The following is a 227745-nucleotide window of genomic DNA, read 5'->3' on the forward strand; positions in this document are numbered from 1 at the left end:
GGTGATGCGGCTATTTGTCGGGTGGCGGCTTACGCCTGACCCGACCTACATAAAATAATAACCGCTCCGTTCGTAGCCCCGCTAAGCGCGGTGCGAGCGGGGGGAGTTCCCGGATGGCGGCTGGCGCCTTATCCGGGCTACCGGGTGATGCGGCTATTTGTCGGGTGGCGGCTTACGCCTGACCCGACCTACATAAAACACAAACCGCTCCGTTCGTAGCCCCGCTAAGCGTAGCGCAAGCGGGGGAATCCCATCGGCAGCAGGTTACCGCCAGGCGGCGAACTGCTCATCGTCGAGGTAGGCCTCGACCAGGGTTTTCGCCAGCGACCAGGAACCGATCAGCGGGTGCGCCATCAGCGCCCGCACCGCCAGCGACTTATCCTGCTGCAGGATCGCCGCAACCGCCAGCCGCTCATACTCTTTCACGCAGGAAATCATATTTTTCTGCGCCGTCGGCACCTTCACCGGCGTTACCGGCTTGAGACCCTCCCGGCTCAGGTCGCAGCTGATCTCAATCACGTCGTCAGGGCGCAAAAAGTCGAGCGTGCCATTATTCTGGATCGACACCACGATCCGCTTGGTGGTGGTGCTGTTCACCGCTTCCAGAATATCCAGCGCCACCCCGGCATAGCCGCCGGTGTCCGGCTCTTCGATAAACTGCCGCAGCGTCAGCGGCTCGCGGGTATGAAATTTCTCCTGACGGGATTCGTTCTGCATATAGCTGTTTTCCCGGCGAAGGTAGTGTTGCATCCAGATATTGAAGGCGGCTTCCGGCTGCGTTCTGGCATCCACGGTGCGCAGCGCCTGGCGCATCTCCTGATTGATACGGGCGATCTGCTCCCCGCGCGTTTCGCCTGCCCCCTGAATCGCCTTCAGCGCCTCGTCGCGATAGTAATAATAATAGAGATATTCGTTGAGTAACTGGTTATCGCACAGCCGCACCAGTTCGGGTGAGAAATACTGCATCGCGGTCTTCTGGTACAGCGCCGGGCTGGCGATCAGCCGCTCGGTCACCGCTTCCCCGCGCACGGTGAAGTGGGTAAACCAGGAGAAATGGTTCAGCCCATAGCATTCCACGCTCAGGTCGCGCTCCTCACAGCCGAGGATCGCCGGCAGCTCACGAATCAGCTCGGAGGGGGCATCGCAGATCCCGTAGACCCGACGCTTAAAGCCGGACTTAACGATCGCTTCCGTCACCAGGCCTGAGGGGTTGGTAAAGTTAAACAGAATGGCGTCTTCGGCGGCATGCGCTTCGATCAGCCGGCAATAGTCGAGGATCGCCGGGATCGAACGCATGGCCATCGCGAAGCCGCCGGCGCCGGTGGTCTCCTGGCCGAGGGTGTTATGTTGCAGCGCAATGCGCTCGTCGCGAATACGGCTTTCATCACCACCGACCCGCAGGGTGGTAATAATATAATTAGCGTTTTGCAGCGCCGCGACCGGGTCGGTGGTGGTCGTGAAATGAATATCCGGGCGAATGGTCGTAAATACATAGCGGGCAATTTCGCCGAATATCGCCAGATTATCTGCAGAGTTATCGAGAAAAACCACCTCCGTTAAACCAATGCGGTGAGCATTATATGCCAGAGATTTCGCTAAAAATGCAGAGCGAACGCCGCCCCCGCCTAATACGGTTAATTTCATACAAACTCCTCATTAATTTTCTGCTAACCAGTTATCAACCCGGGAACGTACCTGTCCCACTTTTACGCCATAAATAACCTGAACCTCATTGCGATTGCGCACTACGCCGTTGGCGCCGGTATTTTTTAATTGCGCGTCATCAACCCGCGCCATATCGCGCACGGCCACGCGCAGGCGGGTAAAACAATTATCGACGGAGAGAATATTCTCCTTGCCCCCGAGACCGCGGATAATGTCATCGGTGACCGACTGCGGCTGCGCGACTTTCTGGCGATACTCCGCTTTGCTGTAGAGCTTCACGTTCTCGTCATCTTCCCGGCCCGGCGTTTTCAGATTCAGCTTCACCACCAGAGTGCGGAAAATCACGTAGTAGACGGCGAACTGGCCGATACCGATAAGGACATATCCCGGCCAGCGCGTTAAGGAGACCGGTAGCGGCAGGTTATAGATCAGAAATTCGATCAGGCCCGAGGCTCCCCAGGGGCGTACGGTGAAAAGGTCGCAAATGGCCTGCGAGGCGGCGGTTAACGTCGCATGGATCACCCACAGCAGCGGCGAGACAAACAAGAAGGTGAACTCAATCGGCTCGGTGATGCCAGTCAGCATAGAGGTGATAATCGCCGGCAGCAGAATCGCCTTGGCCATCACTTTTTTCTCCGGCTTCGCGGTGTGGTAGAACGCCAGTGAGGCGCCGGCCAGGCCGAAGATGGTGGTCATCCCTTGCTGTGAGAAGCGTAGGGCCTCATTCATCACCGGGGTCAGATCCGGATGGCGCATATAGGCGAGAAAAATGGCCTGGGTACCGGAGACCACCTGGCCGTCCACGTTCAGGGTGCCGCCAATCTGGGTGAGCTGGAAGGGTGACCAGACAAAATGGTGCAGGCCGGTCGGGATAAGAAATTTTTCAAAGAAACCATAGACGAAGACCCCGGCGACCCCAGCATTTTTCATAAAGCCGGTGAGGGCGGAGATGCCGTGGGTCATAAACGGCCAAATCCAGGTAAAGGCGATGGCGTAGAAGATAACCACCGGCGTCATCGCCACCAGCGTCAGCTTGGCGCCGCCGTACATCGACAGCGCGCCGGGCAGCTCAATGGTAGAGACTTTATTGTGCACCCACGCGATAGTGCAGCCGAGAATAATGCCAAGGAAAACGCCCATATCCACCACTACAAAGCCCAGCAGTTGGGTTTGCCCGGTGCCATAATATTCACCGTTAATTTTTTCGGCGAGTCCGTGGGTGTGTTCCAGCCAGGAGTGGTTGGCGCCAAGAAACATAATGAAGCACATCACCGCAACCAGCGCGACTTCGGTTTTTTTATCTTTTGCCAGGCCATAGCTAATACCGACGCAAAATAATAAGCCGAGGTTGCCAAATAGAGGCCAAAAGGTGTCGCCGAGCATCTGCCCCAGCTGGTGCAGGAAACTGGTTTCAGCAATTAATGTCGGATTAGTTAATACTGAACTGAGGGCCAGAATTAAGCCAATGACCGGCAAGAACAATACGGCGCCGATCATGGCCCGGGAGAATTTTTGCATATTCTCCAGAATACGCTGACGTATTTCAGGCATGATTGATCCTTTTTTATTTTTGTAGGTACAGGGAGCGGTTTGTTTTTATCGACTTCCAGTATTTTGGTTATAGCAACTCTGATATTTGAAAGGAACCAGTAGCGGTAAATAGGCACAGATAGCCGCTTATTGCACACAGGTTTCAGAATGCTTGCAGACCCCCTCCCTGAAAGTGAGAGAGCGTTGCCAGAGCGGAGTGTTTGCAGAGAAGCGTTCCCTCTCCCCGTGGGGGAGAGGGGGATGGGGCATCGCTAGGGCGTGACGGGAGCGGGCGCTGGCGCGGCGGGGGCGGTATTGACCTCGCCGTTGCGCATGGTTTGCGCCACCTGCTGTTTCTCCATATTTACGGCGCTAAGCTGTGCGTTGACCGTCGGCTTGAGCGGGGCATCGGCCTGCACGCTGCCGCTGGCGGTCAGCTGGAGGTTGCCATCCCCGCTAATGGGGAGCGAAGGCCAGCCCCAGGCCTGCAGAATATTCAGCGGCACGCCGCGGCCGTTCAGGCTCAAATTGACCTGGCGCTGCGGCAGCTGGGATACCGCGGCGGTGGCCTGCAGAATGCCGCGCTCGGTGAAGGCGCTGAGCTCAGTGATATTGACCGTCGACGCCGTGGCGCTCAGCTTGAGTGAAGGGCGACGCACGTCAATTCGGTTAAAGGTCGCCGCCGCGGCGTTCAGCGTCGCGCTACCGTTCCACACCCCCCAGCTGCCGTTTTTCACCAGCTGAAGCTCGCCGCCATAGCCATCGAGAGCGGTAATCTGCCATGGGAAGGCTGGGTCCACATCGATGATCAGGTTGCGGCTGGCGCTGAATTTTTTAAGCGTCAGGCTTTGCAGCCAGGCCGGCAGCGGCGCCATCCACAGTGGCTTCCAGTTCGCCGGCAGCGTGTACTCCAGCCCGGCGAAGGCGGTGTCGTCAAGCACCAGCGCGTTACCGGCGCGCAGCCAGTTGCCGGAGGTTCGCACCATGCCGCCCTCCCAGCGCGAGGAGAACTGGCGCAGGGCAATACCCTGGGGTGAAAATTCGGCATTCAGGATCGGGTCGAAAAAGTGCAGCGAGCCGTAGATAAATTCGCTGGCATTCATCGACAGCGTGCCGTCCTGGCTCTGCCAGCCGCCGTGACTGAGCGTCAGGTTGCGCAGGCTCAGGTCAAGGTCGGTTACCGCCCAGTCCGGCCCCTGCAGGCGGGCGTCGGTGATATCCAGGCGGCCAATCTGCAGAGAGGGGACCGTGGTTAACGGCGCGAAAAAGTCGGCCAGCGAGGCGGCGCTCTGCAGTCGGATCTCATTGAGCTGAAGGTTATCCACCAGCCAGCTGCCGTCGGCGCTGCGTTTCGCATTGCCGGTTAAGGTGCCGCGGGCGACATCGGCGCCGAGGGTGGAGAGGGTGACCTCGCCCTGATCAATCTTGCCCTGAATCAGAACATTGCTGGCTTCGACGCCATTGAGCGTCATCGAGCCCGCGCTCATCTGGATCTGCGCCGTTTTCCCCAGCACATTGCCTGCCTCCGGCGCCCATGGGCTGACGCCGCCAGTGACGCGCTGCGCGCTGAGCGCCCAGCCGGTTTCCGGACTATTGAAGGCCATATTGCGCAACATTAGCCGGTCTGCAGCGAACGGCAGGTCGGCAGAGTGGGGTGACAGATTCAGGGTGCCGTCGTTAAGGACAATCTCATCCGCATGCAGCGGGTCGCTAAACTGGCGGGTGCTGAAGCCAATATCGACCGTTTTCGCCACCAGGGTTGCTGGCTTGCCTTCCCGGCCAAAGGTGACGTTTTGCAACTGCACATGAAGAGGGGAGGAGAAATCGTGGTCCATCGCATCGAAGGAGACCTGCCAGCCGGTGCCATTGCTGAGCCAGGCGCTGGCCTGGCGGGCGCCCCAGTGGGTTTGCAGCAGGAACCACGCGCCAACGATGACGAGCAGCAGAGCGACTAGCAGCCAGAGAATCAGCTTTCCAAGAAATTTCATGGTCTTCCATTCTGTGAGATGCACATAACCGTGTTATGCCCGATTTATGCGCACTTCTCAAGGCAGGCGTGGTTTATTTCCGTGACGGGGCAGGCGGTGGAGGGCAGCGCCAGGGTGCCCCGGCCGATGGCACGACCGGGACGCGTTAAATCAGGCTTTTTCTGGCGGGAAAATTAAATTCAGAACAATCGCCGTGATACCGCCGGCGGCGATACCGGAGGAGAGCAGATTCTTCAGCCAGTCCGGCGCGAACTGCAGGATCAACGGCTGCTGCGACACGCCGAGGCCCACCGCCAGCGACAGGGCGATAATCAGGATCGCCCGGCGATTCAGCGGCTCGCGGGAGACGATGCGCACGCCGGACGCGGCGATGGTGCCGAACATCACCAGCGTGGCGCCGCCGAGCACTGGCTCAGGGATATGCTGTACGAAGCCGCTCACCGCCGGGAACAGCCCGAGGACGATCAGCATCAGCGCCACCACAAAGCCGACGTAGCGGCTGGCGACGCCGGTCAGCTGGATCACGCCGTTGTTCTGGCCGAAGCAGGAGTTCGGGAAGGTGTTGAAGACCGCGGACACAAAGGAGTTGAGGCCGTTAGCCAGCACGCCGCCTTTCAGGCGCTTCATATACAGCGGACCCGAGACCGGCTGTTCGGAGACGTCGGAGGTGGCGGTGATATCGCCGATGGTTTCCAGGGAGGTGATCATAAACACCAGCATCAGCGGCAGCAGCAGGCTCCAGTCAATGCCGAGGCCATAGTAGAGTGGCGTCGGGACGGTGATGAGGCTGCTGTTGGTCGGGGCGGTGTTGGCTGGCAGCATATCGAGGAACCACGCCGCCAGATAGCCCGCCGCCATGGCAATCACCAGCGAAGCGATGCGCAAATAGGGATTACGCTGGCGGTTGAGAATGATGATCAGCGCCAGCACGATGCCCGCCAGCAGCAGGTTCTTCGGCGCGCCGAAGGTATGGTCGGCCATCGCCGCGTAGCCGCCGCCGATGGAGGTCAACCCAACCTGAATCAGCGACAGGCCGATGATCATCACCACCACGCCGGAGACCAGAGGGGTAATGATGCGGCGCGCGAGGTGCAGGACGCGGGAGAGGACCATTTCCGTGCAGCTGGCCAGCATCAGGGTGCCGAACAGGGCGGCCATCATCGTCGGGACGTCGGCGCCGCCGGTTTTCAGCGCGGTGCCGCCCATGATCAGCGGGGCGACAAAGTTGAAGCTGGTGCCCTGGATGGAGAGCAGTCCGGAACCGACCGGGCCCCAGGCTTTGATCTGAATAATGGAGGCCACGCCGGAGGCGAACAGCGACATGCTGATGATATGTTGGGTATCTTGCGCCGGGAGACCGAGAGCCTGGCAGATTAACAGCGCCGGGGTGATCACCGCGACAAACATCGCCAGCAGGTGCTGGAAGGCGGCGAACAGGGTTTGCGGTAGCGGCGGGCGATCTTCGAGGCGGTAAATTAATTCGCTGGCTGGTTTATGCGCAACCGGTTGCGCATTTTCTGACTCTGCGGTGTTAACGGACATCACAAGCAATCCCAAAGTGGCAAAGCGGGAATTTTATCGGACTGTAGACCAAAAGCAAACGTTTGCCAGCGTTTGCCCATAAAAATTTATGCTGTGAAAATGCGCAACGAGATTATTAACATTTTGTATGCTAAATCGCATCATTCAGGATACAAAATATCTTTTTCTGTCATTTTTTCCGCCGTTCTGCGTAAAATCCCCCTCTGCCTCCTCATGAAGAGAAGCTAAAGACATCAGGAATATCGTCGCGTGTGAATGGATCATGCGCCCATAAGGAGCTTTTTATGTTTCATCTCGATACCTTATCGACGCTCGTTGCCGCAACGCTTGTGCTATTACTCGGCAGAAAACTCGTCCAAACCGTACCCCTCCTCAAGAAATACACCATTCCTGAACCTGTTGCCGGCGGTCTGCTGGTGGCGCTGGCGCTGCTGGTGCTGAAAAAAAGTATGGATATCGATATTGATTTCGATATGAGCCTCAAAGATCCGCTGATGCTGGCGTTCTTCGCCACCATCGGTCTGAACGCCAACCTGGCCAGCCTGCGGGCGGGCGGCAAGGTGCTGGGTACCTTTCTGATTGTGGTGGTTGGTCTGTTGCTGCTGCAGAACGCCCTCGGTATCGGCATGGCGAAGCTGTTGGGCCTGGATCCGCTGATGGGTCTGCTGGCCGGTTCTATTACCCTTTCCGGCGGCCACGGCACCGGGGCGGCATGGAGCAAGCTGTTCGTTGAGCGCTATGGTTTTGCCAACGCCACCGAGGTGGCGATGGCCTGCGCGACTTTCGGCCTGGTGCTCGGCGGCCTGATCGGCGGCCCGGTGGCGCGTTACCTGGTGAAACACTCTTCCTCGCCGGACGGGACGCCGGACGATCAGGTGGTGCCGACCGCCTTCGAAAAGCCGGACGTGGGGCGGGTGATCACCTCGCTGGTGCTGATCGAGAGTATCGCCCTGATCGCTATCTGTCTGACGGTGGGCAAGGTGGTTGCGCAACTGTTGGTGGGCAGTGTCTTTGAATTGCCGACTTTTGTCTGCGTGCTGTTTATCGGCGTGATCCTCAGCAACAGCCTGGCGCTGGCGGGGCTGTATCGGGTATTCGATCGCGCGGTGTCGGTGCTGGGCAACGTCAGCCTGTCGCTGTTCCTCGCCATGGCGCTGATGAGCCTCAAGCTCTGGGAACTGGCTTCTCTGGCGCTGCCGATGATTATTATCCTGGCGGTGCAGGCGGTAGCGATGGCGCTGTACGCGGTGCTCGTCACCTATCGGATGATGGGTAAAAACTACGATGCCGCGGTGCTGGCAGCCGGGCATTGCGGGTTTGGTCTGGGGGCAACGCCGACGGCGATCGCCAATATGCAGGCAATTACCGACCGTTTCGGCCCGTCACATATGGCCTTCCTGGTGGTGCCGATGGTGGGGGCGTTCTTTATCGATATCGTCAACGCGCTGGTGATTAAGCTGTACCTGTTGCTGCCGATGTTTGGTTGATAAAAAACCCGGAGGCGGTGCTGCGCACCTGTCCGGGCTACAAGATCGTGCTGTTTGGGGTTTTGTAGCCCGGCTAAGGCGTTTACGCCGCAAGCCGGGAATACCTCCACAATCTTACGCTTCGTCGTGCTCTTCCCACGCTAACGCGCGTTTCACCGCTTTCTTCCAGCCGCTGTAACGATAGTTACGCTCGGTGGTTTCAATCCCCGGGCGGAATTCACGCTCAATCACCGCTTTTTCCTGCAGCTCATCGAGGTTCTGCCAGAAGCCGACCGCCAGACCGGCCAGATAGGCGGCGCCCAGGGCTGTCACTTCGCGCACTTCCGGACGCTCCACGCGGGTGCCGAGGATATCGGACTGGAACTGCATGAGGAAGTTGTTGGCCACCGCGCCGCCATCCACGCGCAGCGCATGCAGACGGATACCGGAGTCAGCCTGCATCGCTTCCAGCACGTCGCGGGTCTGATAGGCGATGGACTCCAGCGTCGCACGGATAATGTGGTTCGAGTTCACGCCACGGGTGAGGCCGAAAATCGCGCCGCGGGCATAGGGGTCCCAGTACGGCGCGCCAAGACCGGTGAACGCAGGCACGACGTACACGCCGTTGGTGTCCTTCACTTTGGTGGCGAAGTACTCGGAATCGAACGCATCGCTGATGAGCTTCATCTCGTCGCGCAGCCACTGAATGGAGGCGCCAGCCATAAACACCGCCCCTTCCAGTGCGTAGTTCACCTCGCCGCGCGGACCGCAGGCGATGGTGGTCAGCAGACCGTGAGTGGAGGTCACCGCTTTTTCGCCGGTGTTCATCAGCATAAAGCAGCCGGTGCCGTAGGTATTTTTCGCCATCCCTTCCTTGACGCACAGCTGGCCGAACAGGGCCGCCTGCTGGTCACCGGCGATCCCGGCGATAGGAATACGGGTCCCGCCTTTACCACCGATGTTGGTCTGGCCGTACACTTCGGACGACTTGCGCACTTCCGGCAGCATGGCGCGCGGAATATCCAGCGCGTCGAGCATCTTGTCGTCCCAGTCCAGGTCGTGGATGTTGAACAGCATGGTACGCGAGGCGTTGGTGTAGTCGGTGACGTGCACGCGACCCTGGGTCATCTTCCAGATAAGCCAGGTGTCCACGGTGCCGAACAGCAGCTCACCGCGCTTCGCACGCTCACGGGAACCTTCGACATGGTCGAGGATCCATTTCACCTTGGTGCCGGAGAAGTAGGGGTCCACCACCAGGCCAGTGGCCTTGCGGATATACTCCTCCATCCCGTCACGCTTGAGCTGCTCGCAGATCTCGGCGGTGCGGCGGCACTGCCAGACGATGGCGTTATAGATCGGTTTGCCGGTCTCGCGCTCCCACACCACCACGGTCTCACGCTGGTTGGTGATACCGATGGCCGCGATCTGATCGGAGTTGATATCCGCTTTGGCCAGCGCTTCGACCAGCGTCGAGCTTTGGGACGCCCAGATTTCCATCGGGTCGTGTTCAACCCAGCCTGGCTTAGGATAAATTTGTTCGAATTCTCGCTGGGAGACGCTGACGATATTGGCATCATGATCCATCACAACGGCCCGGGAGCTGGTAGTGCCCTGGTCAAGCGCAACGATATATTTTTTGTCGGTCATAGTCGGTGTCCCGTAGTCAGATTACAGCGAAGCTTTATGTTGAGTGGAGGAAGAGGAGGGGCTCTCTTGCTCTTCGTCCACGCAGGTGTCGCAAGGCAGGTGGCGGCCAATCAGCTTACGATAGCTGAACGCGCCCAGCGCCGCGCCGACCACCGGTGCGCACAGCGGCACCAGGAAATAAGGAATATCTTTACCGCCGGTGAAGGCGACGTCGCCCCAGCCGGCCAGCCAGGCGAAGGCTTTCGGGCCGATATCACGCGCCGGGTTCATGGCGAAGCCGGTCAGCGGTCCCATGGAGGCGCCAATCACCGCGATCAGCAGGCCGATCAGCAGCGGCGCCAGCGGGCCGCGCGGCACACCGTTGCCATCGTCGGTCAGCGCCAGGATGACGCCCATCAGGATAGCGGTAATCACCATCTCTACCGCGAAGGCCTGCACAAAATTGATATGCGGGTTCGGGTAAGTGGAGAAGATGCCAGCCAGATCAAGGCTTTCCACGCTGCCGCGTACCATATGGTGGGTGGTTTCATAATCGAGGAAAAGATTGTAATAAAGCCCGTAAACTAATGCCGCAGCGCAAAAGGCGCCAGCGAATTGCGAAATAATAAAAGGAACCACTTTGCGGCCATCGAAGCAGGCGAACAGCCAGAGCGCGATAGTCACCGCAGGGTTAAGGTGCGCACCGGATACCCCTGCGGTCAGGTAGATCGCCATGGCGACGCCCAGACCCCAGATGATGCTGATTTCCCACTGTCCGAAGCTGGCTCCCGCGACCTTGAGCGCAGCCACGCACCCAACGCCGAAAAAGATCAACAACCCGGTACCGAGGAACTCTGCGATGCACTGGCCTTTTAAGGTTGATGTTTGGCTCATAATCGAATCCTGAAGCGTGGTGATGATTATTGTATGTAGGGTGGTCACAGACGACCATATTGCCATGTAGGCATAGTGTTAATTTATCGTTAACGAGCAAAAACGAGAAATATCGAACTTCAAATGTGTGTACCACGTCAAGAAAATGAGCGTTTTCGCGCCATTCGCGCGCATTAAGCGCGCTGCCGGAGCGTTTCACCTCGCATTTTGTTAACCATAATATTAACAATGGCTCATGAAGTACGAGCGAACTGCGCTGAAAGTACCAGGTAAAGACTGAAAAGTGTTGCAAACCGCAATCTGCGCGGCTTGTCGCTGGACAGGGGCGGCGGGGATTCATACAATCGACGATAACACCGCTATGTGCGCTAATTTTCGTTAAGGCGGGACCGCGTATACGAAACACCAGTTTCTATCAACGCCTTGCAAGTTCAGGAGAGGTATGACGATGTCATTAGAAGTGTTTGAGAAATTAGAATCTAAGGTTCAGCAGGCGATTGATACCATCACTCTGTTGCAGATGGAAATCGAAGAGCTGAAAGAAAAGAACAACACCCTGGTGCAGGAAGTTCAGAGCGCGCAGCATGGTCGTGAAGAGCTGGAGCGCGAAAACAGCCAGCTGAAAGAGCAGCAGCAGGGCTGGCAGGAGCGTCTGCAGGCGCTGCTGGGCCGCATGGAAGAAGTCTAATCGCTTCACGCCCTCTCCCGCCAGGGAGGGGGTGATCCTTATCCCTTCCTTTATACTCACAAGTTATAGCCAATCTTTTTTTATTCTTTAATCATTGAATCGCTTTCTGGCACGCTTAGCCCATCACAACACGACATAAAGAGAGCGGTGCGATGAATAAGTGGGGCGTAGGGTTAACTCTGTTGCTGGCATCCGCCAGCGTTCTGGCAAAAGATTTTCAGCTATTAAACGTATCTTATGATCCAACGCGCGAGCTGTACGAACAGTACAACAAAGCGTTCAGCGCGCACTGGAAGCAGGAGACCGGCGACAACGTGGTGATCCGCCAGTCGCACGGCGGCTCCGGCAAGCAGGCGACCTCGGTGATTAACGGTATTGAAGCGGATGTGGTTACGCTGGCGCTGGCCTACGACGTCGACGCGATCGCCGAGCGCGGCCGTATCGATAAAAACTGGCTGAAGCGCCTGCCGGATAACTCCGCGCCTTATACTTCCACCATCGTGTTCCTTGTCCGTAAGGGCAACCCGAAACAGATCCATGACTGGAACGACCTGATCAAACCGGGCGTGTCGGTCATCACCCCGAACCCGAAAAGCTCCGGCGGCGCTCGCTGGAACTACCTGGCGGCATGGGGCTATGCCCTGCATCAGAACCATGGCGACCAGGCGAAAGCCCAGGATTTCGTCAAGGCGCTGTATAAAAATGTGGAAGTGCTGGACTCTGGCGCGCGCGGTTCGACCAATACCTTCGTAGAACGCGGGATCGGCGATGTGCTGATCGCCTGGGAAAACGAAGCGCTGCTGGCGACCAACGAACTGGGCAAAGACAAGTTTGAAATCGTGACCCCGAGTGAGTCGATTCTGGCTGAGCCGACCGTTTCGGTGGTCGATAAAGTCGTGGATAAGAAAGGCACCCGCCAGGTGGCGGAAGCGTACCTGAAGTATCTCTACTCGCCGGAAGGCCAGGAGATTGCGGCGAAGAACTTCTACCGTCCGCGCGATCCGAACGTGGCCAAGAAATATGCTAATGAATTCCCGAAACTGAAACTGTTCACTATCGATCAGGAGTTCGGCGGCTGGACGAAAGCGCAGAAAGAGCACTTCTCCAACGGCGGCACCTTCGACCAGATTAGCCAGCGTTAATTCTCTTGTCCCTGCTTGCGCTACGCTTAGCAGGGCTACAGTTTTGCGCTGTGCGTAACCCGGGTAAGGCGTCAGCCGCTACCCGGGAATCCCTGCTTGCGCTACGCTTAGCAGGGCTACAGTTTTGCGCCGTACGTAGCCCGGGTAAGGCGCCAGCCGCGACCCGGAAAACGCTCCGCCCGTCATCTGTTTTCATTTAGTCATCAAATTACGTTACTCTTCCGCTTCAGGCTTAACAGGGAATGAAAATGAGAAGAGTAAGATACTTTTTGCTGGCGCTGCTAGTGGCGATCCTCGCGGCGCTGGCGGGCGGCTACTACTGGCTGCACTCTGGCAACCCGGACGCGTTGCGCAAGATTGTTCTGCAGCAGTGCGTTCCCCATCAGCAACAGCAGCAAAACCCGTCGCCGTGTGCCGAAGTGAACCTCAAGGGCGGCTATGTGCTGTTTAAAGATCGTAACGGCCCGCTGCAGTATTTGCTGATGCCGACCTACCGCATTAACGGCACCGAAAGCCCGCTGCTGTTGGATCCACTGACGCCGAACTTCTTCTGGCAGGCCTGGCAGGGGCGTGAGATCATGAGCCAGCGCCACGGCGCGCCGGTTCCCGATAACGCGGTATCGCTGGCGATCAACTCGCGCAGCGGACGCACGCAAAACCATTTCCATATTCATATCTCCTGCCTGCGCCCCGATGTGCGCGCGCAGTTAGACAAGGATGCGGCGGCGATCAGCAGCCGCTGGCTGCCGTTGCCGGGTGGGCTTCAGGGCCATGAATATCTGGCGCGCCGGGTGACGGAGGCGGAGCTCGCCCAGCGCAGCCCGTTCCTGATGCTGGCGGAAGAGGTGCCGGAGGCGCGTCAGCATATGGGACGCTATGCGCTGGCGATGGCGCAGCAGAGCGACGGCTCGCTGGTGCTGCTGGCGACGGAGCGTAACCTGCTGTCCCTGAACCGGGCTTCAGCGGAAGAAATTCAGGATCATCGCTGCGCCATCCTTAACGCAAACCACTAGTTCTGGCGTTTACCTGTCTTACCTGTCGTCGTATTCTTGCTGAAAAAAACGACAGGAGACAGGCATGTCGCTCTGGCTTACCCACCCGCTGTTCCTCCCTTCACTGATTGTCGGCGTTACCATTGTGCTCTGGGCGTCGTCGCTGCTGCCGGAATTTATCACCGCGCTGCTGTTTTTCGCTGCGGCGATGATGGCGAAAATCGCCCCGCCGGAGGTGATCTTTGGCGGCTTTGCCTCCTCGGCCTTCTGGCTGGTGTTCAGCGGCTTTGTGCTCGGCATCGCGATCCGTAAAACCGGGCTGGCGGACCGGGCGGCGCAGGCGCTGTCGGCGCGGCTAACCGACTCCTGGCCGCGGATGGTCGCCAGCGTGGTACTCCTGAGCTATGCCCTGGCGTTCGTGATGCCTTCCAACATGGGGCGCATCGCGCTGCTGATGCCGATCGTGGCGGCGATGGCCCGCCGGGCGGGCATTGCCGACGGCAGCCGCGGCTGGTTCGGCCTGGCGCTGGCAGTGGGGTTCGGCACCTTTCAGCTTTCGGCGACGATTTTGCCCGCCAACGTGCCGAATCTGGTGATGAGCGGCGCGGCGGAGGGCTCGTACGGTATCCATCTGAATTATGTTCCCTATTTACTGCTGCATACGCCGGTGCTTGGCTGGCTGAAAGGGGCGGCGCTGGTGGCGCTGATCTGCTGGCTGTTTCCCGGTAAGCCGCATCCGCCGCGCGACCTGGCGCCGCTGCCGGCGATGAGCCGCGACGAGAAGCGTCTGGCGTGGCTGCTGGCGGTGGTCCTCATGCTGTGGGTGACCGAGAGCTGGCATGGCATCGGCCCGGCGTGGACCGGCCTGGCGGCGGCGGTGGTCACGCTGCTGCCGCGGGTGGGCTTTATCAGCGGCGAAGAGTTTGCCAGCGGGGTGAATATGCGCACCTGCATTTATGTTGCCGGGATTCTGGGACTGGCGATCGCCGTCACCCAAACCGGAATTGGCGGTGCGGTGGGCAATGCGCTGCTGCAGGTGATGCCCCTGGATAAGGACAATCCTTTCACCAGCTTCCTGGCGCTGACCGGAATTACCAGCGCGCTGAACTTTATTATGACCGCCAACGGCGTGCCGGCGCTGTATACCACCTTTGCCCAGAGCTTTGCCGACGCCACCGGCTTCCCGCTGCTGAGCGTGATTATGATTCAGGTGCTGGGCTATTCCACGCCGCTGCTGCCGTATCAGGCGTCGCCAATCGTGGTCGCGATGGGGTTAGGCAAAGTCCCGGCGAGGGCGGGAATGTTGCTTTGTCTGGCGCTGGCGGCGGTGAGCTATTTGATTTTACTGCCGCTGGACTACGCGTGGTATCAGCTGTTGGGGAAACTGTAACGGCAAAAAAAAGCCCGGCTTGCGCTGTGCGAAGCCGGGCCTCAGAGATTTATCAGTCATCCCGGTCGCGTGTCGCCACCGGGAAAAGCGGATTACGCTTTTTTCGCCGCTTCCGCAGCTTTCACGATCACCGCGAAAGCGTCAGCTTTCAGGGAGGCGCCGCCAACCAGCGCGCCGTCGATGTCCGGCTGGGTGAACAGCTCTGCTGCGTTGCCAGCGTTAACGGAACCGCCGTACTGGATGATCACTTGCTCAGCGATTTTCGCGTCAGCTTTAGCAATGTGGTCACGGATGAATTTGTGCACCGCCTGAGCCTGAGCCGGGGTCGCGGATTTGCCGGTACCGATAGCCCATACCGGTTCGTAAGCGATAACCACGCCTTCGAAAGCGGCAGCGCCCTGCGTTTTCAGTACCGCGTCGATCTGACGTGCGCAAACTTCTTCCGTTTTGCCCGCTTCGTTTTCGGCTTCGGTTTCACCGATGCACAGTACTGGAGTCAGACCCTGCTCTTTCAGCACGGCGAATTTCTTCGCAATCAGCTCGTCGGATTCTTTGTGGTAGGTACGACGCTCGGAGTGGCCGATGATGATGTACTGTGCGCCGATATCTTTCAGCATTTCGGCGGAGGTTTCACCGGTGAAAGCGCCGGACAGGTTTACGTCAACGTTCTGCGCGCCCAGGTGGATGTGGCTGCCTTCTGCCGCACGCTTAGCCAGGTCCAGATACATTTCCGGCGGGGCGATGGCAACTGCGCAGCCGCTTACGCCAGCCAGCTCGGTACGCAGGTTCGCAACCAGTTCGTTTACCATGTGGCGGCTGCCGTTCAGTTTCCAGTTACCCATCACTAAAGGATGTCGCATTTTAATTCTCCACGCTACTTAAGCGAATTAAGGAATATAGCCGCCCCAGAGGGCAGCATGGTCTGTGAAACAGTATAGAGACTCGTCACTGGAAAGGCTTTGCTTTTTGTCATTTATTGTTACCTTCCAGCGTTTCAGATAGCGCCAGCTTAATCGGTTCAACAGCGAAGGTCAGACCCTTTTCACCATGATCTGCCACCACATAGCGCACGGCGCCCTCGGTGTCGGAGAAGTAGCGTTTGCCTTTGCCGGCAGTCAGCAGTTTCTGCAGTTTTTGCTGGCTCTGCGCCGGACTAAGGGTGGGCACGAAGGCGCGGATCATGGCGCTCATATACTCCAGCGCTTTGGCCTTCGCCGCCTTTTGCTCCGGCCCCTGGATCGGCAGCCAGGTGATCTGCATGGATTTGATCTTCAGCGTGCCGCGCTCCAGCGCGGTGGAGGCATAGAGATTTTCGTTAATCTTGCTGGCGGCGCGGGTCAGGTTAGCCCGATCGCGGCTGGTTGATATGGAACGGAATTCATTCAGAGGCAGCTTCGGGTTATCGACGTTAAATTTTTCCCGGAACTGGCTGATCGACAGGTCAAAGCTCGGCGCGCCGGCGAGCAGGTAGGGGGCAGCGGTCGTCGATTCGCTTTCTGCGGACAACGCATGCGGGCCGACGGCAAGGCCCATCAGCCCACTGAAACACAAGATTGTCCACTTCTTCATGCCCGTCGTTCCTTTTTTTGCCTGCTGACGATTAAATCGGGAAGCGCGGCGCTTGTCAAAAAGTCACGACGCCAGGGTAAACTACGCAGACGATGATGATAAGGAAAAACGCATGACCCTACAGCAGTGGTTATTCTCAATTAAAGGGCGCATTGGCCGCCGCGATTTCTGGATCTGGATTGCCATTTGGCTGGTGACCATGAGCGCGCTGTTCACCCTGGCAGGCAGCAATCTGCTTAATCTGCAGACGGCGGCGTTTATTATTGTCTGCCTGCTGTGGCCGACGGCGGCGGTGGTGGTGAAGCGGCTGCACGATCGCGGCAAATCCGGACTGTGGGCGCTGCTGATGATTCTGGCGTGGATGCTGCTGGCGGGGAACTGGGCGATGCTGCCGCAGGTCTGGCAGTGGGGCGTCGGGCGCTTTGTGCCGACGCTGATTATCGTCATGATGCTGATCGACCTGGGGGCGTTTGTCGGCACCCAGGGCGAGAATAAGTTCGGCAAGGAGACCCAGGACGTGCGCTGGAAAGCGGACGCCTGATTACCAGTAGTGCTCCGCCGTCATGTGGCCCGGCCGGCGACGCAGATGTTTGGTCATCTGCCGGGTCTCTTTTAACAGCTGTTGGGTATCGCGTACCATCTGCGGGTTGCCGCACAGCATCACATGGCTGGTGTCGCGGGTCATCGGCAGGCCGACCGCCTCCTCCAGCGCCCCGGTTTCAATCAGGAACGGCACCCGGCCGGTCAGCGAGCCTTCCACGGTTTCGCGGCTGACCACCGTCTGGATGCGTAATTTGCCGGCGTAGCGCTGCTCGAGTTCGCGCATCAGCGGCAGATAGCTCAGGTCCGCGGCGTAGCGCACGGCGTGGACCAGCACCAGATGAGTAAATCGCTCAAGATCTTTGCCTTCCTGGAGAATCGACAGATAAGGCCCGAGGGCGGTGCCGGTCGCCAGCATCCACAGAGTATCGCAATCCGGTACTTCCTCGAGGACGAAGAAGCCAGCCGCTTCGCTCACCACCTGGACCTCATCGCCCGGTTTCAGCGCCGCCAGACGCGGGCTCAGCTTGCCTTCCGGGACGGTGACCAGATAGAACTCGAGATCGGGATTGCCGGGGGCGTTGACGTAGGAGTAGGCGCGCTGCACGCGTTCGCCGTCGATTTCCAGCCCGAGCTTGGTAAATTGCCCGGCGGTAAACGGATGGACAGGCGCCCGCACGTATAAACTGAACAAGGCGTCCGTCCAGTACTCCACTTTTGTCACTTTGCCGCTAACCCAGTCCGCCATCGTCTTCTCCTGTTGCCAAGCGATGCCTTATCTTCGGCCCAGACGGGCAAGATTTCCACCCCGCAGGCGCAAGAAAGCTCTATTGATCAAATATAAACGAAGAACAGGACAACCGCCCGCGGACGGTTGCCTGGAGGAGAGAAAGCGGTATTACAGGATGTGCTGCTGGACGTCCGGATCTTTACGGTCGAGGTAATGAATCGACTGGATCCGACGGATGGTGCGCGACTTGCCGCGGATCAGCAGCGTCTCGGTGGTGGCCATATTGCCCTTACGGGTGATGCCGTCCAGCAGATCGCCTTTGGTGATGCCGGTAGCGGAGAAGACGACGTTATCGCTGCGCGCCATTTCATCAAGGCGCAGCACTTTACCCGCTTCGATGCCCATGGTTTTGCAGCGCGCCAGCTCGTTTTCACCGATGCGGCGATTCTCTTCGCTGTCGCCCTTCACGTGGTGACGAGCCAGCAGGCGGCCCTGCATATCGCCGTCGAGCGCGCGGATCACCGCGGCGGAAACCACCCCTTCCGGCGCGCCGCCGATGCCGTACAGCACGTCCACTTCGCTATCCGGCATGCAGGTAAGAATGGAGGCCGCGACGTCGCCATCGGGAATGGCGAACACGCGCACGCCCAGCTGCTGCAGCTGAGCAATCGCCGCATCGTGGCGCGGTTTCGCCAGCACGGTGACGGTCAGCTCGCCCAGCGGCTTGTTCAGCGCGCGGGCGATATTGCGCAGGTTCTCTTCCAGCGGCAGATTGAGATCGATAGCACCTTTAGCGCCTGGGCCGACAATCAGCTTTTCCATATACATATCCGGCGCGTTGAGGAAGCAGCCTTTATCGCCGACCGCCATCACTGCCAGGGCATTAGCCTGGCCCATCGCCGTCATCCGGGTACCTTCGATGGGATCGACGGCGATATCCACCGCATCGCCCTGGCCGGTGCCCACTTTTTCGCCGATATAGAGCATCGGCGCTTCATCGATTTCGCCCTCGCCGATGACGATGGTGCCGTCGATATTGACGAGGTTAAGCATAATGCGCATGGCGTTAACCGCTGCGCCGTCGGCGGAGTTTTTATCGCCGCGGCCCAGCCATTTATAGCCCGCCAGCGCGGCGGCTTCGGTGACACGCGAAAATTCGATGGCCAGTTCTCGTTTCATAATCCACTCATTGTGTAGAAAGATTGCCCGCAGCGCGGCAAAAGCGCGCTACGCGTTGGAATAGCGTTCGGTTTCCGGCATCCAGCGCTCGATCAGCGCCTGGGCCTGCAGCGGATAGCGTTCATGAATGTGGCGCGCAATGCGCTGAACGTCGGGGATCATCGCCTGATCGCGCAGCAAATCCGCCACTTTAAACTCAGCGTTGCCGGTCTGGCGGGTGCCGAGCAGCTCACCGGGACCGCGAATTTCAAGGTCTTTCTGGGCGATGACGAAACCGTCGTTACTGTCACGCAGCACCTGCAGGCGTTTCTGCGCCGTTTTAGAGAGCGGCGATTTATAGAGTAGCACGCAGTGGGAAGCGACCGCGCCGCGCCCGACGCGCCCTCTGAGCTGGTGCAGCTGCGCCAGACCCAGACGTTCCGGGTTTTCGATAATCATCAGGCTCGAGTTCGGTACGTCGACACCGACTTCAATGACCGTCGTGGCCACCAGCAGATGCATTTCGCCCTGCTTGAAAGCCTGCATCACCGCCTGCTTCTCCGCCGGTTTCATCCGCCCGTGCACCAGACCGATATTCAACTCCGGCAGCGCCAGCTTGAGCTCCTCCCAGGTCGCTTCCGCCGCCTGGGCCTCCAGCAGATCGGACTCCTCAATCAGCGTACAGACCCAATACGCCTGGCGGCCTTCGTGGGTGCAGGCGTTGCGCACGCGGTCAATAATATCGCTGCGCCGGGTGTCCGGGATAGCGACGGTAGTCACCGGGGTTCGGCCCGGCGGCAGCTCGTCGATAACCGAGGTATCGAGGTCGGCGTAGGCGGTCATCGCCAGGGTGCGCGGGATCGGCGTGGCGGTCATGATCAGCTGATGCGGGTGGAAACCTTGCTGCTGACCTTTCTCCCACAGCGCCAGCCGCTGGTGTACGCCGAAGCGGTGCTGTTCGTCGATGATCACCAGCGCCAGGCCGTTAAACTGCACCTGTTCCTGGAAGATGGCGTGGGTGCCGACAATCATCTGCACCTCGCCGCTGGCGATAGCGTCCTGCTGCGCCTGGCGTGCTTTGCCTTTCTGTTTGCCCGCCAGCCAGCCGACCTCAATGCCCAGCGGTGCAAACCAGCTGCGGAAGTTGTTGGCGTGCTGCTCGGCGAGCAGTTCGGTGGGCGCCATCAGCGCCACCTGTTTGCCGTGGGCGATAGCGCGCAGAGCGGCCAGGGCGGCGACCAGCGTTTTACCGGAGCCAACGTCGCCCTGCACCAGGCGCATCATCGGCACGTCCAGCGCCATATCGCGCTCGATCTCGGCGGTGACCCGCGCCTGCGCGCCGGTGGGCTTAAAGGGCAGGGAGGCCAGCAGCTGATTTTTCAGGGTATCGTTGGCGCCGAGCGGCAGGGCGTGATAGCGCTGGGCGCCTGCCCGTAGCGCCAGCATACTAAGGTTGTGCGCCAGCAGCTCTTCCAGAATCAGGCGCTGCTGCGCCGGGTGCTTGCCGCTTTCCAGCTCGCTAAGTTGCAAGGAGGGAGGCGGACGGTGCAGCGTACGCAGCGCCTCCGGCAGGCTCATCATCCCCTGCGCCAGCTCCGGCGGCAGGAGTTCGCTAATTGCGCAGGTCTCGAGCAGCTCGAGCGCCTGATCGGTGAGCTTGCGCAGGGTCGCCTGCTTAATGCCTTCGGTAGTCGGGTAGACCGGCGTCAGGGTCTCCTGCAGCTCCGGGGTGCTCATATCGCCCTGGACGCGGTATTCCGGGTGGATCATCTCGGCGCCGTACTTCCCGCGTTTGGCTTCACCGTAGGCCAGCACTCGTCGACCGGTCGCGAGGCTGTTTTTCATCGCCGCGTTGAAGTTGAAAAAGCGCATGGTGAGGATGCCGGTGCCATCGCTGATCTGGCAGGTCATCATTCGACGGCCGCCGAAGGTGATATTGCTGTTGAGCACTTCGCCTTCCACGGTGGCATAAACCCCGGGCAGCAGATCGGCTATCGGGTAAAGATGGGTGCGATCTTCGTAGCGCAAAGGCAGGTGCAGCAGCAGATCCTGTACCGTATGCAGGCCGATCTTCGCCAGCTTGCTGCTCTGCGCAGCCCCAACGCCGGTGAGTGAACTGAGCGGAACGGCATCTAACAGGCGGCCTGACATAGGGTTTACCTCGCAGCCTGCATGGTGGCCCACCACGCGGCATCGGCTTCCACTTCGCCCTGCTCGTTAACGTGGGGGTAAGGCAGCCCTTTCTGTCTCGCGACGCGGGCCAGCACCGGATAGCCGCCTTCAAACAGCAGGCGCTGCTGCTCTTCCGGCGGCAGCATGCTGTTGGCGCGTTGGTACATCCCGGCGTTCTGTCGCTGCCGCTGGGCTTCATACAGGATCAGCGCCGAGGCGACGGAGACGTTCAGCGACTGCACCATGCCGATCATCGGGATAATAATGTCCTGATCGGCCAGGGCCAGCGCTTCCTGAGTGATGCCGGTTTTCTCCTGACCCATCAGGATGCAGGTTGGGCGCGTATAGTCGATTTCACGGAAATCGATGGCTTTGCCGGAAAGATGGGTGGCGAGGATTTGCATACCCTGGCCTTTGAGGTGGCCGACGGCATCTGCGATGGTACGGTGGGTTTTCACCTGCACCCAGCTGTTGCTGCCCGCGGCGGCGGAGGCCATGGTGCGCATCCGGCTGCTCGGCCAGACCGCGTGCACCTCGTGTACGCCAACGGCGTCTGCGGTCCGGATGACCGCAGAGACGTTATGGGGCTTATGGACCTGCTCCATGCAGACCGTCAGGTCAGGCTGACGCCTGGCGAGCATCTCGCAGATACGCGCATAACGCTGTGAATTCATTACACTTCATCCTTCGAATTACCTCTTTAGTCGCTGCGGATCACGCGGCCCATCCCTGAGCCTCTCCCCTGACGGGGCCTGCAAGCAGCGTTCAAATCTGCTCCCGGCAGATTTGTCATTCGCTTGCTGCCTTGATGCAATTCGAATGTTTTGTCTAAAAGCTAATTTCGGTTACGGGTGACTTTAATCACGTCCGGCATGACGCGGATTTTGCGCATGATATTCGCCAGATGCACGCGGTCGCGGGCGGTCAGGCGGATAAAGGCGCTGTATACGCGGCCATCTTTCTCTTCCGTATTCAGACTCTGGATATTGGAAGAGGCGGTGTTGATCGCCGCCGTCAGGTTAGCCAGTGCGCCCTGGTGGTTAAACATATCCACCTTGATCTCCGTAATGAACTCCTGAGCGGTCTCTTTATCCCACTCAACCGCCATAAATTTCTCCGGCTCTTTCTGGTAGCCGCGGATGTTACGACAGGATTCATGATGGATAACCAGCCCTTTGCCGGGACTGACGTGGGCGATAATCGGGTCACCGGGGATCGGACGACAGCATTTGGCAAAAGTGATCAGCACGCCATCGGCGCCTTTGATCGGTAGATGGCCGTGGTTCGAGGCATTGGCCGGCACCGGAGCCGCAGCGGCTTCGCCCTGCTGCAGGTTTTTCGCCACCACCACGCTCATGGCGTTGCCCAGACCGATCTCCGCCAGCAGATCGTCGAGCGAGGCCAGCTTCATCCGGTCGAGCTCGCGCTGGATATTCTCCGGCGGGATCTCGGCGAGTTTGCGGCTACCGCCCAGCGCGTGGTTGAGCAGACGACGGCCAAGGCTGACCGAGTCATCGCGCTTGAGGTTTTTCAGCAGCTGACGGATCTTGGCGCGCGCCTTCGAGCTGACGACAAAGTTCAGCCAGGCGGCATTCGGACGTGCGCCCGGCGCGGTAATAATTTCGACAGTCTGACCGCTGGAGAGCGGCTGCGACAGTGGATAGGGCTGGCGGTCGACGCGCGCGCCGACGCAGGCATGGCCGATATCGGTATGCACCGCATAGGCGAAGTCCACCGGCGTGGCGCCAGCGGGCAGTTCGACAATGCGCCCTTCCGGGGTGAAAACGTAAATCTCATCGGGGAACAGATCGGATTTAACGCTCTCAATAAATTCAAACGAGCTGCCGGCGCTCTGCTGCAGCTCCAGCAGGCTCTGCATCCAGCGCTGGGCGCGGATTTGCGCGGTGGTGCTGCTTTCGCCGCCGTGCTCTTTATAAGCCCAGTGCGCCGCGACCCCCATCTCCGCCATCTGGTCCATGTCTTCGGTACGAATTTGTACCTCGACCGGGACGCCGTGGGGGCCGATCATCGAGGTGTGCAAAGACTGATAGCCGTTCGCTTTCGGAATGGCGATATAATCTTTGAAACGACCTGGACGCGGTTTATAGAGGCTGTGCATCTGGCCAAGCACGCGGTAGCAGACATCGGCATCATGGACGATAACGCGGAAGGCGTAGATATCCATGATCGAGTGAAAACGCTGCTCTTTGAGCACCATTTTGCAGTAGATCGAGTACAGATGCTTTTCGCGACCGCTGACGCGGCAGGGGATCCCCGCTTCCTGCAAACGCCCTTCGATTTCCGAGAGGATCTTTTGGATCATCTCTTTACGGTTGCCGCGCGCCGCTTTGACCACCTCTTTAATGACGCGGTAGCGGTTCGGGTACAGCGCCTCAAAGCCCAGCTCTTCGAGCTCAGTTTTGATGTGATGGATACCTAAACGGTGCGCCAGCGGGCTGTAGATTTCCAGCGTTTCGCGGGCGATGCGGCGGCGTTTATCCGGGCGTAGCGAGCCCAGGGTACGCATGTTGTGGGTGCGGTCGGCAAGCTTGATGAGGATGACGCGGATGTCCTGCACCATCGCCATGATCATTTTACGAAAGTTTTCGGCCTGCGCCTCTTTCTTATCGCGGAACTTGAGCTTATCAAGTTTCGATACCCCCTCTACCAGTTCGGCGACGCTTTTACCAAAAAGCTGTTCCATGTCCTGGTAGGTGGCGGGAGTATCTTCAATCACATCATGCAGCAGCGCGGCCATCAGCGTTTCGTAGTCGAGCTTCATCTCGGCCAGAATACAGGCTACCGCGACCGGGTGCGTAATATAAGGTTCACCGCTTGAACGTGTCTGACCCTCGTGAGCGTCACGTGCAACGAGATACGCCTGCCGCAGACGTTTGATCTGGTCTTCCGGCAGGTAGTTTTGAATCAGCTGATTCAGGCTTTCAAACAGATACAAGGGCGACCCGCTGTGTGATTAACGACGACCTTCAGCAATCGCGGTAACGGCTTGTAATTCAGCGGCTTCCTGCTCTTGCTGTTCCTGGCGCTCACGTACGTCGAGGATCTGGTTGTTGATCAGACCTTCTTCGATTTCGCGCAGTGCGATTACGGTGGTTTTATCGTTTTCTTCCGGTACCAGCGGATCCTTTCCGCCTACCTGCATCTGACGAGCGCGACGCGCGGCGACCAGTACCAGGTCAAAACGGTTACCAATTTTCTCTACAGCGTCCTGAACAGTTACGCGTGCCATACTTAAAATGCTCCACAGGTGAAGAAATGACTGGGCATGATACTGAATGTGGGTTCAGTCTGCCAATAGTTTGGTGATTAAAGCGCCATGTCGCTGCTTTTGGCGGCTCATGCGCAGACGTTCAGCGCGGATGATATTTTTCAGGTCGCTCAGGGCGGTGTCAAAATCATCATTCACAATCAGGTAATCATATTCGGCGTAATGGCTCATTTCCGCAACGGCCTGGGCCATTCGTTTCGCGATCACCTCTTCGCTGTCCTGGCCGCGGCCGCGCAGGCGACGGTCCAGTTCATCTTTTGACGGCGGCAGAATAAAAATGCTGCGTGCGCCCGGCATGCTTTTACGGATCTGCTGCGCGCCCTGCCAGTCGATATCGAGGAAGACATCAACACCGGTCGCCAGCACCTGCTCGATCGCTTTACGCGACGTGCCGTAATAGTTGCCAAAGACCTCTGCATGTTCCAGAAACGCGTTTTCGCCAATCATCGAGCGGAATTCGTCGTGATTCACGAAGAAATAGTGTTCGCCGTGCACTTCACCCGGACGCGGCGCCCGCGTGGTATGGGAAACCGATACCTGGGTGTCATACAACGGTTGGGTTTTTAATAAAGCCTGAATCAGGCTGGATTTACCCGCGCCGCTAGGGGCGGAAACAATATAAAGCGTGCCTTGAGCCATGAGTGTCTTTTGTATGTGGTTATCGAAAGAGGTCCTACATACGAGCCTATTATACACGTCGCCGCGGCGTGACGCAGTCCTTGTCACACTTTTTGCCGCTGTTTCTTTCATTTTGCCTGCCGTTTTCCTGAATTCGCCAGCTGTTGCTGCAACGAGGTGCAAATCCTGGAAGGCGCTTCGCAGGGTGAAAAAGCCCCCGTCGCGGTTTCCGGTATTCTGCCGCAGACTCTCCGTCAGGTGCTGAAGGAGGGAACTGGAATGCGTAAAGGAGGGGGGTGGCTGGCGATAGGGATGTTCTCTGCCAGCGCGCTGGCGACGTGCCCGGACTGGCCGCCGGCTAAAGGCAGACAGGAGATTGCACGTCTTCATCAACAGATTGACGCCTGGAACGAGGCTTACTGGCGACAGGGCGCCAGCGAGGTGAGTGATGACGTTTACGACCAGCTCACCCAGCGCCTGACGCAGTGGCGGCAATGCTTTCCGGGCGCGACGCCTGAGGAGGACGGTCTGTCTCCACCGACCGGCGATACGCGTCATCCGGTCGCCCATACCGGCGTACGCAAGCTGGCGGATGAAGCCAGCCTGGCCCGCTGGATGAAAAATAAAACCGACCTGTGGATACAGCCTAAGGTGGACGGCGTGGCGGTAACCCTGGTCTATCGCCAGGGGCATCTGGTTCAGGCTATCAGCCGCGGGGATGGCCTGCGCGGTGAGTTGTGGACCGCCCGAGCGCGGCAGATCCCGGCGCTGGCGAAGCTGACGACCGGCGAACTGGCCAACAGCGTGCTGCAGGGGGAGCTGTTTCTGCGTCGGGAGGGGCATGTTCAGCAGCAGGCTGGCGGAATGAACGCGCGGGCGAAAGTCGCCGGGTTGATGATGCGGGCTGACGCGGCGGCGCCCCTCAGCCAGCTGGACGTTTTTATCTGGGCCTGGCCAGACGGTCCGTTGGATATGCGCCGTCGTCAGAAGCTGCTGGCGCAGGCGGGGTTTATCTACAGCGGACAATACACCCATCCGGTGACGCGTGTTGAGCAGGTGGCGGAGTGGCGCCAGCGGTGGTATCGCTCGCCGCTGCCCTTCGTCAGCGATGGCGTGATTGTGCGTGAAGGGCGCGAACCGGCGGGGCGCGTCTGGTCACCGGGAAAGGGCGAATGGCTGGCAGCCTGGAAATATCCTCCGGCATCGCGGGTGATGGAGGTGCGGGCGATCCATTTCAGTACCGGCCGCAGCGGTAGAGTCAACGTAGTGGCTGAGCTTGAGCCCCAGCGACTGGATGACAAACGCGTGCAGCGGGTTAACGTTGGCTCTGTGGCCCGCTGGCAGGCGCTGGATATTGGGGTTGGCGATCAGCTGCAGATCAGTCTGGCAGGTCAGGGTATTCCACGGATCGACGCGGTCGTCTGGCGGATGGCCGAGCGCCTTAAACCGACGCCGCCGGCGGCCAAATTCAATGCGCTAACCTGCTATTTCGCCACCCCTGAGTGCAGCGAACAGTTTCTTTCCCGGCTGGTCTGGTTGTCATCAAAGTCGGTGCTGGATATCGATGGCGTAGGGGAAAACGTATGGCGCGTCATTCAGCGGCAGCACCCGATGGAGCATCTTTTTTCCTGGCTGGCGCTCACGTCGGAGCAGCTGCAGGCGATGCCTGGGATCTCGGCCGCCCGTGGGCAGCACCTCTGGCATCAGTTTGATCTTATTCGTAAACGGCCTTTTATACGCTGGGTGCTGGCGATGGGGATCCCGGTGCCCCAGGAGGCGCTGGCGCAGCCTGGAAATGAAAACTGGCGCCTCCTCACGGCAAAGAGTGAAGCGCAATGGCGCACGCTGCCGGGCGTGGGGGCGATCAGAGCCCGACAGCTGGTGGCTTTCCTGCATCACTCTGACGTGGCGGCGCTGGCGCAATGGCTTAGCGGGCAACGCATCCCCGGGTTTTGAGGCGGTTAGTGGGCGTCGTGGGTGTAGTGGAAGACCGGTAGCCCGAGCTTCCAGCGCAGCGCCAGCATGCGGGCGGTAAAGCCGAACAGCAGCGTGGCCAGGACCACCACATCGTGGCTGCTAACGTAATGTTGCAGCGCTATATAGAGTACCGCTGCGGCAAACGAGATCCCGGCGTACAGCTCTTTCTGGAAGACCAGCGGAATGCGTTTGCAGAACATATCGCGCAGTACACCGCCAAAAACGCCGGTGATGACCGCAGCAATAGAGGCGATAACCGGCCCTTCTCCCATATCCAGGGCGATTTGCGCGCCGATGATGGAAAATACGATCAGCCCCAGCGCATCCAGCACCAGGAAAAGCCGGCGCAGGTGCGGCATTACCGGGGCGGCAATTGTGGTAAGGACGGCGGCGACGGCGACAATAATGACGTATTCCGGATGCTTCACCCAGCCGAGAGGATAGTGTCCCAGCAGGATATCGCGAACGGAACCCCCGCCCAGCGCGGTCGCGGTGGCGATAATAATGACGCCGAACGTATCCATCCGCCGACGCCCGGCAGCCAGCGCTCCGGTCATAGCTTCCGCGGTGATACCGATTAAATACAGAACATGAAGCAGCATAGATCCCCCCAGACAGTGGCCGGCAGGTTAACGATTTGTGCGCAGGATCACGATTGAGATTTTCTAAAGTGAAATCGTTAGGCCAGGAAAAACTAATGCCAATATAGATTAAATTGGCTTTAATTGGCGGTTGATTTCTATTTTTTGAATTTTTAAAGATTAGAAAAAGTAATGATTTGTTCCCGATCGATTTTCTATATTGAAAACGCTACGAATACCTAATGTTTAAGTCCCGACCTTTATCCTTTTATTTTCTTTCTCGAGGAGATGAGAAAATGCGTGTCGCCGCCGGGAGCAAACATTCTCTGACTCGCCTGTTGGCCGTGGTATTAACCGGGATTTTGGCCGGTCTGTCCGGCATGGTTTTGGCACTGATTTTACACGCCATTCAGCACCTGGCTTTTGGCTACAGTTCCGGGCAGATCGTCGGTTCGGTGTCATTTTTACAGGGCGTCACGGCGTCGCCCTGGCCACGTCGCATCGCGGCAATCGTGGTCGGCGGCATCGTCGCCGGATTTGGCTGGTGGCTGCTTGGTCGCTATGGGCAGAAGCGGGTTTCCATTGCCGCGGCGGCGGCTAACCCTTCCGTCCCCATGCCCGCGGGCACCACGACGATCCACGCCCTGTTGCAGATCGTCACCGTAGCGCTGGGTTCCCCGCTTGGCCGCGAAGTGGCGCCGCGGGAAATGGGCGCGCTGGGAGGGGGGATGGTGGCGCGTAAGCTGAGCCTGCTGGAGGATGACACCCGCACGCTGATTGCCTGTGGGGCGGGCGCGGGCCTGGCGGCGGTGTATAACGTCCCGCTGGCAGGGGCGTTGTTCACCCTCGAGGTCATGCTGCTGTCGTTTAGCTGGGAAAAAACGCTGGCGGCGATAATGACCTCGGCGATTGCCGCCTGGACGGCCACCCTCGGGTTAGGGGATGAATCGCAATACCATTTTGTTTCCAGCGCGCTTCCGCACACCTTTCTCTGGTGGGCGATTCTGGTGGGCCCGATTCTGGGCACCGGCGCCTGGCTCTTTCGCAAAGCGACCAGCGCAGCGCGTTCACGCGTGCGAAGTAACTGGCAGATGCCGGTGTTCTGTCTGCTGGCGTTTTCACTTCTTGCCGTCCTGAGCCTCTGTTTCCCTGCGCTACCGGGCAATGGCAAGGGGCCGATGCAGCTGGCGCTCAGCGACGGGCTGCCTCTCTCCATGGTCGCGATCCTGTTAGGGCTGAAGATGGTGGTGATCCTGGCGGTGCTGCGCGGCGGCGCGGAGGGCGGGTTGCTAACCCCGGGGCTGGCGGTGGGCGGGCTGGCCAGCCTGCTGCTCTGCGCGCTCTGGCAATCAGGGTTCCCCGGCGGAGATGAAAGTAGTTTCGCCCTGGTGGGGGCAGCCGCTTTTCTCGCCGCCTCCATGCAGATGCCGCTGACGGCGGTGGTGCTGGTGATGGAATTCACCCACATGGATCACAGCTATCTGGCCCCGACGCTGCTGTGCGCGGCAGGGGCGTTTTTGACCTGCCGGGTACTGGATAAGAAATATTGCTTTTGAAATGGATGAAAAAAGGCCGGTAAACCGGCCTTCAGAAAGGTATCTGAGATTACTCGATATTCTGGATCTGCTCGCGCATTTGCTCGATCAGCACTTTCAGCTCAATCGCGGAGTTGGTGACCTCGGCATTGATCGATTTTGACGCCAGGGTGTTCGACTCACGGTTGAACTCCTGCATCATAAAGTCGAGACGGCGACCCACGGCCTCTTTCTTTTTCAGAATGTTGTAGGTCTCTTTCACGTGGGCTTCGAGGCGGTCCAGCTCTTCGGCAACGTCGATACGCTGCGCCATCAGCACCAGCTCTTGCTCGAGACGGTTATTCTCCAGCTGCACTTCCGCATCCTCCAGCTTGGCGACCAGACGCTCGCGCTGCCACTGGAGAATTTCCGGCATATGAGCGCGAACTTTCGCCACTTCGCCGCTCACGCCTTCAAGACGCTGCTCGATAAGCGTTTTCAGCGCCTGGCCTTCCGTTTCGCGAGCGACGATGAAGTCATCCAGCGCGCCGTCAAGGGCTGCCAGAATGTCGGCGGCGATGGCGTCAAGATCCTGCTCTTTGGCGGCCATCACGCCCGGCCAGCGCAGGATATCAACCGGATTGATTTCCCCTTCATCGCTCTGCATTTTCACCCAGTTGGCAGCGTTAACCAGCTGTTTAGCCAGCTTTTCGTTGAGAATGAGTTCGCCCTGAGCGCTGGGGTCTTGTTCAAAACGCAGGGTGCACTCGACTTTACCGCGAGTCAGGCGGGCGCGAATGCGCTCGCGTACCACGGGCTCCAGGCTACGGAACTGCTCCGGCAGGCGGAAGTACGTTTCCAGATAGCGCTGGTTTACCGAGCGCAGCTCCCATGCGGCGCTACCCCAGTCACCCTTGATTTCACGGCGGGCATAGGCGGTCATACTGCGGATCATAGTCGTTCCTGTTTTTAAAGGAGAGTGGGGAGGATTATAGCTTTCGAGACCTTATCAGGATAGGAATAAGCGCCTTTAATCCGTATAATGCGCAGCCACATTCGTTTCAAGCCGGAGATTTCTATCATGCGTCCAGCAGGTCGTAGCGCCAACCAGGTGCGCCCCGTTACCCTGACCCGTAATTACACAAAACACGCTGAAGGCTCTGTGCTGGTTGAATTCGGTGATACCAAAGTGCTGTGCACCGCCTCCATTGACGAAGGCGTACCGCGTTTCCTGAAAGGACAGGGACAGGGGTGGATCACCGCTGAATATGGCATGCTGCCGCGTTCAACGCACACGCGTAACGCGCGTGAAGCGGCAAAAGGCAAACAGGGCGGCCGGACGATGGAAATTCAGCGCCTGATCGCCCGTGCGCTGCGCGCGGCGGTTGATCTGAAAGCGCTGGGCGAGTTTACCATCACCCTCGACTGCGATGTGCTGCAGGCCGACGGCGGCACCCGCACCGCGTCTATTACCGGTGCCTGCGTGGCGCTGGCCGACGCGCTGAATAAGCTGGTGGCGGCCGGCAAGCTGAAAACTAACCCGATGAAAGGGATGGTGGCGGCGGTCTCTGTTGGGATCGTTAATGGCGAAGCCATCTGCGATCTGGAGTACATCGAAGACTCTGCCGCGGAAACCGATATGAACGTGGTGATGACCGAAGATGGTCGCATCATCGAGGTGCAGGGTACGGCAGAAGGCGAGCCGTTCACCCATGAAGAGCTCCTCACTCTCCTGGCGTTAGCCCGAGGGGGGATCGAATCCATTATTACGACGCAGAAGGCGGCGTTAGTAGATTAGTTTTTAAGGCGACTGAGAAGTCGCCTTTTTTTTGACCGTAAAAAAGTAAGATGAGGAGCGAATCCATGAAGCCGTATCAGCGCCAGTTTATTGAGTTTGCGCTAAGCAAGCAGGTTCTTAAGTTTGGCGAGTTTACGCTGAAATCCGGGCGTAAGAGCCCCTATTTCTTTAACGCCGGCCTGTTTAACACCGGGCGCGATCTGGCTCTGCTGGGCCGTTTTTATGCCGAGGCGCTGGTGGATTCCGGGATTGAGTTCGACCTGCTGTTTGGCCCGGCCTACAAAGGGATCCCGATCGCCACCACCACCGCGGTGGCGTTAGCCGAACACCATGACCGCGACCTGCCTTACTGCTTTAACCGTAAAGAGGCAAAGACTCACGGCGAAGGCGGCAATCTGGTCGGTAGTCCACTGCAGGAGCGGGTCATGCTGGTGGATGACGTGATCACCGCCGGTACGGCGATTCGCGAATCCATGGAGATCATCCAGGCCAACGGCGCGCAGCTGGCGGGCGTGCTGATCTCCCTGGATCGTCAGGAGCGCGGCCGCGGTGAAATCTCCGCCATTCAGGAAGTGGAGCGGGATTACGGCTGCCAGGTTATCTCGATCGTAACCCTGAAAGAGCTGATCGCTTACCTGGAAGAGAAACCGGAGATGGCGGAACACCTGGCGGCCGTTCGCGCTTATCGCGAAGCCTACGGCGTGTAACGAAAAAGCCCGGTAAGCAGAGCGCTACCGGGCAATGCAAAGAAAACTACTGCAGCTGTGCGGCGACCAGCGGCCAGCGGGCGTCGAAATCATCCGTCGGACGGTATTTGAACTCGCTGCGCACAAAGCGCGACAGCATGCCCTCGCAGAAGGCGAGCAGCTGGCTGGCCAGCAGCGTTTCGTCGAGCGTGTAGCCTTCGCCTTCGCGCATTTTTTTCTCGCGCATCACCTGACGCAGCTGCACTTCGATGCGTTCAAAAAGCTGGTTGATACGGCCCTGCAGCCGGTCCTGTTCGAACATCAGCGCGTGTCCGGTGAGGATGCGCGTCAGCCCAGGATTACGCTCGCCAAACCCAAGAATCAACAGAACAATCAGGCGCAGGCGCGCGGACGTGTCCTTCTCATCTTTCAGAATCAAATTGATGCGCGTAATCAGACTGTCTTCAATGAACTCGATCAGGCTGTCAAACATGCGGGTTTTGCTGGGAAAATGGCGATACAGCGCGGCCTCAGAGACGCCGACGGAAGCTGCCAGTTTCGCGGTGGTAATACGTTGACTACCATCGCTGGATTCCAGCATTAGCGCCAGAGATTGAAGTATTTCTTCGCGACGATTCCGTTTCGCAGTTTGCTTTTCTGCCATGTTTTAAAATACCCCTGAAAATAAGCACTTGTCAGGCAGACATCCACAACGCGACCGCAAACCAGAGTTTGCGGTGGTGTTATTGCATTATGCGCGTTGGGATGCAGATTCCGTGTTGCTGGGCCTATTTGCGCCCTGAGTGACCGAAGCCGCCTTCGCCGCGGTCGGTGGCATCGAAAGATTCCACCAGGTTAAATTCCGCCTGCACGACCGGCACAAAGACCATCTGCGCGATACGTTCGCCCGGCTCGATAACAAAGCTCTGCTGACCGCGGTTCCAGACGGACACCATCAGCTGCCCCTGGTAATCGGAGTCGATAAGGCCCACCAGGTTGCCCAGCACCACGCCATGCTTATGACCCAGGCCGGAGCGCGGCAGGATCACCGCCGCCAGAGAGGGATCGGCGATATGAATCGCAAGGCCGGTCGGCAACAGCGTGGTTGCGCCCGGCGCAAGCTCTACGGCGTCGTCGAGACAGGCTCGCAGGTCAAGTCCGGCGGAGCCGGAGGTGGCATAGGTCGGCAGCGGAAATTGCTGGCCGACACGCGGGTCCAGAATCTTAACGTCGATTTTTTTCATCATAACGGGTCACGATCTCGTCGAGTAATAATTGGCCTAGGAGTTCCTTGCGCTCAAGTGGTAAGCGCTTTTCCCCATCCTGCCAGAAAAGGTGTAATGCGTTACTATCGCTGTTAAAGCCCTGATTAGGCTGGGAAACATCGTTGGCGCAAATCAGGTCGAGGTTTTTGCGGGCACGTTTTTGCCGCGCATATTCTTCCACATTATTCGTTTCGGCGGCAAACCCAACGACGTAGGGGCGATGCGATTTTAGCGCTGCAACCCCGGCCACGATATCCGGGTTTTTAACCATTTTTATTGTTAATTCATCACCTTGTTTTTTTATTTTATCTTCGGCGATGGCGGCGGCGCGGTAATCCGCCACCGCGGCGCAGCCAATAAAAATGTGCTGCTGTTGAGCGCCGGCCTGGACGGCCGCTTCCATTTCCAGCGCGGTAGTGACATCAATACGCTGCACAAAGGGCGGTGTCGGAAGTGATACCGGTCCGCTGACCAGGGTCACGTTCGCGCCGCGCTGTGCGGCGGCGGCGGCAATCGCGAAGCCCATCTTACCGGAGCTGTGGTTAGAGATGTAACGCACCGGATCCAACGGCTCACGGGTCGGGCCTGCGGTAATCATGAGGTTGAGATGTTGCAAATCTTTGACAGGGGAGGCGAAATGCTGTGCGGCCATCTCCACGATGGTTAACGGATCGAGCATTCGCCCCGGGCCGATGTCGCCGCAGGCCTGGCTACCGCTGTCCGGTCCCCACAGCAGCAGGCCGCGGGAAGCGAGCGTCTGCAGATTATGCTGGGTGGCCTGCGCGCGATACATCTGCTGGTTCATGGCGGGCAAGACGGCAACCGGAGAAGGGGTGGCAAGACAGATCGTCGACACCAAATCGTTAGCCATGCCGGCCGCCACGCGGGCAATCAAATCGGCGGTCGCCGGGGCGAGGATCACCAGGTCGGCCCATTTTCCGAGCTCAATATGGCCCATGGCCGCTTCCGCCGCCGGATCGAGCAGGCTATCGGAAACCGGATAGCCGGATACCGCCTGCAGGCTGAGTGGGGTGATGAACGCTTTTGCCGCCTCCGTCATTGCGACACGCACTTCCGCGCCGCGTTCACGCAGTCGCCGCACCAGTTCCGGGGTTTTATACGCCGCGATACCGCCGCTGACGCCCAGGACGATTTTTTTACCCGCCAGAGTCATCATGATGTATTCCTGTTGCCGTAGACCAGAATCCGCGCATCTTATCACAATCCTGACGTGGTCGTGCCTCTGACGGGCATTCACTTTGCGAGCGGCTACGCAGGGTAAAAAGCGGCGCGTCGGCAGCGCCGTCAGGTTGTGCCAGGATAGGCTGATTCACGCAGGAGGGCGCATGGACGGAACGGAAAATCTGATGCCACGGGAGAAGATGCTGCAATACGGCATCGAGGCGCTGACGGATGTTGAGCTACTGGCGCTGTTTCTGCGCATTGGCACACGCCGTCAGGATGTGCTGAGCTACGCCCAGGCGTTACTGCAGCGTTTTGGTTCGCTCTACGCTCTGCTTTCCGCTGATAAAGCGCAACTGGTTGCCGTTGACGGACTGGGGCTGGCGAAATATGCGCAACTGAAGGGGATTGCCGAGCTGGCGCGGCGCTATTTTAGCTCGCAGCTGGTTGAGGAGGCCGCGCTGATCACCCCCTCGATGACGCGGGAATTTTTGCAAAGCCAGCTGACGGAAGAGGAGCGCGAGATCTTTATGGTGATCTTTTTAGATAATCAGAACCGCGTGTTGAAACATAGCCGCCTTTTTTCTGGTACTCTTAGCCACGTTGAGGTGCATCCGCGAGAAATTGTACGCGAAGCCATCAAAGTGAACGCCGCCGCCGTGATCCTTGCGCATAATCATCCCTCCGGTAGTCCGGAGCCGAGCCAGGCTGACAGGCTGATTACCGAAAGGGTGGTAAAATGTTGTCGATTCATGGAGATACGCGTGCTTGACCATCTGGTTATCGGCCGCGGTGCGTATGTATCTTTTGCCGAACGTGGCTGGATTTAGCCCCGAACTGGCGATCCTTCGGGATCTTTGTCTGTTCGGGACTTGAGCACATCGCCGAGTCAGCGTATACTACGCCACCTTTGAGAATCTCGGGTTTGGCATTTGGGCCTGGCAGTCGAGAGTTCACATTGAACTGCGATGACCAGGCTGTAAAGCCTGACGAGGCGCCAATACCCCATACGAAGCTCGAGCTAATTTGATTTTTGGAGAATAGACATGTCCCGAGTCTGCCAAGTTACTGGCAAGCGTCCGGTGACCGGTAACAACCGTTCCCACGCACTGAACGCGACTAAACGCCGTTTCCTGCCGAACCTGCACTCTCACCGTTTCTGGGTTGAGAGCGAGAAGCGTTTTGTCACCCTGCGCGTATCTGCTAAAGGTATGCGTGTAATCGATAAGAAAGGCATCGATACAGTTCTGGCTGAACTGCGTGCCCGTGGCGAAAAGTACTAAGTACTTAGAGGAAATAAATCATGGCTAAAGGTATTCGTGAGAAAATCAAGCTGGTTTCTTCCGCTGGTACTGGTCACTTCTACACCACCACGAAGAACAAACGTACCAAACCGGAAAAAATGGAACTGAAAAAGTACGATCCGGTTGTACGTCAGCACGTTATCTACAAAGAAGCTAAAATCAAATAATTTTAGCCTCCTTGTATAAAAACCCCGCTCCGGCGGGGTTTTTTGTTTTTAAAACTCCCCCATATTGCTTTCACACACTCCCTTTTCAGCCACCTGTCCGTGAAGCACAATACGCCGGGTTAATGGAGGAAAATCATGCCTGAATTACCAGAGGTGGAAACCAGCCGCCGCGGCATTGAGCCGCACCTGGTTGGCGCCACCATTCTGCACGCCGTCGTGCGCAACGGACGGTTGCGCTGGCCGGTTTCCGAAGAGATTTATCGCCTGAGCGACGTTCCGGTGCTCAGCGTGCGACGTCGCGCCAAATATTTGCTTCTGGAACTCCCGGACGGCTGGATCATCGTCCATCTTGGGATGTCGGGGAGCCTGCGCATCCTGAGCGAAGAGCTGCCTGCGGAAAAACACGATCACGTTGATCTGGTTATGAGTAACGGTAAAGTCCTGCGCTATACCGATCCGCGCCGCTTTGGCGCCTGGCTATGGACCAAAGAGCTGGAAGGCCACCCGGTGCTGGCGCATCTGGGGCCGGAACCGCTAAGCGATGCCTTCAACGCCGACTATCTCCAGCAGAAATGCGCGAAGAAGAAAACCGCGATCAAACCCTGGCTGATGGATAACAAGCTGGTGGTGGGCGTCGGCAATATCTACGCCAGTGAATCGCTGTTCTCCGCCGGGATCCACCCTGACAGGCTGGCGTCCTCGCTGTCGCGGGACGAGTGCGAGCAGTTGGTGAAGGTGATTAAGCTGGTCCTGCTGCGCTCGATAGAGCAGGGCGGCACCACGCTGAAGGACTTCCTGCAAAGCGATGGCAAGCCCGGTTATTTTGCCCAGGAGCTACAGGTCTATGGCCGCAAGGGCGAACCCTGCCGGATCTGCGGCACGCCGGTCGTCGGGACCAAACATGCCCAGCGGGCGACCTTTTATTGCCGCCAGTGTCAGAAATAGTCACCGGAACAGGAATGATTGTCGGCCAGGTCAGCGAAACTGCGGGTGCGCATCTGGCGGACCGGGGGCGTTTGTAGGCCAGGTAAGCGCAGCGCCACCTGGCATAAAGACAGAGACAGAGCCCGTGTGGCTCATGCCCCAGCAGATGCGTTACTTCAGCTTATTCAACAGCGCCTGGTGGACGTTGGCTGGCAGGAAGTGAGAGACATCGCCCTGGTGGCGCGCGACTTCTTTGACCAGCGAAGAGGAGATAAACGACCACTCTTTGCACGGCATCAGGAACACGCTCTCAAGGGTGGGCATCAAATGGCGGTTCATATGGGCCAGCTGCATCTCATATTCGAAATCCGCCACCGCCCGCAGGCCGCGGATCAGGATATTGGCCTGCTGCGCGCGCGCGAAGCTGGCCATCAGGTCGCTGAAGCCGACCACCTGCACGTTCACCAGGTGGGCCGTCGCCTGCTCCGCCAGCGCAATACGTTCATCAAGGCTGAACATCGGCTTTTTACTCGGGCTGGCGGCGATAGCCAGCACCACTTTATCGAACATACTCGCCGCGCGGGTGACGATATCGATATGGCCATTGGTGATGGGATCGAAGGTACCCGGATAGATCGCTTTTGTGCTCATAATGACTCTTTCTCCGAGTAGCCGTGGCTCAGCGCCCACAGCTCGGTATATTTCGTAAACGTATACTGCGCGTTGACCATCGCCAGTAACCAGCCCTGCTTACCGTCCAGCACCCCACCGCGCAGCAGCAGCGTTTTCAGGAACGCGCCCAGCGTGTGGCTGAATATCCCCGCCATTGAGGTCTTCTTGCCCTTCTGGTGGCGTTCCAGCGCCCATGCGGCGGCATACGCCAGCTGTTTTTGCTGAAAGCCAGCGAAGTCGCGGCACGTCAGATGCAGGAGATCGCCGGTCAACGGAATGACCTCGGCGCCCAGGCTATCCAGCGATTCATGGACCAGATTATCGTTATAGCGGTAACGGGCGCGTTCGTACAGGCGCAGGACGCGATCGGGGTACCAACCGCTGTGGCGCATAAAGCGTCCGAGAAAATAGTTACGGCGGGCGATGCTGTAGATGGCGCCGCGCTGCGGGGCTGCCAGTACCGTAAGAATAGCCTGCCTGAGTTCCGGCGTGACGCGCTCATCGGTATCGATCATCAACACCCAGTCGCCGGTGGCGTAGTCCTGCGCGCGCTGGCGCTGAATGCCATAGCCTCGCCAGTCGGTATGGGTATAGACCTGCGCCCCGAGGCGGCGAGCCAGCTCGACGGTGCCGTCGGTACTGCCGGAGTCGAGGACGATAATTTCATCCGCCCAGCTAACGGAGTCCAGACAATCCGGCAGCAGGTCCGCTGCGTTTTTGGCGATCATCACCACGGAAAGCCGGTTAGACATTAATGACTCCGCTGCGGCAGGTAAGGTTGCAGTAACTGTAGCAGACGCGACAGCGCGCCCTGGTTCTGGTGCAGCACTTCCACCGCGTGACGGCCATACCACAGGCGGTAGTCTTCATCGGTCAGGAGCGTGGAAACCTCTTTGACCAGCGAGTTCGCGTCGGTGACGGTGATCAGGCCATCGTCCTGCTGCAGCTTGGCGCAGATATCTTTGAAATTGAAGGTATGCGGCCCCATCAGCACCGGAATGGCGTGCGCCGCCGGCTCGAGCGGATTATGGCCGCCGCGCTCCACCAGGCTGCCGCCGACGAAAGCGAGGTCGGCAATGCCGTAGAGCAGCATCAGTTCGCCCATGGTATCGCCAATAACCACCTGGGTACTGGAGGAGGGGATCTCGCCGGTGCTGCGTAGAGTGAAGCTCATTCCGGCTTTTTGCACCATGTCGCGGGCGTCAGGGAAGCGCTCCGGATGGCGGGGAACAAGGATCAGCAGCAGGTTCGGAAAGGTCTCCAGCAGCTTTTTATGCGCCTGGAGGATAATTTGCTCTTCGCCATCGTGGGTGCTGGTGGCAATCCAGACTTTGCGGTGCGGCGCCCATTGCCGACGCAGCGTCACCGCGCGCGCCGCCAGCTCTGGCGTAACGGAGATATCGAATTTCAGGCTGCCGGTGACCGCCAGCTGATTGCGCTTCAGTCCCAGCGCGAGGAAGCGGTTGCCATCTTCTTCATTCTGCGCGGCGATAAGCGTAATACGGCTCAACAGGCGGCGCATAAAGCCGCCCAGTTTGGCATAGCCTTTGGCGGAACGTTCGGACAGGCGGGCGTTGGCAATCACCAGCGGGATCTTACGCTTATGCAGCGCGGCCACCATGTTCGGCCACAGCTCGGTCTCCATGACGATCACCAGCTTCGGCTGAACGGTGTCCAGGAAGCGGTTCATAGCGCCGGGCAGATCGTAGGGCAGATAGACGTGATGGACATCTTTGCCGAAGGCCGACATGGCGCGCTCGGAGCCGGTCGGCGTCATGGTGGTGACGGTGATCGGCAGAGAAGGGTAGCGGTGGCGCAGGGCGCGAACCAGCGGAATGGCGGCTAAGGTCTCGCCGACGGAAACGGAGTGCAGCAGAATGCCATCCGGTTCTACCTTGTTCTGACAGAAGCCATAGCGTTCCGCCCAGCGTTTACGGTAGGCAGGAGCCTTACGACTGCGCAGCAGCAGCCGCAGCCACACCAGCGGCTGAATAAGGTAAAGTAGGGTGGTATAAAGCAATTCCAAACTATTTATCCGTTCTCTGTTTTGGCGGGCAAATTCTAAGCATTTAGCCCGCGTAAAGCTATCTCTTTGGCGGAAACAGCGGGTTTTTGGTCTATCCCGCGTGGCGATAACGCTTAATACGCAGATAACGGCGTCCCAGGCGCCAGCGTAAACGGAAAGTACAGGCGTTTTTCCAGATTAACCGCCAGATACCGCGGTCGAAGAATTCTTTAATAATAACATGCTTTTTCGACTCATCTTTCATGCTGTCGAAGGTGTGGATGATCCCCAGGCCTTCTTTGGCGATCTGCCAGCGACAGGCGGCGATATGGCGCACTTTATCCGGGTAACGCTGGTTGATCGCCTCCAGCATCTCCAGAATTTTCATGTAATGGCGCGCCGAACGCATCAGCGTGTCGTCGTTGTCCGGCTTATGCGATACCGACTCAGAATGGATGTAGTAATCATAGAATTGCTGACTGGTGTACTGCACGCGCTCCGCGGCCAGCAGCGCCTCGGTGGTCCACGGGATATCCTGATGGCGCAGGCCGGGCTCGAAATGGAAGTGATGCTGGCGGATAAAATCGTGGCGATAGATATTGAGCCAGGTGACGTGCAGAAATTTCCGCGAGTCCAGGGCCTGCTTGAGCCAGACATGGCCCGGCAACACGCCGGTCGAGGGCAAGCGATCCAGCGGGAAGATCGGGTGGCTCTCGCGGCGCTTTTCGTACACGTAGGTGCCGTTGCAGGTGGCGACATCGAGATGTGCTTTCTCGGCCATTTCCAGCAGCGTGCGATACATGCCCGGATAGAGTTTATCGTCGATGTCCGGAAACGCGAGGTACTTGCCGCTGGCGGCGGCGAGGCCGGTATTACGCGCGACCGAGACGCCCTGGTTTTCCTGCTCCAGCACCTGGACGTTCTGCAGCCGATCCCGCCATTCGGCGATCACCGCCAGGCTGTTGTCCGTCGACCCATCGTTCACCAGGATCAGTTCATAGCTGTCCAGCTGCTGCTGTTCAATGCACTCAAAGAATTGCGCAAGAAATTTCTCACCGTTGTAGACGGCAGCCACGATGCTCAGTAAAGGCGTTTGACTCATAAATCTTCGATCCTGGTTAACTAACGGCGTCAGGTGCGCTGCAGCTGACGGTACTGCTGACAAATGGACACGACGCTGAATTTTTCCAGCGCGGCATCGTCGATGGCCGGCGGGTTATGGTAAATGCTTTGCATCGTCTGAGCCAGCGCCGGACTGGTGAGATCCGCCAGACCGCGGGCAAGTTCGCCGGTGAGGATCTCGGTGACGCCGCCGGGGCAGCGGGTGCTGGCGACCGGGGTATGTAACAGCAGCGCCTCCACTACCACATTGCCGAATCCTTCGCTATCCGAGCTCAAAACCAGCATCCGCGCGCCTTTGATCCACGGTAAGGGGTTTTTCTGAAAACCCTTGAACCACACCCGGTCTTCAATCTCAAGCGTTTTGGCCAGCTGGCGCAGGCGTTGCTCTTGCTCCGGTTTCCCCTGTCCTAACAGCACCAGCGGCGCGTCAATGCCGCTTTGCGCGTAGGCTTCGAGCAGGCGGTCGTGACGTTTACCGGGATGGAAGCGGCCGACGTGAATCAGGTAGTCGCCGTCCGGGCGCTCGCTGTCGGCTTCCGCTTCTGCGCGCAGGGCGGCGATATCGAAGGGGTTATAGATGGTTTTCAGCTGCGCCGGGCGTAGGGCGAAGGCTTCCACCAGATCGCGCCCCACGGCGTCGGAAACCGCCACCACGTTGCGCCCCTGGTAAATCCGCTTAATTTTCTGCTGCTTCATCCAGCGGTCAAAGCCGGTACGGTGACCGAGATAAGAGGCCGAGAAGACGCCGTGCAGGCAGAACCAGACGTTGCGCTCGCGCAGCGCCCGGCTGCGGGCGACGATGCGGTCGGTTTTATGCAGGTTGGAGAGTACAAGGTCAAATTGTCCCTGCTGCTCGGCCCGGATGATCGCGGCGTCCAGCTGGCGGGCGCGGCGGGACAGCTCGGTTAGCTTGCGCCAGGGTTTGCGGCAGCGATCGGCCACCACCTGGTAGTCGAGCCCCTCGGGCAAGGGGTACTCGCAGACGTCGCGTAGCGAAATGAGTGATACCCGATCGCCGTCGCGCAGGAACTGTGCCGCCAGGGTCAGGACCACTTTTTCCGCGCCGCCGCCGGGCAATCCATCAATCACAAATAAGATGCGCATCGTTATTTCACCAGATCCTGATAAAGGGAAAGCAGCTGGGTGGAGAGGCGCCCGCTGGTGCAGGCCATGATGCGCTCGCGGGCGCGGTCGCCTTCCACGGAGCCCAGCGCGCGGGCGGGCAGGGCCATCACCGCCTGCTGCAGCGCCGGGATATCCAGGGCGTCGCAGACGTAACCGTTGTGGCCGTTGACGATAAACTCCGCCCCGCCGCAGCCGGTGGTGGTGATCACCGGCAGACCGCAGGCCATTGCCTCGAGGATGACGTTGGGGAACGGATCGTAGAGGGTGGGCAGCAGCAGGCCATCGGCCATCTGATAGAACGGCAGCGTTTCCGACTGCATGCCGAAGAAGCGCACCCGCGCTTCGCAGTTCAGGCTCTTCGCCAGCGCCTGGTAACGTGGCTGATCCTTATCTTTGCCAACCACCAGCAGATAGCGATCGGTCGGGGCGATGGCGCGGATCGCCGCCGCCAGCCCTTTACGCTCAAAGCCGGAGCCGACGTAAATCAGGCAGGTTGCCTGCAGCGGCAACTGCCATTTGGCGCGTAAGGCGGCAAATGTGTCTTCGCCCGGCGGCAGGAAGCGCTGGTTATCAATGGCGTTATAGATAACGTGGATCTTGTCCGCCGGCAGGCCAAAGTCTTCGATGATCTCGCGCTTGATCATCTCGGCGTTGCAGATCACCCCGCGCAGATGCGGGTCTTCGTACATCTCGCGCTCCGCCTGCATGACGTAGCGGTGGTAACGGTCGGCAAACAACAGGCGGCTTTTCCAGGCCGGTAAAATGCGCGAGCGCTGTTGCAGCCAGCGGCGATGAACGCCGTCGCCGGCGCGGTAGAGATCGCAGCCGGGAATACGCTCATGGCTCTGCACCAGGTCGAAGGACTCGCGCTGCCAGAGCGCCCGCGCGGCGTTGGCAAACCCACGCTCGCGGCTGATGCGCCCCCATTTGCGCGGATTACAGATATGGATCTGCCAGTCGGGCTTCACCGGTCCCTGCCATTCGCGGGTGATGACGTTTAACTGCAGATGACTGCTGTCGAGGGCTTCCAGCGCGCGGGAGACAAACCGTTCTGCGCCGCCGTCCGGGCGGTACTTCTGCCGCACCAGAGCCAGCCTGAATTTACTCATGCCAGTACCTTTTTCGCCGCCGCGATCACGGCGTCGGTAGGAATTAAATCGAGATAACGTTCGTCGGTGTTGGTGTTGATGGCGTCCGGGTCGGGCAGCGGTCCGAAGTCGCCGGCCCAGATCACCTCGCCTTTCGCCTGCCACGGACGCCAGAAGGTCAGCTTCGAGGGGCCGAACAGGGCGACCAGCGGGGTGCCGAGAGCCGCTGCCATATGCATCGGCACCGAGTCGACGCCGATAAACAGCCGGGCGTGATCGATCACCGCCGCCAGCTGGCGCAGCGTTAACTGACCGGCTAAAGAGTGCAGCCGCGCCTGCGGGCAGCCGGCGATGATGGTCTCCACCATCTGCTTCTCTCTGTCGTCGGGGCCGGAGGTGAGCACCACCGCGTACCCTTCGGCGGACAGCGCGTTGATCAGGGCGCTCATCCGATCTTCGCGCCAGCATTTAAAGAACCAACGCGACGTTGGCTGGATGACGATGTAGTTATCCCGGAAGTCCTCCGGCAGCAGGGCGCGGCTGGTGGCCCAGTCTGCTTCGCTGTAGCCCATCCGCGCCGGCGCGTCGTTCAACTGGATACCGAGCGGAGCGAGGATAGAGAGATTCTGCTGTACCGTATGCAGCTGATTATGCTGTTGGGTGGCGGCCAGCGCGGTGTGGCAATAGCGCCAGAACGGGTGGCGACGCTTCGGAAAATCAAAGCCGATCCGCGTCGCGGCGCCGGTCAGTTTGCTGATAATCGCGCTCGGCCACTGGTCGGCAAGGTTAAGCACCATATCGTATCGCTGCTGGCGCAGCGTCTGAATGAGCTGCCATTGCATCTTCAACTGATGCTTTTTCCCCTGCTTTTTCCAGCGGCGGTCGAGACCATAAATTTGGTGAATATCGGGGTTGGCGGCGAGCATATCCCGGGTCTCTTCATACAGCAGGACATCCACGCAGGCGGCGGGGTACTGCTGTTTCAGCGCGTGAATAAGCGGGGTGATCAGCAGCATGTCGCCATGATGGCGCAGCTTAATGACCAGGATCCGCGCCGGGTTCAAGGGGCTGCGGGAGAGGGTTTCAGGCGTCATACTCTGTTCTTCATCCAGGATAAGGGTTCCGATTCTAGGGGATCAGACAGATTGAGAGAAGCGTTGTATTGCTCTACCATGACCCGATACGTATGGCCTGAGGACGTTTTCGTGCACAATCCCGCATTTCTCATCACGATTGATACAGAGGGCGATAACCTCTGGCAAAAACATGACAGCATCACCACCGAGAATGCGCGTTATCTCCCGCGTTTTCAGCAACTTTGCGAAAAGTATGGCTTTAAACCGGTCTATTTGACCAACTATGAAATGGCCATCGACCCCTTTTATATCGAATTCGCCAGAGACGTGATTGCCCGCGGCACCGCGGAAGTCGGTATGCATTTGCATGCCTGGAACAGCCCGCCGACCGAGCCGCTAACCGCCGACGACTGGCGGCATAAGCCTTATCTCATTGAATACAGCGATGCCATGATGCGTGAAAAGGTCGACTATATGACGCATCTGCTGGAGGACACCTTCCAGACCAAAATGGTTAGCCATCGCGCCGGGCGCTGGGCCTTTGACGAGCGCTATGCGCGTCTGCTGGTGGAGCACGGTTATCAGGTGGATTGCTCGGTGACCCCGCGGGTGAACTGGAAGACCGCCAAGGGGGCGCCGCAGGGCGATGGCGGGACCGATTATCGCCGCTTCCCGCAGCATGCCTATTTTCTCGATGAAAATGACATCAGCCGCGAAGGCCACTCGCCGCTGCTGGAAGTGCCGATGAGCATTCAGTACAAGCACTCCGCGTGGATGAACAGCGTGAAGCAGGGCTACGACCGCCTGCGCGGCAAAGTGCGTTCCCCCTCCGTACACTGGCTGCGACCGATGGGCGGCAATGTGGAGACGATGAAAAAAGTCGTCGAACAAACGTTGACGCAGGGCAATGACTACGTGGAATATATGCTCCACTCTTCAGAGTATATGCCCGGCGGCAGCCCTACGTTCCAGAATGAACGGGATATTGAGCGTTTATACGCTGACCTTGAAGCCTTTTTTAGCTGGCTGGCGCCGCAGGTGAAGGGCATGACGTTGGCAGAATATTACCAGCGGAAAATCACACAGCGCTAACACAGCTCAAGGTACCGTATGCGTATCCTTAAACAATTGACGCGGAAAAAGAACGCTTTTTTCCGCGGCATTAAATTTAATTTAATTAACTATCGATACAGAAATAAGCCGGCGCGCAAACCCTTCGACCCGGTCCCCGTGTGCCGCGTGCTGCTATTGCGTCTGGACGATAAAGTCGGCGATATGGTGGTGACCACCGGCTGCGCCAGAATACTGGCCGAACGGGGATATCAGGTTTCGGTGTTAACCGGACCAATATGCTGCGAAATATTAGCCGGCTCAGAATTCATCGAGCAAGTATATTTATATCGACCACGCATGCCCTTAAATACGTTACGGGCGGCGGGTTTTGATGCGGTTATCGATTTTGATGACGTGACCAGCTATGAACGTTTTAAATTACTCGCCGATTTACGGGCGACCAGCGTGATTGGGTTTAATAAAGAGCCCTATAAACTTTACGATCATTCGATCGCTTTTTTTGACAGCAACAGCCATATTTCCCAGCGCTATAAACAGGTGGTGAAGCTTTTTGGCGTCGTTGACGACCAGCCATACGACTATCATCTCCCTGGCTGTCGCCATGAGCGGGAGAAGGTGGCGCGCTTGCTTTCCCAGGCCGGAGAGGTCGCACTGCGCATCGCCATTAACCCTTTTACCGCCTCCGAAGATAAAGACTTCTGTCGTCATCAGGTGGCGACCCTGGTCGAGCGGCTACATGCTCTGCCTTACCGGGTCTGTATCGTGATGGTGGGGCGCAGTGAGAAGATTCAGCAGCTGGGGCTGGATATGGCGCTGTACATCGCCGACAGCACCATCAACTCCGCCGTGGAGGTGATCCGCAGCTGTGATTTAGTCATTACGCCGGACACCTCGATCGTGCATATCGCCCGCGCCTTCGATAAACCGATGGTGGCGGTCTATAACAAACGTAAACTCAAGGATACCGGCCTGCCCGGCTATCATATCTGGGCGCCGGGCTATGACAAAGCGAGGCAGATCGTCTGTGAAGAAGCGAATGTCGCCGATGTGGCGATTGAGTCGGTGTGGCCGGTGATTAAAGAGCAGGCCGACCGGCTGGTCGCCGCCCGCAGTTAATATAAAAGTGACTATAAAAAAGGGCCGTCAGCGGCCCTTTTTTGTTAACGCTTTTCCGCCAGCCCTTTGCTGAGCGCAATGCCCAGCGGCAGCCAGAACAGCACCCAGGTCTCCCGGGGGTTGCTGATGATAAACATCCCCTGCGAGGCCATAAACACCAGGGCGTAAAACAGGATCGCCAGACTGTAGCGGCTGTCGGAGCGGCGCTTGCGCCACGCCTGCCAGAGTCCGCAGGCAATGACCGCCAGCAGCAGTAGTAAACCCACGATGCCGCCTTTCAGCAGCGCGCCCATATACACGCTGTGGGTGGTGGTGATGTGTTCGCCGCTGTAGTTGATGAAATCCAGTTCATAGCTGAAACCGCGTCCCAGCCAGGGCTGGCTGGCCATCTCCGACAGCGTATGGTGCCAGATACTCAGACGCAGCCCGCTTTGGGTGCCCAACTCTTCGAAACGGGCGAGCAGCATGTCGCCCACCGGCGTCATGACCAAAAGCAGAGCCACCAGCACGGCCAGCGCCGCGGCGATCAGCAGGTTGCGGCGGGTGAAGACGTGCAGATGCAGCGTACAGCCGACCGCCAGCACCAGGGCGATGATCGGCCCGCGGCTTTGGGTCAGCAGCATCATCACCAGCATGATGGCCACCGGCAGATAGAGCCAGTGGCTGGCTTTTTCTTTCAGTAGCATGCCGCAGATTAAGATGCCGATGCCGCAGTATCCGGCAAGGTCGATAACGTTTGTTGGCCCGGGGTTCTCGGGGGAGACCGCTCGTTCGGTGAGGACCAGCGTGTGGTCGAACATCAGCGTCCACAGCGAGAGCACGGTGATCCCGCCAACCACCGCCAGCATGGCCAGGCGGCGGGTTCGTTCGTCGCTAAGCAGCATCGCCATCAGCAACAGATAGCCCGTCAGATACACACCGTGGGTGATCGGCGAATCAATATGCTGCGGCGTATGGCCCCACAGGTTACTGAGGGCGTAATAGGTAAAGAAGGCCGCCAGCAGCGTCCAGGTCTGCCACTGCTCGCGTAACACGTCGGCCAGCGCCTGGCGATTTTCCTGGCGTACCAGCGACAGCAACAGCAGCAGGATCGATAAATGCAGCAGATTATTGGTCCGGGTGGACATACAAAAAATCGCGCTGAAAAATAAAAACAAAGGAAAGACAATCGAGTAACCCTGTCGGGCGAAGTTACTCACTTTTAAAGTACTCATTAAACGCAACCTTTTCGAAAATAGTATCCGGTACAGCGCTTTCTGGGGAAAAATTAATCACCCGGATCTGGCGTTGCTGCAGTACCTGCGCGGCATGCGCAAAGGAGGGCATGACGAGGGTATCCACTTTTGTTGCCAGGTAAGAAGGCAATTTTTCTTGTTGTGTTTCGTAGAATCGCGGCTGGTTAAAATTGGTCATATCCAGGCCGCTCACCAGGATAGTATTGAAGCCCAGCCAGGCGAGAACTTGCAGCGCCCAGTAGACCACCGTACCGGCATCGAAGACGCCCTGGCGAATATCGGTGCTAAAACAGATATCCGGGCGCTGGGGATGAAAGCACATCGCCGGATTCTGCTGGTAAGTGCGCTTTATCGCTTCGCTGGCGACTTTCGGCTGGTAAATCTTATAGCAACCGTCCTCAATCAACGCCAAACGGCAGCGCAGCGCGTCCGGATAGCGATCGACGATTTTGGCGATCCCATGCATGGTGGTGAACAGCAGAATGTCCGGTTGGCTGACGATAGCGCGGATAATGTCCGGCTTCTTATCGAAAAACTCCATGTCGACGATGGTATAGAGCGAAAAGTGCAGGCGGTCGGCAAGATGCCAGGCGCCATTGACGCCCATCACTGGGATCGTTTTCGACAACAGGGAAAAATCGATATTGCGGGTCGAAGGGCCGGTGGCGGTCAGCAGGACTTCACCCTGCATGCTGTTTTTCAGCGCGCTCAGGCTGACCAGCGGCACCGTTTTCCCTTTATAGCGCAAAGCGCTTATTTCGCCGCTCGGCGCGCGGGTGATGCGGGTAAAAGGCCACAGATTTTCATTGTGACGATAAGCGCGAGGGCGGGTGTAGCGATAGATCTGCTTAAACAGAGATCCCATCAGAGCAGCCCCTGATTGTGCAGAAGAAGATGAACCCGGCTGGCGGTAATATCGCCGGTGCTGGCGCTGTTTTCCGGCCGCACGATGTGCTGGTTTTTACCGTATCCGCCAATCAGCCCCGGATCGGTCGGGCCGTAAAGCGTGAAGTTCGGTTTATCCAGCGCGGCGGTCAGATGACTGAGGCCGGTATCGACCGAGACGACGGCCCGGGCGCTGGCCAGAACCTGCGCTACCTGCTCAAGGCTCATGCGCGGCAGCACTTCAACATACTCCCGGCCTTCCGCCAGCCGCTTCGCCCGCGCCTCTTCGTGCGGGGCGCCCCACGGCAGCTTAATGCGGACGCCACTGTCGGCCAGCAGATCGAGCAGCTCCTGCCAGCGGTTTTCCGGCCAGTGCTTATCGTCGCGGGTGGTGGCATGCAGGAACACCAGATAGGGGGCGGCAGCGCTAGCCTCGTGCTGCAGGAAATGGCGCGCAATGGCGTAATCCCCCTGGGTTTGAGGTTTCGCGTATCCGAGACTTTTGGCGAACAGCTCGCGGGTACGCTCCACGGCGTGCTGCTGTTTCGCAATGTGGTGGCGGCGGTTGTAAAACAGGCTGGCCAGCGGCTCGCGGGCCGTTTGCCAGTCCATACCATGCTTGACGCCGTGCGCCAGGCGGGTGACTAGCGCAGCGCTTTTCACCAGCCCCTGGGCGTCGATGATGGCGTCATACTTTACCGCCTGGACGGCCTCGCGAAAGGCTTTACGCTCCGCTTTGATCGGCGCGGAGAACCAGGCTTTACGCCAGCGGCGGATCGCCACCGGGATCACCCGCTCGACGCTTTCATGCCAGGAGGGGATCTGCGCGAAGCCTTCTTCCACTACCCAGTCGAAGCGGATGCCGGGGATAGCCTGCGCGGCGTCGGTCAGCGCGGGCAGCGTGTGCAGCACGTCGCCCATCGATGAGGTTTTTACAATCAATACCCGCATCCGCTACGCTTCCTCGTGCCCGGTTTTATCCGTCAACAATTCATTCAGCTCTTGCAGGACGCGCTCTGGCGTAATGTCGATCAGGCTCTGATGATAGCCTTCGGCGGCATCGCCTTTGCGCACTTTGTGGTAGCCGCTAATCAGGCGGATCACGCGCGCTTTATGCGACAGCGGCGGGGTAAAGTCCGGACTGCTCGGGCCATACAGCGCCACCAGCGGGCGGTCCAGCGCCGCGGCGACGTGCATCAGCCCCGAATCGTTAGTCACCACCGCTTTACAGGCGGCAATCAGGATCACCGCCTGCTCCAGCTGGGTTTCACCCGCCAGATTCCGGCACCAGGCCTGCTGCTCGCTGCTGAGGGCGGCGATGATCTCTTTGCCGGCCTCGTTATCTTTTGCCGAGCCAAATAGCGCAATCTGATAACCATCGTCGATGAGCTTTTTCGCCAGCGCAGCATAGTGATAGTGCGGCCAGCGTTTTGCCGGGCCGAACTCCGCGCCGGGGCAGAAGCCGATGATCGGCCGATCGTTGGACAGGTTAAAGGCGCTGCAGGCCTGCGACTTTTCCCCTTCGTTGACCTGCAGCTGCGGCCACAGCAGCGGCTGCGGCAGATCTTTGGCGCAGCGCATCACGCCGTTGTCGTAGGCCAGCGCCACGTAGCGTTCCACCATCAGCGGCCAGGCGTCTTTGTCCAGCACCCGGGCGTCGTTGAGCAGGCCGTAGCGCATCTCGCCGCGCCAGCCGGTGCGCAGCGGGATGTTGGCAAAGAAGGGGACTAATGCCGATTTAAACGAGTTCGGCAGCACGTAAGCGCGATCGTAGCGACGCTCGCGCAGGCTGTGCCCGAGCTTGCGGCGTTCGCCGATAGCCAGCGCGCCGTGGCCCAGCGGCATCGGGATCGCTTCGTTCACTTCCGGCATGCGCGATAACAACGGACGACACCAGGCTGGCGCCATCACGTCGATAATCGCCTGGGGATAGCGCGCCCTGAGCGTACGATAAAGACTTTGCGACATCATCATGTCGCCCACCCAAGACGGGCCTACCACCAGAATTTTCATGTTATCTCTTACGCGCCCCGATTCAGCCAGGCCATATACTCCGTTACGCCTTCGGCAACGGTTTTGAACGGTTTGTCATAGCCCGCTTTACGCAGGTTAGTCAGATCCGCCTGGGTGAACGCCTGGTAGCGGCCTTTCAGTTTGTCCGGGAACGGGATGTACTCGATGCTGCCTTTTTTGTGGTACGCCAGGGTCGCATCGGCGACGGCCTGGAAGGATTCCGCGCGGCCGGTGCCGAGGTTGAAGATGCCGGAAACGCCGTTTTCCCAGAACCACAGGTTGACGTCAGCCACGTCGCCGACGTAGACGAAGTCGCGCTTGAAGCCGTCGCTGCCTTCGAACAGTTTCGGACTTTCGCCATTATTCAGCTGGGTGTTGAGGTGGAAAGCGACGCTCGCCATGCTGCCTTTGTGGCCTTCGCGCGGCCCGTAGACGTTGAAGTAGCGGAAGCCGACGATCTGCGAATTGGCTTCAGGCAGGATCTGACGGACGTATTCATCGAACAGGAATTTGGAGTAGCCGTAGACGTTCAGCGGCTGCTCGTACTCGCGGGACTCGATGAAATCGCTGGTGCGTCCACCGTAGGTGGCTGCCGAAGAGGCGTACAGGAACGGAATTTCGCGCTCCAGGCAGTAGTGCAGCAGCTCTTTGGAGTACTGATAGTTGTTGTCCATCATGTACTTGCCGTCCCACTCCGTGGTGGAAGAGCACGCGCCTTCGTGGAAGATAGCGTCAATGTCGCCGAACTCTTCGCCTGCCATAATCTGGATCAGAAAGTCTTCTTTATCCATGTAGTCAGCGATGTTCAGGTCAACCAGGTTCACAAACTTGGTGCCGTCTTTCAGATTGTCGACAACCAGAATGTCGGTAATGCCCTTGTCGTTCAGCGCTTTAACGATGTTGCTGCCGATAAAGCCTGCGCCGCCGGTTACGATGATCATAACTGTACCTTTGAAGTTGAGAGCCCGGAGACAATCCGGACATGAATGCTCATATCATATCACCACATGAGCAAGCCTACAGCCATTCGCAGAATAAGGTGCTGGGCTGACGTGATTTATGCTGCAAATAATTCATTCAGGCATGCATCATCTCGTATCAGCGTATAGCTTTGGGTAATATGTGCCAAATTTTGCCGAATCTGGAGAGTTGCAATGCGTGGTGATTTCTACAAACAGTTAACTAGCAATCTGGAGACCGCTCGGGCCGAAGGCTTGTTTAAAGAAGAGCGCATCATCACCTCGGCGCAGCAGGCGGACATTACCGTCGGCGACAGCCACGTGATTAACTTCTGCGCCAATAACTATCTGGGTCTGGCCAACCACCCGGCGCTGATCGACGCGGCGAAATCCGGTATGGACAGCCACGGCTTCGGGATGGCCTCGGTACGCTTCATCTGCGGCACCCAGGATACGCATAAGCAGCTGGAGAAGAAGCTGGCCGATTTCCTCGGTATGGAAGACGCGATCCTCTACTCCTCCTGCTTCGACGCCAACGGCGGCCTGTTTGAAACGCTGCTCGGCCCGGAAGACGCCATTATCTCCGACGCCCTGAACCATGCCTCTATCATCGACGGCGTACGCCTGTGTAAAGCGAAACGCTTCCGCTATGCCAACAACGACATGCAGGAGCTGGAAGCGCGCCTGAAAGAAGCCCGCGACGCCGGGGCGCGTCACGTGTTAATCGCCACCGACGGCGTCTTCTCGATGGACGGCGTGATCGCCAACCTGAAAGGCGTATGCGATCTGGCGGATAAATACGATGCGCTGGTGATGGTCGATGACTCCCACGCCGTCGGCTTCGTCGGCGAAAACGGCCGCGGCTCCCACGAATACTGCGATGTGATGGGGCGCGTCGATATCATCACCGGTACGTTGGGTAAAGCGCTGGGCGGCGCCTCCGGCGGCTACACCGCCGCACGCAAAGAGGTGGTCGAGTGGCTGCGCCAGCGTTCCCGTCCGTATCTGTTCTCCAACTCTCTGGCGCCGGCCATCGTGGCCGCCTCCATCAAAGTGCTGGAGATGGTCGAAGAGGGTGCAGACCTGCGCGATCGCCTGTGGGCCAACGCGCGTCTGTTCCGTGAAAAAATGACCGCGGCAGGCTTCACTCTGGCGGGCGCCGACCACGCCATCATTCCGGTGATGCTGGGCGAAGCGGTGGTGGCGCAGAACTTTGCCCGCGAGCTGCAGAAAGAAGGGATCTATGTCACCGGCTTCTTCTATCCGGTGGTACCGAAAGGCCAGGCGCGTATTCGCACCCAGATGTCGGCGGCGCATACCCCTGAACAAATTGAGCGTGCGGTGGAAGCCTTTACCCGCATCGGTAAACAACTGGGCGTCATCGCCTAATAAGGGTGTGAGATGAAAGCGTTATCCAAACTGAAAGCGGAAGAAGGCATCTGGATGACCGACGTACCGGAACCGGAAGTCGGCCATAACGATCTGCTGATTAAAATCCGCAAGACCGCCATTTGCGGGACCGACGTGCACATCTACAACTGGGATGAGTGGTCGCAGAAGACTATTCCGGTACCGATGGTGGTTGGGCACGAATATGTCGGCGAAGTGGTGGGGATTGGCCAGGAAGTGCGCGGCTTTAAGATTGGCGACCGCGTCTCCGGCGAAGGGCATATCACCTGCGGCCACTGCCGTAACTGCCGCGCGGGCCGTACCCACCTGTGCCGCAACACCATCGGCGTGGGCGTCAACCGCCCGGGCTGCTTTGCCGAGTATCTGGTGATCCCGGCCTTTAACGCCTTTAAAATCCCCGACAATATCTCTGATGACCTGGCGTCTATCTTCGACCCGTTCGGCAACGCGGTGCACACCGCGCTCTCCTTCGATCTGGTCGGGGAAGACGTGCTGGTTTCCGGCGCCGGTCCGATCGGCGTGATGGCGGCGGCGGTAGCGAAACATGTCGGCGCGCGTAATGTGGTGATCACTGACGTTAACGAGTACCGTCTTGAGCTGGCGCGCAAAATGGGCGTTACCCGCGCGGTGAACGTGGCCAAAGAGAACCTTAATGACGTGATGGTCGAGCTGGGGATGACCGAAGGTTTCGATGTGGGCCTGGAGATGTCCGGCGCGCCGCCGGCGTTTCGCAGCATGCTGGATACCATGAACCACGGCGGCCGTATCGCGATGCTGGGTATTCCACCGTCGGATATGTCCATCGACTGGACCAAGGTCATCTTCAAAGGGCTGTTTATCAAAGGGATCTACGGCCGCGAAATGTTCGAAACCTGGTACAAGATGGCGGCGCTGATCCAGTCTGGTCTGGATCTCTCACCGATCATCACCCACCGCTTCGGCATTGATGACTTCCAGAAGGGTTTTGACGCCATGCGCTCCGGCCAGTCTGGTAAAGTGGTTCTGAGCTGGGAATAACGCCTCCGGTCAGTTGTAAAAACCAGCAAAAAAGGCGCCTGCGGGCGCCTTAATTTAGATTTGGATAACATTTTTAGCCTGCTTAATATCAAGCGCACAATTTCTACATCGATTTTACGGTTATTCGCTTATACAGTGTGTTTAGTCGCGGTTTAACTTTGTAACTATCATGCTTAAACTCTCCGTATGCTTACTGACCTGTAACTCTGCACGTCTGCTCATGGAGGTGCTGCCCCCGCTGCTGAGGGTGGCCGATGAGTGTATTGTCGTCGACTCCGGTAGCACCGACGAAACGGTCTCTATTTGTCAGCAGTTTGGTCTCACCGTCCATCACCATGCCTATAAAGCCCACGGCGCGCAGATGAACTATGCCATTGGGCTGGCCAGCCATGACTGGGTGCTGTGCATGGACAGCGATGAAATTCTTGATAACGACGTCGTGTCTGCCATTCAGGCGTTAAAAGCGGGGGAGGAGCCTGACCCGGCATGCGCCTGGCGTTTGCCGCGCTACTGGTTTGTCCTCGGCAAGCAGGTGCGGACGATCTACCCCATTTCCTCGCCGGATTACCCGGTGCGCCTCTTTAACCGCCAGCAGGCGCGATTTAACGACCGGCCGGTGGATGACCAGGTGGTTGGACACGCGCGATCCGTCAGGCTGCCGGGCTTTGTACGCCATGACACCTTTTATTCGCTGCATGAAGTGTTTAATAAGCTGAACAGCTATACCACCCGGCTGGTGAAGCACCAGCAGATCAAACCTTCGCTGGCGCGGGGGATCGTCAGCGCCATTGGCGCTTTCTTTAAATGGTATCTGTTCAGCGGGGCGTGGCGCTATGGCAAAGTCGGCGTGGTCACCGGCCTGTACGCCACGTTTTATAGCTTTCTCAAATATTTTAAGGCGTGGTACGCCCACGAAGATAACCAGGCGCCCGTCGCGCAAAAGCGAACGGACCCCTGAGTGGTCTAGTTGCCGGGATTGTCCCAGCCCTGCCATTTGAGGCGATAGTACTGGACCAGCGCGCTCTGGCTGATGCTGTCGCTGAGGATAGTGAAGAAGCGGCTGGCGTTCACGGGCTCCAGCGGGCGCTTCGGCTTGCAATACTTCACGCCGTGGAACGGATTACGCGGCTTCTGCTGCTGCGGCGCCGTTTGTTGCGCGGGCGGCTGAGCGTAGTTTGGCGTCGAATTGTCGACCTGCGGCTCGTTGAGCAGGCTGCTCGGGCGCACCAGCGTGATATCCGGCGGCAGATTATAGACCATCTGCTGCAGCACCCGCACCGTCGTCGGATGCGGATGGCCAATGGCTATCGCCGAACCGTTACGACGCGCCAGGGCGATGGCGCGGTTGAACTGGGTGCGGATATCGGCTTCATTCTGCGTATCGTCAAGAAACACCTTGCGCTTAATCACCTTCACCCCGGTGCCCTGCGCGGCGCGCATGGCCTGGGTATTGCCGATGGTCACGCTGTCGAGAAAATAGAGATTGTAGCGCTCCAGGGCCTGCATCACCTTCTGCATGCCAAACAGGTTGGAGGTCATCGCGCTGCCCATATGGTTATTCAGCCCGACGGCGTAGGGGACTTTGCCGTAAGCCTCGCGAATGATGCGCTCGATCTCCTCGCTGCTCATTTCGGGACGCAGGGTGTCTTTTTCCAGCGGCTGTTTGCTGAGCGGCGCCATCGGCAGGTGGATGAGCACTTCATGGCCCAGATTATGCGCTTTCGTGGCCATTTCCCGGGCGTGCGGCGCGTTCGGCAGCACGGCGACGGAGATAGTGGAAGGCAGCGCCAGCACCTGATTTTCGGTCTGCGGGCGGTAGCCAAAATCGTCAATAACGATGGAGAGTTTGCCAGCGAACGCTGGCGCCGCCAGAGCCAGCGAACCGGCTACGGCAAGAGCAATTGCGCGAAATTGAAGCAAAACTTATCTTCCCAACCACGGCTGTGGATTGACCGCCTGACCCTGGCGGCGAATTTCGAAATAGAGCGACGGACGGCCCTGACCGCCGCTGCTGCCTACGAGCGCGATAGGCTGACCGGCACGCACCTGCGTACCGACGCTGACCAGCGCGCTTTGGTTATAGCCATACAGGCTCATGTCGCCTTTGCCATGCTCGACCACCACCACCAGACCATAGCCCTGCAGCCAGTCGGCCAGAATGACCCGACCATCGGCAATGGCTCTGACTTCGGTGCCTTCAGACGCGGCGATAACCATCCCTTTCCAACGTAGTTCACCTTGCAGCTGTTCGCCATATCGATGAAGGAGCGGACCGCGAACCGGCCAGAACGCCTGACCGCGCGGCGAGCCCAGTCCGCCGGTGCGTGACATCAGCGAACGCTCGCTTTCCGTTGGTTTATAGGTGGTGCCTTTGCGCGATGCTTCCTGCTGGCGGTCGCGCACCGCCTGCGCATCGCGTGCTTCCCGATCGGCTCGGGCTTTGGCGGCAGCCTCCGCCTGGGCGATACGACCGCGTAGGCGCGATTCGTTAGCCCGCAATTCACTTAACTGTTGCTGACCTTGCTGAATGGAGGATTCCAGGCCGGAAAGGGTCTTTTTCCGTTCGTTACGCGCCTGCTCCAGCTTCGCCTGCTGAGCTTTTTGCTCGTAGACCAGCGTCTGCTGCTGGCTCTGCTTCTCTTCGAGCATCGACTTTTGCACCGCCATCTCTTCGCGCGTTTTCTTCAGTTCCGCGATGGTTTCCTGACGGGCCTGGTTGAAATAGCTGAAGTAGACCTGCATCCGCTGATTGCGCTGGCCCTCTTCACCGCTCAGCACCATCTGGATGCCGGTATGCGGCCCCTGGCGGAACGCGGCGTCAAGCTGCGCGGCGAGGTTACGCTCCTGAGACGCGCGCTGGCGCTCCAGCTTCGCGAGAGAGGCGTTCATTTCGTCAATCTGCTTATTGAGCTGGTTCAGGTTGTCCTGGGTTTCGCGCAGTTTGCGGGCCGCGGCGGCGATCGCTTCTTCCTGCGCTTTGAGCTGGGCGAGCAGGCTTGCGCGCTGCTGCTGCTGTTGCTTAATCGCCCGCTGCCTGGCGGCGATGTCGGCCTGGATGGACTTAAGCTGATCGCGATCGTCGGCGTGCGCAGATGACGCGCACAGTAATACGCCAGCGCTGAGCGCGCTGGCGTAAAGGACGGATCGAACTGCCGTTGCGATCCATGTAGTTGAATACGTCGCCTTTCCCCTCATGGGGAAGGATTATTCCACGATGAACAGCGGCTTGCCAGTCATCTCTTGCGGGATTTCCATTCCCATCAGCGACAGCATGGTTGGGGCGATGTCGGAAAGTTTGCCGCCATTGACCGCTTTAACCGCTTTGTTACCGACGTAGATCAGCGGAACCGGCAGGTTGGTGTGGGCGGTATGCGCCTGACCGGTGGCCGGGTCGCGCATCTGCTCGGCGTTACCGTGGTCGGCGGTGATCAGCAGCTGACCGCCAACGGATTCCACCGCCTGCGCCACCTGATCGATGCAGTGATCCAGCGCTTCAACGGCTTTTACGGCGGCTTCCATCACCCCGGTATGGCCAACCATATCGCCGTTCGGGTAGTTACAGATGATAGTGTCGTACTGGCCGCCTTTGATGGCCGCGACCAGTTTCTCGGTCAGCTCGGCGGAGCTCATTTCCGGCTGCAGATCGTAGGTCGCTACTTTCGGCGAATTAATCAGAATCCGCTCTTCGCCTTTGAACGGCTCTTCTACGCCGCCGTTGAAGAAGAAGGTGACGTGGGCGTATTTCTCAGTTTCGGAGATGCGCAGCTGGGTTTTATCGTGCTTGGCCATCCACTCGCCGAAGGTATTGGCCAGCGAGGCGGGCGGGTAGGCGCAGGCCACTTTGATGTCGGCGGCATATTCGGTGAGCATCACGAAGTCGAGGTTAACCACTTTCTTACGCGCAAAGCCGTCGAAGTCGGCGTTGACGAAGGCGCGGGTGATTTCGCGCGCGCGGTCAGCACGGAAGTTCATGAAGATCAGCGCATCGCCATCTTCCATCGCCGCATCGGCCTGGCCGGCGGCGCGGATCACGGTCGCTTTCACGAACTCGTCGTTTTCGTCACGGGCGTAGGCAGCCTGCAGACCGGCGACGGCGGTATCGGCCTGGAATTCGCCTTTCGCCAGGGTCATCAGGTCATAGGCCTGCTCAACGCGATCCCAGCGGTTGTCGCGGTCCATGGCGTAGTAGCGGCCGATGAGCGACGCGATGCGGCCTTTGCCCAGCGCGGCAAATTTGGCTTCGAATGTCGCCAGCGTTTTTTCCGCGCTGCGCGGCGGCGTATCACGGCCGTCGAGGAAGGCGTGCAGGTAGATCTTCTCAGCGCCGCGCTCTGCCGCCAGCTCCACCATCGCCATGATGTGATCTTCGTGGCTGTGGACGCCGCCTGGCGACATCAGACCCATGATATGTACCGCTTTGCCGGCGGCAACCGCTTTATCGACCGCGGCGGTCAGTACCGGGTTGGCGAAGAAGGTGCGTTCTTTAATTTCCACATCGAGACGGGTCAGGTCCTGATAGACGATACGACCGGCGCCCAGGTTGACGTGACCCACTTCGGAGTTCCCCATCTGACGGTCCGGCAGGCCAACTTCCAGGCCGGATGCATCGATCAGGGTATGCGGACATTTGGCCCACAGGGCGTCCATTACCGGCGTTTTAGCGCTGTAAATGGCGTTATCCTGTTGGTCTTCGCGATAGCCGTAGCCATCCAGAATCACCAGTACCATAGGTTTTTTAGTAACCGACATTGCGACAACCTCATGCTCAAAGACAGAAATTTTGCGTAATTTTACTACAGCTGAATCGTTTAAATCCCCGTGAAAGATCAAAGAAAGGGAGCGGCCAGTCCGCGGCGCGTCAGCGAGAACGGCTTTTTTTCGCCGCCGCCCGCAGAAAATACATTACATCGCGCTCACTGGCTGTAATTGCCGCAAGGCACAGGTATACTCCTTTCCTGGTTTTTTTCTCACTTAGTCGGGAGTTGTAACCCCCCATGCAAGAAATTATGCAATTCATCGGCCGTCACCCTGTTCTGAGCATCGCGTGGATCGCGCTGCTGGGGGCGGTGCTGTTCACCACCTTCAAGGGCCTGATGTCGAAAGTTAAAGTCATCACCCGTGGTGAAGCGACGCGTCTTATCAATAAAGAAGACGCGGTAGTGGTCGACCTGCGTCAGCGTGACGATTTCCGTAAAGGCCATATTGCCGGCGCCATCAACCTGCTGCCCAGCGATATCAAAGCGAATAACGTCGGCGAGTTGGAAAAACACAAATCGCAACCCATTATTGTGGTAGACGGTTCCGGCATGCAGGCGCAAGAGCCAGCCAACGCGCTGAACAAAGCCGGGTTTGAAAAAGTCTTTGTACTGAAAGAGGGCATTGCTGGCTGGAGCGGCGAAAACCTCCCTCTGGTACGCGGCAAATAACTTACCTCGCGTGGTGATGCCGCCGCGTTTTCCCCGTCGCGCCTGACGTGAGGGGAACACAGGCTGCGGCGTAAAACCCTCAGGGTAATAACAGGAGTGAAGTCATGGCCAATATTGAGATCTACACCAAAGCGACCTGCCCGTTCTGCATCCGCGCGAAAGCGCTGCTGAACAGCAAAGGCGTAACGTTCCATGAGTTGCCGATCGATGGCGATGCCGCGAAGCGTGAGGAGATGATCCAGCGCAGCGGACGGACGACGGTTCCGCAGATTTTTATTGATGCGCAGCACATTGGCGGCTGTGACGACTTGTATGCGCTTGATTCACGTGGTGGACTTGATCCCCTCTTGCGCTAATTTTTGCGCGCTTTCCCTGGCGGAAGCGCGTATTTAAGGACAACACGAAAGGGTTTTACTATGTCAGAACAAAACAGCACCGAAATGACCTTCCAGATCCAGCGTATCTATACCAAAGATATCTCTTTTGAAGCGCCGAACGCGCCGCAAGTTTTCCAGAAAGACTGGCAGCCGGAAGTTAAACTTGATCTGGATACCGCCTCCACCCAGCTGGCTGAAGGCGTTTATGAAGTGGTGCTGCGTGTAACCGTGACCGCCGCGCTGGGCGAAGAGACCGCGTTCCTCTGCGAAGTACAGCAGGGCGGTATTTTCTCCATCGACGGCATCGAAGGCACCCAGATGGCGCACTGCCTTGGCGCATACTGCCCGAACATTCTGTTCCCGTACGCGCGCGAGTGCATCACCAGCCTGGTTTCCCGCGGTACCTTCCCGCAACTTAACCTTGCGCCAGTGAACTTCGACGCGCTGTTTATGAACTATCTGCAGCAGCAGGCTGGCGAAGGTGCTGAACAACATCAGGATGCCTGATGAACGCACTTAATGCTGCAATGACTGTGATCGGTGCCGGCTCTTACGGCACCGCTCTTGCCATCACCCTGGCAAGAAATGGCCACCACGTTGTGCTCTGGGGCCATGACCCGAAACATATCGCGACGCTGCAACACGATCGCTGCAACGCCGCGTTCCTTCCCGATGTGCCTTTCCCGGATACGCTGCATCTTGAAAGCGACCTGGCCACCGCGCTGGCCGCCAGCCGCGATATTCTGGTGGTGGTGCCAAGCCATGTGTTTGGTCAGGTGTTACGCCAGATTAAACCGCTGATGCGTCCTGACGCGCGTCTGGTGTGGGCGACCAAAGGCCTTGAGGCCGAAACCGGTCGTCTGCTGCAGGACGTGGCGCGTGAAGCGCTGGGCGATGATATCCCGCTGGCGGTGATCTCCGGGCCAACCTTCGCCAAAGAGCTGGCCGCCGGCCTGCCGACGGCGATTTCGCTGGCGGCGACGGATCCGCAGTTTGCCGAGGATCTGCAGCACCTGCTGCACTGCGGCAAGAGCTTCCGCGTCTACATCAACCCGGACTTTATCGGCGTACAACTCGGCGGCGCGGTGAAAAACGTCATCGCCATCGGGGCGGGGATGTCGGACGGCATCGGCTTCGGCGCCAATGCGCGGACGGCGCTGATTACCCGTGGCCTGGTGGAAATGTCTCGCCTTGGCGCGGCGCTGGGTGCCGACCCGGAAACCTTTATGGGGATGGCCGGCCTCGGTGACCTGGTGCTCACCTGCACCGACAACCAGTCCCGTAACCGTCGCTTCGGCATGATGCTCGGCCAGGGGATGGACGTGCAAAGCGCCCAGGAAAAGATTGGCCAGGTGGTTGAAGGCTACCGCAATACCAAGGAAGTTCGCGTTCTGGCACAGCGTTTAGGTGTCGAAATGCCAATAACCGAGGAAATTTATCAGGTATTGTATTGCGGAAAAATTGCGCGCGAGGCAGCATTGACCTTATTGGGTCGCGCCCGCAAGGACGAGCGCAGCAGCAATTAGCTTTCCTTTGTCACCTGAATGACCCTGCCAGCGCAGAACTGGCAGGTCATTACCATATCGCCTGGAGTATGCAATGCCGTGTGAAGAACTGGATATCGTCTGGAATAATATTAAAGCCGAAGCCCGGGCTCTGGCTGACTGTGAGCCAATGCTCGCCAGTTTTTACCACGCAACGTTACTCAAGCATGAAAATCTGGGCAGCGCACTGAGCTATATGTTGGCCAACAAGCTGGCTTCCCCGATTATGCCGGCGATCGCCATTCGCGAAGTGGTGGAAGAAGCCTACGCCGCCGACCCGGAAATGATCGCCTCCGCCGCCTGCGATATTCAGGCGGTGCGCACGCGTGACCCGGCGGTGGATAAATACTCCACGCCGCTGCTCTATCTGAAGGGTTTCCATGCCCTGCAGGCCTATCGTATCGGCCACTGGTTGTGGACGCAGGGCCGGCGTGCGCTGGCGATTTTCCTGCAAAACCAGGTCTCCGTCTCTTTCCAGGTGGATATCCACCCGGCGGCGAAAATCGGCCGCGGGATCATGCTCGACCACGCCACCGGTATTGTGGTTGGCGAAACGGCGGTGATTGAGGATGACGTCTCTATTCTGCAGTCGGTCACCCTCGGCGGTACCGGTAAAACCAGCGGCGACCGTCACCCGAAAATTCGCGAAGGCGTGATGATTGGCGCCGGAGCGAAGATCCTCGGCAATATCGAAGTCGGGCGTGGGGCAAAAATCGGCGCAGGCTCAGTGGTGCTGCAGCCGGTGCCGCCGCATACCACTGCCGCAGGTGTTCCTGCGCGCATCGTCGGCAAGCCGGAGAGCGATAAGCCGGCGATGGATATGGATCAGCATTTCAACGGTATTCACCACACTTTCGAGTACGGCGACGGGATTTAACGTCTTGCCCGGTGGCGCTGCGCTTACCGGGCCTACGATCTCATCCCGCCAGCCTGTCGCCCGGATAAGGCTCCTTGCGCTGCAATCCGGGAATCGCTCAGGCTAGCTGCGCAGCACGGCGCCTGGATACCCCAGCTGCCGCCAGGCTTCATACACCACCACCGACACCGCATTCGACAGGTTCATGCTGCGGCTGTCCGGCATCATCGGAATCCGAATTTTCTGCTCCGGCGGCAGGGCATCAAGGATGCTCGCCGGCAGACCGCGGGTTTCCGGACCAAACATCAAGAAATCGCCATCCTGATAGCTGACCGCGCTGTGCGCCGGCGTACCTTTGGTGGTAAGGGCGAACAGGCGCTGCGGCTGCGCGCTGGCGAGAAACGCCGCGTAATCGGCGTGGCGCTGCACGGCGGTGAACTCGTGATAGTCCAGTCCGGCGCGTCTCAGGCGCTTATCGTCCCAGGTGAAGCCCATGGGCTCAATGATATGCAGACTGAAGCCCGTGTTGGCGCACAGGCGGATAATATTCCCGGTGTTCGGCGGGATCTCTGGTTCGAATAACACGATGTTCAGCATACTGCCCCCTTAATTGCGGGGGGCAGAATAGCAGATATTTGGTCAACCCTCACCCCGGCCCTCTCCCTGAGGGAGAGGGGGAAAACCGGCGCCGGCCGGTGGGCCGGAGGACGCGGGTAAAAGGACTCACCCAACCTTCGGTACTTTACCTGGACGGAGGTTAAGGCGAACGCTACCGCTAGCCTGGCTGCCGGACGGTTCCCTCTCCCTGACGGAGAGGGTGAGGAGAGAGAGCACAACGGCGCAGCTTATGCCGCGTTATGCTGCTTCAGCGCATCGAAGGTCTGCAGCGCCTCCGCGTTCTGCACCAGCGAATCACGGCTAATGTCCGCGATGGTTTTCGCGCCGGTCAGGGTCATCGCCACCTTCATCTCTTTCTCGATTAGATTCAGCAGATTCGCCACCCCCTGCTTGCCATGGGTCGCCAGGGCGTACAGGTAAGCGCGGCCCAGCAGTACGCTGTCGGCGCCCAGGGCGATCATCCGCACGACGTCGAGACCGTTGCGGATGCCGCTGTCGGCGAGAATGGTAATGTCGCCTTTCACGGCGTCGGCAATTGCCGGCAGGGCGCGAGCGGAGGAGAGCACGCCGTCAAGCTGGCGGCCGCCGTGGTTGGAGACCACAATACCGTCGGCGCCAAAGCGCACCGCGTCGCGGGCGTCCTCCGGGTCGAGGATCCCTTTGATCACCATCGGACCGTCCCAGAAATCACGGATCCACTCGAGGTCTTTCCATGAAATCGATGGATCGAAGTTATTCGCCAGCCAGCCGATGTAATCCTCCAGGCCGGTCGGCTGGCCGAGATAGGCGGAGATATTCCCCAGATCGTGCGGACGGCCGTTGAGGCCAACGTCCCATGCCCACTGCGGATGGGTGACCGCCTGCCAGTAGCGGCGCAGGGCGGCGTTCGGGCCGCTCATGCCGGAATGGGCGTCGCGGTAGCGGGCGCCGGGGGTCGGCATATCGACGGTAAAGACCAGCGTTGAACAACCCGCCGCCTTAGCGCGCTCCAGCGCATTGCGCATAAAGCCGCGGTCGCGCAGAACGTACAGCTGGAACCACATCGGCCGCTTGATGGTCGGGGCGACCTCTTCAATTGGGCAGACGGAAACGGTGGAGAGGGTAAACGGAATACCTTTGTCATCCGCTGCGCCGGCGGCCTGCACTTCGCCGCGGCGGGCGTACATCCCACACAGCCCCACCGGCGCCAGCGCCGTCGGCATCGCCAGCTTCTCGTTGAAGAGGGTGGTCTCGAGGCTCAGGTCCGACATATTGCGCAGAATACGCTGGCGTAACGCCACGTCGGAGAGATCTTCCACGTTGCGGCGCAGGGTATGTTCGGCGTAAGCCCCGCCGTCGATATAGTGGAACAGGAAAGGCGGCAGGATACGCTGGGCGGCGGCGCGATAGTCGCTGGCGGCGGAAATAATCATCACGAATTCTCCCTGGAATTATCAATAGCATCGCCGGGCAGGCGGGTAATTCGCGCCTGGCGGGCCTGGTCTTCATCAAAACGTTTAATGGTGGCGTGGACAAAGCCTAAGTGGGCCATCATCGCCTGGCGCGCCGCCTCGGCGTCGCCGGCGACAATCGCCTCCATGACGGCCTGGTGCTGTTCGGTCAGGCGGGCAAATACCGGCGGCACCAGATACATACGCTGACGGCTCTGCTTGACGGAGGAGTGCAGCAGGTCGAAAAAGCCGCGCATGGTTTGCAGGAGCACCACGTTATGCGAGGCTTCGGCGATGGCCAGATGGAAGCGGACGTCCGCCTGCGAGGCGATATCCGGGTCTTCGCTCTGGGTCGCTTCAAAGCACAGGCGAATTTTTTCTTTATCAGCGTCGGTGGCCCGCATCGCCGCGTGCCACGCGGTGCTGGCTTCGATGGCGTGGCGGGCCTCGAGGATGTCGAAGCTGTAGTCAGGGTCATCGGCTAGTAGCGTCTTCAGCGGCTGGACGATGTTTTGCTCCGACCACGGTTCATGCTGAAAGCGGACGAAAGTGCCGCCGCCTCGACGGCTCAGCAGTACCCCTTCATTGACCAGCATCGCCAGCGCTTCGCGCAGGGAATTGCGCGAGACGCCGAGCTGAGCGGCGAGCTGACGCTCGGCGGGCAGTCGCATGCCCGCCTCCAGCTGTTGTTCTTCAATCAGCGCCCGGACGCGACGGGCTACATCGTCGGCCAGGCGTTTAGGCATCACTATCACGGGATCATCCAGGTTAAAACGTAGGCCTGCAGCGTGGTGATCAGGCCCACCATACAGGTGAAGATCAGGCTGTGTTTGACGGTAAAGCGGAACAGATCCGACTCTTTACCCACCAGGCCAACCGCGGCGCAGGCGATGGCGATCGACTGTGGGGAAATCATCTTGCCGGTGACGCCGCCGGTGGTATTGGCCGCGACCAGCAGGATATCGGAGACGCCAATCTGCTGCGCCGCCGTTGCCTGCAGCGCGGCGAACAGGGCGTTAGACGAGGTGTCCGAACCGGTCAGGAATACCCCCAGCCAGCCCAGGAACGGCGAGAAGAAGGTAAACGCGTGGCCGGTATGGGCCAGCGCCAGGGCCAGGGTTGACGACAGCCCGGAGTAGTTGGAGATAAAGGCGAACGCCAGCACCATGCCGATAGAGTAGATCGGCAGCGCCAGGTCCTTCAGCGTCCCGGCGAAGGTGGTCAGCGCGTCTTTCGGCTTCATACGCAGCCAGACGATGGACAGCAGGGCGGCGAACAGAATGGCGGTGCCGGTTGCCGACAGCCAGTCAAACTTATAGATGGCGGCGTAAGGCGTCGCGGCGCTGACCACCGGCGGCATGCGGGCGACCATTTTGTCGAGGAACGGCACCGAAAAATTGATGACGAAGTCATACATCGCGCCGCCCGGTGCGAACAGCGCTTTGAACGGCGGCACGCTCCACAGGGTTACGGTGGCGGTCAGGAACAGGAACGGCGACCAGGCGCGGATCACTTGTCCTGCGGTGTAGCGCGTGCGGGCCAGCGTCATATCCACCTGCGAGGCGCCGATGTCGCCAAAGCGGAAGATGCGCACCGGCTGCCAGCGTTTGAGGAACAGGGTCAGGCAGACCAGGGAGACCAGCGATGAGATGATGTCTGGCAGCTCCGGGCCAAGGAAGTTAGAGCTGAGGTACTGGGCGATAGCGAACGAGCCGCCTGCGACCATCACCGCCGGCCAGGTCTCTTTGATGCCCCGCCAGCCATCCATGATGGCCATGATCCAGAACAGCACGATAATGGTCAGGAACGGCAGCTGACGGCCCACCATCTGGCCGATGGCGAAGCTGTCGATACCGGTTACCTGGCCGGCCACCAGGATTGGGATGCCCATCGCGCCGAAGGCCACCGGCGCGGTGTTGACGATCAGGCACAGACCAGCCGCATACAGCGGGTTAAACCCGAGTCCGACCAGCAGCGCCGCGGTAATCGCCACCGGCGCGCCAAACCCCGCTGCCCCTTCGAGAAAGGCGCCGAACGAGAATCCGACGATCAGCATCTGCAGGCGTTGGTCAGGCGTAATCGACAGGATCGACGAGCGGATAATGTCGAACTGTCCGGTCTTCACCGAGATTTTATAGACAAAGACCGCGGCGATAATAATCCACGCGATGGGCCACAGTCCGTAGAAGAAGCCATACACTACCGAGGCCAGGGCACGGTCCACCGGCATTTTATAGAACAGCAATGCGACGGCCAGGGCGATCGCAACGGTCCAGGTAGCGGCGAGATAGCCTTTCAGTTTGAGCTTAATCAGCGCAAAAAAGAAAAACAGAATCGGTAGCGATGCGATAAGACTGGATAACCAGATATTACCGGCGGGATCGTAGTTTTGTTGCCAGAGATTCATGCAGGGTCTCCATCGGGCCGCCAGGACGAGTGGGCTGAGTCTGCGCTCATTGCCGAATCCGTCTTAGGTAAAATTGGCCCGGCCAATTAGGGATTGCAGGGTTGATGACAACGAATGGTTAACCAGATGTTACTCTTAGGCAACGGGTTTGTGATGCATTTTGATGGATTTGTGAACTGTTGGGGGGTAGATGAATTTATTGGTTGGACCAATCTGCCAGCAGGGGACGAAAAAGGGTGGCGGTAGGACAGAATAACCCTCTCCGGACGGAGAGGGCTGGGGATTAGAATTCGCTGCGGGCGAAACCGGTCATCTCTTTCAGACCCATTTCCCGGCCCAGGGCGGTCATCGGATGGACGACCACCAGGCCGCGGACGCTTTTCTTCAGCTTGCCCATATCGGCCTGCTCTTTTTTGGTAATCGCGCGACGGAACGGCAGGCTCATCAGCTTTTGCGCCTCTTTGCTCAGCTTCTGGCTCTGGACGGAACGCAGACGTTCAATCTCCGTTTCCAGAGTGGCTTTTTCTTTTTCCAGCTCAGCGTATTTATCGGCGGCTTCCACCAGCGACAGCTCGGCCTGCTGGTGGCGGATGGCGTCGAGACGATCGCTCAGACGTTTGATTTCATTCTTTTCGACTTCTTTCATGGTGATTTGATCTGTTAATAAAGGGGCTTCATTCGCCTATAGTATGTGCCGTGACCGCTATTGTTGATAGCTATTTATCAAAAATTCGCCGTTAATCGCCGTCAGAATACGATACCTGAACCTGCTAATAATTTGAATTTTATTAATATTCTTTCTGATATCCGCTCTAATTTCATTTCTGTGAAGCCGGTCGGCAGATAAGCACGTTTTCCTTAACCCACGCCGGTGAATTGGCTAATGCTTAATCAGATTATTCCCAAAAGGAGGACGTGATGGCAAAGATCGGCGACGGCGTACCACGTTTAATCGACAAAGCGGTTGATTTTATGGCTTCCAGTCAGGCGTTTATGGAGTATTTGAAAAAGTCTCCGCGGCTGCAGCATGTACCGCGAGATATCCCGCAGGATAAGGAAGCGTTGTTTATGCAGCGTCTGGAATATTATCGTCAGCTTTACCGGCCGACCTGCGACCAGACGGAGCCGGAATCAGAGCGTTGATTTCTGGAAGGCTTTTTTTAAGCTGATTCGTGAAATCAGCTCAGTCAGGGACAACACCATCGTTGAACGCACCATCTGCTGGTAACGCAGTTTCTGCATTGCCAGCAGTTCGGCGTCGCTGTCATCAAACTGCGGCGTTGGCGGCAGGGCGGCGACGCAGTGCAGTTCGCCGAACGGACCGATAATTTCGTCGTCGGTAAAGCTGTACTCATTGCCGTCGTGATTAAGCTCCTCGCGCAGGGCCATCAGCAGCTCGGCGTCTTCATATTCGGCACGACTTATCACCCCAAGGCCATAAATCAGCTTCAGGCGTACAGAGAGATCGCCGAGCGGCCCGCTGCCCTCCAGCAAGGGCTCGACGGCGTATTTCACCGCGTAGTCGTCTTTACGGAACACCTGAAGCACCAGAATATTGACCGCTTCCGTTAACAGCTCGACGGTGGCGATCAGGAAGCTTCGTACGGTTTTGCCAGCATTCAGACGCTCAAGCACACGGTTTTCAAATGCTTGTGTTTCTTCCATCATTGCCTGCATATCTGACAGGAGTCGTAATGGGCGCGACGTTGGTCGCGCCAGGTTGTGCATCATTTTACCGCGTTGTAGTCGTTAACGGCCTCCGCGACGACATCGCTTGCCGCGTCAAGGCCGGAAATCTGGGCCAGCGCGGCCTGCGGCCCCTTGTCGGCGATCAGCGCCGCCAGCTCCTGAGCCTGCGGATCGTCTTCGCTACGGAAATGCATCGCCGCCGCGATCCCTTTCACCAGGTTGCGGTGCGGCAGGCCGTATTCCAGTGTACCCAGCAGCGGCTTAATTAAACGGTCGCCGGCGCTCAGTTTGCGCAGCGGCTGACGGCCAACGCGCTCAACATCGTCTTTCAGGTACGGGTTCTCGAAACGGCCAAGAATTTTCTGGATATAAGCCGCGTGCTTCTGCGGGTCAAAGGCGTAGCGTTTGATCAGCACCGCGCCGCTCTCCTCCATCGCGCCCTGCACGACGGCCCGAATTTTCTCGTCGAGGATCGCATCGCGAATCGTCTGGTGGCCCGCCAGTTTTCCGAGGTAGGCGGTTATAGCATGCCCGGTGTTCAAGGTGAAGAGCTTGCGCTCGACAAATGCCATCAGGTTATCAGTTAATTCCATTCCCGGGATGGTCGGCAGTTCGCCCTTGAACTGGGTTTTATCGACGATCCATTCGCTGAAGGTTTCCACGGTGACTTCCAGCGGGTCATGGGTAGCGGACGCCGATGGCGGCACGATACGGTCAACGGCGGAGTCGACGAAGCCGATATGGGTTTCCACCCAGGCCTTATCTTCCTCCGCCAGGGCGTTAAATACGTGGCCTTTTAACTGCGTGGTGCCGCGCACCATATTTTCGCAGGCGATAATGTTCAGCGAGCGTTCGGTGCCCTGCGCTTTGCGCTTCGCCAGCCCTTTGGCGATGGCCGGGGCGATGCGCTCAAGGACCACGGGACCGACGGCAGTGGTCACCAGGTCGACGCTGGCGATCAGATCCACGACCTCGTCGCCAATGCTGCTGACGGCATTCACGCCGGAGACGGTATCCACCTGCTCATTTTCGCCAACGACGTGAACCTGGTAGCTATGACGGGCATTCAGGGCATCAAGTACGGTCTGATTAACATCGGCAAACGTCAGTTCGATGCCCGCGTCGGCCAGCAGTTTACCGATAAAGCCACGTCCGATATTACCTGCGCCAAAATGTAATGCTTTCATAGTAGTAACCTTCAATTAATGTTTTTACCTGAGAGGGCTGGGGTGAGGCTTTTCCCCTCACCCAAACCCTCTCCAAAAAGGAGAGGGAATGGACCGGTCTGTTTATTTATTCAGCAGCGCCAGTACGTCGTCGACGCTGGTGGTGTTCGCCAGTCGCTCAATCACCGTTTCGTCATCCAGCGCGTTGGTCAGGCTGGTAATCACCTGAATGTGCTCGTTGTTGCGGGCGGCGATGCCGATCACCAGGCGGGCAACATCGTCTTCATCTTCCCCAAAGCGCACCCCTTCCGGGTACTGGCAGAAGACGACGCCGGTTTTCAGCACGCGGTCTTTCGCTTCGATGGTGCCGTGCGGCACCGCGATGGACTCGCCAAGATAGGTCGAGGTCAGTTTTTCGCGGTCCAGCATCGCCTGCACATATTCCGGCTCAACGTAGCCGCCTTTCACCAGTTGCTCGCCGGCGAAGCGGATGGCTTCTTCTTTTGTGGCCGCTTTGCGACCGAGGAAGATGTTATCCGCACCCAGCTTGAACAGGTTTTTGTCAGTATCATCAAAGCTGTCTTTCAGGCTATCAGTGACTTTGACTTCGTTGTCGATGTGGCGCTGGGCCGCCACCAGACGCTCGGTCAGGCTGGTGTAGAGACCGCTGTCGAGGAAGTTGGTCAGCGAAATATGCTGCGCCTGCGGTACCTGGCGCATGGCGCGCTCGGTCAGGTCGCGGTGGGTGATCACCAGGTCAACATCCGGCGGCAGATTATTGATCGCGCTGTTGGTGACCGAGATGTTGCTCAGGCCGGCATCCTGCACTTTCTTGCGTAGTACCCCGGCGCCCATGGCGCTGGAACCCATCCCGGCGTCGCAAGCGACGATGATTTTCCGCACATGGCTCAGGTCGTTGGTGACATTGCCTGCCGCCAGCGGGTTGGCGCCTTTTGATTGCGCCTTCATGTCATGCATACGACGGGTTGCCGCTTCGATATCGTCTTCTTCTTTGACTTTGCTGGTCTTCAGCAGAACCGCAGAGACCACGAAGGAGACCGCCATCGCGGCGATAATGGCTGCGATGTTCGCGAAGTAGGCTCCTTTCGGCGTCATCGCCAGCACCGCCAGGATAGAGCCCGGGGAAGCCGGAGAGACCAGACCGCCGTTGAGGATGGTCAGGGTGAAGACACCGGTCATCCCGCCGAGGATAACGGCCAGGATCAGACGCGGGTTCATCAGCACGTACGGGAAGTAGATTTCATGGATACCACCCAGGAAGTGGATGATAGCCGCCCCGCCTGCAGACTGTTTAGCGCTGCCGCGGCCAAAGAACATGTACGCCAGCAGAACGCCCATCCCCGGACCCGGGTTCGCTTCAATCAGGAAGAAGATGGATTTACCCAGCTCGTGGGACTGCTGAATACCCAGCGGCGAGAAGATACCGTGGTTGATGGCGTTGTTAAGGAACAGGATTTTCGCCGGTTCCACGAAGATAGACGCCAGCGGCAGCATGTCGTGCGCCACCATGAAGTTAACGCCAGCCGCCAGAATTTTCGACAGAACTTCTACCGCCGGGCCGATGCCGAGGAAGGCAAGAATAGCGAGGATCATCCCGATGATGCCGGCGGAGAAGTTATTCACCAGCATTTCAAAACCGGATTTGATCTTACCGTCGACCCAGTTATCGAACTTCTTAATGCAGTAGCCGCCCAGCGGGCCGGCAATCATGGAGCCGAGGAACATCGGCATATCCGCGCCGACGATAACGCCCATGGTGGTGATCGCCCCGACCACGCCGCCACGTTCGCCGCCGACTAATTTACCGCCGGTGTAACCGATCAGCAGCGGCAGCAGGTAGGTGATCATCGGACCGACCAGCTTCGCCAGCGTTTCGTTTGGCAACCACCCTGTCGGAATGAAAAGCGCGGTGATGATACCCCACGCGATAAACGCGCCGATATTCGGCATCACCATATTGCTGAGAAAACGACCAAAGCTTTGCACTTTGATCTTGATATCGGATGACATAAAACACCCCTTCTTCTGTTTTGCGTATCGCGCAGGCTAAAAGCCCGAGGTTTGTTGTTAATGTGGCGGCAGAGGTAGCCGGGCCCTGATTGATAGTGCGAAATCTGGCACTGAATCGTTTAGCTGTCCAGCCAACGCCTTTTTATGTGACATAGATCACATGAATATAGGGGGCGCGATGGGTTTTGTAGTGATTGCGATCACATAATTGCTGTGTAAAAAAACAACAGACCGTCGTTTTTGCCGCTAATCTGCGATTTTGTGTGATATTTGTCACAATTTTGTTTCGTGTTTTTGTTGTTTGTTTGTGATTTTGATCACAAAGAATTTCACAGTGGATTTTCGCCGCTGTGATCTCGGCCCGGTTTTGCGGCCAGGGCGAGGTGGCTGTGTAACTAAGCAACCATGTTGGTTAAATAACTTTTTTCCACCGGATGGCAAAAATGAAAGGGGTGAATTATGCTCAAATCAGCGGCCCGGATGTCAGTGGGGCGTGAATAAAATTTATATAAATTATTAGCGTAAAGCCGAGGGAATTATGTTTCTCAATTATTTTGCGCTGGGTGTTCTGATCTTCGTTTTTCTGGTCATTTTTTATGGGATTATCGTTATTCACGATATTCCTTATTTGATTGCCAAAAAACGCAACCACCCCCATTCCGATGCTATTCATGTCGCCGGATGGGTCAGTCTTTTTACTCTCCATGTCATCTGGCCGTTTTTATGGATATGGGCCACGCTGTACCAACCTGAGCGCGGCTGGGGCATGCAGCATAAGGCGAATACGGACCCCGACGAACCTGAAAAAGAAAGCGATATACAACAGCTTCGCCAACGACTGAGCGACCTTGAACATCAGGTGGCGGCCATCCAGCGGCCACAGTCCACCTCTGCGGCGGAGAAATAAACTATGGATCTGTTGATAATTTTGACCTACGTGGCTATCGCCTGGTCGATATTTAAAATTTTCAAAATACCGGTAAATAAATGGACAGTTCCCACCGCGGCGCTGGGGGGCGTATTTATTGTTAGCGCGCTTATTTTATTAATGAATTATAACCACCCTTACACCTTTCTGGCGCAAAAGGCGGTGATATCTATTCCTATCACGCCGCAGGTTACCGGAGTAGTTGACAGCGTCACCGACAAAGCGAATCAGCGCGTCAAAAAGGGCGAGGTGCTTTTTACTATTGACCCGGCGCGCTATCAGGCGCGGGTCGACCGTCTGCAGGCCGACCTGGTGACAGCGCTGCACAGTATTAACACCCTCAAGGCGCAGCTCTCTGAAGCCCAGGCCAACACCACCCGCGTATCGGCGGAACGCGATCGCTTATATAAAGACTATCAACGTTACCTGAAAGGGAGCCAGGCCCGGGTGAATCCGTTCTCAGAAAGCGACATCGATAACGCCCGGCAGAATTATCTGGCCCAGGACGCGCTGGTCAAGGCGTCGGTGGCGGAACAGGCGCAGATCCAGAGCCAGCTGGATAGCATGATCAACGGCGAGCAGTCGCAGGTGGTTAGCCTGCGCGCCCAGCTGGCGGAGGCGAAGTACAATCTCGACCAGACTACCGTGCGGGCGCCCAGCGATGGGTATATCACTCAAGTGTTGATCCGTCCGGGGACCTACGCTGCCTCGCTGCCGCTGCGGCCGGTGATGGTGTTTATCCCTGAGCAAAAAAGGCTGATCGTCGCCCAGTTCAGGCAAAATTCGCTGTTAAGGCTGGAGAAGGGCGACGACGCGGAAGCGGTGTTTAATGCCCTGCCCGGACAGGTATTCCACGGCAAACTGGTGAGCATTTTACCGGTGGTGCCGGGGGGAACCTATCAGGCGCAGGGGGCGTTGCAGTCGCTGACCGTGACGCCGGGCAGCGATGGCGTGCTGGCGACCATTGAGCTCGATCCGAATGCCGAAATCGATGCACTACCCGATGGCATCTATGCGCAGGTGGCGGTCTACTCCGACCATTTCGCCCACGTTTCGGTGATGCGTAAAGTGCTGCTGCGCATGACCAGTTGGATGCACTACCTCTATCTCGACCATTAATGCGATCGGCGGCAGTTTGAGCGGGATGCTCACCTGCCTTTTACCTCGCCCTGAGCCATACTCATATCTTTGTTGGCGATAAGGAGCAGGCTATGAAACTGATCGGCAGCTACACCAGTCCCTTTGTGCGCAAAATATCGGTGATCTTGCTGGAAAAGCGCATCCCTTTTGAATTTGTCAACGAATCCCCCTACAGCGAAAGCAACGGCGTGTCGCGCTATAACCCGCTGGGCAAAGTGCCGGCGCTGGTGACAGATGACGGCGAATGCTGGTTTGATTCTCCGGTTATCGCGCAGTATCTCGAGCTGCTGGGCGTGGCGCCGCCGATGATCCCCGCCGATCCCAGAGCCGCTCTCAGGATGCGCCAGCTTGAGGCGCTGGCAGATGGGGTGATGGAGGCCGCCCAGGCGCTGGTGCGCGAAAAAGCTCGCCCTGCGGCCCAACAGTCAGAGCAAGAGCTGCTCCGCCAGCGGGAGAAAGTGGCGCGCGGCCTCGACAGGCTGGAAGCCTGCGCGGCGGACGGAACGCTACGCGGCGACGAGGTCAATCTGGCGACCATCTCTACGGCCTGCGCCATTGCCTACCTGAACTTTCGCCGGGTGGCGCCGGGCTGGTGCGCCACCCGGCCGCAGTTGGTGAAGTTGGTGGATGCGCTGTTCCAGCGCGCCAGCTTTGCGCGCACCGAACCGCCGCGGACTTGACCCAGGCAGGTAACAGTTTGCGCAAGGAGGCGTTACAATCGCCGCTGATTGTTGACTCCCTCTCCCGTCGGGAGGGGGGAAAATAACTTACCGCCAGGCCCATTCATGACTACCGAAATTCGTGCGCTTTATACCCGGCTTCCGGCCATTGACCGCTTACTCCGCGACCCCGCTTTTTCCTCCCTGCTGGCGCAGCACGGCCATTCGCAGGTGGTGACGCAGCTGCGCCAGATGCTGGATGAGGCGCGGGAACAGATCCGCCAGTGTCAGACACTGCCTGACTGGAGCCATGACTGGCTGAGTGCCTGCGCGCAGCGGCTGACCGCCAGCCGGCAGAGCGCCCTGCGTCCGGTGTTTAATCTCACCGGTACGGTGCTGCACACCAATCTCGGGCGCGCCATCCAGGCTGAGGCGGCGGTGGAGGCGGTCGTCAGCGCGATGCGCGCGCCGGTGACGCTCGAATATGATCTCGACGACGCCGGGCGCGGCCATCGCGATCGCGCTATTGCCGATCTGCTGTGCCAGATCACCGGCGCGGAAGATGCCTGTATCGTGAACAACAACGCGGCGGCCGTGCTGCTGATGCTGGCGGCCACCGCCAGCGGCAGGGAGGTGGTGGTCTCCCGCGGCGAGCTGGTGGAGATCGGCGGGGCGTTCCGCATTCCCGACGTGATGCGTCAGGCAGGTTGTCAGCTGCACGAAGTGGGCACCACCAACCGCACCCACGCCAAAGACTATCGCCAGGCGGTGAATGACAATACCGCCCTGCTGATGAAGGTCCACACCAGCAACTACAGCATTGAAGGCTTTACCAAAGCCGTCGACGAAGCGGAGCTGGCGGTCATCGGCCGCGAGCTGGACGTCCCGGTAGTGGCCGACCTGGGCAGCGGGTCGCTGGTGGATCTCAGTCAGTATGGCCTGCCGAAGGAGCCGATGCCGCAAGAGATGATCGCCGCCGGGGTGAGCCTGGTCAGTTTCTCTGGCGACAAGCTGCTCGGCGGCCCGCAGGCCGGAATTATCGTCGGCAAACGCGCGCTGATTGCCCGCCTGCAGAGCCATCCGCTGAAGCGGGCCCTGCGCGCGGATAAAATGACTCTCGCGGCGCTGGAAGCCACGCTGCGCCTCTATCAGCATCCGGAAGCGCTGCGGGAAACCTTACCGACGCTGCGCCTGCTCACCCGCCCGGCGGACGAGATCCGCCGGCAGGCTGAACGCCTGCAGCCTGCCCTGGCGGCACACTATGCTGATTTTGCCGTCAACGTGGCAGCCTGCCAGTCGCAGATTGGCAGCGGCTCGTTACCCGTCGACCGTCTGCCTGGCGCGGCGTTGACCTTTACCCCCCATGACGGCCGCGGCAGCCGGCTGGAGGCTTTGGCGGCCCGCTGGCGCAGGCTGCCATGCCCGGTGATTGGCCGCATTTATGACGGCCGGCTCTGGCTGGATCTGCGCTGTCTGGAAGATGAAACCCGGTTTATGGAGATGTTGTTACGATGATTATTGCCACCGCTGGACATGTTGACCACGGCAAAACGACGCTGCTGCAGGCGATAACCGGCGTGAATGCCGATCGTCTGCCGGAAGAGAAAGCGCGGGGAATGACGATCGATCTCGGCTATGCCTACTGGCCGCAGCCGGACGGGCGGGTGCTGGGGTTTATTGACGTGCCCGGGCACGAAAAGTTTTTGTCCAACATGCTGGCGGGGGTGGGTGGGATCGACCATGCGCTGCTGGTGGTGGCCTGCGATGACGGGGTGATGGCGCAAACCCGCGAACACCTGGCGATCCTGCAGCTGACCGGAAAGCCGACGCTGACCGTGGCGCTCACCAAGACGGACCGCGTGACGGCCGCCCGGGTGGCGGAGGTTCAGGCGGAGGTCGAGCAGGCCCTGCGCGAACTTGGCTTTGACGCCGCCGCTTTCTTCCCCACCGCGGCGGTGGAAAACCTCGGTATTGCCGAACTGCGCAGCCATCTGCTGCAGCTTGCGGAGCGCCCCCATCCGCAGCAGCGGCGTTTTCGCCTGGCGCTGGATCGCGCTTTCACCGTCAAAGGGGCGGGGCTGGTGGTCACCGGGACGGCGCTCTCCGGCGAAGTACGGGTCGGGGATACCCTGTGGCTTACCGGCGTCAACACGCCGATGCGCGTCCGCGGTCTGCATGCCCAGAATCAAGCGGTTGAGCAGGCGCAAGCCGGGCAGCGTATTGCGCTGAACATTGTCGGCGATGCGCAGAAAGAGGCATTGCACCGCGGCGACTGGCTGCTCTCTTCCCCGCCGCCGGAGCCTGCAGAGCGGGTGATTGTCGAACTGCAGTGCCATACGCCGCTCAGCCAGTGGCAGCCGCTGCATATTCACCACGCTGCCAGCCACATCACCGGCCGGGTGTCGCTCCTTGAGGGCGACCTGGCGGAGCTGGTGCTGGATACCCCGCTGTGGCTGGCGGATAACGACCGGCTGGTACTACGCGATATCTCTGCTCGCTTGACGTTGGCCGGCGCACGAGTGGTGACGCTGGATCCCCCGCGCCGCGGCAAGCGTAAACCGGAGTATTTGCAGTGGTTGCACGCCCTGGCGGCGGTTGGCGCTGACGATGCGCAGGCCCTGGAGCTGCATCTGCAGCGGGACGCCGTCCGGCTTGAGCGCTTCGCCTGGGCTCGGCAGCTGAGTGAAACCGGAATGGCGGCCTTGATCCAGCGGCCTGACTATCTGCAGGCCGGACAGCGCTTGCTTAGCGCGCCGCTTGCCGCCCGCTGGCAGCGAAAATTGTTGGATGCCCTGGCGCGCTACCATGAACAGCATCGCGACGAGCCCGGCCCTGGCCGGGAGCGTCTGCGCCGCATCGCGCTGCCGATGGAAGATGAAGCGCTGGTGCTGCTGCTGATTGAGCAGATGCGCGAGAGCGGCTTAGTCCGCAGCCATCACGGCTGGCTGCATCTGCCCGAGCATAAAGCCGGGTTTACCGACGAGCAGCAGGCGGTCTGGCAGAAGGTGGAGACCCTGTTCGGCGATGATCCCTGGTGGGTGCGCGATCTCGCGCGCGAAGTCCATGTGGAAGAGTCCCTGATGCGCGCGGTGCTGCGCCAGGCGGCGCAGCAGGGGATAATTACCGCGATCGTCAAGGATCGTTACTACCGCAACGATCGCATTGTGCAGTTCGCCCAGCGGGTGCGCGAGCTGGATCAACTGCGCGGGTCAACCTGCGCGGCGGATTTTCGCGATACCTTAAACGTAGGGCGGAAGCTGGCGATCCAGATCCTGGAGTATTTCGATCGGATTGGCTTCACCCGCCGTCGCGGCAACGATCATATCCTGCGCGATAAGGCGTTGTTTCTGTAATCATTAACGCCTGCTCCCCGGCGGACAGCGAACGCTGTGTTGCCGGGGAAGAGGAGGTCGCACTGTGCCGGGCCTTATTCGGCTTCCCGTACCCAGATACGCATTTCGCCTTCTCCGCGGTTTGCCCAGCTAAACCAGGGAATAAAGGTCAGCGTCTGTGAATGGGGGGTGGCCAGCGGGTGATCGTAGCTCCAGAGATTCTGCGCGTCGGCGTTTTCTGCATGTTTTCTGTAGCCTGGAGCCTGAATCAACATGTTGCGAGCAAACAGCCCCTTTCCTTCAAACACCGTGAACCTGGCATCGCGTGGCAGCAGCAGGTTATGCAGCGCTTCGCCGTTATCAGCTTGTTCGAGACAATAGACCAGTGGACCGCGCTGCAGCGCGACCTGGCCTGCCTGGTGACGAACAAGCGGATTGCCATATACCCGGCGAACCGGCATCGGCAAGGTAAGCATCAGGGTGTCACCTTCCTGCCAGAGATGATGGATATGCAGATAGCCCTGGCGAATATCCTGCGTGACCGGCGCGCCGTTCAGGGTGATGTGCGGACCCTCGCACCAGTCAGGTAGACGCAGCGCCAGCGTATGGTTCACTGTTGACGGTGATTCGATGACAATTTTGACCTGTTCCCGCCAGGGATAGTCACCGCTGATACGCAGGCGTAACGTCTTTTCCCCAACCGGGATCTCGACCTGATTGCCGACATAGAGATTGATATACAACGCCTCCTCGCGTGGCGTGTAGATATAATGCCCCAGTGAGGTCAGAAGACGAGCGATATTCGGTGGGCAGCAGGCACAGCCGAACCAACGCTGACGAACAGGCTTAACATGGTCATAAATATGATTGAATTTTAAAGACTTAGGCTGCACTTCCAAGGGGTTGACGTAAAAGAAATGTTTACCGTCCAGCGCCATACCGCCCAGAACGGTATTGTACAGCGCGCGCTCCATTACATCAGCATATTGGCTGTCGGCTTCCAGTTCCAGCATGCGGCGCGCGAACATCATCAGCCCGATAGAGGCGCAGCTTTCCGCATAAACGGTATCATTCGGCAGGTCGTAATCGCTGCTGAAGGCTTCCCCGCTGCTCTGTGAGCCAATGCCGCCCGTAATATACAGCTGACGCTGGACCATGTTTTTCCATAACCGCAGGCAATCCTGGCGTTTGCCTTCGTTCTTGCTCAGGCGCGCAAGGTGCGCTACGCCGGCCATTAAATAAACAAAGCGAACCGCGTGACCCACAGCGGTGGTCTGTTCGGCAAGCGGCAAATGCGCCTGGCTGTAGGGTTTATCCATCACCATCCACGCCGGCCCATAGGTATTCCAGAAGGAAGTTTTGCCGCGTTTTTCATACTCGATGTCATAGAAATGCGGCTGTGTCCCACGCTGTTCAACGAAGTAATTAGCCAGCGCCATATAGCGTGGTTCCTGAGTCACATCGTACAAACGCATTAACGCTAGCTCTATTTCAGGGTGTCCCGGGTAGCCGTGCAGCTGATTGTCGTCGGGACCAAACATGCTGTCGATATGATCGGCGAGGCGACATGCCACCTCCAGCAGGCGGCGTTTACTGGTCGCCTGGAAGAATGCCACCCCAGCTTCAATCAGGTGACCGGCACAGTACAATTCATGGCATTCGGCGAGATTGGTCCAGCGTTCCCCGGGCGCTTTCACCGTAAAATAGGTGTTCAGATAACCATCTTCACATTGCGCGGCGGCAATCAGCTCAATCACCTCGTCGGCGGTTTTTTCCAGTTCCGCATCTGGCTTCTGACACAATGACCAGGCGACGGCCTCCAGCCATTTCGCCACATCGCTATCCTGGAACACCATTCCGTAGAATTCCCCTGCCTGCTGACCTGCGGCGATACGGAAGTTTTCTATCGCATGGCTGGGTTCAGCCTCGGCGATCCGGTCATTGAGGGCATCCCACTGATAGGGAATGACGACATCACGCACCAGTTGCTGATACTGACCCAGAAACGGATCGTTAACTTTCAGTTTGTGCAGATCGACTTCCATGATTTCTCCTTAAGACTGAATGTGACGTGCGCGCAGATCGGTTGCAATGCGCGACATCATGGGATTGTTGAGCTTACAGGCGCGGATAGCGAAGGCCAGCAACAGATGGAACAGCGCGGGCAGCAGGGTTTCCATCGCCGTGATCCCCGATAGTGAGGATGGAGTCTGGTTGCTGGCGCCGGGTTGATAAGCAACGTAGATAAATACCAGGCTGATAATGCCCGCACTGGAGGCCCATGCCAGCTTGATAAAGAACAGGTTGAAAGCAAAGTTCATCCCTGACGAACGGACACCCGTCTTCCATTCGCCATAATCATCAGAGAAGGCCATCAACGAAAAATGCAGCGGTAGGGTAAAGCCCAGGATGATGCCATTGCCGAGAATGACCGCCAGCCATAGCGTTTGCCAGGACGGACCGGTTGGCAGGAACCACATCCCCACCGCCAGTAAGGCCAATACCAGATTGGTGTAGTAATAGAGCTTGACGGTATCAACGTGGCGCGACAGCCAATTGACGATCGCGGCGCCCAGAATCGAGGAAAAGGTGACCATGGTGAAAAACAGCGATGTATAGCCAGTAGAGCCGCCCAGTACATAGGTAATGAAGTACATGTAGCCGCCACCGCGAATGTTAAACACGTTGATCAACAGGAATGACATCGCCAGCATGAGTAACAACTGATCGTTTTTACGCAGACCGGCGATATGTTCGCGCAGGGTGAATTTGCCGAGCATCTCCAGGGAAACACGCTCACGTACCCAGAAAAAGCAGCACAAAAACATCACCGCCGCGATGGCGCACAGTACGCCGACACCATACTGATAACCCTGGGCGGTATTCCCCTGACCGAGCGCTTTAACCAACCACGGCAGGCCCACGGAGACCAGGAATCCTGCCACGCCGCATAGGACAAAGCGCCATGCCTGGCAGGAGATCACCTCGCTATGGCGAGTGGTCATCGTATTAATGAGCGCGCAGTAAGGGACGTTAATCGCGGTATAGCTGACTGAAAGCAGCAGGTAAGTGCCGAAGGCCCAGGCGATTTTTACCCCCATGCCGGCATCCGGCACGGTAAAGGTCAGCACGCCGATCGCTGCAATAGGAACCGCAATCCATAGCTGCCAGGGGCGAAAACGTCCCCATCGGCTTTGGGTCCGATCGGCGAGGACGCCCATGATCGGATCGGAAATAGCATCAAACACGCGCAGCGCAAGGAACAGAGTACCGACCAGCGCCGGGGTGAGCCCAAAGACGTCAGTATAGAAAAAAGTGAGAAAGTTCATGATCAGGCAGGTGATGACCGTTCCACCGGCGTCGCCCAGACCATAGCCTATTTTTTCACGGAGAGATAATTTGTCGTCCTGCATGTGCTTCGTGAGGTCGCTTGTCGTAATCGGAGCCGTAGTCATAAATAACTCCCGAAGAGAATGTTCAGAATTATTCCGCTGTCTGGCCGGCGGACATTTTTTGTCTTTTGCAAATACATTAATTATTTTGCACCGAATAAACGAGGCAACAAGGGAAGGGAAAAGTATAAAAAGAGAACGATTCCGACTTTGTCATAAAAATGTGATTCCGATCCGGAAAGGCGTTAATTTATGATTAATAATCAGTTGGAAAGAGATGTTTTATCGTTTCGTTAGCGGAAAATTAAATATATATGCTTGAATTATCCATGTCTCTTCCGATTCGCGTACAAAATGGCGGCTTATTTATTTCCCGTGGCGTCGGCAGCCATCCGGCGCGTAAACTGCAATCCTGGGAAATTATTTTTGTCGAAAAGGGAACGTTAACGATTTGCGAAGAGGATGAAATATTTAACGTTAATGCAGGGGAAAGTTTATTGCTGTGGCCAGAACGTTCTCATGTTGGGGTGGGGGAATTTCCCGCCGACCTGAAATTTTATTGGCTGCATTTTGAAGTACTGACGGAGAGTGTCCGGTCTCTGCCGCCAGCGCTGCTTAACGTTCCGCAACATACCCGCGTCAGCGATCCACAATACATTATTTCGCTGTTTCGCCAGTTTCTTCGTGAACAGGAGAACATTCACCGCAGCCTGGCGCTGGAGCTCCTGTTATTGCTGATACTGCAGCAGATTGCTGCGGCGGCAAGCGAAAAACCGGACGACAGTCCCGGCGCTGCGCTGGCCTGGAAAGCGCAGCAGATCATCCATACCCGTTACCACTTGCCTGTTTCAGCCTCGACGCTGGCGAAAGAGCTGCACTGTAATGCTGACTATTTAGGACGCGTGTATCGTCACGTTTTCCGCGTGACGTTGACCGAAGCGATCCATCGTCAGCGGGTCAGAGCGGCGGAAAAGCTGTTGATCAGCGATTCACTGTCGTTGACCGAAGTCGCGGGTCAGTGTGGCTTTAATGACGTCGGTTATTTTCGCAAGATCTTTCGTAAGCACACCAGCCTCACGCCTGCCGCCTGGAAGCGCCGCTACTGTAAGGAGCACATTAATTCAGCGTAATGAAAAATCAGTTGTGCTAGTGACTAAAAACAGCGCTGATTCCATTCAGGATCAAAGCGCGGGCAGGGACTATTCTGGCACCCTGCGGTTTTATCCCCAGGGAGCAGAGGATGAACCGGTTTCTTATTGCTAATGCCCAACAGTGTATTGGCTGTCGTACCTGTGAAGTGGCCTGCGCGGTGGCGCACCAGCAGGCGCAGGATGTGTCCATGCTGTCGACAAGCCATTTCGCGCCGCGGATCCGGGTGGTGAAAAGCGGCGAGATATCAACGGCGACGGCCTGTCGGCAGTGCGAGGATGCGCCCTGCGCCAGCGTCTGCCCGCAGGGGGCGATTCGTCTGGAGGAGGACGTCTGGTGGGTCGATCAGCGCCGCTGCATCGGCTGTAAAAGCTGCATGGTGGCCTGCCCGTACGGCGCGATGACCGTCACGGTGGTGAACCAGCAGGCGCAGGCGCTGAAATGCGATTTATGCCACCACCGCGCCGAGGGGCCGGCCTGCGTAGCCGCCTGCCCGACGCAGGCGCTGCGGGTGATGGCTCCCGCGGAGCTGGAGGCGCTATGCGCGCAAAAACGCCAGCGGCTTGCGCTGGCGTGAGCGGGTCCGCCGACGGACGTTACCCGTCAGCAGCGTCAGGAATTACGCTTCCTGTTCGCGCCAGGCGAATTCAACCTCTTCGGCGAGAATTTTCACCCCGGCCTCGATTTTTTGCGGGTCCGGCACATAGTTCATGCGCATGCACTGGTGGGTATGCGGCCACGGTTTATCGAGTCCCGGGAAGAAGTAATCCCCCGGCACCATCAGCACGCCGCGCTTTTTCAGCCGCTGATACAGCAGCTCGGTGGAGATCGGCAGATCCTTAAACCACAGCCAGAGGAAGATCGCCCCCTCCGGTTTGTGAATAAGGCAGCGCTCCTCCGGCAGATAGCGGCGAATAATGGCGATGGTCTCCTGCACCCGCTGGTAATAGAAGGGTTTGATCACTGTCTCTGACAGGCGCAGCAGATCCTGACGTTTAATCATTTCACACATCATTGCCGGCCCGATACCGCCGGGCGCGAGGCTGATAATGCCGTTCATGTTGCTGATGGCGGTAATGATTTTCTCGTTGGCGATGATAATCCCGCAGCGGCTGCCCGGCAGGCCGAGCTTGGACAGGCTCATACACAGCACGATGTTCGGATTCCACAGCGGTCGGGCGTTGCTGAAGATTATGCCCGGGAACGGCACGCCGTAGGCGTTATCAATCACCAGCGGGACCCCGTGCTGATTCGCCAGCGCATCCAGTTTGATCAGCTCTTCATCAGTGATGACGTTGCCGGTCGGGTTGGTGGGACGCGAGACGCAGATCATCCCGGTCTCCTCCGTCACCTGCAGATGCTCAAAATCAACGTGGTACTTGAACTGGCCTTCCGGCAGCAGTTCGATATTCGGCCGGGTGGCAACGAACAGATCCTCTTCCAGGCCGGCATCGGCATAGCCGATATATTCCGGCGTCAGCGGGAACAGCACCTTGCGGGTGGTGCCATCTGCCCGACGCCCTGCGAACAGATTAAATAAGTAGAAAAATGCGCTCTGACTGCCGTTTGTTAGCGCAATATTCTGTGGTTCTATCTCCCAGCCCAGTTCGTCGCGCAGCATCTTCGCCAGCAGGCTCAGCAGCTCGCTCTTGCCCTGCGGACCATCATAATTACAAAGCGCATCAAGGGCTTTGCCATTATCCAGCATGTCGGAGAGCAACTGCTGGAAGTAGTCATTCATCTCCGGGATCTGAGCGGGGTTGCCGCCGCCCAGCATAATAGCGCCCGGCGTGCGCAGACCGTCATTAAGGTCTTCCATCAGGCGGGTAATGCCTGAATGACGGGTGAATTTGTCGCCGAAAAGGGAAAATGTCATCGCGAATCGTCTGTCGGTGGTTCTGGAAAGTGGCTAACCATAACGCCAGCGCCAGCGTGGTGCAAATCGAAGGGAAGAGGGGTATTTTTGTTTTTATCCTGTGAATCGATATTTTATCAGCGTATTGTTCTGAATGGCTCCCCGCCGGGCAGGGAGCCACTCCTGTATTACTGCTGTTGTCCGGCCCAGATGACCATCACTTTGTCTTCACCGCTCTCGCGCACGAATCCGTAACCCCGCGGCATCGACAGCGTTGTCTGTTTGCCCATGCCGATCGCCGGATGGCGCGCGCGGAACTGGCCAATCTTCTGCCAGTGGGTAACGCTGCGGGCCGCTTTACCGTTAACATCCTGCCAGTTCATCTCTGAACGGGTGCCCTGCAGCGGGTCCGAGCCGGTGGGGCCGAGCGGGCGCGACGACTCGTCACCATAGAAGATCTGCACGGCGCCAGGGGCCAGCAGCAGCAGCTCTGCCGCCGTGGTGCCACCTTCGCGGAACAGGCGCGTATCGTGTGAGGAGAGGTAGCTCAGCACGTTGAAGCTCTGCAGCTTGTCCGCCATTTGCTGCCAGGTGAGGTCAATGTTGGCCATGCAGGTCGCCGCTTTCGCCGCCTGGTCCTGATAGTCGAAATTGATCATCGCATCAAAACCGTGGCGATAGTAATCGCTCTCCATCACCCCGTGTCCCCAGGCTTCCCCGGTCATCCAGAACGGCGCCGCATCCAGCGCTTTATCCGGATTGGCTTTTTTCCACTCCGCCAGCGCGGCGGTGGCCTGGGTTTTTAACTGCTGCCAGGCATCCATCTCCACATGTTTAGCGGTATCGACGCGGAAGCCGTCGATGCCGTAGTCGCGCACCCACTGGCTCAGCCAGTGCGTCAGGTAGTCGCGCGGCGTATAGCCCGGGATCGCCTTCGCCGCAGTGTCCGGTTTATGGCTATAGAAGTTCGGCAGGCCCGACGCCTCCTTCGATTCGGTTTTCAGGTCCGGCAGGAAGGCCAGCGACATGGTGAGGTCGTCATAGCCCGGGTTGTCGTAATCGCCGATATCGGTGCGGATCCACTTCTTACCCCACCACTTCTCCCAACCGGCCTTGTCGCTGAAGTTGATATAGTCGTTAAAGCTGTGCCAGGTCTGGCCCGCGCCGGGCTTCCAGTCCGTCCAGCGCTCGCCGAGGGTTTTTTTCAGCTCATCCCCTTGCAGATACAGGGAGCCGAACTGGAACTCCTGCATGTCGGCCAGGGTGGCGTAGCCGGTATGGTTCATCACCACGTCGAACAGAATACGTATTCCGCGCTTATGCGCTTCATCCACCAGCCGGCGGAGATCCGCTTCGGTCCCCATGTTGGCGTCCAGTTTCGACCAGTCCTGAGTGTAATAGCCGTGGTAGGCGTAGTGCGGGAAATCGCCTTTCGTCCCGCCGCCGACCCAGCCGTGGATCTGCTCGAGCGGGGAGCTGATCCACAGGGCATTGACCCCCATCTGCTGCAGATAATCCAGCTTGCTGGTTAATCCCTGCAGGTCGCCGCCGTGGAAGGTACCTATCTCCTGCATGCCGTCTTTATGTCGGCCATAGCTATTGTCGTTGGCCGGGTTACCGTTCACGAAGCGGTCGGTCAGGACGAAGTAGACGGTGGCGTTGTGCCAGTCGAACGGCGCCGGCGCGGCCGTCTCGGCGCGCTCAAGCAGCAGCAGGCCATTGCTGCCGAAGGCGGGCTGCAGAGTGATTTTGCCGCCGCTGACAGTCGCGACATTGCCGCTGTAAAAATCGCGAACCTTACTGCCCTCGGCGAAGGTTTTGCTAACGTCGATGGTCAGAGGTTTTCCATCCCACTTCGGACACTGGCGGATCTGCGGTGCTGCGGCGCTGGCCTCTTTTTCCTCCAGCGAAATCATCATCGTCGGCGTGCCGGAGCGGGTATCCACCTCCAGGGTATACAGGCCCTGGCGGAAGATGCGCCATTGCGGCGGCGTGCCGCGACAGGGTTCCATGGAGAGCATCTGGTTGAGCTTAATGCCGCCGGAAGGCTGCCAGCACTGTTGGTCAAAATTTAGCTGCAGGGGACGTGTACCCTTCTCAACCACTTTCTGGCTGATGAAGCGGCCCGTCCCTTCTTCGGTGAAAGCAGGGAAGTCGGCAGTGGTCCAGGCGGCAAAGGCCATCCCAGGCACGAATAACGTGGCAAGCGCAGCGAGTTTCATTGCGGGATCCTTGAGCGGTTTTTATCTAGTGTGCCTTGTTGCCGCAAGGGTGAACTCCTCCCGGCGGACGTTTTACCAGGAGGATGAAAAGGGGTGAGTGACACCGCTCAAAAAATAGGCTAAAAATGAGACGAAGCTAGCATTTTCGCGCTGGCGATGCGGCGCAGAAACCGATTTCAGATGACAGCAATTCGGAATTGGACTATTTCTGTTGATGCCCTCAGTGCGTATTTTTGATACTATTAGCGATTCAGCTATCGTTTTTTTGTGAAAAACAAGGTGTTGGAATGCATATATCCGACCAGGAGACCTGATGATATCGAATCCCATACGACGATATGGGGCCGCCATACTTATGTTACTAACCTGCGTCTTTTCAGGTAGTGTGTTGGCAACAACGCACACAGCAACAAAGAGTCATAAAGCCCCAACGGTTAAGAAGATCAGTAGTACTAAGGTAAGCAGTAAACAAGAGTATTCTCGCAATAGTGTAAAGAGCAGTTCACTTCCTGACTTGCGAAAATACCCTTCCGGAACACCAAGGAAAAAAGCGTTTCTCCGGACGGTCATGCCTTATATTACCAAGCAGAATCAGGCGATTACTGCGGATCGTAACTGGCTTGTTTCCAAGCAGTACGATGCTCGCTGGTCGCCGAGCGAAAAGGCGCGCCTGAAAGATATCGCGACGCGTTACAAGGTGAAGTGGTCAGGCAATACGCGTCATGTGCCATGGAACGCGCTGCTTGAGCGTGTCGACATTATTCCGAACAGCATGGTTGCGACCATGGCGGCGGCGGAAAGTGGCTGGGGTACCTCTAAGCTGGCGCGTGAGAACAACAATCTGTTCGGCATGAAGTGCGGCGCTGGTCGCTGCCGCGGCGCGATGAAAGGCTACTCGCAGTTTGAGTCGGTGGAGCAGTCGGTGCAGGCTTACGTCACCAACCTGAACACCCACCCGGCCTATTCCTCTTTCCGCAAATCGCGCCTGCAGCTGCGTAAGGCGGATCAGGAAGTAACGGCCAGCACCATGATTCATAAGCTGAAGGGGTATTCGACCAAAGGGTCGAGCTACAACAACTATCTCTTCGCGATGTATCAGGATAACCAGCGGTTAATTGCCGCGCACATGTAATGTGCTTATCTACGTCATTATTAATGCCCGGCGCGCAAGCCCGGGCATTTTTCTTTGCTCTCTACATCATGACTTCACTGTGCCGGTCACGGTACTCTTTCGGCGTCACGTCGTACTCCTTCTTAAACACCGAATAGAAATATTGCAGCGACGGGTAGCCGCACATCTGCGAAATCTCATTGATCGACAGGCTGGTGGACACCAGCAGGCTGCGCGCCTTTTCCAGTTTCTCGCTGTGGATCACCGTGTGGATGGTCTCCCCCACTTCCTCTTTAAAGCGTTTCTCCAGGTTGGAGCGTGAAATGCCGACGGCGTCGAGCACCTGCTCCACCTTGATACCTTTGCAGGCGTTGTTGCGAATGTAATGCATCGCCTGAATCACGGAGGGGTCGTTTAACGACCGGTAGTCGGTGGAGCGTCGCTCAACGACGCGCATCGGCGGGATCAGCTGGCGCTGCAGCGGGAGCGCCTCGTTATTCAGCAGCCGGTGGAGTAATTTTGCCGCCTGATAACCCATCTGGCGGGTGCCCTGGGCGACGGAGGAGAGGGCGACGCGAGAGAGATAGCGGGTCAGCTCTTCGTTATCGATGCCAATAACGCACAGTTTCTCTGGCACCGGGATATGCAGCAGCTCGCAGGCCTGCAGGACGTGGCGGGCGCGGGCGTCGGTGACGGCGATGATGCCGGTTTGCGGCGGCAGCGTTTGCAACCAGTCGGCGAGCCGGTTTTGCGCGTGCTGCCAGTTTTCCGGCGCCGTCTCCAGCCCCTGGTAGACCACGCCGCGATACTTCTCCTTCGCCACCAACTGGCAGAAGGCGTACTCGCGCTCTACTGCCCAGCGTTTACCGCTGGAGGTGGGGAGTCCGTAAAACGCGAAGCGGTGTACTCCTTTTTCCTTCAGATGAAGAAAGGCGCTTTCCACCAGCGCGGCGTTGTCCGTGGCGATATAGTGGACCGGCGGGTACTGCTCTGGCTGATGATAAGAGCCGCCGACGCCGACGATGGGGACGTTGACATCGGCCAGTAGCTTTTCGATTTCGGGATCGTCATAGTCGGCGATAACGCCATCGCCTAACCACTCTTTGATGTTTTCGATTCGCGCCCGAAAATCCTCTTCAATAAAGATATCCCACTCCAGCTGGGAGGCCTGCAGATACTCGCCGACACCCTCAACCACCTGACGGTCATAAGCTTTGTTGGCGTTGAATAACAGCGTAATACGGTGACGCTTTTCAAACATAGATGATGTTCCTGCTCTAACCCCGGTCATACCCCTTCATTCATGATGTTGCCGATGGCCTGGCTTTCTCATTCACCCCGGCCACGTACGCGATACGCGGCCGGGATGCGCCGTCTGCAACCCGAATGCTGTTGGGTATACACTACCGGCTAATGCCCGAGATATTTCAAGCGCCTTATGGCGAAGTTTGGCGGTAGCGCAAAGAATTCAGACATTCTTCAGAGAGCGCTTCCTTACGCGCGCCGCTTGGTGGCGGAGTCCATCCACACCGCCAGCAGCAAAATGGCGCCTTTGACGATATATTGCCAGAAGGTGGCGACGTCCATCATGCTCATGCCGTTATCCAGGGCCGACATAATAAACGCCCCCATTACCGCCCCGGCGACGCTGCCGATCCCGCCCGCCAGGCTGGTGCCGCCGATAACGCAGGCGGCGATGGCGTCCAGTTCGGCGATGTTGCCCGCCGAGGGCGACCCCGCGCCGAGGCGCGAGCTGAGGATCAGTCCGGCAATGGCGACCATCAGGCCGTTAATGGCAAACACCGCCAGCTTGGTACGCTCGACGTTAATCCCGGACAGGCGTGCCGCCTCCAGGTTGCCGCCGATGGCGTAGATGCGGCGGCCAAAGGCGGTACGAGTGGCCATGAACAGCCCTGCCAGCAGCAGGGCGGCGAGGATCAGTACCGGCGTCGGCACACCGCGATAGTCATTGAGCAGCCAGATTGCGCCCAGCACAATCACCGCGGTAATGGCCTGGCGGCCAACAGCGGCGGTGGAGGACGCGGTCGCCAGACCTAACGCCTGCCGGCGCATCCGTCCGCGCCACTGCCAGATAATGAACGCTGCCATGCCGACAACGCCGATGCCAAAGCCAATGCCATCTGGCAGGTAGCTTTGGCCGATCTGCGCCATCGCCGGGCTGGTGGGCGAGACGGTGGTCCCGTTGGTGATGCCGATCAGAATGCCGCGAAACGCCAGCATCCCGGCGAGGGTGACGATAAACGAGGGAACCTTACGATAGGCCACCCACCATCCGTTCCACGCGCCGAGCAGCAGGCCCATCACCAGCGTCACCAGAATGGTGAGCGGCAGCGGCCAGCCGAGCCAGACGTCAAAAATCGCTGCCGCGCCGCCGAGAAGCCCCATCATCGAGCCGACGGACAGGTCGATTTCTGCCGAAATAATCACAAACACCATGCCGACGGCGAGGATGCCGGTGATGGCCGTCTGGCGCAGCAGGTTGGAGATATTGCGTGCGCTCAGGTAGGCGCCATCGGTAACCCAGGTGAAAAACAGCATAATGACGACGATCGCGGCGATCATCACGAAGACCTGGAGGTTAAGCCCCTTCAGCGCCGGCAGGGCGGTAGGGGCGGTTGGAGTAAGTTTGATTTCAGACGACGTGTTCTTCGACATGGCGTTCGCTCCTCAGCGCGGCTTCCATCACCTGTTCCTGGGTCAGATGTTGATTAACCAAATTGGCTTTTAGCCTGCCTTCGTGCATGACCAGCACCCGATCGCTAAGACCAAGCACCTCGGGCAGTTCGGATGAAATGACAATGACCGCGATGCCCTGCTGCACCAGCTGGTTAATCAGTTTATAAATTTCATACTTCGCCCCGATATCGATGCCGCGGGTGGGTTCGTCGAGGATCAGAATGCGCGGATTAAGCAGCAGACAGCGGGCCAGAATCGCCTTTTGCTGGTTGCCACCGCTCAGGCGGCCAATCGCCAGCTCCGGCGAGGAGGTTTTAATTTTCAATCGCTGAATGGACTGCTCAATACAGTGCTGCTCGGCGGCGTCGTCCAGGCTGCTCATCGCGCCGGTGAACTGGCTGAGCGCTGCCAGGGTAATGTTCTTACCTACCGCCATTACCGGCACGATACCGTCTTTTTTGCGGTCTTCCGGCACCATGGCGATGCCGTGGCCAATGGCCTGCTGACAGTTAGTGATGCTGACCGGCTGGCCATCAATAAAAATCTCCCCCTGCCAGCGCCCCGGCCAGACGCCGAACAGGCACTGCACCGCCTCGGTCCGTCCGGCGCCGACCAGCCCGGCGATGCCAAGGATTTCCCCGCGACGCAGGGAAAACGAGACGTCGTTGACCCGTTTAATATGACGGTTTACCGGGTGCCAGGCGGTCAAGTGTTCGACCCGCAGGATCTCCTCGCCGTGGGCGTGCGGTTCGCTGGGATAGAGCGCGGTGAGCTCCCGGCCAACCATCATGGTGATGATGTCGTCTTCGCTCATGCCGCTGGCGTCGCGAGTGCCGATGTGCTGGCCGTCGCGGATCACGCAGATTGTATCGGAGATCGCTTTGACCTCATTGAGCTTGTGCGAAATATAGATGCAGGCGATATCGTGGTTTTGCAGATCGCGAACGATCGCCAGCAGCGTCGCGGTCTCTTGTTCGGTTAAGGAGGCGGTCGGTTCGTCGAGGATCAGCAGGCGAACCTGTTTATTCAGCGCCTTGGCGATCTCCACCAGCTGCTGCTGACCGAGGCCGAGGTCGCCGACGCGGGTGTCGGGCGAAATGGGCAGATTGACCTGCGCCAGCAGCTTCTGGCAGCGCAGCGTCATGGTTTCATAATCCAGCAGACCGTGGCGGGAGATCTCGGCGCCGAGGAAAATGTTCTCCAGCACGGTGAGATGTTTCACCAGCGCCAGCTCCTGATGAATAATGGCGATGCCTTTGCGTTCGGTATCGCGAATATGGTTTGCCTGCAGCGTTTCGCCGGCAAAAATAATCTCCCCCTCATAGCTTCCGTGCGGATAGATACCGCACAGCACTTTCATCAGCGTCGATTTTCCCGAACCATTTTCACCGCATAACGAGACCACCTCGCCAGCGTTCAGGCGCAGGCTGACATTATCCACGGCCTTAACGGCGCCGAAGGTTTTGGTGATGTTCTTCATTTCGAGTAGCCAGGCCATAAAGACTCCGAAAAGTGATATCCGGCGGGATGAAAATGACGCCCCGCAGCGGGGCGTCAGCCATTACAGTTCACTCTTTTTATGGAAACCGTCTTTAATCACCGTGGCGTCGATATTCTCTTTATTCACTTCAATTGGCGTTAACAGGCGCGAAGGGACATCTTTTAAGCCGTTATTCAGCGTAGTATCAGACTTCGGCTGCTTATCGTTGCCCAGCTCAACGGCGATTTCGGCGGCGTTGGTGGCCAGGGTGGTAATCGGTTTATAGACGGTCATCGTCTGGGTACCGGAAATAATGCGCTTCACGCCCGCCAGGTCAGCATCCTGACCGGAGATCGCCACTTTGCCGGCCAGCCCCTGGGCGGTTAAGGCCTGGATGGCGCCGCCGGCGGTGGCGTCATTGGAGGCAACCACGGCGTCGATTTTGTTATTATTCGCCGTCAACGCGTTTTCCATTATTTTCAGCGCGTTTTCCGGCAGCCAGCCGTCAACCCACTGATCGCCGACAATCTTAATTTTGCCCTCATCGACATACGGCTTGAGAACCTTCATCTGCCCGGCGCGGAACAGTTTGGCATTATTATCCACCGGCGAACCGCCCATCAGGAAATAATTACCCTGCGGCACTTTGTCGACCAGGCTTTGCGCCTGCATTTCGCCGACTTTTTCATTGTCGAAAGAAATATAAAAATCAATATCAGCATTATTAATCATACGATCATAGGCCAGGACTTTAATACCTTCCTGTTTGGCCTCTTTAATAACGTTGCTGAGCACCTGACCGTTATAAGGAATAATGACTAAGACATCGACGCCGCGGTTGATCATGTTTTCAATTTGCGACATTTGCGTTTCTTCATTGCCATTGGCGGACTGAACAAAAACTTTGGCGCCTAAGGATTCCGCTTTATTGACGAAAATATCGCGGTCTTTCTGCCAGCGCTCCAGACGCAGATCGTCGATGGCCATGCCAATCTTCACTTCTTTCGCCATCCCCGCCATGCTGGCGAGCAGGAGGGAGCTGGCGCAAAGCGTAAGGCAAAGGTTCTTTATCTTCATAATAACGATACCTTTTTTGTAAGGGTAGGTAAGACGAACGGAAAATAATGTTTGATACATGAGGTTGCGGATACGTTACAGATTCTTAACGCGGAAAGCAGGGCTGGCAATTACCGGTTTTTATTTTGCGGTTATGAAATTTCGTTTAATGCGTAAATTATGACGGCGATCGTATTTTATTCATGCACACTCTTATTATTGCACTGGACTTCTCTGACAGGACGGCAGAAGAACGAGCAGATATTATTTTTTGCGAGCTAGCGCACGTTTGTGGATTCTCTCAATGGCGGTGTGAAATAACGTAATTGAGGAAAATGAAAGCGAAATTCTATATTGGCTTAAACCCGTCATACTTCAAGTTGTAGGTGTGTTGGTGACATTCGTTGCTTCGCCCCCTGGTTATCGGGGACTCGCGCTCCTGCCGCCTTCCTGCAACTCGAATTATTTAGGGTACCTGATTGGTTATTCGCCGCATCTCTGAATATGGAGTTCTCTATGCAGACCTATTTCGATCAACTCGATCGCGTTCGTTACGAAGGCCCGAAATCCACTAACCCGCTGGCTTTCCGTCATTACAACCCGGATGAACTGGTGCTGGGCAAACGGATGGAAGATCATCTGCGTTTTGCGGCCTGTTACTGGCACACTTTCTGCTGGAATGGCGCCGATATGTTTGGCGTGGGCTCCTTCGATCGCCCATGGCAGCAGCCTGGCGACGCCCTGGAGATGGCCAAACGCAAAGCCGATGTGGCGTTCGAATTTTTCCATAAACTCAACGTGCCTTACTACTGCTTCCACGACGTTGACGTCTCGCCGGAAGGGAGTTCGCTCAAGGAGTACAGCAATAACTTCGCCCGGATGGTCGAGGTACTGGCGGAGAAGCAGCAGCAGAGCGGCGTCAAGCTTCTGTGGGGGACCGCAAACTGCTTCACCAACCCGCGCTACGGCGCTGGCGCGGCCACCAACCCGGACCCGGAAGTGTTCAGCTGGGCGGCCACCCAGGTGGTCACCGCCATGAATGCCACCCATCAGCTGGGCGGCGAAAACTATGTTCTGTGGGGCGGTCGCGAGGGCTATGAAACCCTGCTGAATACCGACCTGCGCCAGGAGCGTGAACAGATTGGCCGCTTTATGCAGCTGGTGGTGGAGCATAAGCACAAAATCGGCTTTAAAGGCACGCTGCTGATCGAGCCCAAACCGCAGGAGCCTACCAAGCATCAGTATGATTATGATGCCTCTACCGTTTACGGCTTCCTCAAGCAGTTTGGCCTGGAAAAAGAGATTAAACTGAACATTGAAGCCAACCATGCGACCCTCGCCGGCCACTCGTTCCATCATGAGATCGCGACGGCCATCGCGCTGGGGCTGTTCGGTTCCGTCGACGCCAACCGCGGCGATCCGCAGCTGGGCTGGGATACCGACCAGTTCCCGAACAGCGTCGAAGAGAACGCGCTGGTGATGTATGAAATTCTCAAAGCGGGCGGCTTCACCACCGGCGGCCTCAATTTTGATGCGAAAGTGCGCCGTCAGAGCACCGACAAATACGATCTGTTCTATGGCCATATCGGCGCGATGGATACCATGGCGCTGTCGCTGAAGGTCGCGGCGCGGATGATCGAGGACGGTGAGCTGGATAAACGCGTGGCCAAACGCTACGCCGGCTGGAACGGCGAGCTGGGGCAGCAGATCCTGAACGGGCAGATGACCCTCAGCGACATTGCCCAGTATGCCGTTCAGCATCAGCTGGCGCCGCACCATCGCAGCGGCCAGCAGGAACAACTGGAAAACCTGGTCAACCATTATCTGTTTGACAAGTAATCATGCGGCGGCGTCCGGCGTGACCGGGGTCGCCACCAGGATGCTCTGTTCGCGCCACGCTCAGCCGTGGCGCGCGTTTAAGGAGAGGGAGTATGTATATCGGCATCGATCTGGGGACATCGGGCGTCAAAGCCATTCTGCTCAATGAGCAGGGTGATGTGGTGGCATCGCATACCGAAAAGCTTACCGTCTCGCGTCCGCATCCGCTGTGGTCGGAACAAGATCCCGAGCAGTGGTGGCAGGCGACGGACACGGCGATGAAAGCCCTGGGCGCGCAGCATAGTCTGCGCGACGTGAAGGCGCTGGGGATCGCCGGGCAGATGCACGGCGCCACCCTGCTGGATAAATCGTTACAGGTGCTGCGTCCTGCCATTTTATGGAATGACGGCCGCTGCGGCGAAGAGTGCCAGCTGCTGGAGGAAAAAGTCAGCGCTTCCCGGCAGATCACCGGCAACCTGATGATGCCGGGCTTTACGGCGCCGAAGCTCTTGTGGGTGCAGCGCCACGAGGCGGCGGTGTTCAGCCAGGTCGATAAAGTGCTGCTGCCGAAGGATTATCTGCGTCTGCGGATGACCGGCGAGCTTGCCAGCGATATGTCTGACGCCGCCGGTACCCTGTGGATGGACGTCGCCCGACGCGACTGGAGCGATGAGATGCTCGCCGCCTGCGATCTCAGCCGGGACGCGATGCCGGCCCTGTTTGAAGGCAGCGACGTCACCGGGCAGCTGCGCCCGGAGGTGGCGCAGGCGTGGAATATGCCACAGGCGCTGGTGGTGGGGGGCGGCGGCGACAACGCCGCTGGCGCGGTCGGGGTTGGCATGGCCGATGCCGGTCAGGCGATGCTGTCGCTGGGCACTTCAGGTGTGTATTTCGCGGTCAGCGAAGGATTCCTCAGCAAGCCTGAAAGCGCGGTGCATAGCTTTTGTCATGCGCTACCGGGCCGCTGGCATTTGATGTCGGTGATGCTCAGCGCGGCCTCCTGTCTGGACTGGGCGGCGAAATTAACCGGTCTCGCCAGCGTGCCGGCGCTGATTGCGGCGGCACAGTCAGCCGACGAGAGCGCCGGTCCGGTGTGGTTCCTGCCCTATCTGTCGGGCGAACGCACGCCGCACAACAACCCGCAGGCCAAGGGCGTCTTCTTCGGCCTGACGCATCAGCATGGGCCGGCAGAGCTGGCGCGGGCAGTACTGGAGGGGGTGGGCTATGCGCTGGCGGACGGTATGGACGTGGTACACGCCTGCGGCATCAAGCCGCAGAGCATCACCCTTATCGGCGGCGGGGCGCGTAGCGCTTACTGGCGACAAATGCTGGCGGATATCAGCGGCCAGCAGCTCGATTACCGTACCGGGGGCGACGTCGGCCCGGCGCTGGGGGCGGCCAGGCTGGCGCAGCTGGCGGTGCACGGCGAAGCCGACCGCGCCGGGCTGTTGACGCCGCTGCCGCTTGAGCAAGCGCATCGCCCGGACGATCGCCGAGTGGCCCACTATGCGCCGCAGCGGGAAACCTTCCGCCAGATTTATCAGCAGCTGAAACCGCTGATGTCATAGCCTCAGTCCGTCCGGCAGCGCCGGGCGGATTACTCCCCTGAATGTCCAGTCTGCATTCATCCAAAACACGTATTTATTAATTCCGAAATGTCAGCTTTGCTGCACCTGGCCTGCGCCATCGCCGGGCGGTTCGGTCATAATCAGCGCGTGTCGACAGGGAGGAGCGATGAATATAAAACGCAGTATTGCCAGAGGGATGATGGCAGCAGGGTCGCTGGTTTATCTGCTGGGTATCTGGCGGACCTGCCCGCTGTTTAGCGGTAAAGGTTATTTTCTTGGCGTGCTGGTGATGGGGATGTTTGCCGTCCTCGCCCATCAGCGCGCCAGACGGTGGCAGGGGCAGGACGACGGATTTATCGCGTTATGCCGGCTGGTGTTGCTGCTGTCGGCGGGCCTGCTGCTGGTAGGCGCCTGGCATGTGCCGGCAGACTGGCATGAAAAAGCCGTCTATATCGCGGCGTGGTTTGTCTGCTTATACGGCGCATCTGCGACCCCCGAACGGGCCCGCGTCGCCCGCGCGGTGCAAAAAACGGAATAGGCGCCCGGTTGTCCGGTACGCCGGGCCGTTAGCTGACCAGCCGGCGGCGATCAACCCGCTGCACCAGGCCGGACAGCAGCAGACTGCCGAGCAGGGCGGCGCTGAAAATCCACACAATATCCAGCAGCGGCCAGCGGCTCAGTTCCAGATGGCTGGCGCGCAGCGCATGCACAATCAGGGCATGGAAGCCGTAAATCCCCAGAGAATGACGCGCAATACATTCGATACCGGGCAGGGGACGCGCGTTAAGCCAGTTTTTGGCGAGCGTCAGCAGGGTGACCGCGCAAACGAACACCGCCGGTCCGCAGTAGAGATACCAGGTGTCGCCGAAGTCCCCGCGCCAGCGTAGCTCATGCAGCGTGCCGCGGGAGATGACCCACACGGCGGCGAGGAACAGCGCGGCGCAGAGCGGGGTCAGCCATTTTTTATCCGTGTTCAGGGTGCCAATGGCCCTGCCCAGCACGCCGTAGAGCACGTAATAAAAGGTGTCGCCATTGATATAGAGGTTGACCGGCAACCACTCAATCCCGGCGGCTTTGACGCCGACCATATTGGGGTTGGCCAGAATGCCGAGGATCGCCATCAGCGTCAGCAGCATTTTGCCGCTGACGGACTTAACCTGAATAAGCGGCGAGAGCAGATAGATAACGGTGATAGCAAAGAAAAACCACAGGTGGTAGAAGACAGGCTTCTGCAGCACATTCTTTAACGACAGCTCGACGTTGATATGGGTAAACAGCGCGATATACAGCAGAGAAAGCGCGCTATAGAACGCAATGCACAGGCCAATCCGCCAGAAGTGGCGCGGCTGGGCGCTGCGTTCCCCAAAAAAGAGGTAGCCCGAGATCATAAAAAACAGCGGCACGCTGACGCGGGAGGCGGAATTGAGCAGATTGGCGATATCCCATTGCAGCAGTGTAATCGCATGCGGATGAGTGATATACCAGCTGGTACTGTGGATCATCACCACCATCATGCAGGCAATGCCGCGCAGGTTGGTGATCCAGTGAATCTTTTCTTGCATCCGTCCCTCAAAGTCTACTGGCGAAATAAGGTCTGACCCGCCTTATGCCCCGGTGTCGCACGAGATTAGTCTGAGTTTTTGGTCACAGGCTTGTCGATGTTTCATGATATTCGCAAAATACCTGTAATACTGAATATTTACGATAACAACTTGCTAACAAGGCGGTGGAGGAGAACGTGGTGAAAGGTGTCGTTTCCATAATGCTGGTGCTGCTCCTTGCGGGCTGCAGCGAGACCGTTTCCCCGCCGGCGCAAAAAGCGCAGCGCGCGCGTATTACCCCGCAAACCACGCTCAATATGGCGCAGCTTTGCAAGGACCAGGCCGCTATCCGCTATAACACGCAAACGCAGTTAGTTGACGTGAACCATTTTGAACAATTCCAGGCAAGCTATGAGCTGTCGGGCCGTACCGGCAAGAATGAACGTTTCATCTGTTCCTTTGACCCGGACGGCCAGTTTATGCATCTTTCGATGCGCTGAATCGACCCCACCTGGCGTAAATTTCGTCCGTTTTCCTGAAACTACGCCGTTTCGTACTGTATATCTCGCAGCCAGCGGGTATACTGACTCCTTCCTTTAAATCCACACGTATCCAGCACGAAATCATATGCAAAAGTTTGATACCAGGACCTTCCAGGGCCTGATCCTGACCTTACAGGATTACTGGGCTCGTCAGGGCTGCACCATTGTTCAACCACTGGACATGGAAGTCGGCGCCGGCACCTCTCACCCGATGACCTGCCTGCGCGCGTTAGGGCCGGAGCCGATGGCGACCGCCTACGTACAGCCTTCCCGTCGTCCAACCGATGGCCGCTATGGCGAAAACCCGAACCGTTTACAGCATTACTATCAGTTCCAGGTGGTGATTAAGCCTTCTCCGGACAACATCCAGGAGCTGTACCTCGGGTCGCTGAAAGAGCTGGGTATGGACCCGACCATTCACGACATTCGCTTCGTCGAAGACAACTGGGAAAACCCGACGCTGGGAGCCTGGGGTCTTGGTTGGGAAGTGTGGCTCAACGGCATGGAAGTGACGCAGTTCACCTACTTCCAGCAGGTGGGCGGCCTGGAGTGTAAGCCGGTGACCGGCGAGATCACCTACGGTCTGGAGCGTCTGGCGATGTACATCCAGGGCGTCGACAGCGTCTACGACCTGGTCTGGAGCGACGGCCCGCTGGGGAAAACCACTTACGGCGACGTGTTCCACCAGAACGAAGTGGAGCAGTCCACCTATAACTTCGAATACGCCGACGTCGATTTCCTCTTCTCCTGCTTCGAGCAGTATGAGAAAGAGGCCCAGCAGCTGCTGGCGCTGGAGACCCCGCTGCCGCTGCCGGCCTACGAGCGTATTCTGAAAGCGGCTCACAGCTTCAACCTGCTGGATGCGCGTAAAGCCATCTCCGTCACCGAGCGTCAGCGCTATATCCTGCGCATTCGCACCCTGACGAAAGCAGTGGCGGAAGCGTACTACGCTTCCCGTGAAGCGCTCGGCTTCCCGATGTGCAACAAGAATAAATAAGAGGCGGCCATGTCTGAGAATACTTTTCTGGTGGAAATCGGCACTGAAGAGCTGCCACCAAAAGCGCTGCGCAGCCTGGCGGAATCTTTTGCTGCGAACGTGACCGCAGAGCTGGATAACGCCGGCCTCGCGCACGGTAAAGTGGAATGGTTTGCCGCTCCGCGACGTCTGGCGCTGAAGGTAGCCAACCTGGCGGCGGCGCAGGCCGATCGCGAAGTGGAAAAACGCGGCCCGGCCGTTGCCCAGGCGTTCGATGCCGAAGGCAAGCCAAGCAAAGCGGCCGAAGGCTGGGCGCGCGGCTGCGGTATCACCGTCGATCAGGCCGAACGTCTGACCACGGACAAAGGCGAGTGGCTGCTGTATCGCGCCCATGTGAAGGGCGAAAGCACTGAAGCCCTGCTGCCGAACATGATTGCCAGCTCGCTGGCGAAGCTGCCGATCCCGAAACTGATGCGCTGGGGCGCGTCTGACGTCCACTTCGTGCGCCCGGTTCACACCGTCACGCTGCTGCTGGGTGACAAAGTGATCCCGGCTACTATCCTCGGTATTCCGTCCGATCGCGTGATCCGCGGCCATCGCTTTATGGGCGAGCCGGAATTCACCATCGACCATGCCGACCAGTATCCGCAGATCCTGCTGGAGCGCGGTAAAGTCATCGCCGATTACGAACAGCGTAAAGCCAAAATCAAAGCCGATGCGGAAGAGGCGGCGCGTAAGATTGGCGGTAAAGCCGATCTGAGCGAAAGCCTGCTGGAAGAAGTCACCTCGCTGGTGGAATGGCCGGTGGTGCTGACGGCGAAGTTCGAAGAAAAATTCCTCGCGGTGCCGTCTGAAGCGCTGGTTTACACCATGAAGGGCGACCAGAAGTACTTCCCTGTCTACGACAACGCCGGTAAGCTGCTGCCGAACTTTATCTTCGTCGCTAACATCGAGTCGAAAGATCCGCAGCAGATCATCTCCGGTAACGAGAAGGTAGTCCGTCCGCGTCTGGCCGATGCCGAGTTCTTCTTCAACACCGACCGTAAAAAACGTCTGGAAGACAACCTGCCGCGTCTGGAAACCGTGCTGTTCCAGCAGCAGCTGGGGACGTTGCGCGACAAGACCGATCGCATTCAGGCGCTGGCGGGCTGGATTGCCGAGCAGATTGGCGCTGACGTGAACCACGCGACCCGCGCGGGCCTGCTGTCCAAGTGCGACCTGATGACCAACATGGTCTTCGAGTTCACCGACACCCAGGGCGTGATGGGGATGCACTACGCGCGCCATGATGGCGAAGCGGAAGATGTGGCCGTGGCGCTGAACGAACAGTATCAGCCGCGCTTTGCCGGCGACGCGCTGCCGTCTAACCCGGTGGCCTGCGCGGTGGCGATTGCCGATAAGATGGACACCCTGGCGGGTATCTTCGGTATCGGCCAGCACCCGAAAGGCGATAAAGACCCGTTTGCGCTGCGCCGCGCCGCGCTGGGCGTCCTGCGTATTATCGTCGAGAAGAACCTGAATCTCGATCTGCAAACGCTGACTGAAGAAGCGGTGCGTCTGTACGGTGAGAAGCTGACCAACGCCAACGTGGTCGATGACGTGATCGACTTTATGCTGGGCCGTTTCCGCGCCTGGTATCAGGACGAAGGCTACGGTGTCGACACTATCCAGGCGGTACTGGCGCGTCGTCCAACCCGCCCGGCGGATTTCGATGCGCGTATGAAGGCGGTATCGCACTTCCGTACTCTGGAAGAGTCCTCCGCGCTGGCGGCGGCGAACAAGCGTGTCTCCAACATCCTGGCGAAATCCGACGAAACGCTGAACGACATCGTTCACGCTTCGGTGCTGAAAGAAGCGGCGGAAATTAAGCTGGCGGGCAATCTGGTGGTGCTGCGCGACAAGCTGCAGCCGTACTTCGCCGCAGGCCGCTATCAGGATGCGCTGATCGAGCTGGCCGCCCTGCGCGAGCCGGTGGATGAGTTCTTCGAGAACGTGATGGTTAACGCTGAAGACAAAGATGTTCGCATCAACCGTCTGACGCTGCTGTCCAAACTGCGCGAGCTGTTCCTGCAGGTAGCGGATATTTCTCTGCTGCAGTAAGCGTATCGGAAATAATAAAAGACCTGCCTCAGGGCAGGTTTTTTTATACGTGAAATATAAATAGGTGAACCGCTAATAATTCTGTCATTGATATCTTCATTATTTTCATTCATCGATAAGAAATGTTTAGGAATATATAAACATAATTCCGCGAGGTATTTACGCTAGAATGGCGGCGGGTGCTTGAGACTGTGTGTCTCAGGTATTCAGCGGGAGGCAGACAGAGAAAAGCCCCACCTGATAGTAATCAAAGTGAGGCTCCCCTATGCATGAACACCATAAGAGTAGCCTCTTACTTGTTGAAAATCAACACGGGAGGCGAGGAATGCCGCAAAAGTATCTGTTGTTTGGCTTAGTAGTGATTTGCTTCACTGTTTTATTATTGACCTGGATGGTTCGTGATTCGCTATGTGAATTACAGATCAGGCAGGGAAATATTGAGCTGGTGGCATTCTTAGCCTGTGATATTAAACAGTAAGAGCATCTGGTGGGGATCTATCCCCACCATGCTTGCGGTGTCAGGTATTCTCAATGCACCCTTTCATTGTTCACCAAATAAATCCTTTGCCTCCTGATATCAGGAGGCCTTTTTATTTTTACACGGTCGTTGAATTAAACGGGCTTGAAATTCATAGCGGAGTGTGACTATCCTATGCCCCGACGAATCCCTCGTCTCACTGGAGCGCGCCCCACAAATGAACAAACACGACTGATGAATTTCACGCCTTACCTCGCAGATGTTGCGGGTAGGGGAGTATTGATTTCATTCAGGAGTGCTTATGGCTCATTGCGCCCACATCCCCGCTTTTGTTTTACATCAGGTCACCTGTCAGTTTGCGACGGGACAGACCCTGTTTGGTCCGCTAAATTTATCGCTGGAACCGTCTCTTTGCGGTCTGGTCGGCCGGAACGGCGTCGGTAAGACGCGCCTGCTGCGCCTGCTGGCGGGCCTTGATTCTCCTGCCGGCGGCCATATCGAGCGCGCCGCCGCCGTGGCCTGGGTAGCGCAGCAGCCGACGCTTACGCCGGCGACCACCCTCGCCGCGCTGCTCGGCTATGCGCCGGTATTTGACGCCTTGTTCCGCCTTGAACAGGGTAATGGACTGGCCGACGATTTCGAGCTATTGGATGGCCACTGGGATCTCACCGATCGCCTGAGTTTAGCTTTCCGTGAAGCCGATCTCCCGCCGTTCTCTGCCGATCGCCCCGCGTTTTCACTCAGCGGCGGCGAGCGGATGAAGGCTCTGCTGTGCGGCGCCTTTGTCTCCGGCGCCGATTATCTGCTGCTGGATGAGCCTACCAACCATCTGGACCGCCAGGGGCGGGAGTGGCTCTATCACCAGCTGGAAAGCTGGCAGGGCGGGGCGCTGATCGCCAGCCACGACCGCGAGCTGCTGACGCGGATGCCGAGGATTATTGAGCTGACGCCGACGGCGCTGCGCAGCTACGGCGGCAACTATGATGAATATCAGCGGCAGCGTGAGGCGGAGCAGCAGGCTGCGCGCGCGGCGCTGGAGCATGCCGTGACCGAACGACGGCGCACCCGCGCGCGAATGCAAAAGGAGCATGACGCCGCCCAGCGGCGCTCGGCGCAGACGCTGCGTACCGTTGATACCCTGAATATCGCCTCTTTTGAACGTGTGAAGTACAAAGGCGCGGCAAAAGAGCGTCCGGGAACGCTGCGCCGTCAGCATCGTGAACAGAACAGCAGTCTGAATGGCGCCGTGCAGCAGGCGCGAGAGCGGGTGGAAGAGGATACGCCGGTGATGTTCACCCTGCCGGGCAGCGAAGTGGCCGCCGGCAAGCAGGTGCTGGTGGTGGAGTCATTACAGCTCGACCATGCACCGGCTGCGCCGCTGGACTGGCGCGTGGATGGTCCGATGCGCATCGCGCTAAAGGGGCCGAACGGCTGTGGCAAAACCACTTTGCTGAAAACGCTGCTGGGGCTGGAGCAGGCCGCCTCAGGCGATGTCCGGCTGTCGGTGAGCGCCGCTTACCTCGATCAACATCTGACGCAGCTGGATTTATCCCTGTCGGTCATGGCGCACCTGAGCCTGGAAGATACCCCGCTGGATGAGGGCCTCCTGCGCACCCGCCTGGCGCAGCTGCAGCTGGGCGCGGAGAAGGTCACTCTGCCGCTGTCGGCGCTCAGCGGCGGCGAACGCCTGAAAGCGGCCCTGGCGTGCGTGCTCTGGCGACGCGAGCCTGCCCAGCTGCTGTTGTTGGATGAGCCGACCAACCATCTCGATTTAGCATCGACGCAGGCTATTGAAAGCGCGCTGGCGGCGTTTCCCGGCGCGATGCTGGTGGTGTCGCATGATGAGGCGTTTTTACAAGGTCTGAGGCTGACCCATAGTCTGGCATGGGAGGAAACGGGCTGGCGCTATACCCGGCTCTGAATGCCCAACAGCCGCCATCGTAAGCTGGCGGCTGTTGGCGACAGATAAAAAAAATCCCCGCCATCAGGCAGGGATTCTTGATTCTTAGCGGCTTGAACTTACAGAGAAGTTACGTTGCCAGCTGCCGGGCCTTTAGCGCCGCTTTCGATGGTGAAGGAGACTTTCTGACCTTCATCCAGGGATTTGTAGCCATCGTTCTGGATAGCAGAGAAGTGTACGAACACGTCTTTAGAGCCATCGTCAGGAGTGATGAAGCCGAAGCCTTTGTCAGCGTTGAACCATTTTACGATACCAGTCATTTTACCGGACATAGTGAATTACCTTTAAAAAAATAAGTGAGCCTTGCGGCGTAGCGGTCTGGACTACAGATTTAAAGCGATAAAGGGAAAGTTCACTACGGGGGTATCTTTGGATAACCTTAGAAGGACTGCTCTATTCGACTGCTCTGTGGTCTGTACATCAAACCTGCGAGCATTAACGCACGTTCAGCACCTGATAGCAAACTTTTTTTACGGTGCAGCGGTAAAAGCTCACTTGCTGGCCCTTACCGCTGCGCGCGGGATTAATCGAGTAACTGCCTTGAAAGCTGCGGGTTGGCCTGAATCAGGCGCATTAATTTTAGCTCAGTGGGGGACGGTCTTACCCGTCTCGATTCCCACTCTCTTACCATAGCGACGCTCACGCCCATGGCGTTGGCGAAGTCGTCAATCTTAAGTCCAGTGCCTTTACGCAGCTGTTCAAATTCACTAAACACAGTGGACTTACGGTTTGAGGTAAGTGTCTGATTATCTTCCTTAAAAACGATGTGTTCCAGGCTGCTCAGCAGTTCAAACACGGGATCTTTATATTCCATTGAGAACTCCTTTTATCACACAGCGGAAGAGATTTTTCTAAAGCTCTTTAAGAATAGTCAGAAAAAAGCATCAAGGATGGTAACGCCCGTGATTATTTGCCAGCAGGTTATCGAATCAGCCCCAATAGCCGAACGGCAGCGGTGCCTAAGAGCATGATTACTAATACGATGGAGTGGCTTCGAAAATTTTTGTAAACGGATAAGAAAAAAGCGGCAAAGCCGGCGCGGGACGCCGGCTTGTCGATCAGGCTTTCTGCAGACCTCTCGCGTCCTCTGTCGCCGTCGGCGCTGATTTACTGACCCGATATTTAATCAGCAGCGCGATGGCTGACAGGAATGCCGGGATAGCCAGCAGGGTGAAAATGGTCTCAAACGAGAGCTGGGCTTGCATCAGGAAGGCGCCGCTGAACGCGCCAAGGATCCCGCCGAAGCGGCCAATGCCCAGCATCCAGGCCACGCCGGTGGCGCGCCCTTGCGTCGGGTAGAAGCCTGCCGCCAGCGCCGGCATCGACGACTGCGCGCCGTTCATAATACTGCCGGCGATGAACACCATCACCCCCATCAGTGCCAGGCTGCTGGTAGAGAAGCCCACCAGACAGACGAAAACGCCGGTCAGCAGCCAGCCGACGGCCACCACCTTATTGGGATTGATCTTGTCCATCAGAGCACCGAGGATCAGCACGCCAATTCCGCCGCCGAGCGGGAACAGGGCGGTGATAATTGAGGCCTGACTCATCGATGCGCCGGTTTCACGGATCAGCAGCGGCAGCCAGCTGGTCAGGAGATAGAAGATCAGCAGACCCATAAAGTAGGTCAGGCACAGCATCACGGTACCCACTGCGTAGCGTGGGGAGAAAATGACGCCGATAGCCGACTTCTCTTTCACCTGGCCTGCTTCGCGCAGCTCAAACTCCACCGTCTCCGGCAGCGGCGCAATACGCCGCAGGATAGTGGCAATGCGCTGCGCCGGCTGACGCTTCACCACCAGATAGCGGGCGGACTCCGGCAGCAGGAAAATTAATGCTACCGCCAGCAGGAGAGGCATCACGCCGCCCAGTACCAGCACGCTCTGCCAACCATAGTGCGGGATCATCCAGGCGGATAAAAAGCCGCCCAGCGACGAGCCCATCGGAAAGCCGACAAACATCAGGTTCACCAGCAGCGCCCGACGGCGCTCCGGCGCATATTCGCTCATTAGCGTCGCGGCATTGGGCATCGCCGCGCCGAGGCCCAGGCCGGTCAGGAAGCGCAGCAGCGTCAGCTGGTTAAGGCTGGTGGCAAAGGCGGTGAGCAGGCTGAATCCTCCGAACACCACGATCGACATAATCAGCACTTTCTTGCGGCCGATACGGTCAGCCAGTGGTCCCGCGGTTAACGCGCCGACCGCCAGGCCAACCAGCGCGGCGCTCATCACCGGGCCGAGGGCTGATTTTTCCACGCCCCATTCCTGGACCAGGTCGGAGGCGATGAATCCGATGATCGCGGTGTCGAACCCGTCCATCGCGACGGTGATGAAGCAGAGCGCGAGGATCATCCACTGGTAGCGGGTGAAGGGGTGCTCGTTGATAAAGGCCTGAATGTCGATGGTTGTCTTAGTCATACGGCTTTCCTGGCAGACTGAGCGAGGGACAGAGGTTTGTTATTATCGTCGCCTTCGCGTCGTTGAGATTGATTTGTGCGATAATCGAACGCATCGCCGTTAATCGCTCATTCATCAAATCATTGAAGCGCTGACCAGGCAATCCGGGTGGGCGCCAAAGCGTGCGATTATCGTCCGCTTCAGGGCGCGGCGTTGGGCAGTGGATTATAAATTTCAAAAATATCAATCAGTTAACTGATATTCATCGGTCTAATTTGAAGCGCATATTTGTGATGCGCATAACAGACGCGCCAGGCGACGGCAGCGGCGTGCGGAATGGCGTTTTTCCTGCGTAAGATTAGCAGTAAAGGGTATCCTGCGAGGCCGAGCTGGACTATCCTTGTCAGCGTCTGGCACGTGTGTGTCTTTGTGCGCTTTTTTTGGCTGAAAGGAGTAAAAAAATGGCGACAGGAAAGTCCTGCTCTCGCTGGTTTGCGGCTATGGCGGCCTTATTAATGGTGGTTAGCCTGAGTGGGTGTTTTGATAAAGAAGGCGATCAGCGCAAAGCGTTTATCGACTTCCTGCAGAATACGGCGATGCGTAGCGGTGAACGACTGCCGACGCTGACCGCCGATCAGAAAAAACAGTTTGGGCCGTTTGTCTCTGACTACGCGGTGATCTACGGCTACTCGCAGCAGGTGAGCCAGGCGATGGACGCTGGTCTGCGCCCGGTAGTGGACAGCGTCAATGCGATCCGCGTTCCGCAGGACTATATGACCCAGCGCGAGCCGCTGCGTCAGGCGAACGGCGCGCTGGGCGTGCTCAGCCAGCAGCTGCAGAATGCCAAAATGCAGGCCGATGCCGCGCATGGCGCGCTGAAGCAGGCGGACGATCTCAAGCCGGTCTTCGATCAGGTTTACGCCAAGGTGGTGACGGCGCCAGCCGACGCGCTGCAGCCGCTGATCCCGGCCGCGCAGATCTTTACCCAGCAGCTGGTTCAGGTGGGGGATTTTGTCGCCCAGCAGGGAACCCAGGTGAGCTTTGTGGCCAACGGCATTCAATTCCCGACTTCCCAGCAGGCTAGTCAGTACAATGCGCTGATTGGGCCGCTGGCGGCGCAGCATCAGGCGTTTAATCAGGCATGGACGGCGGCGGTGAACGCGACCCGCTAATGCCCTGTCTGGCTGACGTGAGCTGCGGCGAACGGGCTGGATAACGGACAGAATGCAAAAAGAACCCGGGGAGGGCGATTGCCGCCGCTACCCGGGTTTTTTTATGGCTTATTTTACCTGCGGATTGACGCAGTTTTTTTCGACCTTGCCGTTCAGGGCGTCGATCAGGTTATCCACCGCGCAGGCCGCCATGTTGTAGCGCGTCTCATGGGTGGCGGAGCCGATATGCGGCAGCGCGACGACGTTCGGCAGGCTCAGCAGCGGCGAATCTTTAGCCAGCGGCTCGTGCTCGAAGACATCAAGGCCGGCAGCGTGAATGTCACCCGCCTGCAGGGCGGCGATCAGCGCCTGCTCATCGACCACCGGGCCGCGCCCGGCGTTAATAAAGATGGCGGAAGATTTCATTTTGGCGAACTGCGCCTGGCCGAACAGATGATGGGTCTCTTCGCTCAGGGGCAGGATCAGGCAGACAAAATCGGCTTCCTGCAGCAGGGTATCAAGATCGCAATAGCGTGCGTTGAAACGTTCCTCCGCCTGCGGATGCTGGCGGCGCGCGTTATACAGGATCGGCATGCCGAACCCGAAGTGGGCGCGCTGCGCCAGCGCCATGCCGATGCGGCCCATGCCGACGATACCTAAGGTTTTATGGTGTACGTCGGTACCGAACCAGTCTGGCCCAATGCTCTTCGTCCATTCGCCCGCTTTAACGCGCTCCGCCACTTCCACCACCCGGCGGGCGGTGCTCAGCACCAGCGCCATGATCGTGTCGGCGACGGTTTCGGTCAGCACGGTCGGGGTATGCATCAGCAGCACCCGGCGGGCGTTCAACGCCTCGACGTCGAAGTTGTCATAACCAACGGACACGGTGGAGGTCGCACGCAGCTTCGGCATCTTCTCCAGCAGCGCGGCGTCAACCTTTTCGCTGGAGCCCAGCAGGCCTTCAGCCTGGGCAAAGGCCTCAGCGTGCTGCGAAACGGTCTCCGGCCGCAGGTTTTTCACCTGAGTGACGGAAAAGTGCTCCTCCAGACGCTGTAGCAGGTCGTCGGGAAGCGTTTTATAGAGAATGACAGACGGCTTCATGCGAATCTCCGTAGTGTGAGTCGTTCAGGCGTGATGAGCGCCAAGTGGAAGGTTTTGATTATTAGCAGGCTTAACAATCAAAGTCAGCCATACTGAGGCGAAAAGCGCCACCCCCATAAAAATATAGGAAGCTGCTGGGCTGCCGGTGGCACCGTTCAGGTAGCCGACAAACCACGAGCCGCAGAAGGAGCCCAGGGCGCCCATGCTGTTGATCAGCGCCATGGCGCCACCGGCGACGTTGCGTGGCAGCATTTCCGGAATAATGGCGAAGAAGGGGCCGTAAGGCGCATACATTGCCGCACCAGCCACTACCAGCAAGGTGTAAGAGACCCAGAAGTGGTTGGCGCCGACCGCCCAGGAGCCGATGAAGGCCAGTCCGCCAATCAGCAGCAGCGGCCAGACGAACAGCTTACGGTTCTGCATTTTATCGGAGGCCCAGGAGACCACGATCATGGCGATAGTCGCCGCCAGGTATGGGACCGAGGAGAGCCAGCCCACTTCCACCATCCCCATATTTTCGCCGCCGCTGCGGATAATCGACGGCAGCCACAGTACAAAGCCGTACACGCCGATGCTCCAGGCAAAGTACTGGGCGCAGAGCAGGATCACGTTGCGGGAGCGGAAGGCCTCGCCATAGTTACGCACCGCTTTGATGCCCTGCTGCTCACGATCCAATTGTTCCTGCAGCGCGGCTTTTTCACTCTCCGCCAGCCAGGATACCTGCGACGGTTTATCTTTCACCAGCACCCACCAGCAGAAGGCCCAGATCACCGCCGGCACCCCTTCGATGATAAACATTTCCCGCCAGCCGAAGGCCTGAATCAGGTAGCCGGAGACCACCGACATCCACAGGACCGTCACCGGGTTGCCGAGGATCAGGAAGGTATTGGCTCGCGAGCGCTCGGATTTGGTGAACCAGTTGCTGATATAGATCAGCATCGCCGGCATCACCGCCGCTTCGACGACGCCGAGAATAAAGCGAATGGCCGCCAGCGCCGGGATATTATGCACAATCCCGGTCAGGGAGGCGCAGCCGCCCCACAGGATCAGGCAGATAAAGATCAGTTTGCGAACGCTGCGGCGCTCTGCATAAATAGCGCCGGGGATCTGAAAGAAGAAGTAGCCAAGGAAGAACAGCGCCCCCAGCAGGGAAGAGATCCCTTTGGTGATGCCCAGGTCTTCGGTAATGCCTGCCGCGGAGGCGAAGCTGAAGTTGGCGCGATCGAGGTACGCCAGGCTATACGTGATAAACACGATAGGCATGATGTACCACCAGCGTTTCGTTGCATTTGTTGAGCTATTCATAGGCTTGCCTCTGTCAATGAGGTGACATACGTCCGTCGAAACGGGCGCTGCTGTGCCGCGCTGCAGGTAGGGTACAGGGCGGCTGTTATTGTTGCGTATAAATGTTATTCGCCCAGCGCGTCGCGGGTGGGCAGCCCCTCGCTGTCGCCCTGGACCTGAATCGCCAGCGAACCGATTTTATTGCCGCGGTTCACCGCCTGACGCAGGGTTTTGCCTTCCAGCAGGGCGCTAATCACCCCAACGGCAAAGCCGTCGCCGGCGCCGACGGTATCGACGACGTTTTCGACTTTAATGGCATCAACCGTTCCCTGTTCGCCGTTGGCGCTCTTGAACCAGGCGCCGTCGCAGCCGGTTTTAATGACCACCGCCTTGACGCCGCGCGAGAGATAGAAATCGGCGATCCCCTCCGGAGTCTGCTGGCCGGTGAGGATGACGCCCTCTTTTAAGCCTGGCAAAACCCAGTCAGCCTGGAAGGCGAGACGGTTGAGTTTCTCCACCATCTCGGCTTCGCTTTTCCACAGCACCGGACGCAGATTGGGATCGAAAGAGAGGGTTTTGCCCTCGGCTTTCATGACCTTCGCCGCATGCTCCAGCAGCGCATATGAGCTTTCAGAGAGCGCGGCGGCCACGCCGCTCAGGTGCAAATGACGGGCGCTGGTGAAGTAGTCGGCGCGAAAATCGTCAGGCGACAGATGGCTGGCGGCAGAACCTTTACGGAAATACTCCACAATGGGATCGGTTCCATTTTCGACTTTCGATTTCATCTGGAAACCGGTAGCGAAGCGGTTGTCAATGGCGACAGCATGGCTATCGATCCCCTCTTTCGCCAGCGATTGCAGTACGAAGCGGCCAAAGCTATCGTTACCGACGCGGCTGACCCAGCCGACCTTCAGACCCAGGCGCGCCAGGCCGGTGGCGACGTTCAGCTCGGCACCGGCGACACGTTTCATAAAATGCTCCACCTCGGCCAGATCGCCTGTTTCGGTGGCGACAAACATGGCCATAGCTTCGCCGATGGTGATGACATCTAAATTTTCCACGGCTTATTCCTCGCGTAACAGGTTGACGTAGCGGCGGGTCACGGCCGTCAGGTCATGGCCAGTCAGCGGAAACTCGATTCCACGCGGCGCGTCGGCGGGAAGATTATCGAGCAGGGCCAGCCAGCGGTCGGCGGCCTGATCCGGCGGCACAGCGCGGAATTTCTCCTGATGTGGCTCCGCCGCTTTCACATGAATATAGCTGACCGCCGGCGCAAGATGGCGGGCTGCCTCTTCCGGCGAATCGCCGACCCACAGCCAGTTGCCCATATCAAACGTTAAGGTGATCGGCAGCTGATGGACCCGGCAGGCGGCTTTGAAGCGCTGCATCGGCGCCAGCTGGCCGCAGTCGGTCTGATCATTCTCCACCACCAGCGCCATGCCGCTGTCGCTGAGGATATGGCGCAGCTCGTCGAGCTGCTGGTTGTGGCGGAAATGGCCAAGGGAGAGCTTCAGCCACAGGGCGTTAAGGGTCTGCGCTTCCGCGAGCAGCGTCGGGAGATGCGGGTTAAGCTCGCCGTTGTCGGCGAACAGCGCCTGGGGCGCGGAGTAGCAAGCCAGCAGGCCGTGGCGCTCGATGGTGGCCGCCAGCGCCGGCAGGGCGTTGAGCTCTTCGGCGCTGAACAGCTCGCGGCGGATTTCGACGCCGTCCGCGCCGGCGTCGGCGATAAACGGCAGGACGGCGGCCTGGCCGCCTAAGGATTTAACATGGTCATTACCATAGGCAGCGGTAACGACAATAATTTTTCTGGCCATCGCGCTCTTACTCCCGGCGTTTGTTGCTTAATCTCCTTATTACGCTAGATGGTATCGGTTCCATAAGAAAGGGCGAGATGTTTAATTTATGATCGGCATCACGAAGGATCGTTAACGGGAGGTTGATCCGCGGACGATAAGCTCGCCGGAAAAGACCCGCTCGCAGATGGGGTCGTTAGTGCCGGCAATGCGCCGAATCACCTGTTCCACCGCCGCGTAGCCGATCTGCCACGTCGGTTGTTTGAGGGTGGTGATGCCGACGCCGGCCAGCTCCGCCCACTCCAGTTCGTCGAAGCCCAGCAGGCCGATATCGCTGCCCCAGATCAGGCCGACGCGCTTCAGGGCGCGGGCCACCTGCAGCGTCAGCGCGCCGTTGGCGGAGATCACCGCTTTGCGCATCCCGCGGTGGCGCGCGTGGAACTGGCGCAGGACGTTGTCCATCATCGCGCCGTCGTTGAGCTGCACTTCGGCGTTTTCGGCCACCACGCCGTGGTGGCGGGCGAGCGTGGCGCGAAAGGCGCTCAGGCGCTCGCGGCGGGTATTGACCGAGCCCAGCGGTTCGCTGAGAAACAGGATGGCCTCAAAGCCTTTCTCCACCAGGTGTTCGGTGGCGGTGGTGGCGGCCTGAGCGTTATCAAGTCCGACCACATCGCAGGCGAAATCGGGGATTTTACGGTCAATCAGCACCATCGGCAGGGCCGACTGCTGCAGGCGGTTCAGGCCATCCTCCCGCATGCCGACCGCGTTGACGACGATGCCTTCCACCTGATAGCTGCGCAGCAGGTCGAGATAGTGCAGCTCCTGGTCAAGCTCGTTATTGGTGTTACACACCAGCAGGGTAAAGCCCTTTTCCCGGCAGGCCGCTTCAATGCCGCTCATGACATTGACCGAATAGGGGTTGGTGATATCGGCGATGATCAGGCCGATGAGGCGGGTGCGGCCGTGCTTGAGGCCGCGGGCCATCAGGCTGGGGCGGTAGTCGAGTTCGGCAATGGCTTTTTCAATACGTGATAACAGATCGTCGGAAAGCAGGTGCTTCTCGCCGTTAAGATACCGTGAAATGCTGGTTTTGCCGGTCTTTGCGGCTTTCGCCACATCGCTAATGGTTGCACGCGCCGCTTTCGCCATGATGGCTTCCTTTGCTGAAAATCTGCCAACACCTTAGCGCGAAAAATAGCGATATCAAGCATTTTGCCCGGCAGAGCGGCTGCCGGGCGACATGAGGTTGCGCTTACTGCAGCGGGCTGAGGGTAATTTCTACGCGACGGTTCTGCGCTTTGCCTTCCGCCGTGCTGTTGCTGGCGATCGGGTTTGCCGGGCCCATGCCGGTGGTGCGAATGCGATTGGCCGCCACGCCCTGGGTGATCAGTGCGCTGGCGACGCTGTCCGCACGCTGCTGCGACAGACGCATATTCAGATCCTTGCTGCCGGTGCTGTCGGTGTAGCCGACGACGTTAACAGCGGTTTTCTCATACTCTTTCAGCACCATGGCCACGCCGGTCAGGGTGTTGGCGCCGGCCGGTTTCAGGTTGGCGCTGTTGCTGTCGAAAGTGACGTTATTCGGCATGTTCAGCACGATATTGTCACCATTTCGCGTCACGCTGACCCCGGTTCCCTGCATTTTGTCGCGCAGCTTCGCTTCCTGCACGTCCATGTAGTAGCCTATGCCGCCGCCCAGCGCCGCGCCTGCCGCTGCGCCAATCAGCGCGCCTTTGCCGCGGTCATGTTTGGAAGAGGAGAGCGCGCCGACGCCAGCGCCCACTAAGGAGCCAATACCTGCGCCAATACCGGATTTACCTGCTTCACGCTCACCGGTATAGGGGTTGGTGGTGCAGCCAGAAATCGCCAGGGTGCCGCTGACCAGCGCCGCAATCATAAGTACGCGTTTTTTCATTTAATGTCCTTAATCCTTTTTATTCTTTGTCACAGCGAACGTGACGGTTGATTATGACGCGCGAATACGTAGAAAATTCCCCAAACACCATCTCATTTTGTAAATAACATTGAACGGCGCCGATCGCACCGTCACCACACCTGCTTTCGCTGACCAGGAGCTGCCCTTGCCAACCTCATCTGCAACCAAAACCATTTTAACCGCCGCCCATTGGGGACCGATGCTGGTGGAAACGGACGGGGAAAACGTCCTTTCCTCCCGCGGCGCGCTGGCGACACCGTTTGCCAACTCGCTGCAAACGGCGGTGCGCGACCAGGTGCACAGTAAAACCCGCGTGCGCTACCCGATGGTGCGCAAAGGTTTCCTTGCCTCTCCGGACAAGCCCCAGGGGGTCCGCGGTCAGGATGAATTTGTGCGGGTGAGCTGGGAGCAGGCGCTGGATCTGATCGATGCCCAGCATCGTCGGATCCGCGAAAGCTACGGACCGGCCTCTATTTTTGCCGGCTCCTACGGCTGGCGTTCTAACGGCGTCTTGCATAAGGCGGCCACCCTGCTGCAGCGCTATATGAGCCTGGCGGGCGGCTACACCGGCCATCTCGGGGATTACTCCACCGGCGCGGCGCAGGCGATCATGCCTTACGTCGTGGGCGGCAATGAGGTGTATCAGCAGCAGACCAGCTGGCCGCTGGTGCTGGAATACAGCGAGGTAGTGGTGCTGTGGAGCGCCAACCCGCTGAATACGCTGAAAATTGCCTGGAACGCCTCCGACGAGCAGGGTATCCCGTGGTTCGACCGGCTGCGCCAGAGCGGAAAACGCCTGATCTGCATCGATCCGATGCGATCGGAAACTGTCGATTTCTTTGGCGATTCGATGGAGTGGATCGCGCCGCATATGGGCACCGACGTCGCGCTGATGCTGGGTATCGCCCATACGCTGGTGGAGAATGGCTGGCAGGACGACGAGTTTCTTGCCCGCTGCGCCAGCGGCTACGAGATTTTTGCCCGCTATCTGACCGGCGAAAGCGACGGCGTGGCGAAAACCGCCGACTGGGCGGCGGCTATCTGCGGCGTCGCAGCGGATAAGATCCGCGAACTGGCGAAACTTTTCCACGAAAACACCACTATGCTGATGTCTGGCTGGGGCATGCAGCGCCAGCAGTATGGCGAGCAGAAACACTGGATGCTGGTCACCCTGGCTGCGATGCTGGGGCAGATTGGCACCCCGGGGGGCGGGTTTGGTCTTTCCTACCATTTCGCCAACGGCGGCAATCCGACCCGCCGCGCAGCGGTGCTGGGCTCGATGCAGGGGAGCGTGGCCGGAGGCGTGGACGCCGTGGAGAAGATCCCGGTCGCGCGGATTGTCGAGGCGCTGGAGAACCCGGGGGCGGAGTATCAGCACAACGGCATGGCGCGGCGCTTCCCCGATATTCGCTTTATCTGGTGGGCCGGCGGCGCCAACTTTACCCATCATCAGGATACCAACCGCCTGATTCAGGCCTGGCAGAAACCAGAGCTTATCGTCATCTCCGAATGCTTTTGGACCGCCGCCGCGCGTCATGCCGATATCGTCCTGCCGGCGACCACCTCGTTTGAGCGCAACGATCTGACGATGACCGGGGACTACAGCAATCAGCATCTGGTGCCGATGAAGCAGGTGGTCGCCCCGCAGGGTGAAGCGCGCGATGATTTCGCGGTCTTTGCCGACCTCAGCGAACGCTGGGAGGCGGGCGGCCGCGAGCGCTTTACCGAAGGGAAGAGCGATCTGCAGTGGCTGGAGACCTTCTATCAGATGGCCGCCCGGCGCGGCGCCCAGCAGCAGGTGACGCTGCCGCCGTTTGCCGAATTCTGGCAGGCTAACCAGCTGATTGAGATGCCGGAGGAGCCGGAGAATGCCCGTTTCATCCGCTTTGCCGCCTTCCGCGACGATCCCCAGGCCAACCCGCTGAAAACGGCGAGCGGTAAAATTGAGATCCACTCGCCGACCATCGCCGCCTTTGGCTACACCGACTGCCCGCCGCACCCAATGTGGCTGGAGCCCGACGAGTGGCATGGCAACGCCGAGGCGGGGCAGCTGCAGCTGCTGTCGGCCCATCCGGCCCACCGGCTGCACAGTCAACTGAACTACTCCGCGCTGCGCGAACGCTATGCCGTTGCCGGACGCGAACCGTTGACTATTCATCCGCAGGATGCCCGGGCGCGGGGGATTGCCGATGGCGATCTGGTGCGGGTGTGGAACGCCCGCGGTCAGGTGCTGGCCGGCGCGGTGGTGACGGAGGGGATCCGCCCGGGGGTGATATGCCTGCATGAAGGAGCGTGGCCCGACCTGGATCCGGTGGCAGGCATCTGCAAAAACGGGGCGGTGAACGTCTTAACTAAAGATATCCCAACATCCCGCCTGGGCAACGGCTGTGCCGGTAACACCGCCCTGGCGTGGCTGGAGAAATATACCGGCCCGGCGCTGCCGCTTACGGCATTTGATCCGCCGGCCAACGCATAATCCAGGTGGGGTGCTGAGTATCGTCCTGCCATGCGCAATCTTCAATGCGGAAGCCTTGCGCATGGTAGAAACTGACCGCTGATTCGTTTTTCTGATAAACCTCAAGGCTAAGCCAGGCGTAGTGCTGCTTGACTTCATCCAGCAGCGCCCGGCCAATGCCCTGGCGAATAGCGTCCGGCGCGACGAACAGCGCGCCGACGAAACGGGACTCCAGCACGCTGACAAAGCCTTTTAGCTCCCCGTCGCGCTCCCAGACCCAGGTGCTGGCGGCGGGAAGATAGACATCCCGTACCACCGCGACGCTGTCGCGCCAGTAGCTTTCGCTGATAAAGGGATGGGCATGAATCGTACTTTCCAGCCACAGGTCCAGCAGCGGCAGGTTATCTTTAGCGTCCCACTTGCGGATCATCCTGACCTCCAGGGTGACAGAAGCAGCCGGTGACATGGTCGTTGACCAGCCCGCAGGCCTGCATAAAAGAGTAACAGATTGTCGAACCGACAAACTTAAAACCGCGTTTTTTCAACGCTTTAGACAGCGCATCTGAGGCCGGCGTCGTGGTCGGGATCTCCGCCAGCGTCGCCGCGCGGGTGACCTGGGGCGCATTGTCGACGAAGGACCAGACAAAATCAGTGAACGACTCGCCATTTTCCTCCATCGCCAGATACGCCCGGGCGTTGCCGATGATGGCCTGGATTTTTCCCCGATGGCGGATAATCCCGGCATCCTGCAGCAGCCGCTCGACATCTTCATCCCCCATCGCCGCCACCCGCACCGGATCGAACTGGTGAAAAGCCTGGCGATAGTTTTGCCGTTTTTTTAACACCGTGATCCATGATAACCCGGCCTGCTGACCCTCAAGGCAGATCATTTCAAACAGCCGCTGGGATGCTTTTTGCGCGACACCCCATTCGGTATCGTGATACTCGATATATAACGGATCCTGACTCACCCATCCGCAACGCTGCATAGCTATTTCTCCCTCTGCGCTAAAAAAGTGGACGCCCCGGCTTGACGACTGAAAGATAAAGATAATAGTTAATACAGGGAAATCGTATCCCCCAAAAAAACACAGCAATAATGCCGATTCGGCTCTTTTCTGGAGTCGCATTAATGATAATAAAGAAATGCAATGGCCTCCGGGGGTTCTTGTTCCCGGTGTGCGTATCCGTCTGGGTGTCGTGTGTCTCTGGAGCGAATGCCTGGCAACAGGAATATATCGCTATCGATACAAAAAGTAATACGTCGGAACGCTATACATGGGATAGCGATCACCAACCACGCTATGAAGATATCCTCGCCGAGCGGATGAAGTCGTCTGAAACGCCGGGCGGACTGGCGTTAAACCAGGGGTTGGCGCCGCCGGACAGCAGCCGTGGGATGAGCGTCGGCTGGAATTATCTGCTGGCAAACGGCATGACCTCCGGGCCGGTGGCCAGCCTGCGCAGCGACTACACCGCGCCGGCGACGAAAAGCGTGGGCGAGACGGGATATGTCAACACGCTCGGCTGGCGTATGGATTATCAGTCGCTGTGGGGCGTGCACCCTTGGGCGCAGGTGAGCTATAACCAGTCGCTCGCCAGCGATGCCTGGTCGCCGACCACCCGCGCCAGAGAGGGCGGCTGGAGTGATGTCACCCTGGGCGCCGATATGCCGCTGGGATCGCATGTGGCGGCATGGGCCACGCTGTCACAGGCGGACAACGTCCCATCGGGGGAAAATACGCTCTATCTGATGGGGGTCAGCGCCAACTTTTGACCCGCGATTGTTACGCATTTGAAACGATGTGGTTATTGTTAAATCTCAGTAATGGCGCATTTCTGTGAGATAGCGCACACTAACTTTTTCCCTGAAATTCGCGGAATGAATGTCATGCAATGTCATTCATTCCGCCATTAATGCATTTCATTCCCTGCTGATGGCAGTTCATGCCTTTTTCCCCCACTGGATGAGGGGCCTTCGCTATTGTGGCGGCAGTTAATTTATCAGGACAACTGCTATGAACGCTGCAAACCGTCAATCGACCCGCTGGCTTACGCTTATCGGCACCATCATCACCCAATTCGCTCTCGGTTCGGTTTATACCTGGAGCCTGTTTAACAGTTCACTGTCTGACAAACTGGGCGAGCCGGTCAGCCAGGTCGCCTTCTCCTTTGGCCTGCTGAGCCTCGGGCTGGCGCTCTCTTCGTCGGTCGCCGGCAAGCTGCAGGAGCGTTTTGGCGTGAAGCGCGTCACCATGGCCTCCGGGATCCTGCTTGGTCTGGGCTTCTTTCTGACCGCCCACTCCAGCAGCCTGATGATGCTGTGGCTGAGCGCTGGCGTGCTGGTGGGGCTGGCGGACGGCGCCGGTTATCTGCTGACCCTGTCGAACTGCGTCAAGTGGTTCCCGGAACGCAAAGGGCTGATCTCCGCCTTCTCCATCGGTTCCTATGGCCTCGGCAGCCTGGGGTTCAAATTCATTGATACTCATCTGCTGGCCACCGTTGGTCTGGAAAAAACCTTCGTTATCTGGGGCGCTATCGTGCTGGTGATGATCGTCTTTGGCGCGACCTTGATGAAAGATGCGCCAAATCATACGGCGACCACCACGGCCAACGGCGTCGTGGAAAACGACTTCACTCTCGCCGAATCGATGCGTAAACCGCAGTACTGGATGCTGGCGGTGATGTTCCTGACGGCCTGCATGAGCGGTCTGTATGTGATTGGCGTGGCGAAAGATATCGCGCAGGGAATGGTCCACCTGGATGTCGCCACGGCGGCCAATGCGGTAACGGTTATCTCAATCGCTAACCTTAGCGGTCGCCTGGTGTTAGGTATCCTGTCCGATAAAATTTCCCGCATTCGCGTGATCACCATCGGTCAGGTGGTGTCGCTGGTGGGGATGGCCGCGCTGCTGTTCGCTCCGCTGAATGCCATGACCTTTTTCGCCGCCATCGCCTGCGTTGCTTTTAACTTCGGCGGAACCATCACCGTCTTCCCATCGCTGGTCAGTGAATTCTTCGGTCTGAACAACCTGGCGAAAAACTATGGTGTGATTTATCTGGGTTTTGGTATCGGCAGCATCTGCGGTTCCCTCATCGCTTCGCTGTTCGGGGGCTTCTACGTCACCTTCTGCGTGATATTCGCCCTGCTGATTATTTCGCTGGCGCTTTCCACCACCATTCGTCAGCCGAAAGGCAGTGTCTATAGCGAGGCGCATGCCTGAAACCTGCAGCGTGAAACGTGCCCCTGATTAATACCCTAAGCAAATAGTGCCAATCCAGCCAAATATTTTGTAAATGTTTGGCTGGATCACATTCCCTCCTGATACTTTTCCCGTTCCCTGTGGTCTACTTATCGCGCTTTGTAGAGGTTTCTGATAACCAACCCTAACGCACCCTATTAGCCTACTGACTCATGCCACAGCGTCAGGCGGTGTTTTATTCTTCTTTTTCCAGGTTTGCTTGCATGAAATATATTAGAACGATGACGCAGCAGAAGCTTAGTTTTTGGCTGGCGCTGTACATCGGCTGGTTTATGAACGTCGCCGTTTTTTTTCGGCGTTTCGATGGTTATGCTCAAGAGTTCACTGTCTGGAAAGGGCTTTCCGGTGTCGTTGAACTGGTGGCCACGGTCTTTGTCACCTTCTTCCTGTTACGTCTTCTGTCGCTGTTCGGTCGCCGTATCTGGCGCATTCTGGCGACGCTGATTGTTCTGTTTTCCGCCGCCGCCAGTTACTACATGACGTTCCTTAACGTGGTGATTGGCTACGGGATTATCGCCTCGGTGATGACCACCGATATCGACCTGTCGAAAGAGGTCATCGGCTGGCATCTGATCCTCTGGCTGGCGGCAGTGAGCGCGCCGCCACTGCTGTTTATATGGAGCAACCGCTGCCGCCATACGCTGCTGCGCCAACTGCGTACCCCGGGCCAGCGGGTTAAAAACGTGCTGATCGTGGTGTTGGCCGGCCTCATCGTCTGGGGACCTATCCGCCTGCTTGAGCTGCGCCAACACGATGTCGAGCGCCATTCGGAAGTGGATATGCCGAGCTACGGCGGGGTGATCGCCAACTCCTACCTGCCGTCGAACTGGCTGTCGGCGCTGGGGCTGTACGCCTGGGCGCAGGTGGATGAATCCTCAGATAACAAATCGCTGATTAACCCGGCGAAGAAATTTACCTACGTCGCCCCGGAAGGGCTCGATGACACCTACGTGGTGTTTATCATTGGCGAAACCACCCGCTGGGATCATATGGGCATCCTTGGCTATAGCCGTAACACCACGCCAGAGCTGGCGAAAGAGAAGAATCTGGTCGCTTTCCGCGGCTACTCGTGCGATACCGCCACCAAGCTGTCGTTACGCTGCATGTTTGTGCGTCAGGGCGGGGCAGAGGATAACCCGCAGCGGACCCTCAAAGAGCAGAACGTCTTTGCGGTGCTTCATCAGCTGGGCTTCAGCGGCAATCTGTACGCCATGCAGAGTGAGATGTGGTTCTACAGCAACACGATGGCCAACAATATCGCCTATCGCGAGCAGATTGGCGCCGAGCCGCGCAACCGCGGCAAGAGCGTTGACGATATGCTGCTGGTGGATGAGATGAAGCGCGGTATGGAGCAGGGCAACGCCTCTGGTAAGCACCTGATCATCCTCCACACGAAAGGCTCGCACTTTAACTACACCCAACGCTATCCGCGCAGCTTCGCCCAGTGGAAGCCGGAGTGCGTCGGTGTTGATAACAAGTGCTCGAAAGCGGAGCTGATCAACTCCTACGACAACAGCGTGACCTATGTCGATCACTTTATCGTCAGCGTCCTCGACCAGCTGCGGGATAAGAAAGCGATTGTGTTCTATGCCGCCGACCATGGCGAGTCGATTAACGAGCGTGAACATCTGCACGGTACGCCGCGCAAGATGGCGCCGCCGGAACAGTTCCGTGTGCCGATGATGGTCTGGATGTCGGATAAATACCTGGAGAATCCGGATCATGCCGCTGCGTTTGCCCATCTGCAGCAGCAGGCCGCGATGAAGGTGCCGCGCCGCCACGTCGAGCTGTACGACACCATTATGGGCTGCCTCGGCTATACTTCGCCGGATGGCGGGATCAACGAGAACAATAACTGGTGTCGGTGGAAAAAGTAAGACAGCGGATTTTTCAGATTCTCGGGTCTGTTTTCCTTTCCTGAGCCCAGGATAAGCTAATCCCTCGCCGGCGTCCGCCGGGCGAGGGATTTTTTTGCACAGCGGATGTGTCTGGCAGGTTGCCTCTTCTTCTTTGAATACCCTCCAGTGTTCCCGCTCCTCCTGTGCAGCCACTTTTCACGGAGAGAAAGGATGAAGGTAATAAAGGGGTTGGCCCTGCTGTGCCTGCTGATGTTAACGGGCTGTCAGTCCGAAGAGGAAACCCGCCAGTTCCTGCTGGCCTGTAAATACGATGCGCCGGCGACGATCGAAGCCATGCTGAATAACGGCATCGATGTGGATGGTCAGGATAAAACCGGCTTAAGCGGCCTGATGGTCGCTGCCGCGGAAAATCGTCGCGAGGTGGTAGCGCTCCTGCTTAAGCGTCAGGCGCAGCCGAATCTCCAGACGCGCCAGGGCGTCACGGCGCTGATGCTGGCGGCGGCGCGAGGCAGCGATGCGGCGCTTATCGGCGATCTTCTCCAGGCGGGCGCGTCGGTGAATCAGACCACCGTCGACAAGAGCACAGCATTGATGTCCGCCATTGCCGACGGCGGGGACGTCAGAAGCGACTACCAGCATATTCTGGCGATGAAAAAGCCCGATGCGCCTGTGGAGGAGCAGAGTGCGCTGGACAAGATTGTCGGCGCAACGGCGGCGAAATCGCTGGCGACGGGCAGCCGCGCGCTGATGACGGAAGACATGGCGTTACAACTGGCCCCCGGCGCGTTTAAGAAGAACGTTGACGAGATCGTGGCGTTGCTGATCGGGCACGGGGCGGACGTGAAGGCCGTCAATGCTTCAGGGGAATCGGTCTTTTTCCTCGCTGTCGATCACGCGCGATCGGCGGAAACCATCACGACCCTGGCCAACGCCGGGGCGGATACCAGCCTGGCGGATAAATCCGGCACCACGCCGCTGATGCTGGCGGCGGCGGGGGACGATCCCAATCTGGTGCTGGCGTTGTCAGCCTCCGGCGTGGAGGTGGATAAGCCGAACCGGGAGGGGCTCACGGCGCTGCAGGTGGCGGCGGGTCAGGGAGCGCCTGCGGTGATCGCGGCGCTGGTGCAGCGCGGCGCAAAGGTGGACCAGCTCTCCGCCAACGACCTCAGCCCGCTGATGCTGGCGGTCAAAATGAATAATAAAGCCAATGTCGAGGCACTCCTCGAGGCCGGCGCCAGCGTCAATCTCAGCAATAAGGCAGGGTATACGGCGATTGGCTACAGCCGGGCCGGTGAGGTTCGCCAGCTGCTGCTGGCGCAGCATGCCGAGCTGAAAGGGCAGGCCGCGCATATGGCGCAAAGCGAACTGCAGTTCTGCGCCAATGCGTTTGCCGACAAGCTGGCGTACAGCGACATCGCCCGCGCGGTAAACAACGATACCCGCCCGGACATTATGCGTCATCAGCATACCTGCCCGGGGTTGGGGGAACTGACGATGCTGCTGGGAGAGTTTACATTCAAACCGGCGGGCCCAACTTATCTCGGTGAGCCGGTGACCTGTAAGGTAGCGGAGCATCGCAAAGCGTTTGAGGTCAGCTGCCGCTAAAAAAGCGGACCAACCGGCGATTCGCTGCGCAGGGTGCTGAGTTTCTCGCCGGTTGAACGATTTTTTGAAAATAAGGCATTGACGGGTAGGCATCCCAGCAGTAAGATGCGCCCCGCATTCGGTGATTGGCGCAGCCTGGTAGCGCACTTCGTTCGGGACGAAGGGGTCGGAGGTTCGAATCCTCTATCACCGACCAAATTCGAAAAGCCTGCTCAATGAGCAGGCTTTTTTGCATCTGCGGCCAGTGAGGATGAGAACCTCCGGGGGCAGGAGGTTCGACTCGAGCGAAGCGAGAGAACGTTGCGTCAGCAACGGCCCGCAGGGCGAGCCACAAAGTGGCGAGTCATCCTCTATCACCGACCAAATTCGAAAAGCCTGCTCAATGAGCAGGCTTTTTTGCATCTGCGGCCAGTGAGGATGAGAACCTCCGGGGGCAGGAGGTTCGACTCGAGCGAAGCGAGAGAACGTTGCGTCAGCAACGGCCCGCAGGGCGAGCCACAAAGTGGCGAGTCATCCTCTATCACCGACCAAATTCGAAAAGCCTGCTCAATGAGCAGGCTTTTTTGCTTCTACGGCCAGTGAGGATGAGAACCCCGAAGGTTCGCTCCAGATCTCGTAGGCCCGCGCAAGCGCAGCGCCGCCGGGCACCTTCTGCAGTCTCCCGGCCAAAACCGCATCAAAATCACAAAAAACATCTTTACCCCCGTTTCCAGCCAGCTGTTCGCTATTTTGTGACATCTTCCATTGCATTTTTTTATCGATGAACAGATCTTTTTTCGCGAAGCTTATGGCTGAATACAGCATTTTCCGCTGTGCGTTTTAACGTTCACGCTATTAACCGCTCACATATTGGTCACATAGCAAGAAATTTTTCTCATTTACTGGCATTGTTTCCCACTGGGTGTCGCAAATTAATAAGGTCTTTATTCTGCATATTAGCCAGTAGCATAAATTTCTCTGCTGAAAATAGCGTCTTGAAGTTTTTTTAATCTTTGCCTGTCGTTTCTCACGCTGGATGTAAAACCCGGCTGGCTGTATTGACGTTTCCCCATTCTGTTGACAGATTGTAGGGCATGAGGGGCATTTCATGGAGAATCCGTACTGCAACTCAGTCGTTTTTGCGAAAGGAATCCCCATCTCTCTCAACGCCTTCGGGCACCACCGACTGGACCGGGTATATTCTAAATAGTTCGAATTGCGGGAAGGCGGCAAGCTTGAGCATCCCCAGGAGCATAGATGGCTATGTGACTGGCTTATTGAGCACAGCCAACGCATCCATCATTCGAATATGACGAATAAAAATAAATAAAGGTCCGGCGGATATATGCAAACAACATCACAGTTTTGGAGCAGAATAATGAGTATTTCCTTGAAGAAATCAGGGATGCTGAAGCTTGGTCTGAGCCTTGTCGCCATGACCGTCGCTGCCAGCGTGCAAGCGAAAACCCTGGTTTATTGTTCAGAAGGCTCGCCGGAAGGCTTTAACCCACAGCTCTTCACCTCTGGCACCACCTATGACGCCAGTTCCGTACCGATCTACAATCGCCTGGTCGAATTCAAAACCGGTACGACGGAAGTTATTCCTGGACTGGCTGAAAAATGGGAAGTCAGCCCGGATGGTAAAACCTATACTTTCCACCTGCGTCAGGGCGTGAAATGGCAGGATAATAAAGACTTTAAACCAACCCGTGACCTGAACGCCGATGACGTGGTGTTCTCCTTCGATCGTCAGAAGAATACCAATAACCCGTACCATAAAGTTTCTGGCGGCAGCTATGAATACTTTGAAGGGATGGGGTTACCCGACCTGATTAGCGAAGTGAAGAAAGTGGACGATAAAACCGTCCAGTTCGTCCTGACCCGCCCGGAAGCGCCGTTCCTCGCTGACCTGGCCATGGACTTCGCCTCTATTCTCTCTAAAGAGTATGCCGACAATATGCTGAAAGCCGGCACGCCGGAAAAAGTAGACCTCAATCCTATCGGTACCGGTCCATTCCAGCTGCTGCAGTACCAGAAAGATTCCCGCATTCTGTATAAAGCCTTCCCGGGCTACTGGGGCACCAAGCCGAAGATCGATCGTCTGGTCTTCTCCATCACCCCGGATGCCTCCGTGCGCTATGCCAAGCTGCAGAAAAATGAGTGCCAGGTGATGCCGTATCCGAACCCGGCGGACATCGCGCGCATGAAGGAAGATAAGAGCATTACCCTGCTGGAACAGCCGGGCCTGAACGTCGGTTATCTCTCCTTCAACACCGAGAAGAAACCGCTGGACGACGTGAAAGTTCGTCAGGCGCTGACCTACGCGGTTAACAAAGAAGCGATCATCAAAGCCGTTTACCAGGGCGCAGGCCAGGCGGCGAAGAACCTGATCCCGCCGACCATGTGGGGCTATAACGACGACGTTAAAGACTACACCTACGATCCGGAGAAGGCGAAGCAGCTGCTGAAAGAAGCGGGCCTGGAAAAAGGCTTCACTATCGATCTGTGGGCGATGCCGGTACAGCGTCCGTATAACCCGAACGCCCGCCGTATGGCGGAAATGATTCAGGCCGACTGGGCCAAGATTGGCGTCCAGGCCAAAATCGTCACCTACGAGTGGGGCGAGTATCTGAAACGCGCGAAAGCGGGCGAGCACCAGAGCGTCATGATGGGCTGGACCGGCGACAACGGGGATCCGGATAACTTCTTCGCCACCCTGTTCAGCTGCGCCGCGGCGAAAGACGGCTCCAACTACTCGCGCTGGTGCTATAAGCCGTTTGAAGATCTGATTCAGCCGGCCCGCGCCACCGACGACCACAACAAGCGTATTGAACTGTACAAACAGGCTCAGGTAGTGATGCATGACCAGGCTCCGGCGCTGATCATCGCTCACTCCACCGTTTACGAGCCAGTGCGTAAAGAAGTCAAAGGCTATGTGGTGGATCCGCTGGGTAAACACCACTTCGATAACGTCTCTGTCGAATAATAAGCACGATGCCTGACCCCCTCTCCCCGCGTGGGAGAGGTGGGGGGCGTATTCCCGCTATTCCGGGGAATGCTTTTGTGAGCAATACAGACGCCCTGTCGCCAGGCGGGGCGTCACTAGAGAGAATCCGGGTTATGTTGCAGTTTATTCTCCGACGTCTGGGACTTGTCATCCCGACATTTATCGGTATCACCCTTCTCACCTTTGCCTTCGTCCATATGATCCCCGGCGATCCGGTGATGATTATGGCGGGCGAACGTGGTATTTCCCCCGAACGTCACGCGCAGCTGCTGGCCGAAATGGGCCTTGATAAGCCGCTGTGGCAGCAATATGCCCACTATATCTGGGGCGTGCTGCACGGCGATTTAGGCATCTCGCTGAAAAGCCGCATTCCCGTGTGGCAGGAGTTTGTCCCACGCTTTAAAGCCACCCTTGAGCTGGGCGTCTGCGCGATGATCTTCGCCGTCGCCGTCGGCATTCCGGTGGGCGTGCTGGCTGCGGTAAAACGCGGCTCCATCTTTGACCACACCGCGGTAGGCCTGGCGCTGACCGGCTACTCGATGCCTATCTTCTGGTGGGGCATGATGTTGATTATGCTGGTTTCGGTGCAGCTGAACCTGACGCCGGTCTCCGGGCGTATCAGCGATACGGTCTTCCTTGACGATACCTTGCCGCTGACCGGCTTTATGCTGATCGACACCGCCATCTGGGGCGAGCAGGGCGACTTTATTGACGCCTTAATGCATATGATCCTGCCCGCCATCGTGCTGGGCACCATTCCGCTGGCGGTGATCGTGCGTATGACCCGATCGTCGATGCTGGAAGTGCTCGGCGAAGACTACATCCGCACCGCGCGCGCCAAAGGCCTGACCCGGATGCGGGTGATTGTGATCCACGCGCTGCGTAACGCGATGCTGCCGGTGGTCACGGTGATTGGCCTGCAGGTGGGTACGCTGCTGGCGGGCGCCATCCTGACGGAAACCATTTTCTCATGGCCTGGTTTAGGCCGCTGGCTGATCGACGCGCTGCAGCGTCGCGATTATCCGGTGGTGCAGGGCGGGGTGCTGCTGGTGGCGACGATGATTATCCTCGTCAACCTGCTGGTCGACCTGCTGTACGGCGTGGTGAACCCGCGTATCCGGCATAAGAAGTAAGGGGTCATCATGTCACAAGTTACTGAAAATAAAGTTATCACTGCGCCGGTGCCCATGACCCCGCTGCAGGAGTTCTGGCACTATTTCAAACGCAATAAAGGGGCGGTGGTCGGTCTGGTGTACGTGGCGGTGATGATCGTAATCGCCGTGTTCGCCAACTTTCTCGCCCCGTATAACCCGGCGGATCAGTTCCGTGATTCGCTGCTGGCGCCGCCGTTCTGGCAGGAGGGCGGCAGCCTGGCGCATCTGCTCGGCACCGACGACGTGGGCCGCGATATTCTGTCTCGCCTGATGTATGGCGCGCGCCTGTCGCTGCTGGTGGGTTGCCTGGTGGTGGTCCTGTCGCTGATCCTCGGCGTGGTGCTCGGCCTGGTGGCGGGCTATTTCGGCGGAGTGGTGGACTCAATCATCATGCGCGTCGTCGATATTATGCTGGCGCTGCCGAGTCTGCTTCTGGCGCTGGTGCTGGTGGCTATCTTCGGACCCTCCATCGTCAACGCCTCGCTGGCGCTGACCTTCGTGGCGCTCCCGCACTATGTGCGTCTGACGCGCGCGGCGGTGCTGGTGGAGGTCAACCGCGACTACGTGACCGCTTCCCGCGTGGCGGGCGCCGGGGCGATGCGCCAGATGTTCGTCAATATTCTGCCTAACTGTCTCGCGCCGCTGATCGTTCAGGCGTCGCTGGGCTTTTCTAACGCCATTCTCGACATGGCCGCGCTGGGGTTCCTCGGCATGGGCGCGCAGCCGCCGACGCCGGAGTGGGGCACCATGCTCTCCGACGTATTGCAGTTCGCGCAGAGCGCCTGGTGGGTGGTGACCTTCCCGGGCGTGGCGATCCTGCTGACGGTGCTGGCATTTAACCTGATGGGTGACGGTCTGCGTGACGCGCTCGATCCCAAACTGAAGCAGTAAGAGGTTCGAGATGGCGTTATTGAATGTAGATAAATTATCGGTGCATTTCGGCGATGAAAACGCGCCGTTCCGCGCCGTGGACCGCATCAGCTATAGCGTGAAGCAGGGCGAAGTGGTCGGCATCGTCGGGGAGTCTGGATCCGGTAAATCCGTCAGCTCGTTGGCGATTATGGGTCTGATTGATTACCCCGGCCGGGTCATGGCGGACAAACTGGAGTTTAACGGCCGCGACCTGCAGCGCATCTCTGAAAAAGAGCGGCGCCAGCTGGTGGGGGCGGAGGTGGCGATGATCTTCCAGGATCCGATGACCAGCCTCAATCCCTGCTTTACCGTCGGCTTCCAGATTATGGAAGCGATAAAAGTCCATCAGGGCGGCAACAAGCAAACCCGCCGCCAGCGGGCCATCGACCTGCTGAACCTGGTCGGCATTCCCGATCCGGCGTCGCGGCTGGACGTCTACCCGCATCAGCTTTCCGGCGGGATGAGCCAGCGCGTCATGATCGCGATGGCGATTGCCTGTCGGCCAAAACTGCTGATTGCCGATGAACCGACCACCGCGCTGGACGTGACCATTCAGGCGCAGATCATCGAGCTGCTGCTGGAACTGCAGCAGCAGGAGAATATGGCGCTGGTGTTGATCACCCACGACCTGGCGCTGGTGGCCGAGGCCGCGCATAAAATTATCGTTATGTATGCCGGTCAGGTGGTGGAGACTGGCGATGCGAAGGATATTTTCCGCGCGCCGCGCCATCCATACACCCAGGCGCTGCTGCGCGCGCTGCCGGAGTTTGCCCAGGATAAAGCGCGTCTGGCGTCGCTGCCGGGCGTAGTGCCGGGGAAATATGACCGTCCCAACGGCTGCCTGCTGAACCCGCGCTGCCCCTATGCTACGGATAAATGCCGTAGCGAAGAGCCGGCGCTCGCGGATCTCAATGGCGGTCGCCAGTCTAAATGTCACTACCCACTCGATGATGCCGGGAGGCCTGGATTATGAGTACGCAAAAGGCCGCCACGCCACAACCGCTGTTGCAGGCCATTGATCTGAAAAAACACTACCCGGTGAAGAAGGGGTTATTCGCCCCGGAACGGCTGGTGAAGGCGCTGGACGGCGTCTCCTTTACTCTTGAGCGCGGTAAAACGCTGGCGGTAGTGGGAGAGTCGGGCTGCGGTAAATCGACCCTCGGTCGTCTGCTGACGATGATTGAAATTCCCACCGGCGGCGAGCTCTATTATCAGGGGCAGGATCTGCTTAAGCACGACCCACAGGCGCAGAAGCTGCGGCGGCAAAAAATCCAGATTGTGTTCCAGAACCCCTACGGTTCTCTGAACCCGCGTAAAAAAGTGGGGCAGATTCTGGAAGAGCCGCTGCTGATTAACAGTAGCCTGAGCAAAGAGCAGCGCCGCGAAAAAGCGCTGGCGATGATGGCGAAAGTGGGCCTGAAAACAGAGCATTACGATCGCTACCCGCATATGTTCTCCGGCGGTCAGCGCCAGCGTATCGCCATTGCCCGCGGGCTGATGCTGGATCCGGACGTGGTGATCGCCGATGAGCCGGTCTCCGCGCTGGACGTTTCGGTACGCGCTCAGGTGCTGAACCTGATGATGGATCTGCAGCAGGATTTAGGTCTGTCCTATGTGTTTATCTCCCACGATCTGTCGGTCGTCGAGCATATCGCTGATGAAGTGATGGTGATGTATCTCGGCCGCTGCGTGGAGAAGGGCACCAAGGACCAGATCTTTAACAATCCGCGTCATCCGTACACCCAGGCGCTGTTGTCGGCGACGCCGCGTCTGAACCCGGACGACCGTCGCGAGCGGATTAAGCTGACCGGCGAGCTGCCGAGCCCGCTGAATCCGCCGCCGGGCTGCGCCTTCAACGCGCGCTGCCGCCGGCGCTTCGGCCCCTGCACCCAGCTTCAGCCGCAGCTGAAGGATTACGGCGGCCAGCTGGTGGCCTGCTTTGCCGTCGACCAGGATGAGAATCCGCAAAAGCCCCACGCCTGATGGCACGCTCCCGGTCCGATAACCGGGAGTTTCTCTCCCGCCGGGTATAAAACCCGGCGATATCGCCTTTTATCGCAGTGAATGCCACGTTCTCGGCGCATTCTTCGTCGATTATCCGAAAAAATAAGACTTTCAGTCCATTTTTATAGAATTAAAGAGAAATTAAAATGGTTCAGGTTTATTCTTTCGCTGATCTGACGCTATGATTCTATCATTACCTAATACATTTATATAAAAACGGACGGGAAGCGCGGTGGAAGCGTGGTTTAAGGATGGACGCATACCTAAAAAATGGGGCTATCCTTCTGAAAGGAAAATGTTAGTGTAGCGATACTTCTGCCGTGGAATCACACCGAAAATCAAATTCTAAACTATTATAACCCTGTCAACCGTATGTATTGGTACGTCTCCAACGGCGCGTTTTCTGCCATACCAGAGACGCAACGATATTTTAAATATACTTAGAAAATAACAACAAACTTAATATGAAATTTTTAAAATCATGAGGTTATCAATGAACCATTATGATGATCTGCAGCGCTTTCAGGAAAAAACGCGGACGCAAAACCTCAACTTTCAGGATCTTTCATCGCAAGCCGCCACGCGCGAGCATGGAGACTGGGCGATCCTCAATCAGCTAAATCCCGGCGCAGAGAAACCCTCTTCCCTGGCGCTGGGAGGCTCGGTTTCCGCGCCCCTGCCGCAGTCAGTGCCCGCGGATCTGTTCCACCAGATAGAAGCGGCCGTAGCGGCGGCGCCAGCCTCCGCTTCCGTTGTGCCTGCCGCTCCGGCCGCGCCAGCGGCCCCGCAGCCGGCCGTGGAGACCGCCACCGCCGCGCCGGAGCCAGTCAGGCAGGAGCCTGCGGTGACCCCTGCGCCTTCAATCCCGGCGCCTGAACCGGCAATGGCGCCACCGAGAATGGCTCCTCGACCCGCGCCCACCGCCGAGAACTATGCCCACCTGTTCGCGGCGAAAAGCGCAGAGCCGGTGGCGAAAAATAAAGACCAGCCTTTGAAATCACTTCTGGAAAGGATCGCAACATGCCGTTGATTTGCGTCTGTTCACCGAAAGGTGGCGTAGGGAAAACGACCCTGGCGGCCAATTTAGCCTATTCGCTGGCGCGGACCGGCAGCAAAGTGCTGGCGCTGGATTTTGATGTCCAGAACGCGCTGCGTTTGCATTTTGGCGTGCCGCTGAACGATGAGCGCGGCTATGTGGCGAAGGCGCTGGACCTGCACGACTGGAGCCAGTGCGTGCTGAGCGCCGGCAGCAACATTTTCGTCCTGCCGTATGGCGAAGTGAGCGAAGCGCAGCGTCAGGCGTTTGATGAGCAGCTGACCCACAATGACCATTTTCTCCAGCGCGGACTGTCCGCACTGCTGAATTATCCCGGACTTATCACCATCGCCGATATGCCGCCAGGGCCTTCGCCGGCGCTAAAGGCGCTGACGGGGCTGGCGGACCTGCATCTGATCCCGCTGCTGGCTGATACTGCCTCGATGTCGACCCTGGCGCACGTGGAAAAACAGCGCCTGACCGGCGCGGCGCTGAATCACAAGCATGGGCACTATTTCGTCATTAACCAAAGCGATAGCCGTCGCCAGGTCAGCCGGGACGTCACCAGCCTGATGGAAGAGAAGCTGGGCGAGCGACTGCTTGGCATCGTCCATCGTGATGAAAGCGTGGTGGAGGCCAATGCATCGCAGAAGTCGATTCTGGACTTTAACGCTTCCTCGGCAGCGGCCTTCGATATTGAAATTATTGCTAAAAAAATATCTTCGCTGTTGGGTATCCATATTGGCGATGGCACGGTGCACAGCCAGCCACGCATGTCAGGGCTTTAACTTATTGCAGGGCTGCTGAATGAAAAAATCTCTTTTTTGGTTGCTGGCGCTGGTGCTGTCACCCGTCGCCGTGCTGGTGGTGATCACGCCGATGGACAGCCAGAAGCAGTATATTTTTGGTCTGCTGAGCATCGGTATTCTCTTTCTGATGGGGTTCAGCAAGCGCCGCAGCGTATCGGTCATTATGGTCGTCACGTCGCTGCTGATGTCTACCCGTTACATGTATTTTCGTCTCACGCAGACCCTGCACTTCAACTCAGCTATTGAAACTATCCTCGGCATGGGGCTCTTTCTGGCGGAAGTCTATATCTGGGTGATGCTGCTGCTTAACTATCTGCAGACCGTGTGGCCGCTGAAGCGCGGTATTGTTCCGCTGCCGGATGATATGAGCAAGTGGCCGACGGTGGATATCTATATTCCGAGTTATAACGAACCGCTTGAGGTGGTGCGTGACACCGTCCTCGCGGCGCAATGTATTGATTATCCCAAAGATAAAATGAAAATCTATCTTCTGGATGATGGTAAGCGCAGCGAGTTTGCCGTCTTCGCCGCCGACGTCGGGGTGGGCTATATCACCCGCAACGATAACAAACACGCTAAAGCGGGGAACCTCAACCACGCCCTAACCCTGACCCAGGGGGAGCTTATCTGTGTTTTCGACTGCGACCACGTCGCCACGCGCGTGTTTCTGCAGGCCACCGTCGGCGGCTTCCTGAAAGATCCGATGCTGGCTCTGGTGCAGACGCCGCACTACTTCTATTCCCCGGATCCGTTCGAGCGCAACCTCTCCGTCGGGCGCAACATCCCGAACGAAGGGATGCTGTTCTATGGCCCGATTCAGCAGGGCAACGATAACTGGAACGCCACCTTTTTCTGTGGCTCCTGCGCGGTGATCCGCCGCGAGGCGCTGGCGCAGATCGGCGGTTTCGCCGTTGAAACGGTGACTGAAGATGCCCATACGGCGCTCAAGTTCCAGCGCCTTGGTTGGAAGTCGGCCTTTCTCGATATCCCGCTGGCGGCTGGTCTCGCCACCGAGCGCCTGGTGGTGCACGTTATCCAGCGTACCCGCTGGGCGCGTGGGATGACGCAGATTTTTCGCGTCGATAACCCGCTGTTTGGCCGAGGGCTGACCTTCCAGCAGCGCTTGTGCTATCTCAGCGCCATGCTCTACTACCAGTTTGCGCTCCCGAGGGTGGTGTTTGTCACCGCCCCGCTGGCTTATCTGCTGTTTAACCTCAATATCATTTACTCGTCAGCGAGCCTGATCGTCTCCTATGCGCTGCCGCACCTGTTTCTCGCCATCTACGTCGGTTCGCGAATGAACGGCCGCTATCGCTACAGCTTCTGGGGGGAAATCTACGACATTGTGCTGGCTTTCCACCTGGTGCTGCCGACCCTGGTGACGATGATTTTCCCCAAACGCGGCAAATTCAACGTCACCGATAAGGGCGGCCTGCTGGACGTCGGCTACTTCGATTTCACCGTGGTGCGTCCGCACCTGGTGGTGGCCTGTCTGCTGGCGCTGGGGGTGATCGTCGGCATCGTCCGGGCGATTGGCCATGACTACTTTGGCTCGGACCCCAACGTTATCGCTCTGAACGTCGGGTGGGGGATCTACAGCCTGATCTTCCTGCTGGCGGCGATTGCCGTGGCGCGTGAAACGCGGCAGGTGCGGAAAACCATTCGTATCGATGTCGATATCCCGGTAGTGATCCATTACGCCAGCGGCATCGTGTCCCGCAGCCACACCGAGGATCTGTCGATGGGCGGTTGCCGCGTGGTGGCGCCGGATAAGCGCCATCTGGAGGATGATATCGAAGAGGTTGAGCTGATCCTGCAGTCCGGGGCTATCTCCATCCCGGCCCAGTTGGTCACCTCTGACGAGCGCTTCCTGCGCCTCAAGTTTGATGAAGATATTCCGCTTTCGCGCCGCCGTGAGCTGGTGCGCGTGGTGCTGGCCCGCGCGGATGCGTGGATTAATCCGCCGCGCCCGCAGGATAACCCGTTCCGCTCCTTCTTCACCATTTTACGCTGCGTGTTCGAACTGTTCTGGCTGACGTGGAAAACCCGTCGCAGCCAGCGCAATCGGGCAACAGTGGCGAAAACGGCGCAGGAGGATGGCACGTTATGAAGCGATTAACGACGCTGGCGCTGCTGGCAGGGATGCTCTCTGCGCCTGCGCTGCACAGTGAAGAACCGGGCTCCGGCGCCGCCGCGCCGCTGAGCTTTCCGCAGCTCAATGGCGCGGCGGACAACGAGCCAGGCGACGAACCCCCGGCCGCCTCGCCGGAGGAGAGCGCCTCCCCGACAGCCCCCGCCACCGCCGGCGATGCGGCGGCGACGGCCCCTGCGCCGGATATGCCGGACTTGCCTCCGCCGGTGAGCGGGTCGGCCGCGCCGGAGGTCATTCCTGTCGCTCCGGTCTGGGGAGGCGATCTGAATCTGGCGCAGATGGGGATGCCGGACGGCATTATTCTCAGCGGCGGTCAGCGGCAGGGGGGCGTCAGCTTTACCCTGCCTTCCGATCAGGTGGTGATCCATTCGCAGCTTAGCCTTGCCGTTCGCGTATCGCCGGAAATGGCGAGTCGCAATGCCACCCTGCAGCTGATGCTCAACGGTCAACCGCTCGGCACCCTGCCGCTGGGGGCCGATGGCGAGGATGTCTCCCATTATCAACTGGATATCCCGCCCGCGCTGATGGTTTCCAGTAATAACCTGAGCGTGAAGATCAACGATGGCGATACCCTGCAGTGCCAGCGTGACATTCATGATTCGTCGCGGGTGACGGTGCTGCCCACGTCGCATTTCAGCTGGGAAAGCCAGCAGTTGAACATCAGCGACGATCTGAGCCACTTCCCGCGTCCATTCTTCGACAGCATGCAGATGACGCCGGCGGACATCGCCGTTTCCTATGGAGCGAAGCCGTCGGCCGACGTCTTCAGCGCCGCGGCGCTGGTCTCTTCCTGGCTGGGTATCCAGGCGGACTATCGCGGCATCGCCTTCAGCGCGCTGCGCGACCGCCTGCCGGAACGCCACGGTATCGTGATTGGCCACCCGGGCGAGCAGGTGGGCGGCATGACGCTGCCGGAAACCGATAAGCCACTGCTGCGCATCATCGCCAACCCCGCCAATCCAGCCTACAAGCTGCTGTTGATTGTCGGCAAAAACGATACCGCGCTGCGCATGGCCGCCTGGCGCCTGACCCGCGGCAACTTCGCGCCGCAAACCGCGACGCTGGATGTTGAACCACAGACCATCCCGGTTGGCAAAGCGTACGATGCGCCGCGCTGGATCCCCACCGATCGTCCAGTCAGACTCAGCGAACTGCTGCGTAAGGATCAAAGCCCGACCGTCAGCGGCGTCTGGCACGAACCTTTACGTATCGCCTTCCGAGCCGCGCCGGACCTCTATCTGTGGGATGGCGAGACGATCCCGCTGCAGGTTGGCTACCGCTTCCCGTCGGAGAGTTGGATCAATGAAGACAAGTCCCTGCTGAGCGTCACGCTCAACGGCACCTTCCTCAACAACCTGCCGATGAACAAGCAGGGGCCGCTGGAGAAAGTCTGGCGCTACCTCGGGGGCGATGCGCGCCAGGAGCGCTTTACCATCCCGCTGGCACCCTACCTGATCTATGGCGATAACCAGCTGTCGATGTACTTCAATGTGGTGCCGAAGGACGATGTTCCGTGCTCGGTTCTGCTGAATAACAATATCAAGAGCCGCATCACTGACGACTCATGGATTGATTTGAGCAAAACGCGACACTTCTCGCTGCTGCCAAACCTCTCCTATTTCGTCGGCGCCTCTTTCCCTTTCTCGCGGCTGGCGGACTATTCGCAAACGACGCTCCTGCTGCCGGCGGAACCGTCTGAGACCCAGGTGGCAACCCTGCTGAATCTGGCGGCGCGCTCCGGGAATGCGACCGGCACCGCGCTGGCGAATAACCGCGTCGTGCTTGGGATGCCCACCGGCGGCGGGGATTTGCAGTCGCTGCGCGAACGTGATGTGCTGGCGGTCACCGCTCTCGATCAGCAGGCCTTCAACCAGAGCCTGCTGGCCGACTCACCCTACCGCCCGGTGGATAATGTGCTGAGCGTCCGCGAGCCCGACCTGTGGCAAAAAGCGCAGCGCCGACTCACCGGCGACTGGACCTCCGCCAGCCTCGATGCCGATCGCTACTTCTCATCCAGCAGCGCCTGGCGCGGGTTTATCAGCTATCGTTCGCCGTGGAATCCCGCCCGCCTGGTGGTGGTGGCGATGGCCAGCAATGATGACCAGCTGGCGCGACTGAAAAACGATCTGGACTCACCGCGCATCAATGCCGGGATCCGTGGCGATACCGCGGTGATCACCAGCGATAATGGGGTGCGTAGTTTCCAGGTAAGTACGCCGTTCCCCAGCGGTCAGATGCCGTGGTACATGATGGCGGTCTGGTATGCCAGCCAGCACTCCGGTTTCCTCGCTCTGCTGGGGCTGATTGCCACCTCGATAATGGGACTGGCGCTGACCGCGATGTTTAAACGTCACGCCCGTAAGCGTCTGGGTTCGGGGGATAACCAATGAAAAGAAAGATAACGATAACGATGAAAAGATCCCGGCGGCTCACTACATTCTGCCTCACCGGCGCCCTGGCTCTCGGCGCCTCTGGCGGCGCGCTGGCGGCGGGTAACGACGCGGCGCTGCAGGCGCTGTTCGCCCAGGCCAACTACTGGCATGAGAAATCCCATGACGAGCTGGCGATGGAGTCCCTGCAGAAGGTGCTCTCGGTGGATGCCAACAACACCCAGGCGCTGTATCTGATGGCGCTCTGGTCGCAGCAGGGCGGCGATATGCAGGCGGCGGCGCAGTGGCGCGCGCGGCTGGCGAAAGCGGCGCCGGACAGCCCGGGGCTGCAGGATCTGGACAACGCCAAAAAAATGTCGCAGGTGCCGCAGGGCCAGCTCAGCCTGGCTCGCCAGCAGGCGCGCGGCGGCAATATCCCCGGCGCGCTGGCGACCTGGCGCAGCATGTTCAATGGCAATACGCCGCCTGCCGGGCTGGCGGCGGAATATTACCTGACCATGGCCAGCGACAAATCGCTCTATCCGCAGGCCATTAGCGAACTGCGGCAGTACGTGGCGCAGCATCCCCAGGAGAACGCCCCGCGGGTAGCGTTGGGCAAAGCGTTAACCTGGCGGGAAGATACCCGTCGGGAAGGGATCGCCCTGCTCGAGCCGATGGCCAGCGGCAATAAAGAGGCGGACAGCGGCTTGCGTCAGGCCTTGCTCTGGCTGGGTCCGCAGGCCGGGGATGAGCAGTATTACGACACCTGGATGCAGCGTCATCCGCAGGATAGCGAAGTTCAGAACTACTTTCGTGAACGGCGCAGCGGCCAGGCGCGCGGCCAGGGCTACGCCAATCTCAACAGCGGCAATACCGCTGCCGCGAAGCAGCAGTTTGAAGAGGTATTGCAGACCAACCCGCAGGATGCCGATGCGTTGGCGGGCATGGGCTATATCGCGCAGCGCAGCGGCGACTACCAGGCCGCATCGCAATATCTGAGCCGGGCGGCGGACCTCGGCGGCGACGCCTCGGCGACCCGCCGTCAGCAGGCGGCTGATGCCCTGTTCTACGGCCAGCTGGCGCAGGCTCAGCAGGCCTATAAGCAGGGCAATATCAGCCAGGCGCTGGCGCTCTCCGCGCCGCTTGCGCAGCAGAGCGGGGCGCGGGGCGCCTCGGCGAAGCTGTTTCGTGCCGATGTGCTGCGACATAACAAAGATTTACCCCAGGCCGAGCAAACGCTGCGCTCACTGTTAAACGACGACCCGCAGAATGCGGCGGCGCGGGAAAACCTCTACTACGTGCTGCGCGAGCAGAATAAATCCGCCGAGGCGCAGGCGATGCTGCAGACGCTGCCGCAGAGCCTACAGCAAAAACTGCAGCCGCGAGTGGTGGCCGGCATGCCAGGCGACGCCCTGCGTCGTCAGGCCCAGGCGCAGGTCAGCAGCGGTAACCCAGCCGGCGCAATAGCCACCCTGCGCGAAGGCGTTGCCCGCTATCCGGACGATCCCTGGCTGCGTCTCGATCTGGCCCGACTGCTGCAAAAATCGGGTAACGCCAGCGAGGCCTCTTCGCTGATGTCGGCGGCCTATCGCCCCGGCGCCAGCAACAGCGCGCTGTATGCCGCCGCGCTGTTCGCCAGCGAAAACGGCGCCTGGCAACAGGCGCAGACGCTGCTGGCGCGCATTCCCGGCGGCAGCCAGACCAGCGACATGCGCGATTTACGCCAGCGGGTGAACTACAACCTGCAGCTGGTGACCGCCGAAAACTACCTGGCGCAGGGCAATACCATCGCCGCCAGCAATACCCTGCGGGCGATGGCCTCCACGCCGCCGAAAGCCCCGGCGGACGCCGGCAAGCTGGCGCGGCTGCTGGCCGAGAGCGGCGACCTGACCACCGCGGTATCGCTGGTGCGCAACAATATCAGCGGCGGGGTGTCCGGCAACGCCGGGGATTACGCCGATCAAATCGCCGTCCTGAACCAGGCCGGGCTGACCGGCGAGGCGCAGAACCTGATCAGCAATCCGCAGCTGCAGGCCAGCAGTACGCCGACGCAGCTGGCGAGCATTCGCAATGGCTATGTGATCAACGAGGCCGACCGCCTGCGCGAGCAGGGCAACTACGCCGCGGCGTATGACAAGCTGATCCGCGCCATGCAAAGCGATCCGCAGAATACCGATCTGATGTTCGCCATGGCGCGGCTGTACCAGAGCGGCAAAATGAACAAAGAGGCCGGGGTGGTCTATGACTACCTGATGACGCGCGATACGCCGAACCAGGATGCGCGCGCCGGGGCTATCGACGTGGCGCTGTCGGCGGGGAACAACGATCGCGCGGAACAGCTGGCCGGCGGCTTGCGTCAGGATAACTCCCCGGATCGCCTGCTGCTGCTGGCGAGAGTGGCGGAGGCCCAGGGTCATCATCAGCAGGCGATGACCTACCTGCGCAGCGCCCGCGGCAAACTGCTGGGCATGCAAAGCACCAACAGCAGCGAAACGCCGACCGTCGGCGGGGTGCTGGCGGCGGATAACCCCTTCATCGGCGTGTCGCAAACGTCGGCGCCGACGCGGACGGCTTCCGCCTACGGGCAGTATATGCCGTGGCAGGTTGCCCAGTCGGCCGCCGCGCCCGGCTCCTCGCTGCCGGGGATCCAGCGCACCGATCTGCCGGTGGACACCGCCCAGACGCGGATGCTGCGTCAGGTGGACACCATGATGGAGTCGCTGCAGGAGAAAACCGGCAGCTGGCTGCAGGGGGGAATGGACGTGCGCGGACGCGACGGCGAATCGGGCACCAGCAAGCTGACGGAGCTCAGAACGCCGCTGACCTGGTCCTCCTCGCCGTTTGGCGACTCGCGCTTTGACTTTACCGTCACCCCGGTATCGTTAAACGCCGGGACCGCCAGCGGCGACGCCTGGCGCCGCTACGGCGCCAACCCGCTGGCCAATGCGGTCTCCAATATGGTGAGTACCGCCACCAGCGAGCAGGCGGCGATCGCCTCGATGACCGAGGCGGAGCGGACGGCCTATTTTGCCAGCAATCCGGGGGCAGAGGCGTTAAGCGGCCTGGGCACCCTGAACGCGGCGGACTTCAATCCGACCACCAGCAGCGGGATGGAAAACCTGGCGAAGCTCGGGAGCTATGATTCGGGGCAGGTGGCCAGCTATCTTTCCTCGTCCAGCCGTAAGCCGAACGTTGACCAGACCAGCGGCTCGACCGATTCGCAGAAGGCCAACGGCGTCGAACTGGCGCTGGCGCTAAGCGGTGACGATTACCGGGTCGATATCGGCAGCACGCCGCTGGGCCAGGATCTGAATACCGTTGTCGGCGGGGTGAAATGGTCGCCCAAGCTGACCAACTATCTGTCGCTGATCCTCACCGGCGAACGCCGCTCGCTCACCGACAGCCTGCTTTCGTATGTCGGTCTGAAGGATGCCTATTCCGGTAAAACCTGGGGGCAGGTGACGAAAAACGGCGGCACCCTGCAGCTGAGTTATGACGACGGTGACGCGGGCTTCTACGTTGGCGGCGGCGGTTACAGCTACCTGGGGCAGAACGTCGCCAGCAACACCAGCATCAACGCCAATGCCGGGGTCTATCTGCGGCCCTATCATGACGAATACCGCCAGCTGCAGGCCGGGTTGAGCATGAGCTATATGGATTACTCCAAAAACCTCAGCTACTTCACCTATGGCCAGGGGGGCTACTTTAGTCCGCAAAACTACGTCAGCGTGTCGCTGCCGGTCAGTCTGACGGAAAAATATGATAACTGGACCATGAAGCTCGGCGGCTCGGTGGGCTACCAGTCTTACAGCCAGGATAAGAGCGCCTATTTCCCGACCAATTCGGAGTGGCAGCAGACCCTGGAGACGGCGGTGAGCAATGGGTTTGCCAAGGAAGCCTACTATTCTGCGACCTCGAAGAGCGGCATCGGCTATACCCTGCGCGCCGGGGCGGATTACAAGGTCAACAAACAGATGACGCTGGGGGGCCAGATTGGCTATGACACCTTCGGGGATTATAACGAAAGCACCGCCGGGCTCTATATTCGCTATATGTTAGGAGATCATTGATGATGACGGAGAACAATAACCCGGTGGTGATGACCTGGTTTCAGCAGCAGCAAACGCCTGCCGGATGGTTCGATCTGTTGATTATTATGGTCGAAGGTATGTTAAATAATGCCGGCGAGCTGGAAAGTCAGCCCTTCCTGCGTCAGATGGGCGCCTCGTTGGCGGAGACCCATCCGTTGCCGGCGTCGGAGACCGTAGGGGAGCTGGAGGCGAATATCAACCGGCTGCTGACCCATTTCCACTGGGGGGTGGTGACCATCGACGTCGGTGAGGATGGCCTGCGCTTGCGCCATCAGGCGTTGCCGGTCAGCCGCGACGATGCGGGGCGCGTGCGCTGGTGCAACGCGTTCTGTGCCATACTCGAGGGGTTATATTCTCGCTGGCTGCAGAGTCAGGGAGGCAGCGCTCACGTAATATTGCAGCGTGAGCGGGTGTTCTCTGTCTCTGACGTTCAGTTTCTTTACTACCATCCATAATGAGTGAATTTATGCCCCTGCGTGCTTTAGTGGCGGTGATAGTGACAACGGCAGTAATGCTGGTGCCCCGGGCGTGGGCGGATACGGCCTGGGAGCGTTATAAGGCCCGTTTTATGATGCCGGACGGCCGTATCATTGATACCGCCAATGGCAATGTGTCGCATACGGAAGGCCAGGGCTTCGCCATGCTCCTGGCGGTGGCGAATAACGATCGCCCGGCGTTCGACAAGCTGTGGCAGTGGACGGACAGCACCCTGCGCGACAAGTCTAACGGGCTGTTTTACTGGCGCTATAACCCGGTGGCACCGGACCCGATCGCCGATAAAAACAACGCCACCGATGGCGATACCCTGATCGCCTGGGCGCTGCTGCGCGCGCAAAAGCAGTGGCAGGACAAGCGCTACGCCACGGCCTCCGATGCCATCACCGCCTCCCTGCTGAAATATACGGTGGTGACTTTCGCCGGTCGCCAGGTGATGCTCCCGGGCGTGAAGGGGTTTAACCGCAACGACCACCTGAACCTTAACCCCTCCTATTTCATCTTCCCGGCCTGGCGGGCCTTTGCGGAGCGGACGCACCTGACCGCCTGGCGGACATTGCAGAGTGACGGGCAGGCGCTGCTGGGGCAGATGGGCTGGGGGAAATCGCATCTGCCCAGCGACTGGGTGGCGCTGCGGGCGGATGGCAAGATGCTGCCGGCCAAAGAGTGGCCGCCGCGGATGAGTTTCGATGCGATCCGTATCCCGCTGTATATCTCGTGGGTCGATCCGCACAGCGCCTTGCTCGCACCGTGGAAAGCCTGGATGCAGAGTTACCCGCGCCTGCAAACTCCGGCGTGGATCAACGTTAGCACCAACGAGGTCGCCCCGTGGAATATGGCCGGCGGCCTGCTGGCGGTGCGTGATTTAACGCTTGGCGAACCGCTGGAAGCGCCGCAGATTGACGACAAGGATGATTATTACTCCGCCAGCCTCAAGCTGCTGGTCTGGCTGGCGAAACAGGATCAGCGCTAGCGCTGTGATGGCTTTGCAGGTTTCTCAGCCCGTATCCTGCGGGCTGAGAGAAAAGAGCAGGAACGTCTCACGATGTAAGGCCGCCAGAATAGGCGGCCTTGTCGCTTATTGCGGATAAGGCACCCAACTGCCGCCATTCAACTGGACATAAGGCTTGCCCTGATACTGGATAACGATGGCGTTGGCGTTTTCGGACACCGCCGCGCTCTGCGGCAGGTTGGCGACATACTGCTGCCAGTTGACGCTGTCTTCGCTGAACATTTTGCCGTCGAGGGCGCGCACCACCAGCTCCGACACCGCCAGGTAGCTGCTGGGCTGATCGATGATAATTGGCGCGCCTTCATGTGGCGCCTTCATGCCGAAGAATTTCACCGCCGTCGGGACGTTAGTGATCGACGGGCTCGGGATATCCCGCAGGCCAGACACCTGCATCTTATCGCCCTTCAGCGCGCCGCCGTGTTCCGGCACCACCACCACCATCACCTTACGCCCCGATTTTTCCAGTTCGGTGAAGAAGTTATCCAGGTCGTCAAACAGCTTCTGCGCCCGCACTTTGTAGTCCGCGGTTTTGCTTTGCCCCGGGAAGTGATTGCCGTCATGCAGCGGCAGGGTGTTATAGAACGTGGCGCTCCGCGGATTGCTGCTGGCCTCTTCGGTCTTCAGCCAGCGGTTGAGAACCGCGAGATCCTCATACACTGGCGAGCCATCAAATGCCTGCAGGCTGACCGGCAGACCGCTCTGGTCCATCAGCGGGCTCTGCATGCCGCCCAGCGAACGCAGCTCTTTTAGGAAGTCGCCGAACAGGCCGTTGTGGCCGAGCATCAACTGCTGGTTGAAGCCGAGTTTCGCCAGGTTTTCAAACAGGTAGCAATCGGCGCCGGATGGCTGATACAGGTTGGTATGCGACAGCTGGCCGCAGCTGGCGCGCAGCAGACGCACCGCCGCAGGTCCGCTGTAGGAGGTCGCTGAGTTAAAGTTTTTGAAGACGATATCGAAATGCTTCCACAGCGGGTGGTCCATCAGCCCGGCGGCTTCAATATCCGACCAGGAGAGCGAGCAGATATTGATCACCAGCAGGTCAAACGGCTGCGCATCCGCCGGCAGCTGGTCCGGGAACGGTGTCTTGCGCTTCTGCTCGGCGGCATAGAAACCGTTCAGCCAGTTGGTGAGGTTGGCCGAGGTCGGCGGTTCGGTCTGCGGCGGAATATCGCTGCTGGCCGGGCTGGACGCGGCGCCAGCGGCGGCGTTGGTCCCGACGTTGGCCGGCGCGGTGGCGGCGGCAGTGGTGGGCTGACCGGCAGGCCAAATGGTAAAGGCCGGCAGCAGCGGACTGACCGCCTGCCAGACGACCATCGCGGAGACAAACACGGTAACGCGCAGCCACTGGCTGATAAACAGCCACAGCACCAGTAAAACAAAGAAGGCGCCGACCATGCTCCAGTTGATAAAGCGGACAATCAGATCCCAGATATAGCTGGCGCTGAAGCCGGCGATTTGCGATCCCTGGCTAAAAATCGACTCTGGCCCGGGCAGCCAGGTATCGTGCCAGAACAGCGCGAATCCCAGCGGAATGGCGATCCAGTGGCGGATGCGGTGCAGCTTTTCGCGCGGGATTGGCACCAGCAGAAAGGCGAGAAACACCAGGTTAAGCATCGGGTGAAAATTGAGATACCCGGCCCACAGCAGGGCAAACTTGACCAGAAAGTAGAAGTTCCAGCCGCCAAGGCCGCGCCAGTACTGCCAGAGCGGAAGCGGTGCCGCGGTCGTTTTTTTATTTGTCATTTGTTCGCTTTGCCTTGCTTAACCGTTGTTCCCCGGCGTAATACCCCTGCCGGTTTCACGTAACGGGGTTTAAAGAACATCAGTCTTAACGTCGTGCGGATCCGGCGCTGATAGTGGCGCGTCAGGTAGCCCAGCGGAAAAAACAGCAGGGCGCAGAGCACCACCAGTTGCAGAATATCGGCGATAGACATCATCAGGCTTGCTCCTCACGGGTGGTTAACCGGTGTGGTTCGGGGTAGCGTCGCCAGTGGCGTCCATCATGGGTGGCGTTGATGGTCTCGTTTTTACCGACCGTGAGAGGCAGCGGCGTATTCCAGCGCGCCGGCTCGATGCCGCGCATGATCACAATTTCCGAGAGAATCTGTTTGTCTTCAAACCACACCATGCGGTTAGAAAAAATATCGCCAGTCGGTAGCGGGAAGATATGATTTAGCGCGGTGTCGAGGTCATTGACTCGGCAAAATGACAAGAACAGCACCAGCCGGTTATTGCCGATAGTCATGATGTCGCCCATCCGGTTGGGTTTGCATAACGTCAGCGCCTGCTCAACGCGCAGCCCCGGCGCCGGGCGCAGGGCCACCATCACGCCTTTGTTGTCGGCCGGCAGCAGGGTATTGGTCATCACGTTGTGCACCGCTTCGCAAAAGGCGTCCCATTTCTGATAGCCGCGCAGTTTTAACGGCTGGCTCCAGGTGAGCAGGGTGGCAAAATCTTCCGGGATATGGCGGGAGAACTTTTGGTTCTGAACGCTTTCGATTAGCGTCAGGCAGCGGGAAAGCGACGCGCTGTTAGGGATCACCAGGCTGGCGCCGCTGCTGAGCAGCAGCCGCTCATCAGTCGCGCGCAGGCTGGGGGTTTGTTCGCGGACAATAATTTTCAGCGCCGTGCCGCGCTGACGGCGCAGGGTATGAATATAGCGGCCCAGCTGTTCAATTTGCGTGTTCTGGGTAATGGAGAAGAGGATCGTCGCCGCCTGCGCAGTGCGCCCGGCGTTGAAGACCTCGTCGTTGGTGTCAAACAGCGTCCAGTATTCCGACAGCGGCGGGGCACCTTCCAGCACGCGCACATGGCTGAGGATCGCTTTTTCATCGCTGCGCGGCTGCACGCTGGTTTCAGCGTCCTGCGCTAATCGCCAGCCGGCGTCATCATGTTGCACCATCAGCTGCTGCTGGGCGCTGATACCCTTATCGCTTCCCCACCAGGCAATATCAAAGATATGCCGGTCGCCCTGGTAACGAATACTTGCCAGTCCGGAAAGGGAGCGGTACTCACGTAATAAGGGAGTCAGCTGCCGATCAATATCCTGCGCGGAATTGATCGCTAAGAATGCGCAGCGATGATATTGCGCCCAGCGGCTGGTCTTTTCCACCCAGGCGCATAACTTTTCGTTATTTATATTTTGCCAGGCATTTTCAGCACATAGCAGAATAAATAAATAATTGCCAGGTTCGAGGGAGCAGACCAAGTCGCGATGTATTTCTTCCAGCGCCTCCGGACGATTCGGCAGGGTAAACAGTGCAATATTATCCGGGCCGTGAATGTGTTCTAATGAAATGATATCATTTGGTTTATTCCCCATCACCAGCGCGGCAACCTTGCTGTTTTTCGCCTGCGTGGCCAGCGTCTGATTAAATAGACTGACGGCATCGGCATAACGGTCAACGTTGAGCCACCATACCCCGCCGACCGGCATATGGCACACTTCATCCCATAATGATGAAATACCCAAAGTAAATACACTATCCACGGCATCCCTCGTGCGCCCTGATTCACACTGGATAAGTTTACTAGCGAAACTGACAGAGTAAACCTAACATTGAAATTAAAGGTCATCAGTTTTAGCATGTACACCTGCTTTTTAAGGATGCGCTGTATACGTCCTCTGGTTTAATAATAAATTTCGAACGGACAGAGATATGCCAGCAAAAGATCCTGCGGTACCCACGGACGCCACGCTGGGGTACACCTTTCAAAATGATTTTCTGGCGCTTAGCCGGGCATTTTCCCTGCCGGATATTGATTATCATGATATTTCCAGGCGCGAACAGCTGAACGCGGCGCTGAAGCGCTGGCCGCTGCTGGCAGAGTTTGCAGAGAAAAAATAAGGAAGCCGGAGATGGCTATTCTGGGATTACAGGGCGTGCGAGGGGGGACTGGCGTCACGTCCATTACGGCTGCACTCGCCTGGGCGCTGCAATTGCTCGGTGAAACGGTGCTGGCGATCGACGCCAGCCCGGATAATATGCTGCGTTTTTTCTTCAATACCGACATCCATCATCAGGACGGCTGGGCGCGGGCGCTGCTCGATGGCCGGGACTGGCGCGACGCGGGTCTGCGCTATACGCAGCATATCGATCTGCTGCCGTTTGGCCAGCTCAGCGCGGGCGAAAGAGAAAACGTCGACCAGTTGCAGCCCACCCTGGGGGCGATGACGGAGGCCGTACTGCAGCTGCAGGGGCAGTACCGCTGGCTACTGCTGGATCTGCCGGCGGGCTATTCGCCGTTGACCCGCGAGCTGCTGACGCTCTGCGACCGCTCGCTGGTGGTGGTCCATCCCGACGCCAACAGCCATATCCGTTTGCACCAGCAGCCCTTTCCGGCCAACAGCGATATTCTGATTAACGATCTGCGGGTCGGCAGCCAGCTGCAGGAAGATCTCTACCAGCTGTGGCTCGAGAGCCAGCCGCGCATCCTGCCGGTGACCATTCATCGCGACGAGGCGATGGCCGAGTGCCTGGCGGCGAAGCAGCCCCTTGGGGAGTATCGCCAGGACTCTCTGGCGGCGGAAGAGGTACTGACCCTGGCGAACTGGTGTCTGATCCACTATGCCGGCGGGAGGCCGGCATGATCCGCCTCAGCACGCTGCTGCTGGCCCCGCCGGTGGGGGAGCGGCTGCGCGCGCGCTATGACGACTACCGGCAGCATGGCGCCTCATGGCTGTCGGCGTCGCTTGGCTGCCTGTGGGCATCGCTGGTCTGGGCGCTAATGCCGCTGGAGACGCCGCGATGGCAGGCGATTCTGGCGCACCATGACACCTATTTCCCCCATATTAATCCGCATCGGCCACGTCCGCTGGATCCGCTGCGCTACCTGCTGCAATCCCTGTGGTTACTGACAACGCGCGTGCCGGAGCCGGAGAAAAAGGTCAACTGGCGTTCGCTGGCGGCGCTGGAAGGGGTGCACGGTCGCTATACGCAGTGGCTGGAAAAATTGCCTGAGCAGGTCAACGCCCGCACCGGTCATCTGGATAAACAGAAAGAGCTGGCGCACCTCAATCCCAAACTGCGCCGGGCGATCCTTGGAGGGGTGACCTGCTGCTCGCTGGTGCTGGCGCTGATGTGTATTACGCAGCCTTTTAACCCGCTGTCGCAGTTTATCTTCCTGATGCTGCTGTGGGGCGTGGCGCTGCTGGTGCGGCGCATCCCCGGCCGCTTCTCGGCGCTGATGCTGATCGTGCTGTCGCTGACGGTCTCGTGCCGCTATATCTGGTGGCGCTATACCTCGACGCTGAACTGGAACGACCCGGTAAGCCTGGTGTGCGGGATTATTTTGCTGTTCGCTGAGACCTACGCCTGGGTGGTGCTGGTGCTGGGCTACTTCCAGGTGGTCTGGCCGTTGAACCGCCAACCGGTGCCGCTGCCGGAGGACATGGATCTGTGGCCGACGGTGGACATCTTCGTCCCCACCTACAACGAAGATCTCAACGTGGTGAAAAACACCATCTACGCCTCGCAGGGCATCGACTGGCCGAAGGACAAGCTTAACATCTGGATCCTCGACGACGGCGGACGGGAAGCGTTTCGCCAGTTTGCCAAAGATGTCGGGGTGCACTATATCGCCCGTACCAGCCATGAGCACGCCAAAGCCGGCAACATCAACAATGCGCTGAAATACGCCAAAGGGGAGTTCGTCTCGATCTTTGACTGCGACCATGTGCCGACGCGCTCGTTTCTGCAGATGACCATGGGCTGGTTCCTGAAAGAGAAAGAGCTGGCGATGATGCAGACCCCGCACCACTTCTTCTCGCCCGATCCCTTCGAGCGCAACCTTGGTCGTTTTCGCAAAACGCCGAACGAAGGGACGCTATTCTACGGCCTGGTGCAGGACGGGAACGACATGTGGGACGCCACCTTCTTCTGCGGCTCCTGCGCCGTGATTCGCCGTGGCCCGCTGGATGAGATCGGCGGAATCGCCGTCGAAACGGTGACCGAAGATGCCCACACCTCGCTGCGCCTGCACCGGCGGGGTTACACCTCCGCCTATATGCGTATTCCGCAGGCGGCGGGGCTGGCGACGGAGAGTTTATCCGCGCATATCGGCCAGCGCATCCGCTGGGCGCGCGGGATGGTGCAGATATTCCGCCTCGATAATCCGCTGTTTGGCAAAGGCCTGAAGCTGGTACAGCGCGTCTGCTACGCCAACGCCATGCTTCACTTTCTCTCCGGTATTCCGCGCCTCATCTTCCTCACGGCACCGCTGGCCTTTTTGCTGCTCCATGCCTATATCATTTATGCGCCAGCGCTGATGATCGCGCTATTCGTGTTGCCGCATATGATCCACGCCAGCCTGACCAACTCGAAGATTCAGGGCAAATATCGCCATTCGTTCTGGAGTGAAATCTACGAGACGGTGCTCGCCTGGTATATCGCGCCGCCCACCTTTGTGGCGCTGATTAATCCGCATAAAGGCAAATTCAACGTCACCGCGAAGGGCGGACTGGTGGAAGAGGAGTATGTCGACTGGGTGATCTCCCGGCCCTATATCTACCTCGTGCTGCTCAACCTGGTCGGCGTCGCGGTGGGGATCTGGCGCTTTATGTACGGCCCGGAAAACGAAATTCTCACCGTCTGGGTGAGTATTGTCTGGGTGTTCTACAACCTGATTATTCTTGGCGGCGCGGTGGCGGTCTCGGTCGAAAGCAAGCAGGTCCGCCGGTCGCATCGTGTCGAAATGAGCATGCCGGCGGCAATTGCCCGCGAAGATGGCCATCTGTTCTCCTGCACCGTTCACGACTATTCCGACGGTGGGCTGGGGATCAAAATTCACGGCGACGCTCAGGTGTTGGAGGGGCAGAACGCCAGGCTGCTGCTCAAACGGGGACAGCAGGAGTATGCCTTCCCGGTGCGGGTCGCGCGGGTCAACGGCAGCGAAGTGGGATTGCAGCTGCTGCCGTTGACCAACCAGCAGCATATCGATTTTGTGCAGTGTACGTTTGCCCGCGCCGATACGTGGGCGCTTTGGCAGGATAGCTTCCCGGAAGACAAGCCGATGGAAAGCCTGCTGGATATCCTCAAGCTGGGGTTCCGTGGCTATCGTCACCTGGCGGAGTTTTCGCCGCCGTCGGTGAAGGTGGTTTTCCGCGCGCTCACCTCGCTGGTGGCATGGATAGTGTCGTTTGTACCCCGACGCCCTGAACGCGCCGCGCCGACGCTCTCCGCAGACCCGGCAATGGCTCAACAATGATGATAATGCGATGAAAAGAAAACTTTCCTGGATGTGTGCAGTAGCGGTGGGCATGTGCAGCTGGTATCCGCTGGCCTCTTACGCGGCGCCGGCCACCGTGGTGAATCCGGCCCCTGGCGTTCAACCGCAGGCGGCCTCCCCGCTCGCGCCGGTGACGACAGGCGAGCCGACGGCAACCCTCGCCGAACCGACCGCTCCGGCGGTGGTCGCCGAGAACGTCCCGCAGCGGGAGGTGAAGCTGACCTTTGCCACCATCGCGCCGCCTCCGGGCAGCATTGTGCTGCGCGGCTCACGGCCTGACGCCTCGGTTGAATTCGGCATGCGTAGCGATGAGCTGGTCGCTAACGCGCTGCTCAATCTGGAATACACCCCGTCGCCCTCGCTGCTGCCCGTGCAGTCGCAGCTGAAAGTCTATCTCAACGATGAGCTGATGGGCGTCCTGCCCGTCACCAAAGAGCAGCTGGGGAAAAAGATCCGCGCGCAGCTGCCGATTGACCCGCTGTATATCACCGACTTCAACCGTATACGGCTGGAGTTTGTCGGCCACTACCGCGATGTCTGCGAAAACCCGGCCAGCAGCACGCTATGGCTGGACGTCGGGCGCGAAAGCTATCTGGATCTCACCTACCAGTCGCTGAAGGTGCATAACGATCTGTCGCACTTCCCGGTACCGTTCTACGATCCGCGCGACAACCGCCCGCTGACGCTGCCGATGATTTTCCCGGGCTCGCCGGCGGTGGCCCAGCAGCAGGCGGCGGCGATTATCGCTTCATGGTTCGGCAGCAAGGCCGGCTGGCGCGGCCAGCAGTTCCCGGTCTATTTCAACGAACTGCCGGATCGTAACGCCATTGTCTTCGCCACCAACGACAAGCGTCCGGATTTCCTGCGCGATCATCCGCCGGTCAACGCGCCGACCATCGAAATGATCGACAACCCGAACGATCCTTACGTCAAGCTGCTGGTTATTTTCGGCCGCGATGATAAAGACCTGCTGCTGGCGGCGAAGGGGATTGCCCAGGGCAATATTCTGTTCCGCGGCAGCAGCGTCACCGTGGACGGCATCAAAACCCTGCAGCCGCGGCAGCCATACGATGCGCCAAACTGGGTGCGCACCGACCGCTCGGTCACCTTTGCTGAGCTGAAAACCTATGAGCAACAGCTGCAGTCCAGCGGGCTGGTGCCGGATGCCATCACCGTGGCGCTTAACCTGCCGCCGGATCTCTATCTGCTGCGGGCCAACGGCATCGATATGGATCTGAAATATCGCTATACCATGCCGCCGGTGAAGGATAGCTCGCGGATGGATATCAGCCTTAACGACCAGTTCCTGCAGTCGTTCAGCCTTAACAGCTCGCAGGACGTGAACAAACTGATCCTGCGCCTGCCGGTGCTGCAGGGGCTGCTGGACGGCAAATCGGAGGTTACCATACCCGCGCTGCGTCTTGGGGCGGTGAACCAGCTGCGCTTTGACTTCCAGTACATGAACCCGATGCCCGGCGGCTCTATCGACAACTGTATTACCTTCCAGCCGGTGCAGAACCATGTGGTGATCGGCGACGATTCGACCATCGACTTCTCGAAGTATTATCACTTTATTGCTCTACCGGACCTGCGCGTCTTCGCCAATGCTGGCTTCCCTTACAGCCGTATGGCGGACCTCGCCGACACCCTGGTGGTGGTGCCGAAGGCGCCGACCCAGGGCCAGGTGGCGACGCTGCTGCAGGCGCTGGGCGGCATCGGTTCGCAGACCGGCCTGGCGGCGATTAATCTGCAAATGACTGACGATGGCAACCAGATCAAGAATAAAGATGCGGATCTGCTGCTGATCGGCGCGATCCCCTCGTCCCTCAAGGACGATACCAAAATCAACCTGCTGGTCGAGGCGACCAAAAGCTGGGTGAAAATGCCGATGCGTCATTACGACCTTGCGAGCATTTATCCCGATGACGAGGCCCGCACGCCCAACACCCGCACCGACATCACTTCTTCCGGACCGATGGCGGCGGTGATTGGCTTCCAGTCGCCCTACAACGATCAGCGCAGCGTGGTGGCCCTGCTGGCCGACAGCCCGCGCGGTAATGAACTGCTAACCAACGCCCTCAACGACAGTGGTAAGCGGGCGGCGATGTTTGGCTCGGTGGCGGTGATCCGCGAATCCGGCGTCAACAGCCTGCGGGTGGGCGATGTTTACTATGTCGGCCATCTGCCCTGGTTCGAGCGCATCTGGTTCGCGCTCTCTAACCACCCGATACTGCTGGCGATCTTCGCCGCGGTCAGTATCGTGCTGCTGGCGTGGGTCCTGTGGCGCATGCTGCGCATTATCAGCCGCCGCCGCCTTAGCCTGGATGATGAGTAAACCATGATGAAAGTACTTTGCGGCGCGGTGCTCTCCGCGCTGGTGCTGGCGGCGGGCCAGGCGAGCGCCGCCTGCCAGTGGCCCGCCTGGGAGCAGTTTAAGCAAGCCTACGTCAGCCCCGAGGGGCGGGTGATCGACCCCAGCGATGCGCGCAAAATTTCCACTTCCGAAGGACAGAGCTATGGCCTGTTCTTTGCCCTGGCGGCCAACGATCGCGCGGGGTTCGACAAGCTGCTGACCTGGACGCAGAACAACCTGGCGGAGGGCGACCTGCGGCAGCATCTGCCGGGCTGGCTGTGGGGGAAAAAGGACGACGAGCAGTGGACGCTGCTGGACAGCAATTCGGCATCCGACTCAGATCTGTGGATAGCCTGGGCGCTGCTGGAGGCGGGGCGCCTGTGGCAGCAGCCGCAGTACACCGAGACCGGGAAAGCGCTGCTGGCGCGGATTGTCGATGAAGAGACGGTGGCGGTGCCGGGCCTTGGCACGATGCTGCTGCCGGGAAAAGTCGGTTTTGCCGATGACAGCGGCTGGCGGTTTAACCCCAGCTATCTTCCACCGCAGCTGGCCACCTATTTTGTGCGTTTTGGCGCGCCGTGGCCTGCCCTGCGCGATACTAACCTGCGTCTGCTGCTGGAGACCGCACCGAAAGGCTTTGCCCCGGACTGGGTGCGCTATGAGAAAGGGAAAGGCTGGCAGCTGAAAACGGAGAAGCCGCCGATCGGCAGCTATGACGCGATTCGCGTCTACCTGTGGGTGGGCATGCTTCATGACGGCGATAAGCAGAAAGCGCGTCTGCTGGCCCGCTTTGCGCCGATGGCGGCGCAGACCGCGGAGCAGGGGGTACCGCCGGAGAAAGTGAATATCGCCACTGGCAAAACCAGCGGCCAGGGGCCGGTGGGCTTTTCCGCGGTGATGCTGCCGTTTTTACAGAACGACGAGGCCCGGTCGGTGCAACGGCAGCGCGTCGCCGATAACTATCCCGGCGCGGATGCCTACTACAGCGCGGTCCTGACGCTGTTTGGCCAGGGTTGGGATCAACACCGTTTTCGTTTCACTGCGGGTGGCGAATTACAACCTGACTGGAACCAGGAATGCGCAAGCTCTCACTAAGTTTACTCACGCTGTCCCTCGGCGTTGCGCTGCTGCCGTTAGCGCAGGCGGCGACGACGCCCGCCCAGGAACATCTGCTGGAGCAGGTGCGCCTCGGCGAGGCCAGCAATCGTGAAGACCTGGTGCGCCAGTCGCTGTACCGTCTGGAGCTGATTGACCCCAACAACCCGGACCTGATTGCCGCGCGGATGCGCTATCTGCTGCGCCAGGGGGATGCCGCCGGGGCGCAAAAAGAGCTGGAGCGACTGACGAAGCTGGCGCCGGACTCCCCGGAGCTGAAGGCGTCGCGCAATGAGATGAAAAGCAACACCGGCGAGGGTCGTCAGGCGCTGCAGCAGGCGCGACTGCTGGGCGTGGCCGGGAAGGTCGATGAAGCCATCGCCGCCTACGAAAAGCTGTTCGGCGGCGTGCCGGATGATGTTGATGCCGCGATTGAATACTGGACGCTGGTGGCGCGCCTGCCGGCCCGTCATAGCGAAGGCGTCAGCCAGCTGAAAAAACTGAACGCCAGCGCGCCGGGCAACGTCAGCCTGCTCACGGCGCTGGCGAAGCAGATGTTTGCCGATAACAAACCGCAGGAAGGGTTCGCCTATCTGGCGGAAATGGCCCGCTCGGCCTCAGGACGCGGTATCGCCGCCGATATGTGGTACAGCGAGGTGAAAAGCATGCCGGTGAGCAAGGCCAGCGTGCAGGCGTTGCAGCAATTCCTGCTGCAGTTTCCTACCGGCTCGGTGGCGGCGAACGCCCGCGTCCTGCTCGACCAGCAGCAGGCGCAGCTGCAGGATCCGACGTTCCGCGCCCGCTCGGAAGGGCTGGCGGCGGTCAAATCCGGAAATACCTCGCAGGCGGTGGCGGATCTGCAGAAAGCCGTTCAGGCCGACAGCCGCGACAGCGATGCGGTGGGCGCCCTCGGCCAGGCCTATTCCCAGCGCGGCGACCGCGCGCGGGCGGTGGCCCAGCTCAATAAAGCGATTGCCATGGATCCCGACAGCCCGAATCGCGGCAAATGGGACAGCCTGCTGCAAACCAACCGCTACTGGCTGCTGATCAAGCAGGGGGATAACGCCCTGAAGGCCGGTCAGCTTGCGCAGGCGCAGAATTATTATGCCCAGGCGCAGCGGGTCGATCGGACCGACAGCTATGCCGTGCTGGGGCTGGGCGACGTCGCGGCGGCGCGCAAAGAGTCGGCGGCGGCGGAGCGCTATTATCAGCAGGCGTTGCGCCTGGATCGCGGCAATAACCTGGCGGTGCGCGGCCTGGCCAACCTCTATCGCGCCGAATCGCCCGAGAAAGCCAGCGCCTGGATCGCCGGCCTTCCTGCTGCCCAGCGGCGCAGTATTGATGATATCGAGCGCAGCCTGACCAACGACCGGCTGGAGAAACAGGCGCAGGCCCTGGAGAGCCAGGGCAACTGGGCGCAGGCGGCGGAAGTCCAGCGTCGGCGCCTGGCGCTCGATCCGGACAGCGTGTGGATCACCTATCGTCTGGCGCGGGATCTGGTCAGCGCCGGCGAACGCCAGCAAGCCGATGCGCTGATGCGGGCGATGGTCAACCGCCAGCCGCAGGATGCTGAACGGATATACGCCTCGGGGCTGTACCTGTCGGGGAACGACCAGGACGATCTGGCGCTGGCGCAAATCGCCACCCTGCCGCGCAGCGCGTGGACGGATAACATCCGTGAACTGGAGGCGCGTCTGCAAAGCGACCGGGTGCTGCGCCAGGCGAACCAATTGCGCGACAGCGGCGAGGAAGCGCAGGCGATCGCCCTCATCAAACAGCAGCCGGCCTCGGTACGCTATAACCTGACGCTGGCCGACTGGGCGCAGCAGCGCGGCGACAACCAGACGGCGATTGCCGACTATCAGCGGGTGCTGCGTCAGGAAGCCGACAACGGCGATGCGCGCCTCGGCCTTGCGGAAGTCTACCTGGCCGAGGGGGATAAACCGGCCGCCCGGGCGCAGGTCATGCAGCTGAAAGGCGCAGAGGCCGAATCCATGAATATGCAGCGGCGGGTCGCCCTGGCGCGAGCTGGCCTTGGCGATACCGCTGACGCCCAACGGATTTTTAACCAGATTGTGCCGCAGGCGAAGGCGCAGCCGCCCTCGATGGAGAGCGCGCTGGTGCTGCGCGATGCCGCGCGCTTTGCCACCCGGAACGGGGAGCCGCAGCAGGCGCTGACCCACTACCGGGAGGCGATGGTGGCTTCCGGCATCACCCCCGCGCAGCCGCAGGATAACGATACCTTTACCCGGCTGACGCGCAACGACAGCCGGGATGACTGGCTGAAGCGCGGGATCCGCAGCGATGCCGCCGATCTTTATCGCCAGCAGGATCTGAACGTCACCCTGGAACATGACTTCTGGGGATCCAGCGGCACCGGCGGCTATTCCGATCTGAAGGCGCATACCACCATGCTGCAGGTGGATGCCCCGCTAGCGGATGGCCGGATGTTCTTCCGCACCGACCTGGTCAATATGGATGCCGGCAGCTTTTCCACCCACAGTGACGGGAGCTACTCGCCCAGTTGGGGCACCTGTGGGGAGATCGCCTGCACCAGCGGCAGTAAAAATCAGACCGACAGCGGGGCCAGCGTGGCGGTCGGCTGGCAGAACGACACCTGGAGCGGGGATATCGGCACCACGCCGATGGGCTTCAATGTCGTCGATGTGGTCGGCGGCCTGAGCTACAGCAGCGACGTCGGGCCAGTGGGGTACACGGTCAACGTCCACCGGCGGCCCATCTCCAGCTCGCTGCTCTCCTTCGGCGGGCAGAAAGACAGCAACAGCCATACCGGCACCACCTGGGGCGGTGTCCGCGCCGACGGCGGCGGTGTGAGCCTCAGCTATGACCGGGGCGAAGCGCACGGGATCTGGTCCTCGCTGGGGGCCGACTCGTTGACCGGTAAAAACGTGGCGGATAACTGGCGCGTGCGCTGGATGACCGGCTACTACTACAAGGTGATTAACGAGAATAATCGTCGCGTCACCGTCGGTCTCAACAATATGATCTGGCACTACGACAAAGATCTCAGCGGCTACACCCTCGGCCAGGGCGGCTATTACAGCCCGCAGGAGTACCTCTCTTTCGCCGTGCCGGTGACCTGGCGTCAGCGCACGGAGAACTGGTCCTGGGAACTCGGCGGGTCGGTGTCATGGTCCCATTCGCGTACCCAAACGCAGGCCCGCTATCCGCTGCTGAACCTGATCCCGTCCGACTACCGGCAGCGCGCCAGCGAACTGACGGAGCAGGGCAGCAGCAGCCAGGGATTCGGTTACACCGCCAGAGCGCTGGTGGAGCGGCGGGTGACCAGCAACTGGTTCGTTGGCGCCGCGGTCGATATTCAGCAGGCGAAGGATTATACCCCAAGCCATGCGCTGCTTTACGTCCGCTACTCGGCGGCAGGCTGGCAGGGGGATCTGGATATGCCGCCCCAGCCGCTGGTGCCTTACGCCGACTGGTAGCAGAATAGGCTGAATTACGTCACAGAGCGCCACTCCACGGCGCGCTTCGCGTATACTCGTGAGGCGTTGCCCACCGTCGGCCGCCGGGGAGGTCTCTCCGGCGTCTGCGTCACCGCGTGGAAATATCCCGTCACTTCATCCCTCGCGGGCGTGGGCGAAGGATTTGAGTATATAATCAGCCTGAAACGACCGGGATTGAAGGATTGATACCGGGTATGCATTCAGTATCAGTGGAGAACACCGTTGCGCGTCAGCCGTTCACTTACAATCAAACAGATGGCGATGGTCGCGAGCGTGTCCATGGCCTTTGTATTGGTTTTTTGCACTATTTTGCTGTTTCACTTTGTGCAACAGAGTCGCTTTACCACGGCCACGCAGTTAGAAAGTATCGCGCGATCCGTTCGCGAACCGCTGTCGGCGGCTATTCTGAAAGCCGATATTCCGGAAGCGGAAGCTATTTTAAGCCGTATCCAGCCTGCTGGCATCGTCAGCCGGGCGGATGTGGTCTTGCCCAACCAGTTCCAGGCGTTACGGATGCGGTTTATCCCCGAGCGGTCGGTGCCGGTGACCATCACCCGGCTGTTTGAGCTGCCGGTGCAGATTTCGCTGCCCATTTATTCGCTGGAGCGGCCGGCCAACCCGCAGCCGCTGGCCTATCTGGTGCTGCAGGCCGATTCCTATCGCATGTATAAATTCGTCATGAGCGCCCTTGCCACGTTAGTGACTGCTTACTTACTTCTGGTGCTGATGTTGACGGTGGCGCTCACCTGGTGCATCAACCGGCTGATGGTTCGCCCTCTGCGGCGTATCGCCCGCGAGCTGAACGATCTCTCCCAGCAGGAGCGTCTTGGGCATCAGCTGACCCTCCCGCGCCTGCACCATGACGACGAGATCGGCATGCTGGTGCGCAGCTATAACCGCAACCAGCAGAGCCTGGTGCGCCAGCATGATGAGCTGTCCATCCAGTCGACCCGCTTCCCGGTCTCCGAGCTGCCGAATAAAGCCTTTTTGCTGGCGATGCTGGAGCAGACGGTGGCCCGCCCGCAGAGCGCCGCGCTGATCGTCGTCGCCTGTGAAACCCTGCAGGACGCCGCCGGCGTGCTCAAGGAGAGCCAGCGCGAAATGCTGCTCCTGACGCTGGTGGAGAAGCTGCGCGCCGCGATCCCGCCGCAGATGGTGCTGGCTCAGGTGAGCGGCTATGACTTCGCCATTCTCGCCGATGGCCTCGCCGAATCCTGGCAGGCGGTGACGTTAAGTAAGCAAGTGCTCACTATTATTAATGAACGTTTGCCGCTGCATGGTCTGCAGCTGCGACCCTACGCCAGCGTCGGGATCGCTATGTTCCACCCCGGCCTCAGCGCCGAACAGTTTTACCGGCGCGCGGTGTCAGCCGCCGTCACCGCAAGACGCAAAGGTAAAAACCAGATTGAGTTCTTCGATCCCGAGCAGATGGAAAAGGCTCAGCGTCGCTTGATGGAAGAGCACGATATAATGACCGCCCTCGACAACCAGCAGTTCGCTATCTGGCTGCAGCCGCAGGTGGCCTGCGCCAGCGGCGAGATCTGCGGCGCCGAGGTGCTGCTGCGTCAGCGGCAGGCGGATGGCAGCTGGTCGCTACCGCCGGCGCTGATTGAACGCATTGAGTCCTGCGGGCTGATTATCCCGGTCGGCTACTGGGTGATGGAAGAGGCCTGCCGCCAGCTGGCTGCCTGGCAAAGCCAGGGGATTATGCTGCCGCTGTCGGTCAATGTTTCGCTGCTTCAGCTGCTGGAGCACGATCGCGGCGAGGAGATGCTGAAGCTGATCGCCCGCTACCGCATCGCGCCGGGGACCTTAATCCTCGAGGTGACGGAGAGCTGCCGGATGGACGATCCGCAGGACGTGATGGCGCGGTTGCGGCCTCTGCGCGAGGCCGGGGTACGTATTGCGCTGGATGATTTTGGCATGGGTTACGCCGGGTTGCACCAGCTGCAGCAGATGAAGGCCCTGCCGGTTGATATCCTGAAAATCGATAAGGTATTCATCGATATGCTGCCGGAGGATGTCAGCATGGTGCCGGCGATGATCCAGCTCGCGCGCGGCCTGTCGCTACGTATCGTGGCGGAAGGGGTGGAGAACGAGGCCCAGTACCGCTGGTTGCAAGCCGCCGGCGTCGAGGTGCTCCAGGGCCATCTGTTCGGTTGCGCTTTACCGCAGGAGGCGTTCAGCGCGCGCTATCTCTCCCCGGTCCGGGAGGATGCAAATTTGTAAATGTTTTGTTGACTTGTGCGAGTCAGCTCAAAGATTTTAACAATTGCGTTGCACTTTCGGCGTTAGTTATTTCTGAAATGTTTCCAGGGTGTTATTTTTAAGCCACAGACGTCAAATATCCCTTCTTGCTCTGTGGTTATTCCCAAAGGACACCCTATGAAAACCTCTATCTTTAAAAGCCTCTATGTCCAGGTTCTGACGGCCATAGCGATCGGTATTCTGCTGGGCCATTTTTACCCGGAACTGGGCGCGCAAATGAAACCCTTCGGCGACGCCTTCGTTAAGCTGATTAAAATGGTGATTGCTCCGGTTATCTTCTGTACCGTCGTGACGGGGATCGCCGGGATGGAGAGCATGAAAGCCGTTGGCCGTACCGGGGCGGTAGCGCTACTCTATTTCGAAGTGGTCAGCACCATCGCGCTGATTATCGGTCTGATTATCGTCAACGTGGTGCAGCCGGGGGCCGGGATGAACGTCGACCCGTCGACGCTCGATGCGAAAGCGGTGGCGGTGTACGCTGAGCAGGCGAAAGACCAGGGGGTGGTGGCCTTTTTACTGGATGTGATCCCGGGCAGCGTCATTGGCGCCTTCGCCAGCGGCAACATCCTGCAGGTTCTGCTGTTCGCCGTTCTGTTTGGCTTTGCCCTGCATCGTCTGGGCAGCAAGGGCCAGCTGATTTTCAACGTCATTGAAAGCTTCTCGCAGGTCATCTTCGGCATCATCAATATGATCATGCGCCTGGCGCCGATCGGCGCCTTCGGGGCCATGGCCTTCACCATCGGTAAATATGGCGTCGGCACCCTGGTGCAGCTGGGGCAGCTGATCATCTGCTTCTATATCACCTGTATCCTGTTCGTGGTGCTGGTGCTGGGGAGCATCGCCCGGGCCACCGGCTTCAGCATCTTTAAATTTATCCGCTATATCCGTGAAGAGCTGCTGATCGTGCTGGGGACCTCCTCATCCGAATCGGCGCTGCCGCGCATGCTCGACAAGATGGAGAAGCTCGGCTGTCGTAAGTCGGTGGTGGGCCTGGTGATCCCGACCGGCTATTCGTTTAACCTCGACGGCACCTCTATCTATCTGACGATGGCGGCGGTGTTTATCGCCCAGGCGACCAACAGCCATATGGATATTTTCCATCAAATCACCCTGCTGGTGGTGCTGCTGCTCTCCTCGAAAGGGGCGGCGGGAGTGACCGGCAGCGGCTTCATCGTGCTGGCGGCGACCATCTCGGCGGTTGGGCATTTACCGGTCGCTGGCCTGGCGCTGATCCTCGGTATTGACCGCTTTATGTCCGAAGCCCGCGCTTTGACTAACCTGGTCGGTAACGGCGTCGCCACGGTGGTGGTGGCAAAATGGGTGAAAGAACTCGATGCCAAACAGATGGATGATGTGCTGAATAACCGTGTTCCCGCGAACAAAACGCACGAATTATCCTCTTAAATCCTCCTCTTAGGCCCGTACTCCCTTGCTGGAGTACGGGCTCCTGCGCATAATTAGAGGTCATTTCCGCCCGGCGGGAATGACACGAAATGATTATTTTACGTTGTCATGCGACATTTTCGTCTCCGTGTGGTCTAACCGACGTATTTCACTCTCACTTTTTTCGGCAGCCCGTCAGTGGGATGCTGTTGTAACCAGGAATGTTCATCAGGGGTTCACATGCAGGGCACAACAATTAAACTCTTAACGGGCGGTTTGCTGATGGTAGCGGCGGCCGGTTATGTGCAGGCAGAAGCGCTCCAGCCTGATCCGGCCTGGCAACAAGGGACCTTAGCGAATGGGTTGTCGTGGCAGGTGCTGGCCACGCCGCAGCGTCCCAGCGACCGTATCGAAGTCCGTCTGTCCGTGAATATTGGCTCGCTGAGCGAAAGCACTCAGCAGAGCGGTTTCAGCCGTTTTATTCCCCGTCTGGCGTTGACGCAAAGCGGCAGCCTGCCGACGATGCAGGCGCGCTCGCTGTGGCAGCAGAGTATTGACCCGAAGCGTCCTCTGCCGCCGGCCATCGTCTCCTACGATTACACGATGTTTAATCTCAGCCTGCCGAATAACCGCAACGATCTGCTGAAAGAGGCGCTGAGCTGGCTGGCGGACGCCAGCGGTAAACTGACCATTACGCCTGAATCGATCAATCACGCGCTGCAGGGCAGCGACATGGTGGCGACCTGGCCGCTGGATACCAAAGAGGGCTGGTGGCGCTATCGCCTGAAGGGCTCCACCATGCTGGGCCACGATCCCGCCGCGCCGCTGAAGCAGCCGATCGACGTGGCGCAGCTGAAAGACTTTTATCAAAAATGGTACACCCCTGACGCCATGACGCTGATCGTGGTGGGTAACGTCGACAGCCGCAGCGTCGCTGAGCAAATCAGCAAGACCTTTGGCGATCTGAAGGGGAAGCGGGAAACGCCGGCGGCGGTGCCGACCTTATCGCCGCTGCCCACCGTGCCGGTCAGCATCATGACCAGCGCCGTGCGCCAGGACAAACTGTCCATCATGTGGGACGCCCCCTGGCAGCCGATCCGCGATTCCGCAGCGCTGCAGCGCTACTGGCGCGACGACCTCGCCCGCGAAGCGCTGTTCTGGCACGTGCAGCAGAGCCTGAGCAAAAATAACGTCAAGGATATTGGGCTTGGTTTCGACTGCCGGGTGCTCTATCAGCGCGCGCAGTGCGCCATCAATATCGAATCGCCGGGCGAGCGCCTGAATAACAATCTGAGCGTGGTTTCGCGCGAATTGGCGAAAGTGCGCGACAACGGCCTGCCGCAGGAGGAGTTTGACGCGCTTATCGCCCAGAAAAGCCTCGAGCTGCAGAAGCTGTTTGCCACCTATGCGCGCACCGATACCGACATTCTGATGAGCCAGCGCATGCGCTCCCTGCAAAATCAGGTGGTGGATATCGCGCCGGAGCAGTACCAGAAGCTGCGTCAGGAGTTCCTCAACTCCCTGACGGTGGACATGCTGAACCAGTACCTGCGTCAGCAACTCTCTCAGGATATGGCGCTGGTGTTACAGCAGCCGAAAGGCGAACCGGAATACAACATGAAGGAGCTGCAGGCCACGTGGGAAAAACTGATGGCGCCGAGTCCGGCGAGTCCGGCGGCCGCAGCGACCAGCGGCAGCGCCGATACGGTTGACGCCCACAGCGAGGCCAGCGACATCCCGTCGGGGCAGTAACCTGACGCCTCTCCGGCGCGCCAGCGGCGGCCGGAGAGCGCTTACAGGTGAGGATTATTGCGGCATCGCTTCCCGCGGGATGATCGCCCCGCGATACTGGATCACCGTGCTGGCGGTCAGATGTCCGCGTCTGGCGGCGGATTCAGCATCGCCGCCGGTCAGGCGAACGGCCAGATAGCCGGCGCTGAAGGAGTCGCCGGCGGCGGTGGTATCCACCACCTTCTCTTTGGCCAGCTTGACGGCCGGCACTTCCCGCAGCGGTTGCCCGCTAACCGAGACCAGGCAGGCATCCGCTCCGCGCTTCACCACCACCTCTTCCACGCCGGCGGCGTGGGTGCGGGCGATCACCTCGGCGACCGGTTTTTCCCCCCACAGCGCGTCTTCATCGTCGAGGGTCAGAAACGCGATATCGGTGCAGGCGAGCATCTCCTGATAAACCTGCTGCGTCTCCGCCTGGCTGGCCCACAGGCGCGGGCGATAGTTGTTGTCGAAGATCACCTTGCCGCCGTTGGCGCGGCACTCACGCAGCAGCGTGAACAACGTTGCACGACTGACCGGGCTGAGAATGGCGAGGCTGATACCGCTCAGATAGAGATAGTCGAAAGTGGCCAGCTCTTCGCAAATCGCCGCTGCGCGATCGCTCTCCAGCCAGAATTTTGCCGCCGCCTCGTTGCGCCAGTAGTAGAAGGTGCGCTCGCCGGCGTCATCGGTTTCAATGTAATACAGCCCCGGCAGGCGGTCGGCCATCCGCTGGATAAGATTGATGTTGACGTTTTCCTGCTGCCAGCTGTCGAGCATCTGCTGGCTGAACGCATCGGTTCCCAGCGCGGTGACGTAGTGGACGCTCAGCGCGCTGGCATCTGTCTGCCGCGCGATATAGACCGAAGTGTTTAAGGTATCGCCGCCAAAGCCGCGGTTAACGGCCCCGTTCTTCTCTGACAGCTCAATCATGCATTCGCCAATGACGGCAATTTTTTTAGACATAGCCAGAACCTGCAATGGAATCGATATAAGCGCTAGTGTGCGCTGCGCTGTTTTGCTGGTCAATCATATTAAAACATCGTTCCATTATTTTTTTGACCTGACGCGCGTAATGTGACGAAAAGCGCATTTCCAGGAGAAACGCCGCTTTTTGACTATATTCAGGACTGACGTGATGCAAAAGGAGCGGAGTAGGGATGAGCAGAACCCGTAAAACGTTGGTAATCATCACAGGAACGATACTGTTGCTGATCGTTCTCTTCTTTATCGTGCTGGCCACCTTTGACTGGAACCGGCTGAAGCCGACGATCAATCAGAAAGTGTCTGCCGAGCTGAACCGCCCGTTCGCCATCCGCGGCGATCTCGGCGTGGTCTGGGAGCGTCAGCCAGAGGAGCGCGGCTGGCGCAGCTGGATCCCGTGGCCCCATGTGCACGCGGAGGATATCGTGCTGGGCAATCCGCCGGCCATTCCCCAGGTGACCATGATCCACCTGCCGCGGGTGGAGGCGACCCTCGCCCCGCTGGCGCTGCTGAGCAAAACGGTGTATCTGCCGTGGATCAAGCTGGAACGGCCCGACGTGCGGCTGATCCGCCTGGCGGAAGACAACAATAACTGGACCTTTCAGCTGGCTGGCGATCGGCGTGCCGCGGGGGACAGCGCCCCCTCCAGCTGGTCTTTCCGCCTCGATAATATTCTTTTCGACCGCGGGACTATCGCTATCGATGACAAGATCACCCGCAGCGATATCACCATCCTCGTCGATCCTCTCGGCAAACCGCTGCCGTTCAGCGAAGTCACCGGCACGCAGGATCGGCAGAGCGCGGCGAAACCAGGCGACTACGTCTTTGGTCTTTCGCTGAAGGGCCGCTACAAGGGGCAGCCGGTCACCGGCAACGGTAAAATCGGCGGCATGCTGGCCCTGCGCAGCGCAAGCACGCCTTTCCCGCTGCAGGGCGACTTCCGCTCCGGCAATACGCGGGTGGCGTTTAGCGGCACGGTCAGCGACCCGCTCAACGTCGGTGGCATTGACCTGCGGCTGAAATTCGCCGGCGATTCGCTGCGCGACCTCTACGACCTGACCGGCGTGCTGCTGCCGGAGACGCCGTCGTTCTCCACCGACGGCCACTTGCGCGCCGACTTTAAGCAGAAAAACCGCATGCGCTTTGACTATCAGGATTTTAACGGCCGGATCGGCGATAGCGACATTCATGGCTCCCTGACCTATACCACTGGCAAACCGCGACCGAAGCTCAGCGGCGACATGGAGTCGAAGCAGCTGCGGCTGGCGGATCTCGGGCCGTTAATCGGCGTCGACTCCGGCAAAAGGACGAAGAAAAGCGCAGCGCGCCAGGCGGGCGACCGACCGCAGCCGGCGGGTAAAGTGTTGCCGGCGGACCGCTTTGAAACCGATAAATGGCAGGTGATGGATGCCGATGTGCGCTTTAAGGGCCGGAGAATTGAGCACGGCGGCACGCTGCCGATCAGCGATCTGGCGACCCACGTGATCCTGGAGGATGGCGACCTGCGCCTGCAGCCGGTGCGTTTTGGCCTGGCCAACGGGTCGATTGCCGGCAGCGTGCACCTGCAGGGCGATAAAAAGCCGCTGCAGGGTGAGGCTAATCTGCAGGCGCGGCGCCTGAAGCTGAAGGCGCTGATGCCGAACGTCGAGATGATGCAGAAAACCCTCGGCGAGATGAATGGCGACGTTCAGCTGCGCGGCAGCGGCAACTCGGTGGCGGCCCTGCTCGGCAACAGCAACGGCAACCTGAAGCTGCTGATGAACGACGGCCTGATCAGTCGCAACCTGATGGAAATTCTCGGCCTTAACGTTGGCAACTACCTGATCGGCCAGATTTTTGGCGATGAGGAGGTTCGGGTGAACTGCGCGGCGGCCAATATCGACGTGACCAACGGCGTCGCCCGGCCGCAGATTTTTGCCTTCGATACGGAAAACGCGCTGATCAATGTGACCGGGACCGCCAGCTTCGCCTCCGAGCAGCTGGACCTGACCATCGATCCGGAAAGCAAAGGCTTCCGGGTGATCACCCTGCGTTCCCCGCTGTATGTTCGCGGCACCTTTAAATCGCCGCAGGCGGGGGTGAAGGCCGGGCCGCTGATTGTCCGCGGCGCGGTAGCGGCGGCGCTGGCCACCCTGGTGACCCCGGCTGCCGCGCTGCTGGCGCTGGTTTCTCCGGCGGAGGGCGATAGCAACCAGTGCCGGACCATTTTGTCGCAGATGAAAAAGTAGGAGAGCGCCCTGACGCCAGCGGCGTCAGGGCGAAGGATCATAACGACTGGTGGCGGGTCTCGTGGGTCAGCAGCAGGGCGATCAGCGTCAGCGCCGCCATCGCCGCCAGATAGGTGCCGACCGCCGCGAGGCCATAGTTGCCCTGCAGCCAGGCGGCAATGTACGGCGCCACCGAGGCGCCGAGGATCGACGACACGTTATAGGAGAACGATGCCCCGGTGTAACGCACTTCCGTCGGGAACAGCTCCGGCAGCAGCGCGCCCATCGGGCCAAAGGTCAGTCCCATCAGGCTTAAGCCCAGCAGCAGGAAGGCGAAGACCAGCAGCGGATTGCCGGAGCCCAGCAGCGGTTTAAAGGCGAACAGGGCGAACAAAATAATCATCGTGGTGATGATAATCATGCTCTTACGACGACCAAAGGCATCCGCCAGCAGGCCGGCGATCGGCACCATCACGCCAAAGCCAATCACCGCCATCATCAGCATCCACAGCACTTCGTTACGCGGCAGGCCCAGGCCATTCGGCGCCGCGCCGGTGCTGAAGGTCATCGAGTAGACGGTCATGATGTAGAACAGGGTATAGGTTGCCAGCATGATGAAGGTGCCCAGCACCGTCACGCGAACGTGTTTGGTCAACAGGGTACCCAGCGGGATTTTGACCTGTTTTTTCGCCGCCGCCACTTTGGCGAAGACCGGGGTCTCATGCAGCGAAACGCGAACATAAAGACCGATGATCACCAGCACCGCGGAGAAGATAAACGGCACACGCCAGCCCCACTCCATAAACTGCTGATCGGTTAACAGCCAGGAAAGCAGCAGGAAGGTGCCGTTGGCGAAGAAGAAGCCGATCGGCGCGCCCAGCTGCGGGAAGGAGCCGTACAGGGCGCGCTTGCGCGCCGGGGCGTTTTCCGTAGCTAGCAGCGCTGCGCCGCCCCATTCCCCTCCGAGGCCAAGTCCCTGACCGAAGCGCGCCAGCGCCAGCAGCATCGGCGCGACAATGCCAATGCTTTCATAGCCGGGCAGCAGGCCGATCACCACGGTGGAGATCCCCATGGTTAACAGCGAAGCCACCAGGGTAACCTTGCGGCCGACGCGATCGCCGAAGTGGCCAAACAGCGCGGAGCCGATTGGCCGGGCGACGAAGGCGATGGCGAAGGTGGCCAGCGATTGCAGGGTGGCCGCGGCGGCATCGCCCTGCGGGAAGAAGATATGCGGGAAGACGATGACCGCGGCAGTGGCATAAATGTAGAAGTCGAAAAACTCAATGGCGGTGCCAATGAGCGAGGCGACAACGACTTTATTGCGTGAGTTGACCGGGGCGGTTTCCTGCGTGTTTTCGAGTGTGGTGGCTGTGGCTTGCATAGATCTTTCTTATTTTTGCGCGAACGAAAAGCCATATAGCCACAGCCACAGGGACATTTCAATCTGTAACAAACGAGGAGAATGAGCAAAAAAGCGGCAAAAAGCGGATAATTTTTACGCCAGAAAAAATAGTTCTATGAAATGCTTCACACAATTAAAAGGATAGAGAATAAAACCAGTTTTTCGTTAAATAAAAGTTACGCGCTGGATTTATCTGCTGAAATCAAGCGCGAGGATGAATTTTGCCTCTTTTATTCATCCTCGCAATACGTCAGCGGTGGGTTTTGCCCGGCATCCGTCGGTCGTCTTTATACTCCGCGGTGGCGATCCACGCAGCGCAGAACAGCGTCAGGCGGGCAAAGAAATAGAAAAAGGCCATCAGCCCGAGCACCGATCCGAACGCCGCCCCGGAGGGGGATTTCACCAGCGCCGGCAGCGTCCAGGTCATGACGATTTTGATGATTTCAAAGCCAATCGCCGCGATAAGCGTGCCGCGAAACAGGGCCTTGCGCCGCGGACGATGGCGCGGCAGCCGCCAGAAGATCCAGAAAAAGAGCAGATAGTTGGCAAAAATAGAGATGGCGAGACCGATCAGCCGCCAGGCGGGTTTCAGCCATTCAATATTGTCCAGATACAGCGCGGAGATAATCAACTGCTGGGCGGAACCGGCGACAGAGGTGATCGACAGCGTAATAATCAGCGCCACCAGCAGACCGATCAGCGAGATAAGATCGCGGAAGTATTTTATCCAGATTTTCTCCTCGTCCTGCGGCCGGCGCTCCCAGACGTCGCGTGACTGAGCGCGGATCGCTTCGCGCAGGTTGCCCATCCAGTTAATACCGGAATAGAGCGCCACCAGCAGGCCGACCACACCGACGGCGGTGCGCTGCTGCACCGCGGTGTTGATGGTGTTTTTCAGCGTCGCCGCCAGCGTCGGGTCGCTGACGTTTTGCAGAATTTTGTCGAAAATGTCCTGCAGCAGGGTCGGATGCCAGGCCAGAACGAAGCCGGCGGCGGCAAATGAGACCATCAGGATCGGGATCATCGACAGGAACGAGAAATAGGTGATGGCCGCGCCGAACTGATTTCCCAGCCGGTCGTTGAAGCGCTCTGCGGCGCGTAGCAGGTGGGCGATCACCGGGTTGCGCTGCACTTTAGCCGCCGTTCCGGTGACGGTCTTCAGCGCCTGGCTGGCTTTTTGGCCGACGGCCGTGTCATTGAGGGCGTCGAGGGGGCTTTTGCTTTTCTCCGGCTGCGTGTCCGGTTCCTGTGGTGGGCGTCGATCGTCGTTTTCCGGCGTCATACGTAATTTCTTCCTTTTTTACCGCGAGATTCAGCAAAAAGTATACCTTAAATGCCGTATCCTGCAGGAACGCATCTGCCCGCCCCCCGTTCACCCTCCGCGCGGATCAATCGACGTAATCTTTCATCAGCCCGCCCAGCCACTCCATAAACAGATGCACGCGGCGGGAGAGATTGCGCCGGTGCGGGTAGATAAGCGAGACCGGCAGCGGCTCAGCGCGGTACTGGGGCAGGATCTCGATCAGTTCGCCGGCGCGTAACGCCTCGCGCACGCCGGTGCGCGGCACCTGAATAATTCCCAGCCCGGCGATACAGGCCGCCTGATAGGTTTCCGTGCTGTTGACCGTCAATATGCCGCCGCTTTTTACCCAGCGCACGGCGCCGTCGATCACCACCTCGAAGCCGGAAGGACGGACCCCGAGAGTGCTGGCGTAGTGGATCAGGGCATGATCCGCCAGATCCTCCAGGGATTGCGGGTAGCCAAAACGGGCCAGGTAGTCCGGGCTGGCGCAGTTAATTTGCGTCAGCTTGCCCAGCGGGCGGGCGATAAGCCCGGAGTCTTTGAGCGCGCCGACGCGCACCACGCAGTCAAACCCCTCGCGGATCACGTCCACCAGCCGGTCGCTGCTGCTCAGCTCCAGTTCGATGCCCGGATACTGCTGCAAAAAAGTCGGCAGATGCGGGATCACCAGCTTTTTGGCAAAACCGACCGGCATATCCACCCGCAGCCGGCCGCTGATGCTCGCCGGATCGTGCTGGAACATCCCGTCCAGTTCGTCGAGATTGCTCAGCAGATCCTTCGCCCGCTCGTAGTAGACCATCCCATCCTGGGTGAGCTGAACCCGACGGGTGGTACGGTGCAGGAGCCGCACGCCAAGATGGCTTTCCAGGGCCTGAATCTGCCGCGAGACGCTGCCTTTCGGCAGCGCCAGGGTCTCGGCGGCGCGGGAGAAGCTCTCCAGATCCGCTACGCGAATGAATAACTGCATTGCATGAATTTTATCCATGCCGATGGCCTATTGTTGTTGTGAATGAAACAGTAAAACGTAATGTAGCGTATTTATTGTTTTACTGGCAGTTAATAAGCTAGAACACAATCACAACGCAACCTGAAAGGGGTCTTCTGATGACACAACGTATCGCTTTAGTGACCGGCGGCAGCCGTGGCCTGGGTAAAAACGCCGCGTTGAAGCTGGCGGCGAAGGGAACCGACATTCTTCTGACCTATCACAGCAACCGCCAGGCGGCTCTCGATGTGGTGGCGGAGATTGAGCAAAAAGGGGTCAAGGCGGCAGCATTGGCGCTGAACGTCGGCGATTCCTCAACATTCGACGCCTTTGCCAGCGAGGTGGCGCAGGTTCTGGCGCAGAAGTGGGGACGCACTACCTTTGATTATTTACTGAACAACGCTGGGATCGGCCTCAACGTCCCCTTCGCCGAGACCAGTGAAGCGCAGTTTGACGAGCTGATGAACATCCAGTTCAAAGGGCCGTTTTTTCTGACCCAGCGGCTGCTGCCCCTCCTGCAGGACGGGGGGCGGATCCTTAATGTCTCCAGCGGCCTGGCGCGCTTTGCCCTGCCGGGCTATGCGGCCTACGCCGCGATGAAGGGGGCGATGGAGGTCCTGACCCGCTATCAGGCGAAAGAGCTGGGCGGACGGGGGATATCGGTGAACATCATCGCGCCGGGGGCCATTGAGACCGATTTTGGCGGCGGGGAGGTGCGTGATAACGCCGAGGTGAATCGGCATATCGCCGCCCAGACCGCGCTGGGGCGCGTCGGGCTACCGGATGATATCGGCGACGCCATCGCCGCCCTGCTCAGCGATGAGCTGGCGTGGATGAACGCGCAGCGTGTGGAAGTCTCGGGAGGGATGTTCCTCTGAACCCCGCTGTCATCAGACCGTGAGCGGCGGCGCGCTAGGGCGCATCGCCCTCCGCGCGCAGCCGACCGAACAGCCAGTCGTTGTGCCAGCGTCCGTTGAGCCAGTAGTTCTCCCGCAGCTCCCCCTCCAGCCGGAACCCGGCTTTGAGCAGTAACTGCTTAGACGCCTCGTTGCCGGCGGTGACGGTGGCGGTCAGGCGGCGGACGCCGCCGGTGGTGAAGGCGTAGTCGCACAGCGCGCGCAGCGATTCGTAGCCGTAGCCCCGGCCCTGCGCCGCCGGGGCGAAGAGAAAGCCGACCTCGGCTATGTCGCGCTGATGATGTAGGTAACCGGTGAGGCCGAGCGGGGTATGGGTCAGCCTGTCGCGCACCACCAGGCACAGCCAGTGTGCATCCCCGGGCGTCCACGGCGGCAGCCGCGAATCGAACGCCTCGCGGATGGCCGCCTGCGGCCGGGGGTCGGCCACGTAGAGCATGACCTGCGGATCCTGCTGCAGGGAAAGAAAAAACGACCAGTCGTCCAGCTGCAGCGGTGAGCAGCGCAGGCGCGGCGTCAGAAGTTCAGGCATAAGCGTCATTCCGGGCAGGGCGAATCTCCTGAACATAGCAGGAGAAGGCCGCTGGGAACAGCCCGACTAGGTTGGCTCACCGTACAGGCCAATCAGCCGGCGCACCACGCCGTTGGTCCAGCCGAAGCCATCCTGCAGGGGATACTCCCCGCCGCCGCCCTCATGCGGCACGCCGGTGGCGATGTGGTATTTCTCAATCAGCTTGTGGTGCTGCTTGTAGAAGTGGTTGACCGTCTGCAGCCAGCTCCAGGCGATCTCATCTCCCAACGGATCCTGACCGTAGCGTTTAAATCCCTGCACCGCCATCCACTGCAGCGGCGCCCAGCCGTTGGGTTTATCCCACTGCTCGCCGCTTTCGTATTCGGTGGCCATGATCCCTCCGGGGGTGAGCAGGCGGGCCCGCACCGCATCGGCAAGGCGTTCCGCCTGTTCGTGGGTCGCCAGGCCGACGTAAAGGGTGACAATGCTGGCGGCGGAAAACAGCGCCAGCTGTTCGCGGCGCCAGTCATAATCGCGAAAACAGCCGTTCTCATCGTCCCACAGGTAGCGGTTAACCGCCGCCCGCCGATCCTGAGCCTTCTGGCGAAAGGCTGCTTCCGTCTCGCGATCGCCCTTCAGCCCGGAGAGGTTGGCGATGGTCGTCTCCAGCTTGAACAGGAAGGCGTTCAGGTCGATGGGGATAAACTGCGTGGTACGGATACTGGCCAGCCGCGTGATATCCCGCAGCCAGCGGCTGGAGTAGTCCCAGCCGGACGCGGCGCCCGCCCGCAGATCGCGGTAGACTTCATTAGCCGGCCGTCCCGAGTGGCGGGCGGTCTCCACGTCCTCGCGCCACGATTCATCCCGCGGCGTGTCCCGATCGTCCCAGTAGCGATTGAGCAAGGAGCCATCCGGCATACGCACCACGTGCCGATACGCCTGATGCGGGATCAGCGACTCGGCGCCGTCCATCCAGAAGGCGTGCTCCATCTTCAGATGATCCAGATAGCGCTTCGCGCCGCGCACGCCGTCCTCTTCAAAAAGTTCGACCATCAGGGCGAACACCGGTGGCTGCGAGCGGCTGAGGTAGTAGGTGCGGTTGCCGTTCGGAATGTGACCGTAGGTTTCAATCAGCCAGGCGAAGTTATCGGCCATGCATTTTAGCAGATCTTCCCGGCCGCTCTCCGCCAGCCCCAGCATGGTGAAATAAGAGTCCCAGTAATAGGTTTCGCTAAAGCGGCCGCCGGGGACGATATAGGCCTGCGGCAGCGCCAGCAGCGACGACCAGGGGATATGATCCTGAGGCTCGCGGGTCAGCACCGGCCACAGCTTATCGATGTGCTCTTTCAGCGTCAGGTTGGGGTCGGAGGTGTAAACGTCGGTCTGGCTCTCCGGCAGCCAGAAGTTGTCCTCAACGAACTGCCGTAGATCGAAATCGGGCTGACGTTTGACCTTCCGGTAGTTCCGCAGGATGTCCAGCGGGTCGTGCTTCGGCGCGCAGTCGGGAAACGTTTTGCTGTCGGCAAAAATGCGTGATTTCTGCACGTTGGTAAACAGCTCAAGATAGCGATCCGCCGGGGTGAGGGCGTCAGACGCCGGAAGCCCCTCGATCACCTCAGGCTCCGGTTCAGCGTCAATCATCTCATCCAGCTTTAATTCGTACGGATCGGCTTCGTAGCAGGGATCGATGTCGATCCTTAACTCGTCGTCTTCAACGTGGCGTAATTTCTGGCTGAACATAGCGATACGGACCTCCGGATAGCGTGAGTTCTCGGCCGGGCGTACCCGGCCTTGTCTTTTAAGCGTAGACAGTCGCTTCGGTGAGTGTGAAGCAAACTGTGCGTTAGATCACGCTTTTCCGCCTGCAGGGGACGCCGTGATTTTTAAGTAACGCCTTGATAAATCATTAATAAGTCCGCGCTTGGGCGAAGATAAAATTCGGACCATTCATTATGCAACAAAATTTTATCCCGGGGCGCTCACTCCCACGCCGCCTCCAGCATCTCCAGCATCTGTTCGCTGCTCAGGCTGACCGGATTGGCCTTCATCGATGAGGAGGTGCTGGCGGCCAGCGCCGCCGGCTCCAGCGCGTCGCGCGCCACGCCGAGGTCGCGCAGGGTGCCGAGACCGGCGCGAAGGCTCCATTCCCGCAGACTGTCCCAGACCCGATCCGCCGGAACCTCCAGCCCGTCGGCCAGCCAGCGGCGAACGTCGTTGAAGCGCTGGCGCAGGGCGGGGTCGTTTATCTGCGACTCATTAAGCGCCAGCCCAAACGGCAGCAGGCTGCCGCACAGGGCACCATGCGAGGCGCGGCTCAGGCCGCCCAGCGGGCCGGCGAGGCCATGGATCACCCCCAGCCCGGCGTTCGCCAGCGCCAGTCCGCCGCACAGGCTGACCCAGGCCATCTCGTCGCGGCTGGCCGGGCACTCTTTTTCCATCAGAACCTTCAGCGCGCGGATACCCCGCGGGATCGCCTGTTGACAGAGGGCGTCGGTGAAAGGGGTGGCCCGGCTGCAGAGCCAGGGCTCTATCACCTGGGTCAGGGCGTCAAGGCCGGAGCTCAGGGTGATACTCCGCGGCGCGTTGTCGGTTAGCGCCGGGTCGACAATCGCCAGGTCAGGCAGCATCCGGTCGTCGCGCAGGCTCACCTTCCGCTGCTGTTCCGGAACGTTGATCACCGCATTTTTGGTAACCTCCGCGCCCGTCCCGGCGGTGGTGGGGATCGCCACGAACGGCAGGGGACTGGCTTCCAGCTGACGGCCCGTTCCCACCACCTCCAGATAGTCGATCACCGGGCCGGTGGCGGGCGCCAGCGCCGCAATCGCCTTACCGGCGTCAATCACCGCGCCGCCGCCGAGGCTGACCACCGCCCTGATCCCTTTCTCGCGCGCCAGCTGGACGCCCTGCTCAATATCGCTAAGCCAGGGTTCGCGACTTATCGCCAGCGTCGTGACCGCAAGCTGCAGCGCCTCCAGCTGCTGGCGGAGAAACGCCGCCCGCTGCGGGCTGGCACCATGCACCAGCAGAATGGGACCACCCTGCTGCGCCAGCCAGGGGGCGGCGCTCTGGGCCTGACCGCGGCCAAAACGAATATTGGCGGGCATCAAAACGGTAAAAGGGGTCAACATGTCGGGTTCCTTTTCGGCAAACAGGCTGGAATCAACTATACACATTATCCAGCGCTCTGCCTTGTTGCTGGCTGGCAATAGAGTAGAGTGAATGAACTGTCTTTTATGGCTGAGGAATCGCTGACGATGCTAACAATTCTGGGCAAACGCTCTTCAATCAATGTACGGAAAGTGCTGTGGACCTGCGAGGAGATCGGGCTGGCGTACCAGCAGGAGGATTACGGCAGCGGGTTTAAGCCCCTGGACACCCCTGAATTTCAGCGCCTGAATCCTAACAGCCTGGTGCCGGTGCTGCTGGACGATGACTTTGTGCTCTGGGAGTCGAACAGCATCTGCCGCTATCTGGCGCGGAAAGCGGAGCGCTGGGATCTGCTGCCCGCTGAGCCGCAGCCCGCCGCCGAGGTGGAGCACTGGATGGACTGGCAGGCGACCGAGTTCAATAATGCCTGGCGCCATGCCTTTATGGGGCTGGTGCGTAAAGATCCTCGCTTTCAGGATCCGGCGGCGATTAAAGAGAGCATTGCCACCTGGACCCACTGTGTGCGCATTGTCGAGGCGCAGTTGCAGCGTACCGGGGCGTGGATAGCCGGCGAGCGCTTCACCCTGGCCGATATCGTGCTGGGGCTGTCGGTGCATCGCTGGAAGATGACGCCCTTTGCGCATCCGGAAATGCCGGCCGTGGAGCGCTGGTATATGGCGCTCAATCAGCGCCCGGCGTTTATGCGCCATGGCAATAACGGCGTGGCCTGAGCATAAAAAAAGAAGCCCCTCAGGGCTTCTTTTTATCATCCGGCGCTCGCGTGTTAGCGCATGGTGACGAACTCTTCTGCCGCCGTCGGGTGAATAGCGACGGTATTGTCGAAGTCTTTTTTGGTAGCGCCCATCTTCAACGCCACCGCAAAGCCCTGCAGCATCTCATCCATTCCGAAGCCGATGCCGTGGATGCCGACAATCTTCTCTTCCGGGCCAACGCACACCAGCTTCATGCGGCACGGCTGGCGGTGCGAGGTGACGGCGGTGTACATCGCGGTGAAGGAGGATTTGTAGACCTTCACCGCGTCGTCGCCATACTGCTCGCGCGCCTGCGGCTCGGTTAAGCCGACGGTGCCGATAGGCGGGTGGCTGAAGACCACGGTCGGAATATTGTTGTAGTCCAGATGCTCTTCCGGCTTGTTGTTAAACAAGCGTTCGGAGAGGCGACGGCCTGCGGCCACGGCCACCGGGGTCAGTTCGACGGCGCCAGTGTTATCGCCCACGGCGTAGATGCCCGGCACGCTGGTGTTCTGGAACTTATCGACGATGATGTAGCCTTTATCGTCGGTTTTCACGCCGGTAGCCGCCAGGTTGAAGTTATCGGTCGCCGGTTCGCGGCCAATCGCCCAGATCAGGCAGTCAACGGTCTGGCTGCGGCCATCTTCCAGCTCAAGGGTCAGGCTACCGTCGGCATGCTTCACCACCGCTTTCGGGATGGCGTTGGTATGCAGCTGCGGACCTTCGGCGTTCATCACTTCCACCAGCGTTTCGACGATCAGCGGATCGAAGCTGCGCAGCGGCGCGTGCTTACGCACGAACAGGTGGGTCTCAGCGCCGAGGCCGTTAATCACCCCCGCCAGTTCAACGGCGATGTAGCCCGCGCCGACCACCGCCACGCGCTTCGGCAGCGCCGGCAGTTCGAAGAAACCGTCGGAATCAATACCGTATTCCACGCCCGGAATGTTCGGGTGGCTCGGACGGCCGCCGGTGGCGATCAGGATATGATCGGCGGTAATGGTCTCGCCGTTCACTTCCACGGTGTGGGCATCGACAAAGCGCGCAAACCCTTTGATCACGTCGACGTTATTCTTACCCAGCACGTTGTCGTAGGAGGTATGAATGCGGTCGATATAGGCGCTGCGGCTGGCGACCAGCTTCTCCCAGTCGAAATGGTTGATGGTGGTATCGAAACCGTAGTCCGGGCCGTAAAGATGAATGGCTTCGCGGATCTGCGCCGCATGCCACATCACTTTTTTCGGCACGCAGCCGACGTTGACGCAGGTGCCGCCCAGCGCTTTGGCTTCAATCAGCGCGCACTTCTGGCCGTACATGGCCGCACGGTTAATCGAGGCGATACCGCCGCTACCGCCGCCGATGGCGAGGTAATCATAATGTTTGCTCATGCCCATATGTCCTTAATCGTTGATTGCCGCGATTGTAGCGCGAGGCGTAAAAGGTTCCACCGATGGTTGCGATTACTCCGGCACGATCCAGCTGACGGTCGTGTGACCGGTACCGGCCGGCACCAGCTTGCTGTGTAGCCACGGCAGCACATTGTTCATCTGCTGCTCCAGCTTCCACGGCGGGTTGATGACGATCATCCCGGAGGCGGTCATGCCGCGCTGGTCGCTGTCCGGACGCACCGCCAGCTCGATTTGCAGAATTTTGCGGATACCTGTGGCTTCTAAATCTTTGATCATGCGTTTTATTTGCGCGCGCAGCACCACCGGATACCACAGCGCGTAGGTGCCGGTGGCGAAGCGTTTATAGCCTTCGTTAATCCCGGTCACCACCGCCTGATAGTCGGTTTTAATTTCGTACGGCGGGTCGATCAGAATCAGACCGCGGCGCGAGACCGGCGGCAGCTTAGCTTTCAGCTGCTGGTAGCCATCGGCTTTATCGACGCGCGCGCGGCTGTCTTTCTGGAACTCGGCGCGCAGCAGCGGGAAGTCGCTCGGGTGCAGCTCGGTCATCTGCAGGCTGTCCTGCTCGCGGAGCAGCTGGCGGGCGATCAGCGGGGAGCCCGGGTAGTAGCGCAGCTGGCCGTTACGGTTGAAGTGTTCGACCACCGAAATATAGGGCTCAAGCTCTGCCGGCAGGTCGTCCTGCTGCCAGATCCGGGCGATGCCTTCAAGATACTCGCCGGTACGCTCGGCGTGCTCGCCGCTCAGCTGATAGCGGCCCGCGCCGGCGTGGGTGTCCAGGTAGAGAAACGGTTTTTCTTTCTCTTTCAGCGCTTCGATGATCAGGCTCTGAACGGTGTGTTTGAGGACGTCGGCGTGGTTGCCTGCGTGAAAGCTGTGGCGATAACTGAGCATGGATGCAGAGATTCCGGGAAATAAACAAGTTAACCGATAGTTTACCGCAGATCGGCCGAGATTACCGCTGCGCCGCCGCGCTGTTTCATTTCTGCCAAAAGCGTTGCAAAACATAACGCTGTCATAAAAGCGTCAAACGGCCGCGCTAGCGTCGGATACAGGCAAGGTAATTGTTTGAATAAAAGGAAAAATAATGAAAAATCAACTCTCGCTGCTGGCCGTGGCGCTGCTGCTGGCGCAACCGGTTCTGGCTAAAGACATCCCGCTGAACAGGGCGGCGGCCCTCGCCAATAGCGTGACGCCGGCTGCCTCCAGCCAGGCGTATGACGATCTTGAGCAACAGGCGCTGGCGCAGCTGCGCCACGCTCTGCAGGGGGATGCCGCCGCGCTGACACGCGATCGGCTGGCGCACGCGAAACAAAACAAAACCCAGGCCGATACCGCCTGGCTGAAGGCCAGCGGCTATGACTTCCAGACCCGGGCCAATCAGCAGGCGGGCATTGCGCTGCTGTCGGCGTTCAGCAGCCTGCCGGAGACCGTCGTGCAGCAGAATCTGGCGATGGTGACCGCCATTAACCGCGACGCCGTACAGACCACCCGCCGTCAGGCGCTGGCCGATGCGGAAGGGATTAGCTACCTCTACTTCCTCAGCGACGCGCTGGGGCCGCGGCTGGGCAACGCGTTTCTGACCGCCTATGACCAGGGCGCGCTGGGGAAAGCGGCGGCGCTGATCAAAGCCTCGGAGGTCAGCACCGGCGAGGCGAAAAAGCACTACAACAATCCGCGGCCGTTTCTGGTGCAGGGCAACACCATTCACCTGGTGCCGGACGACGTGGTGGTGAAGGATAACCAGCCCTATACCGCCGACGGCGGCTCGTTCCCCAGCGGTCACACCAACACTGGCTATACTGATGCGCTGCTGCTGGCGGCGATGATCCCGGAGCGCTACGACGCGCTGGTGGCGCGCGGCGCACGCTATGGCTATTCGCGCATCGTGCTGGGTGTCCACTATCCCCTGGATGTGATCGGCTCGCGGATGGTGGCCGAGCGCAACGTGGCCCATTATCTTAACGATCCGCGCTACCGGGTATTATTTAACGAAGCCCGCGATCAGCTGCGCGCCGCGCTGGCGAAAGCCTGCGGCACATCGCTTGCCGAGTGCGCGAAGAGCAGCGTGAAAGACGATCCCTGGCGCGATCCGGCGATGCGTGATTTCACTCGTTTCACCATGACCTACGACCTGCCGCGGCAGACGGGGCCGCAGCCGCGCCTGCAGGTGCCGAAGGGGGCGGAAGTGCTGCTGGAGGCTGCCCTGCCGCAGCTGTCTGCGGCCCAGCGTCGGGCGCTGATGGTCAATACCGCGCTGCCGGCGGGCTACCCGCTGTCCGGCGCCACCCCCGAGCAGCAGTTCTGGCAGCGGGTAAATCTGTCGGCGGCCTGGGAAATGGCGCAAAAAGGGCATTAATGCGGTTTCCGGCACGCTGCACCGCGTGCCGCGTTTTTCCGGCAACGGGCGGACTTATCGCAGCAATACCCAGGCTGACGCACCGCCCGTCATTGAAATTCCCCCAACTATCCCCCATTCTAGATCTCATGCATAAGCGCCGGACGCGCGCTTCACTCACCCTTTTCAACAGGACAGCGCATATGACCAATCCATTACTGACGCCTTTTTCCCTGCCGCCTTTTTCTGCGATCAAACCAGAGCACGTGGTCCCCGCGGTCACCAAAGCGCTGGAGGATTGCCGGGCCGCAGTGGAAAGCGCGGTGGCGCACGGCGCGCCGTATAGCTGGGAAAATCTTTGCCAGCCGCTGGCGGAAGTGGACGATGTGCTGGGACGCATCTTCTCGCCTGTCAGCCATCTCAATTCGGTAAAAAACAGCCCGGAACTGCGCGAGGCCTACGAACAGACGCTGCCGCTGCTCTCCGAGTACAGCACCTGGGTCGGCCAGCATGAAGGCCTGTATAAAGCCTACCGCGACCTGCGCGATGGCGATAACTACGCCACGCTGAATACCGCGCAGAAAAAAGCGGTTGATAACGCGCTGCGCGATTTCGAATTATCCGGTATTGGCCTGCCGCCGGAGGCGCAGAAACGCTACGGTGAAATCGCCGCGCGCCTCTCTGAGCTGGGCAACCAGTACAGCAACAACGTCCTTGACGCCACTATGGGCTGGAACAAGCTGGTGACCGACGTCGCCGATCTGGCCGGTATGCCGGAAAGCGCGCTGGCCGCCGCTCAGGCGCAGGCCCAGGCCAAAGAGCAGGAAGGGTATCTACTGACTCTGGATATCCCGAGCTACCTGCCGGTGATGACCTACTGCGACAATCAGGCGCTGCGCGAAGAGATGTACCGCGCCTATTCCACCCGCGCCTCCGATCAGGGGCCGAACGCCGGGAAATGGGATAACAGCCCGGTGATGGCGGAGATCCTCGCTCTGCGCCACGAGCTGGCGCAGCTGCTGGGCTTTGACAGCTACGCCTTTAAATCCCTCGCCACCAAAATGGCGGAGGATCCGCAGCAGGTGCTCGACTTCCTCACCGACCTGGCAAAACGCGCCCGTCCACAGGGCGAAAAAGAGCTGGCCCAGCTGCGCGCTTTCGCTAAAACCGAGTTCGGCGTCGAAGAGCTGCAGCCGTGGGACATCGCTTACTACAGCGAAAAACAGAAACAGCATCTCTACAGCATCAGCGATGAGCAGCTGCGCCCCTATTTCCCTGAAAACAAAGCCGTTAACGGTCTGTTCGAAGTGGTGAAGCGCATTTACGGCATTACCGCCAAAGAGCGTACCGATGTCGATGTGTGGCATCCGGAAGTGCGCTTCTTCGAGCTGTATGACGAACACAACGAGCTGCGCGGCAGCTTCTATCTCGACCTGTATGCCCGCGAGCACAAGCGCGGCGGGGCGTGGATGGACGACTGCGTCGGCCAGATGCGTAAGCTGGATGGCTCCCTGCAGAAGCCGGTCGCCTACCTGACCTGTAACTTCAACCGTCCGGTCAACGGCAAACCGGCGCTGTTCACCCACGACGAAGTGATCACCCTGTTCCACGAGTTCGGCCACGGTCTGCATCATATGCTGACCCGCATCGATACCGCCGGGGTTTCCGGCATCAGCGGGGTGCCGTGGGACGCGGTCGAGCTGCCGAGCCAGTTTATGGAAAACTGGTGCTGGGAGCCGGAAGCGCTGGCCTTTATCTCCGGTCATTATGAAACCGGTGAACCGCTGCCGCAGGCGCTGCTGGAGAAAATGCTAGCGGCGAAAAACTACCAGGCGGCGATGTTTATTCTGCGCCAGCTGGAGTTCGGCCTGTTCGATTTCCGCCTGCATGCGGAGTACAAACCGGAGCAGGGGGCGAAAATCCTTGAGACCCTGGCGGAGATTAAAAAGCAGGTCGCCGTGGTGCCGGGCCCAACCTGGGGCCGCTTCCCGCACGCCTTCAGCCATATCTTCGCCGGCGGTTACGCGGCGGGTTACTACAGCTATCTGTGGGCCGACGTGCTGGCGGCAGACGCCTTCTCACGCTTCGAAGAAGAGGGGATTTTCAACCGCGAAACCGGTCAGTCGTTCCTCGATAACATCCTGAGCCGCGGCGGTTCCGAAGAGCCGATGGTGCTGTTCAAACGCTTCCGCGGGCGCGAGCCGCAGCTGGACGCGATGCTTGAGCATTACGGGATCAAAGGCTGATTGCTACGTGAAGATCTGCTTAATTGATGAAACGGGCGCCGGAGACGGCGCCTTATCTGTTTTAGCCGCCCGCTGGGGGCTGGAGCAGGATGACGATAACCTGATGGCGCTGGTGTTGACCGCTGAGCATCTGGAGCTGCGTAAGCGCGATGAGCCTAAGCTTGGCGGTATCTTCGTCGATTTCGTCGGCGGGGCGATGGCCCACCGGCGCAAGTTTGGCGGCGGCCGCGGTGAAGCGGTAGCCAAAGCGGTGGGGATTAAAGGCGATTATCTGCCGGATGTGGTTGACGCCACCGCCGGCCTGGGGCGCGATGCCTTCGTGCTGGCGTCGGTCGGCTGCCGCGTGCGGATGCTGGAGCGTAATCCGGTGGTCGCCGCGCTGCTCGACGATGGTCTGGCCCGCGGCTATGCCGATGCGGAAATCGGCGGCTGGCTGCAGGAGCGGCTGCAGCTGATCCACGCCTCCAGCCTGACGGCGCTGACCGATATCACCCCGCGTCCGCAGGTGGTCTACCTCGACCCGATGTTCCCGCATAAGCAGAAAAGCGCGCTGGTGAAGAAAGAGATGCGCGTTTTTCAGTCGCTGGTGGGGCCTGATTTAGACGCCGATGGCCTGCTGGCCCCGGCGCGCCAGCTGGCGACCAAACGGGTGGTGGTAAAGCGCCCGGATTACGCGCCGCCGCTGGCGGAAGTCGCCACGCCGAACGCGGTGGTGACCAAAGGGCATCGGTTTGATATTTACGCCGGCACGCCGGAGTAATATTACCCCGTGGTGGTATCTCCCGGATAGCGGCGCAACGCGCCTTATCCGGGCTACCTCATTGTAGCCCGGCTCAGCGTAGCGCAAGCCGGGAACCGTAATATTTAAACAAACGGCGCCAGTGCGGGTCGGCCATCTTAAACGGTTACTCGGCGCTGGCCGGGGTATTAATCATCCGGTTCAGCCAAGGCACCATTAGCGCCATCACCACCGTGACCCCCAGGGTCACCAGGCCAATTTTACTGAACACGCTGGTGTAAACCGGCAGCGTCTGCAGCGGGTCGGTGATATTTTCCGGCACCGCGGTGAAGGTCGCCACATAGCCGCCGAGCAGGAACGCGGCGGCCTGGGTCAGGAACCACATCCCCAGAATAAAGCCCATCAGATGCTGCGGCACCAGCGCGGCGACCATCGCCAGCCCCAGGGCGCTGATCAGCAGCTCGCCCAGGCTCTGGAACAGATAAACCAGCACAATAAACCACGGCGAGGTTAATCCCTGGGCGTCGGCGAACCACATCCCGGCGGCCGCGGCGGTCAGGAAGCCCAGCGCGCAGAGGAACATCCCGAGGGTAAATTTCACCGGCATGGTCAGGTCTTTACCCTTATGACCGAGATGGGTGTAAATCGCCGCCAGCACCGGGCTGGCCACCACCACCCAGAAGGGGTTCAGCGCCTGGAAGCTGACCGGGTTGATGGTAAAACCCAGGATCTGATGATGGACGTTGTTGATGGCGAAGAAGTTCAGCGAGGTCGGCATCTGGGCGTAGAGAATGTAAAACAGCACCGCCTCGATCATCAGGATAAAGGCGACGAACATTTTGTTGCGCCCGGTTTTATCAAGGCGAAACGCCTCGCGGAAAAAGAACGCAATGACCACGACCGACAGGACAATCAGCACCAGGTTGGCGATCATCACGTTATGCATCAGCCAGGCGCAGAGAAAAATCATTACCACCGTACCGGCCAGCACCAGCGCCAGATTGCGCAGGCTGAGGGGGCGGTGATCGGGCTCGGAGCCAATATCTTTTACCATCCCGCGGCAGGCGAAGTAGACCAGCAGCGCGATAATCAGCCCCGCGCCGCACAGGTTATAGGTCACCGCGTAGCCAAACTTTTCCGCGATCACCGGCGCCAGCGACAGCGACAGCAGCGAACCGATGTTTATCGACATATAAAACAGGGTGAACGCCCCGTCGAGACGGGCATCCTTCGGCGGATAGCATTTTGACAGCAGGCTCGCCGGGTTGGCTTTAAACAAACCGTTGCCGACGGCGATGGTGCCGAGGGCGATAAAGATCAGCTGCGGTTTCAGCAGCGACATCCCGGTCATAAAGTAGCCGATAGCCAGCACAACCGCGCCGAGCACCAGGGTACGTTTGGTCCCCAGAAGATGGTCGCCCACGTAGCCGCCGATCGAGATCAGCCCGTAAACCAGCGCCGCGAAGGCGCCGAAGGTGATAAAGGCCTGTTGCTGAGAGAAGCCCAACTGTTTAACAAAGAAGACCGCCAGGATCCCCTGAACGCCGTAATAGCCAAAACGTTCCCAGAGCTCCACAAAGAAGATCATGAAGAACGGACGAGGTTGCTGCAGCAAACCCGTAGGTGCAGTTGTATTCATATTCCTTCGCCTTGTATTACTTTCCCAAAAAGTATGAACGCGTATGCCAGAACGCGCCGAAAATGTCTGATAACTCGCCATGCTGCGGTTATTGGCTTAATGAGTAGATTATTATATAGATGTTTTAGTGAATAACTGGCTGATCACACTAATGGAATGGCTTTTTTATGGATTTAAGCTCTGTTGTCTGGCGGGGCAGAAGCGAAAATAAAAACGCCCGCAGCGGCGGGCGTCTGGCATGACACAACGGGAGGGTTATTCGTCTTCTTCGTCGCGCAGCGGGACGATCAGCATGTCGACATGGACGGTGTTGATCAGCTGACGGGCAGAGGACATCAACTTGCTCCAGAAGTCCTGATGATGGCCGCAGACCACCAGGTCCATATCGTATTTTTTAATCGCATCGACCAGCACCTGACCGAGGTCGCCGCTGCCGCTCAGGGTCTCGGTGATCGGGTAGCCGGCGTTGGTTGAGAGCTCGGTCAGCGCGTGATGGGTCTCTTCGGAGATGCGTTTTTGCATATCGCCGAGGTTCACGTCAATCAGCCCGGTGTAGAGGTCGGAGTAATTGACATCCACGTGGATCAGAGAGACTTTCGCGTTATAAGGGCGGGCCATAGAAACGGCTTTTTCAACCAGTACTTTACTCTCCGGGGACAGGTCTACTGCAATCAGAATATGTTTGTAAGCCATAGTGTTACTCCTTCCATAAGTTTGTCGATGACCATTGGACCTGACAGCTGGCGCTGCCGTTTCGCCCGCGTCCTGCGTGCTACATTCGCGGGAGGGTAGCCTTTAAGGACTTCATTGTAGAAGATATTTCTTACCTTATAGCGCCCCCCGCACTCCGTCAATGCACTGGGTTCACCTAAAAGCTAAACAAATTTATCCGTCTTACGTATTGATAACGAATAACCTTGTGGTAAAAAAATTAATGGATCTCCTACACTATTTAATGAGCCGGTCGGAAAAATAAATGTGATCGGAATCGCACTCTTTACGGTATTGTCGTCGGTTATTTGGGGAGCGGTAGCCGCGGAGGATTTCTCCGTGGGCGGGTCGCCGGGGAGGAGGTATGATCAGCACTATTGCGCTGTTTTGGGCCCTGTGTGTCGTTTGTGTGGTGAATATGGCACGCTACTTCTCATCGTTGCGTGCATTATTGGTTGTGCTACGTGGTTGCGATCCCTTGCTCTATCAGTACGTCGATGGCGGCGGCTTTTTTACCTCGCACGGGCAGCCCAGCAAACAGATGCGGCTGGTCTGGTATATCTATGCCCAGCGCTACCGTGACCATCATGACGATGAATTTATTCGTCGCTGCGAACGTGTTCGTCGCCAGTTTATTCTGACCAGCGCCCTGTGCGGCCTGGTGGTGGTGAGCCTGATTGCGCTGATGATCTGGCACTAACGATATTTTCAGAATAAAAAACGGGCCAGCAAGCTGGCCCGTTTTGAACGAATAACGCTTAAATCAGCTTCAGGGAGAGCCAGTAAAGGACGCCTGAAAGGATAATCGCTGCCGGCAGGGTCAGTACCCAGGCCATCAGAATGCTGGTTACCGTCTTTTTCTGCAGACCACCGCCATCCACCAGCATCGTCCCCGCTACCGAGGAGGAGAGCACGTGGGTGGTGGAAACTGGCATCCCGGTGTAGCTCGCCAGACCGATTGAGACCGCTGCGGTCATCTGCGCCGACATCCCCTGGGCGTAGGTCATACCCTTCTTACCGATCTTCTCACCGATGGTGGTCGCCACGCGGCGCCAGCCGATCATGGTACCAATACCCAGCGCCAGCGCGACCGCCATGATAATCCAGATTGGCGCGTACTCGATGGTGCTCAGCATATCGGTTTTCAGTTTCTTCAGCAGACGCTGGTCGTCAGCGCTCACGTCCGGCAGTTTCGCCACTTTGTCGGTAGTGTCTGAGATGCAGAGCATGATGCGACGCAGCTGGCCGCGCTGTTCCGGTTTTAGCGACTCGTAGTTCTCAACGCCGGTCAGCATGGTCTTCACGCGGTCAAGGGCGTTGATGGTGTTCGCCGGATGGCAATGAAACTCGCCGTTGGCCGCGGTATTGGTGTCCGGAGAGGGAACCAGCTGGTCAACGCCGGTGGCTTTCTTCAGCAGGTCAGGGCGCTGCTGGAAGAAAGTTTCCACATTGTTGACCGCATCGCGGGTACGGGTGATTTCGTAACCGGAGGCGTTCATATTCACCACGAAGCCCGCCGGGGCGACGCCGATCAGGACCAGCATCACCAGACCAATGCCTTTCTGTCCATCGTTAGCGCCGTGAGAGAACGACACGCCGATAGCGGACAGGATCAGGGCGATACGGGTCCAGAACGGCGGCTTTTTCTTGCCGTCTTTCTTTTCACGCTCCGCCGGAGTCAGGTGGATACGCGCCCGTTTTTTGGTGCCGCTCCAGTAGCGGCGCAGCAGGAAAATCAGGCCGCCCGCAATCACCAGACCAACGATAGGCGAGATGATAAGCGAACCAAAAATGCCGATGACTTTCGGGATATTCAACGCATCAACCACGGAGGTGCCTGTCATCAGCGCATTGGTTAAACCAATACCGATGATGGCGCCAATCAGGGTATGAGAACTGGATGCCGGAAGACCGAAGTACCAGGTCCCGAGGTTCCAGATGATCGCCGCCAGCAGCATAGAGAACACCATGGCGAGGCCATGCGCGGAACCCATGTTAAGCAGCAGATCGGTCGGCAGCATATGCACGATGGCATAGGCTACGCTGAGACCGCCCAGCAGAACGCCGAAGAAGTTGAAGAGCGCCGCCATCGCCACAGCGAGCTGTGAGCGCATAGCGCGAGTGTAGATAACCGTAGCCACCGCGTTTGCGGTATCATGGAAACCGTTAATCGCTTCGTAAAACAGTACAAAAGCTAAAGCAAGCAATAATAATAGTCCGGTATGTAAATCCAGACCGGCAAATAAATGTAGCATAGGACGTTACGCCATTTTGAGGACATGAACGCGGCGCATTATCAGTGACTTTAGCGGCGCGGGCAAAGTGAAATATAGACTTTTTTTGATTTTCTTCCTGTTTAGGTTTTACCCTGTTGGGAGTAATCCTATATCTTTCAATGATGTATCTAGTGCGGGATTTTTCCCGCTGGTGTGACCAGAGTGAAATATTTACAAAACCCGACAATTGGGGAACGAGGAATGCGGTGTGGAAAGGTTTGATGCCATTGTCGTTGGCGCCGGAGCGGCGGGAATGTTTTGCGCAGCGCAGGCGGGGCAGCTCGGCTGTCGCGTCCTGCTGCTCGACAACGGCAAAAAGCCGGGGCGAAAAATTCTGATGTCCGGCGGCGGCCGCTGCAACTTTACCAATATGTATGTCGAGCCGGCGGCCTATTTGAGCCAAAACCCGCATTTTTGCAAATCTGCCCTGGCGCGCTACACCCAGTGGGACTTTATCGAGCTGGTCGGCAAATATGGCATCGCCTGGCATGAGAAAACCCTCGGTCAGCTGTTTTGCGATGATTCGGCGGAACAGATCGTCACTCTGTTGCTGGCGGAATGCGAAAAGGGCGGCGTGCAGATCCGCCTGCGCAGCGAAATTCTCAGCGTGGAGCGCGACGAGCAAGGCTATCGGCTTCAGGTGAACGGCGAAACGCTGGCGACCAAAAAGCTGGTGATCGCCTCCGGCGGCTTGTCGATGCCGGGCCTCGGCGCCTCGCCGTTTGGCTATAAAATCGCCGAACAGTTCGGCCTGAAGGTGCTGCCGACCCGTGCGGGTCTGGTGCCGTTTACCCTGCACAAGCCGCTGCTTGAGCAGCTCCAGGTTCTCTCCGGCGTCTCGGTGCCGTCGACCATCACCGCCGAGAACGGCACCCTGTTCCGCGAAAATCTGCTGTTCACCCATCGCGGCCTTTCCGGACCGGCGGTGCTGCAAATTTCCAGCTACTGGCAGCCCGGTGAGTTCGTCACCGTGAATCTGCTGCCGGACTGCAATCTTGAGGAATTCCTTAACGAGCAGCGCGGCGCGCATCCCAACCAGAGCCTGAAAAACACCCTCGCGATGCAGTTGCCGAAGCGGCTGGTGGAGTGTCTGCAGCAGCTGGGGCAAATTCCTGATGTCACGCTGAAGCAGCTGAACGTTCGCGATCAGCAAGCGCTGGTGGAGACGCTGACCGCCTGGCGCGTGCAGCCGAACGGTACCGAAGGCTACCGGACGGCGGAAGTGACCCTCGGCGGCGTGGACACCAATGAGCTCTCGTCGCGTACCATGGAGGCGCGTAAGGCGCCGGGCCTCTACTTTATCGGCGAAGTGATGGACGTCACCGGCTGGCTCGGCGGGTATAACTTCCAGTGGGCGTGGTCAAGCGCCTGGGCCTGCGCGCAGGCGCTGGTGGAAGGGTAATCTAAGCGTCCGGGCGCCCTGGCGCCCGGACGTATATGATCAGTTCAACCCAAGAAAATACTGAGCGATTTTGAAATAGATAATCAGTCCGGTGCCATCGATCAGCGTGGCGATAAACGGCGCGGAAACCACCGCCGGGTCGATGCCGATCCGTTTAAGCACCATCGGAATGACCGACGAGACAACTGCGCTCCACAGAGTAATGCATACCAGCGTCAGGCTGACGATCAGCGTGATTTCCATGCCGATGCCCATCATCCAGGCGCGCAGGCAGCCCGCCAGCCCCAGCGTTAAGGCAATCAGAAACGAGGTCGACACCTCTTTGCGGATCACCCGCCCCATATCGCGCAGCCGTACTTCTCCCAGCGCCATCGAGCGCACCAGCGTCGAAGTGATCTGCGTTCCGCTGTTGCCGCCGGTGCCGATGAGCAACGGAATAAAGAAGGCCAGCGCAATGGCCGATTCCAGGGCTTCTTCGAAATGCTGCAGCACGCTGCTGGTGTAGGCTTCGGCCACGAACAGCAGCAGCAGCCACACCGAGCGTTTCTTCCACAGCGTCCAGGGGCTGATCTCGAGGTACGGTTTTTCCAGCGGCAGCGTCGCCCCCTGCAGCTGAGCGTCCTCGGTGACGTCATCCTCCAGCAGATGGGCGATCTCCTTTTCCATCAGGCAGCCGACCAGCTCGCCTTTATCGACGACGGGAACCAGCTCGAGGCCGCGCTCGTTGAGCTCGGCAATGACCTGCGGGCGTTCATCGTCAGGTTTGACGCGGAACAGGCAGTTGTCCATCAGGTAGCGGATAGACTGCCCGACATCCCCTTCCTGCAGTAGCTTTTTGACCGACAGGCTGCCGCGCAGCTTTTTACCGGCGACAACAAACACCTGGCCGGGAATATCATCGCTGGTGAGCTGCGAGATAAAGTGCTCCCGCGCCTCATGGACGCTGAGATGTTCCTGTAGCGTAATAAAGTCGGTACGCATGTACTGGGCGATGGCATCGCCGTTGAAGCCAGAGGTCGCCTGATGGGCGGCGCAGAGTTGAATGGAAGACATGATTAAAATCCCTATAAAAAATCACTCATAGGGGCGAACAAGACAGGGTTAGCGCAGGCAGATCCCTACGTCCTGGTTTTAGCACTGCATAACGTATCTGAACGGTCATGACCGCCAGAAGTTACCTTGGCAACACCTTGATTCGATGGAAGCCTGTATTTCCCTGAGTGGTCTCTCTCGATACCAACAGGGCGGTAACTTGTATTTATGCAGGAGCCTCGCCATAACGAGATCGTTAAATGAAGCGCCATTATTGGCGAAGCGGGATAATTCACAAAGCGTATAATTTATGTGGTTTATCAACTGTTGATAAACCACCTAAGAATTTTCAAATAGTTAATCATCCGCTAAACACTGCAAATGCCCATGGCGCACGCCGCGCTGGGCAATCACGTCGTCGGCAAAATGCTGTATCTCGACCATGTCTCCCTTCAGCACCGCAATCTCCAGGCAGTCGTCATGACTGATATGCACATGCAGCGTGGCGACGGAGAGATCGTGATGATGATGCTGGGTGGCCACCAGCCGGCTCGCCAGTTCGCGTTTTTCATGCTCGTACACATATGACAGGACGGCATAACCGCGCCGCGGCTCCGACGGTGCGGGATCCTGGTTGAGGGCGTCTCGCAGAATATCGCGTACCGCCTCCGAACGATTGTGGTAGCCGCGGCGGGCGCTGAGCGCATCGAGAGCGGCCAGCAGGTCATCATCAAGAGTCAGGGTTACGCGCTGCATGGCATGGCCTCGTTAAGCAGAGTGGCAGGAAAAGGTGGCAGCACCGCCTGCTGGAGCGCCTGTCCGGCAGGGGAGCGCAGGCGCAGCGGTAGACTGACCGTTGCGGTTTCGACGATGCGTCCGTGCTCCATCACCAGCACCCGCTGGCAAAAGCGCTCCACCAGCCGCAGGTCGTGAGTGATGAACAGGCAGGCGGTGCCAAACTGGGCCTGCAGGCGTTTCAGCAGGGCGATAATCTCCGCCTGCAGCAGCAGATCGAGATTCGAGACCGCTTCATCCAGAATCAACAGCTGCGGCCGTACCGCCAGGGCGCGAGCCAGGCAGACGCGCTGCAGCTGTCCGCCGCTGAGCTGCGTCGGGCGTTTATCGAGCAGCATCGTGGAAAGGTCGACCGCCTGCAGCATCTCTTCCACCTGGCGCGCGCGTTCCTCGCGCGACAAGCGCAACAGATGGCGCAGCGGCTCGCTGACGATCTCGCGCACCGTTTTGCGCGGATTCACCGCGCTGAAGGCGTCCTGAAACACCAGCTGAATATCGCGGCGGAAGGCGCCGACGGCCTCGCCTTTCAGGGCGGTCAGCGGTGTGCCGCGCCAGACAATATCGCCGTGCTGCGGCGTTTCCAGGCCCACCAGCATCCGCGCCAGGGTGCTCTTGCCGCAGCCGCTGCGCCCGAGCAGGGCCACCGTTTCGCCGGGGGCGATGGCGAGTTGGATCTCGTGCAGGACCCTGCCGTGGTGCGGGTAATTGTGGCTCACCCCGGTGACGCTGAGTAAATTCATGCTGTTTTCTCCAGTCCGTACAGCGCCAGATGCGCCGCCAACAGGCGTTGGCTCAGCGGGTGCTGTGGGGCGCTGAACAGCGTATTTACATCGCACTGTTCAACGAGGCGACCGTTCTCCATGACCGCTACGTAATCCGCCAGCCGCGCCACAACGCCCATGTCATGGGTCACCAGCAGCAGCCCCAGACCGCGGCTGGCGACGATATCCGCCAGCAGATTGAGGATCCGCGCCTGGGCGATGGCATCGAGGTCGGTGGTCGGTTCGTCGGCGATGATAAAGGGCGCGCGGCTGAGCAGGGCGAGGGCGACCATCATCCGTTGCAGCATGCCGCCGCTCATCTCAAAGGGGTAGCGTTTCAGCAGCGCCCGCGGATTATCCAGACCCACCTCTTCCATTGCCGCCAGCAGGGCGGCGTCACTTGCTTCGCGGCCCGCCGCCCGGCAGGTTTCCCGGGCGTGGGCGGCCATGGTATGCAGCGGATTAAAGGCGCTGCGTGGGTTCTGCATGATAGTGGCGATAGTCGCGCCGCGCAGCTGTTCGCCGTGCACCGGCATGCCGTCAAGCAACACCCGGCCGGCGGTCTGGTTGACGCCGGGCGGCAGCAGGCCCAGCGCGGCGGCGCAGGTGAGCGATTTCCCGCTGCCGCTGCTGCCGAGCAGCGCCAGTACCTGGCCGCGGCGCAGGGTAAGCGAGACGTCGCTGACCAGCGGGCGGTCGGCGGCAAGGGCGATCTGTTGCAGTTGGATCTTCTGCGGCATCAGTGGCTATGCTCCGCGATCAGGTGAGGATCGAGGCGATCGCGCAGCGCGTCGCCCAGCAGGTTAAAAGCCATCACGCTGATGAACAGCGCCAGCCCCGGCCAGACCATCTGCAGCGGCTGGGTCCAGATATACTGCCGGGCGTCGTTGATCATCACCCCCCATTCCGCCGTCGGCGCGCTGACGCCGAGGCCAAGGAACGACATGCCGGCCACGTGAAGCATCATATGACCGATATCCAGCGAGGCGAGCACCAGCAGCGAAGGGATCACCGCCCCTGCCAGATGGTCGCTGAACAGCCGCCACTGGCTGGCGCCGCTCAGGCGGGCGGCGAGGATAAATTCGCGCTGGCGCAGGGAGACCACCAGATTACGCACCATTCTGGCGTACCAGGCCCAGTGCGACAGTGCAATGGCGAGGATCACGTTGGTCAGCCCGGTACCCAACACCCCCACCATAAAGAACGACAGGATCGAGGTCGGAAAGGTCATAAACAGTTCGGCGAGGCGCATCAGGCCGCGGTCGGCGCGGCCGCCCAGCAGCCCGGCGCTGCCGCCAACCGCCAGACCGATCAGCAGCACCAGCAGCAGGCAGGCCATTACCGCCCCCAGCGAGACGCGGGTGGCGGCCAGCAGGCGCGAGAAAATATCCCGTCCAAGATGATCGGTTCCCAGCCAGTGTGCTCCCCCTGGCGGCAGCAGCCGCTGCTGCAGGTTAATCGCCGCCGGATCCCAGGGCAGCCACCAGCCACTGCCGAGGGCGATGACCGCCAGCAGCGCGATAACCAGCAGGGCCAGTTTCACCGGCCAGCGGAAGTTTCGCAGCCATCTCATACGCTCACCTCCTCATGGCGGCGCAGGCGCGGGTCGAGCGCCGCGTTAAGCACATCCACCGCCAGGTTAGCCAGTACGAACACCGTGACCATCATCAGGGTAAAGCACTGAATCACTGGATAATCGCGATTGAAGATCGCGGAAACCGCGTAGCGGCCAACCCCCGGCCAGGCAAAGATATTTTCGATAATCATCGTGCCGCCGATCAGCTCGCCAATGTGCATGCCCATGGCGGTCACCACCGGCAGGGTGGCGTTGCGCAGGATATGCCGCCGCTCCACCTGGCGCGCGCTCAACCCGCGCAGCCGCGCCCATACCACGTGACGCTGGCCGGAGACCTCCAGCATGCTGGCGCGCAGCAGCCGGGCGTTAATCGCCAGCGACATAAAGGCGATGGAGACGGCGGGCAATATCAGGTGCTGCCAGTCGCCGTATCCCATCGCCGGGAGCCACTGCAGATGCACGGAAAAGAGCATCACCAGCAGAAAGGCTAGCCAGAAGTTCGGCATCGACACGCCGAGGAAGGCAATCAGCCGTACAGCAAAATCCGGCAGGCGATCGCGATGGCGCGCCGCCCAGATCCCCAGCGGCAGCGAGGTGACGAGGATCAGCGCCAGCGCCGCGCCGGTGAGCAGCAGGGTGGCCGGCAGGAAGTGCAGCAGGTCGTCCAGCACCGGCCGCCGGGTGGCATAGGAGAGGCCGAAGTCCAGGTGCAGCGCCCGCCACAGCCAGTGCAGATACTGCATCGCCAGCGGCTGGTTGAGCCCCAGCAGTTCGCGGGTCGAGGCGACCATCTCTTCCGTGGGCGGCAAGTTCGACAGGCGCAGATAATCCAGCGCCGGGTCGCCGGTGCCGAGCCGCAGCAGCAGAAAGATGATGGCGGAGGCGGCGAGCAACAGCGGGATCAGCAGCAGCAGGCGGCGTAAAATATAGCGTAGCATTATGGTGTTACCGGTTTAATCTGGTCGAACGGGATCTCGGTGGTCACCGGCGCGAACGGGATCTCGCCGACCTCCTGGCGCGCAACTGACATCAGCGAGACATAGCTGATGGGTAGGTACACCGCGTCCTGATGCAGACGGGTCAGCACATCGTGGTACAGCCGTTTCCGCTGCGCCTCGTCGCTGGTGGTCAGCACCTCGCTAATCTCTTTATCAATCAGCGCTTTGTCGGGCAGGCCGCGCTGGGCCTGATAATCGGCATGCGAGGGCACGCGCATCGAGCTTAAAAAGGCATGCGGATCGTAGGGGGCGCCCCAGGTGCGATTGAAGATCATGCCGAACCGGCCTTCGCGCTGGCGCGCATAGATGCTGCTTTCCTCCTCGCCCACCAGGGTGACGCGGACGCCGACCTCCCGCAGATTGGCCTGAATAATTTCGGCCATCGATTTAGCCAGCGCGTCGGTGCCGATAAACGCCAGCTCAATCGCCAGCGGTTGCCCGGCTTTTTGTCGCCAGGGCTGGCCTTCCGGCTGCTGCCAGCCGGCCTGCGCCAGCAGGGCGCGGGCTTTTGCCGGATCGTAACGGCGTGGCGTCAGATCCTGCGGGGCGTAGGGGACCGAGGGCGCAAACAGGGTGTCGGCAACCTGCTGGGTGCCGTAGAGCACGCTATCGACGAGGGTCTGCTTGTCGACGGCGTAGTTGAGCGCCTCGCGAACCGCCTGCTCGCGGGTCGGGCCCTGGCTGGCGTTCAGCGCTAGCATCACCGTCTCCGTCGGGGCGGAGAGTCGAGCCACGTAGCCGGGGTGATGACGAAAGCGTTCGAAGGTATCCAGCGGTAGCAGCCCTTCGTCGCCGTAGAGCATGTCAATTTCCCCGGTTTCGAACGCCACCGCGCGGCTGGTGGCGTCAGGGATCACTTTGATGGTGATTTGCTGCAGCGCGGGTTTATTACCCCAGTACTGTTCGTTGCGTACCAGCACGTCGCGCTGATTGAGCTGCGAGCTCGCCAGTCGCCACGGCCCGGTGCCGATCGGGGCTTTGATGCCGTTGGCGGTGCCGCCATCGATAAACTGCGAGGGGGCGATAAAGCGGAATGGGCGGGGCAGGGCCAGCTCTTGTAGCAAGGGGGCGTAGGCGCTTTTCAGGGTGATCTGCAGCTCGCTGGCGCTGAGCGCCCGCACGTCGGTTATCTGATTGGCGAGCTCAAGCCAGGCGTGGCGTTGACGGTTGGCGAGCACCGCCTGGAAATTCGCCGCTGCGGCCTGGGCGTTAAAGGGTTCGCCGTTGGAGAAGGTCACATCCTCGCGCAGGGTGAACCACCAGGTTTTACCATCGTCGGAGTGACGCCAGCGGGTCGCCAGCCAGGGCTGCACGCTGCCGTCAGCCTGATACTTCACCAGCGGCTCATAGACCATGCTTTGGGCAAACATCTGGTTGGGGGTATAAAGATGCGGATTCAGCGGGCCGACGTTCACCGGCCAGGCGGTGGTGAGCGAGTGCTGCGCGGCCTGAGCCAGCAGAGGGACGCAGGCGATCAGCGCCAGCAGAGTGAGGCGGAAAATAGACAAGACGGCAATCTCAACGACAGGAAAGTATGACGATTTTAGTGATTCATCATACTTTCGGAGTAACCTGGATCAATATTGCGCCGAAAAGTATAAGTAATCCGTATGATTATGCGCAGGGGCAGGCGCCGCTTTACCCCTCAGGGCGCCCGGAACAACCCCAGCAGCGTGGCCACCTGTTCGTCGATCGGCACCAGATCCCGCTTGACGATCAGATGCAGCGGCGTCGCGCGGCGCGCGCCATGGCTGAGGGGCAGCCGCTTCAGCACGCCCTGATCGAGATGGGAACGAATGCGCTCTTCCGGCAGCCAGCCGAAGCCGACCTGATACATCACCGCATCAATGGCGGCGTCAATGGTGGAGAAAGTCCAGGCGTCACGCGTCGCCTGGCCATCGCCGGTCTGGTCGGCAATGCGCACCAGCGGCCATGGCGCCAGCGCGCTATCCTCCAGCGGACCGTCGAGGGCGGCGAGAGGATGGTCGCGGTGGGCGACGGCGATAAAATCAATATTCATCAGCCACTCTCCGCGGCCGGTAATATCCTGGCGGCGGGTCAGAACCATGACATCGGCTTCCGTTCGCGCCGCACCCTCGTCATCCATATTTTCCAGCACTTCGGTGAGTCTGACCTGCGTCTGCGGATAACGCTGCTGAAACTGGCGCAAAATGGCGAACAACCGCTGGCGCGGGAAAATGCTGTCGACCACCAGATCCAGACGGGTGCGCGCCCCGTTGCGCAGAGTGGCGGCATGCGTCTCAACGTAGGCGAAGGCCTGTAGCAGCGGTTTGACCTGATTCAGCAGCAGTTCGCCGGCCGGGGTCAGCACCGCCCGCCGCCCGGACGGCGCCAGCAGCGCTACCCCTAAACGCTCCTGCAGCAGCGCGAGGTTATAGCTCACCGAAGACTGGCTGCGATTGGTCTCCTCCGCCGCTCTGGCAAAGCTCCCCAATTCCACTACCTTTTCGAGTAACGCCCACTGCTCCAGGGTTGTCTTGTGCATAATCAATCTAAAATTTGGATGTATTTAATCCAAACATAGCGTTATTCATTCAATTTTTAAAGACGTATGCTGTCCTCAACAACACAGAGGAGAATAAATGATGAGCACTTTCGACAAACATGACCTCAGCGGCTTTATCGGTAAACATCTGGTCTACACCTACGACAACGGCTGGAACTACGAAATTTACGTCAAAAACGGCCACACCCTCGACTACCGTATTCACAGCGGCATCGTCGGCAATCGCTGGGTGAAAGATCAGGAAGCGTACATCGTGCGGGTGGGGGAAAGTATCTACAAAATCTCATGGACCGAACCGACCGGTACCGACGTCAGCCTGATCGTCAACCTGGGCGATAAACTGTTCCACGGCACCATTTTCTTCCCGCGCTGGATCATGAATAACCCGGAAAAAACCGTCTGCTTCCAGAACGATCACATTCCTCTGATGAATTCGTACCGCGATGCCGGCCCGGCCTACCCGACGGAAGTGATTGACGAGTTTGCTACTATCACCTTCATTCGCGACTGTGGCGCGGATAATGACGAGGTTATTAATTGCCCGGCAAGTGAATTGCCAGCTGATTTTCCTGCAAATTTGTAATTAAGCAGAAATAACTTTGTGATCTGCGCTAACTTTTTGTCATCAAGCGTGACAAAGACAGCGTCATTAATTGTTATCTGGTTTAACCCCCGTTTACTTTCCGCGATAGCGTTCCTGTTTGCTTTTCCAGACAGGAACGCTTTTTTGTCAAAATTCTGCCATAAATAAAACCTATCATTCTGTTTCTTAATGATTTATTTGGCTATGCTGAGAAAAGATTAATTTCTTAATATTATCCTAAGCAAGGTCGACTACATTAATAGTGGTCGAAATACCCTGAAATGGAATGCCGCGCTGAACTCACTTCATTTTAATTTCGTTTAAGTCCGCAGGCGCAGGATATTTTATTCTAACGACCCAGGTTTGTGCGTGGGTCATCTACAGAACAGGATGATGATGAGCGATTTTTTGCCTTTTTCGCGCCCGTCGATGGGCGACGCAGAGCTGGCAGCCCTGCGTGAAGTTTTAACGTCGGGCTGGATCACCACCGGACCGAAGAATCAGGCACTTGAAGCGGCATTTTGCCAGTTGACCGGCAACCGCCACGCGATTGCCGTCAGTTCAGCGACCGGCGGGATGCATGTGACCCTGATGGCGCTGGGTATTGGCCCTGGCGATGAAGTCATTACGCCGTCCCAGACCTGGGTCTCCACTCTCAATATGATCTGCCTGCTGGGCGCCACGCCGGTAATGATCGATGTCGATAACGACAATCTGATGATCACCCCTGAGGCGGTGGCAGCGGCGATCACCTCGCGTACCAAAGCGATTATTCCTGTGCACTACGCGGGGGCGCCAGCCGATATCGACGCCATTCGCGCGGTGGGCGAGCGCCATGGCATTCCGGTGATCGAAGACGCCGCCCATGCGGCGGGGACCCACTATAAGGGCCGCCACGTAGGCTGGCAGGGGACCGCGATTTTCTCGTTCCACGCGATCAAAAACATGACCTGCGCTGAAGGCGGCCTGATTGTCACCGACGACGACGAGCTGGCCTCCCGTATCCGCAGCCTGAAATTCCATGGCCTTGGCGTGGACGCCTATGACCGCCAGACCCATGGCCGCGCGCCGCAGGCGGAGGTGATCGCTCCGGGCTTTAAATACAATCTTGCCGACATCAACGCCGCGCTGGCGCTGGTCCAGCTGGAAAAACTGCCTCACGCCAACCAGCGGCGGGCGGAAATTGCCCAGCGCTATCTGCGCGAACTGGCGGACACGCCGTTTACGCCCCTGACCGTCCCGGCCTGGGATCACCAGCACGCCTGGCATCTGTTTATCATCCGCGTCGATGAGGCTGCCTGCGGCATCAGCCGCGACGCGTTGATGGAAAAGCTAAAGGCGATGGGTATCGGCACCGGTCTGCACTTCCGTGCGGCCCATACGCAAAAATATTACCGCGAGCGCTTCCCGGAGGTTTCCCTGCCGAATACCGAATGGAACAGCGCCCGCATCTGTTCTCTCCCGTTGTTCCCGGACATGACCGATGACGATGTCACTCGCGTCATTTCCGCACTGCGCCAGCTGTCAGGACGTTGATATGCTTACTTACCCTCCCGTGAAGAAGGTCTCGGTGGTTATTCCGGTTTATAACGAACAGGATAGCCTGCCGGAGCTGCTTCGTCGTACGGATACCGCCTGCGCCACGCTGGGGCGGCAATATGAAATTCTGCTGATCGACGATGGCAGCAGCGACGATTCCGCGCGCATGCTCACCGAAGCTGCCGAGGCGGAAGGCAGTCACGTCGTCGCCGTGCTGTTAAACCGTAACTACGGGCAGCACTCGGCGATCATGGCCGGTTTCAGCCATGTAACCGGCGATTTAATCATTACGCTTGACGCCGACCTGCAAAACCCGCCGGAAGAGATCCCGCGGTTGGTAGAGAAGGCGGATGAAGGCTACGACGTGGTGGGCACCGTTCGCCAGAACCGTCAGGACAGCATCTTCCGCAAAACCGCGTCGAAGATGATCAACCGCCTGATCCAGCGCACCACCGGCAAAGCGATGGGCGACTACGGCTGCATGCTGCGCGCTTACCGCCGCCATATCATCGACGCCATGCTCAACTGCCATGAGCGCAGCACCTTTATCCCGATCCTGGCGAATACCTTCGCCCGGCGCGCGGTGGAGATCCCGGTGATGCACGCCGAGCGCGAATTCGGCGACTCCAAATACAGCTTTATGCGCCTGATCAACCTGATGTACGACCTGGTGACCTGTCTGACCACCACGCCGCTGCGTCTGCTCAGCATTTTCGGCAGCGTGATAGCCCTGCTGGGCTTCGCCTTTGGCCTGATGCTGGTGGTGCTGCGTCTGGCCTTTGGCCCGCAGTGGGCGGCGGAAGGGGTATTTATGCTCTTCGCCGTGCTGTTTATGTTCATCGGCGCTCAGTTTATCGGGATGGGCCTGCTCGGGGAGTATATCGGACGCATCTATAACGACGTGCGCGCGCGTCCCCGCTACTTTATTCAACGTGTTGTTCGCCAGCCGGAAACGGCATCTAAAGAGGAAGATCGTTCATGAAAGCCGTAGTCTTCGCTTATCACGATATGGGCTGCACCGGTATCCAGGCTCTGCTGGACGCCGGGTATGATATCGCTGCTATTTTCACCCACCCGGATAACCCTGGCGAAAACCATTTCTTTGGCTCCGTGGCGCGCCTTGCCGCCGAGCAGGGCATTCCGGTGTGGGCGCCGGAAGACGTGAACCATCCGCTGTGGATTGAGCGTATCCGCGAGATGAAGCCGGACGTGCTGTTCTCCTTCTACTACCGCAACCTGCTGGGCGATGAGATCCTCAGTCTTGCGCCGAAAGGGGCGTTTAACCTACACGGTTCGCTGCTGCCGAAATATCGCGGCCGCGCGCCGCTGAACTGGGTGCTGGTCAATGGCGAAAGCGAAACCGGCGTCACCCTGCACCGGATGGTGAACCGCGCCGACGCGGGGGATATCGTCGCCCAGCAGGCCGTGGCGATTGGCCCGGATGACGCCGCCCTGACGCTGCACCGCAAGCTGTGCGCCGCCGCCACCGGGCTGCTGGGCCAGGCGCTGCCGGCGATCCTCGCCGGAACCACCGATGAACGTCCGCAGGATCACAGCCAGGCGACCTATGTGGGGCGTCGTACCCCGGAAGATGGCCGCCTCGACTGGGAGCAGTCGGCGCAGACCCTGCACAATCTGGTGCGCGCCGTCTCCGATCCGTGGCCGGGCGCCTTCGGCTACGCCGGCGCGAACAAGTTTATCGTCTGGAAATCCCGCGTCCGTCATGATCTGCCGGCAGCTAAGCCGGGTACCGTTATCTCCGTTGCGCCGCTGATCGTGGCGTGCCAGGAGGGGGCGCTGGAGATTGTCACCGGTCAGACCGAACGCGGGGTGTACATGCAGGGCGCCCAGCTGGCGCAGGGGCTGGGCCTGGTGTCCGGGGCGGTGATCAGCAGCAAACCGGTGGTGGCGGTTAAGCGTCGCACCCGGGTGCTGATCCTCGGCGTCAATGGCTTTATCGGTAACCATCTGACCGAACGCCTGCTGCAGGACGACAACTATGAGATTTACGGCCTGGATATCGGCTCCGACGCCATCAGCCGTTTCCTCGACTGCCCGCGTTTCCACTTTGTGGAAGGCGATATCAGCATTCACTCCGAGTGGATCGAATATCACATTAAGAAATGCGACGTGGTGCTGCCGCTGGTGGCCATCGCCACCCCTATCGAGTACACCCGCAACCCGCTGCGCGTGTTCGAGCTGGATTTCGAAGAGAACCTGAAGATCATCCGCGACTGCGTGAAATACAATAAGCGCATCATCTTCCCGTCGACCTCGGAAGTGTACGGCATGTGCACTGATAAAAACTTCGACGAAGACACTTCCAATCTGGTGGTCGGGCCGATCAACAAACAGCGCTGGATCTACTCGGTCTCCAAGCAGCTGCTGGACCGCGTGATCTGGGCCTACGGCGATAAGAATGGCCTGAAGTTCACTCTGTTCCGTCCGTTCAACTGGATGGGGCCGCGTCTGGATAACCTCAACGCCGCGCGTATCGGCAGCTCCCGCGCCATCACCCAGTTGATCCTCAACCTGGTGGAAGGCTCGCCGATCAAGCTCATCGAAGGCGGTAAGCAGAAGCGCTGCTTCACCGACATCAGCGACGGTATCGAAGCGCTGTTCCGCATCATTGAGAACAAAGACGGCCGCTGCGACGGGCAGATCATCAACATCGGCAATCCGGATAACGAAGCGAGCATCAAAGAGCTGGCGGAGATGCTGCTGGCCTGCTTCGAACGCCATCCGCTGCGCGATCGCTTCCCGCCGTTTGCCGGCTTCCGCGAAGTGGAAAGCAGCGACTACTACGGCAAGGGCTATCAGGACGTTGAGCATCGCAAACCGAGCATCCGCAACGCCAAACGCTGCCTGAACTGGGAGCCGAAGGTGGAGATGGAAGAGACCGTTGAGCATACGCTGGACTTCTTCCTGCGCACGGTAGAACTGGTGGACGCTAAACATCCATGAAACAGGTCGGCTTACGCATAGATGTCGATACTTTTCGCGGGACGCGGGACGGTGTTCCGCGGCTGCTGGACCTGCTGGGCCAGCACGGGATCCAGGCAAGCTTCTTCTTCAGCGTCGGGCCGGACAATATGGGGCGCCACCTGTGGCGCCTGGTAAAACCGAAGTTTCTGTGGAAGATGCTGCGTTCCAGAGCGGCTTCGCTGTACGGCTGGGATATTCTGCTGGCCGGCACCGCGTGGCCGGGACGCCGCATCGGCGCGGGGAACGAAGCGGTGATCCGCGCGACCGCCGAGTCTCATGAAGTGGGCCTGCACGCCTGGGATCATTACAGCTGGCAGGCGTGGAGCGGCGTCTGGCCGCAGGAACGGCTGACGCTGGAGGTCGAGCGTGGCCTGCTGGAGCTCGAGCGCATCATCGGCCGCCCGGTCACCTGTTCGGCCGTTGCCGGCTGGCGCGCCGATCAGCGGGTGGTGAAAGCCAAAGAATCCTTTGATTTCCTTTATAACAGTGACTGTCGCGGCACGCGGCCGTTTCTGCCCCAGCTCGGCAGCGGCGTCTCCGGTACGGTGCAGATCCCGGTCACGCTGCCGACCTGGGACGAGGCGGTGGGCACGGCGGTGGATATCGCCGGCTTTAACCGCTACCTGCTGGATTGCATCCATCGCGACCCGGGCGTGCCGGTCTATACCATTCACGCCGAAGTGGAAGGTATTGCCTACGCCGATCAGTTCGATGAACTGCTGACCATGGCGGCGGAAGAAGAAATTCAGTTTTGCCCACTGAGCCAGCTGCTGCCCGCTGACTTTAGCGAGCTGCCGTCCGGCAAAGTGGTTCGGGGTGAACTGGCTGGCCGGGAAGGCTGGCTCGGACGTGAACAATTACTGACTTCGGGTGTTTGATGAAAAGCATTCGCTATGGCGTCTCTCTGATTGCGCTGTTTGCGCTGTATTACCTGCTGCCGCTCAATTTCCGTTTGCTCTGGCAACCCGATGAAACACGCTATGCGGAGATCAGCCGTGAAATGCTGGCCACCGGCGACTGGGTGGTGCCGCATTTTCTCGGGCTGCGCTACTTCGAAAAGCCGATTGCCGGTTACTGGATCAACAGTGTCGGCCAGTGGCTGTTTGGCCATAATAACTTCGGCGTACGCTTCGGGTCGGTCTTCGCCATCACCATGACCGCCGTGCTGGTGGCCTGGCTGGCGTGGCGCATCTTTCGCGATAAGCGGGTAGCCGTCCTGTCGCCAGTGATTTTTCTCACCGCGATGCTGGTGTATGCGATTGGTACCTATGCGGTACTGGATCCGATGATCACCCTGTGGCTGGCGTTGGCGATGTGCAGCTTCTGGGGCGCGACGCAGGCGCAGAGCCGCGGCGGCAAAATACTGGGTTACGTGCTGTTGGGCGTCGCCTGCGGTATGGGGGTGATGACCAAAGGTTTCCTTGCGCTGGCGGTGCCGGTGGTGGGCGTTCTGCCATGGGTGATCGCCCGTAAACGCTGGCGTGAAGTGCTGACCTACGGTTGGCTGGCGGTGGTCGTCTGTACGCTGGTGGTGCTGCCCTGGGGGCTGGCTATCGCCCAGCGCGAGCCGGACTTCTGGCGCTACTTCTTCTGGGTCGAGCATATTCAGCGTTTCGCCGAAAAAGACGCCCAGCACAAAGCGCCGTTCTGGTACTACATCCCGTTCCTGATTGCCGGCAGCCTGCCGTGGCTGGCCCTGCTGCCAGGGGCGCTGAAGCGCGGCTGGCGTGAGCGCGATGAGGCCCGCGGCGCGCTGTATCTGCTCGGTTGGGTGGCGATGCCGCTCCTGTTCTTCAGTATTGCAAAAGGCAAACTGCCGACCTATATCCTGCCGTGCTTTGCGCCGCTGTCGATCCTGATGGCTCGCTACGCGCTGGAGGCGGCGAAGACCGGCGCGAAAGCGCTGCGCATCAACGGGATGATCAACCTGGGCTTTGGCCTGCTGGGGCTGATCGCCGTGCTGGTAGTTTCGCCCTGGGGCGTGATGCACAAGCCGGTGTGGACCAAGATTGAGCTGTATAAATGTCTGCTGGCGGCCATCGCCTTCGCCGTCTGGGCGCTGATGGGCTGGCTGGCGATGAAAGACGCTGGCCGCCGTTGGAGCCTGGCGGCGCTTTGCCCGCTTGGCCTGGCGCTGCTGGTGGGCTTCGCCATTCCGGACCGGGTTATCGACAGCAAACAGCCGCAGTTCCTCGTGGATATCGTCAGCGAATCCCTGCAGCCCAGCCGTTACGTCCTGACGAACAACGTCGGGATCGCCGGCGGCCTGGCCTGGGAGCTGAAGCGAAGCGATATTATTATGTTCGACAAACAGGGTGAGCTGAAGTACGGTCTCGACTGGCCGGACGCTCAGGGAAGCTTTGTCAGCCAGGCCGGGTTTGCCGACTGGTTGGCCACGCACCGTCAGCAGGGGCCGGTCTCGCTGGTGCTGTTGATGGATAAAGGAGAGAGTATGGTCGACTTACCGTTACCGAAACCCGATAACGCCTATGAGCTGGGTCGGGTGGTCTTCCTTCAGTACCTGCCGCAATGAGCGTCTGGATCTGTCTGGTTTTCGCCAGCCTGCTGAGCTGCGCCGGACAGCTGTGCCAGAAACAGGCGACCCGCCCGTCCCGTCGCGGACGGCGGAGTCGCCATATACTCTTCTGGCTGGGGATGGCGCTGCTATGCCTCGGCTGCGGCATGCTGCTGTGGCTGAGCGTCCTGCAGTCTATTCCGGTAAGCATCGCCTATCCGATGCTGAGCCTGAACTTCGTCTGGGTCACCCTCGCGGGCTGGGGCATCTGGCATGAGCCGGTCGCTCGCCGCCACTGGTTTGGCGTCGGGTTGATCGTCGTGGGCATTGTCATTCTGGGGACCAGCGTTTGATGGGCTTTCTCTGGGCATTATTCAGCGTCGGCCTTGTCAGCGCCGCGCAGCTGCTGCTGCGCAGCGCCATGGTGGCCTTGCCGCCGCTGACCGATATTCTGGCCTTTCTCCAGCATCTGCTGCATTTCGAGCCTGGTACCTTCGGCCTGTTTTTCGGCCTGCTGGGCTACCTGTTGTCGATGGTCTGCTGGTACTTTGCCCTCCACCGTCTACCGTTATCAAAAGCGTATGCACTGTTGAGCCTGAGCTATATCCTGGTGTGGGCTGCCGCCATCTGGCTGCCCGGCTGGCATGAGCCGTTCTACTGGCAATCGCTGCTGGGCGTGGCGATTATCGTCGCCGGCGTATTGACCATCTTCTGGCCGGTGAAACGCCGCTAGCCGGGGAGCCGGCTTTTGGGACGCCCCGGGCCGAGCAGGATCGCCAGCTTGCTGCCCCCGACGGTGGTCTCCATCCAGATTTTACAGACGCTGGTTAACGGCACCGAGAGCAGCATTCCCACCGGCCCCAGCAGCCAGCCCCAGACCAGCAGCGACAGGAACACCACCAGGGTCGACATCCCCAGCCGGTGGCCCATCATGCGCGGCTCCACCATGTTGCCCAGCACCATATGCACCACCAGAAACAGCGCCCCGACCAGCAGGCACTCATAGATGCCGCTGAACAGCAGCGCCTGCAGCATGGGTGGGATGGCGGAGATGGCGGAGCCGATATTCGGCACATAGTTCAGCAGGAACGCCAGCACCCCCCACATCAGCGCGAACTGCACCCCCATCGCCAGCAGCCCCAGCCAGACAATCAGCCCGGTCCAAAGGCTGATTAGCGTTTTCAGCGCCAGATAGTGGGTAACGCCTTTCAGCGCCCGGTGCAGCCCGGCGATATGCAGGCGAGGGTTATTGAGGGCAAAACGCAGTTTGTAGGGCAGGTGGCGAACCTCAAACAGCATAAAGATCACCGTCATCACCAGCAGCACAATGCTGGCCATCGCCCCGGAAAGCTGGGTCATCAGCGTCGTGGCCCAGGTCATCAGCCGTTCTGAATCCATGCGCCGCAGCATGCGCTCCGGATTGATATGCAGGTTGAGAAAGGGGAGATACTCCTGGAGCTGGACGATCTTACGCGTCAGGGCGCGGTTGAAATCGGGCAGCATGGCGACAAAGTCATTGAGCGACGCCGCCAGCACGCCAAGCAGCGCGGTGAGCATCACCAGCATTGCCGTCACCACAAGGGTAATGGCGAACGGACGCCGCACGCCGCGGCGAATGCACCAGGTGACCAGCGGGTTGAGGACGATAGCGAAAAACAGCGCCAGCAGGAGCTGCACCAGAATATCGGCGGCGGCGTGGATCCCGGCGAGGATAATCACCAGCGCCGCCAGCTTAAGTAAAATATGGAGCCCGGCTTTATCAGCCTGCGGAGGGGACATAGGTATTCCTTTTGTGAGTCGCGCCTGATAAGTGTAGCGGTTCGCTGGCTGCCAATATTCCGAAAGGCGAGCGGCTTTTCCGCCATCATCTTTTGATCGCTTAAACCGCGCCGCTGAAATGTTGAATGCGCGCGTCCGTCAGCGTGAACGGCGTCGGCGTACAGACCGCAATACTTAACCCATCGTGCAGAATCTGGCTGAGCGACAGCGGGCCGTGACAGGCGCTGTCAACGGAGGCCATCTGCCAGGCGCTGCCGCCGCGCTGTTTCACCAGCGCCTCTTTGCGCGTCCAGATACGCCAGAAGACCGTGAGCTGCTGCGCTGGCGAAGCCTGCGCCAGTTCCTGGTGCTCGCTTTCGCTGAACAGCGCGTTAGCCAGGCGGCGCCAGCCTTCGCGCGGGCGAATCACTTCGATGTCGCAACCCACCTCGCCTTTATCGCTGAGCAGCAGGGCAATATCGTCGCCGCTGTGGCTAAGGTTAAACCACAGCCCGCGCGCGACGGGGAAGGCAGGCTTGCCCTGTTCGCCAAGCTGAATATCCGTCAGCGGGGCAGCCGCCTGCGCCAGCAGCGCGCGGCCGGCAAGCCAGCTGGCTCGTCGCGGTCCGTCCGGCGCCTGTGCCATCAACGCAGGCGGTAACGGCAGGGCGCTAAGGGCGGAGATCTTACCCAGAAAAAGCTGATACATTTCAAGACCAGCGTCGAATAATGATTGAGGTGTTAATGCCGCCGAAGGCGAAGTTGTTGCTCTGCAGGAATTCACACTCAAGTTTGCGCTTTTCCCCCATGATGTAATCCAGTTCGCCACAGTTGGCGTCCGGTTTATGGAGATTCAGCGTTGGCGCAAACCAGCCTTCGCGCATCATCTGCAGGCTCATCCACGCTTCTAACGCCCCGCAAGCGCCAAGCGTATGGCCGAAATAGCTTTTCAGCGAAGAGATCGGCACGCTGTCGCCGTAAACGGCCGCCGTTGCCTGGCTTTCCGCGATATCGCCGCGATCGGTGGCGGTGCCGTGGGCCGAAATATAGCCGATATCCCGGGGGCTTAAGCCCGCCATGTTTAGCGATTGTTCCATGCAGATCTGCATGGTTTCGCGCTGCGGCTGGGTAATATGGGCCGCATCGCAGTTAGTGGCGAACCCGACGATTTCACCGTAGATGGTTGCGCCGCGCGCTTTGGCATGCTCGAGATCTTCAAGGATCAGCGTGCCGGCGCCTTCGCCAATCACCAGACCATCTCGCTGTTCATCGAACGGAGAGGGGGTGAGGGCCGGTTCGTCATTGCGTTGGCTGGTGGCGAAGAGGGTATCGAATACCGCGGCTTCCGAAGGGCAGAGCTCCTCGGCCCCGCCGGCCACCATCACCGTTTGGTAACCATGGCGAATGGCTTCCCAGGCGTAGCCAATCGCCTGGCTGCCGGAGGTGCAGGCGCTGGAGGTGGGGATCACGCGCCCCCGCAGACCGAAGAATAATCCGGTATTCACCGCGGTAGTATGCGGCATCATCTGCACATAGGTAGTGCCGGTGATATTGTTGGTATGTTTCTCCGTCAACATGGTGGCGAACTCGCTCACCGGACCGGTACTACCGGTTGACGAGCCGTAAGCGATGCCGGTTTGGCCGTTGGTCAGCACGGTGTCGCCGATAAGCCCGGCCTGCTCCAGCGCGAGCTCAGTGGCGCGGGTGGAGAGTCGCGATACCCGCCCCATCGCGCGGATACGCTTGCGGGTATAATGCTCCGGCAGGGTGAAATCGTCGATTGGCGCCCCCAGCAGCGTATGCAGTCCGTCATACGCCAGCCATTCAGGCATCTTACGCACCGCATTTTTATATTCCCGCAGCCTGGTGGCGACATCCTGCCAGTTTTCGCCAAACGCGGTCACCCCGCCCATCCCTGTAATGACCACCCGGCGTATCATAGCATCCCCCCGTTGATGGAAATGACCTGGCGGGTGACGTAGCCCGCGATATCCGACATTAAATAGCTGGCAAGCCCGGCCACCTCGTCGACCTGACCCATGCGTTTCATCGGGATCATGGTCATCGCCTCTTTCAGCGCGTGCTCTTCCATGTCAATCATCCCGGTGTCGATAAGACCCGGCGCAATACAGTTAACGGTGATTTTGCGTTTTGCCAGTTCTATCGCCAGCGCTTTGGTGGCGCCGATAATGCCCGCCTTGGCGGCGCTGTAGTTGACCTGGCCGCGGTTGCCCATGACGCCGGAAACCGAGGAGAGGGTGATGATACGTCCGCCCTGGCGCGCGCTAATCATCGGCATGATGCAGGGATGAATGACGTTATAAAAACTGTCGAGGTTGGTGTGGATCACGTCGTCCCAGTCGTCATCGCCAAGCGCCGGGAAGGCGCCGTCGCGGGCGATGCCGGCGTTGCTGACAATGCCATACCACGCGCCATGGTCGGCCATATCCTGCTCCAGTACCTCGCGGCATTGCTGACGATCGGCGACGTCAAAACTCAGCAGCCGGCCGTCGCCGCCGGCGGCGGTTATCGCCTCCAGCGTCTGTTGCGCCCCCGCGCGGTCGCGATGATAGTGGACGCCCACCACAAAACCGTCCGCTGCCAGCTGGCAGGCGATAGCGCGACCGATGCCTTTGCTGGCGCCGGTAACCAAAACTGAACGACTCATTCTGACGCTCCTTGTTGAAATAAAGTGCTAAGTTCTTCTGTTGTGGGCTGGAAGGTGTTGACCCGCCCGCTGGCCAGGACGTCATCGTCCACCATAATGGTGCCTTCGAAGCTGCCGAAACGTTCATCCTGCATCAAGAGCTTCACGCTGATGGACAGCGTCTTTCCGCCCGGCAGGCTCCCGGCCGCGCAAACCAGTTCGCGCGCGCCCAGCACCATGCCTAAAGCGAGCGATGTTTGTCCTTGCTGCTGGCGGTGCCAGCCGGACCAGACGCCGACGGTCTGCGCCATTAATTCAAGGGCGAACCAGCCGGGAAGATCGCCGTTGGTATCGAGAAATGGCGCCAGAACGCTGCCGGGTGAGACCGCGACGCGGCAGGTGGCGGTGTCGGCAGTCACCGCCTCGACCTCCTCCAGCAGCAGCATCGGCGCGTCGTGCGGCAGGTAACTGCCGGGTGATAAAAAGTGGCTCATGACATTCTCCCGAGCAGGATGCTGGTGTTATTGCCGCCAAAGGCAAAAGAGTTCGACAGGATAACTGGCCGCGACAGCGGCTGCGGATGTTCAATGAGCCCGCACGGCGGTAGCGTGTCATCCTGCGGAGACTGACTGAAATCCTGTGCCGGTAACAACAGATTGCGCTGCAGGATCAGCATGCCGATGGCGGCCTCGGTGATCCCCGCCGCACCCAGCGTATGTCCGGTCAGATGTTTGGTGGAACTACAGGGCACCCTTTCGCCAAACAGCGCGTTGATCACCCGGGCTTCTATCTGGTCGTTAAGCCGCGTAGCGGTGCCGTGCAGGTTAATGTAACCCACCTGCTCCGGCATGATGCCCGCGTCGTCCAGCGCCTGCTGAATGGCGCGCATCGCCCCTTCTCCTTGGGGATGCGGGGCGGAAATATGCCAGGCGTCGCTGGATTCGCCGATACCCAGCAGCGCGATGGGCTGCGGCTCGCGGGTCAGCAGCATCAGCGCCGCCCCTTCGCCGATGGTGATCCCGCAGCGGTCGCGGCTAAACGGCTGGCACTGCGTCGTGGAGAGCGACTCCAGGCTGTGAAAGCCGTTGATGGGCATCCGGCTAAGGGTATCCGCGCCGCCGACGATCGCCACATCCGCCAGTCCCGCCTCAATGAGCCGCCGTCCGCTGATTATCGCCCGCGCGCTGGAGGAGCAGGCGGTTGACAGGGTATATGTCGGACCATCCAGCGCCAGCCAGCGGCTGAGAAAACGCGACGGGTCGCCCAGCTCCTGCTGTGGGTAGCGCCAGGCCTCGCTCGCCTTGCCGTTAAGCGTCAAATTAACGTGTACGTCGCCTTCATCCAGCCCTGACGTACTGGTGCCCAACACCACGGCGACCCGAGCCCGGCCATAGCGGGCGATGGCGCGATCCACCTGCGGCTGGATCTGCGCCAGCGCCGCCAGCAGCAGCTGATTATTGCGCGAACGATGGTCGCGAAAGGTATCGGGAATGGCGGGTAGTTCGCCGTCCACCCCCGCGAAAATCGCCTGCGGATGCCCCTGTAACCACCCTTCACGCGGGCGCATGCCGGGCGCTATACCGCGGGCCAGATTGGCGGCGATTTCATCATTATCGCGTCCCAGGGCGTTAATCATGCCGACAGCAGAAATGAAGATCATCTCAGTCACCCAGGTATTGAATGGTGATGTGGTATTTAAAGACGTGCTGCTCGATGCTAATCGGCACGCGCTTGCCTTTGCGGTTGATATAGGTGATGTCGGTGACCAGTTTTCCGCGCGCGTTACGCAGTTCGCGTTTGTCGCCGCGGTCGGTTAGCGTCCAGCCTTTCGGCAGCTGCGGCAGCCATGCGCTAAGCGGCCAGTGGCTGAGCATCACATCGGCCAGCACCTGGCTGGCGGGCGGCAGTTGCGGGATCACCATCGACTGTTCCGCGCGCAGCCCTTGTTGATCATAGGTCACCAGGAACAGGCGGATACCGACGGACGACAGGCCCGCCAGCGTGAGCTTTTTATCATCGGCATTGAGCAGCACCAGCAGCGACTGGGTTTGGCCGTTGAAGCGGCCGGTCAATAACTGCTGGGAACTGATGGCCGGCGAGATGCCCGGCGGCGGCAGCGTGACGCGCGTACCCGGCTCCAGCCACGCCTGCGGACGGCCTTGCGGCTCCGGCGGCGAATGACTGCAGCCGGCCAGCAATAAGGCGGCGAAGAGCGCGAAGGCTCGCCAGAATGATGGTCTTCTCATCGTCTTTTTTTCTCTTTTTTGCTCGGCATCGCCAGTGGCGACAGCAGGAAAGCGGTGAAAATACCGCTGACCAGGACAGTGCCAAAGCTGCTGATGGCCTGGGTGGCGCTAAACACCAGCATGCCAAGCGTTAATAAGGTGGTCATCATCGCCAGGGTAACCGCCAGCAGCGATGTCAGCGGCGTGCCGCGCGGGTTGCTGAAAAACAGGGTGTAGTTGATGCCAATCCCAAGTACCAGCACCAGCGCCAGTAAGGAGAACAGGTTAACGGCGTGGCCGGTGAGCGCCAACGCCCCCAGGCCGCATCCCAGCGACAATACCGACGGCACCAGGCTTATTAAGCCCTTGCGCCAGCCAAGGCGGATAGCGGCGCCGCAGGCAATCACCGCCAGCGCAACGCCGAGCAGCCCGGTTAAAATATGACGGTAGAGCGCGAAAAGCTGGTCGAAATCGCTTTTACGATCGACCCACGCCACGCCAGTCTGGGTTGTGCTGAGCGCCTTCAGCGCCGCGCTATCTTTCACCCCGCTCACTGGCACCAGTACGCCGCTTTCGCCATCCGGCAGCGTCAGCCATAGCAGCCGCCAGCCTTCGCTGGCCGGACTGGCAAGCCAGTCGCCGACTGTCACCGGCATCGGCCGCAGGTCGGGGTGAACAGCGGTGAGTCCGGCGTTATTCAGCGCCTGGCCGACGGCCGGCGCCGCCTGCTTCAGCAGGGCCAGATCCTGCTGCTGGCGGGCCAGTGAATTGAGCGGAATGGCGCGATACCCGCCAAGCATACCGTCGGTTTGCGCTTTAGCCAGTGCGGGCATAAAGGCTTCAAGCCGCTGCAGCGTTTGTTGCGCCGTGTCGCCGTAAACCACGAACCACTTTTGATCGACGCTTTGGCCAGTGAGCGCGGTGATGGCATGCTCCTGGGAGAGGATATTCTGCGGCAGCGCCTGCAGCTGTGAGATATCGTCATCCACCCGCAGGAGAGCGAGCCCCGTCAGGGAGAAAATGGCCAGAACCACCGGCAGACCGATGGCGAGTTTTTTGTTACGCCGCCATGCCGCGAGCCAGCGCGACATCAGCACCATCGCTGGGACGGGACGCACCGGGAGCCCATGGCACAGCCATGGCTGCCAGAAAATCACCGTCAGGCATGAGGCGCTTAGCCCCACGGCCGCAAATAGCGCCATCTGGCGAATGGCCGGGAAGGGGGCCAGCATCATGATTAAATAAGCCGCCACGGTGGTAAGCAGCGCCAGCAGCAGCGCTTTCAGAACTTTAACAAGGCTTTGCCACGGTGAAGCCGCTGCGCCATGGACCATCCGTTCGGTCAGGTAATAGAGCGTGTAATCTGCGGAAATGCCAATAATGCTCATGCTCATCACCAGGGTCATCAGATGCAGCTCGCCAAACAGCAGCAGCGTGGCAACGGTGCCGGCCAGTGCGCCGATAGCGATAGAGATCGCGCATAACAGCAGCGGACGCAGCGAGCGGAACACGGCCACGATCAACAGGATGACGCCGAACAGGGTCGCCGCGCCGAGAGTGGAGATATCGCGCTTCGCCTGCTGGCTGGCGTAATCACTGTAAAATACGGTGCCGCGCGACAGCAGCTGCGCCTGCGGGTGGCGCGCTTTTAATTCCTTTTCAAGCTGCGCGAGGGTGGTCACCAGGCGGTGCGTCTGTCGCATATCGAACGACGAACCCGTCAGCTCGCCGTGCAGCAGATACCAGACGTTACCTTGCGCGTCTTTGCTGGTCAGCCACCCGTCCTGCAGCTGCATCCGCTGGCCGCTATTCGCCATCGCCAGCTGTGAGCCGCGCATCAGCATCAGCGGGTCGTTTTGTAACTCTTTACCGCTGACCCCGGAAAACGCCGAATAGAGCTGCGAAAGGATCCACTGGGCCTGCGCTTCGCCGCCCTCCTGCAGACGTGCGCGGGTGGCGGGGTCGATTAACGCATTGCGATGTTGCCAGAAAAACGTTCCCCAGGCCTGCTGACTGGCGGCATCCATTGGGCCTTTGACCTCGGCCAGCGCGTCTGAGGTTTGCAGCAACCGCAGCCAGTCGCGAGCCACCTGCGGGTCGGCCTGTTTACCGGGGCTGACCAGCCAGACCAGCTGGCGATCCAGACGCTGCATAAAGCCGTCGTTCAGCGCCGGGGGGATCGCGCCGAGCGTCTGTTTGGGCAGCATCGCCAGCACGCTGCTGTTGAGCCGGGCCTGCGGCAACAGCGCCAGCAGCGCGCCCGCCAGTATCAGGCAGACGACGCCCCAGATCAGCGCAGGACGTTTACTGGGCGGCAAAGCGTTGGCGTTCGTCATCGGTCAGTTGCGCTGGCGTCAGTTGATGTTGGGAAAGGGCGATATCGGTGCGATCGCCTTGTTTATCGTTGAGTTGAATATGCTCCAGGTAGGTTTTTCCGGCGAGATCGATGCTGGCGAAAATCTTATCCAGCGGCGTGGTGACAGGCGTCAGGCGCAGCGTCCATTGCCCGTCGCCTTTATCGGCGAATTCCACGCGGAAGTTCTCCTCCAGCACGTTACGATCGGCCTGGAACAGCGCGCGCAGCAGATGGTTGAACTGGAACATCTGCGGGTTGTTTTCGGCGGTGACGGTCTGCGGCGGCTGGCCGTTAATCGCCTGCACCATCCGTTTGTCATCCAGCAGCAGTTGCATCGGGAACGGTGAGGTTTGATCCCACAGCAAGCCCTGGTCGCGGGCGATCAACATCCGCCCCTGGGATCGCAGCGGCTGCGGAAGATCCTTTATGGTGCGGGTTTGATCGAAGTGGGCGCGCACCACCGGCTGTTCGCTAAATTGTTTTTGCAGGTCATCGAGCGTCAGGGCGCTAACCAACGGACTGATGAACAGTCCCACCAACAGCAGCAATCTCATGGCGTGACCCCCATGCGTTCAAACAGAACTTGCGGGCTGACAAAACACATCTCGCCGCTTTTTTCGTCCACCGCGACCTGGATGGTGTAGCCGGTGGTGGTGCGTTTGCCGCTCTCGGCGGCAAAAATTTCATAGCCAATGCGCAGGCGGTTTTCGAACTCTTCCAGACGCGCGCGGACGCGAATACGCTGCTCGAAGGTGATAACGTCCCGGTACTTCACGCGGGTATCCACCACCGGCCACAGATAGCCGGAGGCTTTCATCTGCCGGTAGCCGTAGTTGAACTGGTTAAGCAGCGCCTCGCGGGCAATTTCGAAGTAGCGGAAATAGTTGCCATGCCAGACGACGCCCATCATATCGACGTCGTGAAAGGGAATGGTTAGCTCTACTTCAGCAGTAAAACGGGGATCGTTAAGCACCCTTTACTCCTTATCTTTGGGCTCCGGCAAACGCCAGAAATCGAAAAAGTTAAACCAGTCGAGCGGCGACTGCAGCGCGTAATATTCCAGCCGTTCGGCGTAGCGATCGATGATATGTTGCAGTGCCTGCTGGCGATTGGCGCGCGGCAGCGGCAGCGGGTCAGCGAACGGCTCACAGTAAATGCGCAGCTTGCCCTGCTGACGCAGAGCGAACATCAAATTGACCGGGCAGCGCAAAATAGCCGCGAGGATAAAGGGCCCCTGCGGGAAGGGGGCCGGTTGCCCCATAAAACGGCTCCAGCAGACGCGCCACTCGCCGCCGCGCTGCGGATTGACCGCAATACGATCGCCGACAATGGCGATCCATTCTCCGCGATCCAGTTTTTCCTGCAGCAGCATGGCGGTCTCCGGGCCGATATCGGTGACCGGCAGCAGGTTGAGTCCGGCCTGCGGGGCCATCTCCGCCATAATCTGCTTAAAGCGTTGGGCATTGTCGCTGAACACCAGCGCGTTGATGGTCTTGCTGCCCTGCAGCTGCGCCAGCGCACGGCAGGCTTCAACATCGCCGAGATGTGAGGCCAGCAGTAGTTTGCCGCGCGGATCGTCGATATTGAGCGTCTCTTCGGCACCTGCGGCAAACACCACATCGCGACCAAACTGCAGTTCGCCGCGCCAGCTGGCGATTTTATCCAGCATCGCGTTGCCAAAGCGCAGGAAGTGACGATAGCTACTGAGTTCGCCCGGCTCCGGCAGCTGACGAGCGGCTAACTGGTCGCGCACGCGGGTAAGCCAGTTTTGTGAAGCGCGGCGCGCGGTGCTGGCCGTTAGCCAGTAGACGCCGACCACCGGGTAGAGCAGCAGCGAAAACGCGTGTCGTCCCAACAGCCGCCACACCAACAGCATCAGGCGCATGCCCCATAAGCCTTTAACCTCCTTCTGGCGCGCCCAGTGCGGCGAAGCGCGGCGAAACAGCAGCGAGGGGATCCGCGGCAACATGCCGAGGAACAGTCGGGTATGCATCAACGAGATGCGGCAGTTATCTCTGAGGGCATCGAAATGCGACAAACCGTCCGGCGGATAGGTCACGCGGGTCGGGACAAAGTAGCTGGTGTTCCCCTGCCAGTAGAGGCGCACCATCACTTCGGTATCAAAATCCATCCGCTTGCCGAGGGGCACGCGCTTAGCCAGCTGCAGCGTCGGCGCCAGCGGATAGACGCGAAAGCCGCACATGCTGTCTTTTAGCTGCAGCGATAGCGTTTCAATCCATACCCAGACGTGGGTGATCCAGCGTCCGTACAGGCGCGAGCGCGGGATTGAGTCGTCGTAAACCGGCTGGCCGGAGATCAGCGCCTCGGGATGCTTCTGCGCCAGCGCCAGCAGCTGCGGAATATCTTCGATGGCGTGCTGCCCATCGGCATCGACCTGCACCGCGTGGCTGAACCCGGCTTGCGCTGCGGCCTGTAATCCGCAGATGACCGCGGCGCCTTTTCCGGCGTTCTGCGCTAAGCGGATCAACGTCAGATCCGGGGTTTCCAGCGCCAGTCGCTCCAGCTCCAGCTGTGTGCGACTGTCGCTCCCGTCGTCCACCACGATACAGGGAAGATCAAACGGCTGCAGGCGCGCCAGCACCCGCGACATCATCGCGCCGTGGTTATAGCACGGGATCACCACGCAGGGGGAAAAGGTTAGCGACATAAGCGAATCTTCCCGCTGCTGGCGGTATGTCGTGTTTCGCCATCGTGGCGCTGATAGCTGAAGGTGATGAGCTGACGCGCTTCCTGCCAGCTGAGAGTGAGCGTCACGATCGCCCCCGGCAGGAGCGGCGACTGGAATTTCACATTGTGAATATCGTGAAAGCGCCAGCCGGGCGCCAGCAAGGTGGTGGCGTAATGCATCGCCCAGTCAATCTGCGCGACGCCTGGCAACAAGGGCTGAACGGCAAAGTGGCCGCGAAACCAGAATAACGCCGGATCCACCGATAAAATGATTTCAACCCGATCGGCTTGTGGCTGACGGCGCTCAATTTCATGGGGCTGCATGAAATAACTCCTGTAACTGCGCGTAGACACGCTTGTTCATACTATTGACGGGGATCTCGTCGATAACCCGCCAGTAGCGGGGAATGGCGACCGGTTCCAGCAGAGAGCGCAGTGCTTTTCGCCAACGAGTCTCCTGGCTTTTTCCCCAGCGCTGGCGGGCATGGTTATCCAGCACCAGCAATACGCCAATACTCTGACGGCTGCCGCGGGTGATGGGTAACACGGCGGCATCAATGATGCCTTCAAGTTCCAGCAGGCGCTGCTCCACTTCGCTCAGCGATATGCGCTTCTCTTCAATTTTGACCACGCGATCCCGACGGCCTGCCAAATGGAAGTGGCCACTCTCGCGAAAATGCAAAATATCCTCGAGCAGCTGGCCGCGGTTATCGGTAATAAGCGGAGAAAAGAGGCGGAACGCATCGCCTTCTGGCTGAAAGCGGATGCCGGGAAACGGTTGCCATGGCGCCTCATCCTGCACGCGCTGGCGGCAGGCGATGACGCCGCTTTCCGTACTGCCGTATATTTCATCCGGCCAGGTATTGCACCAGCGGGCGGTTTGCACGGCATCCTGCCAAAGCAGCTTGCCGCCTGCGGACACGATCATTTCGATCGGCGGAGGGGTAAGCCGGTGGTCGAGACGTTTGAGGAAGGCCGGACTACTAATAAACAGATAGCGATGCTTCCGGCTTAACGCCGTTAACTGCTCGGTGTACTCCAGCATGTCCGCGTGAAGCGGTAAACCCAACGCCATTGGCAAGAACAGTCGAAACGTCAGGCCATACAGATGCTGCGGCGCTACGGATGCCACCACCCGACAGCCTGCCAGACGCCCGGCATAGCAGGCGGATAACAGCGCCGCCTCGCGGTCGAGCGATCCGATCGGTTTGCAAATTCGCTTCGGTTGACCGGTGGAACCGGAGGTGAATAATTCAATGCAAGCCTCTTTGCCTGGCGCGGGAAAATGCATCTGGCCGCTCGTTACCGCCATCGTGGACTCGACAATCACCAGCGCGCCATCCCATGCCAGCGCTTTATCGCTGAGAATGCCGTCAAACAGCGCCTTCTGCTCATTTAACAGCGAAATACGGCCGTGGCCGGGAAGGACCGGCGTTTTGCCGGCATGCAGGGTTGCCAGCAGAGCGACGATAAACAAGTAGCTATTTTCAATGCACAACGCCCAGCGCATGGCTGGCTGCTGACGCAAGTGCGTGAGCAGGTGGGCGACATCATGGCGCAGATGTGCAAGCGTCCAGAGGTGCGTGTCCTGCCAGGCGATCGGCGTTTCCGGCGAACGCGCGGCGCTGAGCCACTGGTCCAACGGGAGAGGCTGCTTCATGGTTTATCTCGTTTTATCACCCGCTGGCGCACCAGCCACTCGCCGGCCATGAGCGTGCCCATCAGCAGATAGGAAATCATGCCGTTCCACGCCGTCCACAGGGACAGATCGCTATACAGCGCGGTAAAAAGCGCAATGCCACCGTTAATGATGAAAAAGGCGCACCAGATTTGGGTGACGCGCCGGGTATAGCGTACAGCCCGCTCCGGAAGATCCGGTTCACGCAGTCGCGCCAGACGCTCGATTATCGGCATCGTGGACCATAGCGAACCGCCAAACACCGCCAGCATCACGCTGTTCACCACCACCGGGTAAAATAGCAGTAACTGATGGGTTTTCAGCAGGTAGCTGGCAATACATAGCGTCATGCCGGCCACCGCCACAATCTGAGTGACCACGCTCAGCGCTCCCGCCCGTCGCCGGGTCTGACGAAAGCGTAAAAACAACATCAGCGCCATGAGCGGTAACAACCCTTGCAGGCTGTTATGCGCGAGGCCGAACCAGATTATAAACGGCCAGGCCAGCAGCAATATGCCCGTCAGCAATGGCACAACTGGCAGTGAGCGAATGCCCGACACGGTGAATTATTCTTCTTTGAACAGGCGTTCTACCGCATCGACCACATCCTGCACGGTGCGGACAGTTTTGAACTCTTCTGGCTTGATTTTCTTACCAATTTTCTTTTGCAGATGGACGATCATGTCGATGGCGTCGATACTGTCCAGTTCGAGATCTTCGTACAGGCGGGCCTCAGGCGTAATATCCTGCGGATCGATTTCAAACACGTTCACCAGCAGCGCGGAGATTTCTTCGTAAATGGCTTGTTGTTCATTCATAACCACTCTCCTCAGGCGCGCTGTGCTTGAATAAATGCCGCCAGCGTGGCGACAGAGTAGAAATGCTGACGCATCTCTTCACTTTCAGCCGACAGCACCACGCCGTACTGATTTTTCACCGCCAGACCCAGCTCCAGCGCATCAATTGAGTCCAGGCCCAGACCATCGCCAAAAAGCGCGGCGTCGGTGTCGATATCATCAGCGGACAGCTCGTCCAGGTTCAAGGTACTGATGATCAGATTTTTAATTTCAAGATAGAGCGCTTGCATCATTCATTCCTGTTTCAGGGAGAGTGCCTGTTTCTAATTTAAGCAAAATATGACGGTTCAACTGTCTTGCGGCCAGCGCCGGTTCTTGTTTATTGGCATCATAAAACTGATGTATTGGCAGCCGTTCTCCAACCTCGACGGTAAACCGCGGCTTAGTTGGCGGCGCGTCGTACCATTTGCTTTGTTTACCCAGCATATGCTCGGTACAGCGGATGACGACAATGCGTAAATCGCTGCCACAGCGTACCGCGATATTAGCCGCCCCCCGCTGTAGCTGCATTTTTTTCCCCGGCACGGTGCGCGTGCCTTCAGGGAAAATCAAAATCGTATCGCCTTGCTGTAAACGCTGCCGGCTTGCCGGCAGCAGGGCATCGGCCTGATCGTTAATCAGATAATCGGCGGCGCGGATCACGCCGCTGACGAATGGATTTTTCAGCAGCGCGCTTTTTACCATGCAGTCGGTCTCCGGCATCACCGAGGCCAGCATCACGTAGTCAATAAGGCTGGGGTGATTGGCGACCACCAGGCAACCGCGCTCCGCGCGCAAAATATCGCGGCCATCGATACGGTAATCGAGAACCCCGACGCTTTTCACCACGCTGAGGAATACGCGAAAGCTAACGGAAATGCTGCGCCGCGCGATACGGCGTCGGCGGGTTTTATTACGTACCAAAACCAGCAGCAGATTAAACCAGATGAGCGAGAGCAGCAGGCCGCCAATGCCAAACAGTGCGAAGCAGAAACCGGTCATCGCTGCGCGCCAGAGCCGATTAAGCCGGTGGAAAAACGGCTTCATGCGCGGCTCCATTGCCATTGCACGCGATCGCCGGGAAGCGTGAACGTGCGGGCATTCTGCAAATAGTACTGCAAGAACAGTAAACTTTGCGGTAATGGACTTTCAGCAACGGCTGCATGAGGCTGGGCGTGGCATTGCCACTGGCGACCGGGCTCAATCACCCAGGCTGCCGCATAGGGCCAGGTGGTGATACCTGGCGGCAACTGAGCGTGGTAAAACTCAGGGAGAAAACCGTCGAAATCAACCATCAACACGCGCTGATAACCCGCCTGTAGCAGGCCCATCACTTCGTATAATCCCTGCTGAAACGTATCGCGTCCGGCAGAAAGGGATGACGACATAATCGCTTTTTTTGCAGCAATCGTCAGATTACCCACGGCGGAATTATGCACCGATAAGGCGAAATCGGTCGGCGAGATCGCTTGCGCCATAGCCAGCGCATGGAGGATCCGATAGTTGCGCTCCAGTTCGCCGTGACGGCTGGTATAAAGAACGGCATCGATTTCATGGCGACGGAGCATAGCCAGACCGCATTCCACAGCCAGCTTACTTCCCGAGCTGAGTCGGCGTGCGGTCATCATCGGCAATTCGCTGAGTTTGGGTGGCGCCGCGGCGGGATCGATGGCGTGCAAATGCTGTGACCACCGTTGCCATTGCTCGGGGCCACTGACGCCAGGCGCGAAGGCCTGCCAATCAACAATGTTAAATGAAAATGTCATCCACTCGCATCCGCGATCAATCAATTATTCTTGTGGCATATCAACAAGGTATGCCCAACGCCTAAATTATCGTGACGCTGTTCTACTTCGAACCCCGCCATTTCAAGATAGCGGTAAAACTTCTCTACGCTGTAGAAACGGCTGTTGCCGTTGGCCATACAGGTAAAATAGAGTGAAGACGCATTCAGACTAAATGATGCTGCTTCAAATTTCTGCGCATCCCAGAACAATTCCAGAATGTACAGGCGGGCGCCAGGTTTCATGACCTGTGCCACGTTACTGAGTATGGTGATGATTTGTTCTGGCGAGAAACAGTCCAGGAACTGACTCATCCACCAGATATCCGCTTCTCCGGGTAGGGGGGCGTCACTCAGCATATCCACAGCATGAAAATCGATGCGATGGGCAAGGCCAGCATTTTCTATATTTTCCCGTGCCAGTGCAATTTGTTGCGGTAAATCTAATAACGTGACCGCGATATTTTCATCGTACTGGCAACAGCGTAGCGCCCATTTCCCGGTATTACCGCCTACATCGTACAGCCTTGCGGGCTGGCTGGCGAATACATAGGGCAGCGCTGCAGTGAAGGCGCCATCGGAATAGTAATGGTCGAAGGCAAACCAGCTTTTGCGCGCCGCGGGTGGTAGCTGTGACAAGGCAGGGTAAATCGTTGGCCACTCACCAAAAACTTTTAATCCTGAAGGCTTTCCCTCCTGGAGCGCATTTTCCAGAAAGAATAATCCTTGATAACAAACGTCTTGAGTAAAATCCATATTTACTCGCGTCATCGGATCATGAAGTAAGAAATGTCCTATTTTAGAGAGGTGGTAGCGTTCCTCTTTATAGGTCAGGATACGACCGCTTAATCCCATATCGAGCAAAACGCTAACGGCATATTCTTTTCCGTCGAAAATTTCACTGATGGCTGCAAACGTTGCACCGCGTTTACCTTGTTGGTCCAGATAACCCAGAATACCTGAGTTGCGTAGACATAATGCGGTTTGAAAGAGCATGGGGGCAAAAGCAATACGCTGCGCTTCAGTAATGGCATCAAGTGCGCTGAGAGAATCCTTTTGGTACACGTTCGGTACAACCTTATTACAAATAATCGGCGAAACGGGTCAGTAGTGACCCGTATGTATATTTATTGTTGCATAGCGGTGTTTGCCGCCAGGGTAACCTGGATATCTTTATCGAGGTTGTGTACCCAACGGTTATAGTTTCTATGAATTTTTCCGTTGGCGGCCATTAGATTCAGACTACTGACATAAACAATAGAATAACTTGTTGCGGAGTAGTTAATTTTAATGTCAGCAACATGGTCGCGATTTTGTAAGTGACCTTTAATAACGCCAGGGCCCGCATCAGACATAATCCATTCGCGCTGCGCACCCGCTTTGATAATCGCATCCTTCACCTGCGCCGCAGTATGACCGGCACTCACAGTCGTATTGACTTGATCAATAGGGGCGGTACGCGCGCAACCGGCAAGCGCGCCGACAACCGTTGCGGCAATCATCCAATGAATAATTTTTTTCATGAATACTCCATATCAATTTATTAGCTACAGGGCATTGGTTTATGCCACGTGAGAAAAATTTAAGCAGGCTGATATGCTGTGGTTGTTCTGTCAGATTTAAATCTTCATCTGTATTTATAAATATGACAGATGGATATTCTAATGTTATTGAAATATTAAAATTCTGATAAACAATGAGGCGCTATCAGGGCAGCGATGAAGTATATGTAATTTAACCCTGACCAGGCAATAGCGACAATCATTAATATGCATGTATATATTTCAACTGAGTAAAGCCGACAAATCGTCGCGGAATTTGCGGTGATGGGCATGGCGATGTCGCCGGTCCGGCTATTACTATCGGAAGGCTGCTTTTCAACGGAGGTCGTGGTAATAGTGGTTCTATGTTATAGAACTCTGGTGGAACCTGATGCCCGAATCCGTCGCCGAACCGGCGCTCAATGGACTGCGCCTTAATCTGCGGATTGTCTCCGTCGTCATTTTTAACTTTGCCAGCTATCTCACCATCGGCCTGCCGCTGGCGGTGCTTCCCGGCTATGTGCATGATGGGATGGGCTTTAGCGCTTTCTGGGCCGGCCTGGTGATTAGTCTGCAATATTTCGCCACGCTGCTCAGCCGCCCGCACGCCGGGCGTTATGCTGACCTGCTGGGGCCCAAAAAGATCGTTGTCTTCGGCCTCTGCGGCTGCTTTTTAAGCGGCCTGAGCTACCTGCTTGCCGCCTGGAGCAGCGGCTGGCCGCTGGTTAGCCTGCTGCTGCTATGCCTCGGGCGGGTCATTCTCGGTATCGGCCAGAGTTTTGCCGGCACCGGCTCGACGCTGTGGGGCGTCGGCGTTGTTGGGTCGCTGCATATCGGGCGGGTGATCTCGTGGAACGGCATTGTGACCTACGGGGCGATGGCGATGGGCGCCCCGCTCGGCGTGCTGTGCTATTCGTACATTGGCCTCAGCGGCCTGGCCTGGGTCATTATGGCGGTTGCGCTGGCGGCTATCCTCTGCGCGCTGCCCCGCGCAGCGGTGAAGGCGGCGAAAGGCAAAGCGATGTCGTTTCGCGCGGTGCTCGGGCGGGTGTGGCCCTACGGCATGGCGCTGGCCCTGGCCTCCGCCGGTTTCGGGGTTATCGCCACCTTTATCACGCTGTTTTATGAGGCCAAAGGCTGGGACGGGGCGGCCTTCGCCCTGACGCTGTTCAGCTGCGCGTTCGTTGGCGCGCGGCTGCTGTTTCCCAACGCCATTAACCGCTTCGGCGGGCTGAACGTGGCGATGCTCTGCTTTAGCGTGGAGATCATCGGCCTGCTGCTGGTCGGCTTTGCTGATACGCCGCTGCTGGCGAAAATCGGCACCTTGCTTACCGGGGCCGGGTTCTCGCTGGTCTTTCCGGCGCTGGGCGTGGTGGCGGTGAAAGCGGTGCCGCAGCACAACCAAGGGTCGGCGCTGGCCACCTATACCGTGTTTATGGATTTGTCGTTAGGCGTCACCGGGCCGCTGGCCGGCTTGCTGATGGCGTGGACCGGGATCCCGGTGATATATCTGGCGGCGGCAGGTCTGGTGATGGCGGCGCTGCTGCTGGGCTGGCGGTTAAAAAAACGGCCCCCGGGTGGCGAACCGGAGGCCGTCGCACCAGGCCAGTAATTACTGGATGGTGAGGGTGCTGATGATGCTTTCCGCTTCGGTCTGCGCCTGCTGCTGGTTGTCCGCCGGCAGGGTGACCTGCAGGGTCAGCAGTTTGTCATCCACTTTGCCGAGCAGTACGGAAGACCACGCGGTCTGCCCCTTGGCGGAGATGATGCTGTCCAGCTGCTGCAGGGTATGACCTTTGATCTCAAGCGACTTATTGCTCACCACCTGCAGCTGCGGGTCGCGGCTACGCTGCTGATCTTCCAGGCGTTTCGCCAGCACCGCCAGGTCTTCATTGGTGCTGTCGCCGACGATGACGATGACTGCTTTCTGGCCGGTGGCGTCAGAATAGACGTGCATGTTGTTCGCCTGAGTACCCAGTTTGCCGCTCTGGTCGGCCATACCCGCAGGCAGGGTGAAGCTCAGTTTGCCATCCAGCAGGCTGATCGCCTGGCCGCTGGTGTTGCTCTCCGCTGCTGCCCCAACGGTTGGCGCTTTTGAATCGCTGTTATCGCAGGCGGCAAGCCCCATCACCAGCAGGCCAATACCGACATATTTAACCAAATTGCGCATTGACATCTTCCTTTCGATAAACGGCCACTAATGGCTCATCCGGGTATCTTAACACATCAGTCCGCGAGTACCTTTAACTCGGCTGCAATGCCGACAAATCAGATTTATCCGCCAGCCTTTTCAACAGCATATTTAACAGCACGCCGTACATCGGCAGGAAGAAAATGATGCTGATAAGCACTTTAAAGCTGTAGTCGACGAGGGCGATTTCCCCCCAGTGAGCGGCCATAAACGGATCCGGGCTGCGCCAGAAGGCGATGAAGAAGAACGCTACGGTATCGCTGATGTTGCCGAACAGCGTCGAGGCGGTGGGGGCCAGCCACCAGTGACGGCTCTGCCGCAGGCGGTTGAAGACGTGGACGTCAAGGATCTGCCCCAGCGCATAGGCCATAAAGCTGGCGATGGCGATGCGCGCGACGAAGAGATTAAAGGTGCCCAGCGCGGCGAAGCCCTGCCACTCGCCCATGTAAAACAGGGCGGAGATGGCGTAGGAGATGACCAGCGCCGGGACCATCACCGCAAAAATAATGCGTCGCGCCAGCGGTGCGCCAAAAATTCGCACCGTCAGATCGGTGGCGAGGAAGATAAACGGAAAACTGAACGCGCCCCAGGTGGTATGGAAACCAAAGATGGAGATCGGCAGCTGAACCAGATAGTTGCTGGAGGTAATCACCAGCAGATGAAATAGCGAAAGCCAGACGAGCGCTTTTTTGCGCTGTACGGTAGTAAACGGATTCATATTGTGACCTTTTTATGCCCGTCATGCTTCAGGTAAATGAGCAATCGGCAGCGGAACGTTGGGGTGAGGGAACCCAATTAAAAACGGCTGCATGATACTGCGTTGCCGGCGTAATGCAATGGTTGTTTTTCGCGCAAACGTTAACCTGGCTTGCGTACTGGCGAGCAGGGGGTAAACTAGGGCCGTTTTGTTGACGTGAGACTAAAATGAGCGAACTTTTCTCCACTCCTGACCACACTCTGGATGCCCTGGGACTCCGCTGCCCGGAGCCGGTCATGATGGTGCGTAAAACCGTGCGGACGATGCCGGTGGGCGAGACGCTGCTGATTATTGCTGACGATCCGGCCACCACCCGCGATATCCCGGGATTCTGCCGCTTTATGGAGCATGAGCTGGTGGCCCAGGAAACCGAAGCCCTGCCGTACCGCTACCTGATCCGCAAAAGCCACTGAGCCTCTCCCGGATGGCGGCGCGCAGCGCCTTATCCGGGCTACCCCGTTGTGCCGTTATGTTGTCTTTTGCCGGGTGGCGGCTGCGCCTGACCCGGCCTACGTCCCTAAGCCTCTCCCGGATGTTACGGAACCGTAGCCCTGCTAAGCGTAGCGCGAGCAGGGAAGCCGGTATCTATGCTACAACTTCTTACGCAATAACCGCAGCGCGTTAGCCGTTACCAGCACGGTGGCGCCGGTATCCGCCAGCACCGCCAGCCACAGACCGGTCAGGCCGAGCAGGGTGGTGACAAGGAAAATCCCCTTCAGCCCTAAGGCAATCGCGATGTTCTGGCGGATATTGGCGTGAGTCGCCCGCGCCAGGGAAATCATCTGCGCCAGGCCGGTCAGACGGTTGTGGGTCAGCGCGGCGTCGGCAGTCTCCAGCGCCACGTCGGTACCGCTGCCCATGGCGATGCCGATGGTCGCCGCTTTCATCGCCGGGGCGTCGTTGATACCGTCCCCGACCATCGCCAGCGGCGCATCGGCATTCAACGCCATCACCGCTTCGACTTTGTCCGCCGGCAGCAGGCCGGCGCGGAATTCCAGCCCCAGTTCGCTGGCAATGGCCGCCGCGGCGCGCGGGTTATCCCCGGTGAGGATCACCCCCTGCACCCCCAACTGGTGTAAGGCATCCACTGCCTGACGTGCGTCGTCGCGCAGGGTGTCGCGCAGCGCCAGGATGCCGAGAAGCGTCTCGCCGCGCATGACCAGCACCACCGTTTGCCCGGCGCTCTCCAGCTGCTGGATCTGCGCCTCATACTCTGCCGGGGCGGCTTTGCTGGCCGCGCAGATTAAAATCCGGCTGCCGTTGACCTCGGCTTCGATACCGGAACCTGCCAGCGCCCGCTGGCCGCTGGCCAGCGGAATGCTCAGCTGGCGCCGCTGCGCTTCTCGGACGATGGCCTGCGCCAACGGATGGCTGGAGCCTTGCTCCACCGCCGCCGCCAGCGCCAGCAGCGCGTTATCGTCATTCTCAGCCGTGGCGATGACCGAGGTCACCTGCGGCTGCCCGACGGTCAGGGTGCCGGTTTTATCGAACGCCACCTGGCGCACCTGGCCCAGCTGTTCCAGCGCCGCTCCGCCTTTGATCAGCGCCCCGCGTCGGGCGGCGACCGCCAGGCCGGAGGTGATGGCCGCCGGGGTGGAGATGACCAGCGCGCACGGGCAGCCGATCAACAGCAGCGTTAAGCCTTTATAGATCCATGGCAGCCAGGCGCTGGCGAAGAACAGCGGCGGGACAATGGCCACCAACAGGGCCACCACCATAATGGCCGGAGTGTAGATCCGGCTGAAGCGGTCGATAAAACGCTCGATCGGCGCCCGACGTTCCTCCGCCTCTTCAATCAGCTTCAGGATGCGGTCGATGGCGCTGTCGCCCGGTTCGGAGATCACGGTCAGCTGCACCAGGCGGTCGACGCTGGTGGCGCCCGCCGCTACCCGTTCTCCGGCCTGGCGCTCCACCGGCACCGACTCGCCGGTCAGGGCGCTTTCATCAAAGCTGGCAAACGGCGACAGCAGTTGTCCATCCGCCGGCAGACGCCCGCCGGCAGCCACTTCAATCACATCTCCGGGACGCAGGTCACGCTGGGCGACGGTTTCCCGCACGCCGTTGCGCAGACGGATGGCGGTGTCGGGCTTCAGCGCCATCAGCGCGCTCACGCCCTGCCGCGCGCGGCTGGCGGCCCAGCCTTCGAGACGCTCGCCGATCAGGAACAGTAGCAGGACCATCGCCGCCTCTGCGGTGGCGCCGATAAACAGCGCTCCGATGGCGGCGACGCTCATCAGCGTTTCAATGGCGAACCAGCTCCCGCTTTTGATCAGGCGCATCGCCTGGCGGGCAACCGGCCACAGGCCGACCAGGGTGGTGGCAACAAAGGCTAACTGACCGGCGGGGTGGTTGGCCTGCTCCAGCCCCCAGCTCAGGGCCATCATAATGACCAGCGTCAGCAACGGTAAATTGTCGCGCAGCCGCGAGCCCTGCGTTTTCTCTGACGCGGGGGCATCGGCATCGCGCAGCGTATAGCCTGCCTGACGTACCGCCTGCTCAACCTGAGCGCGAACGTCGCCTTCGGCGTTAACCAATAATTTTTCCGTGGCGAACAGCACCTGAACCTGACTGACGCCGGGCACCTGACGAATCGCCGTTTCCACCTTGCGGGCGCAGGCGGCGCAGTCCATGCCGGCAACCTGCCAGCTGTAGCGGGCGTCGCTAAGCGCTTCGGCGGCTGGTGCGGTCTCTGCGGCGCAGGCGTGGTCTGTGCAGCAGCTCTCCGCCGGGGCGGGCGCTGGCCGCATGGTGAATGACGAGAATTGTGGGACTTTTTTATCCTGCGCGTCTGGAGTCGACATGGCACCCTCCGGTAAATGATAATTTTCTCATTAGCCGTAGGATACACTCTGGAGTCGACTCCAGAGTCAAGGACTAAATTACAGGTACAGCGCGCGCACGATGAGGAAGTGGCCGGCAAAGTAAAACGCGGCGGCAATGGCGTTATCGGCGCGGAAACGGCGACGATAGTGACTTACCAGCCACACGGCATTGCTCAGCAGCAGCAGAGCGGCGCCGGCGAAACCGGACAGCGCGGTGTCGGTAGGGCGGGCAAACCATAGCTCACCGGCCAGCCAGACCATCACCAGCGTCATGCCGATAAAGGTTAGCACCGGCATTTTCATCTCTTCCAGGCGGCTCCAGATCACCGCCATCAGCAGGGCGCCGAATACCAGCAGCACCAGCGGCAGCGGCCAGAAGAACGACAGCGTCAGCTGGCTGGCAAACCAGATGGTATACAGCAGATGCGACAGGAAGAAGGCGCCCACCGCGTACATCACCCGCTGGCGCGGCAGCAGGGTGAGGGCGTCGCCGAGCAGCGAGGCGCACAGGCCAGCCAGCACCAGGTAGCTGATGGCATTGAACATCGGCGCCTGCCAGGCCAGCAACAGCAACAGAATCAGGGTGACAGGTTTAAATACCCAGCGTCGCCAGGCTGGCCCGCGATAGGATGCATCGACATAAAGCCATGCGGAGAAACAGACAGCAATAAATGACCAAAGCATAGTAAGTCCCTGTATCTGTTATCATAAAGAAAGTTACGGATGCGTGAAGCTACCACTCAGTGTAGTGGTTTGGCGCAGCAGATGACAATGTTATTCCAGTCGCAGTATGCTGATTCCTGATATTTTTTATGGGTAACCTTAATGAGTAAAATGCCGCTCTTTTTTGTTCTGGTCGTCGCGGTGATTGTGGTGGCGGCTTCGTTTCGCTATGTGCAGCAGCGCCGCGAAAAACTGGCGAACGACGCCGCGCCGGTGTTGCAAAAGCGGGTGATCGTCAGCAATAAGCGGGAAAAAGTGATTAACGATCGGCGTTCGCGCCAGCAGACGGTGACGCCTGCGGGCAGCGAGATGCGCTATGAAGCGAGCTTTCGCCCTGATAACGGCGGGCTGGAGGTGGTGTTTCGCCTTGACGCGCCGCAGTATCATGCGCTGAGCGTCGGCGATCGCGGGATGTTGAGTTATAAGGGCACAGCGTTCGTGGCGTTTACGCCCGATCCCTGAGCCCTTGTCAGGACTATTTCTTCAGCGTCGCCTTCAGTTTTTTCTGCCAGGCGACGAGCTCAAACACGCCGAAGATAAAAATGCGGATTTGCTCAAAGCGGCCCAGCGGCGGGGCATCTTTCGGCTGCGTCGCCTTGAGCAGCGTCAGCTGCAGACCATGCATCAGGATCATAAAAATCAGCGCGACGTTGACGAAGATATTCAGCGGCTTCGGGAAGGGCTGAAACAGATTCAATAACAGAAAGGCCCAGACGCACAGCATCAGCAGGCGGCCTAAATTAATCAGCATGGTTCTCTCCTTGGGCCTCACGTTGGTAAAGACGGTACGCGACCTGTCCGGCCACTTTTTCACGATACAGATGCCAGTTTGCCGGTACCGGCGGTAAACCGTTTTCGACTTCGCTTTCGACGTACACCAGGGCCTCATCGGCCAGCCAGCCCTGCGTTTCCAGCAGGCGCAGCGTCTCCTCCAGCAGCCCGTGACGGAACGGTGGGTCGACGAAGACGATCTCATGCGGCGTGCCCGGTTGGCTCAGGAAGCTGAGGGTGTTGGTCGCGATCACCTTGCCGCGATCCGCTTTCAGGGTGGCCAGGTTTTTTTGCAACTGCTGAGCGACGCCGCGCTCCATCTCCAGTAGCGTAGTGCTGGCCGCATAGCGGGACAGCGCCTCAAGCCCCAGCGCGCCGCTGCCGGCAAAGCAGTCGAGGCAGTGCGCGTCAACGATGGACGGCGCCAGCCAGTTAAAAAGGGTTTCGCGAACCCGGTCGGTGGTCGGCCGCAGGCCCGGGCTCTCCGGCACCGGTAATTTACGGCCGCGCCATTGCCCGCCGATGATGCGGATCTGACCGCTGCCCGCGTGGTTTGGTTTTTTCATCTCTCTGCTCAAGTCTCAACTTCCGGCCTGCTATTCTAGCGATCGACGGCGGTTGACGAAACCTTAATCCGGGGGCGGTGCTGCGAGTTAAGTTAAGTGATAGACTATCCAACTAATTTCATCATTTTTTCAGCTTCTGATGAAGCTGCGCCATGAATAAACAGCGAGGAGTGTGGTCGCAAATGGCAAAAGAGAAAAAACGTGGCTTCTTTTCCTGGCTGGGCTTTGGACAGAAAGAACAGGCACAGGAAACCGAGACTGAACAAAAAGTAGAAGAACAACAAGCGGTTGCCGATGAGACGCCGGCGGCGGCAACCCCTGCCGAGCCGAGCGCGCCGAAAGCAGACCCGGAGGCGTTTGCCGAAGAGGTCGTCGACGTCACCGAGACGGTGGTCGAAAACGAAAAGGCCCACCTTGCGGAGCCTGCCAGCGCGCAGGAAGAAGAGTGGGTGGAAGCGCCTGCTCTGACCGAAGAAGCGCCTGTTGTTGAACCGGAGCCCGCGGTCAGCGAACCGGTTGAACAGCCTGCGGTGGTTGAGTCGCTGGCGGAAGAGGTTATCGCCGAACCGGTGGCGGCGGAGGTCGTGGCTGAGCAGCCTGTAGAGGATGCTGTTGCCCAGCCGCAGGAGACGGAAGCGCCGGAAGAGGACGCGCCGTTAAGCGATGAAGAGCTGGAAGCGCAGGCGCTGGCGGCCGAGGCGGCAGAAGAGGCGGCGGTGGTGGTGCCGGCGCCAGAAGACGAGGCGCCGGTGGAAGAACTGGCCCAGGAGCAGGAAAAACCGACGAAAGAAGGCTTTTTTGCCCGCCTAAAACGTAGTCTTCTGAAAACAAAAGAAAATCTCGGTTCCGGATTTATCAGCCTGTTCCGCGGTAAGAAGATCGACGACGATCTGTTTGAAGAGCTGGAAGAGCAGCTGCTGATCGCTGATGTCGGGGTGGAGACCACCCGCAAGATCATTACTAACCTCACTGAGGGCGCCAGCCGTAAGCAGCTGCGCGATGCGGAGGCGCTGTACGGCCTGCTGAAAGAAGAGATGGGTGAGATTCTCGCCAAAGTGGATGCGCCGCTGAACGTTGAAGGCAAAACGCCATTTGTTATTCTGATGGTCGGCGTGAACGGGGTGGGGAAAACCACCACCATCGGCAAGCTGGCGCGTCAGTTTGAGCAGCAGGGCAAAACGGTGATGCTGGCGGCGGGGGATACCTTCCGTGCGGCGGCGGTAGAACAGTTGCAGGTCTGGGGGCAGCGTAACAATATCCCGGTGATCGCCCAGCACACCGGCGCCGATTCCGCTTCGGTGATTTTCGACGCCATTCAGGCGGCGAAGGCGCGCCATGTTGATGTGCTGATTGCCGATACCGCCGGGCGTCTGCAGAATAAATCGCACCTGATGGAAGAGCTGAAGAAGATCGTCCGGGTGATGAAAAAGCTGGACGTCGACGCGCCGCATGAGGTGATGTTAACCATCGACGCCAGCACCGGGCAGAATGCGATTAGCCAGGCCAAACTGTTCCATGAGGCGGTAGGTTTGACCGGGATCACCCTGACCAAGCTGGATGGCACCGCCAAAGGCGGCGTGATCTTCTCGGTGGCCGACCAGTTCGGCATTCCGATTCGCTATATTGGCGTCGGCGAGCGTATTGAGGATCTGCGTCCGTTTAATGCGGGCGACTTTATTGAGGCACTTTTTGCCCGAGAGGATTAAGAATGATTCGCTTTGAACAAGTCAGCAAAGCCTATCTCGGTGGGAGACAAGCGCTGCAGGGGGTGAACTTCCACCTGCAGCCGGGCGAGATGGCGTTTCTGACCGGCCACTCCGGCGCAGGGAAAAGTACCCTGCTGAAGCTTATCTGTGGTATCGAACGGCCCAGCGCCGGCAAAATCTTCTTCAGCGGTCATGAAATCAGCCGCCTGAAGAGCCGTGAGGTGCCGTTCCTGCGCCGCCAGAT

Annotated in this window: 201 protein-coding genes, 1 tRNA gene, 2 other RNA genes, 2 pseudogenes and 1 riboswitch (1 of these 207 only partly in view); of the genes and pseudogenes, 93 read left to right on the forward strand and 113 right to left on the reverse strand. The window is 59.1% G+C overall.

Translation table 11 applies throughout. The annotated features are described in order from the left end of the window. Positions 1 to 264 precede the first annotated feature (264 nt). The 4 genes from ABLV64_RS19830 to ABLV64_RS19845 all read right to left on the reverse strand — a co-directional run bounded on the left by ABLV64_RS19830 (position 265) and on the right by ABLV64_RS19845 (position 6725). Positions 265 to 1644: a maltose-6'-phosphate glucosidase gene (locus ABLV64_RS19830; protein ID WP_004205096.1), complete on the reverse strand. Its 1380-nt coding sequence runs from the start codon at positions 1642 to 1644 to the stop codon at positions 265 to 267. Between the two features lie 12 nt (positions 1645 to 1656). Further along, positions 1657 to 3216 (reverse strand): PTS transporter subunit EIIC, encoded by a 1560-nt coding sequence (locus ABLV64_RS19835; RefSeq protein WP_004205095.1) that lies wholly within the window; start codon positions 3214 to 3216, stop codon positions 1657 to 1659. 251 nt (positions 3217 to 3467) lie between these two features. Further along, positions 3468 to 5183 carry an AsmA family protein gene (locus ABLV64_RS19840; protein ID WP_094334440.1) on the reverse strand — a complete coding sequence of 572 codons (1716 nt, stop codon included), beginning with the start codon at positions 5181 to 5183 and terminating at the stop codon, positions 3468 to 3470. Between the two features lie 150 nt (positions 5184 to 5333). Continuing rightward, complete coding sequence (locus tag ABLV64_RS19845) at positions 5334 to 6725, reverse strand: uracil-xanthine permease family protein (RefSeq protein WP_004150226.1); 1392 nt, start codon at positions 6723 to 6725, stop codon at positions 5334 to 5336. Between the two features lie 284 nt (positions 6726 to 7009). On the opposite strand from ABLV64_RS19845, the gene gltS reads away from it, so the two are divergent. Then, positions 7010 to 8212: a sodium/glutamate symporter gene (gene gltS, locus ABLV64_RS19850; protein WP_080848054.1), complete on the forward strand. Its 1203-nt coding sequence runs from the start codon at positions 7010 to 7012 to the stop codon at positions 8210 to 8212. 114 nt (positions 8213 to 8326) lie between these two features. Here gltS and glpK read toward each other — a convergent pair whose 3' ends face one another. Together glpK and ABLV64_RS19860 are read right to left on the reverse strand one after the other, a co-directional pair. After that, complete coding sequence (gene glpK / locus ABLV64_RS19855; RefSeq protein WP_004873089.1) at positions 8327 to 9838, reverse strand: glycerol kinase GlpK; 1512 nt, start codon at positions 9836 to 9838, stop codon at positions 8327 to 8329. 21 nt (positions 9839 to 9859) lie between these two features. Beyond that, a complete protein-coding gene (locus ABLV64_RS19860; protein WP_004205091.1) occupies positions 9860 to 10711 on the reverse strand; it encodes an MIP/aquaporin family protein in 852 nt (283 codons plus the stop codon). 442 nt (positions 10712 to 11153) lie between these two features. Here ABLV64_RS19860 and zapB point away from each other — a divergent pair, with 442 nt between their 5' ends. The 4 genes from zapB to ABLV64_RS19880 all read left to right on the forward strand — a co-directional run bounded on the left by zapB (position 11154) and on the right by ABLV64_RS19880 (position 14923). After that, positions 11154 to 11399 carry a septal ring assembly protein ZapB gene (zapB, locus tag ABLV64_RS19865; RefSeq protein ID WP_004150222.1) on the forward strand — a complete coding sequence of 82 codons (246 nt, stop codon included), beginning with the start codon at positions 11154 to 11156 and terminating at the stop codon, positions 11397 to 11399. 152 nt (positions 11400 to 11551) lie between these two features. After that, a complete protein-coding gene (locus tag ABLV64_RS19870; protein ID WP_004205090.1) occupies positions 11552 to 12541 on the forward strand; it encodes a sulfate ABC transporter substrate-binding protein in 990 nt (329 codons plus the stop codon). A gap of 242 nt (positions 12542 to 12783) precedes the next feature. After that, positions 12784 to 13554 carry a CDP-diacylglycerol diphosphatase gene (locus tag ABLV64_RS19875; protein ID WP_072500780.1) on the forward strand — a complete coding sequence of 257 codons (771 nt, stop codon included), beginning with the start codon at positions 12784 to 12786 and terminating at the stop codon, positions 13552 to 13554. Positions 13555 to 13618: 64 nt separating this feature from the next. Next, complete coding sequence (locus ABLV64_RS19880) at positions 13619 to 14923, forward strand: SLC13 family permease (RefSeq protein WP_065903747.1); 1305 nt, start codon at positions 13619 to 13621, stop codon at positions 14921 to 14923. A gap of 92 nt (positions 14924 to 15015) precedes the next feature. On the opposite strand, the gene tpiA is transcribed toward ABLV64_RS19880, so the two are convergent. Both tpiA and ABLV64_RS19890 read right to left on the reverse strand, forming a co-directional pair. Beyond that, positions 15016 to 15783, reverse strand: a complete 768-nt coding sequence (gene tpiA, locus ABLV64_RS19885) for a triose-phosphate isomerase (RefSeq protein ID WP_002922909.1) — start codon at positions 15781 to 15783, stop codon at positions 15016 to 15018. A 109-nt stretch (positions 15784 to 15892) separates the two neighbouring features. Further along, on the reverse strand, positions 15893 to 16492 hold the full coding sequence (locus ABLV64_RS19890) for a YiiQ family protein (protein WP_043522751.1): 600 nt from the start codon (positions 16490 to 16492) through the stop codon (positions 15893 to 15895). Positions 16493 to 16604: 112 nt separating this feature from the next. On the opposite strand from ABLV64_RS19890, the gene ABLV64_RS19895 reads away from it, so the two are divergent. Next, on the forward strand, positions 16605 to 17033 hold the full coding sequence (locus tag ABLV64_RS19895) for a DUF805 domain-containing protein (protein ID WP_004173894.1): 429 nt from the start codon (positions 16605 to 16607) through the stop codon (positions 17031 to 17033). Here the strand turns inward: ABLV64_RS19895 and fpr are convergent, their stop codons facing one another. The 7 genes from fpr to gmk all read right to left on the reverse strand — a co-directional run bounded on the left by fpr (position 17034) and on the right by gmk (position 25020). Continuing rightward, entirely contained in the window at positions 17034 to 17780 is a 747-nt protein-coding gene (fpr, locus tag ABLV64_RS19900; protein ID WP_032456734.1) for a ferredoxin--NADP(+) reductase, read from the reverse strand. A 150-nt stretch (positions 17781 to 17930) separates the two neighbouring features. Continuing rightward, a complete protein-coding gene (gene glpX / locus ABLV64_RS19905; RefSeq protein WP_004205085.1) occupies positions 17931 to 18941 on the reverse strand; it encodes a class II fructose-bisphosphatase in 1011 nt (336 codons plus the stop codon). Between the two features lie 48 nt (positions 18942 to 18989). Further along, positions 18990 to 21071, reverse strand: a complete 2082-nt coding sequence (gene recG / locus ABLV64_RS19910) for an ATP-dependent DNA helicase RecG (RefSeq protein WP_023319342.1) — start codon at positions 21069 to 21071, stop codon at positions 18990 to 18992. Between the two features lie 5 nt (positions 21072 to 21076). After that, a complete protein-coding gene (gene trmH, locus ABLV64_RS19915; RefSeq protein ID WP_023319341.1) occupies positions 21077 to 21766 on the reverse strand; it encodes a tRNA (guanosine(18)-2'-O)-methyltransferase TrmH in 690 nt (229 codons plus the stop codon). 161 nt (positions 21767 to 21927) lie between these two features. Next, positions 21928 to 24048, reverse strand: a complete 2121-nt coding sequence (gene spoT / locus ABLV64_RS19920; protein ID WP_004205080.1) for a bifunctional GTP diphosphokinase/guanosine-3',5'-bis pyrophosphate 3'-pyrophosphohydrolase — start codon at positions 24046 to 24048, stop codon at positions 21928 to 21930. An 18-nt stretch (positions 24049 to 24066) separates the two neighbouring features. Continuing rightward, positions 24067 to 24342 carry a DNA-directed RNA polymerase subunit omega gene (rpoZ, locus tag ABLV64_RS19925; protein WP_000135058.1) on the reverse strand — a complete coding sequence of 92 codons (276 nt, stop codon included), beginning with the start codon at positions 24340 to 24342 and terminating at the stop codon, positions 24067 to 24069. A gap of 54 nt (positions 24343 to 24396) precedes the next feature. Next, positions 24397 to 25020: a guanylate kinase gene (gmk, locus tag ABLV64_RS19930; protein WP_002922664.1), complete on the reverse strand. Its 624-nt coding sequence runs from the start codon at positions 25018 to 25020 to the stop codon at positions 24397 to 24399. 258 nt (positions 25021 to 25278) lie between these two features. On the opposite strand from gmk, the gene ligB reads away from it, so the two are divergent. Continuing rightward, positions 25279 to 26955 (forward strand): NAD-dependent DNA ligase LigB, encoded by a 1677-nt coding sequence (gene ligB / locus ABLV64_RS19935; protein WP_348843352.1) that lies wholly within the window; start codon positions 25279 to 25281, stop codon positions 26953 to 26955. A 5-nt stretch (positions 26956 to 26960) separates the two neighbouring features. Here ligB and ABLV64_RS19940 read toward each other — a convergent pair whose 3' ends face one another. Then, a complete protein-coding gene (locus ABLV64_RS19940; protein ID WP_002922654.1) occupies positions 26961 to 27578 on the reverse strand; it encodes a trimeric intracellular cation channel family protein in 618 nt (205 codons plus the stop codon). Positions 27579 to 27853: 275 nt separating this feature from the next. Here ABLV64_RS19940 and ABLV64_RS19945 point away from each other — a divergent pair, with 275 nt between their 5' ends. Further along, the gene (locus ABLV64_RS19945) at positions 27854 to 29113 is read left to right on the forward strand and encodes a chloride channel protein (protein ID WP_331837930.1); all 1260 of its coding nucleotides are present in this window, start codon (positions 27854 to 27856) and stop codon (positions 29111 to 29113) included. A gap of 49 nt (positions 29114 to 29162) precedes the next feature. Here ABLV64_RS19945 and ABLV64_RS19950 read toward each other — a convergent pair whose 3' ends face one another. Continuing rightward, positions 29163 to 30026, reverse strand: a complete 864-nt coding sequence (locus tag ABLV64_RS19950; protein WP_004205076.1) for a YicC/YloC family endoribonuclease — start codon at positions 30024 to 30026, stop codon at positions 29163 to 29165. A 126-nt stretch (positions 30027 to 30152) separates the two neighbouring features. On the opposite strand from ABLV64_RS19950, the gene rph reads away from it, so the two are divergent. Together rph and pyrE are read left to right on the forward strand one after the other, a co-directional pair. Further along, on the forward strand, positions 30153 to 30869 hold the full coding sequence (gene rph / locus ABLV64_RS19955; RefSeq protein WP_004205074.1) for a ribonuclease PH: 717 nt from the start codon (positions 30153 to 30155) through the stop codon (positions 30867 to 30869). A gap of 65 nt (positions 30870 to 30934) precedes the next feature. After that, entirely contained in the window at positions 30935 to 31576 is a 642-nt protein-coding gene (pyrE, locus tag ABLV64_RS19960) for an orotate phosphoribosyltransferase (protein WP_348843353.1), read from the forward strand. 46 nt (positions 31577 to 31622) lie between these two features. Here pyrE and slmA read toward each other — a convergent pair whose 3' ends face one another. The 3 genes from slmA to coaBC form a co-directional block, all read right to left on the reverse strand. After that, positions 31623 to 32219, reverse strand: coding sequence for a nucleoid occlusion factor SlmA (gene slmA / locus ABLV64_RS19965; protein WP_004205072.1), 597 nt, complete (start codon positions 32217 to 32219; stop codon positions 31623 to 31625). 124 nt (positions 32220 to 32343) lie between these two features. Beyond that, positions 32344 to 32802: a dUTP diphosphatase gene (dut, locus tag ABLV64_RS19970; RefSeq protein ID WP_017900056.1), complete on the reverse strand. Its 459-nt coding sequence runs from the start codon at positions 32800 to 32802 to the stop codon at positions 32344 to 32346. Next, positions 32780 to 33994 carry a bifunctional phosphopantothenoylcysteine decarboxylase/phosphopantothenate--cysteine ligase CoaBC gene (gene coaBC / locus ABLV64_RS19975; protein WP_032431274.1) on the reverse strand — a complete coding sequence of 405 codons (1215 nt, stop codon included), beginning with the start codon at positions 33992 to 33994 and terminating at the stop codon, positions 32780 to 32782. The genes dut and coaBC overlap by 23 nt, the downstream gene beginning before the upstream one ends. 172 nt (positions 33995 to 34166) lie before the next feature. Here coaBC and radC point away from each other — a divergent pair, with 172 nt between their 5' ends. From radC to mutM, 4 genes are all read left to right on the forward strand, one after another. After that, positions 34167 to 34832, forward strand: a complete 666-nt coding sequence (radC, locus tag ABLV64_RS19980; RefSeq protein WP_023319336.1) for a DNA repair protein RadC — start codon at positions 34167 to 34169, stop codon at positions 34830 to 34832. A 216-nt stretch (positions 34833 to 35048) separates the two neighbouring features. Continuing rightward, positions 35049 to 35285: a 50S ribosomal protein L28 gene (rpmB, locus tag ABLV64_RS19985; RefSeq protein ID WP_000091955.1), complete on the forward strand. Its 237-nt coding sequence runs from the start codon at positions 35049 to 35051 to the stop codon at positions 35283 to 35285. 20 nt (positions 35286 to 35305) lie between these two features. Next, positions 35306 to 35473, forward strand: a complete 168-nt coding sequence (gene rpmG, locus ABLV64_RS19990) for a 50S ribosomal protein L33 (RefSeq protein ID WP_002922510.1) — start codon at positions 35306 to 35308, stop codon at positions 35471 to 35473. 135 nt (positions 35474 to 35608) lie between these two features. Beyond that, entirely contained in the window at positions 35609 to 36418 is an 810-nt protein-coding gene (gene mutM / locus ABLV64_RS19995) for a bifunctional DNA-formamidopyrimidine glycosylase/DNA-(apurinic or apyrimidinic site) lyase (RefSeq protein WP_032456731.1), read from the forward strand. A 150-nt stretch (positions 36419 to 36568) separates the two neighbouring features. On the opposite strand, the gene coaD is transcribed toward mutM, so the two are convergent. The 7 genes from coaD to rfaQ all read right to left on the reverse strand — a co-directional run bounded on the left by coaD (position 36569) and on the right by rfaQ (position 43503). Beyond that, entirely contained in the window at positions 36569 to 37048 is a 480-nt protein-coding gene (coaD, locus tag ABLV64_RS20000) for a pantetheine-phosphate adenylyltransferase (RefSeq protein WP_004205067.1), read from the reverse strand. Continuing rightward, the gene (locus ABLV64_RS20005; RefSeq protein WP_334753049.1) at positions 37045 to 37821 is read right to left on the reverse strand and encodes a glycosyltransferase family 2 protein; all 777 of its coding nucleotides are present in this window, start codon (positions 37819 to 37821) and stop codon (positions 37045 to 37047) included. Before ABLV64_RS20005 ends, coaD begins: the two co-directional genes overlap by 4 nt. Beyond that, positions 37821 to 39095, reverse strand: a complete 1275-nt coding sequence (gene waaA, locus ABLV64_RS20010; protein WP_004205065.1) for a lipid IV(A) 3-deoxy-D-manno-octulosonic acid transferase — start codon at positions 39093 to 39095, stop codon at positions 37821 to 37823. Before waaA ends, ABLV64_RS20005 begins: the two co-directional genes overlap by 1 nt. Positions 39096 to 39186: 91 nt before the next feature. Beyond that, a complete protein-coding gene (locus ABLV64_RS20015) occupies positions 39187 to 40176 on the reverse strand; it encodes a glycosyltransferase (protein ID WP_004205064.1) in 990 nt (329 codons plus the stop codon). Positions 40177 to 40205: 29 nt separating this feature from the next. Further along, positions 40206 to 41300, reverse strand: coding sequence for a glycosyltransferase (locus ABLV64_RS20020; protein WP_004205063.1), 1095 nt, complete (start codon positions 41298 to 41300; stop codon positions 40206 to 40208). 2 nt (positions 41301 to 41302) lie between these two features. Beyond that, positions 41303 to 42430, reverse strand: a complete 1128-nt coding sequence (locus ABLV64_RS20025) for a glycosyltransferase family 4 protein (protein ID WP_060656571.1) — start codon at positions 42428 to 42430, stop codon at positions 41303 to 41305. Continuing rightward, entirely contained in the window at positions 42427 to 43503 is a 1077-nt protein-coding gene (gene rfaQ, locus ABLV64_RS20030) for a putative lipopolysaccharide heptosyltransferase III (RefSeq protein WP_017900048.1), read from the reverse strand. Before rfaQ ends, ABLV64_RS20025 begins: the two co-directional genes overlap by 4 nt. Positions 43504 to 43614: 111 nt before the next feature. Between rfaQ and ABLV64_RS20035 the strand changes: the two genes are divergently transcribed. Together ABLV64_RS20035 and ABLV64_RS20040 are read left to right on the forward strand one after the other, a co-directional pair. Then, positions 43615 to 44577, forward strand: coding sequence for a polysaccharide deacetylase family protein (locus ABLV64_RS20035; protein ID WP_012540311.1), 963 nt, complete (start codon positions 43615 to 43617; stop codon positions 44575 to 44577). An 18-nt stretch (positions 44578 to 44595) separates the two neighbouring features. After that, positions 44596 to 45675, forward strand: coding sequence for a glycosyltransferase family 9 protein (locus ABLV64_RS20040; RefSeq protein ID WP_235314831.1), 1080 nt, complete (start codon positions 44596 to 44598; stop codon positions 45673 to 45675). A 44-nt stretch (positions 45676 to 45719) separates the two neighbouring features. Here ABLV64_RS20040 and ABLV64_RS20045 read toward each other — a convergent pair whose 3' ends face one another. Genes ABLV64_RS20045 through rfaD form a run of 5 tightly spaced genes read right to left on the reverse strand, consistent with a single transcriptional unit; the run spans position 45720 to position 50749 of the window. After that, positions 45720 to 46889, reverse strand: a complete 1170-nt coding sequence (locus ABLV64_RS20045) for an O-antigen ligase family protein (protein WP_017900046.1) — start codon at positions 46887 to 46889, stop codon at positions 45720 to 45722. Further along, the gene (locus ABLV64_RS20050; RefSeq protein WP_017900045.1) at positions 46867 to 47775 is read right to left on the reverse strand and encodes a sugar glycosyltransferase; all 909 of its coding nucleotides are present in this window, start codon (positions 47773 to 47775) and stop codon (positions 46867 to 46869) included. Before ABLV64_RS20050 ends, ABLV64_RS20045 begins: the two co-directional genes overlap by 23 nt. Further along, the gene (rfaC, locus tag ABLV64_RS20055) at positions 47775 to 48746 is read right to left on the reverse strand and encodes a lipopolysaccharide heptosyltransferase RfaC (RefSeq protein WP_004205056.1); all 972 of its coding nucleotides are present in this window, start codon (positions 48744 to 48746) and stop codon (positions 47775 to 47777) included. Before rfaC ends, ABLV64_RS20050 begins: the two co-directional genes overlap by 1 nt. 3 nt (positions 48747 to 48749) lie before the next feature. Beyond that, the gene (rfaF, locus tag ABLV64_RS20060; RefSeq protein ID WP_004205055.1) at positions 48750 to 49808 is read right to left on the reverse strand and encodes an ADP-heptose--LPS heptosyltransferase RfaF; all 1059 of its coding nucleotides are present in this window, start codon (positions 49806 to 49808) and stop codon (positions 48750 to 48752) included. An 8-nt stretch (positions 49809 to 49816) separates the two neighbouring features. Next, positions 49817 to 50749: an ADP-glyceromanno-heptose 6-epimerase gene (gene rfaD, locus ABLV64_RS20065; RefSeq protein ID WP_004205054.1), complete on the reverse strand. Its 933-nt coding sequence runs from the start codon at positions 50747 to 50749 to the stop codon at positions 49817 to 49819. Between the two features lie 213 nt (positions 50750 to 50962). On the opposite strand from rfaD, the gene kbl reads away from it, so the two are divergent. From kbl to ABLV64_RS20080, 3 genes are all read left to right on the forward strand, one after another. Further along, positions 50963 to 52156: a glycine C-acetyltransferase gene (kbl, locus tag ABLV64_RS20070; RefSeq protein ID WP_017900044.1), complete on the forward strand. Its 1194-nt coding sequence runs from the start codon at positions 50963 to 50965 to the stop codon at positions 52154 to 52156. A 12-nt stretch (positions 52157 to 52168) separates the two neighbouring features. Beyond that, complete coding sequence (gene tdh / locus ABLV64_RS20075; protein WP_043522712.1) at positions 52169 to 53194, forward strand: L-threonine 3-dehydrogenase; 1026 nt, start codon at positions 52169 to 52171, stop codon at positions 53192 to 53194. A gap of 169 nt (positions 53195 to 53363) precedes the next feature. Continuing rightward, positions 53364 to 54152, forward strand: coding sequence for a glycosyltransferase family 2 protein (locus ABLV64_RS20080; RefSeq protein WP_017900043.1), 789 nt, complete (start codon positions 53364 to 53366; stop codon positions 54150 to 54152). 5 nt (positions 54153 to 54157) lie between these two features. Here the strand turns inward: ABLV64_RS20080 and ABLV64_RS20085 are convergent, their stop codons facing one another. The 3 genes from ABLV64_RS20085 to gpmM are packed head-to-tail and all read right to left on the reverse strand — an operon-like array spanning position 54158 to position 57943. Next, positions 54158 to 55114, reverse strand: coding sequence for a divergent polysaccharide deacetylase family protein (locus ABLV64_RS20085; RefSeq protein WP_004205049.1), 957 nt, complete (start codon positions 55112 to 55114; stop codon positions 54158 to 54160). A 3-nt stretch (positions 55115 to 55117) separates the two neighbouring features. Continuing rightward, positions 55118 to 56389 (reverse strand): murein hydrolase activator EnvC, encoded by a 1272-nt coding sequence (envC, locus tag ABLV64_RS20090; protein WP_004205048.1) that lies wholly within the window; start codon positions 56387 to 56389, stop codon positions 55118 to 55120. 9 nt (positions 56390 to 56398) lie between these two features. Next, on the reverse strand, positions 56399 to 57943 hold the full coding sequence (gene gpmM / locus ABLV64_RS20095; RefSeq protein ID WP_004205047.1) for a 2,3-bisphosphoglycerate-independent phosphoglycerate mutase: 1545 nt from the start codon (positions 57941 to 57943) through the stop codon (positions 56399 to 56401). Positions 57944 to 58188: 245 nt separating this feature from the next. On the opposite strand from gpmM, the gene ABLV64_RS20100 reads away from it, so the two are divergent. The 5 genes from ABLV64_RS20100 (at position 58189) to cysE (ending at position 61418) form a co-directional block, all read left to right on the forward strand. Beyond that, the gene (locus tag ABLV64_RS20100) at positions 58189 to 58620 is read left to right on the forward strand and encodes a rhodanese-like domain-containing protein (RefSeq protein WP_004205046.1); all 432 of its coding nucleotides are present in this window, start codon (positions 58189 to 58191) and stop codon (positions 58618 to 58620) included. Between the two features lie 104 nt (positions 58621 to 58724). Next, entirely contained in the window at positions 58725 to 58976 is a 252-nt protein-coding gene (gene grxC, locus ABLV64_RS20105; RefSeq protein ID WP_002922429.1) for a glutaredoxin 3, read from the forward strand. Positions 58977 to 59036: 60 nt separating this feature from the next. After that, positions 59037 to 59504 carry a protein-export chaperone SecB gene (gene secB, locus ABLV64_RS20110; protein WP_002922428.1) on the forward strand — a complete coding sequence of 156 codons (468 nt, stop codon included), beginning with the start codon at positions 59037 to 59039 and terminating at the stop codon, positions 59502 to 59504. Next, the gene (gene gpsA / locus ABLV64_RS20115; RefSeq protein ID WP_004205045.1) at positions 59504 to 60523 is read left to right on the forward strand and encodes an NAD(P)H-dependent glycerol-3-phosphate dehydrogenase; all 1020 of its coding nucleotides are present in this window, start codon (positions 59504 to 59506) and stop codon (positions 60521 to 60523) included. Before secB ends, gpsA begins: the two co-directional genes overlap by 1 nt. A 73-nt stretch (positions 60524 to 60596) precedes the next feature. Then, positions 60597 to 61418, forward strand: a complete 822-nt coding sequence (gene cysE / locus ABLV64_RS20120; RefSeq protein ID WP_002922426.1) for a serine O-acetyltransferase — start codon at positions 60597 to 60599, stop codon at positions 61416 to 61418. A 102-nt stretch (positions 61419 to 61520) separates the two neighbouring features. On the opposite strand, the gene trmL is transcribed toward cysE, so the two are convergent. The 5 genes from trmL to ABLV64_RS20145 all read right to left on the reverse strand — a co-directional run bounded on the left by trmL (position 61521) and on the right by ABLV64_RS20145 (position 66498). Continuing rightward, positions 61521 to 61994, reverse strand: coding sequence for a tRNA (uridine(34)/cytosine(34)/5-carboxymethylaminomethyluridine(34)-2'-O)-methyltransferase TrmL (trmL, locus tag ABLV64_RS20125; RefSeq protein WP_004205043.1), 474 nt, complete (start codon positions 61992 to 61994; stop codon positions 61521 to 61523). Between the two features lie 248 nt (positions 61995 to 62242). Then, positions 62243 to 63427 carry an FMN-dependent L-lactate dehydrogenase LldD gene (gene lldD, locus ABLV64_RS20130; protein WP_004205042.1) on the reverse strand — a complete coding sequence of 395 codons (1185 nt, stop codon included), beginning with the start codon at positions 63425 to 63427 and terminating at the stop codon, positions 62243 to 62245. Next, on the reverse strand, positions 63427 to 64200 hold the full coding sequence (gene lldR / locus ABLV64_RS20135) for a transcriptional regulator LldR (RefSeq protein ID WP_004205041.1): 774 nt from the start codon (positions 64198 to 64200) through the stop codon (positions 63427 to 63429). The genes lldD and lldR overlap by 1 nt, the downstream gene beginning before the upstream one ends. After that, positions 64197 to 65852: an L-lactate permease gene (lldP, locus tag ABLV64_RS20140; protein WP_004205040.1), complete on the reverse strand. Its 1656-nt coding sequence runs from the start codon at positions 65850 to 65852 to the stop codon at positions 64197 to 64199. The genes lldR and lldP overlap by 4 nt, the downstream gene beginning before the upstream one ends. Before the next feature lie 283 nt (positions 65853 to 66135). After that, positions 66136 to 66498, reverse strand: a complete 363-nt coding sequence (locus tag ABLV64_RS20145) for a YibL family ribosome-associated protein (RefSeq protein ID WP_002922410.1) — start codon at positions 66496 to 66498, stop codon at positions 66136 to 66138. A gap of 272 nt (positions 66499 to 66770) precedes the next feature. Between ABLV64_RS20145 and ABLV64_RS20150 the strand changes: the two genes are divergently transcribed. Continuing rightward, positions 66771 to 66995 (forward strand): hypothetical protein, encoded by a 225-nt coding sequence (locus tag ABLV64_RS20150; RefSeq protein ID WP_069135572.1) that lies wholly within the window; start codon positions 66771 to 66773, stop codon positions 66993 to 66995. Here the strand turns inward: ABLV64_RS20150 and mtlR are convergent. The 3 genes from mtlR to mtlA all read right to left on the reverse strand — a co-directional run bounded on the left by mtlR (position 66984) and on the right by mtlA (position 70738). Then, positions 66984 to 67580 carry a mannitol operon repressor MtlR gene (gene mtlR, locus ABLV64_RS20155; protein ID WP_002922401.1) on the reverse strand — a complete coding sequence of 199 codons (597 nt, stop codon included), beginning with the start codon at positions 67578 to 67580 and terminating at the stop codon, positions 66984 to 66986. The two genes, ABLV64_RS20150 and mtlR, sit on opposite strands and share 12 nt — an antisense overlap. Further along, positions 67580 to 68728, reverse strand: a complete 1149-nt coding sequence (mtlD, locus tag ABLV64_RS20160; protein WP_053809869.1) for a mannitol-1-phosphate 5-dehydrogenase — start codon at positions 68726 to 68728, stop codon at positions 67580 to 67582. Before mtlD ends, mtlR begins: the two co-directional genes overlap by 1 nt. Before the next feature lie 102 nt (positions 68729 to 68830). Next, positions 68831 to 70738 (reverse strand): PTS mannitol transporter subunit IICBA, encoded by a 1908-nt coding sequence (gene mtlA / locus ABLV64_RS20165; protein ID WP_017900038.1) that lies wholly within the window; start codon positions 70736 to 70738, stop codon positions 68831 to 68833. Between the two features lie 538 nt (positions 70739 to 71276). Here mtlA and ABLV64_RS20170 point away from each other — a divergent pair. The 5 genes from ABLV64_RS20170 to selB all read left to right on the forward strand — a co-directional run bounded on the left by ABLV64_RS20170 (position 71277) and on the right by selB (position 76818). Continuing rightward, positions 71277 to 71645, forward strand: a complete 369-nt coding sequence (locus ABLV64_RS20170) for a DUF3302 domain-containing protein (protein ID WP_004205035.1) — start codon at positions 71277 to 71279, stop codon at positions 71643 to 71645. Between the two features lie 3 nt (positions 71646 to 71648). Beyond that, positions 71649 to 72785, forward strand: coding sequence for an HlyD family secretion protein (locus ABLV64_RS20175; protein ID WP_004205034.1), 1137 nt, complete (start codon positions 71649 to 71651; stop codon positions 72783 to 72785). A 92-nt stretch (positions 72786 to 72877) separates the two neighbouring features. Next, positions 72878 to 73486, forward strand: coding sequence for a glutathione S-transferase (locus ABLV64_RS20180; protein WP_017900037.1), 609 nt, complete (start codon positions 72878 to 72880; stop codon positions 73484 to 73486). 105 nt (positions 73487 to 73591) lie between these two features. After that, positions 73592 to 74980 carry an L-seryl-tRNA(Sec) selenium transferase gene (gene selA / locus ABLV64_RS20185; RefSeq protein ID WP_004205032.1) on the forward strand — a complete coding sequence of 463 codons (1389 nt, stop codon included), beginning with the start codon at positions 73592 to 73594 and terminating at the stop codon, positions 74978 to 74980. Then, positions 74977 to 76818 (forward strand): selenocysteine-specific translation elongation factor, encoded by a 1842-nt coding sequence (gene selB, locus ABLV64_RS20190; RefSeq protein ID WP_064150999.1) that lies wholly within the window; start codon positions 74977 to 74979, stop codon positions 76816 to 76818. The genes selA and selB overlap by 4 nt, the downstream gene beginning before the upstream one ends. 74 nt (positions 76819 to 76892) lie before the next feature. On the opposite strand, the gene ABLV64_RS20195 is transcribed toward selB, so the two are convergent. Then, positions 76893 to 78842, reverse strand: coding sequence for a glycoside hydrolase family 127 protein (locus tag ABLV64_RS20195; protein WP_348843354.1), 1950 nt, complete (start codon positions 78840 to 78842; stop codon positions 76893 to 76895). 9 nt (positions 78843 to 78851) lie between these two features. Then, positions 78852 to 80252, reverse strand: coding sequence for an MFS transporter (locus ABLV64_RS20200; protein ID WP_348843355.1), 1401 nt, complete (start codon positions 80250 to 80252; stop codon positions 78852 to 78854). A 251-nt stretch (positions 80253 to 80503) separates the two neighbouring features. On the opposite strand from ABLV64_RS20200, the gene ABLV64_RS20205 reads away from it, so the two are divergent. Together ABLV64_RS20205 and ABLV64_RS20210 are read left to right on the forward strand one after the other, a co-directional pair. After that, the gene (locus tag ABLV64_RS20205; protein WP_004205028.1) at positions 80504 to 81319 is read left to right on the forward strand and encodes a helix-turn-helix domain-containing protein; all 816 of its coding nucleotides are present in this window, start codon (positions 80504 to 80506) and stop codon (positions 81317 to 81319) included. A gap of 110 nt (positions 81320 to 81429) precedes the next feature. Beyond that, the gene (locus tag ABLV64_RS20210; RefSeq protein WP_004205027.1) at positions 81430 to 81915 is read left to right on the forward strand and encodes a 4Fe-4S dicluster domain-containing protein; all 486 of its coding nucleotides are present in this window, start codon (positions 81430 to 81432) and stop codon (positions 81913 to 81915) included. Positions 81916 to 81957: 42 nt separating this feature from the next. Here ABLV64_RS20210 and avtA read toward each other — a convergent pair whose 3' ends face one another. Together avtA and ABLV64_RS20220 are read right to left on the reverse strand one after the other, a co-directional pair. Further along, entirely contained in the window at positions 81958 to 83214 is a 1257-nt protein-coding gene (gene avtA / locus ABLV64_RS20215; RefSeq protein WP_004205026.1) for a valine--pyruvate transaminase, read from the reverse strand. Positions 83215 to 83381: 167 nt separating this feature from the next. Beyond that, complete coding sequence (locus tag ABLV64_RS20220; protein WP_017900031.1) at positions 83382 to 85415, reverse strand: alpha-amylase; 2034 nt, start codon at positions 85413 to 85415, stop codon at positions 83382 to 83384. Positions 85416 to 85728: 313 nt separating this feature from the next. On the opposite strand from ABLV64_RS20220, the gene ABLV64_RS20225 reads away from it, so the two are divergent. Then, on the forward strand, positions 85729 to 86547 hold the full coding sequence (locus ABLV64_RS20225) for a protein bax (RefSeq protein WP_017900030.1): 819 nt from the start codon (positions 85729 to 85731) through the stop codon (positions 86545 to 86547). 61 nt (positions 86548 to 86608) lie between these two features. Here ABLV64_RS20225 and xylR read toward each other — a convergent pair whose 3' ends face one another. The 4 genes from xylR to xylF form a co-directional block, all read right to left on the reverse strand. Next, the gene (xylR, locus tag ABLV64_RS20230) at positions 86609 to 87787 is read right to left on the reverse strand and encodes a D-xylose utilization transcriptional activator XylR (RefSeq protein ID WP_004205023.1); all 1179 of its coding nucleotides are present in this window, start codon (positions 87785 to 87787) and stop codon (positions 86609 to 86611) included. A gap of 233 nt (positions 87788 to 88020) precedes the next feature. Continuing rightward, a complete protein-coding gene (gene xylH / locus ABLV64_RS20235; RefSeq protein ID WP_017900029.1) occupies positions 88021 to 89202 on the reverse strand; it encodes a xylose ABC transporter permease XylH in 1182 nt (393 codons plus the stop codon). Next, positions 89180 to 90721, reverse strand: a complete 1542-nt coding sequence (locus ABLV64_RS20240; protein ID WP_017900028.1) for a xylose ABC transporter ATP-binding protein — start codon at positions 90719 to 90721, stop codon at positions 89180 to 89182. Before ABLV64_RS20240 ends, xylH begins: the two co-directional genes overlap by 23 nt. Before the next feature lie 63 nt (positions 90722 to 90784). After that, a complete protein-coding gene (gene xylF, locus ABLV64_RS20245) occupies positions 90785 to 91780 on the reverse strand; it encodes a D-xylose ABC transporter substrate-binding protein (RefSeq protein WP_017900027.1) in 996 nt (331 codons plus the stop codon). Positions 91781 to 92275: 495 nt separating this feature from the next. Between xylF and xylA the strand changes: the two genes are divergently transcribed. From xylA to yiaB, 3 genes are all read left to right on the forward strand, one after another. Further along, a complete protein-coding gene (gene xylA / locus ABLV64_RS20250) occupies positions 92276 to 93598 on the forward strand; it encodes a xylose isomerase (RefSeq protein ID WP_057212716.1) in 1323 nt (440 codons plus the stop codon). Positions 93599 to 93690: 92 nt separating this feature from the next. Next, the gene (xylB, locus tag ABLV64_RS20255) at positions 93691 to 95145 is read left to right on the forward strand and encodes a xylulokinase (protein WP_004205018.1); all 1455 of its coding nucleotides are present in this window, start codon (positions 93691 to 93693) and stop codon (positions 95143 to 95145) included. 166 nt (positions 95146 to 95311) lie between these two features. Then, positions 95312 to 95683, forward strand: coding sequence for an inner membrane protein YiaB (gene yiaB, locus ABLV64_RS20260; RefSeq protein WP_017900025.1), 372 nt, complete (start codon positions 95312 to 95314; stop codon positions 95681 to 95683). 28 nt (positions 95684 to 95711) lie between these two features. Here yiaB and ABLV64_RS20265 read toward each other — a convergent pair whose 3' ends face one another. Beyond that, entirely contained in the window at positions 95712 to 96707 is a 996-nt protein-coding gene (locus ABLV64_RS20265; protein ID WP_004205016.1) for an acyltransferase, read from the reverse strand. Between the two features lie 179 nt (positions 96708 to 96886). On the opposite strand from ABLV64_RS20265, the gene ABLV64_RS20270 reads away from it, so the two are divergent. The 5 genes from ABLV64_RS20270 (at position 96887) to ABLV64_RS20290 (ending at position 102703) form a co-directional block, all read left to right on the forward strand. Then, entirely contained in the window at positions 96887 to 97186 is a 300-nt protein-coding gene (locus ABLV64_RS20270) for a YsaB family lipoprotein (RefSeq protein ID WP_025999219.1), read from the forward strand. Between the two features lie 127 nt (positions 97187 to 97313). Further along, positions 97314 to 98225 (forward strand): glycine--tRNA ligase subunit alpha, encoded by a 912-nt coding sequence (glyQ, locus tag ABLV64_RS20275; protein WP_004205014.1) that lies wholly within the window; start codon positions 97314 to 97316, stop codon positions 98223 to 98225. A gap of 9 nt (positions 98226 to 98234) precedes the next feature. Next, positions 98235 to 100304, forward strand: a complete 2070-nt coding sequence (glyS, locus tag ABLV64_RS20280; RefSeq protein WP_004205013.1) for a glycine--tRNA ligase subunit beta — start codon at positions 98235 to 98237, stop codon at positions 100302 to 100304. Positions 100305 to 100629: 325 nt separating this feature from the next. Further along, positions 100630 to 100782 (forward strand): type I toxin-antitoxin system toxin HokA, encoded by a 153-nt coding sequence (gene hokA, locus ABLV64_RS20285; RefSeq protein WP_348843357.1) that lies wholly within the window; start codon positions 100630 to 100632, stop codon positions 100780 to 100782. Positions 100783 to 101083: 301 nt separating this feature from the next. Beyond that, a complete protein-coding gene (locus ABLV64_RS20290; protein ID WP_348843356.1) occupies positions 101084 to 102703 on the forward strand; it encodes an ATP-binding cassette domain-containing protein in 1620 nt (539 codons plus the stop codon). Between the two features lie 98 nt (positions 102704 to 102801). On the opposite strand, the gene cspA is transcribed toward ABLV64_RS20290, so the two are convergent. The 3 genes from cspA to ABLV64_RS20305 form a co-directional block, all read right to left on the reverse strand. After that, positions 102802 to 103014, reverse strand: coding sequence for an RNA chaperone/antiterminator CspA (gene cspA, locus ABLV64_RS20295; protein ID WP_000014594.1), 213 nt, complete (start codon positions 103012 to 103014; stop codon positions 102802 to 102804). Between the two features lie 251 nt (positions 103015 to 103265). Beyond that, entirely contained in the window at positions 103266 to 103556 is a 291-nt protein-coding gene (locus ABLV64_RS20300; RefSeq protein ID WP_064183530.1) for an HTH-type transcriptional regulator, read from the reverse strand. Between the two features lie 244 nt (positions 103557 to 103800). Beyond that, complete coding sequence (locus ABLV64_RS20305) at positions 103801 to 105156, reverse strand: MFS transporter (RefSeq protein ID WP_257707987.1); 1356 nt, start codon at positions 105154 to 105156, stop codon at positions 103801 to 103803. Positions 105157 to 105596: 440 nt separating this feature from the next. Here ABLV64_RS20305 and ABLV64_RS20310 point away from each other — a divergent pair, with 440 nt between their 5' ends. Continuing rightward, entirely contained in the window at positions 105597 to 106307 is a 711-nt protein-coding gene (locus ABLV64_RS20310) for a DUF3053 domain-containing protein (protein ID WP_002921929.1), read from the forward strand. A 108-nt stretch (positions 106308 to 106415) separates the two neighbouring features. On the opposite strand, the gene ghrB is transcribed toward ABLV64_RS20310, so the two are convergent. From ghrB to ABLV64_RS20340, 6 genes are all read right to left on the reverse strand, one after another. Next, positions 106416 to 107387 carry a glyoxylate/hydroxypyruvate reductase GhrB gene (gene ghrB / locus ABLV64_RS20315; RefSeq protein ID WP_017900020.1) on the reverse strand — a complete coding sequence of 324 codons (972 nt, stop codon included), beginning with the start codon at positions 107385 to 107387 and terminating at the stop codon, positions 106416 to 106418. A 24-nt stretch (positions 107388 to 107411) separates the two neighbouring features. Beyond that, on the reverse strand, positions 107412 to 108692 hold the full coding sequence (locus ABLV64_RS20320; protein WP_004205006.1) for an MFS transporter: 1281 nt from the start codon (positions 108690 to 108692) through the stop codon (positions 107412 to 107414). Positions 108693 to 108796: 104 nt separating this feature from the next. Continuing rightward, the gene (locus tag ABLV64_RS20325; protein ID WP_032456719.1) at positions 108797 to 109732 is read right to left on the reverse strand and encodes a sugar kinase; all 936 of its coding nucleotides are present in this window, start codon (positions 109730 to 109732) and stop codon (positions 108797 to 108799) included. Positions 109733 to 109735: 3 nt separating this feature from the next. Continuing rightward, positions 109736 to 110485, reverse strand: a complete 750-nt coding sequence (locus ABLV64_RS20330; protein ID WP_065903792.1) for a xylose isomerase — start codon at positions 110483 to 110485, stop codon at positions 109736 to 109738. A gap of 111 nt (positions 110486 to 110596) precedes the next feature. Beyond that, complete coding sequence (locus tag ABLV64_RS20335; RefSeq protein WP_004205002.1) at positions 110597 to 111613, reverse strand: LacI family DNA-binding transcriptional regulator; 1017 nt, start codon at positions 111611 to 111613, stop codon at positions 110597 to 110599. Between the two features lie 103 nt (positions 111614 to 111716). Continuing rightward, complete coding sequence (locus tag ABLV64_RS20340) at positions 111717 to 112379, reverse strand: OmpA family lipoprotein (RefSeq protein ID WP_002921917.1); 663 nt, start codon at positions 112377 to 112379, stop codon at positions 111717 to 111719. Positions 112380 to 112545: 166 nt separating this feature from the next. Between ABLV64_RS20340 and ABLV64_RS20345 the strand changes: the two genes are divergently transcribed. Continuing rightward, positions 112546 to 114876, forward strand: a complete 2331-nt coding sequence (locus tag ABLV64_RS20345) for a molybdopterin guanine dinucleotide-containing S/N-oxide reductase (RefSeq protein WP_048326017.1) — start codon at positions 112546 to 112548, stop codon at positions 114874 to 114876. Here the strand turns inward: ABLV64_RS20345 and ABLV64_RS20350 are convergent. Both ABLV64_RS20350 and tag read right to left on the reverse strand, forming a co-directional pair. Continuing rightward, complete coding sequence (locus ABLV64_RS20350) at positions 114845 to 115285, reverse strand: N-acetyltransferase (RefSeq protein WP_004205000.1); 441 nt, start codon at positions 115283 to 115285, stop codon at positions 114845 to 114847. The two genes, ABLV64_RS20345 and ABLV64_RS20350, sit on opposite strands and share 32 nt — an antisense overlap. Then, complete coding sequence (gene tag, locus ABLV64_RS20355) at positions 115263 to 115844, reverse strand: DNA-3-methyladenine glycosylase I (RefSeq protein ID WP_004204998.1); 582 nt, start codon at positions 115842 to 115844, stop codon at positions 115263 to 115265. The genes ABLV64_RS20350 and tag overlap by 23 nt, the downstream gene beginning before the upstream one ends. 206 nt (positions 115845 to 116050) lie before the next feature. On the opposite strand from tag, the gene ABLV64_RS20360 reads away from it, so the two are divergent. From ABLV64_RS20360 to ABLV64_RS20390, 7 genes are all read left to right on the forward strand, one after another. Further along, complete coding sequence (locus ABLV64_RS20360) at positions 116051 to 116632, forward strand: autotransporter outer membrane beta-barrel domain-containing protein (RefSeq protein WP_072140522.1); 582 nt, start codon at positions 116051 to 116053, stop codon at positions 116630 to 116632. Positions 116633 to 116873: 241 nt separating this feature from the next. After that, on the forward strand, positions 116874 to 118079 hold the full coding sequence (locus tag ABLV64_RS20365) for an MFS transporter (RefSeq protein ID WP_004204995.1): 1206 nt from the start codon (positions 116874 to 116876) through the stop codon (positions 118077 to 118079). 242 nt (positions 118080 to 118321) lie between these two features. Beyond that, positions 118322 to 119995 (forward strand): kdo(2)-lipid A phosphoethanolamine 7''-transferase, encoded by a 1674-nt coding sequence (eptB, locus tag ABLV64_RS20370; RefSeq protein ID WP_023319305.1) that lies wholly within the window; start codon positions 118322 to 118324, stop codon positions 119993 to 119995. Between the two features lie 192 nt (positions 119996 to 120187). Then, complete coding sequence (locus ABLV64_RS20375) at positions 120188 to 121582, forward strand: ankyrin repeat domain-containing protein (RefSeq protein ID WP_004204992.1); 1395 nt, start codon at positions 120188 to 120190, stop codon at positions 121580 to 121582. A gap of 119 nt (positions 121583 to 121701) precedes the next feature. After that, positions 121702 to 121778 (forward strand) — tRNA-Pro (locus ABLV64_RS20380). 34 nt (positions 121779 to 121812) lie between these two features. Further along, positions 121813 to 121945, forward strand: a non-coding RNA gene (locus ABLV64_RS20385) — RtT sRNA. Between the two features lie 34 nt (positions 121946 to 121979). Then, a non-coding RNA gene (locus tag ABLV64_RS20390) (RtT sRNA) lies at positions 121980 to 122112 on the forward strand. Positions 122113 to 122128: 16 nt separating this feature from the next. On the opposite strand, the gene ABLV64_RS20395 is transcribed toward ABLV64_RS20390, so the two are convergent. Then, positions 122129 to 122386 carry a hypothetical protein gene (locus tag ABLV64_RS20395; protein ID WP_049004416.1) on the reverse strand — a complete coding sequence of 86 codons (258 nt, stop codon included), beginning with the start codon at positions 122384 to 122386 and terminating at the stop codon, positions 122129 to 122131. A 553-nt stretch (positions 122387 to 122939) separates the two neighbouring features. Between ABLV64_RS20395 and dppA the strand changes: the two genes are divergently transcribed. From dppA to ABLV64_RS20460, 13 genes and pseudogenes are all read left to right on the forward strand, one after another. After that, positions 122940 to 124547 (forward strand): dipeptide ABC transporter periplasmic-binding protein DppA, encoded by a 1608-nt coding sequence (gene dppA / locus ABLV64_RS20400; protein ID WP_017900014.1) that lies wholly within the window; start codon positions 122940 to 122942, stop codon positions 124545 to 124547. A 134-nt stretch (positions 124548 to 124681) separates the two neighbouring features. Then, positions 124682 to 125701 carry a dipeptide ABC transporter permease DppB gene (gene dppB / locus ABLV64_RS20405; protein WP_002921786.1) on the forward strand — a complete coding sequence of 340 codons (1020 nt, stop codon included), beginning with the start codon at positions 124682 to 124684 and terminating at the stop codon, positions 125699 to 125701. Positions 125702 to 125710: 9 nt separating this feature from the next. Next, a complete protein-coding gene (dppC, locus tag ABLV64_RS20410) occupies positions 125711 to 126613 on the forward strand; it encodes a dipeptide ABC transporter permease DppC (RefSeq protein WP_004204988.1) in 903 nt (300 codons plus the stop codon). Positions 126614 to 126623: 10 nt separating this feature from the next. Next, on the forward strand, positions 126624 to 127607 hold the full coding sequence (gene dppD / locus ABLV64_RS20415; protein WP_004204987.1) for a dipeptide ABC transporter ATP-binding protein: 984 nt from the start codon (positions 126624 to 126626) through the stop codon (positions 127605 to 127607). Next, entirely contained in the window at positions 127604 to 128617 is a 1014-nt protein-coding gene (gene dppF / locus ABLV64_RS20420; RefSeq protein ID WP_004204985.1) for a dipeptide ABC transporter ATP-binding subunit DppF, read from the forward strand. The genes dppD and dppF overlap by 4 nt, the downstream gene beginning before the upstream one ends. An 18-nt stretch (positions 128618 to 128635) precedes the next feature. Next, positions 128636 to 128815: pseudogene (locus ABLV64_RS20425) on the forward strand (hypothetical protein). 316 nt (positions 128816 to 129131) lie between these two features. Continuing rightward, complete coding sequence (bcsO, locus tag ABLV64_RS20430; protein WP_117124921.1) at positions 129132 to 129668, forward strand: cellulose biosynthesis protein BcsO; 537 nt, start codon at positions 129132 to 129134, stop codon at positions 129666 to 129668. 1 nt (position 129669) lies between these two features. Further along, a pseudogene (locus ABLV64_RS20435) lies at positions 129670 to 130462 on the forward strand (cellulose synthase operon protein YhjQ/BcsQ). A gap of 19 nt (positions 130463 to 130481) precedes the next feature. Next, positions 130482 to 132593: a UDP-forming cellulose synthase catalytic subunit gene (gene bcsA, locus ABLV64_RS20440; protein ID WP_004204982.1), complete on the forward strand. Its 2112-nt coding sequence runs from the start codon at positions 130482 to 130484 to the stop codon at positions 132591 to 132593. Further along, a complete protein-coding gene (gene bcsB / locus ABLV64_RS20445) occupies positions 132590 to 135025 on the forward strand; it encodes a cellulose biosynthesis cyclic di-GMP-binding regulatory protein BcsB (RefSeq protein WP_053809883.1) in 2436 nt (811 codons plus the stop codon). Before bcsA (ABLV64_RS20440) ends, bcsB (ABLV64_RS20445) begins: the two co-directional genes overlap by 4 nt. Further along, positions 135022 to 139074, forward strand: a complete 4053-nt coding sequence (locus ABLV64_RS20450) for a cellulose biosynthesis protein BcsC (RefSeq protein ID WP_032456711.1) — start codon at positions 135022 to 135024, stop codon at positions 139072 to 139074. The genes bcsB (ABLV64_RS20445) and ABLV64_RS20450 overlap by 4 nt, the downstream gene beginning before the upstream one ends. Continuing rightward, the gene (gene bcsD / locus ABLV64_RS20455; RefSeq protein WP_004204979.1) at positions 139074 to 139550 is read left to right on the forward strand and encodes a cellulose biosynthesis protein BcsD; all 477 of its coding nucleotides are present in this window, start codon (positions 139074 to 139076) and stop codon (positions 139548 to 139550) included. Before ABLV64_RS20450 ends, bcsD begins: the two co-directional genes overlap by 1 nt. Positions 139551 to 139561: 11 nt before the next feature. Next, positions 139562 to 140563 (forward strand): glycosyl hydrolase family 8, encoded by a 1002-nt coding sequence (locus tag ABLV64_RS20460; RefSeq protein WP_004204978.1) that lies wholly within the window; start codon positions 139562 to 139564, stop codon positions 140561 to 140563. A gap of 105 nt (positions 140564 to 140668) precedes the next feature. On the opposite strand, the gene bcsG is transcribed toward ABLV64_RS20460, so the two are convergent. The 3 genes from bcsG to bcsE are packed head-to-tail and all read right to left on the reverse strand — an operon-like array spanning position 140669 to position 144092. Beyond that, complete coding sequence (gene bcsG, locus ABLV64_RS20465; protein WP_004204977.1) at positions 140669 to 142345, reverse strand: cellulose biosynthesis protein BcsG; 1677 nt, start codon at positions 142343 to 142345, stop codon at positions 140669 to 140671. Then, a complete protein-coding gene (gene bcsF / locus ABLV64_RS20470) occupies positions 142342 to 142539 on the reverse strand; it encodes a cellulose biosynthesis protein BcsF (protein WP_004204976.1) in 198 nt (65 codons plus the stop codon). The genes bcsG and bcsF overlap by 4 nt, the downstream gene beginning before the upstream one ends. After that, the gene (bcsE, locus tag ABLV64_RS20475) at positions 142539 to 144092 is read right to left on the reverse strand and encodes a cellulose biosynthesis protein BcsE (RefSeq protein WP_348842970.1); all 1554 of its coding nucleotides are present in this window, start codon (positions 144090 to 144092) and stop codon (positions 142539 to 142541) included. Before bcsE ends, bcsF begins: the two co-directional genes overlap by 1 nt. Positions 144093 to 144261: 169 nt before the next feature. Between bcsE and bcsR the strand changes: the two genes are divergently transcribed. The 9 genes from bcsR (at position 144262) to ABLV64_RS20520 (ending at position 160162) form a co-directional block, all read left to right on the forward strand. After that, a complete protein-coding gene (gene bcsR / locus ABLV64_RS20480) occupies positions 144262 to 144450 on the forward strand; it encodes a cellulose biosynthesis protein BcsR (protein WP_002921513.1) in 189 nt (62 codons plus the stop codon). Positions 144451 to 144461: 11 nt separating this feature from the next. Further along, positions 144462 to 145193: a cellulose biosynthesis protein BcsQ gene (gene bcsQ, locus ABLV64_RS20485; protein ID WP_004204974.1), complete on the forward strand. Its 732-nt coding sequence runs from the start codon at positions 144462 to 144464 to the stop codon at positions 145191 to 145193. Continuing rightward, complete coding sequence (gene bcsA / locus ABLV64_RS20490; protein ID WP_004204973.1) at positions 145190 to 147808, forward strand: UDP-forming cellulose synthase catalytic subunit; 2619 nt, start codon at positions 145190 to 145192, stop codon at positions 147806 to 147808. Before bcsQ ends, bcsA (ABLV64_RS20490) begins: the two co-directional genes overlap by 4 nt. A gap of 10 nt (positions 147809 to 147818) precedes the next feature. Next, positions 147819 to 150164, forward strand: coding sequence for a cellulose biosynthesis cyclic di-GMP-binding regulatory protein BcsB (bcsB, locus tag ABLV64_RS20495; protein ID WP_032426090.1), 2346 nt, complete (start codon positions 147819 to 147821; stop codon positions 150162 to 150164). A gap of 3 nt (positions 150165 to 150167) precedes the next feature. Beyond that, positions 150168 to 151277, forward strand: a complete 1110-nt coding sequence (bcsZ, locus tag ABLV64_RS20500) for a cellulose synthase complex periplasmic endoglucanase BcsZ (protein ID WP_065697474.1) — start codon at positions 150168 to 150170, stop codon at positions 151275 to 151277. Beyond that, positions 151259 to 154738 (forward strand): cellulose synthase complex outer membrane protein BcsC, encoded by a 3480-nt coding sequence (bcsC, locus tag ABLV64_RS20505; RefSeq protein ID WP_060656600.1) that lies wholly within the window; start codon positions 151259 to 151261, stop codon positions 154736 to 154738. The genes bcsZ and bcsC overlap by 19 nt, the downstream gene beginning before the upstream one ends. Before the next feature lie 243 nt (positions 154739 to 154981). Next, on the forward strand, positions 154982 to 156988 hold the full coding sequence (gene hmsP / locus ABLV64_RS20510) for a biofilm formation regulator HmsP (RefSeq protein WP_017900004.1): 2007 nt from the start codon (positions 154982 to 154984) through the stop codon (positions 156986 to 156988). Between the two features lie 156 nt (positions 156989 to 157144). Then, positions 157145 to 158431, forward strand: a complete 1287-nt coding sequence (locus ABLV64_RS20515; protein WP_004204966.1) for a dicarboxylate/amino acid:cation symporter — start codon at positions 157145 to 157147, stop codon at positions 158429 to 158431. 219 nt (positions 158432 to 158650) lie between these two features. Then, positions 158651 to 160162, forward strand: a complete 1512-nt coding sequence (locus ABLV64_RS20520; protein ID WP_004204964.1) for a pitrilysin family protein — start codon at positions 158651 to 158653, stop codon at positions 160160 to 160162. Between the two features lie 54 nt (positions 160163 to 160216). On the opposite strand, the gene ABLV64_RS20525 is transcribed toward ABLV64_RS20520, so the two are convergent. After that, positions 160217 to 161146: a sugar kinase gene (locus tag ABLV64_RS20525; RefSeq protein ID WP_032456707.1), complete on the reverse strand. Its 930-nt coding sequence runs from the start codon at positions 161144 to 161146 to the stop codon at positions 160217 to 160219. A 194-nt stretch (positions 161147 to 161340) separates the two neighbouring features. On the opposite strand from ABLV64_RS20525, the gene ABLV64_RS20530 reads away from it, so the two are divergent. Continuing rightward, a complete protein-coding gene (locus ABLV64_RS20530) occupies positions 161341 to 163392 on the forward strand; it encodes an AsmA family protein (protein ID WP_032456706.1) in 2052 nt (683 codons plus the stop codon). A 37-nt stretch (positions 163393 to 163429) separates the two neighbouring features. Here ABLV64_RS20530 and ABLV64_RS20535 read toward each other — a convergent pair whose 3' ends face one another. The 3 genes from ABLV64_RS20535 to ABLV64_RS20545 all read right to left on the reverse strand — a co-directional run bounded on the left by ABLV64_RS20535 (position 163430) and on the right by ABLV64_RS20545 (position 167061). Next, on the reverse strand, positions 163430 to 164752 hold the full coding sequence (locus ABLV64_RS20535) for an MFS transporter (protein WP_017900001.1): 1323 nt from the start codon (positions 164750 to 164752) through the stop codon (positions 163430 to 163432). Between the two features lie 271 nt (positions 164753 to 165023). Further along, complete coding sequence (gene yhjD, locus ABLV64_RS20540; RefSeq protein WP_004204960.1) at positions 165024 to 166055, reverse strand: inner membrane protein YhjD; 1032 nt, start codon at positions 166053 to 166055, stop codon at positions 165024 to 165026. 106 nt (positions 166056 to 166161) lie between these two features. Next, on the reverse strand, positions 166162 to 167061 hold the full coding sequence (locus ABLV64_RS20545; RefSeq protein ID WP_004204959.1) for a LysR family transcriptional regulator: 900 nt from the start codon (positions 167059 to 167061) through the stop codon (positions 166162 to 166164). A 119-nt stretch (positions 167062 to 167180) separates the two neighbouring features. On the opposite strand from ABLV64_RS20545, the gene ABLV64_RS20550 reads away from it, so the two are divergent. Continuing rightward, positions 167181 to 167939 carry an SDR family oxidoreductase gene (locus tag ABLV64_RS20550; RefSeq protein WP_017900000.1) on the forward strand — a complete coding sequence of 253 codons (759 nt, stop codon included), beginning with the start codon at positions 167181 to 167183 and terminating at the stop codon, positions 167937 to 167939. A 34-nt stretch (positions 167940 to 167973) separates the two neighbouring features. Here the strand turns inward: ABLV64_RS20550 and ABLV64_RS20555 are convergent, their stop codons facing one another. The 3 genes from ABLV64_RS20555 to ABLV64_RS20565 all read right to left on the reverse strand — a co-directional run bounded on the left by ABLV64_RS20555 (position 167974) and on the right by ABLV64_RS20565 (position 171614). Beyond that, on the reverse strand, positions 167974 to 168507 hold the full coding sequence (locus ABLV64_RS20555) for a GNAT family protein (RefSeq protein WP_017899999.1): 534 nt from the start codon (positions 168505 to 168507) through the stop codon (positions 167974 to 167976). A gap of 66 nt (positions 168508 to 168573) precedes the next feature. Next, on the reverse strand, positions 168574 to 170226 hold the full coding sequence (locus ABLV64_RS20560) for an alpha,alpha-trehalase (RefSeq protein ID WP_017899998.1): 1653 nt from the start codon (positions 170224 to 170226) through the stop codon (positions 168574 to 168576). A gap of 239 nt (positions 170227 to 170465) precedes the next feature. Then, positions 170466 to 171614, reverse strand: a complete 1149-nt coding sequence (locus tag ABLV64_RS20565) for an iron-containing alcohol dehydrogenase (protein ID WP_348842971.1) — start codon at positions 171612 to 171614, stop codon at positions 170466 to 170468. A gap of 126 nt (positions 171615 to 171740) precedes the next feature. Between ABLV64_RS20565 and ABLV64_RS20570 the strand changes: the two genes are divergently transcribed. Next, the gene (locus ABLV64_RS20570; protein ID WP_023319290.1) at positions 171741 to 172364 is read left to right on the forward strand and encodes a glutathione S-transferase; all 624 of its coding nucleotides are present in this window, start codon (positions 171741 to 171743) and stop codon (positions 172362 to 172364) included. Positions 172365 to 172417: 53 nt separating this feature from the next. Here ABLV64_RS20570 and gorA read toward each other — a convergent pair whose 3' ends face one another. Continuing rightward, positions 172418 to 173770 carry a glutathione-disulfide reductase gene (gene gorA / locus ABLV64_RS20575; RefSeq protein ID WP_023319289.1) on the reverse strand — a complete coding sequence of 451 codons (1353 nt, stop codon included), beginning with the start codon at positions 173768 to 173770 and terminating at the stop codon, positions 172418 to 172420. 72 nt (positions 173771 to 173842) lie between these two features. After that, positions 173843 to 174685, reverse strand: a complete 843-nt coding sequence (locus tag ABLV64_RS20580) for a 23S rRNA (adenine(2030)-N(6))-methyltransferase RlmJ (RefSeq protein ID WP_004204945.1) — start codon at positions 174683 to 174685, stop codon at positions 173843 to 173845. A gap of 193 nt (positions 174686 to 174878) precedes the next feature. On the opposite strand from ABLV64_RS20580, the gene ABLV64_RS20585 reads away from it, so the two are divergent. The 3 genes from ABLV64_RS20585 to rsmJ all read left to right on the forward strand — a co-directional run bounded on the left by ABLV64_RS20585 (position 174879) and on the right by rsmJ (position 179135). Continuing rightward, a complete protein-coding gene (locus ABLV64_RS20585; protein ID WP_064183538.1) occupies positions 174879 to 176150 on the forward strand; it encodes a phosphatase PAP2 family protein in 1272 nt (423 codons plus the stop codon). A gap of 182 nt (positions 176151 to 176332) precedes the next feature. Next, a complete protein-coding gene (gene prlC, locus ABLV64_RS20590) occupies positions 176333 to 178375 on the forward strand; it encodes an oligopeptidase A (RefSeq protein WP_060656607.1) in 2043 nt (680 codons plus the stop codon). 7 nt (positions 178376 to 178382) lie between these two features. Then, positions 178383 to 179135 (forward strand): 16S rRNA (guanine(1516)-N(2))-methyltransferase RsmJ, encoded by a 753-nt coding sequence (gene rsmJ, locus ABLV64_RS20595; RefSeq protein WP_004204942.1) that lies wholly within the window; start codon positions 178383 to 178385, stop codon positions 179133 to 179135. 145 nt (positions 179136 to 179280) lie between these two features. On the opposite strand, the gene dtpB is transcribed toward rsmJ, so the two are convergent. After that, positions 179281 to 180753: a dipeptide/tripeptide permease DtpB gene (dtpB, locus tag ABLV64_RS20600; RefSeq protein ID WP_126065331.1), complete on the reverse strand. Its 1473-nt coding sequence runs from the start codon at positions 180751 to 180753 to the stop codon at positions 179281 to 179283. A 255-nt stretch (positions 180754 to 181008) separates the two neighbouring features. Further along, positions 181009 to 181446, reverse strand: coding sequence for a universal stress protein UspA (gene uspA / locus ABLV64_RS20605; protein ID WP_004145166.1), 438 nt, complete (start codon positions 181444 to 181446; stop codon positions 181009 to 181011). A gap of 382 nt (positions 181447 to 181828) precedes the next feature. On the opposite strand from uspA, the gene uspB reads away from it, so the two are divergent. Beyond that, positions 181829 to 182164, forward strand: coding sequence for a universal stress protein UspB (gene uspB / locus ABLV64_RS20610; protein WP_002921203.1), 336 nt, complete (start codon positions 181829 to 181831; stop codon positions 182162 to 182164). A 58-nt stretch (positions 182165 to 182222) separates the two neighbouring features. Here uspB and pitA read toward each other — a convergent pair whose 3' ends face one another. Beyond that, the gene (pitA, locus tag ABLV64_RS20615; RefSeq protein WP_004204940.1) at positions 182223 to 183719 is read right to left on the reverse strand and encodes an inorganic phosphate transporter PitA; all 1497 of its coding nucleotides are present in this window, start codon (positions 183717 to 183719) and stop codon (positions 182223 to 182225) included. Between the two features lie 229 nt (positions 183720 to 183948). Between pitA and ABLV64_RS20620 the strand changes: the two genes are divergently transcribed. Next, positions 183949 to 185142 (forward strand): NAD(P)/FAD-dependent oxidoreductase, encoded by a 1194-nt coding sequence (locus ABLV64_RS20620; RefSeq protein WP_004204939.1) that lies wholly within the window; start codon positions 183949 to 183951, stop codon positions 185140 to 185142. Between the two features lie 39 nt (positions 185143 to 185181). Here the strand turns inward: ABLV64_RS20620 and ABLV64_RS20625 are convergent, their stop codons facing one another. The 8 genes from ABLV64_RS20625 to ABLV64_RS20660 form a co-directional block, all read right to left on the reverse strand. Continuing rightward, positions 185182 to 186195 carry a magnesium transporter gene (locus tag ABLV64_RS20625; RefSeq protein WP_264976564.1) on the reverse strand — a complete coding sequence of 338 codons (1014 nt, stop codon included), beginning with the start codon at positions 186193 to 186195 and terminating at the stop codon, positions 185182 to 185184. 56 nt (positions 186196 to 186251) lie between these two features. Further along, a riboswitch (M-box (ykoK) riboswitch) is annotated at positions 186252 to 186433 on the reverse strand. Positions 186434 to 186531: 98 nt separating this feature from the next. Further along, positions 186532 to 186930, reverse strand: coding sequence for a nickel-responsive transcriptional regulator NikR (gene nikR / locus ABLV64_RS20630; protein ID WP_004202063.1), 399 nt, complete (start codon positions 186928 to 186930; stop codon positions 186532 to 186534). Then, positions 186918 to 187709: a nickel import ATP-binding protein NikE gene (gene nikE / locus ABLV64_RS20635; RefSeq protein ID WP_049004430.1), complete on the reverse strand. Its 792-nt coding sequence runs from the start codon at positions 187707 to 187709 to the stop codon at positions 186918 to 186920. Before nikE ends, nikR begins: the two co-directional genes overlap by 13 nt. Next, positions 187706 to 188470 (reverse strand): nickel import ATP-binding protein NikD, encoded by a 765-nt coding sequence (gene nikD, locus ABLV64_RS20640; protein ID WP_004202067.1) that lies wholly within the window; start codon positions 188468 to 188470, stop codon positions 187706 to 187708. Before nikD ends, nikE begins: the two co-directional genes overlap by 4 nt. Continuing rightward, the gene (gene nikC, locus ABLV64_RS20645) at positions 188470 to 189303 is read right to left on the reverse strand and encodes a nickel ABC transporter permease subunit NikC (protein ID WP_004202068.1); all 834 of its coding nucleotides are present in this window, start codon (positions 189301 to 189303) and stop codon (positions 188470 to 188472) included. Before nikC ends, nikD begins: the two co-directional genes overlap by 1 nt. Continuing rightward, on the reverse strand, positions 189300 to 190244 hold the full coding sequence (gene nikB, locus ABLV64_RS20650) for a nickel ABC transporter permease subunit NikB (protein WP_017899990.1): 945 nt from the start codon (positions 190242 to 190244) through the stop codon (positions 189300 to 189302). Before nikB ends, nikC begins: the two co-directional genes overlap by 4 nt. After that, complete coding sequence (nikA, locus tag ABLV64_RS20655; protein ID WP_080841266.1) at positions 190244 to 191812, reverse strand: nickel ABC transporter substrate-binding protein; 1569 nt, start codon at positions 191810 to 191812, stop codon at positions 190244 to 190246. Before nikA ends, nikB begins: the two co-directional genes overlap by 1 nt. Before the next feature lie 137 nt (positions 191813 to 191949). Then, positions 191950 to 192810, reverse strand: coding sequence for a LysR family transcriptional regulator (locus ABLV64_RS20660; RefSeq protein ID WP_004202072.1), 861 nt, complete (start codon positions 192808 to 192810; stop codon positions 191950 to 191952). Positions 192811 to 192907: 97 nt separating this feature from the next. Between ABLV64_RS20660 and ABLV64_RS20665 the strand changes: the two genes are divergently transcribed. The 8 genes from ABLV64_RS20665 (at position 192908) to arnF (ending at position 201186) form a co-directional block, all read left to right on the forward strand. Beyond that, complete coding sequence (locus ABLV64_RS20665) at positions 192908 to 193414, forward strand: phenolic acid decarboxylase (RefSeq protein ID WP_012540376.1); 507 nt, start codon at positions 192908 to 192910, stop codon at positions 193412 to 193414. Positions 193415 to 193810: 396 nt separating this feature from the next. Further along, on the forward strand, positions 193811 to 194950 hold the full coding sequence (gene arnB / locus ABLV64_RS20670; protein WP_004202075.1) for a UDP-4-amino-4-deoxy-L-arabinose aminotransferase: 1140 nt from the start codon (positions 193811 to 193813) through the stop codon (positions 194948 to 194950). Between the two features lies 1 nt (position 194951). Beyond that, positions 194952 to 195935: an undecaprenyl-phosphate 4-deoxy-4-formamido-L-arabinose transferase gene (arnC, locus tag ABLV64_RS20675; protein WP_004202077.1), complete on the forward strand. Its 984-nt coding sequence runs from the start codon at positions 194952 to 194954 to the stop codon at positions 195933 to 195935. After that, entirely contained in the window at positions 195932 to 197917 is a 1986-nt protein-coding gene (gene arnA / locus ABLV64_RS20680; protein WP_151629238.1) for a bifunctional UDP-4-amino-4-deoxy-L-arabinose formyltransferase/UDP-glucuronic acid oxidase ArnA, read from the forward strand. The genes arnC and arnA overlap by 4 nt, the downstream gene beginning before the upstream one ends. After that, on the forward strand, positions 197914 to 198816 hold the full coding sequence (gene arnD, locus ABLV64_RS20685) for a 4-deoxy-4-formamido-L-arabinose-phosphoundecaprenol deformylase (RefSeq protein WP_004202080.1): 903 nt from the start codon (positions 197914 to 197916) through the stop codon (positions 198814 to 198816). Before arnA ends, arnD begins: the two co-directional genes overlap by 4 nt. Beyond that, a complete protein-coding gene (gene arnT, locus ABLV64_RS20690) occupies positions 198816 to 200471 on the forward strand; it encodes a lipid IV(A) 4-amino-4-deoxy-L-arabinosyltransferase (protein ID WP_032456697.1) in 1656 nt (551 codons plus the stop codon). Before arnD ends, arnT begins: the two co-directional genes overlap by 1 nt. Further along, a complete protein-coding gene (gene arnE, locus ABLV64_RS20695) occupies positions 200468 to 200806 on the forward strand; it encodes a 4-amino-4-deoxy-L-arabinose-phosphoundecaprenol flippase subunit ArnE (protein ID WP_004202083.1) in 339 nt (112 codons plus the stop codon). Before arnT ends, arnE begins: the two co-directional genes overlap by 4 nt. Next, on the forward strand, positions 200806 to 201186 hold the full coding sequence (arnF, locus tag ABLV64_RS20700) for a 4-amino-4-deoxy-L-arabinose-phosphoundecaprenol flippase subunit ArnF (RefSeq protein WP_023319275.1): 381 nt from the start codon (positions 200806 to 200808) through the stop codon (positions 201184 to 201186). Before arnE ends, arnF begins: the two co-directional genes overlap by 1 nt. Here arnF and ABLV64_RS20705 read toward each other — a convergent pair. The 20 genes from ABLV64_RS20705 to ABLV64_RS20800 form a co-directional block, all read right to left on the reverse strand. Next, positions 201183 to 202232, reverse strand: coding sequence for an AI-2E family transporter (locus ABLV64_RS20705; protein WP_017899986.1), 1050 nt, complete (start codon positions 202230 to 202232; stop codon positions 201183 to 201185). The genes arnF and ABLV64_RS20705 overlap by 4 nt on opposite strands. Before the next feature lie 100 nt (positions 202233 to 202332). Next, on the reverse strand, positions 202333 to 202920 hold the full coding sequence (gene acpT / locus ABLV64_RS20710; protein WP_065883199.1) for a 4'-phosphopantetheinyl transferase AcpT: 588 nt from the start codon (positions 202918 to 202920) through the stop codon (positions 202333 to 202335). A 1-nt stretch (position 202921) separates the two neighbouring features. After that, positions 202922 to 204151, reverse strand: a complete 1230-nt coding sequence (locus tag ABLV64_RS20715) for a beta-ketoacyl-ACP synthase (protein ID WP_049004437.1) — start codon at positions 204149 to 204151, stop codon at positions 202922 to 202924. Continuing rightward, positions 204148 to 204879: a 3-ketoacyl-ACP reductase FabG2 gene (locus tag ABLV64_RS20720; protein ID WP_200982109.1), complete on the reverse strand. Its 732-nt coding sequence runs from the start codon at positions 204877 to 204879 to the stop codon at positions 204148 to 204150. The genes ABLV64_RS20715 and ABLV64_RS20720 overlap by 4 nt, the downstream gene beginning before the upstream one ends. Continuing rightward, complete coding sequence (locus tag ABLV64_RS20725) at positions 204876 to 205352, reverse strand: 3-hydroxy-fatty acyl-ACP dehydratase (protein WP_032454951.1); 477 nt, start codon at positions 205350 to 205352, stop codon at positions 204876 to 204878. Before ABLV64_RS20725 ends, ABLV64_RS20720 begins: the two co-directional genes overlap by 4 nt. Beyond that, positions 205349 to 206518: a beta-ketoacyl-[acyl-carrier-protein] synthase family protein gene (locus ABLV64_RS20730; RefSeq protein ID WP_049004438.1), complete on the reverse strand. Its 1170-nt coding sequence runs from the start codon at positions 206516 to 206518 to the stop codon at positions 205349 to 205351. The genes ABLV64_RS20725 and ABLV64_RS20730 overlap by 4 nt, the downstream gene beginning before the upstream one ends. A gap of 1 nt (position 206519) precedes the next feature. Next, complete coding sequence (locus ABLV64_RS20735; protein ID WP_023291252.1) at positions 206520 to 207104, reverse strand: DUF3261 domain-containing protein; 585 nt, start codon at positions 207102 to 207104, stop codon at positions 206520 to 206522. Continuing rightward, positions 207101 to 209419, reverse strand: coding sequence for an MMPL family transporter (locus ABLV64_RS20740; RefSeq protein WP_348842972.1), 2319 nt, complete (start codon positions 209417 to 209419; stop codon positions 207101 to 207103). The genes ABLV64_RS20735 and ABLV64_RS20740 overlap by 4 nt, the downstream gene beginning before the upstream one ends. Beyond that, on the reverse strand, positions 209388 to 209993 hold the full coding sequence (locus ABLV64_RS20745) for an outer membrane lipoprotein carrier protein LolA (protein ID WP_048298519.1): 606 nt from the start codon (positions 209991 to 209993) through the stop codon (positions 209388 to 209390). The genes ABLV64_RS20740 and ABLV64_RS20745 overlap by 32 nt, the downstream gene beginning before the upstream one ends. Beyond that, positions 209990 to 210412 carry a thioesterase family protein gene (locus tag ABLV64_RS20750; RefSeq protein WP_032454265.1) on the reverse strand — a complete coding sequence of 141 codons (423 nt, stop codon included), beginning with the start codon at positions 210410 to 210412 and terminating at the stop codon, positions 209990 to 209992. Before ABLV64_RS20750 ends, ABLV64_RS20745 begins: the two co-directional genes overlap by 4 nt. Before the next feature lie 3 nt (positions 210413 to 210415). After that, the gene (locus ABLV64_RS20755) at positions 210416 to 212107 is read right to left on the reverse strand and encodes a glycosyltransferase (protein ID WP_049004440.1); all 1692 of its coding nucleotides are present in this window, start codon (positions 212105 to 212107) and stop codon (positions 210416 to 210418) included. Beyond that, positions 212098 to 212451 (reverse strand): beta-hydroxyacyl-ACP dehydratase, encoded by a 354-nt coding sequence (locus ABLV64_RS20760; protein ID WP_023291247.1) that lies wholly within the window; start codon positions 212449 to 212451, stop codon positions 212098 to 212100. The genes ABLV64_RS20755 and ABLV64_RS20760 overlap by 10 nt, the downstream gene beginning before the upstream one ends. After that, positions 212438 to 213787 (reverse strand): AMP-binding protein, encoded by a 1350-nt coding sequence (locus tag ABLV64_RS20765; protein WP_102005147.1) that lies wholly within the window; start codon positions 213785 to 213787, stop codon positions 212438 to 212440. Before ABLV64_RS20765 ends, ABLV64_RS20760 begins: the two co-directional genes overlap by 14 nt. After that, positions 213784 to 214365 carry a hypothetical protein gene (locus tag ABLV64_RS20770; RefSeq protein ID WP_348842973.1) on the reverse strand — a complete coding sequence of 194 codons (582 nt, stop codon included), beginning with the start codon at positions 214363 to 214365 and terminating at the stop codon, positions 213784 to 213786. Before ABLV64_RS20770 ends, ABLV64_RS20765 begins: the two co-directional genes overlap by 4 nt. Before the next feature lie 6 nt (positions 214366 to 214371). Continuing rightward, positions 214372 to 214623 carry an acyl carrier protein gene (locus tag ABLV64_RS20775; protein WP_023291244.1) on the reverse strand — a complete coding sequence of 84 codons (252 nt, stop codon included), beginning with the start codon at positions 214621 to 214623 and terminating at the stop codon, positions 214372 to 214374. Between the two features lie 11 nt (positions 214624 to 214634). Further along, complete coding sequence (locus ABLV64_RS20780; RefSeq protein WP_023291243.1) at positions 214635 to 214892, reverse strand: phosphopantetheine-binding protein; 258 nt, start codon at positions 214890 to 214892, stop codon at positions 214635 to 214637. Further along, on the reverse strand, positions 214873 to 215706 hold the full coding sequence (locus ABLV64_RS20785; RefSeq protein WP_171879206.1) for a lysophospholipid acyltransferase family protein: 834 nt from the start codon (positions 215704 to 215706) through the stop codon (positions 214873 to 214875). The genes ABLV64_RS20780 and ABLV64_RS20785 overlap by 20 nt, the downstream gene beginning before the upstream one ends. Beyond that, positions 215685 to 216407 carry a beta-ketoacyl synthase chain length factor gene (locus tag ABLV64_RS20790; RefSeq protein ID WP_049004443.1) on the reverse strand — a complete coding sequence of 241 codons (723 nt, stop codon included), beginning with the start codon at positions 216405 to 216407 and terminating at the stop codon, positions 215685 to 215687. The genes ABLV64_RS20785 and ABLV64_RS20790 overlap by 22 nt, the downstream gene beginning before the upstream one ends. A 20-nt stretch (positions 216408 to 216427) precedes the next feature. Beyond that, positions 216428 to 217489: a class I SAM-dependent methyltransferase gene (locus ABLV64_RS20795; RefSeq protein ID WP_032454260.1), complete on the reverse strand. Its 1062-nt coding sequence runs from the start codon at positions 217487 to 217489 to the stop codon at positions 216428 to 216430. 62 nt (positions 217490 to 217551) lie between these two features. Beyond that, positions 217552 to 217947 (reverse strand): hypothetical protein, encoded by a 396-nt coding sequence (locus tag ABLV64_RS20800; protein ID WP_202024460.1) that lies wholly within the window; start codon positions 217945 to 217947, stop codon positions 217552 to 217554. 409 nt (positions 217948 to 218356) lie between these two features. Between ABLV64_RS20800 and ABLV64_RS20805 the strand changes: the two genes are divergently transcribed. Then, positions 218357 to 219577 carry an MFS transporter gene (locus tag ABLV64_RS20805; protein ID WP_348842974.1) on the forward strand — a complete coding sequence of 407 codons (1221 nt, stop codon included), beginning with the start codon at positions 218357 to 218359 and terminating at the stop codon, positions 219575 to 219577. On the opposite strand, the gene ABLV64_RS20810 is transcribed toward ABLV64_RS20805, so the two are convergent. After that, positions 219578 to 220135, reverse strand: coding sequence for a DcrB family lipoprotein (locus ABLV64_RS20810; protein WP_023291237.1), 558 nt, complete (start codon positions 220133 to 220135; stop codon positions 219578 to 219580). 73 nt (positions 220136 to 220208) lie between these two features. Beyond that, positions 220209 to 220874: a 7-cyano-7-deazaguanine/7-aminomethyl-7-deazaguanine transporter gene (locus tag ABLV64_RS20815; RefSeq protein ID WP_004202088.1), complete on the reverse strand. Its 666-nt coding sequence runs from the start codon at positions 220872 to 220874 to the stop codon at positions 220209 to 220211. A gap of 206 nt (positions 220875 to 221080) precedes the next feature. Here ABLV64_RS20815 and tusA point away from each other — a divergent pair, with 206 nt between their 5' ends. Further along, positions 221081 to 221326: a sulfurtransferase TusA gene (tusA, locus tag ABLV64_RS20820; RefSeq protein WP_002920858.1), complete on the forward strand. Its 246-nt coding sequence runs from the start codon at positions 221081 to 221083 to the stop codon at positions 221324 to 221326. 177 nt (positions 221327 to 221503) lie between these two features. Here tusA and zntA read toward each other — a convergent pair whose 3' ends face one another. Then, positions 221504 to 223714 (reverse strand): Zn(II)/Cd(II)/Pb(II) translocating P-type ATPase ZntA, encoded by a 2211-nt coding sequence (gene zntA, locus ABLV64_RS20825; protein ID WP_182937068.1) that lies wholly within the window; start codon positions 223712 to 223714, stop codon positions 221504 to 221506. A gap of 78 nt (positions 223715 to 223792) precedes the next feature. After that, positions 223793 to 224419, reverse strand: coding sequence for a lysoplasmalogenase (locus tag ABLV64_RS20830; protein ID WP_004202090.1), 627 nt, complete (start codon positions 224417 to 224419; stop codon positions 223793 to 223795). A 150-nt stretch (positions 224420 to 224569) separates the two neighbouring features. On the opposite strand from ABLV64_RS20830, the gene ABLV64_RS20835 reads away from it, so the two are divergent. Next, on the forward strand, positions 224570 to 224920 hold the full coding sequence (locus ABLV64_RS20835; RefSeq protein WP_323068446.1) for a DUF2500 domain-containing protein: 351 nt from the start codon (positions 224570 to 224572) through the stop codon (positions 224918 to 224920). A gap of 13 nt (positions 224921 to 224933) precedes the next feature. Here the strand turns inward: ABLV64_RS20835 and ABLV64_RS20840 are convergent, their stop codons facing one another. Both ABLV64_RS20840 and rsmD read right to left on the reverse strand, forming a co-directional pair. Beyond that, entirely contained in the window at positions 224934 to 225209 is a 276-nt protein-coding gene (locus tag ABLV64_RS20840; protein WP_004202092.1) for a DUF1145 family protein, read from the reverse strand. Beyond that, entirely contained in the window at positions 225199 to 225795 is a 597-nt protein-coding gene (gene rsmD, locus ABLV64_RS20845) for a 16S rRNA (guanine(966)-N(2))-methyltransferase (RefSeq protein WP_283091043.1), read from the reverse strand. Before rsmD ends, ABLV64_RS20840 begins: the two co-directional genes overlap by 11 nt. Positions 225796 to 225977: 182 nt before the next feature. Between rsmD and ftsY the strand changes: the two genes are divergently transcribed. Together ftsY and ftsE are read left to right on the forward strand one after the other, a co-directional pair. Continuing rightward, the gene (gene ftsY, locus ABLV64_RS20850; RefSeq protein ID WP_062914635.1) at positions 225978 to 227501 is read left to right on the forward strand and encodes a signal recognition particle-docking protein FtsY; all 1524 of its coding nucleotides are present in this window, start codon (positions 225978 to 225980) and stop codon (positions 227499 to 227501) included. Positions 227502 to 227503: 2 nt separating this feature from the next. Further along, positions 227504 to 227745 carry the 5' end (the start) of a cell division ATP-binding protein FtsE gene (ftsE, locus tag ABLV64_RS20855; protein WP_004202097.1) on the forward strand. The gene runs 427 nt beyond the window's last position, so the window shows 242 of its 669 coding nt (coding positions 1-242); it begins with the start codon at positions 227504 to 227506; the stop codon falls past the right edge of the window.

This window comes from Klebsiella sp. JB_Kp031, assembly GCF_040064295.1.
Taxonomy (GTDB): Bacteria; Pseudomonadota; Gammaproteobacteria; order Enterobacterales; family Enterobacteriaceae; genus Klebsiella; species Klebsiella quasipneumoniae.

Excerpts from the sequence above, each read along its gene's own strand:
- ABLV64_RS19830 (WP_004205096.1), bottom strand. The coding sequence starts at position 1,644 with ATGAAATTAACCGTATTAGGCGGGGGCGGCGTTCGCTCTGCATTTTTA.
- ABLV64_RS19835 (WP_004205095.1), bottom strand. The coding sequence starts at position 3,216 with ATGCCTGAAATACGTCAGCGTATTCTGGAGAATATGCAAAAATTCTCC.
- ABLV64_RS19840 (WP_094334440.1), bottom strand. The coding sequence starts at position 5,183 with ATGAAATTTCTTGGAAAGCTGATTCTCTGGCTGCTAGTCGCTCTGCTG.
- ABLV64_RS19845 (WP_004150226.1), bottom strand. The coding sequence starts at position 6,725 with ATGTCCGTTAACACCGCAGAGTCAGAAAATGCGCAACCGGTTGCGCAT.
- gltS (WP_080848054.1), top strand. The coding sequence starts at position 7,010 with ATGTTTCATCTCGATACCTTATCGACGCTCGTTGCCGCAACGCTTGTG.
- glpK (WP_004873089.1), bottom strand. The coding sequence starts at position 9,838 with ATGACCGACAAAAAATATATCGTTGCGCTTGACCAGGGCACTACCAGC.
- ABLV64_RS19860 (WP_004205091.1), bottom strand. The coding sequence starts at position 10,711 with ATGAGCCAAACATCAACCTTAAAAGGCCAGTGCATCGCAGAGTTCCTC.
- zapB (WP_004150222.1), top strand. The coding sequence starts at position 11,154 with ATGACGATGTCATTAGAAGTGTTTGAGAAATTAGAATCTAAGGTTCAG.
- ABLV64_RS19870 (WP_004205090.1), top strand. The coding sequence starts at position 11,552 with ATGAATAAGTGGGGCGTAGGGTTAACTCTGTTGCTGGCATCCGCCAGC.
- ABLV64_RS19875 (WP_072500780.1), top strand. The coding sequence starts at position 12,784 with ATGAAAATGAGAAGAGTAAGATACTTTTTGCTGGCGCTGCTAGTGGCG.
- ABLV64_RS19880 (WP_065903747.1), top strand. The coding sequence starts at position 13,619 with ATGTCGCTCTGGCTTACCCACCCGCTGTTCCTCCCTTCACTGATTGTC.
- tpiA (WP_002922909.1), bottom strand. The coding sequence starts at position 15,783 with ATGCGACATCCTTTAGTGATGGGTAACTGGAAACTGAACGGCAGCCGC.
- ABLV64_RS19890 (WP_043522751.1), bottom strand. The coding sequence starts at position 16,492 with ATGAAGAAGTGGACAATCTTGTGTTTCAGTGGGCTGATGGGCCTTGCC.
- ABLV64_RS19895 (WP_004173894.1), top strand. The coding sequence starts at position 16,605 with ATGACCCTACAGCAGTGGTTATTCTCAATTAAAGGGCGCATTGGCCGC.
- fpr (WP_032456734.1), bottom strand. The coding sequence starts at position 17,780 with ATGGCGGACTGGGTTAGCGGCAAAGTGACAAAAGTGGAGTACTGGACG.
- glpX (WP_004205085.1), bottom strand. The coding sequence starts at position 18,941 with ATGAAACGAGAACTGGCCATCGAATTTTCGCGTGTCACCGAAGCCGCC.
- recG (WP_023319342.1), bottom strand. The coding sequence starts at position 21,071 with ATGTCAGGCCGCCTGTTAGATGCCGTTCCGCTCAGTTCACTCACCGGC.
- trmH (WP_023319341.1), bottom strand. The coding sequence starts at position 21,766 with ATGAATTCACAGCGTTATGCGCGTATCTGCGAGATGCTCGCCAGGCGT.
- rpoZ (WP_000135058.1), bottom strand. The coding sequence starts at position 24,342 with ATGGCACGCGTAACTGTTCAGGACGCTGTAGAGAAAATTGGTAACCGT.
- gmk (WP_002922664.1), bottom strand. The coding sequence starts at position 25,020 with ATGGCTCAAGGCACGCTTTATATTGTTTCCGCCCCTAGCGGCGCGGGT.
- ligB (WP_348843352.1), top strand. The coding sequence starts at position 25,279 with ATGCGTAAAGGAGGGGGGTGGCTGGCGATAGGGATGTTCTCTGCCAGC.
- ABLV64_RS19940 (WP_002922654.1), bottom strand. The coding sequence starts at position 27,578 with ATGCTGCTTCATGTTCTGTATTTAATCGGTATCACCGCGGAAGCTATG.
- ABLV64_RS19945 (WP_331837930.1), top strand. The coding sequence starts at position 27,854 with ATGCGTGTCGCCGCCGGGAGCAAACATTCTCTGACTCGCCTGTTGGCC.
- ABLV64_RS19950 (WP_004205076.1), bottom strand. The coding sequence starts at position 30,026 with ATGATCCGCAGTATGACCGCCTATGCCCGCCGTGAAATCAAGGGTGAC.
- rph (WP_004205074.1), top strand. The coding sequence starts at position 30,153 with ATGCGTCCAGCAGGTCGTAGCGCCAACCAGGTGCGCCCCGTTACCCTG.
- pyrE (WP_348843353.1), top strand. The coding sequence starts at position 30,935 with ATGAAGCCGTATCAGCGCCAGTTTATTGAGTTTGCGCTAAGCAAGCAG.
- slmA (WP_004205072.1), bottom strand. The coding sequence starts at position 32,219 with ATGGCAGAAAAGCAAACTGCGAAACGGAATCGTCGCGAAGAAATACTT.
- dut (WP_017900056.1), bottom strand. The coding sequence starts at position 32,802 with ATGATGAAAAAAATCGACGTTAAGATTCTGGACCCGCGTGTCGGCCAG.
- coaBC (WP_032431274.1), bottom strand. The coding sequence starts at position 33,994 with ATGACTCTGGCGGGTAAAAAAATCGTCCTGGGCGTCAGCGGCGGTATC.
- radC (WP_023319336.1), top strand. The coding sequence starts at position 34,167 with ATGGACGGAACGGAAAATCTGATGCCACGGGAGAAGATGCTGCAATAC.
- rpmB (WP_000091955.1), top strand. The coding sequence starts at position 35,049 with ATGTCCCGAGTCTGCCAAGTTACTGGCAAGCGTCCGGTGACCGGTAAC.
- rpmG (WP_002922510.1), top strand. The coding sequence starts at position 35,306 with ATGGCTAAAGGTATTCGTGAGAAAATCAAGCTGGTTTCTTCCGCTGGT.
- mutM (WP_032456731.1), top strand. The coding sequence starts at position 35,609 with ATGCCTGAATTACCAGAGGTGGAAACCAGCCGCCGCGGCATTGAGCCG.
- coaD (WP_004205067.1), bottom strand. The coding sequence starts at position 37,048 with ATGAGCACAAAAGCGATCTATCCGGGTACCTTCGATCCCATCACCAAT.
- ABLV64_RS20005 (WP_334753049.1), bottom strand. The coding sequence starts at position 37,821 with ATGTCTAACCGGCTTTCCGTGGTGATGATCGCCAAAAACGCAGCGGAC.
- ABLV64_RS20015 (WP_004205064.1), bottom strand. The coding sequence starts at position 40,176 with ATGAGTCAAACGCCTTTACTGAGCATCGTGGCTGCCGTCTACAACGGT.
- ABLV64_RS20020 (WP_004205063.1), bottom strand. The coding sequence starts at position 41,300 with ATGCGCATCTTATTTGTGATTGATGGATTGCCCGGCGGCGGCGCGGAA.
- ABLV64_RS20025 (WP_060656571.1), bottom strand. The coding sequence starts at position 42,430 with ATGAGTAAATTCAGGCTGGCTCTGGTGCGGCAGAAGTACCGCCCGGAC.
- rfaQ (WP_017900048.1), bottom strand. The coding sequence starts at position 43,503 with ATGACGCCTGAAACCCTCTCCCGCAGCCCCTTGAACCCGGCGCGGATC.
- ABLV64_RS20040 (WP_235314831.1), top strand. The coding sequence starts at position 44,596 with ATGCGTATCCTTAAACAATTGACGCGGAAAAAGAACGCTTTTTTCCGC.
- ABLV64_RS20045 (WP_017900046.1), bottom strand. The coding sequence starts at position 46,889 with ATGAGTACTTTAAAAGTGAGTAACTTCGCCCGACAGGGTTACTCGATT.
- ABLV64_RS20050 (WP_017900045.1), bottom strand. The coding sequence starts at position 47,775 with ATGGGATCTCTGTTTAAGCAGATCTATCGCTACACCCGCCCTCGCGCT.
- rfaC (WP_004205056.1), bottom strand. The coding sequence starts at position 48,746 with ATGCGGGTATTGATTGTAAAAACCTCATCGATGGGCGACGTGCTGCAC.
- rfaF (WP_004205055.1), bottom strand. The coding sequence starts at position 49,808 with ATGAAAATTCTGGTGGTAGGCCCGTCTTGGGTGGGCGACATGATGATG.
- rfaD (WP_004205054.1), bottom strand. The coding sequence starts at position 50,749 with ATGATCATCGTAACCGGCGGCGCAGGCTTTATCGGCAGCAACATCGTT.
- kbl (WP_017900044.1), top strand. The coding sequence starts at position 50,963 with ATGCGTGGTGATTTCTACAAACAGTTAACTAGCAATCTGGAGACCGCT.
- tdh (WP_043522712.1), top strand. The coding sequence starts at position 52,169 with ATGAAAGCGTTATCCAAACTGAAAGCGGAAGAAGGCATCTGGATGACC.
- ABLV64_RS20080 (WP_017900043.1), top strand. The coding sequence starts at position 53,364 with ATGCTTAAACTCTCCGTATGCTTACTGACCTGTAACTCTGCACGTCTG.
- envC (WP_004205048.1), bottom strand. The coding sequence starts at position 56,389 with ATGAGGGGAAAGGCGACGTATTCAACTACATGGATCGCAACGGCAGTT.
- gpmM (WP_004205047.1), bottom strand. The coding sequence starts at position 57,943 with ATGTCGGTTACTAAAAAACCTATGGTACTGGTGATTCTGGATGGCTAC.
- ABLV64_RS20100 (WP_004205046.1), top strand. The coding sequence starts at position 58,189 with ATGCAAGAAATTATGCAATTCATCGGCCGTCACCCTGTTCTGAGCATC.
- grxC (WP_002922429.1), top strand. The coding sequence starts at position 58,725 with ATGGCCAATATTGAGATCTACACCAAAGCGACCTGCCCGTTCTGCATC.
- secB (WP_002922428.1), top strand. The coding sequence starts at position 59,037 with ATGTCAGAACAAAACAGCACCGAAATGACCTTCCAGATCCAGCGTATC.
- gpsA (WP_004205045.1), top strand. The coding sequence starts at position 59,504 with ATGAACGCACTTAATGCTGCAATGACTGTGATCGGTGCCGGCTCTTAC.
- cysE (WP_002922426.1), top strand. The coding sequence starts at position 60,597 with ATGCCGTGTGAAGAACTGGATATCGTCTGGAATAATATTAAAGCCGAA.
- trmL (WP_004205043.1), bottom strand. The coding sequence starts at position 61,994 with ATGCTGAACATCGTGTTATTCGAACCAGAGATCCCGCCGAACACCGGG.
- lldD (WP_004205042.1), bottom strand. The coding sequence starts at position 63,427 with ATGATTATTTCCGCCGCCAGCGACTATCGCGCCGCCGCCCAGCGTATC.
- lldP (WP_004205040.1), bottom strand. The coding sequence starts at position 65,852 with ATGAATCTCTGGCAACAAAACTACGATCCCGCCGGTAATATCTGGTTA.
- ABLV64_RS20145 (WP_002922410.1), bottom strand. The coding sequence starts at position 66,498 with ATGAAAGAAGTCGAAAAGAATGAAATCAAACGTCTGAGCGATCGTCTC.
- ABLV64_RS20150 (WP_069135572.1), top strand. The coding sequence starts at position 66,771 with ATGGCAAAGATCGGCGACGGCGTACCACGTTTAATCGACAAAGCGGTT.
- mtlR (WP_002922401.1), bottom strand. The coding sequence starts at position 67,580 with ATGCACAACCTGGCGCGACCAACGTCGCGCCCATTACGACTCCTGTCA.
- mtlD (WP_053809869.1), bottom strand. The coding sequence starts at position 68,728 with ATGAAAGCATTACATTTTGGCGCAGGTAATATCGGACGTGGCTTTATC.
- mtlA (WP_017900038.1), bottom strand. The coding sequence starts at position 70,738 with ATGTCATCCGATATCAAGATCAAAGTGCAAAGCTTTGGTCGTTTTCTC.
- ABLV64_RS20170 (WP_004205035.1), top strand. The coding sequence starts at position 71,277 with ATGTTTCTCAATTATTTTGCGCTGGGTGTTCTGATCTTCGTTTTTCTG.
- ABLV64_RS20175 (WP_004205034.1), top strand. The coding sequence starts at position 71,649 with ATGGATCTGTTGATAATTTTGACCTACGTGGCTATCGCCTGGTCGATA.
- ABLV64_RS20180 (WP_017900037.1), top strand. The coding sequence starts at position 72,878 with ATGAAACTGATCGGCAGCTACACCAGTCCCTTTGTGCGCAAAATATCG.
- selA (WP_004205032.1), top strand. The coding sequence starts at position 73,592 with ATGACTACCGAAATTCGTGCGCTTTATACCCGGCTTCCGGCCATTGAC.
- selB (WP_064150999.1), top strand. The coding sequence starts at position 74,977 with ATGATTATTGCCACCGCTGGACATGTTGACCACGGCAAAACGACGCTG.
- ABLV64_RS20195 (WP_348843354.1), bottom strand. The coding sequence starts at position 78,842 with ATGGAAGTCGATCTGCACAAACTGAAAGTTAACGATCCGTTTCTGGGT.
- ABLV64_RS20200 (WP_348843355.1), bottom strand. The coding sequence starts at position 80,252 with ATGACTACGGCTCCGATTACGACAAGCGACCTCACGAAGCACATGCAG.
- ABLV64_RS20205 (WP_004205028.1), top strand. The coding sequence starts at position 80,504 with ATGCTTGAATTATCCATGTCTCTTCCGATTCGCGTACAAAATGGCGGC.
- ABLV64_RS20210 (WP_004205027.1), top strand. The coding sequence starts at position 81,430 with ATGAACCGGTTTCTTATTGCTAATGCCCAACAGTGTATTGGCTGTCGT.
- avtA (WP_004205026.1), bottom strand. The coding sequence starts at position 83,214 with ATGACATTTTCCCTTTTCGGCGACAAATTCACCCGTCATTCAGGCATT.
- ABLV64_RS20220 (WP_017900031.1), bottom strand. The coding sequence starts at position 85,415 with ATGAAACTCGCTGCGCTTGCCACGTTATTCGTGCCTGGGATGGCCTTT.
- ABLV64_RS20225 (WP_017900030.1), top strand. The coding sequence starts at position 85,729 with ATGATATCGAATCCCATACGACGATATGGGGCCGCCATACTTATGTTA.
- xylR (WP_004205023.1), bottom strand. The coding sequence starts at position 87,787 with ATGTTTGAAAAGCGTCACCGTATTACGCTGTTATTCAACGCCAACAAA.
- xylH (WP_017900029.1), bottom strand. The coding sequence starts at position 89,202 with ATGTCGAAGAACACGTCGTCTGAAATCAAACTTACTCCAACCGCCCCT.
- ABLV64_RS20240 (WP_017900028.1), bottom strand. The coding sequence starts at position 90,721 with ATGGCCTGGCTACTCGAAATGAAGAACATCACCAAAACCTTCGGCGCC.
- xylF (WP_017900027.1), bottom strand. The coding sequence starts at position 91,780 with ATGAAGATAAAGAACCTTTGCCTTACGCTTTGCGCCAGCTCCCTCCTG.
- xylA (WP_057212716.1), top strand. The coding sequence starts at position 92,276 with ATGCAGACCTATTTCGATCAACTCGATCGCGTTCGTTACGAAGGCCCG.
- xylB (WP_004205018.1), top strand. The coding sequence starts at position 93,691 with ATGTATATCGGCATCGATCTGGGGACATCGGGCGTCAAAGCCATTCTG.
- yiaB (WP_017900025.1), top strand. The coding sequence starts at position 95,312 with ATGAATATAAAACGCAGTATTGCCAGAGGGATGATGGCAGCAGGGTCG.
- ABLV64_RS20265 (WP_004205016.1), bottom strand. The coding sequence starts at position 96,707 with ATGCAAGAAAAGATTCACTGGATCACCAACCTGCGCGGCATTGCCTGC.
- glyQ (WP_004205014.1), top strand. The coding sequence starts at position 97,314 with ATGCAAAAGTTTGATACCAGGACCTTCCAGGGCCTGATCCTGACCTTA.
- glyS (WP_004205013.1), top strand. The coding sequence starts at position 98,235 with ATGTCTGAGAATACTTTTCTGGTGGAAATCGGCACTGAAGAGCTGCCA.
- hokA (WP_348843357.1), top strand. The coding sequence starts at position 100,630 with ATGCCGCAAAAGTATCTGTTGTTTGGCTTAGTAGTGATTTGCTTCACT.
- ABLV64_RS20290 (WP_348843356.1), top strand. The coding sequence starts at position 101,084 with ATGGCTCATTGCGCCCACATCCCCGCTTTTGTTTTACATCAGGTCACC.
- cspA (WP_000014594.1), bottom strand. The coding sequence starts at position 103,014 with ATGTCCGGTAAAATGACTGGTATCGTAAAATGGTTCAACGCTGACAAA.
- ABLV64_RS20300 (WP_064183530.1), bottom strand. The coding sequence starts at position 103,556 with ATGGAATATAAAGATCCCGTGTTTGAACTGCTGAGCAGCCTGGAACAC.
- ABLV64_RS20305 (WP_257707987.1), bottom strand. The coding sequence starts at position 105,156 with ATGACTAAGACAACCATCGACATTCAGGCCTTTATCAACGAGCACCCC.
- ABLV64_RS20310 (WP_002921929.1), top strand. The coding sequence starts at position 105,597 with ATGGCGACAGGAAAGTCCTGCTCTCGCTGGTTTGCGGCTATGGCGGCC.
- ghrB (WP_017900020.1), bottom strand. The coding sequence starts at position 107,387 with ATGAAGCCGTCTGTCATTCTCTATAAAACGCTTCCCGACGACCTGCTA.
- ABLV64_RS20320 (WP_004205006.1), bottom strand. The coding sequence starts at position 108,692 with ATGAATAGCTCAACAAATGCAACGAAACGCTGGTGGTACATCATGCCT.
- ABLV64_RS20330 (WP_065903792.1), bottom strand. The coding sequence starts at position 110,485 with ATGGCCAGAAAAATTATTGTCGTTACCGCTGCCTATGGTAATGACCAT.
- ABLV64_RS20335 (WP_004205002.1), bottom strand. The coding sequence starts at position 111,613 with ATGGCGAAAGCGGCGCGTGCAACCATTAGCGATGTGGCGAAAGCCGCA.
- ABLV64_RS20340 (WP_002921917.1), bottom strand. The coding sequence starts at position 112,379 with ATGAAAAAACGCGTACTTATGATTGCGGCGCTGGTCAGCGGCACCCTG.
- ABLV64_RS20350 (WP_004205000.1), bottom strand. The coding sequence starts at position 115,285 with ATGATCCGCAAGTGGGACGCTAAAGATAACCTGCCGCTGCTGGACCTG.
- tag (WP_004204998.1), bottom strand. The coding sequence starts at position 115,844 with ATGCAGCGTTGCGGATGGGTGAGTCAGGATCCGTTATATATCGAGTAT.
- ABLV64_RS20365 (WP_004204995.1), top strand. The coding sequence starts at position 116,874 with ATGAACGCTGCAAACCGTCAATCGACCCGCTGGCTTACGCTTATCGGC.
- eptB (WP_023319305.1), top strand. The coding sequence starts at position 118,322 with ATGAAATATATTAGAACGATGACGCAGCAGAAGCTTAGTTTTTGGCTG.
- ABLV64_RS20375 (WP_004204992.1), top strand. The coding sequence starts at position 120,188 with ATGAAGGTAATAAAGGGGTTGGCCCTGCTGTGCCTGCTGATGTTAACG.
- ABLV64_RS20395 (WP_049004416.1), bottom strand. The coding sequence starts at position 122,386 with ATGCTGTATTCAGCCATAAGCTTCGCGAAAAAAGATCTGTTCATCGAT.
- dppA (WP_017900014.1), top strand. The coding sequence starts at position 122,940 with ATGAGTATTTCCTTGAAGAAATCAGGGATGCTGAAGCTTGGTCTGAGC.
- dppB (WP_002921786.1), top strand. The coding sequence starts at position 124,682 with ATGTTGCAGTTTATTCTCCGACGTCTGGGACTTGTCATCCCGACATTT.
- dppC (WP_004204988.1), top strand. The coding sequence starts at position 125,711 with ATGTCACAAGTTACTGAAAATAAAGTTATCACTGCGCCGGTGCCCATG.
- dppD (WP_004204987.1), top strand. The coding sequence starts at position 126,624 with ATGGCGTTATTGAATGTAGATAAATTATCGGTGCATTTCGGCGATGAA.
- dppF (WP_004204985.1), top strand. The coding sequence starts at position 127,604 with ATGAGTACGCAAAAGGCCGCCACGCCACAACCGCTGTTGCAGGCCATT.
- bcsO (WP_117124921.1), top strand. The coding sequence starts at position 129,132 with ATGAACCATTATGATGATCTGCAGCGCTTTCAGGAAAAAACGCGGACG.
- bcsA (WP_004204982.1), top strand. The coding sequence starts at position 130,482 with ATGAAAAAATCTCTTTTTTGGTTGCTGGCGCTGGTGCTGTCACCCGTC.
- bcsB (WP_053809883.1), top strand. The coding sequence starts at position 132,590 with ATGAAGCGATTAACGACGCTGGCGCTGCTGGCAGGGATGCTCTCTGCG.
- ABLV64_RS20450 (WP_032456711.1), top strand. The coding sequence starts at position 135,022 with ATGAAAAGAAAGATAACGATAACGATGAAAAGATCCCGGCGGCTCACT.
- bcsD (WP_004204979.1), top strand. The coding sequence starts at position 139,074 with ATGATGACGGAGAACAATAACCCGGTGGTGATGACCTGGTTTCAGCAG.
- ABLV64_RS20460 (WP_004204978.1), top strand. The coding sequence starts at position 139,562 with ATGCCCCTGCGTGCTTTAGTGGCGGTGATAGTGACAACGGCAGTAATG.
- bcsG (WP_004204977.1), bottom strand. The coding sequence starts at position 142,345 with ATGACAAATAAAAAAACGACCGCGGCACCGCTTCCGCTCTGGCAGTAC.
- bcsF (WP_004204976.1), bottom strand. The coding sequence starts at position 142,539 with ATGATGTCTATCGCCGATATTCTGCAACTGGTGGTGCTCTGCGCCCTG.
- bcsR (WP_002921513.1), top strand. The coding sequence starts at position 144,262 with ATGCCAGCAAAAGATCCTGCGGTACCCACGGACGCCACGCTGGGGTAC.
- bcsQ (WP_004204974.1), top strand. The coding sequence starts at position 144,462 with ATGGCTATTCTGGGATTACAGGGCGTGCGAGGGGGGACTGGCGTCACG.
- bcsA (WP_004204973.1), top strand. The coding sequence starts at position 145,190 with ATGATCCGCCTCAGCACGCTGCTGCTGGCCCCGCCGGTGGGGGAGCGG.
- bcsB (WP_032426090.1), top strand. The coding sequence starts at position 147,819 with ATGAAAAGAAAACTTTCCTGGATGTGTGCAGTAGCGGTGGGCATGTGC.
- bcsZ (WP_065697474.1), top strand. The coding sequence starts at position 150,168 with ATGATGAAAGTACTTTGCGGCGCGGTGCTCTCCGCGCTGGTGCTGGCG.
- bcsC (WP_060656600.1), top strand. The coding sequence starts at position 151,259 with ATGCGCAAGCTCTCACTAAGTTTACTCACGCTGTCCCTCGGCGTTGCG.
- ABLV64_RS20515 (WP_004204966.1), top strand. The coding sequence starts at position 157,145 with ATGAAAACCTCTATCTTTAAAAGCCTCTATGTCCAGGTTCTGACGGCC.
- ABLV64_RS20520 (WP_004204964.1), top strand. The coding sequence starts at position 158,651 with ATGCAGGGCACAACAATTAAACTCTTAACGGGCGGTTTGCTGATGGTA.
- ABLV64_RS20525 (WP_032456707.1), bottom strand. The coding sequence starts at position 161,146 with ATGTCTAAAAAAATTGCCGTCATTGGCGAATGCATGATTGAGCTGTCA.
- ABLV64_RS20530 (WP_032456706.1), top strand. The coding sequence starts at position 161,341 with ATGAGCAGAACCCGTAAAACGTTGGTAATCATCACAGGAACGATACTG.
- ABLV64_RS20535 (WP_017900001.1), bottom strand. The coding sequence starts at position 164,752 with ATGCAAGCCACAGCCACCACACTCGAAAACACGCAGGAAACCGCCCCG.
- yhjD (WP_004204960.1), bottom strand. The coding sequence starts at position 166,055 with ATGACGCCGGAAAACGACGATCGACGCCCACCACAGGAACCGGACACG.
- ABLV64_RS20545 (WP_004204959.1), bottom strand. The coding sequence starts at position 167,061 with ATGGATAAAATTCATGCAATGCAGTTATTCATTCGCGTAGCGGATCTG.
- ABLV64_RS20550 (WP_017900000.1), top strand. The coding sequence starts at position 167,181 with ATGACACAACGTATCGCTTTAGTGACCGGCGGCAGCCGTGGCCTGGGT.
- ABLV64_RS20555 (WP_017899999.1), bottom strand. The coding sequence starts at position 168,507 with ATGCCTGAACTTCTGACGCCGCGCCTGCGCTGCTCACCGCTGCAGCTG.
- ABLV64_RS20560 (WP_017899998.1), bottom strand. The coding sequence starts at position 170,226 with ATGTTCAGCCAGAAATTACGCCACGTTGAAGACGACGAGTTAAGGATC.
- ABLV64_RS20565 (WP_348842971.1), bottom strand. The coding sequence starts at position 171,614 with ATGTTGACCCCTTTTACCGTTTTGATGCCCGCCAATATTCGTTTTGGC.
- ABLV64_RS20570 (WP_023319290.1), top strand. The coding sequence starts at position 171,741 with ATGCTAACAATTCTGGGCAAACGCTCTTCAATCAATGTACGGAAAGTG.
- gorA (WP_023319289.1), bottom strand. The coding sequence starts at position 173,770 with ATGAGCAAACATTATGATTACCTCGCCATCGGCGGCGGTAGCGGCGGT.
- ABLV64_RS20580 (WP_004204945.1), bottom strand. The coding sequence starts at position 174,685 with ATGCTCAGTTATCGCCACAGCTTTCACGCAGGCAACCACGCCGACGTC.
- ABLV64_RS20585 (WP_064183538.1), top strand. The coding sequence starts at position 174,879 with ATGAAAAATCAACTCTCGCTGCTGGCCGTGGCGCTGCTGCTGGCGCAA.
- prlC (WP_060656607.1), top strand. The coding sequence starts at position 176,333 with ATGACCAATCCATTACTGACGCCTTTTTCCCTGCCGCCTTTTTCTGCG.
- dtpB (WP_126065331.1), bottom strand. The coding sequence starts at position 180,753 with ATGAATACAACTGCACCTACGGGTTTGCTGCAGCAACCTCGTCCGTTC.
- uspA (WP_004145166.1), bottom strand. The coding sequence starts at position 181,446 with ATGGCTTACAAACATATTCTGATTGCAGTAGACCTGTCCCCGGAGAGT.
- uspB (WP_002921203.1), top strand. The coding sequence starts at position 181,829 with ATGATCAGCACTATTGCGCTGTTTTGGGCCCTGTGTGTCGTTTGTGTG.
- pitA (WP_004204940.1), bottom strand. The coding sequence starts at position 183,719 with ATGCTACATTTATTTGCCGGTCTGGATTTACATACCGGACTATTATTA.
- ABLV64_RS20625 (WP_264976564.1), bottom strand. The coding sequence starts at position 186,195 with ATGTCTTCCATTCAACTCTGCGCCGCCCATCAGGCGACCTCTGGCTTC.
- nikR (WP_004202063.1), bottom strand. The coding sequence starts at position 186,930 with ATGCAGCGCGTAACCCTGACTCTTGATGATGACCTGCTGGCCGCTCTC.
- nikE (WP_049004430.1), bottom strand. The coding sequence starts at position 187,709 with ATGAATTTACTCAGCGTCACCGGGGTGAGCCACAATTACCCGCACCAC.
- nikD (WP_004202067.1), bottom strand. The coding sequence starts at position 188,470 with ATGCCGCAGAAGATCCAACTGCAACAGATCGCCCTTGCCGCCGACCGC.
- nikC (WP_004202068.1), bottom strand. The coding sequence starts at position 189,303 with ATGAGATGGCTGCGAAACTTCCGCTGGCCGGTGAAACTGGCCCTGCTG.
- nikB (WP_017899990.1), bottom strand. The coding sequence starts at position 190,244 with ATGCTACGCTATATTTTACGCCGCCTGCTGCTGCTGATCCCGCTGTTG.
- ABLV64_RS20660 (WP_004202072.1), bottom strand. The coding sequence starts at position 192,810 with ATGCACAAGACAACCCTGGAGCAGTGGGCGTTACTCGAAAAGGTAGTG.
- ABLV64_RS20665 (WP_012540376.1), top strand. The coding sequence starts at position 192,908 with ATGATGAGCACTTTCGACAAACATGACCTCAGCGGCTTTATCGGTAAA.
- arnB (WP_004202075.1), top strand. The coding sequence starts at position 193,811 with ATGAGCGATTTTTTGCCTTTTTCGCGCCCGTCGATGGGCGACGCAGAG.
- arnC (WP_004202077.1), top strand. The coding sequence starts at position 194,952 with ATGCTTACTTACCCTCCCGTGAAGAAGGTCTCGGTGGTTATTCCGGTT.
- arnA (WP_151629238.1), top strand. The coding sequence starts at position 195,932 with ATGAAAGCCGTAGTCTTCGCTTATCACGATATGGGCTGCACCGGTATC.
- arnD (WP_004202080.1), top strand. The coding sequence starts at position 197,914 with ATGAAACAGGTCGGCTTACGCATAGATGTCGATACTTTTCGCGGGACG.
- arnT (WP_032456697.1), top strand. The coding sequence starts at position 198,816 with ATGAAAAGCATTCGCTATGGCGTCTCTCTGATTGCGCTGTTTGCGCTG.
- arnE (WP_004202083.1), top strand. The coding sequence starts at position 200,468 with ATGAGCGTCTGGATCTGTCTGGTTTTCGCCAGCCTGCTGAGCTGCGCC.
- arnF (WP_023319275.1), top strand. The coding sequence starts at position 200,806 with ATGGGCTTTCTCTGGGCATTATTCAGCGTCGGCCTTGTCAGCGCCGCG.
- ABLV64_RS20705 (WP_017899986.1), bottom strand. The coding sequence starts at position 202,232 with ATGTCCCCTCCGCAGGCTGATAAAGCCGGGCTCCATATTTTACTTAAG.
- acpT (WP_065883199.1), bottom strand. The coding sequence starts at position 202,920 with ATGTATCAGCTTTTTCTGGGTAAGATCTCCGCCCTTAGCGCCCTGCCG.
- ABLV64_RS20715 (WP_049004437.1), bottom strand. The coding sequence starts at position 204,151 with ATGATACGCCGGGTGGTCATTACAGGGATGGGCGGGGTGACCGCGTTT.
- ABLV64_RS20720 (WP_200982109.1), bottom strand. The coding sequence starts at position 204,879 with ATGAGTCGTTCAGTTTTGGTTACCGGCGCCAGCAAAGGCATCGGTCGC.
- ABLV64_RS20725 (WP_032454951.1), bottom strand. The coding sequence starts at position 205,352 with ATGAGCCACTTTTTATCACCCGGCAGTTACCTGCCGCACGACGCGCCG.
- ABLV64_RS20730 (WP_049004438.1), bottom strand. The coding sequence starts at position 206,518 with ATGATCTTCATTTCTGCTGTCGGCATGATTAACGCCCTGGGACGCGAT.
- ABLV64_RS20735 (WP_023291252.1), bottom strand. The coding sequence starts at position 207,104 with ATGAGAAGACCATCATTCTGGCGAGCCTTCGCGCTCTTCGCCGCCTTA.
- ABLV64_RS20740 (WP_348842972.1), bottom strand. The coding sequence starts at position 209,419 with ATGACGAACGCCAACGCTTTGCCGCCCAGTAAACGTCCTGCGCTGATC.
- ABLV64_RS20745 (WP_048298519.1), bottom strand. The coding sequence starts at position 209,993 with ATGAGATTGCTGCTGTTGGTGGGACTGTTCATCAGTCCGTTGGTTAGC.
- ABLV64_RS20755 (WP_049004440.1), bottom strand. The coding sequence starts at position 212,107 with ATGTCGCTAACCTTTTCCCCCTGCGTGGTGATCCCGTGCTATAACCAC.
- ABLV64_RS20760 (WP_023291247.1), bottom strand. The coding sequence starts at position 212,451 with ATGCAGCCCCATGAAATTGAGCGCCGTCAGCCACAAGCCGATCGGGTT.
- ABLV64_RS20765 (WP_102005147.1), bottom strand. The coding sequence starts at position 213,787 with ATGAAGCAGCCTCTCCCGTTGGACCAGTGGCTCAGCGCCGCGCGTTCG.
- ABLV64_RS20775 (WP_023291244.1), bottom strand. The coding sequence starts at position 214,623 with ATGAATGAACAACAAGCCATTTACGAAGAAATCTCCGCGCTGCTGGTG.
- ABLV64_RS20780 (WP_023291243.1), bottom strand. The coding sequence starts at position 214,892 with ATGCAAGCGCTCTATCTTGAAATTAAAAATCTGATCATCAGTACCTTG.
- ABLV64_RS20785 (WP_171879206.1), bottom strand. The coding sequence starts at position 215,706 with ATGGCAATGGAGCCGCGCATGAAGCCGTTTTTCCACCGGCTTAATCGG.
- ABLV64_RS20790 (WP_049004443.1), bottom strand. The coding sequence starts at position 216,407 with ATGACATTTTCATTTAACATTGTTGATTGGCAGGCCTTCGCGCCTGGC.
- ABLV64_RS20800 (WP_202024460.1), bottom strand. The coding sequence starts at position 217,947 with ATGAAAAAAATTATTCATTGGATGATTGCCGCAACGGTTGTCGGCGCG.
- ABLV64_RS20805 (WP_348842974.1), top strand. The coding sequence starts at position 218,357 with ATGCCCGAATCCGTCGCCGAACCGGCGCTCAATGGACTGCGCCTTAAT.
- ABLV64_RS20810 (WP_023291237.1), bottom strand. The coding sequence starts at position 220,135 with ATGCGCAATTTGGTTAAATATGTCGGTATTGGCCTGCTGGTGATGGGG.
- ABLV64_RS20815 (WP_004202088.1), bottom strand. The coding sequence starts at position 220,874 with ATGAATCCGTTTACTACCGTACAGCGCAAAAAAGCGCTCGTCTGGCTT.
- tusA (WP_002920858.1), top strand. The coding sequence starts at position 221,081 with ATGAGCGAACTTTTCTCCACTCCTGACCACACTCTGGATGCCCTGGGA.
- zntA (WP_182937068.1), bottom strand. The coding sequence starts at position 223,714 with ATGTCGACTCCAGACGCGCAGGATAAAAAAGTCCCACAATTCTCGTCA.
- ABLV64_RS20830 (WP_004202090.1), bottom strand. The coding sequence starts at position 224,419 with ATGCTTTGGTCATTTATTGCTGTCTGTTTCTCCGCATGGCTTTATGTC.
- ABLV64_RS20835 (WP_323068446.1), top strand. The coding sequence starts at position 224,570 with ATGCCGCTCTTTTTTGTTCTGGTCGTCGCGGTGATTGTGGTGGCGGCT.
- ABLV64_RS20840 (WP_004202092.1), bottom strand. The coding sequence starts at position 225,209 with ATGCTGATTAATTTAGGCCGCCTGCTGATGCTGTGCGTCTGGGCCTTT.
- rsmD (WP_283091043.1), bottom strand. The coding sequence starts at position 225,795 with ATGAAAAAACCAAACCACGCGGGCAGCGGTCAGATCCGCATCATCGGC.
- ftsY (WP_062914635.1), top strand. The coding sequence starts at position 225,978 with ATGGCAAAAGAGAAAAAACGTGGCTTCTTTTCCTGGCTGGGCTTTGGA.